Raw genomic sequence first — 230,686 nt, 5'->3', positions numbered from 1 at the left:
GTCGATGGTACTGGAAGCGCGCAATCGCGGGCACAAGGCCGTCGTGCTTCCTCTCGCCAATGCGCGCGAAGCGGCCATGGTCGAGGGCATCGAGGTTTATGGCGTGACTAACCTCCGCGAGACCTACGAGTTTCTCACCCGCAAGGCCGAACTGTCGCCCGTGACCGAGAATGTCGAGGCGCTGTTTGAGTCCATGGCTCGCGACGAAGTCGATTTCTCCGAGGTCAAGGGGCAGCATCATGTCAAACGCGCCATCGAGGTGGCTGTGAGCGGCAACCACGCTTTGCTGCTGATCGGACCTCCGGGCAGCGGGAAGTCGATGCTCTCGAAGCGCATCGCCACCATCATGCCGCCGCTCACGCTGGAGGAGGCCATCGAAACCACAAAGATTCACAGCGTGGCCGGGATGCTCAAAAACGACGCACCCTTCGTCGGCCGCAGGCCGTTCCGTTCCCCCCACTCCACCATTTCCGATGTCGGCCTCGTCGGCGGATCAGCCAATCCCTCGCCCGGCGAAGTGAGCGTAGCGCATCACGGCGTGCTCTTTCTCGATGAACTGCCGGAGTTCAAGCGCACCACGCTGGAAACCCTGCGGCAGATCCTGGAAGATCGCCAGGTGACCGTGAGCCGCGCAGCGGGCAGCGTGACCTTCCCGGCGAACTTCATGCTCATCGCAGCGATGAACCCCTGCAAATGTGGTTATTATGGAGACCCGAAACGCGAGTGCCGGTGCTCGCCGCGCGAGATCGAGAACTACCGCAACCGCATCTCCGGCCCGTTGCTCGACCGCATCGACCTCCATGTCGAAGCCCCTGCCGTGGAGTACAAGGATCTCAGCAGCACCGAAAGCGCCGAGCCGTCCGCAGCGATTCGATCCCGCGTCATCGAGGCCCGCCGCATCCAGCGCGAGCGTTTTGCCTCATCCCGCAAAACGCGCACGAACGCCGAGATGTCGCACGGCCAGATCAAGGAGCATTGCAAACTCGACAGCGCCGGGCAGGAGCTCCTGCGCCACGCCATGACCAATCTCCAGCTCAGCGCCCGCGCCTACGACCGCATATTAAAAGTCTCGCGTACCATCGCAGACCTCGCCGGAAGCCCCACCATCCAGCCGCCCCATGTCATGGAGGCCATCCAATACCGCACCCTGGATCGCAACCTATGGCACTAAAGAACTAATCATCATCCATGCCGTACCAATTTCACTTTCCGTTGATGATTTTGGTTGCCGCAGCATTGATTGCGACTTTCGTGCTTCGGAAGCGTGCGTGGGCCGCGTCCATCTGGACTCCCACGATGGCTTTCACTCTCCTGATGAGCTATCGGGTTGGTGCTGTTATCGCGGCAAACAACGGCCCGGATATGGCTGCGTTGGGGGCGTTATTTGCCTTGATGATTGGCTGGCCATGGTTCGCCTTGCTTTTGGCAGGACTCTTTGCACTTCCCAGGCACCCTCGACCGGCCGCAATTCTGACAGGCGTTGTCCTTGCGACGGCAGCAATTACGGTTGAACACTATTCCTGCACCGTCGAGCGTACAGTTCAGGTCTTGGCAGCCGACGGTTCCCCGGCCAGGGGCATCGGCCTGTTCGCGACGGCCGAACATGATCGTGTGAAGAAAGGCAGAAAGTTTCTCCTCACAGATTCCAATGGCTGTATCAGGTTCCGCTACGATCCGCTTGGGTCTATCAGGTTTGAAGAAAGTGATTCCAACGGACTGTGTTTCAGCATCTCAAAAGCCCCGAAGGCAAGCAGCTTCCATGATGCCGCACAAACTGTGCAGGTCACCTCTTGGTGGAAGGGAATCCTATCCGAAAACGCATCATATTCTCTCGATGGTAAGAAACCTATCGTTGTCTTTCTTAAGCAGCCGGACGAACTCATTTCACCCTCGCTCCAACACTTTATTCGCGATCAACTCCGTCAAACCCGTGTAACCGGAGCCGCTGATTTCGAGACCCTGGGCTCCCTCTGCTCGAACGCGGAGAGTTTTGATCTGATATCTGAGATAGCCGCAATCATTCCTGCCCAGGAGAAGCTGCGTTCTGCAGCGATATACGCGTTGGAGAACGTCGCAAGTAATTTGAATGAACTCCACAGCCATACCACCGGCAAGACGCCGCCTCCTGAAGCTATCCGCCATTGGGCCGGGGTGCCTCCGGATGATTCAAACTCTGTCGCCTCGTTAAAGATCTCTGAGAAGATCAACGGATACGCCGCACAGCTCATCACCGCTTCCCAACCGTACTGGGGAGACGAGAATAGCTCCGCAAATGTGGTCAGTAACCTCAGAAACCTGGGCACCCCCGCCTTCTCGCTTTTTCCCAAGGCGTTGGAGAACGCTCATCCCCGAGGCCGTAAGATGATGCTCTTTGCCATGGAGCGATCCAATGCCACGGCCCCAGAAATGGAGTGGGCTTTGTCCAGCAATGATCCCGATGTTGTTGCTGCCGCTTATGAGGGTGTCCGCAAACACCTGACGCCCTCCGAGAAGGAAACCGCCATCGCTCGCCTTAGACTACTCAATCTATCGCAAGCCAGCCCGCGCACACAGATGCTGATTTCCAATCTCCTCGCGAATCTGACCGACGTAAGGTAAAAGCCAGCAGCACGGAAAGCGCCGACACTTCCTCCGGCATCCGCTCCCGTGCGAGCGTTTTGCCTCATCCCGCAAGACGCGCACGAACGCCGAGATGTCGCACGGCCAGCTCCAGGAGCATTGCCGGCTCGACAGCGCCGGTCAGGAGCTCCTCCGCCACGCCAGCACCAACCTCCAGTTCAGCGCCCGCGCCTACAACCGCATTCAGAAGGTCTCCCGCACCTTCGCCGACCTCGCCGGAAGCGCCACCATCCAACCTCCACATGTGATGGAAGCCATCCAATACCGCACGCTGGATCGAAATCTGAGGCACTAGCTTCTTTTGGCAAAGTACTAGATTTCACTCACACCACCGTTCCATTTCACGTCTCCATAGAGACTTTCACGGAACTGTGATTTCACGGCAAGACCTTGTTCTCTGGCCTAAACAGAAACCCAGGGTTCACTGACTATGTTCATTCCACGAATAGGAGAAAACCTTCTGTTATCCCTTCCCAACGGAATCACACCTGGTCCGGAATGGCATGGAGCGATCGCGACCGTCCAGTAAGTTTCAATTTCGATAAACCACGCTTTTCCCCGTAAGGCCAAAAATCCGGATAACCGCTTGATTAGGATCCGTAAGCGCTGCCTGATGCGGTAAAAGCGCCATATCGATGTATCGATCAACCACTCCGGACGTTACCCGTGCCTCGCCTGTGGGGGTAAACTGAACCGCTCTATTGAAATTCTGCGATCCGCTCCCGCTGCCGACCTGGAAGTCGACTTCCGCCATCTTAACGGCGCCCGAAACGGCTGGCATACTCGGAATCGATGCCGTGGCTGCGTCTACTACCCGCACTCTGGGAAGAGTGCGGACCGGTCCGACCAATTCGAGATCTGTGGATGAAGCAACATCTGTGGAAGCCGAAGACCACGACAAGAGATCCGTCCCATCTTTTGAGGCAATCACCGCGATTCTTCCATCCTCTCCGGACGTCGATGAGCGCACGGCCACCCAAACATACGTGTTTTGACTTATGGCGTACTGCCTCGCAAACTCCATCACCCCACCGGCCACGTGCAGCCCCGCGTTCATATCATTGGCTCGGCCCCTGAGTGCAGGAATCGAAACGGTGGTCAAAATCGCAATGACAGCAATGACACAGAGGAGTTCAACGAGCGAAAAGGCCTTGCTGGCGATTGTGGGACAAGACATCAGAAGGGGAGTTGCGACAACAATGTTTCAAAAGGAAACTGTTTGCAACCGAAGAAATGAACAAAATCCGATGTTTCTGGGATTTCTGACCTCCTCGCTAAAATATCCAAACCCAATCCCAGAGCAAATCTACCTAAAAAAAACATTGATGTAGGTACTATGTAATCTTTATCGTTTCACTTTGTAACACTCCCCCAGAAAATGCATACTCCTCGGAAGGTCCCTGGATTCAGCTTGACCGAAGTTGTTTTGGCTTTGGGAATCACTTCATTTTGTTTGGTCGCCCTGATGGGGCTGTTCGCTGTGGGAATCCGAACCGAGAAGGAATCAGCCGATATTCTGCAGGTGAGTCATTTGAGCCAGAAACTTTTGGCGATGAGAAGGAACACACCAGATAGCAATTTGGGTGCAAAGTTTCCAATCCCCGCATTGCAGCCTGGCTCAAGCATAGCGAAAACAGTCGTCAATCTGGATCAGAACGGCTTGATCGCTCCCTCGGCGGCTGAAGCTCGATACGCCCTGACCTATCGCGTTGACGCCCCGGCCGTGGGGAGTCGGAAGAATTTCTCGGTATATCTTAATTTTCACTGGCCCGCCCAAGCGTCGCCGGCAAATGCGGCCGGACACTATGAAGTGCTCGCCAGCATTCCCCCTCGATAATCCTGATGTTTTCCCGAAAGCTGAGAAATTCCATCTTCACTCCACTTCCATCCCAAGATGTGGAGACGACTAGCTGGGATGCATCGCCCCGGCGCACCGTGGGCTTTACGTTGATCGAATTGCTGGTAGCGGTGGCCGTATTGTCGGTGATCTTGCTTTTGCTATCACAGATGGTCTCGCTGGCGTCCAAGACATGGAGCACCGGTAGGGCCAGGGTAGACAATTTCACCCAAGCTCGAACCGTGTTGGGGCTGATGGACCGGGACATCCAGTCCAGCGTGCTACGGCGGGATCTGGCTTCTTTTGTAGATACTGGAGGGAAGCCTGCGCTGGCTTTTCTCACACGGGTTTCCAGTCCGGGCCAGGAACGCAAGCTTGCCCTGGTGGCTTATCAAATGACCGGCTTGCCCACGGCACCGGAGTTGATCCGGTATGACTATGGGTATTCCTTCGATTCAACAAGTACGCCGCCTTACGGCACGCATGGCCTCATGCCGGATCTGGATAAGGCAACCTCCCAGGCCCTCACCGACGGGGTGCTCCGACTGGAGGTACAATTTGTTTTGGCAGATGGAACGTTGAGCAAGTTGTTTCAATACGACTATGACAATCCCTCCTCGACAACGAACGCCCGATCTCTGGTTTTGTCGTTGCTGGTGATTGACTCAACTGCGCTGAAGCTTGCCAAAGACACGGGCAGGATTTCGGAGCTGATGGATGCATTTTCCGGGACTCCCGACCCTAATGAAAGCTACGCAGCATACTGGAATGATCTGATTCGCTCCGGCTCCGGCATCGCCAGCCTCCCGGAACCCCTGAGGGTGGGACTCAAATCCTTCGAGCGCCAGGTAGCCCTCCCCATTGCCACCATCCGATGACTTCTTCCCGCCCTCCTCGCGCCAGAACTTACCGTGCTAGAAACAAAGGCGCGGCTTTGGTTACCACTCTGGCGATCATCACCATCCTGGCCGCCCTGCTTTTGTCATATCTCATCTCCGTGCAATTGGACAAACAGTCCATGAGCAACTATGGGCAAGCCATCAAAGCTGAAGAAGTCGCCCAAAGTGCAATGCAGCAGATTGTGTCGGGGCTGCTGCAAGAGATTGATGCAGGTTCGAGTGCAAACGCAAGCGACACCGTAAACGGCATCCGCATCTACCCAGCTCTGACAAATTCCACCTCTGTTCCTGCACGCCTCGGTTTTCCGGCAACAGACTTCTCCACGGATGTGGACAGCACGGGCGCCAAACTCCCCCCATCGCTTCTTCAAGTCAGCCGCTATAATGCAAACTATCCGGCCGGGTACGACACCGCCAAACTGCCCTCCCTGGTAGCGTCTGACGTTTCCACGACCAATGTCTCGGCCAATCGACGCAGGGTCACCCCGGCCCGTTGGAACAAACCACAACTCTTTGGCGCTCAACCAGCACAGCCGTTCTCGGCAAAACCTCCGGACTGGATCTATGTCACCCGGTCAGGAACGCGCGTTTGCAGCGATACCGAGGCTGCCTCTGGCAGCCTCTGGGCCGATCCAGGCGGCGCGAATGCCAATGCCGTTCTCGGCCGCTACGCCTATGTGATTTACGACCAGGGTTCACTCCTGGACATCAATGTGGCCGGCCTGCCTCAGGCGGCCGTAGCCGCCGAGCCCGGAGCGACTGCTGGCAAGTCTTACGTGTCTTATGCGGACTTGAGTGTCATTCCCGGGCTTTCACAATCTGTAATCGATCAATTTGTAAGTCGGCGTAATCAAGGCGGCAGCACACTTTTTTCCCCTTGGTCAAACCTGCTTACCCAATCCGCACGCAAAGGATTTCTCCAGCAATGGGCGGGTGACAACCCGCTATTGAGCCGCCAGGACATGTTGGATTTCCTGAGTAAAAAAGCCGCTTCTGAGGCCAGTCCGTATCTGAGCACATTTAGCAGATCAGCCAATGCACCATCGGCCAGGCCTACTACACCGGCGGGCAGCACAGTGAATTACGGAGCCGAGGCCGACATGGCAGGAAAAGCCAATCGTAATCTCGCCAATGTGAGGGCGCCATCGGACCTCGTGATCACCCATTACGACGATGCCGGCGGCAGTCTCACCTACCCCATCGCCAAAGGCAGCCCGCTGCTGCAACGCCGCTTTTCCCTGGCAAAACTTGCATGGATCACCAGAAATGGAAACGCCTCAGGCATCTCCGATGCCGCCATCCGCGCCAGCTTCGGCCTGAATTGGGATAATGCGAACAAGCGCTGGAACTACGTGGAACTCGCCAATCCCATGCCTTCGGATCACGCCATCAAGACATTGGATGTCGTCGCCGCAGAAGGGCGGGAACCCAACTTCTTTGAGCTTCTGAAAGCCGGCATCCTCAGCGGCTCGCTCGGGAGAGACCCGGGACCAAAAGACACTGCCAGTCCGGATCAAAGTCTCGCAAACAATGGAGTAATGGGATTTGGTTTTGAACAATCCAGCGCTGTCAAGGACGCTCAGATCTTTCGGATTGGGGCCAGCATCATCGATCAGGCCGATGCCGACAGCTACCCGACCATGATTTACTGCCGCATTTTTGATGGCCTCAACCCTGGCGAGGTTGTCAATACATTCGCCGGGATTGAGAATCTGCCGTACCTTCACCGCCTGCACCAGATCGTGATGGCCACCTCTCCCGGCAGCTACACCAACGGGATAAAAGGCAGACTCGGAGCCTGGCTCCAGCCGGAGCTTTGGAACCCCCATCAGTTACCCGCGACATCCTCAGGCGCCCGCCCCGCTCGTTTCCGGGTGCGGACGTATGGCCTGGCGATGACCACCTGGTTTCAATGGATCCATGTCGGCAGCGGATCGACCATGCAGGCGGCCTACAACACGGGCACCCCCTCGGATTTTGAAGGAACCGAGCAGTCAAAAGGCATCATCTATTTTGGAGATCCTGGAGGCAGCAGCTCTGCGTTTGTCAACAACCCGGTCACGCTTACCACCAGCATCGTTGATACTTCGGCAACCGACCCAGACTGTCTCTTCGATGTGCCGAGCGGAGAGTACCCGCATGTTACCGGCACCGGGCGCTCCAACCCATTTGCTGCGATTTATTCTGGCGAGAGTGCCGTTCCCTTCACTCCGAAATCCGAAACTGACAGCGATTTTCAAGTATTTGGCCGCACACGTCCGACCAATGAATTCAGCGTGGTGCTTGAGTTCCAGGACGAGGCCGGAATCTGGCACCCCTATAGTCAAATGCTCCGACTCCAGGGGATTTCCTCAGCCAGCGTCAGTTCCACCGCCACGGACGAAACCAAGATCGTCGGTTCCACTGCTGCCAGGCTGTTCTACAACCACGCTGATGCCCGGACCGACAGGTTCTCTCTCTCGGGAGACTGGCCGCAAAGCCAGGGCAGCCCGGCGACCACCTTCAGCACAAATCGGACCATCTGGCCGTCCTCTTCTGGAGCGCACAGCGTCAAGTGGTTCCTGCCCCGTATTGCAGGCTTCACCTATGGAGCCGGCAGTCCATATTATCTAGGCGACTGGCAGATCAACACCTCCACCTCCCGGGCGCGATATAGCAGCCCGGATGGCATCATCCGCCCGGCCGATGGATTTCGCGGCACGGACAGCACGGGAGATGGACGGCAGACATTTTCCGGAGGGGTATCATCCCCGCGGCGTCCGGTGATCCTTGACCGCCCGTTCCGCTCCGTTGGGGAGTTGGGTTATGTATTCCGGGATGAACCCTTCAAGACTCTCGATTTTTGGTCCGAACAAAGCGGAGATTCCATGCTGCTGGATGTGTTCAGCCTGACCGATGAACCCTCAATTGTTACAGGCAGACTGCAACTGAACAACTCCCCCCAAACGGTAATCCAGGCGGTACTGCGAGGGGCGGGAAAAAATGCAGCCAATCCCGGAACCGCCTACAATATTCCGGACTCTCTCGCTAAAAACCTTGCCTCGGCGATAGCCCTCAAACTCCGGTCGGACCCTCTGCTTAATAACGGGGACATCGCGACGAAACTCAGCGCCTCGATCCAGACAGCTATGTCGAGCACGGAAGACCGGGGCAACAAAACGTACGCCGAAACCCCCATGCGCGCGCTCGCAGCAGTCACCGACACCCGAACCTGGAACCTTCTCATTGACGTAATCGCCCAATCCGGACGGATGGGGCCAAAAGCGACCAACCTCTCCCAGTTTCTCGTGGAAGGTGAAAAGCGCTACTGGCTCCATGTAGCCATTGACCGTGTTACCGGAGAAATCATCGGGCAACAGTTGGAACCCGTTTATGAATAAACCAGCCGCTGCACTCATCTTTCTGTGGCTCGTCGTCGGAGCAGCCCAAGCTGACGACCGTATCGTCTTCCCTGAGGGCAACAAGGCATGGACTGTCAATATCACCTACCGGGAGAACTCTCAGACAAATGAGACACCCGCCGCCCAACGCCCCCAGGCCACTCGCGTGGACTGCGCGTCGTTTGATGGGACCGAGTGCTATAAAATAAGCTGGAGCAACGGGCAGATATCCGAAGTGTGGAGCCGTGATAAAATCACCATGGTCAGGGATTCTGTCACCGGACGTATCGCCCTTTCTCCGAATACACTGATACCCGGTTTGGTAGGGCTTCTCAACGCCTCACTGTTTTCATGGGTTACAGAGGCCAATCCCGCGAAGGAAACTGTCTTTGAAAAACGGAAGGCGCTGCTGTACGAAAAACCTGCACGCACAGGGACACCAGATCTTTATTCAAACTCTGAGGACTGGAACCTGCGACAGGCGTGGGTCGACACGGAAAGTCGGTTGCCGGTTGCATACAACAACGGCTTGGCCACGTTTTACTTTAGCTTTCAGAACACGCCACCTGCCGCCCTGCAGATGCCGGAAGACTTTGCCAAGCTGCACGCCCGCATCCAGGGTTCGACCAGCCGCTCGCCTTCCTGGACGCAGAAGCCCTGAGAACCGCAGGCATCTCGTTTGCTTGCAGTCAGTCCTCCTCCGCCCTTACCCCAATTCAGCCCAAGAAAAGCGCAGGGGATCTGCCATGCAGATGGTGACCCCACATCAGCCGCTCCCGGTCGCCAGTTGATGCATCCCATTTTAGAAAAGGGAAAATCCCGGGAAATAGCAGCTCTCACCAAGCCCCTTGTACCAAGTGAAGGAGCCTTCTCCGACGGGTTCGTTTTGTTCGCAGCCTTTCGTAAGATTGCGAATATTTCCTCACTCAGCAAGACGACTCCAGGCCAATGAGAAGCCGAATCCCGAACTACCTGAGCCGAGCTTTAGCAAGATGTCATTGGTCCCGGCACGCAATGTGGCAGGAATCAGGATCACGTCTCCATGAGGCCCGGCGATCGTCTCAGCCAAACGCCCGTTGACCCACACTTTGGCAAAATAATCCACGGAGAGGCTCAGCAGGACTTTGCCTTCCTTCGCGACCTCGAGCTGGGTTTTTGCAAAAACCGTAGCAGGGGGTTCTGTGCCAAGCAGTTTTCCCAGATCGACCCAGAGATCGTCCTGAGACGGAATCTCCCGCCACTCGATCTCGCCAGGTTCAGCGGATTCCGGCGGGAAAGAAGCCGAGATCATCGAACGCGCATCAAATGCGCCCGTCTCAGCCCGGAATGGGCCGGTCCAGCCCCAGTCACTGGCAGGAACCGGAATGAACTTCAACGAGGCAAGGATCTCTGGATGAAAAGGCCCATCGTCTGGCTTTGTTGTCTCAGCCTGCGGGGCGGTACCTGCCAACAGCAAATATCCTAGCCGCACCGGCCCATTATACCGCATCCGAGGCTCGCTTGCGACAGGAAGCACCACATCAAGCCGGTGTTCACCGGGAGAGAGGTCGCTGCTGAGGATGGTACTGGCGTAGCCATCCCGGGAGTTGGTTTTGATTACCTTTGGCAACCCTCCATTGAGACTGGCAAAAAACACGCCCTGATCCTTGTTCATTGCGTACAGGAGCCCGACACAGGTCCCACGAAACGATACAGGCAGATGCACGCCCGGCAGCTCGCTCGTGAGGACCCCACGGAAAAACCGGGCCGCCTGAGGGGGAGAGGGTTCATAGTGCCAGCCTTCATCATCAACTCGAAAAGCCAGGGCCGACATCGTTCCATCAAGCAGTAGCGGCTTGGAACTGATTGGCTGCGGCAGCGGCGGAACGGCGCCGGGCGACGCCGCGAGCAAAGGCTCAAGAGCTTGCTCGATAACCCGGGCGTAAAAGGCGTGCCCCGTTGCATTAGGATGCACGGCATCGGAAAAGAAATCGTCCCAGCCGCGCCCCTTGGCAGCCAACGCCTCATTCACAGACTTTTGAAGATCCACCTCCAACAGGCCATAGTGTTGCGCAACCTTTCGGTGTCTTTGAAGGTTGACCGTATTTTTGTCTGCAGCCTCGATGATCAGGATTGCCGGAGGCTTGGGCAATTGTTTGAGCCGTACGATCAGGCTTTCCATATACCGGATCGCATCCTCGTCATTCAGATATCCATCATTAACGCAGTACTCAATGGCAACCAGGTCCGGCTGATGGGAAATCACATCCCGCTCCACCCGAAAGATCCCTAGAGCACTTCCTGTCCCGGCCATGCCAGAGTTGATGGAGGTAATGTCGCTTTGAGGAAACTGCTGCCTGAGCCACGGACCGATCCACCCCGCACCCGCCTGGGTGATGGAGCCACCCAATGCAACGTACCGGAGAGGCTCGCCTCGCTTGGCGCGAGCAAAAACACTGGAAATATCAGCACCGATTCCCGGAGGATTCGCGTCTGCCATGGCGATCGATAGCGCGAGAGGCAGCAATCCCATGAGCAACCAATGTTTGAGTCTCATTGGGCCGCGGTCAGCTTTGCTGTATCGATCCCCGCAAGGAGTTTTGGGCTGCGCCAGCCCGAAGGAAAAGAAGCCCATAGGGAATATCTCCATCTTGCCGCCCGAAAATACACAGGATCATTCGTCTGGTAGCAAGGAACCTGGACGCCGACCCGCAAGAGATGTCTGCTTAGCGACGACCAAGGAGTTTTCCCGCACGCTAATCGGAAATTCTCGTCACGGAGATTTCGTCAAAAAGCAATGTTCCCCCTTCGGTTTTTCGATTCTTCAGTCCCATGGCAAAACCGTAAAACTTGACCGGAAAATCCATCACCCCGTCGACCCGATCACCCCAGGATTTGCTGGCACCGGGCAAGGGATCGTTGGTGTTGATCGTCCATTTCATCTCGGTCCATCCGGGCTCGCCAGCCTTTTCGATGGGAACGGAGTACTGAAAGGCTTCATTTCTGGCATCCACCACACGCAAAGCCATTTTTCTGGACTCCGGTGGACATTGCTCCAGGTTCACCTTGACCGTGACCTCATAAATACCGGGTTCCCGAAAAACCACTGCACCAGGGGTCGACAAGCTTCCTGCAACATGCGTTCCGGAGTGAGCGGCCCACGATAGCTTCATCACGTGATTGCCCGTTTTCCCTGGATCTTCGACCACGAGACACTGGGTGTCGGGATGGGAATTGTTCTCCACCTTGACCTGTGGCCCCGACTCAAAGTCCTCCAAAACCTCACTGGCCGCCCATGCGACGCCGGTATATAGCACCATGGATAAAGCTGCTGCGGACAAGACACTACGGGCAGGGAAAAATCTGCCCCGGATGTTATGTGATGGGGTGTTCACGGGATACTGGATTTTGAAAAAGCGGGGCATGATTCTCGATCAGTTTGGGAGCGATTGTCGAGCGGGCTCGGCAAGGGTCGTCATTTCAAAAGCGATGCGATTAAGTTCGCGGGCCATCGAGACATCGAGTCCGAGTCCCTGCGCCGCGCTACCCTCGCCCACATCCAGAGACCGTGGGTCAACTCCCGTGATCTTTGCGAAGATCACCACAGCCGAAAGATAGCTCCCATACGCACCCGCATGTCGGGCATCCTCACCCCAGAAATTAATCTTCCCCGGCTCCACTCCATTGGAAGGATCTGGATCCGCCAGCCCTTGGTCTACCGCCTTCAGGAATGCATCCCCGACCCGAGCCACCCCCGTCACACCAAGATCGTGATATACATCATAGGTGGCCGCCTGGAGGTCATTCTGCATCGCCTGCAGCCCTCCGGAGTTTGTATATCCCTGCTTGATCACCGAGGCAGGCGATGCCCAGGTCTCGTACAGGTAAATCGACGCCGCGGGATTATTTGCCCGGATCAAACTCTGGAGCTTCGCCACGCTCTGCGCATATTGGGAAGGATTACCGCCACGGTTTGCCGGAAGAGGGGTGGTGCTTAGTTCCTGAAGGACCACAACATCCCAGACCGGCCGACCGATGATCGCCGCTTTGTTTTCGCAGTGCCACCGAAGAGTCCGCCCGCCCTCGACCTCCAGGGTCACATTATAGTTCAACCCCGCCTGCAACGTTAGCTGCTTGAACAAGCCGGCCACGCCCCCAAATCCGGTGCCATTTGCATCCGTAACCTTGTCTCTATTGTAATATTGGGCCGGTGCGGAATGGCCATGGGTGAAACTGTTTCCAACAAACAGTATCTCGATGGGATCACTCGCCTGAACACTTCCGGTGATTGCCAATACGGTGGCGAAAAGTCCGATCGCGAGGAGGGAGTTTGCAGCTGCTTTTTTCATGACTGGAGGTACATCCGGCAGAGCACGGCTCACTTTTCAAAAAATGGAGACGACCCCACTCGGTCGAGAGCCGTAAAATCCGCCGACCAAATCTCGATCCGGCTATCGCAGCACGGAGGCGGCATCAACTCCGGAGCGCTTTCTCAGCCTGACCCAGAGAAGCAGACCTCCGCCGATGATGACCAAAGCCACGGATGCCGGCTCAGGAACAGCAGTGACTTTCATCGCGTTCAAATACGCAAACCCGCTGTCATTCCCGGTTCCCAGCGCCATGGTGATCGTGGCATTTCCGGTGACATCCGCTGTAATATTGAAATTCACCGTCGTGTTTGTGTTGTTGGAGGTGTTCAGATTTGCACTCCCCGAGGAAGAGCCTGAAGTTACGGTGTAGAGCGCCGTGCGATTATTATTCACGGGGTTAGCGGCGTTGCCTCGGGCACCGAAAAATTCAAAATTATAAACCTGACCAGCCGAAAGCCCGCCCAGCGTCAAAGTGACGGTAGTGGTCGTAAAAAGACTATCCTGGGAAATCCAATTACTGCCAATCCAGGCAGGACCGGGACTTGAATTTGCACCCGTCACCAGCGCTCCGACCGCATTGTAGTTGTCAGGAGTGGAACTGGACAGACTCAGACTCGTGGACGTCCCACCGGAGTCGACCAGATTCGAAAACGAGAAATTTGCTCCTGCAACGCTATTCCAAATATATCCCGTGCCGGTATCCGTCTTGTTCAATGGTCCGGAAACTAAGGTACTGAAATCGACAAGCACCATGGCTCCATGACCGTTTAGGACGACGGAAGCCGCAAATATGACTAGGAAGAGACGGAGGGATTTCATGGGAGATTTATAGTCATGCCACCAACCGACCGGTCAAACATATTGGCTCTTTATAGATACAAAGCGTATCCATACGGTTGACTCGACAGGCGGGTCCGTCTGCAAATAGACATGCTCTATGAGCACCAATCCCCTCCAGCATCAGACCAAGTACGAGCACTTGGCTGACATCCTGAAGGAAAGGCTTCGTTCCCTCCCGAACGGCAATCGACTCCCCTCCGTGCGTTCGCTCATGAAACGGTTCCAAATCAGTCAGCACACCGTGATGTCGGCGCTGCGGATTCTGGAGGACGAGCACCTCATTTCCCGGCGCAACGGCAGCGGCGTTTTTGCCAGCCCAGAGTCACGCGCAGCAACCATCTGCTTCTGTCGCCCTCATGACATCAATCCTCTGCTCGACAGAAATGAACAGTCCTTGCGAACGCTTTGCCTTGAGCGAGGATGGAAACTGATTGTTGCCCGTTTCGACGCGAAACAGGTTCACTTTCTAGACGAAGAGATCAGCGCGGATGCCTTCATTCTCCCGCCGGAGCTGGTTACCTTCCGATCCCCACTGCTTGGGCGCCTGAGCAACAACAGGACCCCGGTAGTGATTCTCGGACGAGATACGGGGGAGCTGGGCCTTGATTTTGTCACTGGAGACGAATTCCCCGTGATCCGCGAGTTTGTCACCGTCCTCGCCAGGCACGGCCATCGACACATTGCCTACTTGAATTGTGAACCGCCTTTCCATGAGGTAAAACGACGGGTCGATCGCTTTCTGGAGACCTGCCAGTGGCTGGGCCTGAAAAGCTTTCCCATCCTGGAAGTTCACGCGCAATACGGGACAGACAGCATCCAGAGATCAGAGGAGTTTCTTACCAACTACCTCGAAAGCCTGAGCCCCCATAGACTTCCGTTCACTGCTCTCGTGACAGGAAGTGCAGCGGGTTCCATCCCTGCATTCCGGGCTTTCTATGATGCAGGGGTCCGTATTCCTCGCGATCTCAGTCTTTGTTGTCTTGGCAGCGACCCCCGGGCCAAATACACCACCCCCGGGCTCTGCAATACGGCAACCAACAATCTGGAACTGGCTGCGGCGGCCATACGCATCGTGGAAACACGCCTGGCTGGAAGCGACGCTCCCTTGCTTAGTGAAACAATCCCTTACCGGATCGTCTGGCGAGAAAGCGTGGGGACAGCCCCCAAATCCGGAAGGACGATCCGGAAAAAATCTTCACATCCCCGGCTCGCGGGAAGAAAAGCGGCAGATTAGGCAAAGAGCGTATCCAAACGACTCTCCTGCAGAGTTGTGCGGCCAAAACCATCTACCTGTCGCCTGGTTTCACCCCGCCGTTCAGAGAAGCGCATCGCGTGCGGCGAAATCACCCCCCCGATCCGCCGGTCGACTCTCCAAAAAACAAGGGGATTTCCGACGGAGCCATGATCAAGGGACCGTCCCAAGGTTCATCCCCAGCGAGCATCCAATCCAGACAGCATTTCAGATAGGGACCAATATCCGGGGACTTCAGACTGGTCAGGGTCGGGTTCAAAAGCTCTGCGATTCCTTCCCCGGAAAAAGCCGCCACCGGAAACTCGGCCCCGACCTTGCGACGCGAATCGGCAAGAGCCCGTAGGACGCCCACCGCCGCAGCGGCGGTGATACAAAAAATGGCGTCGGCATCCATGCCGGTTTCGAGGATTTCTTTCATGTAGCGTAATGCTGCCGTCGAAGTAACCTCGCCGGACTTTACCGGTCGGTTGTAGAGTTTGCCCCGGAAGCCATGGGCCGCCATCCAGTAGCGCCAAAGGTCAATCCGCTCCAGGACCGGAGTATGTTCCGGTTGAGTGTTCAAGCAGGCGATGCGGGATCGCCCCAGCGAGGCCAGATGATCAAGCACGACCTGTCCGCAATTGGTCGGAAATTGAAGAATAGAAGGCAGCCCAAATCCGCTCAGGTTTTGATCAAGCACGACCACCCGTAAGGAGGCGTTTCGGACAACCTTCAGGACCTCCGGTGAAACAGGTTCCTCCGGAGGAACGATAAAAGCACCATCAAATCCCTGAACCGCATCCAGCAAGACCGGGTCGTCCCAGTGAACATAGATTACGGTCCGGACGGATATACCGCGACTCTCGGCGGCAATCTCGGTGGCTACGCGCAATTCGTCGACCCGAGAGGAAGCGAGGATCGGGACCAACAACGCAACCCTTACAATCCGCCGGCTTCCCTTTCCGTCATCCCTGACCCTCATCCTTCCCCGGCGTCGTTCAATCAAACCGTCGTCCACCAACAATTGAAGACCCCGGCGAACCGTCATGAAATTGACATTCAGCTCTCTTGCGATTTGACGCTCCGAGGGGATGGATTTGATGGAGTAGTCTCCGTGAAGAATCCGCTTTTTTATCAATTTGGCGACTCGTTTATACTGGGGACCCGTCTCCAACATGCTCCACATCTAGGTTTTGAGAAAACCTGATGCAATAAACAACTCCCCTGCCCGCAGGTGCCTGCACTCCTGACTTTTCCCAATTCCTTGATATGCCGACGAAAGAACCGAAAAGGGGAGTTTGTTGCTGCCGATCTCGCTTCTGGGGGCTTTTCGGCGGCCCACGAGACAAAGACCGGGAAAGTCGACAATTACGAGACTGGCAGGATTTGGCAGGCGAGATATTGACTGCGGCTTGCGAGTCCCAGCAAATTCCCCAAAGATGCCGGGATGCAACGCCCGGCTGGCATCCTGGTATCTGACTTTGACGGCACGATCTCCCGGAAGGATTTTTTTGATCTTGTGCGCGCCCGCTGGCCGATTCCCAAGGATGAAGACCCCTGGGAGCGTTATGTCTCCGGAGAAATCACCCATTTTCAAGCACTTGCGCTGATTTTCTCTCGCATCCGATGCAGCGAAGCCGAGCTTCTGAGTTTGGTCGATCAGATGGAGGTCGATCCCAACTTTGCGGCTACGATACGTGAACTCCAGGGCCAGGGATGGGAGGTGCTCGTCGCCTCGGCAGGATGTGCGTGGTACATCGAGCGACTTCTTGCCCAAGCAGGTATTTCGATCCAGGTATACAGCAATCCCGGTGTATTTGATCCCGCCCGGGGGCTGATCATGAGCCTGCCTCCAGCATCGCCATTCCTCGATCCGGGCACAGGTGTCAACAAGCTCGAGATCACCCGCGATGCACTGCGGAGGTGCGACTGCGTAGCATTTGCCGGGGATGGAAGACCCGATATCAATCCCTCGCTGCTGGTGCCGGAGGAGCGTCGCTTCGCTCGCGGCTGGCTGGCCGACGAACTGACTGCCCGTAAGGAAGGATTTGTCCGATTTGACTCCTGGACTACCATCCGCGACACGCTCCTATGCTAAACCAGCGACAGACCGCCATCCCCACCCTCGTCCGGGTCAAGCCTGGCGCCCTCGAGCGCGTCGGCATTTATGCCACCCGGCACGCCTTTCGCCGCGTGGCCTTGTTTTACAGCAAAGACATAGTCGAGGCGTTGCACGACGTCCTCACCACGTCTCTGGTCGCCGATCGTATCGCCATCGTCAGTCAGATCCCGGTGGAGTCGGCCAGTTTTGAGGATGCTGCGGAGTTTGCCGTCACCTTGCCATCGCGTGTGGATGCCATCATCGGATTCGGAGGAGGCAAGGCGCTCGACGTCGCGAAATACGTCGCGTTTCTCTCCCGCCTGCCCTACATCGCCGTACCGACATCCCTCTCCAACGACGGCATCTGCAGCCCGCAGTCCAGTCTCACAGTGGAGGGCAAGCGCCGTTCCTTCCCCTCCAGCATGCCGATGGGTGTCGTCCTGGACACCGAGGTATGTCTCGGCGCCCCTGCGATCCTGTGGCACTCCGGCGTCGGCGACCTCGTCGCAAAGTTCACCGCTGTAGCGGACTGGAAACTCGCCTTTCATGCCAAGGGCGAGCCAGTCGACGATTTTGCCGCTCTGCTCTCCGACGCCAGCGTTTATCAATTCATCGGCCGGCCAAAGCACGATCTCGAGGGCATGCGCCTCCTGGGTTCCGCCCTGTTGCTGAATGGCATCTCGATGGCCATCTGCGGATCTTCCCGCCCAGCCAGCGGCAGTGAGCACCTCATTTCCCATGCCCTCGATGGACTCAGCCAGCGTCCGCGCCTCCATGGTTTGCAGGTCGGCGTGGCCTCCTACCTGATGAGCATCATCCAGGGGCAGGGAGCCACGGAAACAATCGCCGGGCTTTTTGATGCCACAGGATTCTGGCAGGCCATCGAGTCAGATCGTTTTGACCGCTCCGAGTGGCTGGAGGCCGCCCGCATCGCCCCCACGATCAAGGCCGACTTTTACACCATCCTCTCATCACGCAACTGCATGCCCGCCATCGAGCACGCCCTTGCCACCGATCCGTGGCTGCATCGCTGCTTCCACAGCTAGATTACTCCGGGATCTTGTCGAGGCCGCCGCGGCGCATGAGGCTGCGATAGACAAAACCCGCCGCCACCAGGGCAAAGGTCGCCAGACCGGCTCCGATGGCAAAGGTGTATCGGTAGGTATTATGCGTCTGGTCGATGAGGACTCCCATAGCGGGCGATAACGTCATGGTAGCCAGCGACATCACGATGCCCGAGGCAGAGGCAAACTGGGCAAATTTGATGCGCGGAAACAACCGCTGGCCGAGCGATGCCGCACAGGTAAAATAGCAGCCCGAGAGCACTCCGTGCAGCACCCAGCCCACGAGAAAGGTATCCGCCGTGCGGGCAAAGACAGCTCCCCAGATCGCCACCGCCGCATAGCCGATCAGGCAGAACATCACCATCCGCAGCGGATGAAAGAGATCGACCAGCCAGCCGAGAAAATAGGCCAGGCAAAGCGAAATCGCAAAGGTAAGCGCAAGCGATTTGCCAAACATATCCATGTCAACACCCAGGCTCTTGGCGTAGGGAATACTAAAGGTGTTCACCGGCGAAAAGGTCAACCCTGCCGCCATCAGCATGACAAAGACCGCCAGAAAATACGGCTGGCTGAAGCACTCGCGAAAATAGGTCTTCATCTCGCCGACCGCCCCGCGCCTGCCGGGTTCCATCGGCGGCGCCGGAGGGTACTCACCCTCCTTGACCCGCAGGCAAACCCAGAAGAAGGCCACTCCGTAAAAGATGCCCACCGTCACGAGAATGAGGGTGAAATGATGGGGCACCAACCCGAATATCCAGTAGTTGAAGATCATTCCGTCGATGAGGCTCACCGCCCGGAACAACCCATAAAATCGCCCCAGCAGCGGCGTCGGCACCACATCGTTGACCAATCCTCCAAAAACCGCCTGCCCGGCGATGGTGGCCACCTCAAAGGCTGCCCAGAAGACGCCGAAGCAGATGAGTGAGACAAGCATCTCGCTCTCGTTCGGGAAATGGGCGTGAACCCAGCGCGCGAGGATCGGCGTGAATCCCAGGCCGATCATTCCCGCCGCCGCCAAGGGCGTGGTGATAAGCAGAAACGGAATGCGCCGTCCAAACCTTCCGCGATGACGATCTGACTTCACGCTGATCACCGGACCGAGAATCAACCCGATCAGCGCGGGAAAGGAACTGATGAGCAGCCCGAACAGAATGTTGGGGACATTCAACTGACTCAGATACCACTGGGCCATCGGACCCACGGAACGGTCGCGCATCGACCAGGCGAAATCACCAAGAAGCAGCCAGGCAAAGAGAATGACGATGCCCGTCGAGGTATAAACCAGCGTACCCGCCTGCCAGACACGCTGGTGGGCCGGCGCGGAATGCTCGGGTGTTGGGGGAGAGACCGTGACGTTCAAGATTGTTTTTCCTTTTCCCTCGGGTCACCTGCGATGAAACCTGCCTGGGGACAAAACAGCGCAGCGAAAGCACCGCTTTGACTTGAGAACATTAGGAATGGTTTCCGCCCGGCGAAAGCGGTATTTGGTTGCGCTATTCTTCTACCTGTAGAACCTTCCTCGTATGTCGACCAGCCCCCGCGTTACGATCCGCGACATTGCCCGCAAGGCTCACATGCATTTCACAACGGTCAGCCTGGCGCTGCGCAACAGTCCCAAGCTGAAGATCGAGACCCGGGAGAAAATCCAGAAGCTGGCGGAGTCGATGGGATATCGCCCCGATCCGATGCTGGCGGCATTGAATGCCTACCGGCAGGCGAATCGGCCGGTGCATTATCAAGCCTCGCTCGCCTGGGTGCACAACTGGGCCAATCCCGAGAATCTTTACGGCTGCGAGGAGTTCAACCAATATTATATGGGTGCGTGCGACCGCGCAGCCGAGCGCGGGTACAATATCGAGGAGTTTGCACTGGCCAAGGACGGCATCACAATCGAGCGTCTGCACCGCATCCTGCGCGCCCGCAACATCCAGGGCACGCTGCTTGCCCCGCAGCCCTCAGCGAAGAGCTTTCTCGACCTTCGTTATGACGAGCTTTCGGCCGTGGCCTTCGGCTTCAGTATGCGCCCTGCCGTGTTACATCTGGTGACCAACCACCACTATCACACGATGATGATGCTGATGGAAAAGGTGCTGGAGTTTGGCTATCGCAGGCCGGGGCTGTGCATCCCTCGTGATTGGAACTACAAAGTCGACTGCGCCTGGCAGAGTGTCTTCCTGCTTTTCCTGGATGAGCACCCTGAGCTCGCCCGTATCCCGATCTACTGGGCGACATGGGACGCCACCCAGGATGCCGGCCTGGCTGCATGGATCGGCGAAAATCGACCTGACGTGATCCTCGCCTTCAACGAAGCCAAGAAAGCGGTCGAAAACGTCGGCTACCGAATTCCTGAAGACGTCGCCTTTGCCAGCGCTTTTCTAAACAAGGATGAAAGCATAATGAGCGGCGTGCACCAGAGCGACTACCTTATCGGCCAGAAGGCTGTCGACATGGTAATCGACATGCTGCATCGCGGTGAAACCGGCATACCGGGCACTCCAGTGCGCATGTTGGTCGAGGGAGAGTTCTATCTGGGAACGACCATGCCCGACTTGAGAAAAGTCGACAAATCCGCCGACCAGGCAGGCAAAAAGAACGCCGCTAAGTCGCGCGGTCGTAAACCTCCAGCGTCACGCGGTTCTCGACCTTCTCGCCGCGCAGGTAGCGCTGCAGGTTCCTCATAGCCTCCTGGCCGCAGTGGGGATAGGTTTCCCAGGTCGGCCCGGCAACATGAGGCGAAAGCAGGATACCCGGTTGCCCGCGCAACGGGGAGCCTGCCGGTAGAGGTTCGTGCCGAAACACATCCAGCCCGATCCGGAGGCGACCCTCGGCAGCGAGTTTGATCAGCGCGCTCTCATCGACGACAGCCCCGCGACCGACATTAACAAAAACCCCGTCCTGCGGCAGCAGGCGCAGCAATTCCTCCGTGACCGAGTTGAGGCTTCGTTCGTTGAGTCCTTCGCACTCGATAAGGATCTCGCTCCGGGCAAAAAGCGAGCGAAGGTCCAGGCATGGCGTGACGCCAAACTCCTCCATCATCGCATGCGGCACGCCGTGGGAATATGCTGCAACATCGGCATGAAAAGGCCTAAGTATGGCCGCGAGTTCGCGCGCCACCGCGCCAAAGCCATGGAGACCGACCCGTTTCCCGCGCAGCACTCGCGTGCGCAGGCGCGGCATCATCTCAAACATCGAGGTTTCATCTGCCATGCAGTCCTCCCAGAGCGGGAGCGAGCGCAGCAGCGCGAGCACCATGAGAAAAGCATGCTCCGCCACGGCCGTGCTGGCCATGGCTCCCCAATTGGTCACGATCACGCCGTCCTCAATCCAGGAGCGAGGCACCCGTGGCTTCACCGACCCGGTGACGCTGCAAACGTAGCGGATGGGAAAGTCCGGCTCCTGCCCCCATGCCTCCGGCAGCCGGGGACAACTCCATGCCGTGACGAGGATCGTCGGCTTCATCGTCTTCAGCGCATCCTCGATCGTCTCCGCGTCGACGAGCGACGTATCCAGCCAGCTCTCGCGTACGGCGGAATGCTTCAGGCCAAAGGGGCTATTTCGAAAGAACAACCCTTTTTCATCCTCCGTCATCGCGAGCACGACATGCTGCGCTACGGGTGACACGCCGTTCCGGTGCGTCTTGATGGTTGCATCGCTCACTTCCATGAATCTGCCGCTAGGATACGACCATCCCGACCTTCGGCAAAGAAGCCGATCCAGCTATTCCATTCATCCTGTAGAAAGCAGCCGAGGCCCGCTGGATCTTATTTCGCCGCCTTCAGGCGACGCTGTAGCTGATCCTGATAGAGCGACGCCGGGATGAGGGAATCGCCTTTGCCTACACCCTCGACATAATCATCGGAGTCCACCTTGTCGCAGGGACCGCTGGTTCCGATGACATAGCCGTTTCCGACCTGCTGGGACCATACGAGCGCCTGGCGTTCCCTGGAGTATTTCAATCCCTTGGAATTCCAGAAGACCGACTGCGTGGTCGTCACGCCATGCACGGGATTTCCACCCCAGGGCCGAAAGTATCGCGCCTCAAGGAAGTCTCCATCGCAGGTCATCCGGTCGAGGAGATTCGACATGGAAAGGAACATGTGAAAGTCCGATGCATGAGAGCCGTCCTTGGAATAGCAGCCAGAAATGACGTTGCCGCTGCAAGCCATGGTACCAAAGTCGTAGTTATGCCGCCCGGCCTCGGCGCGGCAGTTGATGATCAGGTTTTCCTGACCATTGTGCGTGTACAGGTAGCCATTGCCACCGCCGCCTTTGTATTGGGAAAAGCCCAACGAACAATCCTCCACGGTGACAAACCGCGAACGACGTAGCGCGATCCCACTCGATAGCAGATGAATATTCGGATCGTTGCCAGAGGGAGCATAGGATTTTACGCCCTTGATCCAGCAGTTCTCGGCATTGCGAAGGCTGATCGCGCAAGCACCATGAACGTCATATCCCACGGTGCCGGGCTTGTTGAAATCCTCTTCCTCCGTTCCCACACCGGAATGCTGTTTCATGCCGATCGAGAAATCCTCCAATCCACATTCTGAAATGAGTTCGCCAGGGATCTTCACCAAACGGCCTAGATCCGCAACGCGCACCGGATAACGGACCGGGACATCGAGCGTCACGGCCGATTTGGCGGGATCGATTCCCACGACACGACGACAGAACATCAGCGTGCGGTTTGGGGAAGCTGCGCCAGCCGGCTGCCACTTGCCCGTCATCTCAATCTCATCAATGAAGCGCTGGGTAAGGTCGCTCCGCAGAACCACAAGATCACCTACTGAAAACCCCTCCACGCTTTTCAAAACGATCTCCGCAGCCTGATTCGGGACATCCTGGGCGAGCGGACTGGCGAGGATGCCATTACCCTCGTCCCTCCAATCCATGGCTTTCTCCGGCTCCACCGCGATCACCACCTTGCCGCGCATCATCGGCGTATCGTTGAAGAGGAAAGTCTTGTCCGCGCCTGCTCCGCGCAGGACTGTCTTGTTGCCGCGAAGCCGCAACACAAAGTTGGCTGCTCCCTGCGGCTGGATACGATAGGTACCCGCAGGCAGAAACACCACCCCTCCACCGGAATCCCCCGCCGCGTCAAGCGCCGCCTGGATTTCGCTTGTCGAATCCTTCACCCCGGTCGGGTCCGCCTGATAGGGAGGCTTCGTCACGTCGAGGACATCCCCCTCGATCCGGGGCACGGGCTTCTCACCGCGATGGTATCCCGCGTAGGAGAAATCATGCAAAAAATGGCCTGAACCATCACTAAAGCCGGGGGTCCAATCCGTCGGGTACAAAGCCGAGCGCCAGGAGGTTTCCTGAGCCAGGAGGACAGAGGCCGAACCGGCCACGGCGAGAGCGCACAGAAAGGGGAACTTCATAGCTCCGCTCAACCTAAAGCGAATCCCGCACGGAGCAATCATGTGCTCTTGAGTTTCCTTTCAACGTGTAGACAACCCGTGTCTACAGTTTGAAAACATCGACAGTCGCAGACCCAGGCTACCGTGTTAGGTTGGCTCCAGGCAGTTTGTCCCATGAAATTCCTCCTCCCCGCATTTCTCGCGCTCGCCGCGTTCACCACTGGCTTCGGCCAGGCTCCCGTCAACCCCGGCTTTGAAGACGGCGCGACCGGCTGGTCGCTCGACCCCATGTCGACCGTCGTCCCAGAAGCAGCCAATACAGGAAAGATCGGACTCCGCATCACCGACAACAGTCCCGACGCAGGCTCCTCCGCCACGAGCGGCAGGATCCCGGTGACGCCCGGAGCGATGGTGGAACTTCGTTTCCAAGCGCGCACTGAGACTGCGGGGTTCATCGGCGTGTACCTCTTTTTCTACGATCAGGCGGGCAAGCTGATCAAGGAGGAGTCGCAGCGCGCGGGTGCCGGCCATCCCGTGGTCGGCGTCAGTAAAGCCGACGGCCAGTGGAGCCCGTATGGGCTGAAAGCCACCGTTCCGCCCGAGGCCGCGAGTGTCGCGATCTGGGTTCACTCGTTCGGCAAGGCAGTTGGTTCCGCGGACTTTGATGATTTCGTTTTTGAAGGAGCCAGTGGGGCGGCATCTGCCGCAGTCCAGACTCCTCCTCCGCAGCCCCGAGCTCCTGTCGTCATTCCTTCGCGTGCCAAGCCTCCGCTCATCGTGATCAAAGTCGACGATTTCCGCCCGATCAACGGTGGCAACCTCCACGGCATCTGGATCAAGGTCGTGGACTATCTTGCCTCCAAAAACGCCAAGGTCAGCATCGGCGTGAATCCCGAGAAACTCAACGAGGCTTCTCCCGCTCTGATCGAGTGGGTGAAAAAGCAGCATGCCTCCGGCGAGGTGGAGTTCTGGTTCCATGGCTGGGATCACGCCATGCATGAGGTCGACGGCGTGAAGTACAACGAGTTCAACAAACGCCCCTACGAGGAACAAAAGAAGCGATTCGACGACGGGCAAGCGATTACGAAGGAGAAGTTCGGTTTCGCCTACAACACCTTTGGCCCTCCCGGAGGTGCCAGCAACGGCTTTGGCGATGCCAATACATACCAGGTCATGGCGGACGAACCCGACATGAAGGTCTGGCTCTACCCCCAGCCGATGGACAAAGCCGCACTCGACCTCCAGGCTGGAGGCAAGGTCACCGTGCTGGATCGCGTCTGGGCCGTGAATCTGGAGTCCAAGGTCGGCCAGCCGGATTTCCAGCGCTTCCTCGAAGGTTATGCCAAGAATCCGGACCGCGAATACTTCGTCCTTCAGGGCCATCCCATGTCCTGGGGTACGCCGGAAAAATGGGCGGAGTTCACCAAGATCATCGATTTCCTCGTCGAGCAGAAAGCCGAGTTTCTAACTCCCTCCGAACTCGCCGCACGAGTAAAGTCGGCCAACTAACACATCCTCCCATGAAACCCCTCATCATCGGTATTTTCCTCGCCTCAGCGTCCTTTCTCCCCGCTCAGATCCTGCCCAATCCTGGCTTCGAGTCGGGCTTGGAGGGGTGGAAGACAACGGAGAAAACACCCATCACAAGCATCTCCACTGCGGCAGCCCGCACCGGTGAACACGGCCTGCGTGTGGAGGATCAATCGGAGACGGATGGCGCGCGATTCTTTTCCGACGCCTTCACGGTGAGTCCGGGCCAGAAGGTAACGATCAGCTTCTGGGCGCGCTCCCCCCATGGCGATGTAGTCGGAGTGTCGCTGCAACCTCTGGGCGCCCGCAGCCGTCCGCTCATGGACGAAAAAGGCCAGCCCCCGCTGGTGATCGGCATCAAAATGTCGGCCGACTGGAAGCAATACAATGCGTCATACACCGTGCCTGACGAGGCCGAGTCCATGGTTATCAACATCCGCTCCTGGAGCCGGTCCAAAGGTATCGTCGATCTCGACGATTTCGATGTCACGATCGAATAGCCCCCCATTTCCCCTCCAATCCCCTTGTGAAACTCCTGCCCCTGCTCATGCTCGTTGGCGGCTCGCTTGCCGCTGGAGAAATCCCACTCCCGCTGCCCAATGGCGGCTTCGAAAATGGTCTCGACTCCTGGAAACTGGAGGGTTCTGCCACGGCAGCCACCGTCGCGCCCGATGCAGCCATGCTCGGAAAGAACGGATTGCGCATGCAAAGCGAACCGGCTCGGTTTTCACTGACCTCCGCCGCCGTACCAGTCACTCCCGGCAAGACCTACAAGCTCAACTTCTGGGCGGGCAGCCCCAAGGCACTGGAGCAACCCCAGAGTAACCTCGACGCCAAGCTCGTCTTTCGCAGCGCCGACGGCAAGGAAATCGCCGCCGCCCCTGCGAAGATCCGCAAGTGGCCGGTCGCGATGATCGCCAACAACTTCTTCAACGAGGAATACACCATGGCTGGGGCGGCTCCCGAAGGCGCAGCCACCCTGGAGGTGAGGCTCTCATCCTCAGGCAAGGGGCCGGTGGGACCAGTCAATCTGGACGACTTTTCCCTCGCCGAGCTGGACGATATCCCGGATCCGCAAATCGCCGAGGGAGGCGGACATCCCGTTCCGTCTTTCGATCCGCAACTCCTCAAGAACCTAGAGGATGAGATCAAGGCCGACCCCTATCGCGGAAAACAGCCGCCCAGGATCGTGATCAAGCTCGACGACTTCGGCGCGGCAGGCAGCGGGGTTCATGCCCGGTGGAAAAAGGTGGCGGATTATGCTGCATCAAAAGGTATCAAGGTAACGTTTGGCATCATTGCCACGCGCATCCAAAACGAGAATATCGCGGACTTCGTCGCCTGGACAAAACAGCAGCATGACAGCGGCCGCATCGAGTTCTGGAATCATGGCTACGACCACGCCGAGCGCATGGACGGAAAAAAGCGCATCATGGAGTTTGGCGGTGAACCTTACGAGCATCAAAAGCAGCACATGACCGATGCCAACAAGCTCGCCCGCGAAAAGCTCGGCTTCCCCTACGTTTCCTTCGGAGCACCTTTCAACGCCACGGATGAGAATACCGCCAAGGTGCTCGCAGAGGACCAGGACATTAAGGTCTGGATGTACGGCGATCCCCGCAACCCGGCTGGCAAAAAGGTCCTCATCCGCTGCGGCGCAGTCACCCTGGAAACTCCGACGCTCATTCCCAACTACGCCGCATTTGTCGAAGGCTATGCCCACAATCGCGGCGCGGAGTACTTTGTCCTGCAAGGACATCCCGCCGGATGGGGAGACGACCGCTGGGAGCAGTTCACCAAGATCGTCGAGTTCCTCATCTCTCAAAAGGCGGAGTTTGTCTTTGCCTCGGACTTCGCTGGGAGCCCTGATCGGTCAGCGTCGCACCCGCGCAGCCGCCTCGGATGGCGGGATACCCATGACCCGGCGAAACGCCGTGGAAAAGGCAAAGCCATTCTCATAGCCGACAGCATGCGCGGCAGCCTCGACCGTAAAGCCGGAGCCGAGGAGTGATACCGCCTCCTGCATCCGTAGCATCGTCACCTGCCGCATGGGGCTGCGCCCCGTCTCGCGATGGCAGATACGCCGCAACTGCTCCGGCTCCAGTCCAGCGCGACGGGCCAGCATGGTCAGCGTCCAAGGTTCCCCCACTCTACTCCGCACCTCCTCCCAGAGCGGCCAGAGCAGCGAAGGCGAACCATGTCGTCCCACTCGCAGCGTGTAGCCCTGAAGAAGCTCCACCCAATGCCGCAGCGCCTCGGGTTCCCGCCTCGAGGACATCTCCAGCTTCAAGCCCTCAAGCACCGCCACCAGCGGACGCGGATCCACATCGAGCAACAGCGGATTGTGACGGTCAGAGGTTCCTGCTCCAGGCTGGATCACCCAGCACACCTTCCAACGACCCTCGGACCGGTACGCATGCGGCCTCCCGGCCGAGGTGATGTAGGCTTTTCCCGGCAGGCATTCTTTCCAGCCATCGGCAGTCCACACACGCCCGGCACCCTCCAGGCTGACGAGCACCTGCCTCATCTCCGGACAATGGCGCACGAAGCAAAAATCCTTCGCGGCCTCCGAGATGCCTGCTAACGCGATGTCGTGTCTTTCCAGAGCCCGGCACTGCATCGGGCCGACGATCCACTCTCGCGTTCGCTTTCCGATCGAGTGGATTTCACGAAGGTCCAGGTGGATTCGACCCATGGAAACAGAGAAGCACTTATGGAAGGAATATGGAAACGCCAAATATCATGCACCTCCCTCCCTATCATCAATCCGTCGCCGATAAACGCTGGTCCGCCGAGCAGTCCTGGGAATGGCACAACGCCCGCCCATGGCTCGTGGGATGCAATTTCCAGCCGAGCAACGCCGTGAACCAACTGGAGATGTGGCAGCCGGAGACCTTTGACGAGGCCGCCATCGACCGGGAGCTCGGCTGGCTCGCCGGGCTGGGCATGAATACAATGCGCGTCTTCCTCCACGACCTCCTGTGGACGCAGGATGCGCAGGGGTTTCTCTCCCGTATTGACCGATTCCTCGAGATTTCGGCCAGACACGGCATCTCCCCCCTGCTCGTTCTTTTCGATAGCTGCTGGCATCCCTTTCCCCGCCTCGGCAAACAACGGGAGCCGGAGCCCGGGGTGCACAACAGCTTCTGGGTGCAGTCTCCGGGTCGGGAGATTCTGGCCAGGCCCGGCGCATTTGAGACCCTTGAGGGATACGTCACCGGCGTGGTCGGCCATTTTCAGGACGACCAGCGCATCATCGGATGGGATGTCTGGAACGAACCCGACAACGAAAGCCCGTGGTACATCCCTCGCGAGCTGGGCGATGCCAAACCTGAGATCGTCTTTCCGCTGATCGCCCGAGCCTTTGACTGGGTGCGCTCCGTCCACCCCATCCAACCTCTCACCTCGGGTGTGTGGAGGTTCGACGCGGGAGGAGCCTGCCGCGAGCACCCTATCGCGCGCTTCATGCTGGAGGCTTCCGACATTCTTTCCTTCCACATCTACCTGCCTCCCGGGCAGACCGTGGATGTGGTCGGGTATCTCCGGAGCTACGACCGCCCGCTCTGGTGCACCGAGTACCTCGCCCGCACCATCGGCAACACACTTGAGGATACCCTGCCCCTGTTCCATCGCCACAAGATCGGCGCGTTCAACTGGGGTGGTGTGACCGGCAGGACGCAGACGCTCTTTCCCTGGGAGTCCTGGAGAGAGCCGATCCTCTCCGATCCCGATCTCTGGTTTCACGATCTGCTCCGTCCCGACGGCACGCCCTTTCGCGAAAGCGAAGCTGTCCTGTTTCGCACGCTCACTGGCAGGAGTTAGCAATCATCGCCAGCGGCGGAAGATCCCCCCTCTTTCTACAGAGAGAAATTTGAGCCGCTGGCGCTTGGTTCGCGTCACAGGCAGAATGAAGAAGTGCCGTGATCCCACGGCAGCCCAGCCGATCCCCTTTCCGCCATGATGCTATTCAATATCTTTCACCGCCCGGGTCCGGGCGCCCACTACGATATCTATCGTCAACAGCAGGAGCTCGCTCATCAGCTCGGCTTGAAGACCACCATCTTCCTGTACTACAGCGATCTCTTCGATCCACGCGCCATCGCCGACGCCATCCGCGATCGCGACACGCATGGCGACGAAATCTCCCTCGCCCTGCACAATCTCACCGGACCGGGGATCTCTGAAATCTCCAACGGCCAGATCGCCCTGTGGCTGCTCGATCGAGAGAGCAAAGAGCAGATCCTCGCCAGGATGATCGGCAAGTTCGCCGAGGTCTTCGGAGCCAACCCCACCTCCATCGGGTCCTATCATCTCGACTCCTCCTGCCTGGAGATCCTGCGCCGTCTCGCGCCCGAGGCGCGCACGGTAATCGGCGGGTGTTTCGAGGAAGGCGTGCGCGTGTTCCATGGCTGCAACCACTCGTGGTACCTTTTCAATGAAGGCATGCCGTGGAACCCATGGTACCCGAGCAAAACCCATGGTCTGCGCCCCGCACGGGCTGAAGAAGACGCCGCCGGCGTCGTCGCCGTCCCTCACCTGGTGCGCGATATGTCGCTCGCCTTTGAGGGCCGCAATGATTTCTGGGCCAGCCATCCGCCGAATGTCATTCGTGGCATGGGCAATGACGCAAGCTTTTGCCCGTACGACCTTAACCTCATCGACCAATACCGCATGCAGGCGGAATGGAATGGCGGCTATTCGTACTACAATACGTTCGTCAGTCCGTCCTGGCTGGATTGGAATCACAACAGCGAGTATCCGCCAGAGGTGGCATGGGAGTTGTACCGCAAGTTTCTCACCTATATGGCCGATCTCAAAAAGAAAGGTCAGCTTGAGGATCTCACGCTTTCCTCCTATGGCGAACGTCACCGCCAGATCCGCCCCGTCGGCCATGACGAGGTCTATCTCGCAAAGGAGCTCCTCTATGGGAGCGGGAAGCATTACTTCTGGTTCATCGATCCCGCCTACCGCGTGACCATCGACGCCACGCAGGGCGGCTCCATCGGCGATCTCCGGCCCTATGCGGGAGAGGCTCCCGTGGCGACCGGCCCCGACACGCCACATCGCGACATCGGCAGCTATCCATATCTCATTCAGTCCCAGCATCGGTCTGGCAACGCTCATCACTGCTACGATGGCGCACGCACCACGCTGCTCCTCAAGCACGGAGAACAAACCCTCGACCTTTGCAATTTCCGCACGAAAGCGGCATCGGTAGAGCGCGCCGATGGAAAGGTGAAGCTCACCCTGTCTCCGGTGCGTTTCACCTTCTCCGACGGATTGACCGGCGAACTGACAACGAGGTACGAATTTGGAAAAGGTGTCATCACCATTTCGCGCCGGGTCACAGACCTCTCCGCGCAAGTGGACCTGGACCTCGTCGAGTACTTCAAGGGAGCCCCCGGTCGCACCGAGTACCCAGAGGATTTGCATGGCATTGTCCTCGAGGCCAATGGCGCATCACCCCTGCGTCGTGAGTTTGACTACTCCGGCAAATGGAGCGACGCACCCGGCGCCACCGAGGTCGCTGCTATCATCCCTCATGTCCGTAGCCGACTCTCCCTGACGAGCGAATCCGCCGTTTCCGGCAGTGTTCACGCCGGACATCTCTTCAGCCCCTACTTCACCCTCCAACTCACCCACCGCCTTACCGGCAATGGCACCACTAGCTCATGTCTGAATCTAACCCCTATCGCAGCCTAATGCGGTGCCCCGTGTGTTTCTCACGGGATACCGACGTTCTCATGATCAACGCTGGCAACGATTTCCACTACTGCCCAAAGTGTAGCTTTCAGGGCCTGGAGTCGGAGATCCGCGGTATGTACCGCGACATCCAGAAGAAATTTCACAACATGGGTAAACGCATCACTCTGGAAGAGCAGCGCTCGCTATAGCCAGTCACTATTTTCGACAAATAGGACAAGGGCCGGAAGACCATGGGGACTTCCGGCCCTATCTTTTAGGCTGATAAGTCACCGATGATTTGCGAGCGCCTAATGGCATTCGCGCGGTGACAACTGCAGCACCCTTCCTCGCTGTCTGCCTGGGCAGACGAGAGGTCACGGATTAGGAGGAATGTGCTCTAGGGAGCAAAGGTGCGATGCGAGCGCATCCGCCAGCGATAAAAGCTGTCCAGCGTAGGCGTCGCGACGGGATTTGCTGCAAAATCCGGGATAGTGGTATTGTTCGGATCAACGAATCGCTCCAGCGTCGTCGACCCCCGGTAGTCACCGGTGATCATGTCCTTGCTCTCGTCCCAGACACTGGCAGACGAACCCGAGCGCTTGCGTAGCGACTGGGCGCGGAAGTGGACAGTATACGTATTCGATTTTGTCGTGAGGCGTTGATAGACCGTCGTGTAGACACGCTCCCGGGAGTTGTCCCCGGTCAACGTTCTGGCCGCCCAGTAAGTCGCCATGGAATTATCTATGGAGGATCGGGACGATGTATCCACGGAAGCATCGTCGGGAAGGATATGCAGATCGCAAATCTCCGCAGCCGACCGAAAGGCAAACAGCCCCGTGCCATCCGAGTTGTTGAATCGTTGCTCAAACTGCTTGAGCGTGCCAGCAATGTTCACCGGATGCCGGTAGTTATTTGTGCTAAAGACGTTGTTGGTTCCGGTCTTGTACACCCCGTTGTAATCCGTTGCCGGGACCGAGATCACCCGCTCATTCTCCAGCACTGCATAGATGCCCGTATCACGCTGGATGTAGGTGAACGGAATGATCTGGGTGTTCATATTGACTTTTCCAGCCGTGGACAGCGGCTCGCTGATAGCATATGGCTCCACCACCGGCATCCAGAAAAGATCCATCCAGAGAAAGTCGGGATTGTCGATGAAGCCGCCGCTGGCCGCTCCGTAACCGGGATGCGATGGCTGACGGCGGAAGAGCAGCGTCTGCCAGCCCAACCCGCGCTTGAATCCCGAAGGGAGAGAACCAAACATTCCAGGCGAGGGCATCATACGACTGGGCGAAGTAAAGGTCGTGCTCACCCCGCTGATCTTGTTATGTACGCTGAAATACGGCGTCGTGTAGCCAAAGTTGGCATCCGTGTCGGTACGCGCCGCCAGGTTGCCCTGGTCCGGCTGGTTAAGAAAGCCTCCGTCCGGCAAAGGCCCGATCCCATTGTCCCAGTCTCCGTTGGCCACCGCTGCCAATGCCGGCAGAGGCACCTTCGGACAGGGTTGATAGGAAAATGGGTAGAACTTTCCCGCCCCGAGGTTCGCCAGGGTCCCGGTGTTCCCATTCCCGGCCCCTGGAGTATAGCCGCCGAAGCCTGAAATCGGATTGGATATGATCGAGTGGGCAAATGCATTTGTCCCGTCCGCCTTCGGGTGAAGGATGAATGTGTTCTCCACATTCTCCGTCATCGCGAGGAAGCGGGGATCGAGCGTTTGCGCAGGGGTTCCCTGGGCTGCCACCAGTGAGTAGATCACATCATTGTTGCGATCGACGGACGGGACCGACGAGGTAAACCGGCCTCCGGTCACAGTGGTCTCCGGCGCGACACCGGCTCCGGTTTGCTGGAATGTCCATGGCAGCGTCGTCGAGAGCTTCGGCACGGGCATAGTCGTTTCCGGAAACTCCATCTTGAGCGTCTGGATCACCTCACCGGTGGTTCGCTGCTTGATGGTGACGGTGATGGGAGATCCTTTCACGGTCATCTTCGGATTCGAGTTGGTCACCGAGATCGTGACCGGCAGGCTGACAAACGGATTCTGTTTATTCTTAACGCCGCTGGAGTCGACTGATCCGTCAAATCCCCCATCCTTGGCGAGTCGGCCGCGCGCCCGCATCTGACGCTGATACATGGCCCAGTTGGTCCCCATGTAGCCACCCGTATTCGGCAGGGACGAGACCCAGCCCGAATTGGTTCCAAAGCGAAAGACGCCGGCATCGGAGTCGGTCTGCCTGGCGAGAGTGGGAAAACCAAGGTTGGCTACTGCCGGGTCGGCATTTCCCTTCACCGTCCAACCGTCCAGCCCGTCGATCAGGATCTCGATATCGGGATGCATCGCGACTGAACCGTGCATGGGCGTAAAGGGATCGAGAAGCAGGGCCGCCTCGATCCGCACCTGCCGCGTGCCTGCCGCGTCATTTTTCTGAAGGGGTGTCAATTCTGCCAGCGTGAGATTGGTCGTAGCATTGTTGGACGACGGCGTGTTCGGATCTGCGGTGCAGATGAACCATAGACCCAGCTCGCTAATCGTCACATATCTCCCAAATCCCCGCGTGTTCCCGATCTTGATCGGCACCACTTCGCCCTGCCCCACCGCACGGTTTCCTGTCCCGGGAGCAAATTGCTTGGTGGTGTCGGTGAAGTTCAGGTCATTGAGGTTCGAACTGCGAATGTAGTCAAACACCTCGGTGAGCACCTGGTCGCGGTCGGCCCCCAGCTTGCCTGCGATCGATCCACCAAACCCGGGGGTCTTTCGAGATGTGAGATCCTGCAGATAGGAATAAAGGACGCGATTCCGCGATATGCTCACGAAATCCTCGGTCATGCTGTCTTTGTTTTGCCTTTGGAAATAATAGGGAAGCCCGTTGAGGGTACCGCAAAAAGCGATGAGCTTGTCAAAGGGCGTACGCCGGGAGGAATCCGTGTGAATCGGCCAGCACACGACCCTCGGGAGATTGAACAGATTCACCTCCGGCGCGCGGCTGATCGTCGTGAGGAAAAACTTCGCCCGCTCGATATCCGCCTTTCCCAAGGCTCCATCGGGGTTACGGGAATTATCGAAAATCAGCTCATCGATATCGGCATATAGACGATCCTGATCGAGGGTGACAGGGTTCAGCGAATCTGTCGCCGGCTTGGTAAGGTTGGCCGAACCGCCCGCTGCTATGCGCGGGGCTATCTTGTAAAATCTGTCATACTCTGTCGCGGTCGACCCGGAAACGAGTCCGGGAAAAACGGTGGAGATGTTCACCCCCGCAGGATGACCCGGATATCCCTGGAACTCGTTTTTCACAGGCTGGTAGATGCCGAGATTCTGATCCGTGACCGTGGTAAACTTCGGCACATCCCAATATGCGCCTTCCGACGCGGTGTTGACGTTGAGTTTACAGGTTTCGTCATCCGTCCAGAAAGCAATACGCCCAACGATCGGGTTGTCCTTGGAGGCTCCGGGAACGTTGGCTTCATTGCCAGTTGACGAGGAGTCCGGCGCTACAACCTGCCCATCCTCGAGGACATAGAGCCAGCGCACCGGCATCGGCGCGCTATTATTTACACCGAGATAGCTTCCGATCGGAGCGGAGTTAATCGCAAAACCTTCGACCTTTCCTGCGGCCGATGGGTCAAGGATGGGCCACATATCCGGGGTGCCATCGAAGTTTGCATCCACTGGTGAGTTGATATCGGTAAAGACTCCGGGACTCTTGTACCAGTCCTTCAATGCATTGGCTTCTGTGACGGGATTGAGCGCTCCATTCACCTGCATCGTGCCGTCGCTATAGAGTTTGAATGACTTCGCCGGACGACCGGATGCGTCAAACGTACGGATCAATCCTGGCTGGGACGCCCAGGCCACCGAGATGCCGCCCGAGGTCGACGAGTCGATCTGTGCCTGCACGAGCTGCACCGCGGTCTCGGCAAGCAGCTTTGCTCCGACGGAGGAGGCATATCCCCCTGCGGCGGATCTCTCGGTGGTCACCCGGGAAAGGATTCCCATGACCAGAGCCAGCACGAGAATCATGATGGCCAAGGCAATGATAAGCGCAGCACCCCGGTGATTGCCGAGGCGCGATGGAGTCAGGTTTCTCACGGTCTGTAGGTACGGATGCGACCATTCACCTGGTCGACCTGGATCACGGCGTAGTTATCCGGCACATCGGTTTTCGCCGCATCACGGTCGCGCACGACGGTCACAAAATTCGACGTGGTATCAAAGCCCAGGTCGGTGCCACCACCCGGGCGAAAACGAAAGCCGCAATACTTCGTATTTCCTCTCCCCGGAAACACGCCATTGGTCTCGCGGATCGAGGCCCCCGCGATCAGCGGTGACATCTTGGAGTTCGAGGCCATCACAGTGCCATCCGGCAGCCATGAGATGCGGGAGATCGGTCGATAACTCGTAACATCATTCGGCGCCGGAGCCCACAACTGCACCCCGGCATACCCGGGCTGACTGCCATCCCGCCACACAAAGCGCACCTGCACCTCACGATTCTTACCCACAGCCTCCTGTCGGGCATAAGCAAACTGGTCTGCCACGATCTGCCCCGCGCGTGTCATCGACGTACCTCCCGTGATGCTCGACATTGCCGGGACAGCCAATACCGCAAGGAGGCCAATGATCGCAACGACCACAAGGAGCTCAACCAGGCTGAAGGCGCGCATCTTCATGGCGACCATTTCGACTCCCGCAGCGATACCGTCGTCGAAAAGACGCGATATCCGATATTGCTCGCCGCCAGCCGGTCCTGCAGCTTCTTTAGGTCGTCGGCATATTGGGTGACGTTATTCGTAAACAATCCACTGAGGGCTGTGGTGATTTCCGTCGGAGGAGCCGACCCTTTCTCGATGCGGCGGGCCGAAATCTCATCGATGACGACCAGCGTAAGTTGCAGGTTGGGTGGAAGCTGATGCGCCTGTGCAGGCTGCCGGGGTGGAGTGCCGCTCCACGAGCCGCTGGTACGGGAGTCATAGGCATAGTCACTGGAGATCTGCGTGCCCGTCGGATCATCCTGTGCCGAGAGCTTGGGCCACACCACCAGCGCGATCACATTCTCCGCCACTGCACGGACCTGCCCCTGGGACAGCGGGGTAGTTGCCCAGGAATCCCCCGACGAAGTCGTAAAGACCGACAGTTTTTCCGCCGGGGCGCTCAGCTCCATCAATCTCCAGCGGTACCGCGAAGGGGTGGAAAGAAACCCCGGTTTCGACGCATCGTCATGACCGAAACCGACGAAGTACCCGCACGCGCTCAGCAGACCCGGCAGCGCGCTGTAATCAGCGTTGGACGACAGGCCTGTGGGCGCAATGAAAAAGACCGCCTGCGTCGCCACGGCCGAGATGCCGGGGGGCATGCCCGTGATCAATGACGAGGCCGGACCGCAAAGAAAATGCAGATCGGAATAGCGGCCGTACTGGTCGGGTACAAACGTTGCGGGCGAGGACGACAGCCGGAAGGGTTTCCGCGCGCTATCATAGTAGTCCCAATAGGTATTCAACGTCGCCCGGCTAAGCCTGCCTGTCATCACGTCAAATGCTGCGCGCGCATCCTGAAAGGTCTCGATCTTGGCGTTGGCTTGCCGCCACGCTCGCGAACTACTGCTGATGATCGATCCTGTCATCACCAGGATCATCGCCAGCAGGGTCACCGCCGCCAGGATCTCGAGCAACGTGAACCCGGCGGGATGAAGCGTCTTTCCCTCAGCGGGCTGCCACTTGAATCGCATACCAGACAATCTGGGCATTTGGCACATTGCTCCGAGTGATGCCGATCCGGATGCGCTTGAGATGATCCTGCATCTGCGCAATATCGGCATCCGCGCTCAATCCTGGCAGCGAGGGCTTGGACTCCTCGATCTTTGCCGTGTAGCGGGCGCTGGCATCCGTCGTGCCTGCCAGCAGCTGGCCCTCCTGATCAAACGTCAGGGTCTGACCAGTGAGAGAGGCAAACTCCGAAGTGGAGACTCCCGCCGCGATACGCTGCACGATTTGCGCATGGACCGTCTGGTCCATTGACTCCCGCAATGCTCCCAGTCCGGCAGGTAGCAGACCAATCAAGGAAAGCAGACTCACCGAGATGATTCCCAGCGCCAGCGTCACCTCGACGAGAGAGAAGGCTGCAAAAGACTTTTTCATATGCCTTGGGGGAGTGAGCACGAAACAACCATACTACCCGTGTTTATTGATTACCAACTCGTTTAGGATTCAACCTGTAGAAACCCCCTGATGATTCACCGGATCGGGTTTCCTCTCCCGGAACCGTCTGGCTGTCCTGCCGCGGAAACTCGTCGAAGCGGTATCTCGGCTGCCATCCCAGGCGCTCCATGGTGTAGGCAATATCGGCATGCGCCTCGGCCTCTGGCCCCGCCACGAGGTAAAATGGCTCGCATCCCAGCCCATCCAGCAGAAGCGCCGCGCTGGCAGCCTCCGCAATATCGCGGGGGTCGATCGCCTGCCAATCCGCTCCAGGTTTCCGGTTCCCGTATTTGTCCACAAGATCCTCGCCGCTCACGACATAAGCCGGCCGCAACATGGCGACCTCCATGCCATGCTCCTCATGGTAATATCGCGCGATGACCTCCTGCAGAGTCTTGGTCAAGGCGTATAGTCCATGAGGTGACGGAGGCAGGTCCCGCGAAAGAAACCGACGGGCAGCAAGGTCCCGACCGACAACGGTCGTGCTCGAAATCAGAACCACACGCTTCACACCCAGCTCGGCGGCGACCTGCAGGCACAGGGCGGCACCCTTGACGTTGATGTCAAATGGCACCGCCGGGTCATCGTATATACCATCCCGATTTGGCGCCATGTGGCCGATAACCAATCCCGTCACACCCTCCATGGCGGACTCAAGCGCGGCTCGATCTGTCACCGAACCCTTGATCACAGACTCTCCCTGCACATCGAAGGCGCGGGCAGAGAAATCCCGCCCGAGCACGTCGACCAGGTGACGGCCCAGGAACCCGCCAGCTCCAGTGACAAGCACCGATGCACCTAATGAAACAACAGCCATGACGGATCAGTTCTGAGTGGTGGAGGGTGTTAGGTCGGCCTTGAGGGCGATCTTTTGCTGGGGCTTCGGCGGAGAATATTGGTGTGTCATCCCCTGCACCAGATCCAGTTGCTTTGCGCTCTTGAGATTATTGTACAGCACCGCCACTCCCGAGGGCGGGCACACATAGTCCCCGAGGCCAGCCGTGATGGTGACGGGACATGCAATATGTCTGGCCATGTTTACGGAATCATAATACCCCAGCCCCTCGGCGTAATCCGGCCGCCATCCCCGGAGCCGTCCCACATTCACCCCGGCGAGGTCGCACATCCACGGCACATTGACCATGCACTTGGTCACATCCTTGTCCAGGGCGGCGCCGGACAAGGCTTGGAATCCTCCCTGGCTGCCGCCGCTGACGATGAGATCCCTGCCGTTCCACTCGGGCTGGGCCTTGAGAAATTCGAGCGAACGCAGGACACGCAGGATCATGCCATTGAAGTACGCTGTCTCCGGTCTGGCATTTTCCTCATTCTTGAAACCGTATTTTTCCAAACCCAGTCCCTTGTAGTACTCCGCCTCCTTCCCGTTCTCGATGCCATGGGCGTTGATACACAACATCATGGTTCCCGGCGCTGTATAGGGCTTTGCCGATGAGACGCCGTACCCCATGTAGACTCCATTGGCGCGGAGGGATTTGGGCGCCGCATCTCTGGGCTTCGTCAGATATCCGGAGACAGGCTTGCCCCCGGCGCAGTCGATCTTGACGTCGTATGTCACATACGCCGGATCGGCTGACGAGACCTCGGTCATGGTGAACTTCATTGGCACCTCTTTCAGGCGCTCGACCTGCGTCTTCCAAAATGTGTCGAAGTCCGCGGGCTCCGGTGCGCCCTGTACCAGCTTCTCCGGTTGAACCCCGGCTCCTCCATCGAAGCGGATCGGAATCTGCTTGCTCCCTAGAAGCGGCTTCCCCGCATCATCCACCGCCTCGACCTGAATGCGGACAAATCCCGGCTGGTCCGTCGATGTCGTGATGACCAGGGGTCCGGTGGCAGACGCCACCGTCTCACCCTTCTCGGTCTTCCCATCGTCGCCTGTCCGGGTCCAGCGCAGCCTACGGTCTCCGACCGGTTTTCCATCTTCCAGCAACTGGACCTGAAACACCATTGGCTCGCCTGGTTGGTAAAGCGCAACCTCCTTGTCGGTCTTGCCGGAAAGAGTCAATTCAACCGCCCAACCCGCCGTCGCGGCAATGGAAAGGGCAAGGACTCCGAGGAGGATTTGATTCGCGGATGCGATGTTCATTCTTATAAACGGGGGAGAGGTTTGTTTTCATCCTATGTTAGCGAAGCAATCCGGGATTTAAATTGCTTTGCGAAGATAAGTCATTCACACTGGAGAATTCCTTATCCTCCCTGATGACAAAACGCGTTTCGGTCCGCGATATTGCCCGCGAATTGGGCCTGCACTACACGACAGTCGGACTCGCCCTGCGAGGGTCTCCGCGATTGAAAAAGGAGACCCGCGAAAAGGTCCGCGCCGTGGCGGAAAGGATGGGCTATCGCCCCGATCCTATCCTCTCCGCACTCATCTCCTACCGGAACGCAAAGCGCCCGGCGACGTTTCATGCCGTGCTGGCCTGGGTCAACAACTGGCCCGATCGGGAGGCGCTGCTGGAGAATCCTATTTATCGCAGCTATTTTGAGGGCGCATCGACCCGTGCCAGCGAGTTGGGCTACAAGCTGGAAGAGTTCTGGCTGCATGCAAAGGATATGACGCCCGAACGCCTCCAGCGTATTTTCCAGGCGAGGAATATCAATGGTCTGCTTATCGCCCCCCAGCCCCGGTCCAAGGTGCCGGTGGAGCTGAATTTTCATGACTTCTCCGCCGTGGCCTTTGGGTATTCGATGCACCCGCACATGCTGCACCTTGTGACGAATCATCACACCCAAACCATGGACCTGGTGATGGACAAGGTGATGGAACTCGGGTACCGCCGGCCCGGCTACTGCATCCTGCCTTCGACCGATGTCGGGGGGAACTACATCTGGATCTCGCGCCTGCTGTATCTTTTTACGATGCACCCCGACCTCACTCCCGTGCCGCGACTGCAATCGCTTGATCCGGATTTCTTCAAAAAGTGGATTAATAAGTACAAGCCGGACGTGCTGATCGGCTACAACTCCGTCCTCCCGGTGATCGAGAAACTCGGCTACCGCGTACCCAGGGACATCGGCTTTGTATCGATGGCGATCGACACCACCGATCAACGCATCTCGGGAGCAAACCAGAATGATTTCCTCATAGGAAAAATCGCCACCGACGTGCTGATCGGAATGATCCACCGTGGCGAGCGCGGACTCCCCGAGGTCCCGGTCCGGACGCTGGTCGACAGCACATGGTTTGAAGGGGAGACTCTGCCTCTGCGCAAATCCCCGACCAAAGCAAAACATTAGGATTCCGATGACCCGGGTCGCTGCGGGCGAAGCCGATGGACAGCCGCTCCCGGCGAAGATTCATGCTTGTGGCAGCACAACCGTAAGGGTCGATCCAGCCATTGCGCCCGCAGGCAGCATGAGCTTCGTCTCCTTGCCATCCAACGTGACCGTGATCTCCTTGAGTAGTTGCGTGGGGTCCGCAATTGTCAACCGCCCACTCAGCTCCTCAAGCATGAGCACACAGGGCCGATCTACAGCGATCGAGCGACCTTCTCCAAAGCTCAATGCTCCCGGTTGGTGAAAGACCGCCTCCACCCTCTTTAATCCAGCATGGCGCACCGCCTGGAGCTCGCGGGTGTTTTGCAGGATCTGAACCTTCGGAGAAGCAGCTGCGGCGGCAGTCTGCTCACGAGACGCTCCGGGCAGGAGCACATATTCGTAAGTTGCGTTTCGCGGCTTGTCCCCGTGGTTGATCCACGCCGAGAATACCGGCGCCTTGACCGGATCTGGCTTTGCCCGGCCATTGACGAGGTTCCATGCCCCGGTCTGCTCCTGAACTCCGAGACTCAGACGCTGTGGAGACGGAAAAACATAGCCCACTCCGTCATGCCACGCCCATTTGAGATCTGTGTATTCCCGCACTCCCCCATCGGCATTCCCGGGATTCGCATCACCAGCCGCCACCATCACCTCGCCGGTTGCGAGACACTGGTTCACACTGGAGACTACGGGTTCCCGGTCACTGGAGATTCCCGCGCCAAGGTTTACAATCTCGTCGTCAAAATAAAACCAGCTCTTTTTCGCCGCCAAACCGTCCCGATTGAGGGTCAACACCGCAGCGCCATATCCACCATCCGACACACCACCGACAAAATCACAGTCGTTCGTAACCTTCCAGTTCCTGGGCTTGAGACGCGCCTTGTCGGTGGTCACCGGAGCAGTGACGCCCGGCAGCCGCGCCCAGTCCCATACCGGGAAGATGTCTTCATATTCCCGTCCCGTCAGGTACAGGAATGTCGCGCCATCCCCGAGATAGCCTCCAGAGAGGTTCTCCGTATTGACAACCTCCGTGGCAAGAACCCTTGCGGAGTTCATCCTCGTGGAGGTGTAATACTCTGGTCGCCGATGCACCATGTAGTCCGATCGCCAGAAATACTTATTCTGCGCCGGAATGGCCGTAGCGTCCGGGCGGTCGCGCTCGATGGCGGCCTGGTATTGGGAGGCATGCTCAGGGTCCATCGTTTTCGCCGTATCCAAAAGCAGCAACACCTCCCCCCCTTTGCCTGCTGGAGATTGAGGCCCGATCTGGCGTCCGCACGAGCTGATGTCGACACGGCCCTTCCATACGACCGTGGCGAGACCATCGAGCAGATACCCGCTCACGACCGCCATCTTTTCGGGACTTGCCGCGAGACTCGTTCCGCGCAGCACCGTGATCCATTGCACAGTATCCTGCGCGAAGCCCATTCCGTAGTTTCCGAGCTGGAGCAAAGGCCCATGTTGATAAAAGGAAAAGTCTGGCTGCACGCCCTCCTGAGTCGATACGTCGATATCGCCGGGCCTCCCTGATGTTTTGAAGACGGGCTTGGTTCCGCCCGGCTGACTGGCGATCACGACCTCTTCAAACACAACATCCCGGGCTCGCCGGACGAGCGCCAGGTCGGAAGCGAGCAACCCCTTGGCCAGAGCATTAGCCGCAACCCACACCCGGTTCTGCCCAGTCAATACTCCACGTCCCCAGTGCGGCGGACTATCCATCACCGCACGCCCCACGATGCGGATGCCGGCAGATCGCTCTTCCCGCGTGAGGTCGGCATCGATGAGCAGCATGATCTTCGACAGATCGGCTGGCACCCCGATCTCACGATACCACCACGCACTCGACCAATAGTCATTCCTCAGCCAGTTCCCCAGCGCCTTGTGAACCGCCGCTGCCAGAGCGGCGTCGCCCTTCAGCGAGCTTCCCGGCGTCGTGTAGGCGAGGGCCATCGCCTTGAGACGGGCCAGATGCGTCAGCGGTTGCCAGAAGCCGCCAGTCTTGCCGGAATAGTCGATATCCGGCCAGGCGCCCTCAGCGTTCAGCGTGGCCATCCATCCCGGCACACGCTCTCGCTGGCGTTCCATTTCGCCGCCACCCATCCACTGCGCCTGTTGATATTCGGCAAAATGCCGTTTGATCTGGTCGAGCTCCTTTTGTTCCGACTCCGACAAGGTCTTCGAGACGGCCTTATGCAGCACTAGTCCGTCCAGATACAAGACAGCATCTGGACTGGGCTTCATCCCCCACCCATCCGCGGCAAACATCACGGAATCGATCTTCGGCCATCCAGCGGGATTTCCGCTCGGTTGGAAATAGGAGAGCGGAACCCGCACCTCATTCCACCCCCGCCGCTCCACCGTCATGCGATATCCGAAGTATGAGAAGCCTTGCGGGGCCGTACGGGAAACGAGCACGATCATGAGCGGGACAGGCTTCTGTCCTGCATTGTAGATCCAAAGTGACAGTTCTTCCGCATCCGACCAATCATGTGGAATATCTCCGCTGCCCACGGATTTGTTCACCAAGTGATCCTTCCAAAGCCCGGACTTCCCTCCTGTTTTTACCTGCTCACTGGAGAGTTCGATACCCTTCCAGTCACCCTGGTCAAAACCTAGCACCTGTGCGGAGGAATCTCCCGCACGGGTGGAGGACAAGCTTGAAAGGCTCAGCGTCAGGCCGATCAGCACAATGATTCGAAGGGGGAATCGATACATGATAAATGGAGAACCGGCAGGCGGTCGTGTTTTTAGGCCGCCTCTATGGCAATACCCTCAAAGCGATGCCGGGGGATCCAGCCGAGGCGTACCTTGTTGGGTTCCAGATCCACATGCTCTTCGGCACCCGGGCCTGCCGCAAGATAGAACACCTCGTAGGAAAGATCAGGCAGTTGCAACCCGCATCGCACCGCATGCCCGATATCCCGCGGATCGATACAATGCCATGTGATCGAGTCGCGCTTTTTACCGTATTTGTTCACGAGTGAATCCTCGCGTAGGATATAGGCGGGTCTGAGCACGACTATTTCGAGTCCCCGCAGGCGATGGTAATACTCCGCCACCTCCTCCTGCAGCACCTTGGTCATGGAGTAGAGGTTCACCGGAGCAAACGGCATCTCCGCTGTCGTGAACCCCGGCGAACAATGTCCGCCGACGACCGAGATGCTCGAGATCAGGATCACGCGCCGGATGCCGTTCCGCACCGCAGCCTCAAATGCCAGAGCCGCCCCGCGCACATTGATGTCGAGACACTCATCGGGCCAGTCGTACACATCGGGACGGTTCGGCGCCATGTGTGCGATCACCAGCGCGTCCGCGCGAGCGCATGCGGAATCAAGCACCTCGCGATCTGTCACCGAAGCCGCCAGAAACTCCCCGGGCCCCGGCGTCTCGACCACGTCCATGCGGATCAGGTCATAATCCTCCGACAACACCTCGCAAAGCGACTGCCCGAGGTATCCGGACGCGCCCGTGATGAGGACTTTGTGAATGGCGGAGGTCAGGCGCGTGTCGGTATTCATAGATTTCCCGTAAAAGGGGACATTTCTGGCTTTAATGGGAAAATAGCGGGGCTTCGGAGATGAACAAGATGTGCAAAATTCTTCCTGTAGAATTTCTAGTTCGCTTCGCCGATCTCCTCGAGGACAACCTCATCCACATCGATGGGCGTCGCGCTCGTCTTTCCCGGCGGCAACCAGGTTGAGAATCCCACCTGCAAGGAGGCCGCGCCGTCCGGCGGGACAAACTCCCGTGTAAAATGCTGCCACTCGGAACCCACAGGCAGGGCGAGTTTGAAATCATTGGGATTCTGCACCTCCATGTATTTGCCCGAGTCGTTACGCCACCCGAGATTGAGAGACATCGGGATCGAGCCGATACCGCGCACCCAAAGCGAAATACGGTATCTCTTTCCACAGTCAACCGGGACCGATGCGGCCTGGATGCTCATCTTGACCGTCGTCGGAATACGCAGACCAGCCTGCCCGCCGTGGGCGGCTTCCGGCGCTGCCACGGCACCTTCCCCGACCCGCAGGGTCCATCCGTCGAGACCGCTCTCAAATCCCCCGTTGTCGATGAGCATCTCAACCGGATCAGCCGCATGGCAACAGCAGCCGATCGCCAGTGCCGCGAGAAACGCTGCGTTCAGCTTCACGAAACTTTCCCCCTTTGGCGCAACACCACGAGCACCGTCATTCCTGCCGCGAGGAGTCCCCATGTGGAAGGTTCCGGCACAGTCGCCACCGTCAGCACGAGGTCGTTACCATACACCCCGCCGCTGCCGCTGACGCTGAAGGTCAATCCGCCACCCGCATTGTATGTGCCTCCAGCAACGAGATTACTGAATTGCCCTGCGATATTACCCGCCCCCGTGTTGTCGATAATCTTGAACTCGTCGTTCACCTGCAGTCCGCTCAACCCACCTAGCAGCGTAAATGAAAAGGTCGCGCCGGAGTCGATGGCTACGCCATTGGCGACGATCTTGTCAGCAGCGACCGAGCCGCTTGCTCCATTGAGTTCAAAGGCAAAAACCGCATCGGACAACAGTGAAATCGACCCCGAGGTGGTAAAGGTACCCGTCCCTCCCCCCCCGGGGGTGATCGTCGCATCCTGGATGCCGCTGCCATTTCCGACCGTGATATTCGCCGCAGTGAATCCGCTGCCGCCCAAAGCGCCGGCATTGACAATCACCGCACCGGTGCCGAGCGCGTTTCCGCTCGCATTGTTGATAAGCAACGTCCCACCCGACACCGTCGTACCACCAGAGTAAGTGTTGGCGGATCCAGTTAGGATCAGCGTATCCGACGTGGTCTTGGACAGCGCTAAAATCTTGGTCCCTGCACTCTGGTCCTTCAGTACACCGCTGAACGAGCCCGATTGAACGGTCAGGGCCGTCGTTCCGGCAATGTTCATTGCGAGCGTGCCGCCGCCGCCGCTACCATCCTGAAGGTTGGCAATGGTCTGTGTCCCGGCGTCGAACCTGAGCGTGGCGCCCGTGTTGACCCTCACTGTGCTATTCACCGAGATTGCGTTCGTAGCTCCTGCGGAAAGCGTCCCTGCGTTCACAATCGTTTCCCCGCTGTACGTGTTTCCAGTGCTTGTCAGGGTCCAGATCCCAGACCCATTTTTCGTAACGGAAGTCATACCTCCCGCGCCATCGGTGATCGCACCTCCTAACGTGGAGATAGACGAGCTCGTCGTCGATAAAACCAGAGTGCGTGGCCCCGACCCTGTGAAGGAAATCGTGCCATTACTGAGCAAAGCCGATGTTCCTGCGACCTGAATCGTAGTGGTCCCAGCACCAAGAATCCAATTGCGATTAAATCCGGACGACGTTCCGGTCCACTGAAATGCTGCTCCGTTCAGCATCGTCAGATTCCGGTTTGCTCCCGAACTGCTATCACCCAGATTGGCGTTGATGTTCGCAACCAACAGCCCCCCGCTGATCACGGTGCCCCCGGTGTAGGTATTTGTTCCGCTGAGTGTCAGCGTCCCAGCGCCGGCCTTGGTCAACCCCGCGCTTCCCGCGATGACCGAATTGATCGCTGCGCTTGCGTTCGTTGTAACCGTGGCTGTACTGCCCAGAGTCAAAGTACTCCCCGATATTGTATAAGCTCCTGACCCGGGTGTGTTGAAAGTAATTCCGCCGGCAGTAATAGCCTCCCCAAGAGTCACAGTTCCGGCTGCACCATTATTGTTTCCAAAGACCGCTATGTTGCTCGTCGTATTGACCCAGGCGGCGTCGGAGAGGCCATTGCTCCACAGCAGACTCGAGGTGTTCCATGTTCCCGAGCCATCGAGCGGATTCCCCGGACTCGCTCCACCGCTATCCCAGGTGAGTGTATCTGCGTGAAGCGCAGGGGCGAGAGCGACCGCGGCAAGGGCAGCAAGACGCAAAATCCCGCAGAGATGACGCCGGGATGCGACCGGATTCCCAGCGGAAAGCGGATGAGACATGAGAGATGTTTTCATGGATGATTACTAGGGGGTAAATCTTGGATCAGATCGTTGTCAGGAAGGAGGTGGCGGACAAGGCAGCGAAAATCCTCATTGGAGAACTAAACTGAATCGCGGCCTCATTTTGCATGCAGATCGCGATGCGTGAGGGTCTGCCAGCTATTAAGCCAGCCATCCTCCTCGCTAATAACGGTAGCGAACAGGGATGGGAAAGGTTCCGGGAATTTCCACAGCCGCGGATTCTGAGGATCACGGCCCTCCTCGCCGCGGACAAGCGGATATACCCGCGAACCCTTGGCCGGTCGGATCACGACGTCCAGAAACTTCAACGACTGCGGCAGGTCGATGCCCATGACATTGTGAAATCGATCGTAGGCCATCTCATAAGCTCCCGGACCCGTTCCCAGAGCAAGGAGCGGTTCTGTCACGGAACCCGGAGGCGGTTCACCAAACCGCAGCTTTGCCTGCGCTTCCATGAATGTCGTCAATCGCCTGGCCGCCGGGGTATAAAGATCGATGCCCTGATGCCATGCGATCTCTGCGGTGTTCATCGCTGAAACAAAGGACACATCGACATGAGCCAGATCGCGGGCTGTTTCCGCTGTATAGCCATCGAGGTAGGTGCCGGGCGCTCCACGCCACGCGGGCGCGGGATCGCGCTCTTCCTTCGCCGCCTTGCGCATGATGGTGATGTCATCGCCAAATTTCCCCCGACGCTTGTCCATGTTCCAGTTCTCCTCGGCGAGTTGAGTCCAGGGCGTCCAGTCTTTCGGAAAGGTAGGAGCGTTGAGGGCATTGAGAAAGGCGTTACTCGGCGTGATCTCGGGCAGCCAGTAGTCAGGCATCCTCGGCTTGGGACCGTCTGACTGGAGATAGAAATAAGCGGGCACATAGCTCAACCAGTGGTTCATCGCCTCATAAAACGCCCCCACGTCTTCATTGAAGACACCTATCGCAGCCATCGCGTTGATCACGGCCAGGGCGCGATTGCCATGGGAGACGCGGTTGTGGAGTACAGGTAAAAAGACATCGTTGAACCATTTCTGCACCTCAGGCGCATTCTTCCACTCGGGGTCGGTGGCCTTGAGTAAATCCGCGGCGACGGGAAAGACCGATCCAGACCACGCAACGAGCAGGTACCAGTTTGCACCTTCGTGGGACTTCACTGTCCTCGCATAGGTCTCGAGAATGGCCGCCGCGTTTTCTGCGTATTTCCTTTCCCCCGTGAAGTACCACAGGAGAGCCTGGGCATAGGCCGCTGTGGCGTCATTCATCTCCTCAAAGGCGCCGACAGCCTGGGATCCACTGAATCCAGACGAAATAATCTCCGGTGGCTGCTTCATCTTTGCCAGATAGTCGATCCTGCCATGACGCGATTTCTTCATTCGCTCAAAGGCGCTCGCCCAGGGTTCCCTGCCCTCGGCGATCTTCTGTTTGATGAAATTCAACTGATCCAGATCGTTCAGCGTGCCGGGATGCTTGAAGAGAAACGGCTTCACCGTTTCGATCTGTGCCCCGTCCGTGTCAGCAGGCCTGAGCTTGAGCAGTTCGGCAAAGTTATGCTCCTTGCCATTGACCTTCACCCTATAGGGCTGGAGATCCTGGCCCAAGGAATCGGTCCGCATCAGGATATCTTGCGCATGACAGATGCCGCCAAACGTTCCGGTCGTCACGATCAAGAGGCCTCCGAGCCAGCGAACGATAGGGCGCGAAAAGGGAGGGAATGCAATCACGTGCGCACTCTATGAGCGCATGTCTTTTGCCTCAACCTGAGGGGAATTCTTATTGGAGAATACCCCCATAGCCGGACGATCCTCCTATTCGCTCAAGACTCCGGAGGCACGTAGGCCTTGGGACCTCCCAACTGCACAAAGCGGGCATGCACATACCAGCCGACCCCTAGAGCGACGGCTGCCGTGAAGGCGCCGAGCACATACGTGAGACGATAAAGGTTTCCGGTCTGGTCGATGATCGCCCCCATGAGGGGTGTAAGCGTCATGGTAGCGAGAGAGGTCACAGCGAGGGCAGCCGAGGCAAACTGTGCGAATTTCACCCGGGGAAACAGGCGAGCTCCCAGCGAGGCCGCCGAAGTGAAGTACGACCCCGAGAGTACCCCATGCATGACAAAGACCACCAGAAATGCCTGGGGAGTCGTCGCAAAGATCGCCCCGCAAATGGCTACGATAAAATACCCCGCCAGTGATACCAGAGCGACCCGCAGCGGATGAAAGATGTCCGCCAGCCAGCCGAGCGGATAGGCCAGCAAGAGCGAGATGAAAAAGGTAAGCGCGAGTGCCTTTCCGTAACTATCCATGTTGACGCCGAGACTATTAGCGTAAGGAATCGAAAACGTATTGACCGGCATGAACGCCTGTCCCGCCCCCATCAGGAAGAGAAATACTGCAAGATAATAGGGATTGGAAAAGCACTCACGGCAATAAGTACGGACCTCCGACCACATCCCCGAGGGCCATCTCCGCCCGGGTTCCGGCGACGGGGGCGGAGGATACTCGCCCTCTCGCACACGGAGGCAGACCAAGAAGAAGGAAACTCCGTAAAACACTCCAACAGAAAGCAGGATAAGAGTGAAGTGGTTGGGGACGTGGCCCATTATCCAGTAATTGAAGACCACACCGTCGATCAGGCTGACCGCACGAAAGAGTCCATAGAACCTGCCAAGCAGGGGCTGCGGCACCACATCATTTACGAGTCCCCCGAAAACCGAGTAGCTCGCCACAGTTGCAATCTCGAAGGTCGCCCAGAATACCGCGAAGCATGCCACAGACACGACCATCTCACTCTGCCCTGGGAAATGCCCGTGCATCCACCGTGCGAGCAAGGGAGTCACGGCTATACCGATCATGCCAGCCGCCGCCATGGGCGTCGTCACGAGTAGAAACGGGATACGGCGCCCCCATCGCCCACGGTGCCGGTCAGATTTGACACTGATGACGGGCCCGAGAACGAGTCCGATAAATGCTGGGAAGGAACTGATGAGCAGCCCGAAAAGGAGGTTGGGCACTCCCAGGTGATTGAGATACCACATCGCCATGGGTCCCACGGAGCGGTCGCGCATCGACCAGGAGAAGTCTCCGAGCAGCAGCCAGGCAAACAGGGCCACCAGCCCGCCAGTGGTATAAGTGATCGTCCCCGCTTTCCAGAGAGGGCGATTCGTTCTGGGTGACGTCTCCGAACGGCACGGGATTACGGGATGCATAGCGGGGAGAGGGACCTCATGCTGCCACCACTACCACGCCCCGCTCGGCCACCCCCGAGAAAGATCAGGCTCACTGGAGAATTCCCGGTCAACCAGTCCAAGACCGTATAGGAAGAAAGTGCTATTCCCGGATTCTGCCATCCGGTGCACCATGCGAACATGATTTCTCGGAGGGAGACAAACGGGATGACGAGAGAAACCCAGGGAAGCGCCGGTTCGCGACCCGCCAGCTGTCGGAGCAACTAATGGCTGCGAACTCTCAAACAAGCAAACGCGTCGGCTGGTTTGAGTTTCAAGCCACCCTTCCGCGCTGGGCCAGGGTGACACTCGCCGCCTCCGCCTGGGCGATCTTTCTTGGCGTCTGGCAGTTTGCTCCGCGCTCGCCGGAGCTCGAGGCGCTCCTGCCCACTCCCGTCACCGTCCTGGAGACGCTCTACAATCTTTTCGCCGAAAAGGGCTTCGCCACCGATGTCTGGCAGAGCCTCCAGCGCACAATGCTCAGCTTTGCCCTGGCCATCGCCGTGGCGATGCCCATCGGCGTGCTCATGGGCTCCTTCCCGGCGGTCGAGGCTTTTCTGAATCCCATCGTCTCGCCTTTCCGTTATCTGCCCGCGCCATCCTTCATTCCGCTGCTCCTTGCATGGTTCGGCACGGGGAATGAGCAAAAAATCGCCCTCCTTTTCATCGGCGTCGTCTGGTTCCTCATCAGCCTCCTGATGGATGACACGAAGCGCGTACCGATTGATTTCATCGACACCTCGCGCACGTTGGGAGCGAAGCACTGGCAGGTCGTCCTGCGTGTGATCCTGCCCTGCGCGCTGCCATTCTTCATCGACACAATGCGACAAATGCTGGCGGTGAGTTGGACGTACCTCGTCATCGCCGAAATCGTCGCTGCCACCGATGGCATCGGCGCGGTGATGATGCGAGCGCGGCGTCTCGTGCGCATGGACATCATCATGGCGGGCATCCTCACGATCGGCATGCTCGGATTCCTATCCGATGCGGCGATTCGCGGCCTGCGCTGGTGGGCGTTTCCCTACCTGCGTAGCCGCAAGTAACGAATCAACTAAACAAAAAAACACGAAACTATGAAAACCAAGGGGAAGGCAATACTGACGGCCCTGGCCGTCATGGGCATGGCGGTACAGGGAGGCGTGGCGGCTGACAAGGAGACAGTAAAAGTGTCTCTCTTCTCGTGGCCGGGATATGGATTCTGGTTCATCGCCAAGGAGAAGAACCTCGCACCGGACATCAACCTCGACGTGCAGATCATCGAGGACCCGTACGAGAGCTTTGGCCAGATGGCGGCGGGCAAGCTGGACGTCACCTCCAGCACGGTCGAGTACGGCCCGATCGCGGCCGACAGCGGCGTGCCGGTGAAATTCGTCACCTACACCAATCCATCGACGGGCACGGACAAGATCATCATGTCGCCGAAGATCGCCGACCCGAAGGAGCTCAAGGGCAAGTCTGTCGCGGTGCTGGAAGGCGGCCTCACCCAGATCTTCATGGGCATCTGGCTGGAGAATAACGGCGTGAAGTTTGACGAGGTACAATACGTCAACGTCGTGATGGACGATGCCGTGGCGGCCATGGTCAGCGGCAAGGTGGCGGCGGGCGAATTCTGGGAACCCTTCGGCGGCCAGGTGCTGGAGAGCCTGAAGGGGTCCAAGGTCATGGCGAGTTCGCTGGAGCCGTACTTCATGAAGACCGCGCTGCTCGGAGACGGCATGTACATGTCCGACAGTTTTCTCAAGGAAAAGCCGGAAGCCGCCAAGAAAGCCATGAAGGCCTACTGGGATGCCGTGGCTTGGTGGAAGGCTCACCCCGAGGAAGGCAACAAGATCATCGCCGAGGGCCTGAAATTTGACGTGAAAGATGTCGAGAACGTCATCGGCAAGGACGGCAAATGGCTCAAGGGCGGCATCTATGTCTTCGACCTGCCTGAGGCGGCGAAATTCATGGGCGTGATGGCCGGAGACCCGCCGCTCGGCTGGAAGAACGGCGAGATCAACGACCACTGGAAGCTCACCGAGACCTGGTGGCTGAAGTTTGGCCTGATCAAGAAGGAGCACCCGATCGACGCTGGCGTGAGCTTTGAGCCGATCAAGTCCCTCGCGGCCGAGCTGAAATAATCGCACACCTCACGATGAGCGCTGTCGCCGAATCGAATGTTGTTGGCAACTCGGGCTGTGGCTTTGCGGAGTACCCAATCTTCCGCAAAGCCCGGCCCGACCGCACCGTGGAGGACATCCTGGCCGATATCCAGCATGCCGCCGACCTGCCGCTGGCGCAGGGCATCCCCCTGCCGGCGGAGGCTTACACCACGGAGGCCTTCTACAACTGGGAGGTGGAAAATGTCCTGCGGGCGGAGTGGCTGTGCCTCGCCCACCGTTCGCAGATTCCCAACCCCGGCGATTTCCTCAACATCGACATCCTCGGCGAACCGCTCATCGTCGTCCACGGCAAGGACGGGCAAATCCGGGTGCTCTCCCGGGTCTGCCCGCACCGCGCGATGGATATCATGCCGCCGGGATTTGGCTACGACGGCCATGGCCCCGCCGATGCCCGTGAGGGCGGCGCGGGCTGCGGCCACACGCGGCTGTTTCTCTGTCCTTATCACCATTGGAGCTTCGAGCTCGATGGCTCGCTCAAGGCCTGCCCCGAAATGCAGAATGCGGAGGGCTTCCGCCGCGACGACTACGCGCTGACCACCTTCCGCAGCGAGCTTTGGAATGGTTTCATCTTCGTGAATCTCGACGGTAAAGCCGGATCGCTGGAGGCCAACATGACCGATCTCACCTCCGATCTCGCGGGTTGGGACATGAGCAAAATGAAGGTCGTGATCGAGCGCGAGTGGGATTGCCCGTTCAACTGGAAGGTGCTCATCGAGAATTTCATGGAGCCCTACCATCACCTCGGCGCCCACTGCCGCACGCTCCAGCCGCTCATGCCGGCCAAGGACACATGGACCTCGGGCGAGAGGGCGCATTCCATCCGGGTCAATACCCCGCTCAAGGAAGCCGCCCTGTCCGAGATGCGGCAGCAATACGCCGACGGCACGACGGAAGGCTTTCCGCTCATCCCCACCCTGCCGCCGGAGCATCAGGTACAATGGAGCGCGTATCTTTCCTATCCCACCTTTCTGCTCTTTGGCGGGCCCGATCGCATGATCTGGTATCGACTCGATCCGATCACCACGGACCGCAGCAGGCTCATCACCACGACGCTCGTGAACGAAGAAGCGCTCGCCGCGCCGGACTTTGAAAAGCGAAAGGCGGCGGCGGAAAAAATGATGATCGATTTTCACCTCGAGGACATGGAGGTCTGTACCGCCGTGCAGCGGGGCTTTTACTCCACCGGATACCGTCGCGGTCGTCTGAGCCACCTTGAGATGCCCATCTGGCTGATCGAGCGCTACCTCGCCGCGCGTTCCCGCAACACCTGGCCGACCTATGACCGTCCTGCCGCCCCTTCCCAGCGCTGACCGGGCCATCCTTCCCGATCTCGCCATTGTTCCCGCCGGGATCTTTGCGATGGGCGAGAACGATGAGGACAAGTTTGCAAACGACACGGAGCGCCCGCGCCACGAGGTCGCGATTCCACGCGATTTCGGCCTGGGCGTATTTCCTGTCACCGTGGGGGAATTCCGCGCCTTCCGCCCTGGCCACGCGCCCCGCGAATCCGTCGGCCTGCCCGCCGTGGGCATCAGCTGGCTCGACGCCACGGCATATTGCGAATGGCTCAGCGAAAACACCGGACGCGCCTTTCGCCTGCCCACGGAAGCGGAGTGGGAGTATGCCTGCCGGGCCGGAAGCCGCGACATCTTCACCCACGGCAGCACGCTCGATACGGATCAGGCAAATTACCTCTACTCCGAGCACGGCATGAAAGTCGGTCGCGGGCATCGCACGCCCTGCGGAGGTTTCCCGCCCAATGCCTTCGGCCTCTTTGACATGCACGGGAACGTCTGCGAATGGGCGCAGGACACCTGGCACCCCGACTACCTCGGCGCACCGAATGACGGCTCGGCCTGGATCGAAGGGGGGCGGCGCGGGTGGCGGGTGATTCGCGGCGGGGCCTGGGACTATCTGCCGCGCCTGCTCCGCACCTCCTGGCGCGACGCCCTGCCGGAGGCGATCCGGCGCGACAATGTGGGATTCCGCATCGCCTGTGATTTATGAAACTGCTCTTATTCAAACAACGCTGGGGACACGAGGGAACGTTCGCCGATGCGGCGAAACAGGTTCTCGATGCAGGCTTTCACGGCATTGAGGGGCCGCTGCCCACCGATCCGACCGAGCGCGCAGAATTCATCAGCGTCCTGCGGGATAATGACCTCAGGTACATCGCGGAAATCTCTACCACCGGCTACGCCACGCCCGATCCCGGCAGCACGGTCGACGATCACCTGGAGGCCTTCAAGCGCATCCTTGATTCCAGCCTTGAGGCGGAGCCGCTCTTCTTTAGCAGCATGGCGGGCAACGATCTGTGGGTCTTCCGCGACAGCGTGCGCTTTCTCACCGAGGCTTATGAGATCGTCCAGGATCGCGGCGTGCGCCTCGGTTTTGAAACCCACCGCAGCCGCACGCTGTTTCATCCCGTCATCACGCGGGAACTCCTCAAGGAAGCACCACCCATCGAAATGACGCTGGATTTCAGCCATTGGTGCGTGGTCACCGAGCGCCTCGTGCTTGATCAGCTTCCCGATGTGCTCGACCTCTGCGCCGAGCGCGCCCTGCACATCCAGCCCCGCATCGGTTACGACCAGGGGCCGCAGGTTCCCGATCCGCGTGCGCCGGAGTATTCCGAAGCCGTGGAGGCGCACCTGCGCTGGTGGAAGCACGTCTGGGCAGGGCAGCGCGCCCGTGGCTTTGACACCATCACGATGACGCCGGAATTCGGTCCCGACGGCTATCTCCACCTCGAACCCTATACGCAAAAACCCGTCGCCAACCTCTGGGAACTGAACTCCTGGACCGGGCACCTCCTGCAAAAGGAATTTCAACAATGGGCGCAACAGCCGTCCGCCTGACACCTGAACAGCCATGATCGCTCTAGCCGAAGACACCGAAGCCAAAGTATCCGCCTGTGAAAATGCAGTCGGCCAATCCCTGACCTCGCAGCAAAGCCGCCCCATCCGCCCCCTGCCGGAGGTGATGGCCGCCATCGAAAGCTGCGCCTCGCTCCCGCTGGAGGACGCGGTAACGACTCCTCCCGAGGCCTACACCAGCGAGGAATATTATCAGTGGGAGGTCACCAATATCTTTCACCGCGAGTGGCAATGCGTGGCCCACGTCTCGCAGATTCCCAAGCCGGGCGACTTCCTGAATCTCGACCTGCTGGGCGAGCCGCTCATCGTCGTGCGCGGCAAGGACGAATCCGTGCGCGTGCTCTCGCGTGTCTGTCCGCATCGGGGCATGGATATCATGCCGCCGGGATTCGGCCACGAGGGCCATGGCGTCGCCGAGTCACGCGGCAGCGAACCCAACTGCGGCCACACGCGCCTGTTTCTCTGTCCCTATCACGCGTGGACCTTCGAACTCGACGGAAAGCTGAAAGCCTGCCCGGAGATGCAGCAGGCGCGCGGGTTCAAGCGCGACGACCACGGCCTCATGCCCTTCCGCACCGAGATCTGGCGCGGGTTCATCTTCGTGAACTTCGACGGGCAGGCCGCGCCTCTGGCCGAGCGCCTCTCAGAAATGAACGTCGATTTCGGCGACTGGCACTCCGAGGACATGCAGGTCATCATCGAGCGGGAATGGGACTGCCCGTTCAACTGGAAGGTGCTAGTCGAGAATTTCATGGAGAGCTACCACCACCTCGGCGCGCACGCCAAGACCCTCCAGCCCATGATGCCCGCGCGTGATACGTGGAATGAACAGGAGCGCGACAGCTACGTGCGCTGCCATCTTCCGTTCAAGGAAGCCCTCGTTGCCGAGTGGGAGGCCATGGAAAAGGCGGGCGGCAATCCCTTCGGCTTCCCCACCATCCAATCCCTCGCCGACTGGAAAAAGAAGGAGTCTGGACTCTTTCTCATCTACCCGAATTTCCTCACCTTCGTCCTGCCCGACCGGGTGGTGTGGTATCGCGTCCAGCCAATGGGGCCGCACCGGATGAAGCTCCTCACAACGATGCTCGTTCCGAAGTCGACCACCGAGCATCCGGAGTTTCCCGAGATGCTCACCCGCGAGACCAAGATGCTCATCGACTTTCACCTCGAGGATATGGAGATGTGCACCGCCATCCAGCGCGGCATGCGTTCGCTTGGCGCGCAGCAGGGACGTCTCAGCCACCTGGAAATGTCGGTGTGGCTCATGCAGCGCTACCTCGCCGCGCGAGGCCGTGGTTCCTGGCCCGCTCAAGATCGCCCAGCCGCTCCAGCCCAGAGGTGACGCATGTTCAGTCTCGCCGGTAAAGTCGCCGCGGTCACTGGAGCCAGCTCCGGCATCGGCCTCGCCATCGCCCAGCGGTTCCAGGAAGCCGGAGCCATCGTGCATGGACTCGACCTGTCGCCTCGGGAAGAGCTGCCCTTCCCGTGCGCGGCGGTCGATGTCTCGCGGGAAGACGAGGTCGCCAGCGCAATGGAGAGCATCGCCGCGCTCCATGGTCGACTCAACATCGTCGTCAACAACGCAGGTATCCAGCCACTCGGCGTTTCCTTTTCCGAAATCACCGGGCAGCTCCTGCAAAGAACCTTTGCCGTGAATGTGAACGGCGTGGTTTTCGGAACGAAGCACGCCGCGCGCCTTATGAGCACCGGAGGCCGCATCATCAATACCGGATCCTTCGTCGGCCTGCTGGGAGTTCCCTGCGGCACGGCCTATGCCGCGTCCAAGGCCACCGTCATTCACCTCACCCGGCTGGCCGCAGTGGAGCTTGCCCCCCGGGGCATCACCGTGAATTGCGTATGCCCCGGCACCATCCGCACCCCGGCAGTAACGGAGATTCCCGACAATCCCGAGATCGCCTTCGTGGAAAAGCGCACGCCGCTGGGCCGCCTCGGAGAACCCGCAGAGGTTGCCGCCGCGTTTCATTTCCTCGCTTCCGACGAGGCCTCCTACATCACCGGAGCAGTCCTTCCGGTCGACGGCGGCATCGCTGCCGGCTGGGAGCAGTATGACCTCACCCTCCCCGCCAATGTCCAAAACGGCGAGTGGCGCGAAACACCCGCCTGAAACCGCCGCGCCTTATCGCGCCGGGGTCCCTACCGCCGAAGCTGCGGTGAGGCTTTGCACCGCCGCCCGCACCCAGTCATTCTCGGGCGCGGCATAGGGTCGGAACGTTTCCAGCGAGCCGTTGTGCTCGTTGTAAAGAATGGCTCGATGCAAGCCGAGGGCGCTGGCCTGCGGCGAATCAATCAGGCTCGCCGAGTCATTCGCGCTCATCTGGAAGACGACGCGCATCTCAAATTCGCCCAGCGCCTTCCGGCTCAGGAAGCGCCCGACATTATTGAAGGTATCGATCGAGGCCAGCACATGAATTCCGACGCTGCTCCCCTCGGAAAGCAGAGCCTTAAGCTGCTCCGCCGGAGACTGCGTGGCATCCATGCTGGAGGAGAAGCTAAAGTCGTCTTCATTCCGGAGCTTCTTGAAACGCTCAAGGTGATGGATGAAGACATACACCGGCTCAGCATGAGCTCCGCCCTCCCCCGCTGACCGCGCGGCAAGTTCCTCGGACAAAGCCAGCATCGCGTCTTTCACGCCATCATTCTGCACGACGGTCAGGCGGCTCCCGAGTGCGGCAGCGAGCGAATCCAGGATCGGCAGCGAACCGCGACCGTCCGGCGTCAAAAACACGTATCTGGCCTCTGATCCCGCGTGCTGGGCAGCGAGCGCCAGGAGCGAAACACTCATCATCGTTGAGATGGCCTCGTCATTCTGCCCCACGATCAGTAAATGGCTGCCGCTCTGGTTCTGAAATCCGACCTCGGTCGGTCCCTTGATGGAATTGGGCGCTCCCAGCCAAACACGCGCTATGGGCGAAGCGGAAACCGGCGGGTGCGCGATGACATTCTTCAGCAGAACATTTTCTTCCAGATCGGCGGGAGCATTTCCCTCAAAGACAATCGGTGCGGCGACTTCCTTGCGCTCTTCGGCGAGGGTGCGAATTTCCTCCAGCCGCGTATCGCGCTCGGAGTCGGACAGCCATACCACCTGAAAGGGGCTGTTTCCCTCAATCGCTCCGGCGGCGTCGTTGTAGATGCCCTCACCCGGCCGCGAGAGCAAACGAGGCGCCGGATTGTTATCGTCCATGATGAGATAGGCATCGGCCTCACTGCATTGCAGAGCTACACGAATCACCATCTGCCCAAGGGTCGCCCGGGCGAGCGTATATGCTCCTCCCAGCGTCTGCGAACCGAGCAGTACATGAATGCCGAAGGCGCGTCCCTGTCGGACGATGCGGTCGAACAGAAGCGAGGCCGTCTGCGCGATCTCGTCGTCCTCGACGAAGAACTCCTGAAACTCATCGATGATCAGCAGCGTGCGCGGCACCGGCTCCGTGCCGCCTGCGCGCTTGTAGCCCGCGATGTCCTGCACGCCGAGCTTGCGAAACATGTCGCCACGTCGCTTCAGCTCCAGATCGACCCGCTGCAGAACGCTCAGCCCAAACTCTCGATCGCTCTCGATGGCGACGACCTTTGCATGCGGCAGGCGATGCTCGGCGTAGCACTTGAACTCAACGCCTTTCTTGAAGTCGATCAGGTAAAACTCCACCTGCTCCGGGCTGCACCAGAGCGAGAGATTCGTGATGATGACGTGAAACAGTGTCGATTTGCCCGATCCGGTCTTTCCGGCAAAGAGCGCATGCTGGCGTGTCCCCTTGCCGATCGCGAGATACTGGAGCTTCGTGGCTCCCGTGCGCCCGATGGCGACCTTGAGCTCGCTCGTGGTATCGCCGGTCCAGAGTTCCGCCTCGCCCGGCGCGATCTGCGAAAAGGGCACCTCGACGCGATTGGAGTCAATACTGCTCTGGCCAATCTTGTGCACCAGATCCACCGCCAGTTCGTTCCTCGGCGGCGGGTCGAGTGCGACCACGGCGTCGGGCTGAGTTTTCTCCGCCGGGAAAATCCACCGGTTATGATCCCGGCGGAGGCAGATGGCGTTCTTGCGCAGTTCCTCGGGCACGAACCCATCCGGCACTGGCTGGCGGCGATCCCAGTGGAGGAAGGTGAAGACGCCGCAGCGCGGTCCGGAGGTCACGATGCTCTGGAGGCGCTTGGCGGCAGTTTCGCTGAAGTTCGCCGGGAAATCCGACACCACGAGGAAGTGATATTTCTCCGCCACGCTGCCCGCCTGGGCGTTGTACTCGGTGATCGTCTCGTACTCGTTGCGGAGATACATCTGGATCACCTTTTCAATATGCTCGTTGAGCTCCGCGAGGCGTTCCTCGATCTGCTCGCGCTGGGTCCAGATGCGGCGGTTGATGAGCGACTCCTCAAAATCGGTCAGGTGCATGAGCCCGGCGAAATTCTGCCCCAGCCCGACGGGATCCAGGATGGTGAAATTCAGCTTTCCCGGAGGAGCGTGGGTGAGCAGGCGTAAAATGGCGTTATTGAAAACTGCAGCCACTTCCGCCGCGCCCGATTCGGACGTTTCAAAGAGCAATGACCCCTGCGAGGGAAACGATAGCGCGAGCGGGATGTTGAGTATCGCCGGTTCCGGCATGCGGAGCCTGGAATCACGCGGATGCGGCGTCGTGGCGAGATCCACGACCAATCCCCCCAGCTGAATGGCCGGGCTGAAGATGGCGGGCGGGGTCCAGTGTTCCACCAGATCGGCATCCCAGGGGGCGCCTGTATCGGCCACCGTGGACTGCATCGCGGCAACATCGGCGAGCAGTGGATTCATCGCCTCTTCCCATGCGAATTTCAGTTCTGTCCAACGCGCCTCCTCCTCGACCTGCGAGGCCGAGCTTTCCGCAGCATACGCTGTGGAGGTCTGAGCGCGCCACGGTTCGACCCTGGCCGCGATTTCTCGCTGACGCTCCTCATAGGTCTCCTGGTTTCGCTCCAGCCGAGCCGTCCGCCATTCCTGATTCCGCAGCAAGAGCCGGGGAGCCTGCGCCTCGATCTTGTCCCGAATCTCCACGGCAAACCGGCTTTCGATCGCATCGCCCTGCTCCCACTTCTCCGCAAGCTCCGCGCAAAGCTGGTCGTACTCACGCTGGAGTCTCTCACGCTTTTCCTGGTACTGGCTGTTGGCAACAACGTGGCAAAGCCGAGCCAGCCCACACGCATGGGCCACTGCTGCGGATAGCGCCTCGGCGGACGTCTGGGACTGCCTCCGTCCCTTTTGATGCAAAATGAAGATCGCCCCGAGCAAGACAGTATCGGCCGCCGCAGAGCCAATGGTCAAAAGCGGCAGAGAACCAATGAAATAAGAAACGAGCGGGATCGCCACCAGCAATGGGATAAGGAGTTGGGGAGGTAAAAAACTGAAATACCTCGGAATCTCGATTTTTTGAAATTCCGCCAGTCGCTCCTCGGCATCTCGATAAGCCTGCTGGAGTTTCGCAAAGAGCACGAACCTGTCCTGAGGCTCCGATGCCAGATCGGGGGACGATGTTTTTATCAGTTTGCCAAAGGTCCAATAGCCGCGAAAAGCTCCCCGCACCTTTCGTTCCAGCGCTGCCACCGCCACCTGCCAGCCGCCCAACTTGGAAGAATAATCCGCATACGCCTCGTCCGCAGCCCTGAGATCGAGGGGCAACGTCCTTGTAGCCCGGAAATGCCGCATCTGCAGGTTTCCCAGCCAGCGTTCCTTGGCCAGTCTGGCCTGCTCCTGGAGATTCTCCAGACCGGTACGATGTGCCTTCCGAATCCGCGCCTCCCGCAGCGCTGCCCGATGTTCGACCTCCCCTTTTCGCTCCTGAAATCGCGTATCCGCAAGAGCGGTCTCGGCAGCCAGCCAGTTTTCCAATCGGGCCTGTTCCTCCCGGAACTTTCGTGTCTCCGCCACACGCCGCGCGCTGATTTCCCTCAAGAGCGCGCTTTCCTTTTGCGCGAACTCCTCAGTCACCGCCTTCAGGTATTTTACCAGCGCCAGACTGCGCTGCACTCGGAGGTCTGCTGAGCTATTCACAATCGGCTTTCACCTTTCTTAGCAAAGTGTGGATTTCCTCGATCGCCTCGGTCGCCCGGATGACGTGCTGCGGTAACTCCTCCAGATATGCCTCATGAAACTCCCGGCTCTTCGCATCCTGCCATCTCTCCGCCGTGCGTTCCCACTCCAGCATGAGATCCTTTGTGGATTGAATGAGACGGGCTGAGGCGGAAACAACACTCATGATTCTGGAGAAGGATGGGGAGAGACCGGCGCCTCATGGACGGCGGCAGCCACCGGACCAGACTCGGCGTAAGCCTCCAGGGCATTTTCAATCTGGAGCAGGTAAGCCAGGGCTTTTGGCATTTCGCGGTCGAGGACACTGCGCAGAGATTCCAGCTTCTTTAGCAGGGGAGAAACCTGTGACTCGTACACACGGAACCAGCGCTTAACGTTCAGCAGCTTTCCCTCCGCCTCTTGGAGAGAGAGCCTGGCGCGGGTGACTGCAAGCATCTGCAGGGTATTCGAGTCTTTCATCGACGAAAGCCGGGAATTCATCAATTCCGCCTCGGCCTGATCGAGAACACGCTTCCGGCGTCGGATCTCACCCTCCCAGTGCATCCTCTGCTCTGTCTGCAACCAACTCCGAGTCCTTCTCACCTCATCGCCAACCTCGTCGAGACGGGAATGAGCCTGATTCACATAGACGATCACGCGGGAGCGAAACTCCTCTATCGCCTCGATGGAACTGACTTTGGCCTGATCGGACATCGGCGCTAACGTTGATTCAGATACTCTTCGATGCGTTGAGCCTTGCGCAGGAGGTAGGGCGTATGATTTTCCGAGATCTCCACAAACTTCCTTAACGCCTTCATGGTAACGAGGAATTCCTCGGCAAATTTCTCGTGCTCCTGGTCCTGCCAGGAACTGCCCAGCGCCGCAAACTGGGCCTGGAGCGCCGAGGCCTTGGTCGTCACGTCATCATTGAAGCGTTTGAGTTCGCGAGCGAATCTCCGAACTTCCTCGGGGTCCATTATCGCTTGGGCCATAATCAGATCGTCTCCGGCGGGTGGATTTTCATGTCGGGCGAAAGTCGTTCATCCGCCCAACACCAGATAACCTTACCCAACTATCGTCTCCAGACAATGGAGATAAACCCCAAAGGGAACATGTCGTCGCAAGGTTTTTTGACCCGAGACGAGAAAAGGCGAAAACCAGCTTTCATCACCTGCCCGAAGTTCCCTCCAATCGCAGGGTTCCCATGACCGTAGGAGAAAGGTGCGGATGTCCGGATTTCACAGGGGCCCAGTAAAGAAAGTCGGCATCGGTGGCGTTCTTCCAATCGTGACGAACGAGGTTCAATCGGATCACACCGGCACTCAGAGGACACCCACCGCGGCGCTTGTTGACAAATCCCGCCGGCAGAAAAATCTCCGCGGTCCACCATCCGCTCATCGGGTCGTATCGACTCGATGCACGCACGTCGGCAGGCAGGATAATCGGCTGAGGCCACCACTCGCGGCACCAGAACTCTTTGCGCAGGACATGAGTCTCGTCCACCTCGGGCGGGGCAGTCAGCAAATGATTCTTGGCATAGGTTTCACCCGACAGGGCGATTTGCACCTCGTAGTACTGACGGGCATCTCCCAAGACATCGATGAAGATTTCCCAAACATCCTGCATATGAAGAGAGCCCTCCGCCTCAAGGCCGGGCTTGCGAATGAATGGCGTGGTGTCGAGGGCTTTCAGCGAAAAATAGAGCCCGGTTTCCGACCATTCCGCACGAACCACGGTGGGATTGCCGCCAGGCAGGATAATCTCCTCAGTGTTCTCCCATTCGCCAGCGGACAATACTCCGTCGATTTCCGGAGGGCTTGTCGTTACGTGCGCCGCAACAGCAATCGGGGGACCAGCTTGTCCCGATGCGGCAAACTCCAGAAGAATCTCCGCTACGAGGACGGCGAACAATATCTGGTAGTTGCGCATGGAGTCTCCTCAGGGCAGGGACGAGGCGGCGGGCGAAAACGATGTCGGAATTGCTCCATGGACCACCATCTCCGCCGGAGGTTCAGCTTCCGGGAAAGGCCTGGCGCGGTCGTTTCGTCCTTTGTCGCCAGAATGGACAAGGTGATTCCTGTGTCACGGGACTCATGATCTCGGCGAAGGCTCGACCAGATAGCTCTTCAGCACCATGGGTGGCAGTTCGAGATGGAGGCTCAGTTTGCCATCGCGCACCTCCGCTGGCACCCTCTCGCCGGAAACCTGATCAGTCACCGTAACGGACTCACCCCAAGGCCCGGGGAGTTCCATTGAGAAAACCTGAGGCGTGTAGCCTTTGTAGGCCACGGAGAGGTGCACTTGATTTTTCACGTCGTATCGGCGCACCCGCAGGTCATCCGCCTTTTCCACTCCGGGCGTGGCTACCACCTGCCCTGGCATGGCAGGCAAAGAGAGAAAAGCCTGCGCGAACTCCCGATGTTGCTCCATGTATCCGCCTCCATAGGTGTAGGCCGTCTCCGTGAAAATCCATGGATCACCATGGAAAACGGCGAGCACCTGTTCGGCCATAGCGAAAGCTGGCCCGCCGCTCATGAGCTCGCTCGTCTCGTAATTGTCTCCCTGAACATTCCAGCGACCGTGCTCCTCGTAATCAAATAACTTGGTCAAGGCGAGCTGGCGCCCGGTTCGGAAAAAATCCAGGTACTGTGGATTGTCCGCAAGATAGCGCCAATTCACCGGCCCGAGCAGAGCGAATCCATCGAGACTGGCGTAGAGTTCCGGCCGCACCTGGTGATGAGGCAACCCCTGGTCCCGGACCATTGCGACATATTCGCCGGGCGGCACGTCCTTCTGATACGCCGCACTGCGCCTGTAATAATCGATGCTCTTGTGGACGTTGTAGAAATCACGAAAATCTTCCGGCGACATCTCGTGCTCGCCCAGGTTCCAGCGATCGGGATCCCAGTTGTAGTAGAGCATCTGCAAGTCGGGACGGTAGCTCTTGAGCTGTTCGACGATTTTAGCATGAAAGTCACGGCGTTTGCCCTGCCACCATTCCCCATATTTCCCCTGCCGCTCAGGGTCGGAAGCCCATTTTGAGAGCGCTTCGCCTTCGAGGCCAGCCGGAGGATTGTCTCCGGTATCCCTGGCATATTGGGCCACGTCGGAGGGTCCGTAGCTGATGGGGAGACGATCGCTGCGAATGCGAAAAAGGATGCCGCCCAACTGGGGGTTGTTCTTGATGTTTTTGCCCACCACCTGGTTCAGAATATCGAAAAACTCCTCACCGACCCTCGGGTCCATGAGATTGGAACACCAGGTGTGAAAGCGATTGGGGCGAGCAGGCTTGCCATCTAGTCCGATGGCTCGAGCCTCCTTGGGCAGCGCATCCGTTCCGCCGTATTCCAGACGCGGAAAGATGGTGATGCCCGCCTCCCGGCTGGCTTTCAGGTAGCGGTCGAGCGCGCTGACCTCGTCGGGCGGCAGGTCGTCCCTTACGGGTCGCACAGGCCTGAGCTTCACCTTTTCCACATTGTCCACATGCCAGAAGGCGAGGCTACCCCACTTGAGGATGGAGGGTGCGATGGCATTGTACCCGGAGATGAGCGCGTGCTGCACCATGTCCCTGGCGACCCACTCGGGTTCACGTTCCCAATCCGCGACAAACAAACGGCGTGGCGCGTCTTTCGGATAACGAACCGCGGCATGAGCCGCCGCCCCCTCCGGCAACTCGTAAACGAGGATACGCGACACGGCAGGACCCGCCTGGTACTGCGGCACGTAGGCTCGGCCGGTATCGAGAAAGAAAATCCAGATCCCCTTGTCAGACGGCACCGTGCGGCTTCCTTTGCTCCCATAGGTAGTGTCATCGGGGATCACCACGGTGTCAAAGAACTCGTATTTCCCGGAGAGCGGATAGTCATCGAAGGGATCTCCCGGCCCAACTCCTGTCTTATAGCCCAGCCCCTGATAGTTACGACCTGCATCGATATTGATGGGAGCGTACCGGGTCTTGTCCTCCGGATACTCGATGCGAACCAGGTAGGCTTTGCCGGGAATCATCCGACCGCGTCCCACACGGTAACCGAACCACTCGTTATTGTTTGCCTCGCGGTATTTTCGGCCAAGGAACTCCTCCACTGTCACGCCTTGGACCTGCGTTGAGTAAGCACGCCGCCCGACCCAGCTCTCGCGGTGACCGCCTTGCTTGTACACATAGCCCTGGGCCGAGGGGTCTTTCCCGGCCTCGATCACGTCGATCAGCTTGAGCCGGCCATAGGGCGTCTCCTCCCACGATTCGGCCAGGGGCGCGCGTTCGTAAGCGTCGCGTTGGTCAAACCTCATTGCCGATTTCAACTGTGTGCCGGCAAAAATAGGGGCGCCATTCACGTTTGTGGCCAGGACGTGGACGTCAAAAAACTCGGAGAAGTAAAGTTGGCGCGACTGAGCTTCGCTCAGCTTTACCGCCAGTTCCTGGAAGTTTGTGTCCGGGACGGGCGTCGGAACGCCCTCCCCTTCCGCGACAACGCGGTGAAAGCAATCCTTGACGACATAGGTCACCCGCCCGCCCGTTATCGCATTCGCATTCAGCGGCAGACGCAGGAAGAGTTCGTATTTCCTACCTCCGACAACCGGACCAGGATCAAACTCGGTGGAAACAACTGGTTCTTCGCCAGAGCCAGCCTCGCGCATGGCAACCCACACCTGCTGTGGAAGGATCTCAAATGGTCCTGGGAAAAGCCCGGCATTCTGGGCGGCTTTGAACCGCAGCCGCACCGCCACGGTGTTCTTCCCTCCCGGATTCACCAGTCCGGCGGGTATATTCACGTCAAGTTGAGGATCGTGGTCCGTCGTCCCTCCGACCGGCCGACCGTTGAAAAACACCTCCGCATCGTCGTCCCTGCTTCGTATCTGGCCGAGACGCAGACGCAATTGCATGCCTTTCCAAGTCTCTGGAATCTCCACCTCCTGCTTGAGCCAAAATGTTCCCGCGCCATCCTTGATGCCCTGGGCGGTCCAGGAGAATCCCACGGCAATCACCGGCCACGTGTGGAAATCAGCGCCCGCTGCATCCTCCGTCTCGCCGCGCCCGAGGTGCCAAAAACCATCGAGGTGCACGGACTCCCTCTTCGCCGCGTTAAAACGTCCGACGCGGAAATTTGCAAACTTCACCTCGCCTGGAGACTGCATCTCGTTGTTGCGATACCCCAGCGAGAGGGTTTTGATCAGATTCTTTTGGGGAAGGAAAATCGTCATCCGCGGCTGAATGTCGCGAAACTCGGAGAAGGGCAGAATGACACGTGTCCACCCTCCTTTGCGTACGGGAAAGCTCGTTCCGTATCCCGGCCGCCCCTTCCCCCACCGCCAGCCTCCGGGGTTCAGATACAGGCGCATCTCTCCCTCGGTGTCGTCCGTCTGGTAATCAAATGCCAGATAATCGTAGTCGCGCAACTGCCAGATCGCACCGATTTCCTTCTCCTGCAGGGTGTAGTCGACGAACTCTCCGCTGGCGTTTGGCTCCGTGATCTCAAAGCCCAGCGCCTCGTCGCCGGGGCGAAACCCTTTTCTCGCATACAGTTTGGGTCGGGTATCCGCCGTACCTTCGTCACGCCAACCCAGACTCCAGGCCTTGCCGAGTTTTCCCGCCAGATCTCGTGTGGCATCGAGCTTCATCTCCTCCTCACCCAGCGGCGCCATACCATCCGGCGGAAACATGGCGAAGGGCCCTTGGGAAAGAAGGCGCGCCGGGCCATCCGAGGTAAATCCCCCTCTCATGTAGTTGTTTGTCACTTTCACCGCGATCACATTTCTTTCGCCCCAGCGGATCGCCTCGTCCGGCACGCGGTAAAGCCGGGGAGTCGTGAACTGCTTGCTCCCCATGGCCCCAATGCGCACGCCATTCCAGAATGTCTCGTCCCGGTCATCCACCGGGGGTAATTGCAGAAAGACGGGCTTCCCCTTCCAGGTGGACGGCACCATGACCTCGCGCCGATACCAAGCTACCCCCAGAAAGGCCGGCCCCTGGTGATCATAGGCGCCAGGAACGCGTATTTCCTCCCATCCGGAGTCGTCGAGATCTGGCGCAGCCATCGGCTCCGCCGCATTATTCCTCGAGGCTTTTTCGTCCTGCGGCTTCGTCTCCTTGTCGCGGAAAAATCGCCAGACTCCTTCAAGTGCAATGGCATGACATTGGGTTTCCAAGTCCTTGGCAGAAACGTCACGACAAATACTCAGGATCAAGACAAGGATGCACACGCCCGTGGTACGAGACACCGAATACAAGGCGCGAGATGTCATAGGGAAGCCGTGAGGGGAATACATGGACGAGATCCAGACGTTCCCGCATCGTCCTCCCGTCCTCAATGGCGACTCATGCCTACACGTAGGATTTTTCCGATTGAAAACTTGTGCCCCCTTGGGAAAAGGCACTAGGTCTTGAGTATGCATTCACCGGTGACCGTGCGAGATATCGCCCGCGCCTGCGGAATCCATTTTACCACGGTGGCCCTTGCGCTGCGGAACTCCCCGAGAGTTGCGGAAAAAACCCGAGACCGGGTCGTGAAGATCGCGAACCATATGGGGTATCGTCCGAATCCCCTGGTCGCCACATTAATGGCGCAAAAGCGCGCTCAACGCCAACCCAGCCATTCCTCCGTGCTGGCGTACATCTCGTATCCGTCCCTGGATGTTAAGGACCCGTCCATCTTCGAAAAGCAGTATCTGGAGGGAGCTCGGGAACGCTGTCTCGAAATGGGCTATCGGCTGGAGACCTTTCACCTCTATTCCGGGGATCTGAATGCCACCCGGCTCGCTCAGATCCTTCGGACCCGGGCCATTCCGGGGCTATTGCTGGGTCCATGGCGACGTGGCAAGGGGCATCTGCCCCGTCCTTTGCACGGTTTTGCTTCCGTGGCGCTTTGTAATTCGCTCGTACAGCCGGGACTTCATCGTGTGAGGCACAACCAATGTCGCGGCAGCCAGCTGGCCTGTCGCCAGCTACGGCGAAAAGGATACCGCAGGATCGGTCTGGTGCTGACCACCCATATGGACCGGCAACTCGATCGCTTTTGGACCGCCGGGTATCTCTCCTTTCACGAGAACCTGCCGGCTGTATCACGTCCCGCTCCACTCTATTTGCCGCAAAACTCCTTCCCTGCCAACATTCTGTCCGACTGGGTTCTCCGGGAGAAACCAGACGTGATCCTAACCATGCACCTACAGGTCAGGCAATGGCTCGAGCGCAACGCGGCGAGCCTGACACATAAGGTGGATATCGCGACGCTCGATCACAGCCCCGAATGGGGCGACTGCCCGGGCATCTTTCAGAATCCGTCAGCCCAGGGAAAAGAAGCTGTCTCCTTTCTCGTCGGCCAGATCCAGAACAACCAGCACGGCCTCCCCTCGCAGCCCCTCACTCTCATGCTGGATGGCGAATGGGTGGATCCTGGCTCACATGGTCCGGGCCGGTCGCCACTCCCATCCTCGTCTCGTCAGCAGCAATGAATCCCGGGTGCCGGGTGCGAAGACTACGTCGGCCTCCGAAGAATGAAACTGCGTTCGTAGGCTATTGACCACCCTGACAACTCCAATCCTACGTGTAGGTAAAATGCTCTCGAGATTTCCATTGAGCTTTGCCCCAGTCGCAGCACTGATGATTTTTCCATGACCAGAGTCATCTCCCCATATCGGAACAGCATTGGCGTCTGTACGCATTTCGAATCGCGCGAACTCGGTTGGAAAATCGAGAATCTGCTGCCCGTATTGCTGGAACTGGGCATCGGCCATGTGCGCCAGGAAATCAAATGGGAGTGGGTGGAAAAGGAGAAAGGCGTTTACGTGATTCCCGCCATTTCCCGCCAGTGGATGGACGCCGTGCGCGAGGCTGGTCTCGGCGTCATCCTCATCCTCGATTACGGAAATCCACTCTATGACCATCCACTGGACGCCGAGGGATTCGCGGCCTACGCGGGCTTCATGGCGAAGGAACTCCGAGATTATCCAACCGTCGCCTACGAGATTTGGAATGAACCGACGAACTTCTATTTTTTGAAGACTTACGGAGGGACCTGGAGCGGAAAGGGCGAATGTCCGTGGCTCGATCGTTTCGCAGAACTCATCGATGCGGCCTCAGCCGCGATCAAGGAAGCCGATCCCGCAGCCACAGTGATTGCAAATCCCGGCGAGCCGCAGTTCTTCCACATGGCAGAGAAGCACTCACAGCACCTCGCCCGCCTCGATGGCGTAAGCCACCATCCCTACAGCGTGCGCTTTCCTCCCGAGACGCTCCCCCTGGGCGGCGGCGACATCAGTGTAGAGGACGGCGCCGTCTGCGCCGATGATGATCACAGTTTTCTTTCCCTCTTCCGGCGCACAATCGAGCATGGCGAAAAACACCTGGGGCGGCGCATTCAGCTTTTCGCCACGGAGTTCGGATTTCCCAGTTACAACGCGCATCCCGCCCCCGGGTGGTTTTCCGGGTACACCGAAACCGCACAAGCCTGCTATCTGGCTCGCGCTGTCGTGCTATGTCTCGTCGCCGGGGTGCAAAGCCCATGCATTTACGACCTGATGAATGACGGCTGCATGGAACAGGATGCCGAGCACAACTTTGGCCTGATCCGCAATGAGGAACAGGGATACGAACGTAAACCAGCCTTTTTCGCGATTCAGCGTCTCATAGCGCATCTTGGTACGGCATGGGAGATGGTGAACGAACCCCCGGCCTGGATCGATGTCCCCTCGGAGGATTTTCAAAAAGGCCTCGGCTGGCAAAAAGTATTGCCAGATCCTTTTGTGAAGATTGACGGCCCCCTGCTTTACTGGTTTCAAACCCCGGATCGCTGTCTCGCCATTCTTTGGAATGCAGGGCGCATCAACGGCGAGGAAACCCCGCCTCGCGGACGCCTCATCTGGGAACATGCTCCAGCCGTGTCAGGCATATCGATCGAGGACGTCGTCACGGGCGAGCAATTAGCCGCCCGCCTGGAGCAACCGCCTTCCAGCGGACAGTACAGCCAAAGGATTATTCTCCGCGACCTACCGTTTCGCAGTTCGCCGCTGATAGTGACTTTTGAGATCGCCGGCTCGACTCTGAGCCAGGACTGATAATGACAAAGTGGTCGGCGCGGCGGGACTCGAACCCGCACGGAGTTTCCTCCAGCAGATTTTAAGTCTGCTGCGTCTGCCATTTCGCCACGCGCCGAGGAGGTGAGACCATTCCAGAAAACCCCTCGAAGCGCCAGCCCTGCATGAAGACAATTGCGAAACAGGGAAATGGACATATCCGCTTCAGTCCAACAACTGATTAACGCATAAAGAACAACGCATTTCCCTTAAAATGAACGGCATGCACGATATTTATATCCTTGAGGCAATTTCCAGCGCCTCGGCCGGTTCACTTTTCAGGCACGGCTGAGGAACATTTTCGGATCGAGCCATCCCGGCATCGGCTCGCCTCTCAGAAAATGCTCTGCGTCGCGGATCACATAGTCGGCCATTCTGCGCACCTCATCATTGGCACTCCCGGCGATATGACTGGTGATGAAGACATTGGGCAGCGTGTACAGGTCGCTGCCGGGCAGAGGTGGTTCGATGGCCTGGACGTCGAGAAGCGCTGTCAGGTCGGAGCGACGGCGGAGGACAGCCAGCATGCCAGGTTCGTCGACTTGAGCGCCACGTCCAGTGTTGATAAAGGTCGCGCCCTCCCGCATCGAGGCAAAGTGGGGTTCCTGCAGGACGCAGGCATTTGCCGGGGTATCCGCGAGTTGGTTGCTGATCACATAGGCTTCGCGAAATGCTGTTTCGATGTCCACCAGCGCGTCGATGCCGATCTCTCGGGCCTGCGCGGGCGTAAGGTACTCGCAAACAGCGATCACTCTGAGATCGAAATGCGCGAGTAGCCGAAGGAGGTGCCGGCTGATGGCCCCGATGCCGATAAGAGCCACAGTCTCCCCGTATGCGCCCCGGCCGATAGGCGGATTCTGCCCGGCCCAGGAGCCTTGCCGACAGTAGCTCGTGTTACGGTAAGCGCCTTTGCATGAGAGCAGGATCTGCCCGAGGCAAAACTCCGCCACCGGTACGGCGTTGGCTTCCACCGCCGTGCAAATCGTCACTCCACGCTTGAGGAAGGGTTCTGCGATCGCACGCAGCGATCCCCCGGCATGAAAAAGACTGCGCAGGCGGGGCATCTGCTGAAACTGCTCCGGAGTGGGCGCAAAGGCACCCCAGCAGGAGAAGATGGCCTCCACATCCCGCAGGTACTTTGCGTGAGCAGCAAAATTTTCCTCCGTAATGATGGTGGGATGGAGAGAAAACATCCCAGCGATCTTGCGCAATCGCTCCTCGCCGTACACGTACTGAACGATGTCGCCGGGATACCAGGGCACCCCGTTGGTAAAGACCGCTGCGTTCAACTTTCCTTCTCCAGAACTAGTTAGCCACTTCCTTTAGCTCGAAGTCGTCCAGATCGGCCACGACCGTTCCCGCATTGACCGAGTGAATCTGGATGAACATCCCGCTCGTTCCCTCCGGGGCGACAGCGACAACAGAAAAGCGCTTCCACTCCGGAGATTTGTCCGTCAGCACAGTCGGTGGCTTTTTCTGGAGGGGCTTTCCGTCCTGGTTGACAAAGAATAATGAGACCTGGACACTTCCCTCCCCCGACGTCGTGCGATACCAGAAGGAGAGTTCGTATTTTTTCCCGGCTTCCGCATCCGTGGTCAGGGAAAGTAGTCCGCTGCCTTGCTTTTCATCCTGATCCACGATGCGCAGGCCGAACGATCCGCTGTGCGCGGCCTCGGCTGATGCGGTGCTCATGTTACGATCCATCCGGGGAATCCAATCGCTCAGCCCTTCCTCGAATCCTGGATTCAGGATTGTCTGGGAGTAGGTCGATGAGGCGGCGAGCATCACCAGACCGCTCAAGGCCGCGGCTCGCAGGAAGCGGAGCGATGCAGTCATTTTCAGGGTTTTCATGGGAGTATCTGGGGAGTTGGGAGGTTACTTGCGTTCAACTAAAAGACTGATGATCTCGTAGGGACCGAAAGAAACGTGAGTGACCGGGACACCATCCGCCACGGCCTCGGTCAGGTCGGTGCGGACGGCCTGATAGCCCTCGGCCAAACGCACCTTGGCCCGCCCGCGTCGGCCCAGCGTTTCATGCAGGCGCAGGACCCATCCCGACGAGACGGACCTTGCCGGCTTTGCCCAGCAGGGAACCAGGCTTTCGCCTCCCTCAAGACCAAGGAACCCCGAGGTCACCGCGCCACCGCGATAGGGCACAACGTCGGTGTACAGTGTATCTGCGAGGACCGGCGCCAGGTCTTCCCGGGCCAGGTCGGGGGCTTGGAAACAGAGGGCCATCCGAATGACATGCCGCCCCTGGTCGGTGAATGCGGCCCTTGCTCCGCCATGGCGCAGCGAGGCGGGAAACATCTTTTGCTTTGGCTCGGGTTCCCCGCCCGTCACGCGCGGCGAGCGCACCAGGGAAACCCCCAGCGTGCCCGCACGGCAGGAAAAGCCGTACTTGGACTCCGTAACCAACCCGAGGCCCTCCGCCTCACCATCATCCGAGACAATCGCCCACCGGCTGGCCGGTGTTTCAAACATCGCCTCATCGCGAGACTCGCCCGGCTGCTGGCTGCGCAGGATGCTGCCAAACGGAGTGCCAAAGCGCGCCATGCGCCCGGCGTACTCTGTCGGGAAATTCACCCGCAAGAGTTTTTCCTCCTCCTGCCAGTCGATGTCGTACTCGATATGGAGCACCGGCTGAAAGGCATCGACCCGATAACGCACAACTCCCGTGCTGCGTTCGCCAAGTGCGAGGGTGAACTCGATTCCCGCCTCCAGTTCGGAGAGCGACACTCGCGGCTTCCCCGTCGCGGAAATCTCCGCGCCAAGATTGAGGGTCTGTCTATCAATATCCCAGGCGTCGAAATCCGATGGATGATCAGGGTAAATAACCAGGGCGCCGAGGGGAGAGGCAATAGCAACGTCCCGATCATTGAACGCCAGAGAAGTCACCCGCCCCCGACCATCGAAGCCAGCGGAGACGCGGCTGCTCTGCAGCGAGGTAGCGGTGACGGAGACAGCGTACTCGGAAACGAAAACCTCCGGCAGTGTCTGCAACGATGATCCCGAGAGAGGGGGGAGTCGATACGCCTTTTGCTCATCGCCCTGGTCATGTACGATGACCGTGCGACTGACTGGAAGCGGGTTGAAAAGCGCTGGTTCCGGCCCGGAGTGGAGTTCATCAGCCGCCGATGCAACGGCCCTTTCCGCGATGGCCGCTAGCTCGGGCAGTCCCTCCTCATACACCTCCCAGATCGAACTGCCCGGGATGTAGTCATGAAACTGGGCCATGACCATGCGGCGCCAGTAGTGAGCTTCAAGCTCCCCGCCTCCCATGGCCACGCGAGCAGCCTCCCAGATTTGCAGAGCGCGCTCGCACTGGCGGAAAACCGCCTTGAGATTGCCGTGCGTGGTAAACACACCGCGGTGATACTCGAGATAAAGCTCACCTTGATAAACGGGCAATCTCGGGCGCACCTCATCAAGACGCTCAAAGTAATCCTCAATACGGCCCCAGCCGACATGAGGAGTCCCGGCCAGCACTTGAAATCGACGCACCCTCTCGCACATTTCCTCGGTGACACCGCCTCCTCCGTCCCCATAGCCGGTAGGGGCGAGAAATTCGTCATGGACGTCGGACTGGCGATAGGCTCTCGCTCCCCGCCGCAGCTCCTCGGCAGACGCCACCTGGTTGTAGCCATTGTCCTGGGTGACGTGGACGAGAACTTCCGATCCATCGATGCCCTTCCACACAAAGCTGCTGTAGGGAAACAGGTTGATGTTTGACCAGGTAAGTTTGGTCGTGAAGAAATACGGCACGCCTGTCTGCCTCATGATCTGGGGCAGACATCCGCTATAGCCAAAGACATCTGGCAGCCACAGCACGGGGGACGGGCGGCCCTGCAGGCGACGAAATCCATCCTGGCCAAGAAGGAAACTGCGAGCCAGGGCCTCGCCGCAGGCCATCTGGGTATCGGACTCGACCTCGGTCGCCCCCACCGCCTCCCAGCGTCCCTCGCCCATGCGGTCGCGCACCCGCTCCATAAGGGCCGGGCTGAGCCGCTCCACCGCATCGTAGCTGGCGGGCTGTGAATACCCGAAGATAAACTCCGGATACATGTCCATGAGCCGCGTCATGGTCGAGAAGGTATGCACCGCCTTGTATTCACTGCCCCGCTCGGGCCAGAGCCAGACGAGATCGATATGAGCATGCCCGGTGAGCACGGCACGGATGGTTTCCTTCTGCCCCGAAAGCAGTTCATAGGCGGATTTCAACGCGTTCCTGGCCCCTGCCAACCCGCCGCGATCGAAGGCGTTGAACACATCATCCAGCGCTCGCAGCATCCGTCGATAGAGCACCGGGATGGAATTCAGCACCGGGCGATACCCAGCACCCACGAGCTTCGGAGCTTCAAAGGGATTGGCCGCCTTGGCTTCCTCAATGGCGAGATCCAGGAGCACGCGGGTATCATGATACACCTCCCAGGCCAGATCATCGCGATGGCATACCTCGGCCACGGTGAGCGCGCTCCCCCGGGCATCGAGGCCGGTCGCCTCCGGGTGCCAGATCGCGCTCTGGAGGCAAAGGCCCTCCACATGAAACTCCGTCACCCCCTCCGGCAGCCGGCAGCGACGATGAGCCACGTCAAACCCGTAGTAGGGCACGCCATCGATATATAAAGTTCCCTCGCCCTGATCCCTCCAGTGCAGGTAGAGCGGCCGCACGCAGCCTTCCGGCACCCGCACCCGGAACCACCCTCTGTCAAAAATCCCGCCCCAATAAAAGGGCAGGACTATTTTTTCATAAGGAAGGCCCGCGGCATGCTCGAAAGAAATCGCATCGCGAAAAGATCCTCCAAACTCGCACTCCACGTTAGCCGCACGAATCCAGATCAAGGACTGAATGCGGTCGAGCACAGAATGCGCCCGGGGGAGAACCAGCTGAAGGAAGGGATTATCAGGTAACACGGAAGTAATGGGTAGAAGCTGCGAAGACCGAGATCAGGGAGGAGAGAGTGGCTTGACGATTGCGTTGTAACGCTGCTGCACATCGGCAAGCGCAGCCTGAAACTCTGCCGGGATGGCGAGCTGCGTCGTCGGGGGCTCTCCGAAAGTATAGACCCGCACATCGTCGCCAACCATGAGCTTAACCGGCAATCGGGATGTCGGATCGATATACGCGGTCACCGGCACCTTGCTTCCCAGTTCGATTACGGAATTTTCATCAGCCGTGGCGGCAGCATAGAGCCCCGGATCGGCAAACTGGAGCGGGAAATACTCCCCCGAGAATACAAGGCACTCCTTTTGATCCACCGTCTGGCGTCCCTTGTACCGATCTGCGGCTATCCACCAGAACTCTGGGAAATCCCCTCCCCGCTGGGTGGAGCGGCGAACGATCTCGTGCTGGAAACCCGGATCGCGCAAAACTTGCAATGGCCCCTGCTCCCAAACCTCCTGCACCGCGCCACCGGCAAACGTACCGACGATGGAGCGGATCCGGCCTGTCTTGATCACCTCGACACGGGATAATCTCTGCCCCAGCACCATGGGAGCCGTCGGCCGTGAGCCCTCCTTGCCACCGTATTGAAAAGCCACTGTCCAGCGACTCATCTCCGGGGCATGCTCCTGCAGGAATGGCGGCTTCGGTATTTCCTGTCCATGGGAGGAGATGGCAACACTCATTCCCGCCACCAGCAGGGATGCGACTTTTTTCCAGATACTCATTCCGTCACGACCTCCAGTTGCTTGTCCAAAACCTTTCCGGTGAACCGATCGATGGCGATGTGCAGCCAGTAACGTTTCTCACCCTCGACGTAGAATCCGCTGAGGCTGGATTGCCCGGGCGCGAACCGACCGGCCTGGGCCACCACATCGATGAGCAGGTTCCATACCCGGGTGGTGCCAGAATCCGCCAGCGCCCGGACGGCGGCCTCGCGCTGCGCGGTGATGAAAGCGGCATCAGTGCCCTTCATCCCGCTCACGGTGCCTACATCAAGGGAGAATCCCGAGTAGAGAGCATCGGGGTCCTTGTTTGGAGAGGTCGCAGGGCTGGCTCCCGTGCCCTTCCAACGCCCGACGAGCTCCCCTCGGGCGGCGAGCGGTCCCTTGTCAGTATCCTTGGATGTGGTGCGCTCAATGAGCTTGCTGGCGATGGACTCCGCCACGGCTTCACCGAGAACCGTGGGAGTCGACGACAATTCATCCACGATCGATCCGGCCAGCAGCGCTTTCAGCACAGGCATCTGGCGGGTATTCAGGTTCACCTTTCCGGCGATCAGAGAGCTGTCGTTATTGACTTCATCCACGCAAAAGACGTCGAGCAGCGCTGCATCCCCGCTTTCCGGGAAGGAGAAATCCAGGTTCTTCCACGGCGTGTCGCGAAAGGTATAGCCGAGTTCCGCCACAGAGCGAAACGGGCGGTTAAGAATCACGGGACGGCTTGCCTTGTTGCCAGTGATCATAGGCAACCCCTGGGAGGTGCTCGTCGAACCGCCCGAGGCAGTATCGGAGCTATACCCGCCCATCGCCCTGCGCACGATGCCGTCCGGGTCTCGATTATAAAATGCCTGGTCGCTCACGCCGTAGAATCCCCTCTGGTCGCGCACCGTGTTCATCGTCCAGTACCCTTGCTTGAACCCACGGAAACTCGAATCATTATTGGGATAAAGGTCGTTGTTATTGTAGTTTGAAGGAGCCACTCCGGAGCCGAATACATTGACAAATCCCTTGTCCGATGGGACGCCCGTCTTCGGGCCGCGCGGTGGCTGGTCGAGGCCAGCCCAATTCGACGGGAAGATCATGTTGGTGGGGTCCGTAGGAGCCATGAGCCCGAGCAGGTCCCATGCGCTAACCCCCCAGCGCGAGGTACGGGGATCATTGCGCTCAAACTCAACCTTCACGAGCTTGGAGGGGTAGTTCACCCAGCTTTTCGGAGGATTCGGATACGTCGCGGTGCTTTCCTCCTTGGGCGAGAACGTGGCTCCGCTCCATTGAACGATCATCTGGTCGTATATGCGATAAGACGCCCCATCCTTGTATTCCAGGTAGATAATGACGGGGCCGGAGTCCGGCAGCCCGAGGAACCCCTTGTCGACATCGGAGGCTCCCTTCTTGCGCTGGAAATCAAAGGCCACCAGTCCCGTGAGGTTCAAGCCCGAGAGGGCATCCGCCCGGCTTGGTCCAGAGAGTCCGCTGCCGGAAGGAATGCCGGGCTTAACCAGCACGGTGGGTTCCCGGTAGAGACTGCCACCCGTGCGAAAGGTGAGATTGCCGGCAGAGTCCCAATCGATCGGGACGACCGTCGTCGTCCCATCCTTGTAGGCGAGCGTGGACGAGGTCGGTACTCCTGCCCCGAGGGCGCTGGTCGCATGGATGCGAAAATCTGTCGGGGCATCCGATGGGGCGTCGGTCGCGTGCGGGTTCCACACTTCCGGATTAACCAGCATGGAAGCCGGATACGAGGCCGGCGCTCCGCCAGCCGCAGGCATATCCGTCTGAGGCGCATAACGGACGCGCAACCGATATAGATAGGGCAACGACTCGACCCCGCGCACTTCCTTGGTCGAATCTCCGGCAAAGGCAATACGCGTCGGATAGCCGTCATTATCTGCCTGATCGATGATGTTGGCACCAATCTGAAGGATCTGAAGATTCGTATAAATATCGCGACCGGAGTGCTGCAACTCGCTGTAGGTGCCCGTCTGGTTCCAGCCGGGCTGAGCTGCGCTCTTGCCGAGGCTGCCGACATTGATGGCTGCCTTGAGCAACTCAAAGAAATCCGGTTCGCGCCCCTGGGCGGCCACCTTATCCAGCCGCAAGATCCCCGAGTCGTCGCCATGGCCGTATTGCCAGGGTTCGGTAGCCGCGCCGCGGTAGATGCCAAAGTCGCGATAGATCGAATCACTGTCACTTTTCGAGGCTGTGGCTGTTCGGAGAATCTCGCCGAGACGGCTCAGGGCGAACCGTTTTTTCACCAATGGCTCTCCGACCACCGCCATGGTGCCATCCCGTCGCGTGAACGACTTTGTGACCCTCACCTGGGGAAATGGAGGATTGATGTCCGACTCCGGAGTCGTGTCTCGATCCGCGCCAAAGGCGTCATTTCCGGTGCCGTAGGTGCTGTTGTTGTTCCAGTTCGCCTGAACCTTTGGGCGATTGGGATTGGGGATGAATGCAGGTTGCTCAAGGTCCCGGGAAAACGTGCCCAGATACTGCAGCGCATCCTGCGAGAATCCCACGAGCTTGCGAAACTCCAGCAGCGACTGTCGGCTGGTGAAAACCTGATCCGTAGACGATGCAGAGACCCGGGGAACTTTCAGGAACGCATAGGGATGGGCCTTCCAAAGGTCGTAGTACCGCTTCGCCGCGCCCTCGTCGAAGGTCAGTCCCGGCAACGCTCCAGAGGGACGACTGCTGGCAAAGGTCCGCCACCCGACGATCTGGTCGATCTCCTGTTGTTTCAGGCCCAGGACGGTGAGATCGGCGGCCGCGGAACCTCCCTTGTTTCCGGTACCCCATACTCCCGTAGCCGCCCCGCTGGCTGCGGTCTTTCGCACTTCAGAGGCCGATGGATAGCCTGCGACATTTGCATCCAGCAGACCGCCCTCATCATAGATGGCATAGGCGTAGCGCCCGATCACACTGGTATTGGGAGCGTTGAGCACGGCAGGACCGTTGGTCGTCACATAGACCCAGTCTGGAGCAGTGAAATTTGCCGACACATTGGGAGTGGTATCGACACTGTTTCCCTTGTCCGATCGCGGGATCAGGTAATGCTTGTTCCAGCGGGCCGGGCTGATAAAGCGCCCATTGCGAGAGGGGTCTGTGGCGGAGTTGACAGCCGATGCCCGGCTAGGCACCCCGGGAGAGGCAATGACATCGGAGCGCACGCTACGGCGAATGAGATTGGGGATGGGATCGTTGGTGCCGCTGACCGTCGGGTTGCCGCTTCGCATCGGCACGATGTAGGCGTTGGAAGAAGGCAGATAGACGATATTTGTACCGTAGGTGTTCGTCGTAGAGCCATTGGCAATCTCCTGCTTGAGATCCGAAACGATTACCTCCAGCGAACTTTCTGCAAGTTGGCGCGCACGCGTGTCGCCCAGGCTGCTGTCGGACATCTTCCGCGTCAGCATGGAGTGCGAAATGTACGCCAGCACGAGACCGGAAAGCAAAACGACAAAGGCCAGGACGATGACCAGAGCCATGCCTCCGCGCCGGGCGGCAAATCTGGAACGCGGGTAAGTCATAGAGCCAGCGGGTTGAGATAAAACGTCCGCCCGTACACCCTCACGGATGAGAGCGCCGCCTTGGGAAGATCGCTGGTGTCTATGGCGTCACGCCACTTTTTCTCCAGTTCGCCGGTCTTCATGCTGTTGTCAAAGTCGGCCATGCGCCCAGCCAGCGTCGCGAGTCGGTCATCGCTCACAATGGCACGCGATTTCGGATCGATCACCGCAACGACGACACAGATGCCGGCAACATCGTTGATCGACTTGGGAAAGTCCGTCGAAAGCGTGCCGTCTTGCAGAAGGTAAAAATACTCAAATCGAAAGATGTCCGTCCCGAGTTGCTCGTAGTCGTCATCGGCCGAGTTGTTGGCTGCCTGGGGCCAGAGTCCCTTGATGGTCAGGGGAAGAAACGCCATCTTGCCTCCGGAGCCGCTCGTTCCGCCCCACTCCAGCCCCTTGCCGAGACGCTCCACGCTATGAAGCCGACCGGAGGACGCCGAGTCATTCACGCGATAGGCCACCAGAGACATCGGACTCTGGCTGCTTGAAGAGCTGGAGAAATACCCGGGTACCTCGCTAAAGAAAGCCATCTGGTCATTGCCGCTCTGCGGAGACATCGAGGACTTCATGAAATAGTCGACATCGTCCCGCTTGAGCATCTGGGCAAGGTCCACTGCCAGCCGGTCAAGGAGCTGCCGGGCCTGCGTATCGGCATCGAGCCGCCGGCTGTTGGCCGTGACCAAGGCGCTCGCGTTCTTGAAAAGCATCGTTATGAGAACGAGCAGCATGGTAAAGACCGCCACCGCCACGAGCATCTCAATGATGGTAAATCCCGCCCGGGAGTGGCGTCGGATTTCCACGCCTCCCCGACATGCATGTCGGCCCACGCTCATCCTAGTTGCGGTCCATCGCGACAAAGGTCTCCACACCGCCTGAGGCTTTGTCGGTCGACGCGACCGAAGGCCAGGTGATCTTCACATTTGCAAGACTCGCCGATCGCTTGCCGGAATTGGGCAGAAAGGTCACGGTGAGGCGAAACATCGATTGCCCCTGGTCGGAAGTCAGGCGTCCATCCTCGGTGAAGTACAGCGGATTACTTGCTCCTGTGGAGTTCTGTGCAGGAAGCGGAATCTGAAAGCGCGGCGAACTCGTCGCCGACCCGCGGGGTTCGGTCACCGGCGTGGTTTTCAGATCCGAGACCACGCTGGTGAGAATGCCATTGGCCAGCATCTGCTGCACGGCCGCCTGATTGCTTTTCAATCCCACCGGCAACATGCCGAAGAGAGCGATGAGGCAAAACCCGGCAATACCGATAGCCAGGGTGACTTCGACAAGGGAGAAACCTTTGGGGGATAGGGAACGCACTTTCATGGCCGAAAAATCTGCAAGTTGCCGCCGACGCCCGTGAACTGGATGGCGGCGATGTTGGGAGAGGTCTGGTCCACGACATTTCCCCTGACCGGGCGCAACCCGATCTCCCCCACTCGCTTGAGCGCACTGTCATTGATGACCACCTCACCGCGCGGACTGAACCTGACTGTCTTGTAAAACTGATAACCCTGGATGCTGAATGGGAAGTTTGACCGACTGCCGCTATCACTACTGATGCGGCTGGAGGCATCCTGCGAAGGCGTGGCCGAGCGACCGCTGATCTTCCGCGAGTCGCCGCCCTCGGGGGCTGGAAGATCCGTGAGATGCACGCCGTCGATCTTCAAGATGCGATCGATCGGCACGACACGCGCCGCAGGCAGCATCGTCGGAGTGGCATTCTCATCAAAGATCCGCGTGCCATCGACGGAAGCCACCGCCGCCAGGAGGACCCGCCCCTTGCCCTGATAGGGTGGCGCGCTTGTAACGGGACCACTCGGCGCTACGCCGTCCTCCTCGCAAAAACCCACCCAGACATAGGTATTGTTGGCCATGGCATATGCGCGGGCCTGCTGGAGGAAATCCGACATCTGAGTGACCGCCTGAGTCACCGATCCATTACCTCGCGCACCCAAAGCGGGAATAACCAGCGCAACCAGAAGCCCAAGGATCGCAATAACCACCAGAAGCTCTATGAGACTGAACCCATTCCGGGGGCGGGAAAGCGAACTCGAGACCGAGCATCTCTGGGGGAGAAGGAACATAAGAGCTATATCCTCTTTATATGCTATATTATCACTATGCAACCGTTTTTTGGGATTTCTCCACCTGAAAGACCAAAGAAACCTCTCTTGCCAAGATTTAAGTAAAGCGATTATTATAGCGCTTTACCGGCAGGTCTGTCCTGTTCGGCCACCTCGCAACGTTCGCCTCGTGATTGTTACCTGCAAACAAGAAATTCCCAGGCGCTGGGTCATTTTCGCCATTCTCCCGTGGGCCTCGTTCACCTTCAACAGCGCAGTCGTGGGGACGGCCTTTCTCTTCTCGCTGAAGAAATTCATCGAGAACCCCGCAGGGCTGACCTTCATCATGAGCATCCCCGGCATCCTGGCGATGGCGGTGTCCCCGGTGGCGAGCTTCCTGTCCGATCGCATCTGGACACGATTCGGTCGGCGCAAGCCGTTCATCATCGTCTCCTGGACCGGCATGCTCACGGCGATGATCCTCATGCCGCTGATGCCCAATTTCTGGCTCCTGCTGGCGGCCTATATTCTTTACCACTTCTCCTCCGATCTGAACTCCCCCATGGAGCCGCTGAAGCAGGAGATCATCCCGCCAAAGGATCGCGTGTGGGCGACGGGTGCCATGGCCTGGTGCAGCAACCTGGCGACGATGACATTTTACTTCGTCATGCTGGGGAGATTCGACGATGTGAGCTATCTGGCGGGACTGAAGCTTGATGGCGAATGGGTGATCTACTGGTCGGCGGGTTTGCTGCTGGCCCTGCTGCTCCTGCTGATCATTCTCGGCATCAAGGAGACTGACCCCAAAAGCTCCCTCCGCGGTCAAAAACTTACGCTGCGTAACTTTGTCGGCGGCTTGCTCGATCGCGAACTCTGGCCGGTTTATCTCCTGGTGTTTGGCAACGCGTGCCTGAACTTCTACGCCGGTCTCGGAGCTCTCAGCAACCTGCTCTACACGGACCAGTGGGACTACACGAAGCAGGAGATGGGGGTGAACGTGGCCATCGGCGGCATCGCCAATCTCTTCATCATCGGCCTGCTCACCGCCTTCGCCAGCAAGCTCAACCGCATGAAGGCCTACCAGACGACACTCTGCCTGTCGCTCCTGGGCAACGTCCTTTACTACTGCTACGTCGAGTTTGTCCTGCCGGACAAGCGCCCGACCCTTTTTGAAATCATCGTCTTTGGCGAGACCCTGTCCGTCCTGGCGATCCTCACCGGTCTGCTCTACGTGCCGCTCGTCTATGATTATGTCCGGCGCAATCGCATGGGCACCTATGCTGCGGGAGCCTCCATCGTCGGGCTGGCGGCGAGGCTCATCACTTTGAACGGAGTGGGTCTCTTCGTGACCTTCTACGCCTCGGTCTTTCAACCTCCGGCGGGGGAGATGACCCGGGTGGTACTGCATAATCCAGCGACCAGGAGCGAGTTTGTCTCCTTCCTGCAACAGGCCAGCTGGCCAGCGGTCGACTCAGCCGATCCCATCACTGCCGACCATCTCGCTGCGGATGTCTGGCAGGCAAACGGGATGATCGCGCAGACCGGCCGCACGTGGGAGATCCGCCACGGCAACAAGGACAGCGAAACTCTCGAGAAAAGAAAAACCGACCTCGAAGCGGAAAAATCCGCGCTTTTATCCAGGGAGGCGATGGCCCGCGACATGGAGGCGGCGCGCCTTCGCAAGCTGGGCCAGGATCCGTCGACCGCCCACCCGGGGCATTCGCTCCAGCCCCGCATCGAGGAGCTTTCGCACGAAATCGAAAAGCTTGATGCGATCCTGAAAACGCGCGCGGCGGATTTCCGCAAGCAGGTCTCTACCGTGCTCGGCGGCAGGCTCATGGCGGATGGAGATCAACTGCTGGATGCGCGAATGGGGCAGGCGCTCGTGGTGGAATACGCCATAGCCGCTCGCCCCGCCTCGCGTGCCATTGAGCAGGAACTCGATGCCTTGCGCCGGCAAGATCCCGCCGTCATAGACATGCGCCCTGTCAAGATCGCCGATGGCTACGGGCTGGCCGTCAGCACACTCATGACAGGCGGCGAATCGAGCGCGGAGGCCCAGCATCGCCTCCAGGCCAGTTTGGATCACCTCGGAGTTTCGCGGCAGAAGTCGCTGGTCACAGCCGACAGCACCCCGGCATCCTCTCGGATCCAGCCCGCCGTGACGCTTGATCTCCAAGTGGTGGAGGAACCGCTGGATACCTACGTCTCTCCCGTAAGCCGCCTCCTCCACGCGATGCTTGCACCTTTTGGGCATGAACTCAATCCCGCCCGACGCTTGATGGCAACGGGCAGTAGCCTTCGCGACCCGGCACAGACCAACCATGTGCGGGCCATTCCCGGCCCGGTCGAGCGTTCAATCTCCGTCACTGCCGTGCTGGAACCGCAGGCTCCCGGGACTCCGCCGCGGGCAACTCCCGGAAACAAGCTGGAAGAGAAGCTTTCCCTCGTCGCTGGCGACAAGGCTCCCGAGATTCTGGCCTTTTACGACCGTCTGGAGAAAGCCGCTGCCGCGCAGCGTATCACCATCGCCCATCCCGTGCTCACCTCCGGTTATGTTCGGATGCGCTACGATTATATGAGCGGATATCTCTGGATGTTCTTCATGGGGACGATTGGCATCATCCTTACGCTTGTCTTCGGCAAGCTTGAAGCACGAGGCATCATCCGGAAACGAGGCGTGGAGGAGGCGCTGGCATCATGAGTTCCCCACACGCCATCGAGACCTACACGCCTGGCTGCGTGGCGCAGAAAATGACGCTATTAATCGTCAGCCTCCTCATTCTGGCCTTTGGCCTTTCCCAGCTCGGGGCTCCCCTCCGGCTTCTGCTTTTTGGTCACCGCAGTGAGGCGGAAGCCATTTCTGTGACGAGAACCAAAGTCGGGATGCCGGACCTCGTGATGCACAGCGACAATGAAATCGTCGCAAACCAGGCGCCGCACGATCGCAGCTACGTGTACTGGAATGACTTCGTCATTCACACCGAGGCCGGAGAACGGATTCCCGTACGGGCGAATGTCGGAAGCAGGATCTCCCCGCTTTTTCCGCTTCGGAATGCGGATGGATTGCCCACGACCGTTATCGTCTGCTATAACCCCGAGAACCCCCGGCGCATTATCTTTCCCACCCTCATCGGCACGTGGCTTGTCCCGAGCCTGCTCGCTCTCGGCGGGCTGGCGGGAGCCGTCGTCGCCTCCTTCCTTCTCTACTGGGCTCGCCGTCCCATAGAGCTCCCGCACATCTCCGCTCCATCGGAACCAACCGGGCAAAAATAACCTCCTCTCCAAACTCCCACCTCATACGTCCATGTCACCCATCACCCGTCACGCCAACAACCCGATCCTCTCCGCCAAAGACATCCCCTACCCGGCCTCGCTGATCTTCAATGCCGGAGTCGCTAAGTACGAAGGCCGCTATGTCATGATCTTCCGCAATGACTACGGCACCACCGAGGAGGACTGGAGGCCCTTCAAGGAGGGCAAGGTGAACAAGCCGCCGGGGCTGCAAACCTCACTCGGCCTCGCCTTCAGCGACGACGGAGTAAAGTGGAACGTCGAGCCAAAGCCTTGCTGGAAAGTCGCCTCGGACGAGGTGCTTCGCGTTTACGATCCGCGCATCACCATCATCGACGGCGTGGCGCATATTTGCTTCGCCATGGACACACGGCACGGCGTGCGCGGCGGCATCGCCCGCACGGAGGATTTCTCAAGGTTCGACATCCTCTCCCTCAGCGTGCCGGACAATCGCAACATGGTCCTGTTTCCCGAGAAAATCGGCGGTCGGTATTTCCGACTGGAGCGCCCCTTCCCGGTCTACAGCCGGGGCCGCGATCAATTCGACACCTGGTGCGGATGGTCGCCCGACCTGAAGCATTGGGGCGATCACGACCTGGTGCTCGGAGTCGAGCATGTCGCGTTTGCCAATGACAAGACCGGACCTGCCGCTCCGCCCATCAAAACCTCCAAAGGCTGGCTCACCACCTTTCACGCGGTCTGGCGGGACCAGTCGATCAATCTCGGCGGCTGGGAGCCCTCCTGGCACAAGACCTACTACGCAGGCCTCATGCTCCTCGATCTCGAGAACCCCTCGAAAATCATTGGCCTCTCCCCCGAGCCCCTCATCAAGCCGGAGGCTACTTACGAGCGCATCGGCTTCCGCAATGATGTCGTCTTCCCCGGCGGCATGATCCTTGAGGATTCCGGCGAGGTGAAGATCTACTACGGAGCAGCCGATACCGTGGAGGCGCTCGCCACCGCCCACGTCGACGATCTGCTCGCTCTCTGCCAGCCGGTCGGTCGTTGACCGTCTCGGAATCCGCTCCGCGCCAATGCGGGGCGGATTCGCCTCAACGGGGTTGCAGCACCACTCTCAATGATCCCCTGCTTTTCGCCAAATCGGACCCGAACCGTAACCGGTAGACGCGATCGTCCTTTCCTTCACGGTTCCGAAATTCGCATGTATCCACCGAGCGGAAAACCGTGTGCCGTTCCGGCGTGACCTGCACCTGCCGGTCGCCGCAGGGAATCAAGACGCCCTCCGCACCCGGCAGCACCGGTCTTGCGCAAATAATCATCGACTCGACCTCACCAATCCCGTCCAGTTCGTACTCATCCCTCACCTCCAGCCGTCCGGACTCCCGATCGAGGAAAAACGATCGAACGAGCTTCCGGCAGCCCGCGGCGGCAGGATAGCAAGAGGTCAGATCGACGACGAACTCCACTCGGGGTCCCTCCAGCTCGCACCGCAGCACACGAGCTGCAAACTCGGCGCCGGGGGCCTGCTCGCATCCCTTGATCAGCGGGACCGAGTGCCCGAGCGAACGTGCCGCAAGAAACGCGTAGCGCGTCTCATCGCTGCTGAAATAACTCCCCACGTACTCCGGCGCCCCGATTTCGACGACGACCGGCGTATGCTCCACGTGAAAGATAAAACTGCCGCAATCATTATGATTATGGTGCTCCGCATTGTGCCCGCCCTTGGCGGCAAACTCCCAGGCGTCATCGTCACCCCGGCAGACTACGGCTCCGTAATCTTCGAAAAATCGATCCGGGCGGTGGGGTTCCCGAGCGCCGACCACGTCCTCGGGGCAGCGGAGACACAGTCGGTCGAAGTAAAAGAAATCGCACCTCTGGGAATCCAGGTTGATCGCGGTCTCCACTTCATGCCGGAAACCCCAGGCGCTTTCCGCGGCCACCTCGGGCAGACTCAACCGGTCACCGAGATAGGCAAGCAGAGCCGGGCCGAGCCGGTCGCGCTGCATACCATCTGAGAAGTTCACCATGTAGCCGCTGGACAGCACCATCGCCGGGGCAAACTGCGCGATGCGCCTCACCTTTTCATTCCTGCCGAAAAATGACAGCCGTCCGCGCGTCGCCGCCTCCAACTGGCAGTTCAGCTCGGCAAACCGTCCAAAGCCATAGCTCCAGTATCCCGGCCCCTCGGAGGTCGATCCATCATCCCCGAATCCAGCCAGGAATTTTGGCAGGCATTCCGCGGCGGATTCCAGCATCTCGGCCACGAGATCAGAATCGTCCTCCAGGGCGAGCGCCGCGCCGAGCACGCCCTGATGGCAAACCGCATTCCAGTTCATCGGCAGGTGCTTCCAGGTGATCTCGGATCGCGGATGCAGGTAATTCACAAACATCTGCTCGCGCAGTCTTGCTCGTATTCTCTGCCGGAGCGAAAGCGGGAGCATCTCACCGAAGACACATACCAGTTCCCCAAGGACGTTTGCCGTCTCGGCGGCGAACAGGTCGATCTTGTACGGGTCTTTTCCCGTTGGCTCCGTCCAGGCATGAGCAGGGAAAGTCCACGATTCCTCAGCCATTGTCTCCTCGACGCGTTCGATGAGGATGGGCAGAAGGCTTTTCCTGCGTTCCCCATCGGCGAGTACCGCTGATGCGGCAATACGCCCCAGGCGCCGACGCCTCTCGAAATAAACACCCTCAAACGGCAGTCTCTCGCCCGTCTGATAGAAGAGGGCGTAAAGCTCGTCTGGCAACGGGGGCAGAGGCTCATGCCGCTCACGATCGACACGGGCGTCGATCGCAGCTTTCCATTTTCGCACGGCGGGATTTTGCCGTGCCTGCGTCCACTCCGGAGACTCGCAGGGAGGGATCAGCCTATACTCCCGATCCACCAGTATGGCTGTCAGTTCCGCGCGCGAGATCCGTTGCTCGAGCAGGTTGATCATGAGGTGGGAGCCGCGATACGCGCCTAGCGCATCTTTTTCATCTCAAATTTTTCGCCCTTCAATGCGCGCTTGGCGAATTCTCCCCAGAACGGCGTGGGCGTGTATTCCCAATCGGAGATCAATACGGGCGTGGCCTTGGGATGCAGGCACCAGGCGGTCCAGTGAAATCCGTTCTTCTGGAGGAACCCCAGCATGTCGGGCACCCAGGTATAGGGATCCTCCTGGATCTCAACCGGGAGGAAATTCACCTTCTTCTCATCCGCGCCGAATTCGCCGACGAGGATCGGGTATTTCTCGGCTGCCGCCATTACGCGTCCCTGCCAGTCCTTGTGCCAGTTGTAAATGTGCCAGCCGTAAATGATGCCGTTGCCGCCCTTGTCATCCAGCGTATATCCATTGGCGATCCCAGAGAGATCACCCGACCAGCCCAGGCCACCGACGATCACAATGTTTTTCGCTCCGGTCGAGCGTACCGCATCGAGCAGAGCCTGCATCCCGACGGATTGGAAACCGGAGTTCTTCGCCTTTTCCTCGTCGGAGAGGAAAGCCGACTCGTCCGCACCTTTCTTCTCCTCCACGAATCCGCCGTTCTTCCACACATCCCAGCTGATGTCGTGCGGCTCGTTGAAAAGATCGAAGAGCACGGCGGGGTGATTCTTGTAATGCTCTGCGGCGTCTTTCCAAAACTCCACATGCTCCGGCTTCGGCGCGCGGAAGCGGTGCAGGTCCAGGAGCACATACCCGCCGCGATTAGCGACGAGGTTCACGATGTTGTCGACCGTCTCGCGATAGGCTTTGCCGCCGTCCTTCTGGATGGGGTTGCGTCCGAACCAGAACTCCTCCTTCACTGGGAGCCGGATGATGTTCGACCCCCACTCCATGCCGACCAGCGCCGACCGCATGATGTGCTTCTCGGTAGCCAGTGTCTCCAGGCCTCCCGCATTAACGCCCTGCAAAAGCACTTCCTTCCCATCGGAATCGAGAACCTTCTTGCCGTCGACGTGCAGTTCCTTTGGCCACTTCGCCTTGTTCGGTTCCTCAGGTGCGACATAGAGCTTCTTGTCCGCTGCCTCCTGCGCTGCCTTGGCCGCAATGAGCGGCTCCGGGGCAGTCGGCTTGATCGAGAAATCGTCGATATCAAGCGTTCCTGCCTGAGCCTGAAACACCGCCGGCATCAGCACGAGCGAGACCGCATTCTCCGGCACGAGGAAGCTCGTCGTCTTTTCCACCCAGCCATCCGTATCCTTCTGTGAATAGACTGGTCCCGGCGGATTCGGGATATCCTTTCCTGCTGCGTCCTTGAGTTTGAAAAGGATTCGCGCGTCGTTCCACGGCACAGCGCCTTTCTTGAGCCCGGTGACACGCCAGCGCCACTTGAGTTCCAGCGCTTTCACTCCGGCCGGTAAATCCAGCTCGCGATACAGCATCACCATCTCACCGGGAGTCGAGGAGGAGAGTCTGAGGAAATGATTTCCGTCTTCACTCGGCCAGCTTCCTCCTGTCTTGGGATGCGGCCAGCCGTCGGGCCATTCATTGTTTTTGCTGGCCTCGAAATTTCCGTTGGCGATGAGGGATCCGTCCGCCTGCACATTAGCCGCGGCTTTCGCTCGCCTGGCATCTGCCTTCTGGGTCTGCTTGGCCTGCGCCTCTTCCTGTTTCGCGGCAGCCGCCGCCTTCACCTCGGTATCGTCGATCACCGTAAGCGAAAGATTGTCGATGTCGAAGGTCCCCGCCGTGACCTTGAAAAGGGTCGGCATGAACTTCAAAATTTTCGTGCCCTCCGGCACGAGGAACGTCACATCCTTATCCACCCAGCCCTCGGTATCCTTGCGGAAACTCGGCGCGGGCGGACCGGGCTTGACCACCTGGCGGTCGGCTCCGAGGAAATCCATCATGATGCGCGCGTCGAACCACGACGACGTGCCGATCTGGAGGCCCGACACCCGGGCGCGAAACTTGAGTTGCAGCGCCTTTGCTCCGGCCGGGATCGGGATTTCCCGGTATATCATGATCATCTGGTCCGGCTCGCTGGCCTTCAGGCGAATGAAGTGGTTCCCCTCCTCCGCCTCCCAACTTCCGCCGACTTTGGCTTTGCTCCAGTCATCCGGCCACTGGTCGGAGTTGGCATCCGTTTCGAGATCGCCATTCTTCAGCAAATCGATGCCGGTATCGGCGGCATGAGACAGTGACAGGCCAACGGTGAGCGCGAGCACCGCGCTGGGAATCAAGCGCCGCACCTGCGTGCAGCTACGGACGAACGAGCGAAGGGAACAAGTCATCATGGGAATGCAAAAAATCTAGTACTGGGGTGGACGCAGATGGTGAGCGCCGCGAAGCTCCCCCAAGCTCCGCGGCCACCAGAAAAGACAGACTGTCGTTCGCAAGGTTTCCCGGCGCTTTTCTCGCCGGTTGCCTTTAGCTTAGCACGACTTGCGAGCGCGGCGAAACACGATCACCGAGGCTAGGCTGGCGGTGAGCAACAGCCAGGTCGATGGCTCCGGAACCGCCTGCACCACGAGGTCATTGCCGCCGGTGAAACTGCTCGTCGTCACATCACCCGTATAGCTGATGCGGAACTGCTGACCGCTCACCGTAAAGAGGGCTCCCTGCGAGAGGTCCGTCGTCACGCCATTGAGCTGTTCAAAGACGCCCGCGATGGCGCTGCTGCCCTGGTTGTCGACCAAGAAGAACAGGGCGTTAACCGCCGGCGTATAGCTCAGGGTCAGCGCGAGGTTGTTCGTACCAGTGAGCGAGAATACTGACGAGGCGCCAGTCATTGTCACCCGATCGTATTGGGTGCCGACCGTCGCCCCAGCGATCTCCATGTTCACCGCACCGCCATCGAGGATGGTGACGTTGTTGTTCACCGTAAGATTGCCCGGAGAATTGCCCGGAGCGAGCGTACCGCTGACGTTGACCGCGCCATTGATCGTGCCGCTGCCACCGAGGATGGCTCCAGATGCCACTGAGACAGCAGAGGTCGCCGAGGTCGATCCGTTGATGATCAACGTACCTGCGCTAACTGTCGTTGCTCCCGTGTAGGAGCTGGCACCCGAGAGGATCCACTTGCCTGCGCCGGTCTTGGTCAAGGAAACCACCCCGCTCCCGTTGTTGCTCAACGCCGCAGCGAGTGTGTTGTTATCCGTATTGGCGCCAGTGAGCGTCAGCGTACGGCTTTGATTCGTCGTCCCATATGCAATCGAGCTCGTGTTTGTCAGGTTAAGAGCCCCAGTACCGGAAGCATCCAGCGTCGCGCCTTGGCTATTACCCGTGCCGGCAATTGTAAATGATCGGTTGGAGGTGCTGCCGCTGCCGGTATACTGGAGCGTCGTTCCATTCTTCAGCACCAGGTTACTGGCAGCATTCGAAGAATTTCCCACACTGCTTGCAGCGCCGCCATCGGCAAGATTGGACACGGCCAGAATGCCTCCGGACACTGTGGTGATTCCTCCATAGGAGTTAGCTCCGTTCAGAGTAAGCGTTCCCAGACCGGTCTTTTGCAGCGCCCCGCCACCCGAGATCGCGCTATTGACCACCATGTTCTGCTGCGTCGATCCCGGCTGGGTGTCGAACGTTGCCGTCACTCCATTCGCTATAGATATTGCCCGAGAAGCCCCCAGCGTGACCGTCCCGTTAGCCACCAGAGACAGATTGGTCCCGGAAAGTCCCGCCTGCAAAGTGGAGTCAGCCGTGAACGAGATCCCTGAAGACGCCGCGCCCAAAGACTCGTCGTAGGCCACGCGCAACACCCCGCCCGACAAGACAGTGCCCCCGCTGTACGTGCTGGTATTTCCTATAATCCACATATAACCGGCTCCCGCCTTCGTAAGGATCGCGCCGGAATTAGAGGCTCCATCATCCACCCTCGCCACCGCGAACGGCGTAGCGGAACTATTTCCGTTGGTTCCGTTAACGGTCAGCACCTTATTCGCATCCAAAGTCAAAGACTTGAACTCCTGCGCGTCATTGCCCATCGCAATCGTGAAGTCGCCTTGTAAAAACAATCCCGTGGACTTCATCCCTTTGACCTTTGTACTTTGGGAAGACCCAGCTCCGAGCAGAGTTCCATTGACCAGGTAGAGATCGTTGTTCAGACCGCCATTTGCGATCGACAGCGCCAGCTTTCCCGAGGTGCCAGATGTACCCACCACAAAGCTGCCTCCCGTGCCAGCGAAACTGTTATTCGTCCCGTCATTACCCAACTGAACAAGCCCGGGCCCGGCGATGGTCACCTGACCATTGATAGTTCCGCCTCCCACGAGCAGACGACTTGAACTGTTATTTGCCCACGTCTGATTTCCCGACACGGTCACCTTGGTATCACCACTCGCATTACCGATGAGCACCTCCCCGGATCCCGCAGCAAGCGTGATACCACCCAACCCGACGGTGATCGCTTGATTGGCCACAGAATTAGTAATCGTGGTTGCTCCGATACTAAACGTCAGACTGTTCGCGGAAACCGATCCTCCCAAGGAGACAGCACTGGCCACGGCGGTGCTGCCTGCCGAGAATACCGCATCGCTGCCCGCAATGTAAGCTCCCGGCGTTCCCGTGCCATCGGCCACCAGGTTCCAGAAATTGCTTGCCGATCCTCCACCCCAAGTTCCACTTCCTCCCAACCCCGGACTGGTTCCATTGGTATCCCAGTAAAGAGTATCTGCCGATGCCGCGCTCATCCCAAAAACGGAGAGAGCGCCAATGGCGATAGCCAAAGCACGCGCGGACAGTGGTTCGCCGAAGTGAATCGAACTCAAACAGGCGGTGATTTTCATAAAATTCTTGGAGGGGGAGTTGAAGCTACGAAACGGATAACTTTACGCAGATGTATAGCAAATGCATTGTGCTATGCAATTACATTTTTTATTTTTTGAAATGCTAGATCCAGCAGGATGTTCATCCCCATGGCAAATTGGCTCGATAGCAACCCACGCGCCCCGCCTCGTCCAAGGATACACTCCCTCTGCATCACGAAGTACTATGCGCCAGAATGCCGAGAAAAACGCAGCAACCCTTCCTTCACCCCCTCCTCCCTCAATGTTGCGTGAGGAAAAGATGTTGCAAACAAAGCAAAATGCTATATATATCGCGACAAGAGTTTGGCGCAACGCAACCCGCGCGCACATAACACCCGGCTCGATATCCCATTTTGAAAACACCCATTCCCAATCAACTGAAGTACAAGCGCGTGGAAGCCGAGTTGCGCCAGCTCGTGATGACGCTGCCTGTCGGGAGCAAACTCCCGGCGGAGCGGGATCTCGCGATCTCCTACGACTGCAACTTCCTCACCGTGCGCAAGTCGCTCAAGCAGTTGGTGGACGACGGCACTATCGTGCGCCGCATCGGCAGCGGAACGTTCGTGGCACGCAAAAGCAACGAACCCAATTCTCCGTCCGGTACGGACAAGCACATCGGTGTCCTCGTGGTGCAGGAGAGCAACGCCTACGCCAATCGCCTCATCCAGGCCATAGCCCATGCCGGCCTCGAGCAGCACGTCCATCTGCGCTCCAGCTGGATACGTGATTTCTCCGATCAGTCCCTGCGCGTGGTCGAGCAGCTCAAGTCCGACGGCTGCGTGGCGGTGACGCTCCCGTGGTTCCCTCATCAAAAGATCGACGAGGTGCGGAAGTTCGTCCTGCGCAGTCCGCTGCCCATCAGCCTGCCCATGCCGATTCCCGGCCTGGAAAAGAACAGCTTCGTGGAGTCCGGCGCGTTCGGCGGCAACTCCCCCATCGAGGACCTGTGTCAGTATTACCTCGGCCTCGGCCACAAGCGCCTCGCCTTCATCGGCCCGGATACGACGAATGATGTCTTCCTCCAGAAGGTGCTCACCTCCTTTGTCTGCTTCACGTCGCGCGAGAATCTGCCAAGTCCCTCCGGCCTGGTTTCCCCAGGCGCTCCGGCGATGGACAAGCTGGCCGAGCGCTGGAAGAGCTTCCGCGGCGACCTGGCGATCCTGAGCTACGACGACGAGCACGCCATCCGCTTCATGACCGCCATGCACAAGATCGGTCTCAACGCACCGGATGACTACGCCATCATCGGGTATAACGACACCGAGGCCAGCCGGTACAGCGACCCACCGCTCAGTTCGGTACGCCAAAACTTTGACTACATCGGCGAATGGCTCCTGAAAAGTGCGCTCGGCCTGAGCAAGAACCGCATCTGCCAGTCCTCGAAAGACCCGAAGCTTCAATTGCTCGTGCGCAACACCTGCGGTGGCATGGATCACCTCGATACGTTGAAAACCTTCCAGCTTCCCACGATCGACCTCATCCTCGACAGCAAGGGACTTCCGGAGCCAGTAATCTCCGAGGAGGACGAAGAAGAGCCAGCCCTTTCCTCGACGCCCTGAGCATTCTCGAGGCGTCACGCCGTTCCGGCTACTCTCCGCTTTGCGGGTCGGCTGCGTTGATGTTCGGATCCAACACCTGCCCGGCGTTCAGGAGTTCATCCCGCAGCTTTTCGTAGGGGACGTCCTGCACATCGACTCCTCCGCGGATGGCCAGCAGCGCCGCGTGGACACAGGACTCTGCAAGAAGCATGAAAACAGGCTCCATGCGGATCGAGCCAAATGCGATGTGCGACGCGGACAGCCCGAAAGGCACGAAAAGGTTGCCGCATTCGCCCCGGCGTGGAATCAGCGCCCGATAGGAGATCGGGTAAGGCGGCCCGGAGTGCACCTGCACGTCACCCTCATTGAGCACCTTGCCGTCGCGCACGAAGCGCCGGCAGTTGTGCGAATCCATCGTATAGGCAGCGAGGCCGACTGAATCCTCGATTCGCTCTGCGCCCGTGCAGTGATGTTCCGTCATTACGACGTCTCCCACCAACCGACGGCCTTCGCGCACATAGAGCGAATGGGGAAATCCCCCGCAATCGACAAACTCGTCCTTCGCCCAGCCCCAGTTTTGAAATGGCTCCTGAAACTCCCGCGGCACCTCCGGGTCCTGCTTCCAGAACCACAGGAGACCCTTCACGTGAGCGACATGGCGCTGAAAAATCTCCTCCCGCCCTGCGTAGCTCGCGGTGAGGAACGCGTGATTCCCTCCGATGAAATCCGTCGAGAAGGCCCCATGGTTGTTCATGTCCACCTTGTCATTCACCAGCGCGTCGAACTTGTTAAAGACCGGCACGTAACCCGCTCGCAGGTATCGGGCGAATAGCTCGTAGCGCCCACGGTCATAGCCCTCGGGTTTCTCAAAAGGCCGCTGATTTTCCGGATTCCTGCTCAGGCAAAGGCGGAAATTATAAGCCTGCACGCGACGATCACCCCGGCCGATCACCGGCTCGCCCGGCTCGATGCCGGGCAGCAATCCGCTGGCGGAGTCCCCCTCGACCACATACGGATCGACCGGCAGTTCGAACTGGTGCTTGTTCCGCACCTGGGCGCCGTTGAGCGTCTCACCGTAGGCGCTATTGGATTCCCGCCCAATTGTAAAAGACACACCCGCCGCCGCCATGAGATCGCCCTCGTAGGAGCAGTCGATAAAGCATCTCGCCTGCACCTCGACGCCGCTCTCCGTCCAAAGCCGGACGATGTCGCGATCCCTCACCTCCACGGCCGCAAGGAAGCTCCCGTAGTGAACCTCGATTCCCTCCTCCGCCACCCAGTCGAGATAAGTCTGCTCGGCTGCGTGGGGTTCAAATCGCCAGTGCTCCGGCACTCCATAGTGTCGCCCCACCCGTCGATAGAACTCCCGAGAGACTCCGCCGATCGCATGTTTGTTGCCGATATCGGTCAGGCTCAATCCACCTGCCGTCATTCCCCCCAGATGCCGCCCGGGCTCCAGGACGACGACGCTCAATCCCAGGCGCCTCGCCGCCACCGCCGCAGCAATGCCACCGGAGTTTCCTCCGTAGATACAAAGATCGCGCTTCAGGGTGAGGTTCAGAGTGTGTTCTGAGGGGAGATGATAGTGCAGTGCAGACATGGGAGAAGTTCCCTCATCTTTGGCTATATTATTGCTGTGTCAACCTTGGGTTGCGGAAAACAGCCGATAAACATTGGGTCGCATTCGGTGTTTGAAGTTGCAATCCAGCGAATAGCAATGCATTTATATAGCACTTCTCCTTTCATGTTTTTCCACCCTCTCCCCAGGCTTTACGCGCCCGTTCTCCGACGCCGGATGACACGCGCGGGTGTCGCAGGGCTCCTGCTTTCCGTCTTTCTGTCCCTTGATGCCGTCGCTGCCGATCATCCCTTGCGCGTCGTCGGCACCGGAGGACGCATTGGCGTCGGGGCTTACAAACAGGCGGGGCCGGTATCCGCCTACTGGCAGCGCACCCCGCACATGCTGGGCGGTCCGGTTTCAGAAATCACCATCGGCTTCATGAACTGGCTGCACACGACATCGATGGAGGCGCCGAACCCCAGCCCGGTGACGATTGAATACGCGTGGCTGGAGCGCGGCAGCACCGGCCAGATCGTTCCACTGACCTTTACCGGCGGGCGTCAGCTTGTCATGCCAGCCAACGACGTCGCCCCATATCATTTGTCAGATCCCGTGCCGTCCTCGGTCTGGCAGGGCACGCCACCCTCGCGAGATGAGATTTTCTGGGTCCATGCCAAGGGCAGCATTCCGTCCGGCGGCTCGCTGCCGGTTGGCACTCCGGCAAGCTACAGTGGGTCGCGATTCCTCGTTTACGACGGAACGAAAGAGCCAGGAGCCAAAGATGTCGCCGGTCCACTGCCCGCGATTCCCGGAGCCAACGCACGCCCCGCAGGTCTGCCTCTGCTTTTTCTCGGTCGCTATACGGAACCCGGCCACCTCTCGGTCATCGGCCTGGGCGACAGCATTCTTTTCGGCATGGGCGATTCCGAGAATCCCGTGTCGGTGATATCGGGCTTCGGATTCTTCAATCGCGCCGCCGTCGATGAAAAGGGAGCCAACGCCATCGCCATGCTCAACCTGACGCGCTCCGGCGAGACCGCCGCCACATGGGTCGCCAGGCACGATCGGCAGGCCCAACTACTGCCCTTCGCCAATGTGGTCGTGGAGGAATTCGGCACCAATGACATCGGCTCCAATGGAAGCAAGGCCAACCCCCAAGGCGTTTACGAGCGTCTCCAGAGCATTTGGAACACCGCCCGCGAGGCCGGAGTGCAAAAGATCGTCCGCACCCGCCTGATGCCTCGCACATCGTCGACGGATCGCCAATGGGCCAGCGCCGCGGATCAGACGCCCAACCCAGGCTGGGGACCTGGCGAAGCACGCGACCAGCTCAATGACCTCCTGTCCAAGGCTCTCGCCGAAGGAAAGATCGACACCCTGGTCGACACGCTCACACCCGTGGCTGATCCGGAGAATTCACATCTCTGGATCACGAATGGAACGAAGGCCTACGCAACGGGCGACGGCACTCATCCGCGCCCGGCGGGTTATGCCCTGCTCGCGCCGCCGCTGCGCGAGGCGCTGCTCAAGATCAAAGTCGACGATGCCAGCGCCGCTTCGCGCTAACCCTTTCACTCAACCATCCCATGCTCTATCCCCAAGAAAACGAAACCCGCGAAGTCAAAGACCTCTCGGGAGTCTGGAACTTCCGCGTCGATCGCCACTCGACGGGCCGCGACGAAGAGTGGTTCCGCCAGCCTCTCTCCGACACCATGCCGATGCCGGTGCCAGCGAGTTACAACGACCTCACCCAGGACATCACCATTCGCGATCACATCGGCGACGTCTGGTACGAACGCACCTTCTACGTCCCCTCCTCCTGGCGCGGCAAGCGGGTGAGCATTCGCTTTTCGAGCGCCGAGCATAACGCAGTGGCGTGGGTGAATGGACGCGAGGTCGTCGCGCACAAGGGCGGCCACCTGCCATTCGCCGCCGACATCTCCGACATCGTCACCTACGGAGCGGAAAACCGCGTTACCGTCGTGGTGAACAACATCCTCACCTGGGACACCCTGCCGCCGGGCTTCATCCGCACGTACGACGACATGAACCACCCTCCGGGATATCGCATCCAGGAGATCCAGTTCGACTTTTTCAACTACTCCGGCCTCAGCCGCCCGGTGGTATTGACCGCCACCTCGCCGACCCGCATTGAGGACATAGCCATTCGCGCGAACAGCGAGGGCTGCACTGGCATCGTCGATTACGCCGTGACCACCACGGGCGACTCCGCCCGGATTACCGTGCGCATTCTCGATGAACTGGGCCGCGAGGTCGCTGCCGCCGCCGAGGCGTCAGGCACCCTGAAGATCGAAAACGTCACGCTTTGGAAGCCCGGCCAGGCCTACCTTTACACGCTGGAGGCAAAAGCCACAGTCAGCACGGGCGCTGTCGTGGACATCTACCGCGAGACCTTCGGCGTTCGTACGGTGCGGGTGACCGACACGCAGTTCTTCATCAACGACGAGCCGTTTTATTTCCAGGGCTGCTGCAAGCACGAGGACATGGACCTGAAGGGCCGCGGCCTCGACCACGCGCTCAACATCAAGGACTTCAACCTCATGAACTGGATCGGGGCGAATTCCTTCCGCACCTCGCATTATCCCTACTCCGAGGAAATCCTCCAGCTTGCGGATCGCACCGGCATGGTGATCATCGACGAATCCCCCGCCGTGGGAATGCGGTCCGACAATCCCGCCGAGCCCACCTACAGCGAGGAGCGCATCTCGTCGCGCACCCTCGCCCACCACAAGCAGGTCATGCGCGAACTCATCACTCGCGACAAGAACCACCCCTGCGTCGTGATGTGGAGCGTGGGCAACGAACCCATCGTCAATGAGCCCAAGGCGGGCGACTACTGGGGCGAGGTCGTGGCGGAAACCCGCAGGCTCGATCCCACCCGGCCGGTCACGCTCGTCATCGGCGACGTGGTGAAGCCCGCCGAGTGCCATCCCTTTCAGCATGTCGACGTGATGTGCATCAATCGCTACCACAGTTGGTACTCAGACCCCGGCCACCTGGAGTTGATCGAGTTGCAAACCGTGGCGGAACTCACTCCGTGGCACGAGCATTTTCAAAAGCCGCTCATCATTAGTGAATATGGCGCCGACACCATCGCCGGCTTTCATGCCGATCCTCCGGTCATGTTCAGCGAGGAGTATCAAGTGGCCATGCTGGAGAACTTTCACAAGGGCTTTGACCGGCTCCATTTCGTTATCGGAGAGCATGTTTGGAATTTTGCGGACTTCGCGACCAAACAGGGCGTCAGCCGGGTCATCGGCAACAAAAAAGGCGTCTTCACCCGCCAGCGCCAGCCCAAGGCGGCGGCTCATGCTTTACGAAAGCGCTGGAGTGAACCTCGTAAAAAAATAAACTAATTCCCCTCCCCAACCCACCCTCCTCTGTGAATCCTTACGGTTACTTCGACGACGACAACCGGGAATACGTCATCACGCGCCCGGACACACCGCTCCCCTGGCTGAACTATCTCGGCCAGGACGACCTCTTCGGCCTCTGCACGAATACCGGCGGCGGCTATACCTTTTACCGCGACGCCAAGCTTCGCCGCCTCACCCGCTACCGCTACAACGAGATCCCGTACGACAATAACGGGCGATACCTCTACATCAAGGACGGCGACACGATCTGGAATCCGACATGGAAACCGACCCGTACGGCGCTGGATCGTTACGAGTGCCGCCATGGCCTCGGCTACAGCCGCATCACGGCAGAGAAGAACGGCATCGAGGTCGAGGTGCTCTTTTTCATTCCCAACAACGAGACGGTGGAACTGTGGAAGACCACCGTCCGCAACAAATCCGGCCAGGCCCGCGACATCCAGCTCTTCAGCTTCATTGAATTCTGTCTCTACGAGGCCCAGAACGACGCGACGAACTACCAGCGCACCTACTCGATCGGCGAGGTCGAGCAGGAGGACGGCGTGATCTATCACAAAACGGAATACCGCGAACGGCGCAGTCATTACACCATCTTTGGCTGCACGCATCCCGTGGCCGGCTTTGACACCTCGCGCGACGCCTTTGTCGGCGTTCACAACGGCCTGCACGATCCAAAGGTCGTCCTGGCCGGGAAATCCGCTAACTCCATCGCGCATGGCTGGAATCCCATCGGGTCCCACTCCCTCGATCTGCATCTCGCTGGCGGAGAGGAGAAGGTCTTCACCTTCGTCCTCGGTTACGTCGAGGTCGGCGACGCAGCGAAATTCGACGCTCCCTTCGTCATGAACAAGGCGGCTGGCCGGGCCATCATGGAGAAGTACAGCGACGTCAAAGACGTCGACCGCGCCTTCACCGATATGACGACCCGTTGGGATGAACGCCTCGGTGTCTTCCAGGTGCAAAGCCCCAGCCCGGAACTCAACCGCATGGGGAACATCTGGAACCAGGTGCAGTGCATGACCACCTTCAACCTCAGCCGCTCGGCCTCGCTGTTCGAGACCGGCATCGGGCGAGGTATGGGCTACCGTGACTCCAACCAGGACATCCTCGGCTTTGTCCACATGGTGCCGGAGAAGGCCCGCCAGCGCGTGCTCGACATCGCCGCCACGCAGATGTCCAGCGGACTGTGCTTTCACCAGTACCAACCGCTCACCAAGAAGGGCAACGCCGACATCGGCGGAGGGTTCATGGACGACCATCTCTGGCTTGTCCTCTCCACCTGCGCGTACATCAAGGAAACCGGGGATACGTCAATACTCAGCGAGGATATCGGCTATGCCGACCAGCCGGATGATGCCAAATCCGGCACGCTGCTCGACCATCTGGAACTCTCCATCCGCTACTGCCTGGAGAATGTCGGGCCGCACGGCCTCCCGCTCATCGGCCACGCCGACTGGAACGATTGCCTGAACCTCAACTGCTTCTCGACCGAGCCGAACGAATCCTTCCAGCTCGCAGGGCATGGAGCCGATGACAAGGTGGCGGAATCCGTAATGATCGCCGGACTGTTTCTCAACGCCTCCGATCTGCTGGCCGGTCTCTACGACCATCTCGGCCAAGCGGGGGATGCCGCGCGCATTCGGGCCGGATACGACACAATCCTCTCCGCCGTCGACCAGCACGGCTGGGATGGAAAGTGGTTCGTCCGCGCCTACGACGCCTACGGCAAGCCGGTCGGCTCCGCCGTCAACGAGGAAGGCCGCATTTACATCGAGAGCCAGGGATGGTGCATCCTTGGCGGAGTCGGCATCGAGGACGGACGCGCCCGCACTGCGCTCGACAGCGTGCACGAGCACCTTTTCTTCGAGCATGGCTGCGTGCTGCAACAGCCCGCGTACAGCGAGTATCACGTCGAGCTGGGCGAGGTCTCCAGCTATCCGCCGGGCTACAAAGAGAATGCCGGCGTATTCTGCCACAACAACCCGTGGATTCAGTTTGCCCTGATGAAGCTGGGCGACGGCGACCGCGCCTTCCTGTACTATCTCTCGATCTGCCCGGCCGCGAAGGAAGACATCATCGATACCTATCGCGCGGAACCCTACGTCTACAGCCAGATGATCGCGGGCAAGGACGCCGCCAACCCGGGCGAAGCCAAAAATGCATGGCTCACCGGCTGCGCGGCATGGACCTTCCTGACGGTCAGCCAGGGATTCTGCGGCATCCAGCCCGACTACACCGGGCTGCGCCTCGATCCGTGCATTCCGTCCCACTGGCCGGAGTTCAAGGTCACCCGCAAATTCCGCGGCGCGACTTATGACATCACGGTGAAAAATCCCTCCGGCAAATCGAAGGGCATTACTTCGCTCGTGGTCGATGGCCAGATGGTCCCTGGCAACATCATACCGACAGCCCCGGCCGGTCGGACTGTAACGGTCGAGGCCGTACTCGCCTAAGCTTAGTAGAAACTTACAGAACCGGTCGCGCCACCCGCTCAGGCGTGCGACCGGTTCCTTGTGTTTTCAATTCGGCACTTGCCTCCCTTGGGGCGTTTCCCGATAACGGGCAAAACACCCCGCCGTGACCAGCATCGAGATCTTCTTCGGGTTACTCTTCGGATTAACGGCTTATCTTATCTTCCGCTCGCTCGCCCTCGGTTTCTATACCGTCGCGCCCAACGAGCGTGCGGTCATCACCAGCTTTGGCCGGGCTCAACGGCTGAAGGGAAGCACACTCGACACTCCCCTCGCGGATGATCTCTCCGAGACGGACCGCGAGCGCTATATCTTTCCGCAAATCCAGGTGATCCCGCCCGGCGGCCCATATTTCCGCTGGCCCTGGCAAAAAGTGCACAAGGTCAACATCGCCATTGCGACCGCCAGCATCGCCTACGATCCCGAGACACCCGACGCCAACCAGGGTGGCATGGTCCTCGAGGCCGTGACGCAGGATCAACTCAATATCGGCGTCACCGGGCAGATCCGCTTCAGCATTTGCGAGGCGAATCTCTATGCCTTCCTCTTCGGCGTGAAGAACCCCATCGCCCACGTGATGGGATATTTCGTTTCCGTGCTGCGGGAACGCATCGCGACCTTCCGCGCGCCGGAGGATAACACCTCCGGCGAACAGCACCTCGAGGGCATCTCGATTAACGACCTGCGCAAGAACTTGAATCTCCTCAACGAGCAGATGGACCAGCACTGCCGCAGCTCCGCCGCACGCTATGGCATCGTCCTCGACGCCTCGCTCATCACCGGCATCGACCCGCCGCCGCAGATCGACGGCGCACTCGCCGCGATCAACACCGCGCACAACGAAGTTTCCTCCGAGATCAGCGTGGCCCAGGCCCTCGCCGACCAGCGTATCGAGGAAAGCCGCCGCGCCGTGGAAATCCAGACCATGAACGCGGAAGCCGAGGTCGAACCGCTCAACTGGCTGGCCGAGCAACTCCGCCAGCTCAAGCAAAGCGGCCCCGATGCCATTCCCGGCTATCTGAGAAACGTACGCCTCGATCTCTACAAGCGCGCCCGCCGCATCATCGTGGAGGCAAAGTCATGACCTTTCTCGCCGTCGCCTTTGTCACCTTTTTCTTTTGCCTCATTGCCGTTCCCGCGCTGATGGGGCTGGCAGAGTTTTTCTGCCTCTTCGCCGTCGTCCAGGAGCGCGAATCCCAGGTGTTTCTGCTTTTCGGGCGGGTCGTGGGAGTGCTCTCCGAGCCCGGCCTGCACTTCCTGCCACTCAAGATCGGACCGCAAAGCCTGCTCATCCGGTTCTTCGGCGGCGTGCGCAAGGTCGACATGCGCATCGATCAGGAGTACCTCCGCAGCCAGCCGGTCAACTCCGAGGAGGGAACGCCCATGGGCATCGGCGTCTGGTACGAGATGGCTGTGTCCGACCCGGTGGAGTACCTCTTTCGCAATACCGATCCGCGCGGTTCCCTGCGCGCCAACGTCCGCAATGCCGCCGTGCGCTGCCTGAGCAACATGCCGCTGCAGAGCCTGCTTGAGGACCGCCACTCGATGAGCCACCGCGTGCGCGATGAGGTCTCGCCCAAGTCCATCGCCTGGGGATACCAGCTCGGCTCGGTCTACATCCGCAAGGTCCACTTCCGCGATCAGCAGATGATCCAGCAGATCGAGCAAAAGGTGGTCAACCGCCTCAGGCAGGTCACCTCCGCCATCCGCCAGCAGGGTGCCAACCAGGTCGCCATCATTCGCAGTGGAGCGGAGCGCACGGCTGCAAAGGAATTTGCCCACGCCGCCGCCGTACGCCCGTACCTCGTCGGCAAGGCCATTCAGGAAATCGCCGCCGACCGGGAGATCCTGAATGCGGTTTTTGAAATCCTCGAAACGGAAAAGATGCTTCACGGCGATGTCGCTCTGACCGTGATCCCGCCCGATAAAGACGGCCTGCTCAAGCGCCTGCTCGCCGCAGAGGAACCCGCTCAGTCTCAAGTGCCTCCGCTGCCAGCAGCCTCGTAGTCGAAGAAGAAAATTTTGCCCGGCAAGGGCGGGGACCGAACGCCTGTTCCGGGCTTGTATTAGATTTACTAATTTACAGCAACAGCACAAGGGCATAAACTTACGTTTCATGTCCGCTGCTGCTTCGCTCTCTTCTCATGAGCCGCACCTTCCGCATGGTGTGGAGCTCCTTCGCCACCCCCTTTTGAACAAAGCCACCGCCTTCAGCGAGGAGGAGCGGGATCAGCTCGGCCTACGCGGGCTCCTGCCGCCCCGCGTGGTCAATCTGGAACTGCAGGTCGAGCGCGTGCTGGCCCAGCTCCGCTGCAAGTCGAACGACCTGGAGAAATACATCTTCCTCTCCGCGCTCCAGCAGCGGAACGAAACCCTCTTTTACAAGCTGCTGATCGACCACTTGGAGGAGACGATGCCGATCATCTACACCCCGACCGTCGGCCAGGCCTGCCTGGAATACGGCAGCATCCTGCGCCATCCGCGCGGCCTGTGGATCACCAGCAACGATCGCGGGCGCATCGCGTCCGTCCTGCGCAACTGGCCACAAACCAATGTCCGCGTCATCGTCGTCACCGACGGTGAGCGCATCCTCGGCCTCGGCGATCTTGGCGCCTACGGCATGGGCATCCCCGTCGGCAAGCTCGCTCTCTACTCCGCCTGCGCGGGAGTCCATCCCTCCGAGTGCCTGCCCATCACGATCGACGTCGGCACGGAGAATCCCCGCTTCCTAGATGACCCGTTTTACATCGGCCTACCGCAAAAGCGTGTACGCGGCGAAGCATACGAGGCGTTGATGGATGAATTCATCGCCGCGACGCAGGAGGTATTCCCCGGCTGTCTCGTTCAGTTCGAGGATTTTGCGAACCACAATGCCTTCACCCTGCTGGAAAAGTGGCGCGACCGCATCTGCTGCTTCAACGACGACATCCAGGGAACTGCCGCTGTCGCCGTGGCAGGTCTGATCGCCGCGAGCAAGGAAACCGGCAAGCCGCTGACGGACCAGACCGTCCTGTTCCTGGGCGCAGGCGAGGCGGGCACAGGCATCGCCGGATTGTTCGTCCGGGCCTTGGTTGAGGCGGGAATGTCCGAGGCCGAGGCGCGAAAACGCTGTTGGTTCGTCGACTCCAAGGGTCTCCTCGTGGCGGGACGCGATACCAAGCTTCCCTCTCATAAAGCGCCCTACGCCCACGAGGCTCCGCAGGCGGCCACCCTCGCCGAGGCTGTCGAGCGTATCCGCCCGACCGCGCTCATCGGTGTGGCCGGAATCGGGCCCGCCTTCACGCCCGAGATCCTGCAACGCATGGGCGAGTATAACCACCGTCCGATCATCTTTGCCCTCTCGAATCCCACCTCCAAGGCGGAATGCACTCCCGTGCAGGCCTACGAAGCCACCGGGGGACGCGCCATCTACGCGAGCGGCAGCCCGTTTGCCCAGGTGGAGATCGGCGGGCGAACCTTCCGACCAGGCCAGGGAAACAATGTCTATATCTTCCCGGGCGTCGGCCTGGGCGTCCTCGCCGCCAATACCCCGACCGTGACCGACACGATGTTCCTCGCCGCCGCACGAGCCCTCGCCGCGGAGACCACCCCCGAGGATCTCGCCCAGGGTTGCGTCTATCCGAAACTCACCCGCATTCGCGAAGTCTCGCTCAAGGTGGCTCAGGCTACCGTCGTGGAGGCCACCCGCCTCGGACTGGCCAGGAACGATCTCGGAGCGACTCCTGAGGACGCGATCTCCGCGCTGATGTTCCAGCCGTCCTATCCCACCCTCGTCACAGACTAGACGAATTTTATATTACATCCCGCCGGGAAACTTTGCGGCCCGCTGCGGGACACGCTATCGTGCCGGTTTCCATGGAAGCCGAAGCCACCGAGATCATCCGCATCCTGCGCGAAGCCGGGCATATTGCCTATTTCGCGGGCGGCTGCGTACGCGACCGGCTGCTCGGCAAGGCGCCGGTGGACTTTGACATCGCCACGGATGCGACGCCGGAACGCGTGCAGGAGATTTTTCCCCGCACCGTGCCAGTCGGGGCGCAGTTCGGCGTGGTCCTCGTGGTTTCCCGGGGTGAGGAATACCAGGTGGCGACGTTCCGGGCCGATGGCGCCTACATCGACGGACGTCATCCCGAGGGAGTCGTCTATACGACCGCCGAGGGCGACGCCTCGCGGCGCGATTTCACGATCAACGGCCTTTTTTACGATCCCATAGTCCAGCAGGTGCTGGATTACGTCGGCGGGGAGGCCGACCTCCAGCTCCGCCTCCTCCGCGCCATCGGGGAGCCGCGCAAGCGCTTCGAGGAGGATCGCCTGCGCATCCTGCGCGGAGTGCGGTTTGGCGCGACACTCGCTTTCGATATCGAGCCCGCCACCTGGGAGGCCATCCGCGAGTACGCGCCGCGCATCCATGATGTCAGCGCCGAACGCATCCGCGAGGAACTCGTGAAAATCTTCCTCTCCCCGCGCCGCGTTGCAGGCTTTGACCTGCTCGACGCCAGCGGCCTCCTGGACGAACTTCTACCCGAGATCACCGCGATGAAAGGCTGCGACCAGCCACCGGAGTTTCACCCGGAGGGTGACGTCTACGTCCACACCCGCATCATGCTGGACATGCTGCCGGAGGAGGTTTCGCTGCCTCTCGTCTTCGGTGTCCTCTTTCACGACATCGGCAAGGTGCCCACCCGGCAGGTCGATCCCACCGGACGCATCCGCTTCAATGGCCACGAGACGGTCAGCGCCCGCATGACGGATGCCATCATGCGTCGGCTGAAGTTTTCCAACGACGAGATCGAGGCAACGATCGAGATCGTCCAGCATCACATGACTTTCAAGGATGTGCAAAACATGCGGGTGGCACGCCTGAAGCGCTTCATGGCACGCCCGACCTTCATTGACGAACTCGAACTTCACCGCGTCGATTGCCAGAGCAGTCACGGCATGCTGGACAATTATCACTTCCTCCTCGCAAAAGAGCAGGAGTTTGCCAATGAACCGCTTATTCCGGAGCCGCTCATCAATGGTCGCGATTTGATCGCTCTAGGCTGGACACCGGGGCCGGTTTTCAAGCAAGTCCTAGAGGCGGTCGAAACCCTGCAACTCGAAGGTCAACTCACCTCGCGAGAGGAAGCCCTGGCATGGGTGCGCGACCATCAATCCAAAGACCTCCCCAAGTGAAGAAGACCCAGATCCATATCGCACGCAACGGTCAACTCCTCGGCGTGTACGATTCGGATAAAATCTCCGACTACGTCGAGATGGGCACCCTGAAGTCGACCGACCACTTCTTCGACGAGAAAAGCGGCGCTTGGAAAACCCTCGACCAGTGGCAAGATGCCCATCCTTCCGCGTCGGCCCGGCAGCCCGCCAGCACAGCCCCGCAGGATTCCGCCCCGAAAAGCTCTTCGTCGGAGGGACATTCCCGCCGCTCGTCTCGCTCTCATCGCAGCAAAAAGGGCAATGTCCTGCCCTGGCTCATCACCCTCGTCTTTCTTTGCATCGGTGCCGGCCTCGTCGCATGGGTCTTCACTCTCAGTGACGAGATCAATGTGCTGCGGGAAAAGAACCGTCAGGCAACAGAAACGCAGCGAACCCTCAAACTGGAGAATCAGGTCCTCAACGAGGTCACTCCGGCTGGCAAAATCCGCGGCATCATCACCTACTCTCCCACCGCCGGACAGGTCGCCGTCATGAGCGGCTCCACCGTGGGTCTTTATCCACGGGAGAGCGTGGAACAGGCAATTTCCACGGTGGCAGCGGATAAATCGCTCGGATTCTCCGATGCGTCAGAAAAGCTCAAGTCCATCCTCTCCTCGCCCATCTCGGTCACCATCACGGACTCCAATGGCCGGGTCGACATGGTCACCCCGGCTCCCGGTGATTATGTCCTCGTCGCCAGCGCCGCCAAGAAGACCGACACCGGCTACGACAAATATCTCTGGCTCATCGGCTTCACCGCCTCCGACAGACCCAGCCGCGTCGTTTTACTCAATGAGGACAACGCCATTTCAGAAGCCAAGCCGGAATTGACACTTACCGATTTCGTCGATTTCGCGACGAAATAAGGGGCCACGGAAAAATTTTTCCCTCGGCAGGATGGTTAGGCTCTTGCTTGTCCAAACGTATTAGAATATCTAATTCTGCCATGTCCGCTTCCTCTGCTACGTCTACGGCTGGCATCCCGATCCATGAGGCATTATGCCGATGGGTCTTTTCCTCTATTGGGAAAAAAACGATCGTCGCCGTAACCGGAATCCTTCTCGTCCTGTTCGTTACCGGGCACATGCTCGGCAACTTCACCATCTACTTTGGCCCGGATCTCATCAATGCCTACGCCAAGCACCTCCGCGACCTGGGGCCGTTCCTCTGGGTGATTCGCCTCGGGCTGCTGGCCACGGTCTTCCTGCACATCTTTTTCACGATGCTGCTGTGGAAGGAAAACGCCGTCGCCCGCCCGCAGAAGTATGCCGTGGGCGACCCGATCAAGACGACGGTCTTCGCCCGCACGATGCGCCTCACCGGCCTCATCGTCCTGGCCTTCGTGGTCTTCCATCTCGCGCACTTCACCCTGCTGATCTTCAATCCCAGCTGGGCGCACCTCGATACCGAGCTGCACGGTGAAACGGTGCACGACGTCTACCGCATGGTAGTCCTCGGGTTCAGCAACCCGGTCGTCAGTGCGTTCTACATCATCTCCCTGGGGCTCCTCGCCTTCCACCTCAGCCACGGCATCGGCAGCCTCTTCCAGACGCTCGGCGTGACCAGCCGCAAGATGCGTCCGGTTTATGAAGCAATCGCCCGCGTCTATGCGTGGGCGCTGTTCGTCGGTTACTCCTCCATCCCCATCTCCATCCTCATCTTTGGACTGGGCAAGAACACGATCAAATGAGCATTGACGCCAAGATTCCCGCCGGACCGCTCGACAAAAAGTGGTCCTCTTACAAGAACACCGCAAAGATCATCAGCCCGGCGAACAAGCGGAAGTTCAAGATCATCATCGTAGGCAGCGGACTGGCCGGAGCCTCCGCCGCCGCCACCCTCGGCGAGCAGGGCTTCAACGTTGAGTGCTTCTGCTACCAGGACAGCCCCCGTCGCGCTCACTCCATCGCAGCGCAAGGCGGCATCAATGCGGCCAAGAACTATCAGAACGACGGCGACAGCACGTTCCGTCTCTTCTACGACACGATCAAGGGCGGTGACTTCCGCGCTCGTGAGGCCAATGTCTACCGTCTCGCCGAGGTCAGCGCGAACATCATCGACCAGTGCGTCGCCCAGGGTGTTCCCTTTGCCCGCGAATACGGCGGCCTCCTCGCCAACCGCTCCTTCGGCGGTGCACAGGTCTCGCGTACCTTCTACGCTCGCGGCCAGACCGGCCAGCAGCTCCTGATCGGTGCCTACCAGGGCCTCGAGGCCCAGGTTGCCGCCGGTACGGTGAAGATGTACTCCCGCACCGAGATGCTCGATCTCGTGCTCGTCGACGGCCATGCCAAGGGCATCATCGTCCGCGATATGGTGACCGGAGAGATCCGCGCCCATGCCGCCGACACCGTGCTCCTCTGCACGGGCGGCTACGGCAACGTCTTCTATCTCTCGACCAACGCCAAGGGTTGTAACGTCACCGCAACCTACCGCGCCTACAAGAAGGGCGCGTACTTCGCAAACCCCTGCTACACGCAGATCCACCCGACCTGCATCCCGGTGAGCGGCGACTATCAGTCGAAGCTCACCCTCATGAGCGAATCGCTCCGCAACGACGGTCGTGTGTGGGTGCCCAAGCGCAAGGAAGACTGCGGCAAGGCTCCCTCCGAAATCCCGGAGGACGCCCGCGACTACTACCTCGAGCGCAAATATCCGAGCTACGGCAACCTCGCCCCGCGTGACATTTCCTCCCGCAGTGCGAAGGAAGTCTGCGACGAAGGCCGCGGTGTCGGCCCCGGCGGACTCGGCGTGTACCTCGACTTTGGCGACGCCATCAAGCGCCTCGGCCAGAAAGTCGTGGCGGAACGCTACGGCAACCTCTTCGAGATGTACGAAAACATCACCGGAGAGAGCGCCTACGAGCGCCCGATGCGTATCTTCCCCGCCGTGCACTACACGATGGGCGGCCTCTGGGTTGACTACAACCTGATGAGCAACATCCCGGGTCTGCACGTCCTCGGCGAAGCCAACTTCTCCGATCACGGCGCGAACCGCCTCGGCGCCTCCGCCCTCATGCAGGGCCTGGCCGACGGCTACTTCGTCATCCCGTACACCATCGGCGATTACCTGAACACGCAGTTCGGCAAGGCCAAGCCCGACGTCAACAGCGCCCCGTTCCAGGACGCCCTGGCAGCCGTCAAGGCCCGCACCGGCCAGCTCCTCAGCATCAAGGGCAGCCGCACGGTCGACAGCTTCCACCGCGAACTCGGCCACATCATGTGGGACAACTGCGGCATGGCTCGCACCAAGGAGAGCCTCACCGAGGCCCTCGACAAGATTCCCAAGCTCCGCGAGGAATTCTGGAAGAACGTCAACGTGCTCGGCAAGGGCGAGACCCTGAATCAGTCGCTCGAAAAGGCCGGCCGTGTGGCCGACTTCCTTGAGTTCGGCGAACTCCTCTGCCGCGACGCCCTCCAGCGCAATGAATCCTGCGGCGGTCACTTCCGCTCGGAGTACCAGACTCCGGACGGCGAAGCCCTGCGCGATGACGAGCACTACGCTCACGTCGCCTGCTGGAAATTCGAGGGCGAAAACGCCACCCCGACCCGCCTGGAAGAGCCGCTCTCCTACGAGACGGTGAAACTCGCCACCCGCAGCTACAAGTAATTCTGATTATCCCATGAACTTCACTCTACGCGTCTGGAGACAGGACGGCCCGACTACTTCCGGTCGTTTCGAAGAATACCCGGCGAAAAACATCCCTGACGAAGCCTCCTTCCTGGAGATGCTCGATATCGTCAACGAGGAGCTGGAGAAGGCAGGCAAGGAATCGGTCCAGTTTGACCACGACTGCCGCGAAGGCATCTGCGGCATGTGCAGCCTGACCATCAATGGCGTGCCCCACGGCCCCGGCCGCGGCACGACCTGCCAGCTTTACATGCGCAAGTTCCAGGACGGCGACGTCATCACGATCGAGCCGTTCCGGGTCGGGGCTTTCCCGATCCTCCGCGACCTCGCCGTGAACCGCACCGCTCTCGACAAGGTGATCCAGGCCGGCGGTTTCATCACCGCTCGCACCGGCTCCGCGCCGGATGCGAATTCCGTACCGATCCCCAAAGTCATCGCCGACGAGTCGATGGACGCCGCCGCCTGTATCGGCTGTGGCGCCTGTGCCGCCGCCTGTCCGAACAGCTCCGCCATGCTCTTCGTCAGCGCCAAGGCAGCCCACCTCGGCCTCCTGCCCCAGGGCAAGCCCGAGAGCGAGCGCCGCACGGTCCGCATGGTCCGCACCATGGACGATCTCGGCTTCGGCAACTGCTCCAACTACTATGCCTGCGAGGCCGTCTGCCCCGCTGGCATCTCGGCGTCGTTCATCGCCCGCCTGAACCGCCAGTACACCAGTGCTGCGGCTCGCGAAGCGGTCGGTGCGACCACCATCTGATCAAAAACTGCTGGGCGTCAAAGACGGCGGCGACTACAAAGTTCGCCGTCGATGACGCCAAAGCTTCCTCCAGGCAACGAGTCAGCCGCGCCTCGCATTGAGGCGCCATCGCTGTTGCATCATCTCATGACCGTCCTCCAGGTGGCGGTCACCCTCGGCCTCCTCTGGTGGCTCTTTCACGACGAGCAGCGTCGTATCACCATCTGGAAGGCCCTCACCACGGCCGACTGGAGGTGGATGATCCTCGCCGTCGCCGCCGCGGGTGTTTGCGAGTTCTTCGGCATCCTTCGCTGGCAGCTTTTCCTCCGCATGCTCCATATCGAGGTGCCCCTGAAGGAAATCACCCGCCTCTTCTTCATCGGCGCGTTTTTCAACCAGTTCCTCCCCGGCACCACCGGGGGCGATGTGGTGCGGGTGATATTTCTCATGCGTGACCACCCGGAACACAAAACCGAGGGTTTCCTCAGCGTGGCTGTCGACCGGGTACTGGCCATCTTCGTCCTTGTTATCATCGGCCTGATCTTTGCCTGGACGCGCTCCGCCTGGTTTGCCCAGAGCTTCGCTGTCGGCAACATGATGAAGATTTTCGCGATCACGCTTTTTGTCATGGCCACTGCGCTCATCGCCTCATTCATCCTGACCAAACGCAGCCTCGTCAGCCGCCTGCCCCGTCGCTTCCCCTTTCGATCCTACCTCATCAAGCTCTCAAAGATCTGGCAGCTCTGTATCGAAAATCGTCGCGAGGCCATTCTCGGCACGATCTATACGGTGCCAATGCTCTTCGCCTACTTTATGGCTTTCTGCTTCGCGGCCAAAGCCTTTACCAATCAGGTGAGTTTCTGGGACATGACCTCGATCATGCCGCTGGTGACCGCCATTTCCTCTCTCCCCATCAGCCTCAATGGCATCGGCCTGCGCGAGGCCTTCCTCGACAATCTCCTGCAGGAGCTCTGCCACACCCCCGCGGGCATCGGCACCACGATCTCCATCGCTGGCATGGCCGTGTACCTCCTCTGGGGCCTGCTCGGCGGCGTGTTTTACCTGGAGCGCATCAAGCGGCGCTACAATCCAGTCCCACCGACGGATTAAACTTGGGCGTTGATCCGAGCCGCCTGACCGACGAGTAATACCGCCGTGACTTTCCTAGACCGTTTAGAACGACGCTTCGGCTTCCTCGCCATTCCAGGCCTGATCCGTTACGTCATGATCCTGAATATCCTGGTGTATCTCCTCGCGATCGCGAACCCGGGCTTTCTCTCCCTCCTCGTTGCCGATCGCGATGCCATCTGGCGGGGTGAGATATGGCGTCTCGTCAGCTGGATTTTCATCCCGAGTGCTGGCTCCGGCTTGTTCGGCCCACTGTTCATGATTTTCTACGTCTACTTTACGTGGTGGATCGGTGACATGCTCGAGGCCAATTGGGGTTCCTTCCGCCTGACGCTATATTATCTGCTAGGCATGCTAGGGTATGTGGCTGTGGCCCTCGTTTTCGGCGGTTCCAGCGCTTCCATCTCCCTGAATTTCACTCTGTTCCTTGCCCTCGCCACCATCGCACCCAACCTGGAGATACTCCTGTTTTTCGTCTTTCCCGTGAAGATCAAGTGGCTTGCTATCTGGGGTCTACTCGGGCCCACCTACATGTTTTTTGTCGGACCTCCCAGCGTACAGGTCGCGACGACCTGGAGCCTCGCAAATTACCTGCTTTTCTTCGCCCCCGAAATTTTCCGACGTATGAAGTCCGACCGGGTCAACGCCCAGCGCCGGGCCAAATTTGACCAAGCCGTAAAGAGCGCTCCTGAGTACATGCATCATTGCGAGGTTTGCGGAGCCAACGAGGTCAGCAATCCCCACGAGGACTTCCGCGTCGCCGCGGATGGCCGGGAATACTGCTCCCGGCACCTGCCCAAATAGTCCGCCTCCTCAGTTGGTGGCGCGGCGCAGCTTGTTCAGCGACTCCAGAGCCCGCCCGGCGGATATCGACTCCTCCGCCCGGCGGAAGGCCTCGTCGAGTTGCACCTCGGCCCCCGTCACCAGCAGGGAACACGCAGCATTCAGGGCGATGATCTGACGGATCGCAACGGGACCGGAACCCTCCAGCACCTCGACCACCGTACGGGCATTTTCCTCCGCGCCTCCGCCCTTCAGGTCGGTCAATACTGCTGGGAAGATGGGTAGTTTTTCAGTATCGAGCTGATCCTGAAAAATCTCGCCATCCTCCACGCGGTGAACCGTCGTCGGTCCCAGAGTGGATACTTCGTCGAGGCCGCCCTCGGGTGATTCGCCATGCACCGCCCAGGCGCTGTGGCGACCGAGAAGCCGGAAGACCTCCGCGTAGAGCGGAAGCAGGCTGGGATTGAAAACCCCGGCGAGCTGAAACTCCGGCTTTGCGGGATTGAGAAGCGGCCCGAGCAGGTTGAAAATGGTGGGAGTGCCCTCCTCTGCCAGGAGTTTGCGCACGGGAGCGATAGCCTTGAAGGTGGGATGATACCGCGGCGCGAAAAGGAACACGCAACCAGCTCTCTCCAGGATCTCCGCAGCCTGCTCCGGAGCGGTATCGATGCGCACTCCGAGCGCCTCCAGCACATCTGCACCTCCACTTTTTGAGGTCACGCCACGATTGCCATGCTTCACGACCGGAATCCCGCAGCCCGCAGTGACGAACATCGAAGCCGTCGAAATATTGACCAAGCCATGGCGATCTCCACCCGTCCCGCAAACATCGATGATGCCCTCCGGAGTGATCGCAGGGGAGTTTGCCCGCAGAAGCAGCACCTCGACAAACGACGCGATTTCATCCGCTGTAGCCCCCTTGCCCTCCAAGGCGCGAAGAAAATCGGCTCGCATGGGAATGGACTGCCCCTCATCCAGGAGGAGCGAGCAGACTGTTTCGATATCGGGACGAGTCATCGCCGCGCCCGCGCGCAGTTGTTCGGTAAATTGGGCCAGCATGGCTAGAGGAGAATGAGAATGATGGCTCCAAAGAGCAAGAGCGCTCCTGCCAGACGGCTCAACATCACCGGCAACCCCGCCTCCACGTCCTTGAGCCCCAGAAGATGCCCTCCCGACCAGGCGATCACGACACTCCAGATGCTCCGGGAGCTGTAGAGGACATTCGCGCCCGTCGCGTCATGCGACCACGTCAGGGCCAGGAACATGAGCCCGGCCTGCAGCCCCAGTAAAGCGGCTCCCATCGTGAGGGATGGCATCACCGCACGGGGTGGCTTCAATGCCGATCGGTCCATGGCGAGGTAAAAGAATGAGGAAAGAATCGCGGTCCAGAGAAACATCGTCGGCAGAAACTCCAGCTCATCCGCTGCGGCTGCCCAGTGCTGCACCAGGACATCGGTGAGAGAAAAGAAAAACGCCGATACCAGCGCCAGCAACGCCGTGAGGAGCACATCATGGTGCTTTCCCTTGGGGGCAACTCCCGCGAGCAACCAGATCGATATCGACGCAATGGCTGCCGCCCACCACCAGCGCTGGCTGATTGCCTGGCCAAACACCAGTGCGTTCATGGCCGTAACCAGAATGATCTTGGTCCCCATCATCGGCGTCGCCACCGAAACATCGCCACGAGACAGCGCGGCAAAGGTGAAAATCTGTCCTAGGAAAAACGTGGTCGCGCACACCAGGGGCTGCCAGAGCGGCGGACCTGCCGCCGGTCCCTGAAAAAACCACAAGGGCTGAACCACCAGCCCCATTGCCAGATTGGCGGCAAAGTTCACCTGCGCGGCGTTGGCTCCCCGTTGCAACGAGGACTTCAGGAACAATGCGGCCAGCGTGTAGCCAAGCGCGGCGACCAGCGCGAGGCTGATGCTCGAGTGAATCATCAGGCCTGCCGTAACAAGGCGGCAAACTCCTCCGCCTGCCACTGGCCGGGAACCTGGGGTTTATCCAACCAGCCGTAGTTCAGAGCAGACCCGGCCTTGGCCAGGAGCAATCGGGACGCCCTGCCAAGCTCGCCCATCCCCATCGCGGAGGCAGCACCCTCCGCCCCATCGAGAAAATCCAGGAGGACTGCGACATCCCGGGGTCCCGTCGTCACAGCCGCCACCTTGACGATGTCGGCTCCGTCATCACGCGCCCCCTTTTCGATCCTTCGCAGCCGGCGGGAAGAGGGCATACCCTCAAAGTCATGGAAGGAAACCACGACCAGTTTGCCGGATATTTTCGCTGCAGCGACCACCCCCTCCAGCGCAGACAGTGACCTTGCCTCGATATCCACCGCATCCACCAGGGGAAGATACTCGTGATAGAGTTCCGCCCGCACCTCTTCGGCCAAGGCGAGACCGCCCCCCTCATCCCCGCGACGCACTGTTAGGATCAAAGGTTTCTTAACACCGTTCAGGAGTTCGGGTTCAGGAGGCCTCGGCAGGAGGTCGACCCGCACCTCGCACCAGTCGACATCAGCCTTCGGAGCCAGTTTGAATCCTCGGAGAGTGTGAATCGTTCCCACAACCGCTGATTGCGGAAGGCTCCTTTTCTTTCTTCGCATATTTAAAGGACATGATAGCGTTGATCCTCTCCCTTGGCGAGTAGCCATATGCTGGCACGAAAAACCGAAATAAACCTTCAACTCAACCAGTTGATCGATGCCTTCATACTAGGCGCGATGTTCTGGTTTGCGTACACGCTTCGCGCGACGAAGTTCATCGTCCTCGATCATGCCTACGACATCCCGGGGTTCGAGCGGTTTCTCTGGATGCTGGCGATCATCATGCCTTTCGGCCCGTTTCTCCTTGAGGTGCAGGGCTACTATAACTATCCGCTGGAAAAAACCATCGTTCGCTCTCTCCAGCAGATCGCCCGGGCGGGGGTCTTCCTCGGCCTCATGCTGGGTGCCGCGGTAATCTTCCTCCGTCAGGAGGTGCCGAGCCGCTCCGTCCTCATCCTGTTTTGCCTTCTCGCTCCCGCTGCGCTGATCATCAAGGAACGTCTGGCGGTCTGGCGACGGATTCATCAACTCTCCCTTGGCGGGGCTGGCGAACGAATCATCATCGCGGGGGAATTGGACAAAGCCCGCGAAATCGTCGCCGCTTTCAGCCCCTCCCAGCGGCTGGAGATCACCGTCGTGGAGCTGGTCGATTTGGAGAAGTCTCCGGTGGCAAATCTCGTCGATGCCATTCATCGCCAGAATGTCGGTCGTGTCATCCTCGCCTTCCGGCGCATCGAGCTGGAAACCGTGCAGAAAGCCATCGAAGCCTGCGAAGTCGAGGGAGTCGAAGCCTGGTTGAGCGCGGATTTTATTCGCACTTCGGTCGCCCGACCCACCTACGAGAGCCTGGGCCGGCGTCCCATGCTGGTCTTTCGCGCCACTCCCGACGTTTCATGGGCCTTGCTGGTGAAAGCGGCCTTTGATCGAGCCAGCTCTGCGCTCGGCTTGCTCGTCATCAGCCCAGCGCTCATCATCATCGCGCTGCTGGTGAAGTTCACGTCCCCAGGCCCGATCATCTTCCGGCAGCGCCGCGCTGGGATTCACGGTAAGCCGTTCACCATGTTCAAGTTCCGAACAATGTACTCGGATGCCGAAAAACGTCAGGCGGAGCTCCAGGCCCTGAATGAAATGAGCGGACCCGTCTTCAAAGTGCAAAACGATCCGCGCATCACGCCCATTGGCCGCTGGTTGCGCAAGACCAGCCTCGACGAACTACCCCAGCTCTTTAACGTGCTCCGAGGAGAGATGAGCCTCGTCGGCCCCCGCCCCCTGCCGCTTTACGAGGTTGAGCAATTCCAAAACGTCTCCCATCGGCGACGACTCAGCATGAAGCCCGGGCTCACCTGCATCTGGCAGGTGCGGGGACGCAACAACGTAACAAGCTTTGACGACTGGGTGCAGATGGACCTGGAGTATATCGATCACTGGTCGCTCTCACTTGATTTCGGCATCCTGATCCGAACCGTACCGGCGGTGCTCCTGGGATCTGGCGCAAAATAGCCCTTCCATACCTGCGGAGAAGCTGCATTCCCCCCTCCCGGTCGACCGGATATTTTCTCCGAATTTCCCAGAGAAAACCGGCTCACACAGGAATTCCCGACGCACGGTGACTGGGAATCGTGATTAAATTAGTTAATGTATTGAACTAATCGGCGAATTTGGGATATTTTTCTCCCCCTATGCCTCCCTGCAAACTGGTTCCCCTTGTAGTCGCAGCTGGTCTTCTCTCCATGGCATGCGCTTCCGCGCAGGTCGCGAACAGCGATTTCAAGATCGACAAGATCACTCCGGCATTTCAGCAGTCGCCCGAGGGAGCAGGCACCTACAACAAGCGGGTACGGCAGGCAAAGAACTGGCTGGAGATCGAGACCGCGTTTGACTGGACTCCCCGGACCAAGGACGTCAAGTACCTCGACGACCTCACCTTTACCTACTACATCCTCCTCAACAACCAGCAGGTCACAGAAGATCGGAAACCGACCATGCTGGTGGGCACCGTCACCCATACCACGGTCATGCCGGGCAAGGATCTCAAGTCCGTCGTGTATGTCGCCCCGCGCACCTTGGAACGCTTCTTCGATGGCGGCTCCCTGACCAATCCGGCCAGCACGGTCTTTGACGTGGGCGTGACCATCACCAGCCAGGGACAGGTCGTTGCCACCAACAGCCTCAAAGGACGCGGCGAATGGTGGACCCAATTCCAGCCTGTCCAGGGATTCGTTCTGAATAAAACGGAAACCCCCTTCTCCCATCTCGCATGGGATTATTTCGAGCCGGTCAAAGCCAAGACCTCCGGCAATTAAGCACCCCGCCTACACCAAAGAATCACCTCCAACAGCCTGATGGCCTCGCCTAACCGTATCTTCGCCCTCAATCTGGGCATGCAGACCGTCACTTTGGCGGAATTTCACACCAACCCGTCTGGCGGCGTCACCCTTCACGCCTGCCAGCAAGAGGAGCTGATCGTCGATCCGGCAGCGGATCTGACTCGTCCCGCGCAGATCGAGGCCGCAGTGGCCAACCTGCGCAAAGCTCTGGGAATTTCCGCCAAGGAAAAAATCCATTTTGCCCTCCCGTCGCAGGCGGTTTTCACTCGCTTCGTCAAACTGCCCGGCAGCAGCCCGAACGATGTGGAAAGCATCATCGGTTTTGAAGCCCAGCAGAACGTCCCCTTCCCCATTGATGAAGTGGTCTGGGACCATCAGATCATGGGCGAAGCCAAGGACAACAACTGGAACGTTGTCCTCGTCGCCATCAAGGCCGATCAACTGGGAGACATCAACTCGTCCATCAACAAGGGCGGTTTCCGCAGCGCGACGATCGACGTCGCCCCGATGGCTCTCTACAACGCTTTTCGCTACAACTATAGCGACCTGAGCGGCTGCTCGCTGCTGGTCGATATCGGCGCGCGGACCACGAACCTCATTTTCGTGGAAGGTGATCGCGTTTTCAGCCGCAGCATTCCGGTCGGAGGCAATACCATCAGTGCCGCCGTCGCCAAGGAGTTCAAGCAGGATGTTACTGTCGGCGAGAAGTTGAAGCTCGAAAAGGGATTTGTCGGTCTGGGCGGAGCCTACGCCGAGCCGGAGGACCCGACGGAAATGCGCATCTCGAAGATCGTGCGCAACACCATGACCCGCCTGCACGCAGATATCGCCCGCTCGATCAGCTTTTACCGCCAAAACCAGGGAGGCAGCGCCCCTGTCCGCACTTTCCTCTGCGGCGGTACCGTAGGCCTCCCCTACATGGTCGAGTTTTTCAGCGAGAAGCTGCAGACGCCGATTGAGTATTTCAATCCCCTTCGCAACGTCACGGTCAACAGTCAGGTCGTAGCGGATTTTGCCTCAACCCGGGCTCATGCCTTGGGCGAAGTCGTGGGATGCGCCCTGCGCGCCATCGGCAACTGCCCCGTGGAGATTAATCTCCGCCCACAGAGCGTCGTCCGCGAGCAGGACCTCGCCAAACGCAAGCCGTTCCTCGTTCTCGCCTCGCTCTGCATCATCGCCTCGCTCGGCGCATGGTGGTATTTCGTCAATCGCTCCGCCGACATCACCCAGGAGCAGCTTGATAGCGTGACCGCCGAGGCTTCCCGCCTCGAGCAGGTGGCAAATCAATTTGCCGGGGTGGACGCCGAGAACAAAGCCCTCCAGGAGACAGCCGCCCCGCTCATCCTCACCGTCGCGGAGCGCGCGATCTGGGCAAACGTCGTCGACGAACTCGCAACGCGACTCCCGGCTTATAATATCTGGGTCACCAACCTCCAGCCGCTGTCGCAAGGCAAACCCTACAGCTTTGGAGGAACGAAAACCGCCGCCGTCACCCCCGTCGCGACAACTCCGGCGCCTGGAGCAAAACCCGATGCCGGCCCGCCGAAAATCGATGCCCTTCAGATCAACGGCCTCTTTCTGGCCAATCCGCCCGATCGTCTGGATGCCCCAAAGGTCATCGACGAATTCGTAAAACAGCTCAAAGAATCGCCTGCCTTCAATCTGGAAGGAAAGAAAGACACCGACATCGTGCCACAGCGCACGACCCCCGATGGCAGAAGCTGGGCGTATCCCTACACAATCATCCTACCCCTCCGTAATCCCATCGCTCTGCCATGAAGTGGCTCCAGGAAAACCCCTTTTTAGCCGGAATCACCGCTTTCACGATCGTGGGAGCCGGTGCCTTTGCTTTCCTCCTTTCGCAAGCTCTCACGCGGTCTCAGGAAGCTACCGAAGCCTATAACCAGGCTATCACCAAACTTCACGGCCTCCAGGAACGCGTCCCGTTCCCGAGCGTTGAAAATCTGGAGAAAAGCAAAGCCCAGACCGAACAGTACAAGGAGCAGTTGCTCTCGCTGCGCAAGAAACTTGCCGCAATGGAGGCACCGCTCGACATGTCGGTCAATCCCCAGAGGTTTCAGGACGATCTTCGAGCCTCGGTGAATGAAGTCGCCGACAAAGCCAAGCAGGCGGGCGTCGGCCTTCCGACCGATTTCTACCTTGGCTTCAGCCAATACGCGAACTCCCTTCCTTCGGAACAGGCGGCTCCCTTCCTCGCCCGGCAATTGACTGTCATCAAGCAGCTCGTACTCCGACTCATTGATTTCCGCGTCCAGTCCATCGATGGATTGGTCCGCGCTCCACTCATCCAGGAGGGAAACAATGCCCCGAGCCAGCAAGCGGCTGCCGCCAACCAGAAAAAGGGCGGCAATAACGGTCCAGCCACCCCGGTGAAGGTTCTCGAGCGCTCGCCCTTCGATATCTCGTTCACTTCCGAGCAGAGCAAGTTCCGGGTCGCCTTCAACTCCCTCCTCAACGACAACCAGTTCCTCATCATCCGCAGCGTAAACGTGGAGAATACCAACCAGGCGGGTCCTCCGGTCGCCCAAGCTGAAGCCACCCCCAATACGGCCTACACTCCCACCACCACAGAGACGGCCAAAAAAGACCTCAACGTCGTCCTCGGGCGTGAACTCGTCCGGGTCTCCCTCCACCTGGAGATGATCGACTTTGCCGACCCGACCCCCGAGAAAGCTTCGAAATAACATGGACTGGTTGAAAAAGAACTACGAGCGCGCCATCCTGGCCGTCGCCATCCTCGCCCTGATCGGCTCCAGCGTATTTATCGTTCTGGGTTCGCAGGATTTCCCGGGCACCTTCTCAAGTCGAAACTCTTCGAAGCGCCCGGACAATACGATCAAGCCTCTCCCGATCGAAGCCCTGCAAACCGCGAGCCAGACAGTGGATAAGCCAAAGACGTGGACCTCTCACGATGGCTCACTCTTCATCTCACGTCCCTACGTGTTGTTGGACAACGAGCTGATCGACCCTCTCGCTGCTGGGAAAGACCTCCACGCTCCGATTACCAATGCCTGGCTGATCAAATATGATCTCCCCTATTGGGAAGGCGACATCAAGGACCAGGATCCGGATGGCGATCGCTTCTCCAATCTCGAGGAGTTTCTCAACAACACTGATCCTCTCGACGCAAAATCCGTCCCGCCGTACTGGACGAAGCTCCGCCTCGCAAAGTTCATCTCCAAGCCGTTCCGCCTGAAATTCACCGGCACGCCTGATGAAGGGCAGACCTTCACGATCAACGCCATCGACGGAAAGAGCCGCACCCAGTTCCTCCAGCTCGGACAAATGGTCGAGGGAACCCCGTACAAGCTGCTCTCGTACAAGCCCAGCAAGATGACCAAGGACGAAATGGAGGTCGATGTCTCTGAGCTCACCATCGAAAATACCGAAACCGGTCAGAAACTCGTCCTCGTGTTCCGCAAGGAAGCGAACGACCCGACGTCATTCGGCGAATTCTCATACCTCTATGATAATTCGCACTTTACGGTGAAAAAGGATGACGAGTTCACCCTCGCTCCGCAGAGCGACCGGAAGTATAAACTCATTGACATTTCCCAATCAGAAGCCCTAATAAAAGACCTCCAATCTGGTGAGGAACACAAAATCCTCCCAGCCCAATAAGTGCCGCCTGCCCTAGCCTAACCATGCGCGCCTTCGGAATATCACCGCAGCGCACCGAGACCTTGTGCCTCGGGCATATGGTTATTCAAAAGACATCCCCAAGAACAGTTTCCCGATGAAGTTGCAAATCCTAACCGCCGTCGCAGCCGCTTCGCTTGCTCTCAGTACCGCCACCTCGCTTGCTCAAACTGGCGTTCAGGGACTTGCGGAGCGCGAAATCCGGCGACAGGAACAGCTCAAGAACTACGCCGAAGACGCCATCGCCAAAGGACAGCAGGCGATGAAAAATCAGGACTACGAGACGGCGTTCGCCTTTTACAAGAGTGCAGTCGATGTCCTCCCCTCCGGCGGAGATGCCTCCAGCACCCTCCGCACCACGGCACTCACCGGTTTCAGTCAGGCTGCCGTGAAACTCGCCGAACAGCGCGTTTCTGAAGGTCGCTTCCAGGATGCCAGCAGCACAGTGGCTGTAGTGCTCGAGGATCGATACAACCCGACCTACGCCCCGGCCCTCGCTCTGCAGGCCAAGCTGAAGGACCCGAACACCTTTAACAAAACACTCACGCCCAACTTCATCGCGAACATCGAGGAAGTGAAGCAACTCCTCTCGGAGGCGCAAGGATTCTACGATTCCGGACGTTTCGATCTGGCCCAGAAGCGCTACGAGCAGGTGCTCAATATTGATCGCTACAACATCGCGGCCCGCCGAGGAATGGAACTGGTCAATAATGCCCGTACCAAATACTCCAATACCGCTTACGACGAAGCCCGCGGCGACATGCTGCGTGAGGTCGTCAAGGGCTGGGAGCTGCCTGTTCGCAAATTTGACGTCAAGGGGTCCAACATCATCGACCAGCCGCAGCTCGATACCCGCGGCACCTCGGCCATCAATCGCAAGCTCGACGATATCATCATTCCCCGCGTTGACTTCAACGACGCAACGATCCGCGAGGCTCTCGACTTCCTCAAGCAGCGCGCGGTCGCTCTCGACACCAGCGAACAGGATCCCTCCCGCCGCGGCGTGAATATCGTGCTCAAGCTCAGCCCCGATGCACCGGAGGCCCAGCAGCGCATTTCCCTTTCTCTGAATGACGTCCCGCTCCGCACGGCCATCGACTATGTCGCCAAGGCGGCAAACCTGAAGCTCAAGATCGAGCCTTACGCGGTCGTGGTTGTTCCCCAGTCGGAGCCGACCGATATCCTGATCACCAAGGAATACAAGGTCCCTCCGAGTTTCATCACGGCTCTCCCAGCCAGCTCCGACTCCTCAGCCTCTGCTGGCGGCGGTGGCATTCAAGTGGCTCCGGGTTCCATGTCTTCGGTCGCCGCTCGTTCGACGGCTCGCCAATTTCTCGAGGCCAATGGCGTCACTTTCCCGACCGGGGCAAGCGCCAACTTCCTCACAGCCTCGAGCAAGCTGATCGTCAAGAACACGCAGGCAAATCTCGATATCATCGATTCCCTCGTGGAGGTCCAACTCCAGACCCCGCCGAGCCAGGTCGAGATCGAGTCGAAATTCCTCGAGGTCACTCAAAACAACCTCAACGAGCTTGGCTTTGACTGGCTCCTCGGACAGTTCAAGCTCCCGTTTGGCACGGGTGTCTATGGTGGCGGCGGCACGCAAGGCTTCGGCCAGTCCATCAACAGCTCCCGCTATCCGTTCATCAACCAGGGAACGACGACACCGGTCGGCGCGAGCAACGCGACCTCCGGCCCGATCACATCGGGAAACCGCACTGGCAGTTCTGCAATCAGCGTGAACGCGGTGGATGCCCTGCTCTTCGGCAGCCCGCTCGGGCCAGCGGCTGGAGCATTCACCCTCGCAGGTGTCTTTACGAATCCTCAGTTTCAGGTGGTCATCCGCGCCCTCAGCCAGTCCAAGGGCGTGGATCTCGTCAGCTCTCCCAAGGTGACGACCAAGAGCGGCCAGCGCGCCACGATCCAGATCGTTCGCGAGTTCCGCTACCCAACCGAGTACGATCTGCCGCAGGTATCCGCTTCCACGGGAAGCACTTTCCAGCCCGTCATCCCGACGACACCCACGGCGTTTGACACCAAGCCCGTCGGTATCACGCTGGAAGTCGAACCCACGGTTGGACCCGACGGATTCACGATCGATCTTACACTTTCGCCGCGAGTCGTGGAGTTCGATGGCTTCATCAACTACGGCAGCCCGATCAGCGCTTCTGTTGCAGCGGTGCTGACAACGACTACCACGCCGATCGTCTCCTTCCTCTCACCGACCTACACCTTCGTCGCCACGGAGAACATCATCAACCAGCCGGTCTTCTCCACTCGTGAGGTGACGACTGACGTGACGGTCTATGACGGCCAGACGGTGGTGCTTGGCGGTCTCATCCGCGAGGACGTCCAGAAGGTCGAGGACAAAACTCCGATCCTCGGAGACATCCCGCTCGCAGGCCGCCTCTTCCGTACGACCGCAGATCAGCACATCAAGCGCAACCTGATCATGTTCGTCACAGCCAATCTTCTCGATCCCGCCGGTCAGCCTTTGATCAAGGTCGACGAGGAAGACGAGATTACCGCCCAGCCCAGCGCTCAGGCCATGAGCTCCGAGGCAGTGTCTGGCGATCCCACCACCATTCCAACCCCAGAGTAGTCCGGAACCCCAATGATTTTCCAACATTCGACAAGAATCGCTCGCAGTTCACTAGCCCTGTGGGTCGTCTTCACCTCGGCCTTCTTTCCGGTACTTAGCCGGGCTCAACAAGGGGCGGTGGCGGCCACTGCGGATCGGGAAATCGTTCGCCGCCAGGAGGGTTTGGTTGTTGCGGACAAGCTGATCGCCAAGGGTGACGCCGCGGTAGCCAGCAAGGATTTTGAAACGGCCTACCTGAGCTACATGGATGCTCTGGCGCTCGTCCCTCCGGGAGGCGCCACCGAAAGTGACCACGCGAAGATCCTGGCCAAATTCTCCAGCGCCGCGATCAGCTACGCCCAGTGGCTGGTGACACAAGGCCGCTACTCCGATGCCGAAAAGGTCGCCAAGACAGTCCTCCTTCCGGAGTACAATCCGACCTACAAGCCGGCAGCACAGTTCCTCGCCAATCTCGAGCAGCCCGACTACTATAACAAGACGATCACTCCCCAATCTGCGGAGGACGTCCAGAAGGTCACCCGATTGCTCAACGAAGCCGACGGATACTACCAGTCCGGACGTTACGATCTGGCTATTCGTCGCTACGAGCAGGTTCTCCTGATCGACCGATACAACATCGCCGCTCGCAAGGGCATGGAGGAAGTTAATCTCCAGCGCACCAAGTACCAGACGGCTGCTTACGATGAAACCCGTAGCCGCCTCCTCTGGTTGGTCGAGCGTTCCTGGGAGCGTCCGGTTCACGGCGTCAAGGATCGCACCACGGACAATGTCGCCCGGACCCGCGGCGACGTACGTGACACGGCTCAAATCACGGCCAAGCTCAATCGCATCATCATTCCCCGCCTCGATCTTCAGGATGAGACGGTGCAGGACGCAGTCGAACGCCTGAAACAGCTGAGCCGTCAGCAAGATACCTCGACGGATGATCCGAAGGCCAAGCGCGGCGTCAATATCGTCCTCAAGTTGAATCCTTCCTCTCCGGCTCCGGCCGCGGATGCCACCGCTGCTCCGGCAGAAGGTGCCGCTCCCACGCCTGCCCCGGTGACGGCTGATTCCAAAATCACGCTCTCGCTGTCCAACGTCCCGCTCATCGAAGCCCTGCGCTACCTCACGGAGCTGGCCGGCTTGAAGTTCAAGATCGAGCAGTACGCGGTCTCGATCGTGCCTCTTTCCGAGAACATCGACGATCTGGTCACCAAGGAATACCGAGTCCCGGCCGGGTTCATCCCCGCTTCCGCTGGCTCCAGTGACAGCACTCCGAGCGCAGGCCGGATCGCAGCCAATGTCAATGACTCCAAGCTTCCCGGTCGTCAAAATGCGATGGACTACCTTCAGAAGGAAGGTGTTCAGTTCCCGCCTGGAGCGTTTGCACAGTACACACCAGCAGGCAGCCGCCTGATCGTTCGCAACACACCGGATGCCATCGACTTCATCGATTCTCTGGTGGATGCGGCAGTCGGCGTCCAGCCCACTCAGGTCGAAATCGAGTCCAAATTCCTCGAGATTTCTCAGAATAACCTGAGCGAGCTTGGCTTTGACTGGCTCCTCGGTCCCTTTGCCATCGGCAGCAGCGGAGTCTACGGCGCTGGCGGCACCCGTGGTGGTAGCGGCACGCTCACCGATTCCTATTACTCCAACTTCCCGTTCGGCTCCACCGGCGTCAATCCGATCACCAGTGGAAACCGGAGCGGCGTGGGAACAAGCGTAAACTCCGCCGTCACGGCCAATAGCATCGACGCCCTCATTGCCGGCGTGCCGCAGGGCACGAACGTGATGTCGCCGGGTATCTTCGGTCTCGCGGGGATCTTTTCCAACCCGCAATTCCAGATGGTGATCCGGGCGCTCAACCAAAAGAAAGGCATCGACCTGATGTCCGCTCCGAAGGTTGTCGCCAAGAGCGGGCGCAAGGCTGTCGTGCGCGTCGCCCGTGAGTTCCCATATCCGACCGAGTTCAATCCGCCGGAAATCCCGCAGACGCAGAACAGCAGCAGCAGCACCTCGCTGACCAGCTCGACCGGCATCATCGCTACCTCCGGCGTGGTCACTCCGACCACCCCGACGGCCTTCGAAAAGCGCGATCTCGGTGTCACTCTGGAAGTCCTGCCTCAGATCGGTCCAGACGGCTATACGATCGACCTGGATCTGTCTCCTGAAGTCGTCGAGTTCGATGGCTTCATCAACTACGGCAGTCCGATCACCGGCCCGACCTACAACAGCCTCACGGCAACCTTCAGCACCTTTGAGGTCACCCCGAACGTCATCAACCAGCCCATCTTCTCGACACGCAAGGTCACGACCAGCGTGAGCATCTGGGACGGACAGACAGTTTCGCTCGGTGGACTCATCCGCGAGGATGTCCAGAAGGTGCAGGACAAGGTGCCGATCGTCGGTGATGTGCCGATCGTGGGACGCCTCTTCCGCAGCAATGTCGACCAGAAGATCAAGCGCAACCTGATCATCTTCGTCACGGCGCGTCTCCTCGACGCGGAAGGCAAGCCTCTCCGTCAGGACTTTGAGGAAGATGAAGTCGTCGAGCCTCTCGGCCTTCCTGAAGACCTTCCCGCTCCGAACATCGAGTTCGGCAAGAGCTTCGGCAAATAAGGAACGACGCCACCTCTGCGTGGCGTCAACTTTCCCGCCGGGCTTCGGAAGACAACGCACCAATGCCCATTCTCGGAATCACCGGCGGTATAGCCTCAGGCAAATCAGAGTTTCGCCGCCTCCTTCTGGAGCGCATTGATGCTGATTACTTCGATGCCGATGCGTGCGCTCGCGAGCTTCTTGACAAGGATCCGACCGTACGCCAGGAGGTCCTGGCCCGGGTCCATCCGCAAGCCTATGATGAGGAGGGAGCGCCCAACCGCCCTCTCCTCCGTCAGCTGATCTATCAAGACGCCGTCCGCAAAGCGACGCTGGAAGCCATTCTCCACCCGGTCATCCGGGATCGCTGGTCGGCCCAGGCTCAGGAGCCTGCGTATGGCAACCGCTTCTTTGTCGTCGACATTCCGCTGCTCTTCGAGACCAATGCGGAAAAGCTGTTCGACATCATCGTCACGGTCGCCTGTGCGAAGGAAACCCAACTCGAGCGCCTTGCGACTCGCCGCGGACTCGACCGGCAGATTTCCGAAAAAATCATTGCCTCCCAGATGCCCCTCAGCCTCAAGATAGAGAAGTCTCATCACGTCATCTGGAACGACGGCGCCCTCGAGGCGCTCATCACTCAAGCCGACCTTTTTTCCCGCTATTTGCATGCCCGCCACGGTTGAAGAATCCACGCCTCCCGCCGCGCAAGCCGTTATCAAGCTCAACGACCTGCAGGCGCTGTCGCACACACATCTGCTCGACCAGGCAGTCGCTCTCGGGCTGAAGCTCCGCCCCGAGTCCACCAAACGCCATCTGGTCCTCGACCACGCCAAGCACCACATCACGCAGGGTACGGCGGTCGAGGCCATCGGCCTCCTCGAGATCAATGGTGACCATGGCGTGCTTCGCTGGCCCGCCTTTGGACTCCGGCCAGGACCCGATGACGTATTTGTGCCGCAGCAGATGCTCCGCCAGTTCAAGCTGGAAGCGGGCCTGATGCTGCGCTGCACCCTTCGCCTGCCAAAAGAACGCGAGCGAGGGCTGGTCGTCGACACTCTGCTCTTCATCGAAGATATTCCGCTGGCCGAGTGGCAGCCGCCAACGCCTTTCGACAAGCTCACCCCGCTCTTCCCCAATCGCCGCGTCTTTCTCGAGAGCAATGCCCACCCCTCGATCAGCGCAAGGGCGGTCGACATCGTAGCCCCGCTAGGAATGGGCCAGCGCGGCCTCATCGTGGCGCCGCCCCGTGCTGGCAAGACGATGATGCTGAAAGACATCGCTCGAGCCATCCGCGACAACCATCCCAAGGCCGTCCTGATCCTGCTCCTCGTCGACGAACGTCCGGAGGAAGTCACCGACCTGCGACGCTCCCTCGATTGCGAGATCTACAGCTCGACCTTTGATGAACCCGTCACGCGCCACGTGCAGGTATGCGAGGCGGTGTCGGAACGCGCCAAGCGCATGGTGGAGCTTCGCAAAGATGTGATCGTCCTGGTGGATTCCCTCACCCGCATGGCCCGGGGATACAACAATCTTCAGCCCAACAAGGGGCGTACCATGAGTGGCGGCGTGGACACCAAGGCCCTGACGAAGCCCCGGAAATTCTTCGGTTCCGCTCGTAATACCGAGGAAGGCGGCAGCCTGACCATCCTGGCCACAGCGCTGGTGGAAACCAAGAGCCGCATGGATGATCTGATTTTTGAAGAATTCAAGGGGACGGGCAACATGGAGGTGCATCTCGATCGATCCATCGCGGAGCAGAGAATCTTCCCTGCGATCCATATCATCAAGTCCGGCACCCGCCGTGAGGAACTCCTCTACCATCCCGATGAATACGAGAAGGTGGTCGTGCTACGCCGTCAGCTTTCCGAGCTACCGGCGGCGGAAGCCATGGAGGTCCTGGCAGCCAACCTGAAGCACACCCGGTTCAACGCCGAACTGCTCCTGGGCGGCCTGAAAGGCGCGTGAGGGATTCCCAGTCAGCACAGGCTGGCTCGTCAGCCTCTTCAAGGTCGATTCTACCCGGGAATCCGAGCCAGTGATAACGTCCTTTTTCACCATTGACCAGCCTTCGCCGCGGGCGAGCCTATCCTGGCGGCATTGGGCCATCGCTGTGGCCTTTTTTGCGCTCGCGTTGGGGATTTTCACCCGACACGACCATTTCCCCTCCTTCTATCACCCCGACGAGCCCAGCAAGGCGCGCCAATTGATCCAGGGGGAGTTCAACTTCAACCATCCGCTGCTGCTCTTGCAGACGGCCAGGCTTGTGGCGTACTTCACGCAAGCAGGCGACTCGCAACAGGCGGTGACGGAAGCCGGACGATTTAGTTCGGCCCTCTTTTCCGCGGCAGCCATCGCATGCCTCGTACTCACTGCAGCTCACCTACGCGGAGCGTGGACCGCTGCTGCGGCCGGGCTGTTGGTGGTGACAAATTCGCAGCTCTACGAGCTTTCCCATTACATGAAGGAAGACCCCGCGCTGGTCTTTGGCATCGCGGCGTTTTTTCTGGCGCTTGTGCGTTGCTGGATCGCACCCTCGCCCGCGCGCTTCCTCCTGCTCGGCGGAGCAGCGGCCTTGGCCATCTCGGGCAAATATATCGGGGCCCTGGTGCTGCCGGTCGCGCTGATCCCCATATTCCTTCACCGTTCCCGCTGGATCAGCTGGCTGTGCTGCATGCTGACAGGCCTCGCACTGGTCCTGCTCGCGATCAACTACCCGATGATCAGCGAGTTCGTGAAGTTTACCAGCAATGTCGAAAGGGAGATGGACTATGCCGCCCACGGTCACAAAGGCCTGACCCGGTCCGTGCCTCACGGGGTGTACACCCGCGTCTTTGCCGATGCGACGAATCCATTCATCTGGGCGTTGCTGATCATTTACTACGCCGGAATGTTCGGTGTCGGGTATCGATGGCGGAATCTGCACGCCAGCGAGTGGGCTCTCGCGCTTTTCCCGGTGGCATACATGCTGATCCTTTCGTTTTCGCCCAAGACACATCACCGTTATTTCCTGCCGGACACGCTGCTCTTCTGCACGATTGCAGCACTCGCAGCATTTCACCCGGCGAGAGACAGGTTTTCCCGCGTTTCCCTCGTCGCCCGGCATGTCCTGCTGGGATGCGCGATTATCTGGTCCGGCACGATGCTGGCGAGGGTGGATGCCGCTTTTCAGAATGACTCTCGCCAGGCCTTGATCGAGTTCGTGAAAAAGAACGTCCCGCCCGACGCGATCATCGTGCAGGACAAGCGAGTCAACCTGCCCAGCCGCGACGAGAAGCGCCACGCAGACAGCCCGTACTTCGTCGACCAGAAAATCCTCGGCAAGCTCTTCGCCGCAGACGTCGGGACAATCGACGAACTCCGCGCCCAAGACATTCGTTATATCGCCGTCGCCAACGACGACTATAACCGCTTCTTCCTCAAAACGCACAAGCCGAAGGCGGAGGATCGTACCGAGTACGAGCGGAGAAAGGCTTTTTACCAGCAGCTCTTCGCAGAGGGGACTCTGCTCTGGCAGTGTCCCTCCGGACCGCAGCAATACCTCCAGCCCGCGATCAAGTTTTATTACCTGCCCCCGAAGCCGGAGGCTACTCCTCCATTGCCCCCGGGACCGTAAGCGAGCATCCGTTCTGCGCAGCCGACAGCCCGGCGAAAAATGGTCCGGCAGAGCGAATCCACTCCGAGGCACCGGGATAATGGGAAGCGCCCGCTCCGAAGCAGCTTTGCAGCATTTCGGTATCAATGATGCCCGGGTTCACCGCGATGGCTGCCATGCCCTCAGGCAACTCCTGGGCCAGGGATTGCGTAAGGCCCTCAATGGCCCATTTGCTGGCGCAGTAGGCGGCCACTTCCGGCGAGGTGGAGCGCCCCCAACCGGAGCTGAAGTTGACCACAACACCTTTCCTGCGTTCGATCATCGAGGGCAGGAAATACCGCAGCACATTGGCGACGCCCTTGATATTCACATCGATTACCTGGTCAAAGTCGGCACGGCTGACCTCCCAGAGCGGAGCGTTGGGAGCGATCACGGCAGCATTATTGATCAACAGGTCCGGCGGGCCGTATCGGTTCACGATGCGAGCCACCCACGGTCTCACCTCTTCATCATCGGAAACATCCACGGATGAGAAATCGTGGTCGCCGCCCAGTTCCGCACCGAGCGTTTCCATCCGATCAATCGACCGGCTGCACCCGATGACCCTCTCGCCGTTTGCTCCGAAAAAGCGAACCAGTGCCTCGCCCAACCCACGCGAACAACCGGTTACAACGATATTTCTCATAGGATGAAGGTAGCAAAAATCCGGACTTCTCAATAGATCGAACCCAGTCAAACTCCCGCCGTGGCCTCCAAGCAACCTAAACGCCGCCCATGGATCAAGATCCTCGCGATCATCATCCTGGTTGCAGCGGCGATCCCGCCCTTTCAGGTCGCACTCGCCAGATTCCTCAATCCACCGACGAGTCCAATGCAGTTCCAGCGACGCGTCGAGAGCTGGTTTTCCGCAAAGCCCGAGGTCCAGCACCCGATCATCTGGGTACCGCTGAAGGATACGCCTGTACAGTTGATCCATTTCATCTGGTCATCCGAGGATCAGGCGTTTTTCAAACATGGGGGCTTTGACTTTGCCGAACTGCGCAAGGCCATCGAGGCAGCGGAGGAAAAAGGCAAGAGCGTACGGGGAGCCTCCACCATCACCATGCAGTGCGCCCGCTCCGTCTTCCTCTGGCAGGGCCGCTCGTATGTACGCAAGGCGCTGGAGTTTTACTACACCTTCTGGATGGAGCTGTTCCTTAACAAGCGGCGCATCCTCGAGCTGTACCTGAACCATATCGAGCTCGGCCCGGGAATCTACGGGATCGGTGCCGCGGCACAGGAGCACTTTCATCGTCCGGTGCAGGCTCTCACCCGGTCGCAGATGATCGCTCTCGCGGCGATCCTGCCCAATCCCCGCAAGTGGTCACCGGTCATGCCCGACGCCACCGTGCAGCGAAAGATCCGCCGTATCGAGCGCCTGTCATCTCGCGCGCCGTTTCCCTCGCAGGAACTGCGCTAAACACGCTATGCGAGAAGCTATCCTGCCCGCTGGCGAAAAATCCAGTTCTCCACCGCGCTGAGCCGGGAAAATCCGCTAACCCTCGCAAAAAGAAAGCCCGCCAGCGCACCGCCCAGGTGAGCTGCATGCCCGATCGGCGTATACCGATCGAAGATCAGCAGGAGGAGACTGGAAACGACCAGCCCCCAACCCAGGTACTTTGCCCGGAGTTCCAGCGGCAGGACAAAGAAAAGCAGGAGAAGAACGTTGAGGCTCGGGAAGAAGGTGGAAAACGCCACGACGACCGCGCATACCGCACCGGAAGCACCCAGCAGGAGCTGCGGTCCCATGAGCATTTGGAGAAGGCCTCCACCCACCGCGCCAAAAATGTAAAGCAGCAGGGTGCGCCATGGACCAATGAATCGTTCAATAATCCTTCCGGGCGCCCAGAGAAGGAGCATGTTCACCCCGAGGTGAAACCAGTTGGCGTGGAGAAAGGCGTAGGTGATGTACTCCCACCAAAAACCAGCCTCCACCCCAGCGCGGCTCAGGCCAAACACGTGCTGAAATACGAGCAGCCCGCGCTCTGAGAGCAGCGACTGAAAGAGAAATACGGCTGTGTTGACTCCCACCAGCAGCGGGATCATCCAAAAGCGCGGTCCGACAAATCTTCGATTCAAGAACTCGCGACCTCCGGAGGTTCGGGGGCGAGAACACTCAATTTGCGGTTGGAAAATCCAAATTCGTACGGCAGATGCCCGCAAAGCTCTCCGTCCAGCTCGACAGGGACATACTCCTCGCAGGAGAGCCGTAATCCGCGGGTCTGGAAATACTGCACGTCGGGAAGCTCCGAGTGGTTGCCGAAAGCGATCGCTTGCACGTAGCGCATTATATCCCAATGACTCTGATTTTCAAAAACCAGAACGTCGAGCAGCCCATCATCGATACGGGCATCCTTGAAAAGGACGAACGGTCCGCCGTAGAGGCGACCATTGCCGACGAGGACAAAACTCCCCTTGCGGGCCGGACCATCGACCGGCTCGATAAGAAGCTCGGGTGGCTTGCGAGCGACAACCTGCGCCAGCGTGATGAGGTAGCTCAACGGACCAAGCGCTTTTTTGGAATCCGGGGTGGTCGATTGCACGACAGCGGCATCGAGACCAACCCCTCCAAGTTGCACGAAATATTCCTCGTTGGCCTTGGCCAGATCGATCAGGCGGCAATTTCCGGCTTCGATTACCTCCCAGGCCTTGGAAAGATTTTGAGAAATTCCGAGTTCCGTTGCGAAGACATTCATCGTGCCGACCGGCAGGATGCCGAAGGCTACGTCGGCGCCGGCGAGACCGTTTACGACCTCATTCACCGTGCCATCTCCACCCGCAGCAATAACGGATTCAAAGCCTTGCTGAACAGCACGTTGCGCAAGCATTCGCGCATCACCGGGGGACTCGGTCATCCACACTGTGACACGGGGTGACAAGGCGAGAATCCGCTCCCGCATGGCGCTCGCTTTTTCGCTGCGAGCGGCCGGGTTAAGGATGACGAGAATCTTGGAGCTCTTGTTCACGCTTCACATTCTGGCTGAGTTTCGTAGCTTCCCCGCGTGTCAAAATTTGCCAAGAGATTTTTGATAGCGCCTGCGGTATTGGTGGCGCTGGCGGGTCTCGCGCTTCTTTGTACGAATATTTACCTGCAATCGAGCACCGTACAGCAGAGAATCCGCGAGAGCGTTACGCGTCAGATCGGCACGGATGTCAAGATCCGGACCACCAGCTATACGCCGTGGAGCGGGCTGGTCCTCCGTGGCATCGAAGTACCCGATCCCACCGCCCCGAAGATGAACATCCTCGAGGCCAAGGCCCTGCGGATTCGCTTCTCCTTCCTTCCGCTCCTCAATAAACGCTTCGTCATCTACGACTGCTCGCTTTACGAGCCGATGCTCATCGTACGCCAACTCGCGAGCGGCGACTGGATGGCTCCTCTGCCTGGCAAGGTCAAGACGGTCCCGCCTGCGGAGCCGACACCCGGCAAGCCGGAAGCTCCACGCGTGGTCGGTGCAGCCTTCAAAGCCGAAGTGCAGCGCCTCCGCCTCGTCGGCGGCACGGTGGCTTTCCTGGATGCCAAGAACCGCACGGTGCTCATGCTCGAGAGCGTCGACATCGATGCCAATGTCAGCGACAACATCGCTGCGGCCGGTACGTTTGACGTCGGCACCACCGACATCTCGGGGTACCTGCATCCCCGCAAGGTCGGAGGGCCATTCACCTGGGACGGAGAAGTGCTCGACCTGCCTCAGATCCAGGGAACACTGGCCGGAGGAGAAATCGCCGGCAGCTACCACCTCGTGGCCCTGGGCGACCCGAGATTTGACCTCAATGTGTCGGTCAAGGATGCCCGTCTGAAGAAGCTCTTCGCCGAAGCCCATGCCGAGCCTGGAAAAACCGATGGCAATCTCATCGGCCAACTCCACCTTACCGGTGATCCGCGCAACAGTGCTCTGACGACAGGAACCGGCCACTTTGAGCTCGTTTCGGCCAAGCTCAAGCCGGTCGACTTCCTGATTAAACTCGGGGAACTGCTCCAGATCGAGGAGCTCCAGCTCCTTCAACTCAAGGACGCCAAGATGGATATCACTGTCCGTGAGGAAAAAATCTGGATCGATGACCTCTCGATGCAGTCTGAGAACCTGATATTGAAAGCCACCGGCCCGGTGCGCTTCAATGGAAAGATGGACCTCGACGCCAGCCTGCTCGTAAACCGCAAGCTGCAGCAGCAACTCCGCGGCGTGCTCGGGAAGAACTTCGTCAAGACGGACGATCCCGAGTACCAGCGCCTCGACTTTAACGTCACCGGACACATCGACAGCCCGAAGACCGACCTGCTCGATAAACTGATCGGCATCAACATCGGCCAGGACATCGGAGGAATGCTCAAGAGTCTCTTCCGCGGCCAGCCCCAGAAGAAAGACAAGGGAGACAAGTAGGCGATGCGAGTGATTGCCGGTTCGGCCCGGGGACTGCCTCTCATCCAGCCCCCGGAGGGCGTTCGTCCCACGATGGATCGAGTGAAGGGAGCAATCTTTTCCAGCCTCGGCGATGCTGTGCCGGGCGCACGCGTGCTGGATATATTCGCCGGGTCCGGCGCGATGGGCATCGAAGCCCTGAGCCGGGGAGCGGAATCAGCAGTCTTTGTTGACGTAAACCCCCGGAGTGTGAACTGCGTGCGCGACAACCTGCGCAAATCCAAGCTGACCGGTAGCGTACAGCAGATGGATGCCTTCAAGTTTCTCGAACTGTACGGCGACGGGTCATTTGATCTCATCTTTGCCGATCCGCCGTATGCCAAGCAGCCAACAGATCGCGACTTTGCCACCGAGCTCATCAAGCTCCCGGCGCTGGCCAGGGCGCTCCGCCCTGGCGGCACCGCCATTGTGGAGCGAGTAATCGGTCGCCCGGAGCCGGAAACCGTCGGTCTCGTCCTTCTCCGAGTTCGTCAATACGGAGAGAGCGAGGTGGCCTACTACGCCCACGCGGAATGAAGAAGGTCCGGCTCCTTTACAATCTGGCGTTCCCCTTTGTCCTGCTGGTGCTGCTGCCCAGCTTCCTCCTGCGCATGATCAGGCGGGGCAAATACCGCCACAAATTTGGGCAGCGCTTTGCCATCTATTCACCCCGTGTCCTGAACAAGCTCAAGCGCGACAACAACATCTGGGTGCATGCGGTAAGCGTGGGTGAGGTGCTGATCGCACTGAAACTCATCGGCGAGATGAAGAGGAGCGACCCGTCCCTGCGCGTCGTGCTCTCCACCACCACGTCCACAGGGTTTCGCCTGGCCAGCCGACGCCGTACGGAATGGCTGGAGCCGATTTACAACCCCATCGATTTCATCCTGGTCGCCAAGCGTGCCATGCGCATCGTGCGCCCGAAGATGATGATCCTGGTGGAGGCCGAGGTCTGGCCAAATCTCACCGCCGAAGCCAAAGCCCAGGGGGCCAAGCTTGCACTCGTAAACGCACGTCTCTCCCCGAGGTCGGAGTCTCGATACCGGAAGGTCAAGTTTCTCACCGCTCCGCTTTTCAACCAGCTCGATGTACTCTGCGTCCAGGAAGAGGCTGATGCCGAGCGATGGAAATCCCTCGGGGTAACAGAAAACCGCATCCGTCTCACGGGTAGCGTGAAATTCGACGATGCCGCGCAATCCCGTACCCCGGGGCGCGACTTTTCAGCCATCCTCAGCGAACTCGGCGTACCTGCCGGGGCACCGATCCTTCTCGCCGCCAGCACTCATGCCGGGGAGGAAGCGATACTGGGCGAGATTTACCTCCGCCTCCGCACGGAGTTTGCCTCACTTTTCTACGTATGCGTACCGCGCCATGCCGAGAGAGGCCGGCAGGTGAAGGAGGAATTGGAGAAAATCGGCCTGCGTGTGACTCTGCGCTCCGGCGAGACTCATGCCCCGTCCCGTCCGGAAGCCCTCATAATCAACACCACAGGAGAACTCCGCGACGTCTACCCGGTAGCCTCCGTGGTTTTCATCGGCAAAAGCCTCACCGCCAAAGGGGGACAGAATCCCGCGGAAGCCCTCGCAGCCGGAAAGCCTGTGATCTTTGGTAAGAACATGCAGAACTTTGCCACTCTCTGCGACCAGCTTGTGCGCTTCCGTGCTGCCATCCGCGTGGCGGATGAGAGCGAGTTGGAAGAGGCCATCAAGGACTGTCTGAAGGAGCCGGAAAAAGCCTCCACCATGGCTCAGCGCGGTGCGGAATGCCTCGCCCAGCATCGCGGGGCCACCCGGCGCACGGTGGAAATCCTCGAGGCGCTGCGCTCCTGATTCAGGAGGTCGCCGTCTCCGCGTGGAGGCGCGACTGAACGTAACCGAGAATCGCGACGTGAACTGCTATCGCCACCCCCAGGCTCACCGCTTGCATGAAAAACGTGGGTTCCAGCGCTCGCGACAGATAGACGATACCACCCCAACTCAACGGTACGAACCCGAAGACGGACGACCAGAGACCGGGGTTATACCGGCGGGTGGCCACGGCAGGAATGATATGCCCCACGGCATTCACCGCAGGCAGGTAAAGAGCGATGAGGCCCCAGCCCGCGTCGACGTAAACGGCCAGGTAGAAGGCTAGAAAGTCGCCCCCCCATACGCCCGCCGAGTTGATAATGAACGTTGCAGGTCGAGAGAGCACCTCGCGGCCCCTGCCGACGTGGGCATTCACCCAGAGTCGGAACCGGTCACCGCGATGCTCCTCCCACTGGTGAATCATATAGATGGGCAACTGGGCAAAAATGATGCTGACGATGATCGCCTCCGCAGGATCGATGGAAAACAGCAAAGGAATGAAGAGGAGCAAAATGATGCTGGCAAACGCCGTAGCGTAAGGCCAATGCCACTGGGTAACCATCCAGTCGTAGGCTCTCCGGATCACTCCCTACCCTCTATCCCGGTCCCGCCGCACCCGCAAGCGTCGTAAACAGGCATTTTTCCGGGTCGTTTTCACGAAAAGCCAGTTGACCCCTCCGGCTGCCGCCGATAACCTTCCCGACCCGCTTAAGACCGGCCCCGCTCGTCTGGGCGGCATACCTTTTCCATGGCCGACGAGCTTTCCTATGTACTGATCACGCCCTACTCGCTCCGGAAATCCCGGACGGGCGGCATTGTGGGCCGACTGCTTTCGCGGTCGGGCCTCGAGCTCGTTTCCGGTCGCCTTTTTGCTCCGAGCGAGGAGTTTATTCAGGACTTCGCCGAGGCCAGCGTCTCCGAAACGGACAATGCCCGTCACCGCCAGACGCAGGAGCTGATCCGCGACTACATCCTGAAAAATCTCGCCGCCGACCAGCATGGCGTACGCCAGCGCGCTCTCCTCCTCGTCCTGCGCGGAGAGGATGCCGTGATCAAGACCCGCTCGGTCGTGGGTCACATCATGCAGGAGCGCACCAGTGGCGAAACCATTCGCGATACCTATGGCGACTGCCTGGTCGAGGACGGCAAGGTTGTTTATTTCGAGCCGGGCGTGCTGGCCGCACCCGACGCAACCTCCGCCCGCAGGCACCTTGAGATTTTTGCGAAATACTCCGACACGGATGGCGGCATCCTGGTGGATTCCGTGCCCTTTCCGGCCGGCGAGAATGTCGAAACAACACTCGTCCTGATCAAACCGGACAATTTCCGCTTCCCCAACGCCCGTCCCGGTGGCGTGATCGATCTTTTCTCCCGCACCGGCCTCTACATCGTGGGCTTCAAGGTTCATTACATGAGCGTAGCCCAAGCCGAAAAATTCTACGGCCCCGTGCTCGACGTGCTACAGGATAAATTCCGCGAGCCCAGCGCGAAGCGCGCACGCCTCGCCATCGAGGAGGAGTTTGGCATTCCGATCGACGCCAAGACCGAGACCGAGCTCGGCGAACTCATTGGCCCCATCGCAGGGCGCTCCCACTGGGAATCCATCGTCCAGTTCATGGCAGGCTCCCGCCCGTCAAATTGTACGGAGGAGAAGCGCAACCAGCCGGGCAGCGAAAAGTGCGTGGCCCTGATCTACCAGGGGGTCGACGCTGTGCGGAAGATTCGCGAAGTCCTCGGACCGACCGACCCGTCGAAGGCCCCTTCGGGCACAATTCGCCGGGAATTTGGCCAAACTGTGATGATCAATGCGGCGCATGCATCGGATTCCGCCGAAAATGCGCGTCGCGAAATGGACATCATCCAGATAAACGAGAATACTCTGAAACCTCTGATCGATACGTACCTCTCCTAGACTACCTCTCAAAAACCATGGAACTCGCAACCCGCGTCAAAGAACTCACCCCATCTCTCACCCTCGCGATCGACAGCAAAGCCAAGGCCTTGAAAGCGGAAGGCGTTGACGTCTGCGGCTTCGGCGCCGGCGAGCCCGACATGGACACGCCCGAGCACATCAAGGCGGCCTGTATCGAGGCGATCCAGAGCGGTTTCACGAAATACACCCCGAGCTCCGGCACACCGGAACTCCGCCAGGCGATCTCCGAGAAGTTCCTCGCCGACAACGGCCTGGAGTATAAGCCCAGCCAGATCATCGTCAGCAACGGGGCGAAACAGTCCTGCTTCAACGCGATCGCGGCGGTTTGCAATCCGGGCGACGAGGTCATCATTCCGGCGCCCTTCTGGCTGAGCTATCCCGAGATGGTTCGCCTCGCAGGCGCTGAGCCGGTCATTGTACAGACGACCGAGGAAAACGCGTGGAAGATCACGGCCGAGCAGTTTGAAGAGGCCATGACCCCTCGCACCAAAATGATCATCATCAACTCGCCGGGCAATCCCACGGGTTCGATCTACAGCCGCGAGGAACTTCGTGCCATCTCCGAGGTAGCCGCCGAGGAAGACATCTACATCCTCTCCGACGAAATTTACGAGAAGCTCACCTATGACGGGGCCGAGCACGTCAGCATTGCTTCGCTCACGCCGGAAGCTTACGACCTCACCATCACGGTGAACGGCTTCAGCAAGGCCTATGCGATGACCGGATGGCGCCTTGGCTACCTCGGTGCTCCCGAGCCGATCGCCCGCGCCATCGACTCGATGCAAAGCCACAGCACATCGAACCCCTGCTCCTTTGCCCAGAAGGGCGCGCTTGCCGCGCTCAAGGGCGACCAGCAGTGCGTGGCCGATATGCGCGAAGAATTCGACATTCGCCGCCAGTACATGTTTGACCGTCTGTCCTCCATCCCGGGCGTGACCGCGGTGAAACCTCTCGGCGCATTCTACGTGCTCGCAAACATCAGCGGCCTCGGCCTCAAGTCGCAGAACTTTGCCGACCGTCTGCTCAGCAAGGCCAATGTGGCCGTGGTGCCCGGCATCGCCTTCGGCGACGACCGCACGGTCCGCCTGAGCTACGCGACGAGCCTCGACGTCATCAAGACCGGCCTCGACCGCATCGAGGAGTTCTGCAAGACGCTGTAACTCCCGCCTGAGTCCCTTCATGAGCGAAGCACCTGTGCCATCCACGGGTGCTTCGCTTTTTTCTTTGGTACCCGACGCAGAGGCTGCCGTGGCCACCGCCCGCGCCGTAGCCGACCGGTTGACCATTCCCATCACTCGCGGGCTTCGCCGCACCTCGGGGCCGGTTTCTGGATCAGCGGCTGGAAGCTCGATCGATTTTCAGGACCACCGTCCTTACATGCCGGGTGACGATCCACGCCATATCGACTGGCAGGCCTACGCGCGGAGCGGCCACTACACGATGAAGCTCTATCGCGAGGAGGTGCTGCCTCTTGTGGATTTGGTGATCGATTGCTCGCCCTCGATGGCACTCGACCCGGCGAAAACCCGCCGCAGCCTGGAGCTCGCAGCCTTTTGCCTGGAGACCGTTCAGCGGTCGGCAAGTTCGCTCCACGTCTTCGGCCTGGCTGGAGCTGCAGCGACCCCGCTGGAAAGTTCCCTCGCGCTCCACCAGATCGCCATTGCCGGAGAGACGGAGGGCGGCGTGCCTCGGCTTGAGCTGATTCCCTGGCGTGCGGCTTCGCTACGTATTGTGATCAGCGACCTGCTCTTTGCCGCGAATCCCGATGCGATCTGCCCTGGGTTGGCGGCTGGAAATGGGAGGAGCATCATCTTCGCCCCCTACTGCTCGGCGGAATCCGATCCGGACTGGCTTGGCAACACCGAGCTCGCCGATTGCGAATCGACCGCCCGGCAGGATTTCCAGTTTTCCTCGGAGGATATGCGCAGGTACCAGGCGACTTACGCGAACCATTTCGCGCTTTGGCAGGATGCCGCCCGGCGTTGCGGCATCACTCTTGCGCGAGTCTCCGCTGAAAGCGCTTTGATCGAGGCCTTGCAGGAAAGCGCCCTGGGCATCGGGGCGGTGGAGATCGCCTGACTCTCGCCCAAGGCACCTGGAATCTCTTACTCCGATTTTTCCGCCTCGGGTCCGCGACCCGGGAACCATTCCGTATGCTGGCAGCCGAGACGACCGAGGTACGTCACACAGCCTCCGGTCAGGAAGGCATAGTAGCCTATCACTCCGGCCCTCATTGCACGCTCGGTGAAAGGGCGATATTTCTGGCCATGGAGCTGGCTGTCCACGATCGCCGCCTTCACGGCAGGCTGGTTGAACTCTGCAGCGACAGGCGGCAGATTCTCAAAGGTGATCGGGGTTTCCACCACCTCGTCGCCAGCGCCGTAAAATCGCTTGCGACCGCCCACGTAGTCGATGTGATAATACTCCACGCCGGCAGCGAGAAGGAGTTGCACGAGTTCAGGAAACGCGATCTCTCCAGCCAGGGTGGCCTTCGAGACACGGGAAATGATTTCTGTGTTCATACAAAGCATTCAGACCGATTTCCCGGATGCCTGTGACAGAAGAACGAAAAAATCTTACGAAAAGTTCGATCGGGCGAGAATCTCGCGGAGGCGGGTTGCTCCCTCGCGAGGTGTACAAAATGGGGCATCGCGGAAGACCTCGGCATGGGCGCGGTCGATTTCGCAAAGCTCCGCCAGCCGATCTTGAGCGACCTCCCGGACGGCGGCCATGCGCATGTCAGTGAACTGCCGGTTGTCCGGGTCAAGCCAGCCTTGCTTCATGAAGGCCGCCGCCTTCTTCGTACACCGACAGGGGTTCGCTTCGTTCACAAGTCCGCACTTTTCGTTCATGAACTGATAAAGATCGTGCCGGGCGCGGGAGAGGAGCTGGCGGAAATTTTCCCGCGAGATCTCCATGACCTCGCCACCGAGTTCGCTGGAAACTCCGAAGATCTCGCCCAGGATGAAGGCCAGCCGTTGCGGGCGGTCGAGACACATGAGCATCGCGGTGATGCAGCCCAGTTTCGCTTCCTCGACGAGGAGCCCTGTTTCGATCGGGAGGCTTCGCGGATCGGGAAGCTCCATGTCGAGGCACTCATCGAGCGACTGACTCATGTCTCGAAAGGTCATCTTTCGTTCCTCCATCTCGGAACGGCGGACATTCATCAGATGATTGGCTGCGATGCGATAGAGCCAGGTGGAAAACCGGCTCCGCCCCTCGAAGGCGGCAAGATGGGTGGTCGCCTTGATCAGGATCTCCTGAGTCGCATCCTCGGCCAGATCGCGACGCCAGATCATTCGCAGCGCAAGGTTGAAAACCCATGCCTGATGGCGGCGTAGGAGCGCGTCCAGAGCAGACAGGTCGCCCTGCCGTGCCTGAGCGACCAAATCCTCGTCCGCAGGTGACAGTTCAGTGGTGTATTCTGAAGAAACGGGCGACATCGTTTTGCCCTTCGTTACCGGATTGTCACCTGCGGTGGCAACGAAAGGCGTTGACCGAGGGAGGAATTTTCTCAAGAAATCGGGCCTGGATGGCAGAAACACACGCCACGAGCGTCCAGGTCAAGGCCGGCGAGGTCATCGTCCAGCGACTTTTCCAGGTCAGTTTCTCCATTGATCTCGCGAAAGTGGAAGGCCTTTGGGCCGACCGTAGTGGGGAAAGGGCCAGCCGGACCAAGCTCGCCAACACGCCGGCCAAGGCGGTCGCCTTCGACGTACCGCCGGTGCTCCTCAGCCTCGGTCTCGTCGAGTTTCCCGTCGAGAGCGAAACAATCCGCGCCAGCGCAGTCGCGAGACTCTACGACTTTGGCGTCATAGCGATCTCACTGAGGGTTCCGGTGACAGACTCTCCGTGGGATGGCTACGTCTCCCTGATCAATGCGCTCGATCGCGAGATGGGATGCGGGGAACATGAGCTTTGGCGTTCGCTGCTGGACAAGGTGCGGGAGCCTCTCACGACGACCATCATCCGGCCCTTTGACTCGGATTTGCAGGAGGAGTACTTGCTCGCCATCGTGCAGGAGTGGGATAGCCCGGTCGATGTGTCCTCGCTTCCGGAGCGTCCCGAGCTGATTCCGCTCCTCTCCGGCGAAAGCCGCCCGCTCTCGGAGGGTGCAAAGAAAGACCTGCTGAGGTACAAAGGATCTTACTTTGAGGACGACCTGGTGGTCCTTACCTGGGACCGGGCGTTTGTCTGCGAACCGCGAGGGGATTCCGATGTGGTCGAGGTATTGGAGATGGCTAATGCGCAGTTACTGGAGTTTCGCTACTACGACGAGTTACTCGATGACGAGTTGCCCCGCATGTACGACCTCGTCGAGGAAACCCAGCGCGCAACAAGCATTCTTTCGGCGCGAAAATTTTCCCAACTCGCCCGCAAGCTCTACACCCTCGTGGCTGAGGTGACGGAACTCACCGAGCGCGTCGATAATGCGCTCCAGGTCACCGAGGACGTGTATCTCGCCCGAGTCTACACCATGGCCGTCGACTCCTTCCGCGTGAAGCCAGTAAGCGCAGCCGTGGACCGTAAACTCTCGATCATCAAGGACACATACACGGCGCTCTTTGACGAGGCCTCGGGCAAGAGGGCGGAATGGCTCGAGATTGCGATCGTGATCCTCATTATCTTCGAGGTCATTCTCGCCCTGCTCTGGCACATCTAGGTATTGCAGGCGGGGCGATCCTCCGACCGCCCGCAATGAGCGCACTTCCTCCGCCAGGCGAGGAATGCGGAAAATACCTCGACAAGGCCGCACGGAGTCAGGCTTCATCCTTGGGTAGAGCACGTTATGACTTCATCTGCCACTCCCCTGCCCGCTACCAGCGACTCGTTTGGGGATTTCGATCTTGTGATCGAGGCGGGGCACTCCGAGAAGCGGTACTGGCACGATCTCTGGAGGTACCGGGAGTTGCTCTTCATCCTGGCGTGGCGGGACGTCGCAGTACGCTACAAGCAGACGGTGGCCGGAGCCGCTTGGGCAATCCTCCAACCCCTGATCAACATGATCATCATGACGGTGATCTTTGGCAAAGTGGCCGGCCTCCCTTCGCTGGGCACCGCGCCCTACGCCATCATGGTCTTTGCGGCCATGCTGCCATGGCAGTTCTTCTCCAATGCGGTGTCCAATGCCGGACAGAGCGTGGTGAACAACGCCGGAATGATCTCCAAGGTCTACTTCCCGCGAGCCATCATCCCAACAAGCGCGGTGCTGGTATCGCTGGTCGATTTCGCCGTTTCCCTCGTCATCCTGGGCGGTTTGATGGCGTGGTATGATTTCCTGCCGACATGGCGGCTGCTCGCGTTGCCCCTTTTCACTCTCATGGCCATCCTCGCGGCTACGGGAGCAGGACTTTTTATCACGGCGTTGACCGTGCGGTATCGGGACTTTCGTTTCATCGTTCCCTTCGTCGTGCAGTTCGGCATGTACGTCAGCCCCGTGGCTTATAGCAGCGAGGTAATACGGGAAAAACTCCACGCCGGATGGTTCGCCTTGTATTGCCTGAATCCCCTGGTGGGCATCATTGACGGTTTTCGCTGGGCGATCCTGGGCGGCGATGCGGTGGGCTTTCATCTCGGAACATGGCTTTCGCTCGCTGTATCCATCGGGCTCTTTGTCGGCGGAGTGGCCTTTTTCAGGAAAACCGAACGAATGTTCGCCGACATCATCTGAGCATGAGCGACGACATCGTCATCAGAGTCGAGGGCCTGTCGAAGCTCTACATGCTGGGCCAGACGCTCCAGCCCTACGGTACGTTGCGCCACGCCATCCAGAATGTCGCGACGGCTCCGCTCCGCTGGATCAAGGCGGCGCGCAAGGTCCAGGCCGGACCGGATAGCGCGGAATTCTGGGCGCTCAAGGACGTATCCTTTACGGTCAATCGGGGCGATGTGGTCGGCATCCTCGGACGCAACGGCGCCGGGAAGAGCACGCTGCTCAAGATTCTCAGCCGCATCACGGAACCCACCACGGGACGCGTCGGAGTCAAAGGCCGGGTCGCAAGCCTGCTGGAAGTCGGGACGGGATTTCATCCTGAACTGACCGGGCGTGAAAACATCTATCTCAATGGAGCCATCCTCGGAATGACCCGGGCGGAGATCCGGCGAAAATTTGACGAAATCGTGGACTTTGCAGGGATCGAGAAGTTCCTCGATACGCCAGTGAAGCGGTATTCCAGCGGTATGTATGTGCGGCTGGCCTTTGCCGTGGCGGCACATCTGGAACCCGAGATCCTCATCGTCGACGAAGTGCTGGCCGTGGGAGACTCCGAGTTTCAGAAGAAGTGCATTGGCAAGATGAAGGAGGTGACCGCCAATGGTCGGACAGTCCTCTTCGTGAGCCACAATCTGCCAGCTGTCGCCGCGTTGTGCCGCAAGGGCATCCTGCTCAAGGAAGGCCGCCTGGTCCTGACCGATACGGCGGAAAACACGATCGCCCGGTACAAAAAGGAAGGCATGTCCGCCGAAGACACCGGGATCGCTGTGGCGATGAACGCCCGATCTGGCACCGGAACACATCGGCTGGAATACGTGACCCCAACGGCGGAAGAATTCGCGGCGCGAACTCCACTCGTCTTCCGGGCGGGGATCAGACAATTCCGCGACGATGCAAAATTTCATTATTCGCTGCATTTTCGCAACGAAGCCGATGACGAAATCTTCGCCATCAACAGCGAGTACCTCGACGGAGGTGGCATTGCTCCCGGAAACCGTGAGGTGGAGGTGGTGATCGACTCCCCGTGGCTGCCACCGGGAGACTACCGGGTGGAGGCCTTCCTCCACAGCGCCGGAATCATCGATCACTGGCCGGATGCATGCCGGTTTCATGTCGGCTCCGATGTAGCGACGCTGGGTTATTCCCTGGCAAGCGCCAAAAACGCGGGCAAAGTCCTCGCAAGTTTCCGGCTGACCTCGCAAGCCCGGGCCGAGACGTGAAGGTCGCGATCGTTCTGACCACACGCTGGTGGAGAGCCTCCATCGATCAGGACGGTTACTGCGCTGCGCTCGCCCGCCTGGGACATGAACCGTTTTTATATTGTCTCGGCAATGATGCGGGAGAAGCGGATTTTCCGGTCGTGGTAGCCTCCCCGGCAGAGATGTCGGATGTCGGCTACTGGCGGCGACAGGGACTCGATATTGCGATTGTTTTCAACTGGCTGAAAGGTTCGCTCCTCCTTAACGCGCTGCGACAGGCCGGGACGCGCACCGTCACTCGGGCCGATAGCGACGGACTGGCCAGCGTACGAGTGTTCCCCCGGGAGACACTTTCCCTATGCCTGTCCTCTGCGCAAACCGCCAGAGACCGATTCCGCGAAGGCGTCCACTGGGTGCGCCGCTACTTTCACTTGAGCAGGGAGGAAGACGCGGAAATCCTCGCGACAGCGGCAGCCTCGGATGCCATCGCGATCGAATCGCAGGAGGCCGCAGAAAACCTGAACGTGATCTTCACCCATTACGGCCGAGAGGAACTCGCCGAACGAATCGCAGTGGTCCCGCATAGTGTGAAAGACGAGTTTCTCACCGCGCCCATCGGAGGAGCAATACGCCCGCCTCTCATCTTTTGCGGAGGCAGGTGGGACGACGTGCAAAAGGATGCCCCCCTGCTGCGGAGAACGATCCGACGTGTACTGGCAGAGCGCGAAGATGTGAGATTTGTCGTCGCCGGGGCGGGAATGGAGAATTTTTCCACGCTGACGAGAGAGTCCCGAGTGCGTCTCGCCGGGCGCATCCCCCGTGGGGAATTGCGGAATATCCTCGCGGAGGCGCGTTTTCTGCTCGCTTCCTCCCGTTGGGAGACGCAGCCAATTGGGTCGCTGGAGGCTCTTTGTCTCGGAGCGACCGTCGTAGCCCCTCTTCTGCCGGGCTTTATCGCCCTGGTCGACCAAGGGGCATCGGGTACTCTTGCCACACATCGGGATGACGCCAGCCTCGCAAGAGCCACACTGGCCGAGTTACAGCGCTGGGATCACCATCAGCGCGATCCCGAACGCATCTCCCGCAAATGGCGCGACCGGGTCAGCAATGAAGCCGTGGTTGCGGGCTTGCTCAAATCCGTCGCATGAAACCACGCATTGCCTACGACGTATCATTTTGCGCGGACCTGCATTCCGATCAGAAACACGTCACCGGAATCGGGCGCGTCGTCGAAAATATCGCCGATATCCTAAAGTATTCGGACGACTTTGAACTCTGCATGATCGGGTGCCATGGCGGTGATGAACGTCCTGCGCTAACCGACGCGCGCACATATGCCTACTGGAAAGATCGCTGGGCGCCGCGCCCGCCCGTGATGGCAGGCACCGTCTCGCGATTCGGCCTTCGCAGTCTCTATGCCCAGTCTCTCGCCGGAGTGAACCGGCCCGATGCACCAAGGAGTTTCACCAGCAAACTTTTCAACACGCTCTCCCGGCTCGATGCCGCCCCCCGGCCGCTCGACGGAAAGATCGCCCTGTTCCACTCCCCCTTTCGTCCGCTGCCGGAGCATGGTCAGTTTCGCGGCCCCATGGTGCTGACCGTGCATGACCTTTTCCCCCTGGAGGAACCTGCCGGATCATACAACCGCCGAATGCTGGAACAAACCCTGGCTCTGGCAGATCCCGCTCGCACCTGGGTGCTCAGTGTCTCTGAGTACACGCGCCGGGAACTCATCAAGGTATCTGCCATCCCGGCGGAGCGAGTCATCGTGATGCCGCTGGCGGCGGAATCACTTTTCCGGCCCACCGGAGACGGAGATGCACGCAAGGCATTCCTGCGTCGGCATGGGATACCGGACGCGCCCTACTTTCTCTCCGTGGCCAATCCTCAGCCGAGAAAAAACATTCCGCATCTGATCCGATGCTTTCAGGAATTTGCCAAGACAGAGAAAGAGCATCAACTGGTGTTGGTTGGTTCCCGCAAGCTCGGCTGGAACCACTCCGAGATCGACCGGGAAATCGAAAAAGCGCCCGAACTGCGCCAGCGCATTCATTTCACGGGAGCCGCGAGCGACGAGGAACTGGCCGTGGCGTACAGTAATTGCACGGCATTTCTCTTTCCCTCGCAGGAGGAGGGTTTCGGCCTGCCGCCACTGGAAGCCATGCAGTGCGGCGCGCCGGTGGTGAGCTCCAATACGACCTCGCTGCCGGAGGTCACGGGCAACGCAGCCATCCTCGTGCCGCCTGATGATGAATGTGGCCTCGTTCAAGCCATGCAGTCACTCGTATCCCGCCGCGAGTTGCGGGAGGATCTTCGGGAAAAGAGTCTCGCGAGAGCACGCGGATTCTCCTGGGAAAAGACGGCGCAGATCGTGACTGACACCTATCGGCAGGCACTCGCATCAAAGAGATCGTGAACCAAACCGCCACCATAGCGCTCGCCAGCCAGATTGCCCCGACCTACATCGGCGGGCTGGCGGAATATCAGCGTCATCTGGCGGTCGGACTACGGGATCATGGGCAGTCGGTTCATTCCCTGTGCGAATACAATAGGCATCCTGATCAGAGTCTCGGCTATGAAGAGCTACCATGGCCGCTGTACGTGCTGGAAAAAACCTCTCTGGGGCGAATGACGCAGGCCCTGCTACCCCGGCTCTCAACGAGAGCACCTCGCTGGGCGGCGCGGATCGCCACATGTCGCCTCGGCATGCCGGATAACCTATCTCCCTCCGCCATCCACATCACGGGCACGGGATGGGACCACACAGGATTTGCCCTGGCGAGGTGGGCGCGTCAGCTCGCCGTCCCCTTCTCGATATGGCCGGCAGTGCATCCCGGCCAATGGGGGGATGCACCGATCGATCTCGAGCTTTACTGTCGAGCCGATACGATCTTTTGCCAGAGTGGAAATGAGCGAGATCATCTGGCTCGGCTGGGATTGCCGGCGGAAAAGATGCGGCTCTGCGGGCTGCCCCCCTTTTGCCTGCCAGATGGAGACGGTACACGGCTGCGGCAAGGACTCGGCATCGATCAGCGGCCAGCTGTTCTGTTTCTCGGGAGGCGGGATGAAGGCAAGGGCTATTCCGCCCTCATCGCGGCATGGAGGCTCGTCCTGCAACGGCATCCCCACGCAGTGCTATTGCTGGCCGGACCAGGTGCGCCTCTGAAAGGAGGCACACTGCCTGCCGAAAGCTACCGCGATCTCGGCATGGTCGACAACCGTACGAAATCCGATGCCTACGCAGCATGCGACGTCTTTTGCCTGCCCTCGGCCCACGAATCCTTCGGCATCGTCTATGTCGAAGCCTGGTCGTATGGAAAGCCCGTTATCTGCGGAACGGCCGCAGCCAGTCGGGAACTTGTGACGGATGAAGCCAACGGACTCTGGGCAACTCAGGACCCAGTGGAACTGAGCGAGAAAATCGGATTTCTGCTGGACCAGCCCAAGCTGCGTGCGCAACTCGGAGCCACCGGCCAGCAACTCCAGCGCGAGCGCTACACGGAGGCGACGCTCCTTGCCGCGCATTTGCAGGCTTGGCAACAGGTGGCGGCGGCAGGATAAACTGCTCTCAAACAACGGACCGCTTGATCAATCTCTCCCTGAAAGCCCTGAGGAACAACATCTGGTTTGCGGCGTATACGCTCCTCGCCAAGCCTCTGCCGTGTTCCTACAGCCGCTGGGGAGGCTCGTTCTTCAAGGCATGCCGTCGATTCACCGCCGGGAAACTGCTGGCGCATTGCGGCCAGAGGGTGAACATCGAGCATGGGGCGACCTTTGGACGAGGAAATACCATCTGGCTGGGTGACGACTCCGATCTCGGCATCGACTGCGACCTGCGCGGCGAGGTCCATATTGGGAACTGCACGATCATGGGTCCCGAGGTCGTCATATGGACCGTCAACCATCGCTTTGACCGGATCGACATTCCGGTGATGCAGCAGGGCAATATGCCCATGGAACCAGTATGGATCGGCGATGACGTCTGGATCGGGACGCGGGCGATCATTCTACCCGGAGTAAGGATCGGCAATCACGCCATCATCGGAGCGGGAGCCGTGGTCGCCAAAGACATACCCGACTGGGCCATCGTTGCGGGGAATCCCGCCCGCGTCATTCGCTTTCGGAACGAGACGGAGGCCGATCTGGAATGAACGCGAAAGCGACACTCCTTATTCCCACGTATCAGCGACCTCGCGAACTCGCCGAGTGCCTCACCCGGGTAATGCCACAAGCCTCCGCCGCAGGAGTGGAAACCATCATCTGTGATGATAGCCGCGACGACGAGACCAGAAAGATGCTTTCGGAGCGGTTTCCCCTGGTACGCCACATCGTCGGTCCGCGGCGCGGGCCAGCAGCCAATCGCAATGCAGGCGCGAGGGCGGCTTCAGGCGAATGGCTCATCTTCCTCGATGACGATTGCGAGCCGGGAGTGGATTTTCTCCGCGCCTACCTCGAGGAGTTTGGCCATCACAGTGCCGAGGAGGACATCGCTTTCGAGGGGGCTACGATTCGCCAGGGATCAGCAGATTCCCTGCTGACCGAGGCGCCGCACAATCCCGGCGGCGGAGCGCTGATCTCGTGCAACTTTGCCATTTCCCGCAGGGCTTTTCTGGAGGCAGGAGCTTTCGACGAGCGCTTCCCGATGGCTGCTTTTGAAGATACGGAGTTTGCCGCGCGATGGAATCTCAAGGGCGGAAAGGTCGTCTTCCTGCCCAAGGCAGTCGTCGGGCATCCTCTGCGGAGTGCTCCGCCCGCAGGCAGGCTGGCCCGCCGCTGGGAGTCGAGAGTGATCAGCACCTATGACTTCGGCGGCACGACGGCACAGGTGGCCTGGAGGCTGCCCCGCCACGTGCTGTTGGTGATCCTGAGCCGGTTCCGGGGCCGGAAATGGTCGGGAGACAACATCAGGGCGGCAGGGAGATTCGCTGCGGAGTATTTGTTTTTTTTAGGCCTTCTGCCCGGTTGGCTGATGAAATACCACGCCCAACCGCGCAGTCCCTTCTGGCTGGAACAGCAAAAGCTGGGGCGTGCTCCCCGCAAACTCGGGCTGTAGCGTATACGGACGATGCGGATCGCGGCCACGGGATATGTCTCAGAGGAAGCCGGGAGCGTGGCGAGCGCCAACGCCCTGCTGCTGCGCGGCCTGCTGGAGCGAGGGATCGAGATCACATTTTTCTCCAAGGCATCCTTCGTCGATCCCCGGCCAGCTGTTGGAGACCACGCCGGTTTTGCATTTGTCGACGTGGACAACAGAATCGCCGATCGCGTACGAGCGAGATTGTCACGTATCCCGGTGGCTCGCGGGGTCAGCGGCGCGGTGGACACACATACCTATCACCGACTGCTGGTCAGACAAATCTCCGAGTACCATGCCCGAGGGCCATTTGCCCTCGTACTCTGGCTTGGCGAGTATGCGCGAGGGCGGGTGGAGGGAATACCATCAGTCAGCTTTGCCCAGGGACCGCCGGGAACGGATGCGCGGTCCGTGCTCAATCATTATGACGAGATCCGCCGACTGACTGGCCCTCTCACCGCGCTGCGATGGCGGGGACTGGCACAATTACGCCTGAGTCCGGCAGGTCTCCCGCCACTACGATTTTCGGATCAGATTCTCGTCGGAAGCGAGCAATCACGGCAGACGCTGATCACCGTGTATGGCAGGGAGCGGGACAAAATCCATGCGCTCCCCTATCCGATCGACCTGGAAACATTTCGCGTGGCGGAGACCATACCTGCCAGGGAGGGAATGCTGCGGTGCCTTTGGCTGGGACGGATCATTCCGCGCAAGAGACTGGATCTTTTTCTCGATGGAGCGGCCGGGGCCATCCGTGATGGTGTGAATCTGCGGCTCACGATCGCGGGAGGAGTGGGATTCATCCCGGGTTATGAGAAATTGATCCGCGACTTTCCCTACCCGTCGCAACTCGACTGGAGGCATTTCGTCCCGCGCGCGGAGGTGCCAGCGCTCCTGCACGATCACGATGTGCTGGTCCAACCAAGCGAGGAGGAAAACTTTGGCTCATCCGTGGCCGAGGCGCAGGCTTGCGGCCTGCCCGTGATTGTAGGACGCACCAATGGCAATGCTGATTACCTGGCGGATGGTGATATCCGGCTGGCGGATGACGATCCCCGCACACTGACTGAGGCGATCAAGATCGTCGCTGGTCGTAAGGCCTCACGGACGACAATCGACGAAGCGCGATCGCGGGCGTGCGCGGAGAAGCACTTTGCGCCAGCGAAAATTGCCGATCGGCTCGCGGACCTGCTAAAATCCTTCGCACGATCATGACGAGGCCCACCCTGGTCAGCGCAGCCTACCCCCCGGATCTCGATGGAATTGGAGACTATACCTGGTGGCTGGGCGGCGCATTATCTCGGGCAATAGGTGACGGAATCCCGGTGATCACCCGTACGGGCGATCATCTCGCCCAAGAAGGGGTGAAAGTGCATGGCGTTTTCGACCCGCACGATCTCTCGTCGGTCAGGAAACTCCCATTCTGCGTAAATGGCGGCTGGCTGGTGTTTCAGTACAACCCCTTCTCCTGGGGACGACGAGGATGGTGCCCGGCAGTACCTGAGGCTCTGAATAGCGTCAAGGCGGTGCATCCACACCTCAAGCTGGCGGTGATGTTTCACGAGACCACGGTGCCGAGATGGCCGTGGAAGTTTGCATTGATGCGGCGGTGGCAAAGGCCGGTTTTCCGCAAAATATGCAAACTGGCCGACGTAGCCTTCGCCTCCAGTGAGCGGTATGTGAGGCAGATCGAAAAGGTCGGACATCCCATGTCCGTAGTCCACCTGCCGGTAGGTTCCAATGTGGCCCGATCTTCGCTCGACCGGGAGGAGGCGTGCAGGGCGATGCGCTTGCCAGATGACGCAATACTGGTGGGAGTTTTCGGTTCGGCGCACGAAAGCCGGCTACTCGACTGGATCGGGGCTGCATTTGCCGGAGTGAAAGAAAACCAGCCTCATGCCAAGGTGCTCTACGTAGGTCCGCATGGCGACGCCATCGCCCGCGCGGTGGGAGATTCGTCCCTGGTGATCGACATGGGGATTCAACCGTCCGACCGGGCCGGGGTGTGCCTTTCGGCGATGGATCTGCTCCTTGCGCCGTTCAATGACGGGATATCCACGCGGCGCGGATCGGTGATCGCAGCATTTCAGAATGGCGTTCCCGTCGCGACGACACTCTCCAAGTGGACGGATTCCGTCTTTCGCAGCCAGGCTCCCGCTGCGCTGTTGCTTTCGCAGGCCACGACTGCCATCGACTTTGCCCGGGATACGGCGGAGTGGGCGACTTTCCTAAACAACCACAGTCAGAAAGCCCGGTATCGTGAGGATATACAGGCATTTCACGACGCGGTTTTTTCCTGGGACCTGATCGCAAAGCAGCTGATGGAGGCGCTTCAGTAAATGGACTGGCTGGTCTCCATCGCGATCGTGCTACCGGCCGGGTATCTCTACATGATCCGGTCCACGTGGCTGATCGACTATCTCGTCTGGATCACAGTGTTGAATCGCGGCATCCGGCGCTATGTGGATTGGATGGCCGGGAGCTTCAATCCGCTGTCCCCGGTAAGCCTGACGCCACTGGTGATCTCGGGATTGATCTTTTTGATGGTCTTTCAGAATTACAACCGACTACCCGGATACTTTCGCAAGATCATTATCTCCTTCGCCATCGCACTGAGCGTGGCATTCGCGGTCGGACTGATCCGCAACAAGCTGGCTGCAGTTTACTCCCTGGCGGAATATGTAACGCCGCTCTCAATCATGGCATGTGCGGTGCTGGCTTGGGGAAAAAACGACATCCTCGACCGCTGGATCAAGACGGTTGGCTGGGCGGCGGTCTTTGCGAGCGCCTACGGATGGTACCAGTATTTCACCATTCCGGCCTGGGACGCCTTCTGGGTGCGGGCAGTGGGATTCGAGGGGTATCTGGGCAAGCTGAAGCCGACAGAGATGACGGTATTTTCCACGATGAGCGAGCGTGGTCCACTGGCGAGCTTCCTGGGCTTTGCCGTGATCCCGATGATCTGCGCGAAGCGGTGGCGCAATATCGGGGGATGGCTCTCGGTGCTTCTCATCCTGTCAGTAATCCTCCTCACCTTTGTGCGCAGCACCATCATCACCATCGGCCTGGCAGCCGTGCTTTATCCGCTGCTGAACCGCGGAAAGAACACATTCCGCATCGTGATCCTGCTCTGCGTCATCGCTCTGGCGGCAAATGTGGGCCTGAGCCTCATTCCCACCTCCGGCAAGATCAGCGAGCGCGTCAGCTCGATTGCGACGATCACCAAGGACGGGTCATTCCAAGGGCGAATGGAAATCGCCCAGTACGGATTTTCCTCCGTCATCCGCAATCCCATTGGTACCGGGCTGGGATCGACCGGACTGGCCGGACGAGTAAATACCGGTGAGATCGAGGCTGGGGCGGCCATCGGAGACAACGGGTACTTTGCCATCCTGTTCACCTTTGGCTGGATCGGGTCGTTTTTCTTCTTCCGGGCTTTCTATCTGATCTGGAGGCAGATCCGAATCTTTGAGCGCCTGGGTATCCGGACGGATGCAGTGATGCTGTTCAAGGCGTTTTTCGTGACCGGCAGCATCGCGCTCATCGCCGGGGACTGGATCGCCGGTGCGGGATCGATCGTCTTCTTCATCCTGGCTGGTTTCGCCCTGCATCCCCGCCCGCAAATGGACGACTACGCACGGAGGCACTCCGCACACCGAGGCCAGAAGACCTTCAAGCCCGCAACCTGATATGCGTATTGCCTTTGCCATGATCAACTGCAACCGCCGTGACGGCAGTGCGCGAGCGGTGAACGAAGTCGCCGAGCGACTGGCCCGGCGGGGGCACGACGTGCACCTGTTTGCCCGCAAGGCGGAGGACATCGACCTCGGGCTGATCACATGGCATCCCGTGCCCGGCGTGCAATGGCCGGAAGTCGCGGATTTCTGGACCTACCACACCCGGGCGAACCGGATGCTGAGCCGCCACGACTTTGACATCGTGCACTCCATCGGCCCCAATACGAGCCGCGCCAATGTCGTCACGATCCAGAACATCCAGCCGGCGAAGAAGATCATCCTCGATCGCTTTGCGAAAACCGAGCAGGTCTCGCCGGCCCGTCGGCTGACCCGGTGGCTGTACCTGCGCGTCACCTCGGCCGCCGAGCACGCCCTGTACACCCGGAAGCCGGAACCGCTTTTCCTCCCGGTGTCGCACGGGGTGGAAAAGGAATTGCGGGCGCATTACGACATTGGCAGCGCGATGGTGCGCATCGTTCCCAATGCGGCGGACACGGCGATTTTTCGCCCCCTCGCAGAGGAAGAGAGACTGGCCTGGAAAGCAGCCAATGGATTGGCGGCGGACGACGTGGTCGCGCTTTTCTCCGGAGGCGAATGGGCGCGCAAGGGGCTGGATTTTGCGATCGAGGGTGTGGCCCGCTGCACGGTTCCCAAGGTCAAACTCTTCGTCGCCGGAGACGATGCGGATCGGGAACGATTCCTCGGGCTGGCGAGGTCGCTCGGGGTCGGAGACCGGGTCGTCTTTGGAGGGTTCCGCCGCGACATGGCGGAGGCTATGGGGGCGGCGGATGTGTTTCTCTTCCCCAGCCACTACGAGGCCTTCAGCCTGGCGACGATCGAGGCGGCGGCCTGCGGGCTGCCCGTCCTGGCGACACGGATCAACGGAACGGAGGATTTCATCCAGCCGGGGGAAACCGGCGAGTTCCTCGAGCATGATGGCGCACAGATCGGGCGGGTGCTGGACCGGCTGGCCGGGGATGCGAGCCTGCGGCGCGCCTACGGGGCAGCGGGCCGGAAGCTGGTGGAGGAGAAGTACACCTGGGATCGCGTTGCAGAGATGACGGAAAATGCTTACGCTGATTTCCTTAACGCTCGAAAAACCGCCCGCTCATGAAACTGCTCATCACCCCGCTGCGGGCCATCTTCCGGGTCCTTTTTTGGGTCACGCCGCAACGAATGCACATTCCGCTGCGGTATCGGCTGACGGAGCTGGAGGGCGGATTGGAACCGGAGCTGCGGTATCTCGATCGCATGGTGCGAAAAGGCGGCACGGTGCTGGATATCGGGGCAAACATCGGGATCTTTTCCTATCGCCTGGCGGGGCTGGCGAAGCGGGTCGTATCGTTTGAGATCAATGACGACCTGCTGGCCGAGCTGAAAGCCTGGAATCCCGGCAACATCGAGGTGGTGCCGAAGGGCCTCTCCTCCGAGGCCCACGAGGCCACGCTTTATATCCCCGTCCTGAACGGCAAGAAGCTGGTCGGCTGGGCCAGTCTCGCTCCGGGCAACTGCCCCGACACGAACGAGCATGTCACGAAGCGCGTGGAGACGGTGACGCTGGATTCGCTCGCGCTCCGGGGCGTCACCTTCATCAAGATGGACGTCGAGGGGCATGAACTCGAGGTCCTGCGCGGCGCGGCGAAAACCCTGAAAGCGAACCAGCCGGTGATGATGGTGGAGATTCGCGAGCGCAATCTCGCGCCAGTGCGGGAACTGTTGGGCGGGCTGGGCTATGCGGAGACGACGATGAAGGCGCTGACCGGACAGGAGGGTTCGGAGGGAAACTATTTCTTCATTCCCCGGGAGAAGGCATGAAGCTGCTGGTCGTCAGTCACTCCTGCGCCACCGCCACCAACCAGCAGCTGTATGCGGAGCTGGAGGAACTGACGGGCTGGGACCTTACGCTGGTCATCCCGGCAGACTGGCGGGATGAGTTTGGCAACAACCTCGACCAGGCAGCCTACCCGGGATTGAAGGGACGGGTGATCAAGGTCCCGGTTCTGGCCAATGGCAACATCATCCTGCATGCCTACCGAAAACGCTGGAGAGCCTTTCTCCGCGAAGAAAATCCCGACGCAATTTACGTCAACCACGAGCCGTACGCAGTGGCAACGGCCCAGGTGTGCCTCGCGGCGGGCAGGAAATCGACCTTCGGCTTTTATTCCTGCCAGAACATCCTGAAAACCTATCCGCCGCCGTTTTCCCAGATGGAGAAGATGGTCTATCGCCGAAGCCGTTTCGCCTTTCCCATCACCGATGCGGTGGCCGAGGTTCTGCGCGAAAAGGGATTTCAGGGAGAAACCTGCGTGTGCGCCCTGCCGCTTGATCCCGAGCTTTACCGACCACGGGGAGCGGAAGCGGATTTCAAACTGCTGCCACGACAGCCGGGCGAGACCGTAATCGGCTTCGTGGGGAGGCTGGTGGAATCCAAGGGGCTGCGCACGCTGGCGCAGGCGCTTGCGATGGTTGGCGACCTGCCCTGGAAGCTGGTCCTGATCGGAAAGGGCGAGTTCGAAGGGGAGTTTCGAGCTCTCCTGGAAAAGAATGGGCTGTCCGGCCGCGCAGAGTTCCTCGGCTATGTCCCGCATGAGGAGACACCAGCTTATCTCAGCGCGTTTGACCTGCTCGTGCTCCCATCGGAAACCCAGCCCAACTGGAAGGAGCAATTTGGCCGGGTCATTACAGAGGCCATGGCCAGTGAAACCGCCGTCATCGGTTCCGACTCCGGGGAAATCCCCCACCTGATCAATGCCGCCGGCGGGGGAATGATCTTCCCGGAGCGCGACGCCTCCGCCCTCGCCGGAGCACTGCGCAAGATGATGCTGCATCCGGAAGCACGCGAGACGCTCGCCGCCTCTGGAAGGAACTGGGTCAAGGAGCATGTCTCTCTCCGGGCCATCGCCGGAAAAATGGCGGCAACCATCGAACGCGCACACGCCCGCTGACGACATGAACACCATCCTGCTGACACTCTACCAAGGCGACTACCATCTCGGCGCAGCAGCAATGATCAACTCCGCGGTGCGGCAGGGATTCTGCGGCCGGATCGTACTGGGACACGATGCCTCGAAACTCCCGGCATGGACAGCACAGCTCGAGCCAGTCAGACCGGGCGTTTTCCATCTCGAAGGAGCCGAGATCCTTTTTCGATCGATCCCATCTCCCCGACACTTTGGGTTTCAAAAGCCTTTTGTGATGCGGCAGATGCTGGAGGAGTTTCCCGACTGTGAGCAGATCTTTTATGTCGATCCCGACATACTTTTCCTGAGTCCGTGGAAGTTTTTCACCGAGTGGGCAGGTCTCGGAGTGGCTTATTGTCTCGACTGCCACTTCCCCTATCTTTCGGAGACGCATCCCTGGCGTATGGCATGGGGCCGCCTCATTACCTCGGCAGGACATGCGGTGGAACGCATGCCAGGTCATTATCCCAACAGCGGTTTCGTGGCACTGCCTCGGGAGCAGGCGAGCTTCCTGAAAGTGTGGGAAGACCTGACCCTGGCCTACGAGGCAGAGGGAGGCAATACCCGGAGCTTCCAGCTAGAGGAACGCCATCAACCCATCGTGGGAGATCAGGACCTCATGGCAGCCTCGCTGATGGCGTGGACAGGAAGGGAATCCGTCATCGGCCCGGAGGGGATGGGATTTACGGATTATTTCTACCTGCTCGCGCATGATATCGCCCGGCCCAAGGCCTGGAGGCGCAATTTCATCCGACAAGCGCTAACGGGAGTGAAACCGAGCGCGGCCTCCGCGTTTTTCCTGGAGGCCAGCGAAGGTCCGATCCGCGCGCTCCCCGACCTGGAGACGAGACGCTTTTCCTTCAAGGTTGCCCAGGTGATTTCCCGTGTGTGGAAGAGATGATGATCTGCGAGCATCCGGTAATTGAAGTGGGAATGCACTTCGACGCCGCGCAGGGCGGGGTTGACCGGTATTTCCAACGACTGACCGAGGGATTGCGAACGAATGGACAGCCCTGCACCGCTTTTGCCTTTGGCTCTGCCCCGGGCACCATCCCTCTGGAAAAGTGGGACGGGAGCACCCCAGCCTCCGTGTGTCTTGGCGCAATGAGCGATCCACTCATCCATCGGCTGAAAGCCATTCGCACGGCCGGACAAAAGGTCCGCCCGAATGGACTCGTTGCATCGCATTTCTCTCTCTACGCGGCAGCCATACCGCACCTGCAACAGAGGAGGCATGTTGTCCATTTCCATGGCCCCTGGGCGGACGAGTCGGCCAGAGAGGGTCAGTCCCGCGTGGCCGTGATGGCGAAACGATGGATTGAAAACCGGGTCTATCGCTCCGCCGATCGCTTCATCGTGCTGTCCAGTGCATTCCGCAATGTGCTGAGCAAGGACTACCGGATTCCTGCGGAAAAAATCCGCATCGTACCCGGAGGCGTGGAGACGGAGCGCTTCATTCCTCGCGACAAGAGGGAAGCCAGAAGGAGGCTGGGCTGGCCCGAGAAGGCACCCATCGTATTATGCGTCCGCAGGCTGACTAATCGCATGGGTCTCGCATCGCTCATCGAGGCTTTTGCCATGTTGCGCCCGGACCATCCCGAAGCCCGCCTGTTCATTATCGGGAAGGGTCGGCTTGAAGCTGAGTTGCGCCAGACAGCGAGCAGGACGGGTTGCTCGGAGTCCGTGATGTTCACGGGCTTCCTGCCGGACGACGAGTTACCCTTTGCGTACGCGGCGGCGGATTTCTCGATCGTGCCATCGGAGTCTCTAGAAGGCTTTGGCCTGACAACACTGGAGTCCCTCGGATGCGGAACGCCCGTGCTGGTGACTCCCGTGGGCGGGTTGCCGGAGACCGTCCGCGAACTTGATTCCTCACTGGTCCTCGAGGGAAAAGACGTCGCGGCCCTGGCGCAGGGAATACGTCGCGGTCTGGCCGGAGAACTCCCTTCGCGCGCTGCCTGCCGGGATTATGTGGAGTGCCGTTTCGACTGGAGAACCATCGCCAGACGCGTGGCGGATGTCTACGAGGAGGTGCTGTCGTGACGCTGTTCGTCGATCAAACCGGACAGCTCGGAGGAGCGGAGCTTTGTCTTGCCGATCTAGCCAGCGGTCGACCCGGGTCCCGCGTCCTAATTTTCTCCGATGGCCCCTTTGCCACGCTCCTGCGAGAGCGCTCTGTGCCGGTCGAGCTCCTACCCATCAAAGGATCGGCCGCGCGAGTCACGAAGGAATCCGGCCCTGCCGCCCTGCTCGCATCGGTTCCCGGGCAGCTGGCTCATCTGGCGGCGCTTTCGCGACGAATGAAAGAAGCCGACGTGGTTTACCTGAACACTGCCAAGGCTCTCGTTCACGGCGTAGCCGCCAATCTCATCGCCCGGCGGCCTCTTGTCTTTCATCTGCACGACCTGCCAAACCGGGAGCACTTCAGCCAGGCAAACCTCGCCATCCTGATGGCTGCGGCCAGCCAGGTCGATCTCGTCATTGCCAACTCGCGAGCCGTGGCCGACCAGTACAGCAAAGCCGGAGGCCGAACCAGCGTCGCTGTCGTTCCCAATGGATTCGACCCGGCCATCTACGCCAACATCCCGGCAGAAGCCATCGCGAGAGTGTCTTCGGAGTGGAATCCCGACGGGCGGCCGGTCGTATCCATCTTCGGGCGCATCGCCCGGTGGAAAGGCCAGCATGTCCTGCTTGAAGCCGCGAAGCAGATCCCCGAGGCGACATTCCAGATCATCGGAGAGCCGCTTTTTACCGACGACGACCGAGCCTACGCCAAGGAACTCCAAACTCTCGCGCAGTCCATGGGAGACCGCGTGAAGTTCCTCGGCTTCCGCACCGACATCCCCGTCCTCATGGCGGCCTCCGACATTGTGGTCCACTGTTCAACCGCGCCGGAGCCGTTCGGACGGGTCCTGGTCGAGGCCATGCTCTCGGGGAAGCCGGTCATCGCCGCCGACGCAGGCGGCCCTCGCGAGATCGTCGAGGCGGGAGTCACCGGGGTGCTCACGCCGCCGGGAGATGCCAATACCCTGGCGCATGCCCTGAAAAGCCTCCTCGCCGACGCAGCCCTGCGGGAGCAAATGGGACAAGCCGGGCGCGAGCGCGCGAAGCGGCGCTTTTCGCTCTCCGTCATCCGGCAAAAGACCAATACTCTACTCGACCGGCTTTCCCGAAACGCATGAACCTCGTCCTCGCTCACGACTACCTGATCCAGATGGGAGGAGCCGAGCGCGTGGTGGCCACCATGCACCGTCGCTTTCCCAGCGCCCCCATCTACACCAGCGCCGTTTCGCGAAAAACATTGTGGGCGGACTTTGCCGATGCCGACATCCGGACAACATGGCTGCAAGGCATGCCCGGCATCGAGCATCACACGCACTTCAAGAAATACCTGCCACTCTATCCCCTCGCCTTCCGCTCGATCACCCCACCCGACGCGACACATGCCTGGATCAGCTCGAGCACCTTCGCCAAGTACATGCGGTTCTCTCCCGGGACACGAACTGTCTGCTACATTCACAACCCGACCCGGTTCCTGTGGCAGACAGATGAATACCTCGATCATGAGGTGCGACATTCGCTGCTCAACCGACTGGTTCGTGCCTTCCTCCCGCCTTTGCGCAGACTCGACCAGACCGCAGCGCGACGCATGGATGTCCTCGTCGCGAATTCGCGCAATGTGCAGGAGCGCATCCGCCAGTTCTACGGCAGAGAATCCGAGGTAATTCCTCCTCCCGTCCAAACGGACCGTTTTTCCGTGTGTCCCGAGAATGACGATTCCTATCTGATCGTGTCTCGTCTGCTGGGATACAAGAATATCGACATCGCGGTGCGTGCCTTTACCCAAAGCGGCAGGCGGCTCATTATCCTCGGCGAGGGCCCGTACCGAGCCGATCTCGAGAAGATGGCTGGTCCGTCCATTGAGTTCCTTGGCCGCCGCTCGGATGACGAAGTGCGCGACCATTTCCAGCGTTGCCGAGCCTTTCTCTTTCCCGGGCACGAAGACTTTGGCATTACGCCCGTGGAAGCGATGGCCTGCGGCAAGCCTGTCATCGCCCTTAAGAAGGGCGGTGCCCTGGAGACCGTGGTCGAGGGGTTGAGCGGTGTCTTCTTTGATGAAGCGAAGCCCGAGTCGCTGGCCAGGGCGGTCGAGCGCCTCGAGAGCACGTCCTGGAATGCGGAGGCCATCCGCGCCCACGCCGAACAGTTTTCAGAAGCTGCTTTCCTCCGCCGGATGGAGCGAGTCCTGTTTCCGTAAACGCTAGTAGGCGCTCTTGGGCGGAAACAAGACCTGAAGGGCAGTCCGCCAGACGACGCGGATATCGAGGAAAAACGACCAGGTCTCGACGTACTCGATGTCGCACTCCACCCGATGAATGATGTCGTCGCGGGTGGCGGTCTCACCGCGAAATCCCCGGATCTGGGCGAGCCCGGTGATGCCCGGTTTCACAAACCCCCGCAGCGGATAGGTGGACATGACCTCGGCCAGCACCTTGTCGTGCTGGGTCATATGCGGTCGCGGTCCCACCAGACTCATCTGCCCGGTAAGCACATTGAAGAACTGCGGAAACTCATCCAGGCTGTATTGACGCAGAAAACGGCCAAACGGATACACCCGCGCATCCCCCATGGTCGCCTGCGCAGCGGAGTCGCACTGATCCGCGTACATGGTACGGAACTTAAGGATGGTGAATGGCTGGTTGTCGAGGCCCGAGCGGATCTGCCGGAAAAACAGGGGACCGGGAGACTGAAACCTCTGCACGATCCAGATCACAAACATCAACGGCGGCAGGATGAAACAGACGACCGGAAGACTGACGACGATATCGAAGATGCGCTTGTAGGCGCGATTCACGAGATTTTGCAGAGGTTCCTCGCGCAGTTCAATGAGATCCACATCGTCGCAGCGAAAATAGGAAAGACGCCTCTGGAGGAAACGATCGAGGTCATTGACGAGGGAGACGCGGCATCCGTGAGCCTCGGCGAGCCGCATCCAGCCGCCCAGCATACGGCGATCGCGGGGACTGCCCAGAATGAAGATGTTTCCCACCTTTTGCTCATCGAGAATGGCCTCCATATCATCGGGAGCGCCGAGCTTGCGAATCGAGGGCGGCAGTTCCTCCGGCGGAGCATCGGTAACGATGCCCACGATCTCGAAACCAAAGAGCTTCGACTTTTCTAGGAGTGAGCGGACATTTTCCAGCTCGGAGGGCTCCCCGACCAAGAGGAGCTTATGATGCTGGTGGTGCAGCATGAAGCGGAGAATGTCCAGGGCAAAGAAGCGGGTGTAAACAAGCAGGACGACGTAGAGCAGCGGGACGATGGTAAAGAGAAAGAGCCGGGAGATGGCTGCATCCTTCGTCAGAATGAGAAAGATGCACGTGATAGCCAGCGTAGGCGGGATGTGCGACCAGACGAGGCGATGGCTCTCCACCATACCCGACGAGACCGACAGGATGTCGTTGTGCTTGGTGATCAGAAACGAAATCTGAAAGGCCAGCGTGATGGCGAGATAGAACTCGAAGTAATTCGTCGCTGCCGTGAGGGCCACACCAGGGATAAAATACTCCATGATGAAGTAATAGGCCCAAAAGACGATCGTCAGAATGATCGTCGTACCTAGTTGATAGCCTTGGATGAGTCCTAATTCACGATGCTGAAACATACGAAAAATCCCGACACCTATGCGCCAGGTTGCATAACCTTATCCACGGGGCCTCCCTCCCGTAAATAAAACTTGCCCAGAGATTTTCATCAGAACTTGAGATTGAGTCCGAGGCCCAGAGTACCGCTGAGGTAGTTGAGTCCCTGGTCATCCTGGAAGCGCTGCTGAACATTGCCAAACAGTACCACATCGGCCCATTTCATAACAGTGTAGGAAACGGACACACCACCCTGGACGAATGCATAATTCTGCTCGCCGCTTTCCTCCTCGGCAAACATCTCGGTATACCCGACGGTCATCAGGAATTTCACATCCGTCTTGCGATAGGCTCGGAGGAGAAAGCCCAACTCCGCTCCCGTCTGAATGTCCATGCTCACGGAGGTGAAGGTATCCGTACCCACAAAGCGGTAAAACCGGAGCAGAGCAGTAGCATTTGCCGTCCAGTGGTAGCTGGCATTCAAGTCAAAGACCGGTGTGAGCATGGGGCTGGACTGGCCATAGGGCGGAGGGTCGAGAAAGCGACAATCCACCCCGGCTCGCGCGGAAAAGCGCCAGTGAAAATCCCACCGATAAGCCGCTTCGCCCTGGAGACCGAAGAAATTTTGATCTCCGGCGGGCGCCTGGATGCTGCCCAGACGCACCAGTCCGCCAAAGACCGCCTTGGCTCCCGGGGTGTATGACATTCCCAGGGTGGCGGTATTCTCCGTCTTTCGGCCGCCAGGGTCGTTTTGCTGAAGTACCCCCATCCAGCCGAGAGCGATATTGGCTTTGGTCGTCAGCGGATAGGATGCGCTGAGGGAGGCCAGCGCCGTATCCTGCTGGCCCTGGCCTGAGGGGTTGTTGAGAAAGAGTCCGCTCTGGGTGAGATAAGAAAAGGAGGCTCCGGTGCGCAGTTTGCTGAAGGGATAGGTCACCGAAACGGAGAGATTCTGGTTGTCGCTATCGAGATCCTTGAATTTCGAATACCGCAAAAAGCTCGGTGCATAGGACAGCCTGAAGAATCCTTTGGTTCCCGCCTCAAGGTAGAAGCGCGGGTTGAGGGCATAAACCATGTCGCTTTGGGGATTCTTCGTGCTGCCAAAAACATTGTAGAACACGGAGGAACTGCCCATTACGTCGAGGGCCATCCTCCAAGGCCCCCATTTCGCGCGCGGGGCGATCGGCTTGTCCAGAGTGGTGCCCGGCTCCGGGATCAGAGGCATCTCGGTGACGAGTGGAGTCTCATTCAAGCCGAATGAGCCGACGGTACGGCTGAGATCGTAAAAAATGGGATGCCCTGCGTTGCTCAGGACGACCTCGGAGTTGGAGGCGTAGTCATTACCGAAAAGCGCCATCGACTGGGGCGTATTCTGAAAGTCCGCGATGCGGTTGCCCTCCTCGGAATCGTATTCGGCGGGCGTCCGGGAAGGCATGTCGGACTTCAACGCGGCCTGATAGTCGAGGATCTCCGGGTTGGTGAGGACGTCGATGCCGGGCGGCAGTTCCACCTGAACGTCATTCATCGGATCGGACTCCGGGAGATTCGGAAAATCCAGCGCGTAATTCGCCGGATAAACGGTGTCGAAAGTTTCGGGCTGGTTGGATGAACGGGAAAGAAAAGGTGCCTGTGCTCTACCTGAGACGAGCCCCAGGAGAGAAGACACCGCGAAGAGCAGAAAGAAGACGCCGGGAGACGACCTCCAACGCGGGCGCGTCTTCATGGGGCATTTTGCCAGATCCTGATCGCATGGAGAAGCTTGGTCTCCGCGACGGCACGAGACATGCGCCCTGCCACCAGGCGCTCCAGCACTTCGTCGTAAAGCTTGCGGCGCTGCTGGCTGGCCTCTGAGTTCTCACGGTGGGCCTCTCCATTCATCTCGCTGCGCCCCATCTTCAGAGTGAGCAGGAGACTGGTGCGGGCAGCGTCGCGGGAAAGGCCGGATTTCTCCAACGTAGACATCAACTCAGCGAAAGCTTCGCGACGCTTGGCTCCCGCTGAGGAATTGTCCCGTCGCATGACAGGAGGAAGGACGATGAGAGTATTGCAATTGCAGCGGCGAACGATGCGCTCACTCTGCTCGCTCCAGCCAGAGACATTGGAGCTCCATTCCGGCCCGGGAGGACCGGTCTGGTGGATAAAATCATCAGGCGAGTCGTAGGTACGGTTGCAGGAGGGGCAGTGTACCGGGAATTCAAACTTGCCCTGGTTGGAAAACACCTCCTCCGGGAGATCCTGATGCCCGAGCTTGATAGGAAAGGCGGGAGAGACATTGTTCAGGACGGTGCCGGTGACCTTTACCCCACCCCGGGCGAGAAGCTCGAAGGCGCGCTTCGCCTCTGCGGGAGTTGTCTTTCCAAATCGCAGCACGAAGCAGATCGTCTGGCAGAGGTGGGCAAATCGCAGGGTGTCGCTCACGACTGTCACAGGCGCAGAGTCAAAAACCACGCGATCGTAAAGGAGCCGGGCCTCCTCCAGGAAGGTGGCAAAAGCTTCTTTGGAAAGCAGCTCGGCAGGATGGGCATGGGGCGTGCCGGCGGTGACGACGTCGACATTCTCTCCCGGGGTGGAACGAATGATATTGGGAAAGGACACCCGACCCGTAAGGTAATCGCTGAGGCCGTACTGCCCGACGGAATCGAAGATGCGTTCCTCGAGGGAACTGCGTCGCAGGTCGGCATCGACCAGGAGAGTGCGCTGACCGCTCTGCCCCAAAGCGACGGCAAGATTTGCCGCACAGAAAGAGGTGCCTTCATTGCCTGCGGCTCCGACAAGAAGGATGACAGCATTTTCCTCGATGCCCACCGGTGGCTCGGCGGCAACCCGCAGGGTACGAAAAGCCTCTGCGGCGGCGCAGCAGCGATCCATCATCACCGGGTAATCGCGGAAAGGCAGCCCAGGATTGTCGCTGGCCGGACCGTAGCGCGGCACGGCGCTGAGCACGGAAACCCCAAGAGCCGACTCCGCCGACTCCACTGTCTTGATCGTCTTATCAAGCTGGGCGACGAGAGCAATCAATCCCAGCCCCAGGAACAGCCCGCCGAGGCCCGCCACTCCCACCGTCTTGCTGGTGCTCATGGAGACCATGTATCCAGGACCGGCCGGGCCCGACATTTGCATCATGACGAGCTGGCTGCGGGTCTGGGACAGCTCTTCGTTGAGTCGCTTCAGGGCTGCCTCGTAGGCGAGCCGATCCGCGTCGATCTGGCGGCGGAGGACGTTGGACTGAATGGACTCCTCCTTGACCTTGATGACCTTTCCCTCCTGCTCCGCCTTTTCGGCAGCGATACCCTCTTCGTTTCTCCGGGCGGCAGCGAGATCGGCCTCGATTCCCTTGGCTACATCAAGAGCCTGTTGACGAAGAGTCTTTTCGACCTCGGCGAGCTCAGTCCGGGCCTGAATAACAAAGGGATTTGCCTCGCGGTAACGCTTCAGGAGCTTGGCCAGGTTGCCCTTGAGATCGTTGATCTTGGAGATCAGCGAGGCGACGCCGGGAGCGGAACGGATGCTCTCGATGCCGAGCAGGGCATCGGAGTTCTCGCGATAGGCCTGGATTTCCCGATAGGAGCTCTCAAGTTGAAGACGCTTCGCCCTCGCCTCGGTCGAGCGCATATTGAGATCCTTGAGTTTGTCGGCGGCAATATTGACGTCCTGGTCGATGGAGATGCTGCCAAGCGTGCGGGTGTAGTCGTTGAGGCGAGTCTCGGAACCGACGAGGTTGGCCTCAAGTTTTTTGACCTCGTCCTCAAGGTACTGGACGTTCTCGCGCAGGGCGAGCGACCGCTGGTCGCGGTCGTACTTCATTCCCGCCTCGGCCATGGCATTTGCCAGCTCCATGGCCACGTACGGGTCGGGATAATCCACCGCAACCTGCAGGAGGCGGGTACCCACGACGATGTTGGCCTTGGTGTTGGCCATGATGAAGGCAACGAGATCGTCCTCGGAGGGATGCGCCTTTCCGTTGAAATAGGGGCGCTCGCCGAGTTTCAGCTTTTTCACCACCTCGCGAGCCATGATGGGGTTCACGAAAGTGCGGATGATCGTATTTTGATCCTCGGGACTCATCGCGCCATCGGCGGTGGGACCGGACAGCGAAGCCGCTGGAGTCATCGAGCGGCTTTCCAAGCGGATCTCGGCGAGGGCGCGATACTCTGGCGTGGAGGTCTTGGCAAAGACGAATCCGCCAATGGCAGCCAGCGGAGCGAGGACCAGGGGCAACCAAAACAGGCGACGAGCCGTGAAGAGCAGCGTCGCCACGTCAAAGGGCGAGCCTCCGCCGGAGCCGGAAAACAGGTCAGTGGAATCTGATGGGCTGTTCGACATCTAGAAAACCGTCTCGCTGATGAAAATCACGTCACCTTCCTGGATGAGAAAAAACTGAGCGCTAGGGGCCAGGGCATTCATCCGCATGCGGGTGACTTCGTTGCCGTGTTTGCGGCTGATGAAGACCTTTTTCAAGTTGCCGATGATCGTCGGTCCGCCGGCCATGGCGATGGCCTCGGGGAGGGAGATGTTTTCCTCTGGCGGGATGACGTACATGCCAGCGGTCTTGATCTGACCCATAACGGTGAATCGTTGAGGTGCGTAAGCCAGTACGGTGACATTGACCTGCGGCTTGACGATCTGCTTGGCATCAAGGAGGGCGGCTATTTTCTCCGAGGCACCCGCTGTGGTCAGCCCCACCACGTCCACCCGCCCCAGGAGCGCTACCGCTACCGTCCCATCCCCCTGCACGCGCTGGCGAGTTGTCATGGCTGGTTCCTGAAATACGTCCACCTGAACAACATCGCCGATGCGAATGCGATAGACCTCCTCTTTTTTATGAGGCACGTAGTTCGCCGGAGCCTCCGTTGTACCCAAGGACATGGGACCGCCGCAGCCTGAGAAGGTAACGAGGCAAGCCAGAGCCAGCGCAAAAAGGATGCAACCGGAACTACGAGGAAACCATTGGCAGAGTGGGAGTGATTTCATTAGAAAATGAAGAGCCTACCTGCGAAGTCGAATTCTCTTCTGATGACGGTAAATAGCCTCATGGCCAAAGCCTTAAAAGCCTTTTCTCCGACTGTCGAGCGCTGGTGGCCTGCCCTGCTCTGGATGGTGCTGATCCTGATCGCATCGCTGGATTGGGCGTCGGGGGGGACGACTTTCAAGATCATCCAGCCCATCCTGCGTTGGTTTGATCCTGGCATCCCGATGCATCAGCTCTACGAGGCCAACCTCATCTTTCGGAAAACCTGCCACTTTTTGCAGTTTTTGATCCTGGCAATCCTTATCTGGAGGACCCGGGGATCGTGGAGATTCATTTCGCCCAAGGCAGATGCCCGGTTTGCGGGATTTGTCTTCCTGATCTCGATCCTGTTTGCTGTCGGCAGCGAGTATATTCAGTCCTTTTTCCGAAGCAGGACGGCAAATGTGACGGATGTCTTCATCAACCTGTCAGGAGCAGTGGCGGGAATCCTTCTGGCCGTGACGATCGAAATCATTAACTCGCGGAGACAGAGGGAAAAAAGTTCAGAAAAGCCACGCATCCTATTTACTGCCAATTTGTTGCTCCACGACAAAAAGCGTCGGCCAGTGGTACTCTCCCAGCTGCGCAAGATTCTGGACGAAACCCGGGCCGATGCCTTGGTAGTGGCAGGTAATATCGCTCACCCGACGCAATGCCGGGAGAGTCTGGAAGCTCTGAAAACCGCTGTAGGCGACATCCCTGTGGCCATTTGCCTCGGGCCTCAGGATCACTGGCTGCCCAGGGAACTGTGGGAACAATCGCCTTCCCCGGAGGCGGTGAGACTGCATTACTGGCATCCCGCGCTGACACAAACGGGCGTCCACGGGCTGGATTTTCAAAGCTTCGCACTGGGAGATCTGGAAATCGTGGGCGCGTATGGACACTTTGACCTTGGGTTTCGAGACGAAACCCTCGTCATCGATGGGGCGGAGGTGAGCCGGGAGGCGTATCTCTCAGGGGCGGTCGGCGGATTTGAGGCAAATGATTTCCGACAAATCCCTGCCGCCGGCGGGACACTAAAGGAAGAGGCAAGACGGCAGGCAGAAGGACTTGGAAAACGCCTGTCGGAGGTTCGCCAGAACAACGAGATCATCCTGGTCACGGGAACAATACCATTTGAAGAATGGCTGGAAAAGCCGACCGATAACACCATCGAGGCATTCTTCCGAGCCTTCGCGGGAAACTCACAAATGGCCGCCGCCATTCTCCCCCATGCAACGAAAATCCGAGTTGCGGTTTTCGGGAGCGGAAAGAGCGAATCCCATCTCCCTGAAGTGCGCGGAATCAAGGGTCTCTGCCTCCAGGACGCAAATGGAAGAGCCGTTTACTCACTCTACGATGCCGAGACCGGCGAAATGGTCAGGCTCTAGAAATCGATACAGCAAGGCCCATTTTTCCCTCCGTAGACTTTCCAGAACGGTAAAACTGGCAACGAACGCCTCCAGCCGGGTAAATACCCGCCATGCCTCACGATATTTCCCTGATCTCCACAATCTCGGTGGGCTTTGCGCTGGCGTTTGTCCTTGGGTTCATTGCGAACCGGATCAACCTGCCGCCGCTGGTCGGGTATCTCGTGGCGGGGGTCTTAATCGGCCCGAACACTCCGGGGTTTGTGGCGGATTCCGTGCTTTCCAGCCAGCTGGCGGAGATCGGGGTGATGCTGCTGATGTTTGGCGTAGGACTGCACTTTTCCCTGGCGGACCTGATGGCGGTACGGCGGATCGCGTTGCCGGGAGCGATCGGGCAGATCGTATTGGCTACTGCCGCCACGGCGGGCGTATTTCACCTGCTTGGCTGGGCGATGGGGCCGAGCATCATCATGGGGCTGTGTCTTTCCGTGGCGAGCACGGTCGTGCTGCTGAAGGCGCTGGAGGAGCGCAACGGCGTGGCGACGCCCAATGGCCGCATCGCGGTGGGCTGGCTGATCGTGGAGGATCTCGCGATGGTGCTGGCGCTCGTGCTAGTGCCAGCCTTTGCCGGAGTACTCGGAGGGCATGTCGCCGAGGACGGCGGGCACGGAACTGCGGCGGATGGGAATATTTTCGTCACCTTGGGACTCACCCTGGCCAAGGTGGCGGCATTTGTGGTGATCGCACTGTTGATCGGGCCTCGCGTGATGCCGTGGGTACTACGGCAGGTGGCGCGAACCGGGTCGCGGGAACTTTTCACCCTGGCTGTGCTGGCCATCGCCCTCGGGCTGGCATTCGGATCAGCCAAGCTTTTCGGCGTTTCCTATGCGCTGGGCGCGTTTTTTGCGGGCATGGTGCTGAATGAATCCGATCTGAGCCACAAGGCGGCGACGAATTCCCTGCCACTGCAGGATGCCTTTGCGGTGCTGTTCTTTGTGTCGGTCGGCATGTTGTTCGATCCGGCGATCCTGTGGCAAAAGCCGATGCTCGTGCTCGCGGTAGTGGCGCTGATCCTGGTGGGCAAGTCCCTCGCCGCACTCGGCATCGTGATGGTGCTCGGGTATCCGCTCAGCACGGCGCTGATGGTGTCGGCGTCGCTGGCGCAGATCGGCGAGTTTTCCTTCATCCTGGCCAGTCTGGGCATCGCGCACGGGATTTTCACCCAGGAGGGAATGAACCTGGTGCTGGCCGGAGCGCTGGTCTCGATCACGGTCAATCCCGTGGTGTTTTCCGTGACCGAGCGGGCGTGCCACTGGGTGAATGCAAATCCCCGGCGGAAGGCCCGCTTCGAGGACAGCCGCCAGACCCGCTTCCTCGCCCTGCAAAAGGAACTCGAGGACGCCCGGGTGCGCGCGGCGGAGAAAGCAGCCGCCCACAAGACCTTCACGCCGGAGGAACTGGCCGAGCGGTTCCCGCTTTTCAGCAATCTCACGCCGGAGCAGCGGGAGGTGCTGCTGCTGCATTTTGAAACCCGGACGGCCCAGCCCGGCGACCGCATCATCCGCGCGGGTGACGCGCCGGACAATGTGTATTTCATCTCTTCGGGCGAGGTGGAGGTGCGGGTGGCGGATCGCAAGATTCCGCTCACGGCGGGAGATTACTTCGGCGAGATGGCGCTACTCTCCGGCAAGCCCCGCTCCGCCGACGTGATCGCGCTGGATTACAGCAAGTTTGTCACCCTGAACCAGAACGACTTCCGCCAGTTCCTGCGGCGCTTCCCGGAGATCCGCCAGCAGGTGGCGGCCCTCGCGGCGGAACGCGGTGAGATGAACGAAGGGTTCTTCGCCGAGGGCGAGGAGACGAAGTAAGGCCGGACTCCCAAAATTCCCCTTCCCGTGTGATATTTTTCAAATAACTACTTGATCAGTCGTTATTCAGCTGTTTATCTCTGCCCACCACCACGGCAGACATGCTGACCACCGACAAAATCCACAATCGGGAGGAGCACTAAATGAGTGTGACCACCCCGTCCCTGAAAGAATCCGGCTCCGCGAATGAAGCGGAGCGAAACCCCATCGAAGAGCAAATCCTGGCCGCAGTGCGGGATCTGACCTTTGGAGTCGTCGAGATCGTCGTGCACGACCGGCGAGTGACTGAAATCCGGCAGACGCGACGCACGCGGCTGACTGACTAGAATCTTCCCTTTTTTCGCCGACCAGGTCTCTGGAGGCTGCCTAAAACCACTGATTTCCAACGACCAGACCACTGGAGTGTGGAGATGCCCAAAAACAATGAAACGTAAGAAAACACTCTTTGCGGCCATCGCGGTCGCGACAGCAGCGGTGGGGCTCTCCTCAAGTGCAGCCCTGGCGCAGTCCGGCGAAAACAAATCGGTCATCTCGACCTCGAGCAACTCGATCAGCGATAGCAAGTCGTTGCTGGCCGAGTGGTGGAACGGGAAATACGCAACAGGCAACTGGTTCGGCGTGCGGGACACGCTCGAGGAGCATGGCTTGAAACTCGGCGTCGAGTGGAAGGCCAACTTCCTGTGGAACGTCGACGGCGGCCTGGAGCAGCGCTTCGGTTACGACGACGAGTGGAAATTCAAAGGCACGCTTGACGTGGCCAAGCTGACCGGATGGGAAGCTCTCGAAGGCCTCTCGCTTTACTCGGATATCCGGTATCGCGGCGGCGCGGGCGTAAACAAGTGGGTCGGCGCGAGCAGCAACTTCGCCCCGAGCACCTTTCAGGGCGGTAGACTCTGGCGTTTCCAGAATGCGTATGCGACCTACACCACGCCGGAACTCTTTGGCATCAAGAAGTTCCTCACTCTCTCGGGCGGCTGGCAGAACCCGACGGATATCTTCATCAACCAGCCGCTGAGCAAGTTCTTCCTGAACAACACCTACACGTCCGGCAAGGGCATCAGCGCGAACGGCATCCCGTGGGGTGGCAGCTATGGCGCCTGGGGCGGCTACGGCAAGATCAGCCCGGCGGATTGGTTCTATGCGCAGTCGGGTCTCTACCTCGCCATTCCCAACGCGACGAACACGAGCAACCACGGCCTGAACTTCGCCGGTTACCAGATCGATCCCGAGCTGAACGGCCTCTACTGGCTGACGGAGGCGGGCTTCACTCCGAAGATCGGCTCGTCCAAGCTGCCGGGCAAATACGCGGCGGGCTTCATCTACTGGGGAGTAGAGAATACCGGGTTCCGCGGTACTCCGTATGACCAGCGCACGCTGGTGTACTTCCAAGTCGACCAGCAACTCTTCCGCGAGCCTTCGCCGGAAGCTCCCGCGCCGGTGCTCGGCAAGGGACCATCTGACGGCAAGAGCGTGGCGGATGGCAAGGACTTCAAGGCGCCGATCAAGGCGGAGAAGCCGAAGCTGAGCGACCAGGGATTGTACTTCTTCAGCTTGTTCAATGTCGCCCCGGCGTTTCAGGCCAACGTGCCCTTCTATTTCCAAACGGGACTCGCCTACAAGGGCCTCATCCCGACGCGTGACAACGACCAGCTCGGCGTGGCCTTTGCCTATGGCGACTACAGCGATGTCAAAGCCGACGTCGACGAGAGCCGCGGACGCGCGATCCAGAGCTACGAGGGCGTGCTCGAGTTCTCCTACCGCATCCAGGTCAACCAATGGGCCTATGTCCAGCCTGACCTCCAGTACATCATTCGCCCCGGAGCCACCGGCAACATCGCCAATGCCACCGTGCTGGGCTTCCAGCTGGGCGTGACCTTCTAAGTATTACCTAAACCAAACACATCGCCTTCATAACACCATGAAGATTCGTCTCACCTCTCCGGCCAAGGCCCTGCGCATCGCGGTTCCGATCCTCGCCCTCGCGGCGGGGCTCTCCGCGGGCATCGCCAAGGACATCACCCTGCTCAACGTCTCGTATGACCCAACCCGTGAGCTTTACGACCAATACAATGCCGCCTTTGCCAAATACTGGCAGGGCAAGACCGGCGACACGGTCAAGGTCGACCAGTCCCACGGCGGCTCGGGCAAGCAGGCCCGCGCCATCATCGACGGACTCGACGCCGACGTCGCCACGCTCGCGCTAGCAGCCGACATCGATGCCCTGCACGACAAGGGCGACCTGATCCCTGCGGACTGGCAGAAGCGGCTGCCCAACAACAGCTCGCCGTATACCTCGACCATTGTCTTCCTCGTCCGCAAGGGAAACCCCAAGGGCATCAAGGACTGGAGCGACCTGGTGAAGCCCGGCATCGAAGTCATCACGCCGAACCCGAAGACCTCGGGCGGGGCGCGCTGGAACTACCTCGCAGCCTGGGCGGATGCGCTGAAGAAGAATGGCGGCGACCAAGAAAAGGCCAAGGCGTTCGTTGCCGAACTCTTCAAGCACGTGCCGGTGCTCGACTCCGGTGCACGCGGCGCGACGATCACCTTCACCGAACGTGGTCTCGGCGACGTACTGCTCGCCTGGGAAAACGAGGCCTATCTTTCGCTGAAGGAAAAGCCCGACCAGTTTGAGATCGTGACGCCCTCGCTCAGCATCCTGGCCGAGCCGCCGGTGACGGTGGTCGACAAGGTGGTGGACAAGAAGGGCACGCGCGAAGTCGCCACGGAATACCTGAAGTATCTCTACAGCGACGAGGGACAGGAGATCGCGGCCAAGAACTTTTACCGCCCGTCGAATCCCGAGACCCTGAAGAAGTACGCCGACAAGTTCGCCAAGGTGGAGCTCGTCACGATCGACGATACCTTCGGCGGCTGGAAGAAGGCCCAGAAGGAGCACTTCGCCGATGGCGGCGTGTTTGATCAGATTTACCAGCCTGCCGGCAAGTAGACTGGCATTTCATAGCCTCGCTGAGCCGCGGACTTTTTTCTCCTTAGTCCGCGGCGCAGCGAAACCCGCAATGGCTCGTCGCAGAGTCCGGACTGATGTGAGTGCGGGCTGCGACACGGTAGCGGTTGCAGTACGAAGCATGACAAAGAAAGGAGCCTCCGCGAATCACGCGGTCCTCGCCGAACGAGGCGCCCCGGGGATTGCGCAGACGGCCCTCCGGCCAGCGCGTGCCCCAGAAATCTGAGCACCATTCCCAGACGTTGCCGGACGTCTGGTAGAGCCCGAAGCCATTGGGCTCGTAGCTCCGGACGGGAGCAGTCCATAAATATCCATCCTCCGGGCGATTCTCGTCCGGGAATTTTCCCTGCCAGATGTTGCAGCGGTGTTTGCCGCCGGGCGTCAGTTCGTCGCCCCAGGGATAAAGCTTTTGGTCCAGCCCGCCGCGCGCGGCGTATTCCCACTCCGCCTCGGTCGGAAGGCGTTTTCCCGCCCATCGAGCGAAGGCAGTGGCATCGTTCCAGGAGACGTGGACGACGGGGTGATCGCCCTTTCCGCCCAGGTCCGAGCCGGGGCCCTCGGGGTGTTTCCAGGACGCGCCTTTCACGAGAATCCACCAATCCGCACCGGGCATGCTGCGTCCCGGCTGGCCGCGCCGCTGCCAGGCTTTGGGGAGCTGCTTCCAAAAGACGAAGGAGGAGCCGATACACTCGGCCTCCGTAACGTAGCCGGTATCCTGCACGAAGACGGAAAACTCGTCATTCGACACAGCGGTCGCGTCGATGGAAAAGGGAGAAAGCTCCACCTCGCGCACCGGCCCCTCGCCATCTGCATCCCAGCGCTCCTGGGAATCCGTACCCATGAGAAATCTGCCGCCCGGAAGGGAGATCAGATTCGCGGCAAAGTGCGAGACTTTGCAGCCGCAGGAAATGATCTCGGCGGAGGATAGCGGCATGCCCTGGCGCTCTTGGCGGGGCGCACAACAGGGAGAGCGACCTTCCGGTTTCATGGCGCAACCTTCCGGTTTTCTGCGGGCGTGTCCAGTGCTCGATGCATGGCGTTACGCCTCGGAGGTTTTCTTCAAGGCAGCAAGAAAGTCATCCATTGCCGGGGATAACCGGGCCGACGAAACGGCAAAGACGTGCTCGATGTCGACCGGCTTTTTCACGGGAATCGCCACCGCCGAGCCGCCGGTAAAGTCTGCCAGCGACTCGGGCAGCAAGGCGACGCCGGAACCCGCCGCCACCATGACAGCGACAGCCTGGGCGCGCGCAGACTCCAGGACGACGCGGGGACGGAAGCCCGCCTTACGGCAGATGTCCTGGATGAACACGGCGAAAGCCGGGGCGGCTTCACTGGAGACAGCGACGAACCGTTCGCCCATCAACTCGGCAAGGTCGATTTTCGGCTGCCGGGCGAGGCGATGACCCGAAGGCACGTAGGCGAGAACGCGTTCCCTGCGCCAGCGAATGAAGCGGATACCTGCCGGACGCTCGACTGGAGTCAACCCAACGAAACCCGCATCCAAACGCCCCTCCGCGATAAGGCGCATTTGCTCGGCGGGAGGAAGGTCATGCAGCATGAGTTGCACCGTGGGATGCGTCTCGCGGAATACGCGGAGCACCCGGGCGATCTCCGGTCCGAGCACGGCGCTGACGAAGCCAATGCGTAGACGTTCGCTCTCGCCCATGGCGGAACGCCGGGCGAGTTCCCCTGCCCGTACGAGCTGAGCCAGGATGCCGCGGCTTTCCTCGTAAAACAGCCGCCCGGCGGGAGTCATGGCCACGGTGCGCCCCTGCCGGTCAAAGAGTTGCGCGCCGAGCCGCTCCTCCAGAGTGCGGATGTGCCGGGAGAGCGGCGGTTGCGCCAAATGGAGACGCCGTGCGGCGCGGGTGAAGGAAAGCTCCTCGGCCACAGCGGTAAAGCACTCGAGTTCGCGCAGGGTGTAATCCATACCGATTTGATATCATATCCGTTCAAAACAAGTCATTCCATCATATACCGCAAATCTCCAATACTCTGCCGCAAGCAACCGCAAACATGGCCATCAGCGACACCATCAAAAAAGGCGCCAACCGCGCCCCCCACCGCAGTCTTTTACGCGCCACCGGCGTCCTTCAATCCGAGGAGGACTGGGACAAGCCGTTCATCGCGATTGCGAATTCCTTCGTGCAGATCATTCCCGGCCACGCGCATCTCGATGTGGTGGGGCAGAAAGTCCGCGAGGCTGTGCGTGCGGCAGGCGGTGTACCGTTTGAGTTCAACACGATCGGCGTGGACGACGGCATCGCCATGGGCCATGCGGGGATGAAATACTCGCTCGCCTCGCGTGAGCTGATCGCCGACTCGGTGGAGACGATGCTGCGCGCCCATTGCTTCGACGGGATGGTGTGCATCCCGAACTGCGACAAGATCGTGCCCGGCATGATGATGGCGGCGGCGCGGGTGAACATCCCGACCGTATTTGTTTCCGGCGGCCCCATGGCGGCAGGGCGCGATCCCGAGACCGGCAAGGCGCTCAACCTCGCCTCGGTCTTTGAAGCCGTCGGCCAGCTTTCCGCCAACAAGATCACCGAGAGCCAGCTCGACTCGATGGAGCGGCTGGCCTGCCCGACCTGCGGGTCGTGCTCGGGGATGTTTACGGCGAATTCCATGAACTGCCTTTGCGAGGCGCTGGGTCTGGCTCTGCCGGGCAATGGTTCCATCCTGGCAACCGACCCAGCGCGTGATGCGCTCTTTGCCGAGGCGGGACGGGCGATCATCCGCCTCGTGCGCGACAACATCCGCCCGTCGGACATCCTTACGCGGCAGGCTTTTGAAAACGCGCTGGCCCTCGACATGGCAATGGGCGGTTCGTCGAATACGATCCTGCACACGCTCGCCATCGCCCGCGAGGCCGGGGTGCCGCTGAGCATGGAGGACTTTAACACCATAGCGGCGCGAACCCCGCAGATCTGCAAGGTCGCGCCGTCGGGCATTCATCACATGGAGGATATCGACCGCGCCGGCGGCATCGGGGCGATCCTCAAAACGCTGGATGAGCGCGAGGGGCAGTTGCATCGCGAAACGATCACGGTCACGGGGCGCACGCTTGGGGAGGTGATCTCGGAGGCGGAGGTGAAGGACCCCGAGGTGATCCGCCCGTGGGATCGCGCCTACTCGGAGCGCGGCGGGCTCGCCATTCTCTTCGGCAATCTCGCGCCGGACGGCTGCGTGGTGAAGGCGGCGGGCGTGGCTCCGTCGATGATGCAATTCACCGGCTCGGCGGTGATCTTTAATTCGCAGGACGACGCGAATGTCGGCATCCTCACCGGCCAGGTAAAGGCGGGCGACGTGGTGGTGATCCGCTACGAAGGGCCGCGCGGCGGTCCGGGCATGCAGGAAATGCTGGCGCCAACGGCCTCCATCGCGGGGCGCGGGCTCGGCGAAAGCGTGGCTCTCATCACGGATGGGCGGTTCTCCGGCGCGACGCGCGGCGGAGCGATCGGGCATATCTCGCCGGAGGCAGCCGCGGGAGGTCCGCTGGCTTTTGTGGAAGCTGGCGACAAGATCGAGATCGACATCCCCAACCGGAAAATTTCGCTGCTGGTGAGCCAGGAAGAACTCGCGAAGCGCAAGGCGGCATGGAAGCGCCCGGAGCCGAAGGTGAAACACGGCTATCTCGCGCGCTATGCGTCGATGGTGACGAGTGCCGACACCGGCGCGGTGCTCCGGACTCCGGAGCTCTAGGAAAATTTGCCGTCTGCGTGCCCTCTTCGGAGGGCACGCGGGCGGCTCAGGTCGTTACTTGGCGGGGACGTATTTGTCGATGATCGGCTGGATCGCGTCGGCCCAGATCTTGTAACCGTCAGGTCCGGGGTGCAATCCGTCGGCCATGATCTTCGGGCTGATCGAGCCATCGGGCTCGAGGAATTTGTCGCCGAAGTCGATGTAGACCACCTTGTCGCCATCCGCGAGCTTGGCGATCTCCGCGTTCACCGCCTTGATTTTGTCGCGGAAAGGATCTTCGGGTTTGGCTCCGCGCGGGAAGATGGCCTGGAGCAGGATCACAGAGTCCGGCAGGCGCTTGCGGTACTCGGCCACGACCGCTTTTACGCCCGCAATGGTATCCTCCACCGACTGGCGGGCGCCGAGGTTGTTCGTCCCGATCATGATGGCGACGAGCTTGGGCTTGAACCCGTCCACCTGACCGGAGGAAAGCCTCCAGAGGAGATGCTCGGTGCGGTCTCCGCTGATGCCAAAATCAAAAGCGCCAAGCTTCCCATAACGCTCCGCCCAAACCTGCTGGCCGCCCGTCTGCCAGCCATCGGTGATGGAATCTCCGTCAAAGATCAAATTGACCGAATCCTTAACCTTCTCGGCTTTGGCATTTGTGGCTGCGACCCGAGTTACCCACTCTACGCGAGGAAGAGGAAAAGTGGACTGAGCTACGCCTGGAGGAACAGTCGGCAGAACTTTTGGCATCGGCCAAACCTCCTGCGCTGAAACAAGAGAGGCACTGGCGAGGACGGAGGCCGCGAGAACAACCGGCAGAGGGAAACGTGATAATCTAAGGTTCATGGGAACCTGTCCTATAGGCCAAAACTCCATGGCTGACCAACTCGTTCGCCCATTTCTTCCTGTGCCCTAGGAAGCCACGGTCTTCTGCCAGACATTTAGCTGCCTTTTATTTAATCCCATTAACAAATAACCTTGTGAACATTTTGGTGACGAGTTACGTTTTCCGTCACTCAATGAGTTTAGTTCGCTCCAGCAAGGAAGAAACACGCCTTCGAATTATGACCAAGGCGGATCAACTGTTTCGCCAGTATGGCTTTATGAAGACAACGGTCGCAGACATTGCTGACGAGCTGCAGATGTCTACGGCCAACATCTACAAGTTTTTTCCCTCCCGAAATGCCATTCTCGAGTCCTGCGCGGAGAGGAATATTGCCACCCTCAAGGCCAAACTGGCTGGGATCGTCGCGATCGGCGGGGGTTCCATGGATCGCCTTTCGCAGTGCGTTCTGAGCATTTTTGATTTTCACAAGGAACTGCTCCAGAACGAGCGGCAGATCTTTAAACTGGTCGTCACGGCCGTCGAAGAGGGCTGGCCCTGCATCCGCGACTACGACACTTTTTTACAGGAAACCTTCCGGCAACTCATTGTCCAGGGGGTCGAGACGGGGGAGTTTCGCCAGACGGACGCAGCCGAAACAGCCCAGGCGGTGCTCGACTGCCTGAGCATCGCCTTGCATCCCCACATCCGTTACGGGCACGTCCACGATAGCAATGAAGAGAGCGTGCGCGCTCAACTCCGTTTCGTGGCCAAGGCCCTCCGACGCTCTGAAGAAACGACCGCCCAATCGCTCTCCGAACCCCTTATTTCCCACTGACTCCTATGTTGAACAGCAAAACCTTCCTCTACGCCGCCACCGCACTCGGGGTGGGATTTGGCCTCACAGCCTGCGGCAAACACAATCCCGGCAGCAAGGGTATGCCCCAGATGCCGCCACAGGATGTCGGAGTGGTAACGATCAATCCGCAGCCGGTGGAGATCGTCACCGAGCTGCCTGGCCGCACATCGGCCTACCGGGTCGCTGAGGTTCGCCCGCAGGTTGGCGGCATCATCCTGAAGCGCCTTTATGAGGAAGGCAGCGATGTGAAGGAAGGCGACCAGCTTTACCAGATCGACCCGGCCAGGTACCAGGCCGCCTACGACAGCGCCGAGGCCGCCGTGGCCCGCGCCGAGGCGGCCGCCGACGTGGCTCGGCTAATCATGCAACGCCGGGCGAAACTCGTCACCTCCAGCGTGATCAGCAAGCAGGACTACGACGACGCCTCCGCCGCGCTGAAGCAGGCCGATGCGAATGTCGCAGCCGCCAAGGCCGATGCGGAGACCGCACGGATCAACCTGGAATATACCAAGGTCATGTCCCCAATTTCCGGGCGTATTGGCCGCTCGTCAGTGACGGAGGGCGCGCTCGTCACCACAGGGCAGACCATTCCTCTCGCCACTGTGTATCAGCTGGAGCCGATCTACGTGGACGTCACGCAATCCAGCGCGCAAATCCTGCGGCTGCGCAAGCAGTTCCAGCAGGGCGAACTCAAGGGCGTGGATGGCAAGGAGGCACAGGCAAAGCTGATCCTGGAAGATGGCACGACCTACGAACACCCCGGCAAGCTGCAATTCTCCGAGGTCGCCGTGGACCAGGGCACGGGATCGGTGACACTGCGCGCGGTATTTCCCAATCCGGAGCAGGCGCTGCTGCCGGGAATGTTTGTCCGAGCGCTCATCACCGAGGGCGTCAATGAACAAGGTCTGCTCGTCCCGCAGCGCGGCGTAACCCGCAATGTGAAGGGTCAGCCGATAGCGCTCGTGGTCAAGGCGGACAACACGGTGGAGGCGCGCGTGCTCGAGACCGACCGCATCGTGGGTGACAAGTGGCTCGTGACCAAGGGCATCGAACCGGGCGACCGTGTGATCGTCGAGGGTCTGCAAAAGACCGCTCCCGGCGCAAAGGTCGTTCCCTCGGAAATCACCAAGGACGGCAAGGAGGGCGCATGAATCTGGCCCGCTATTTCATCGATCGCCCGGTTTTCGCATGGGTGATCGCGCTGGTCATCATGCTGACAGGTGGCCTCGCGCTGACGAAACTACCAATCGCTCAGTACCCGAACATCGCGCCGCCCGCGATCGCCATTTCCGTAAACTACCCCGGCGCGTCGGCCGCGACGGTGCAGAGCTCCGTCGTGCAGGTGATCGAGCAGCAGATGAACGGCATCGACAACCTGATCTACTTCAGCTCGGAGAGCACGAAGGACGGGCAGATGACGATCACCCTCACCTTCCGCCAGGGGACGAATCCCGACGTGGCGCAGGTGCAGGTGCAGAACAAGCTCGCGCTCGCCACGCCGCTCCTCCCGCAGGAGGTGCAGCAGCAGGGCATCCGCGTGGCCAAGTCGACCCGCAACTTTCTGCTCGTCGTCGGCTTCGTCTCGGAAGACGGCAAGATGACCGACAAGGACGTCGCGGATTTCATCGTCTCGACGGTGCAGGACCCGGTGAGCCGCACGGAGGGCGTCGGCGACTTTCAGGTATTCGGCTCGCAGTACGCGATGCGCATCTGGCTCGATCCCGCAAAACTGAACAATTACCAGCTCACGCCCGGCGACGTGCGCGCAGCCATCGCGGCGCAGAACGTGCAGGTGGCAGCGGGCGAACTCGGCGGGCTGCCCTCGGTAAAAGGTCAGCAGCTGAATGCGACGGTCGTGGGCCCCACGCGCATGACCACGCCGGAGGAGTTTGGAAATATCCTGCTCAAAGTAAACCCAGACGGCGGACAGGTGCGCCTGCGCGATGTGGCAGAGGTCACGCTGGGCGCGGAAAACTACTCCATCACCGCCAAGTACAATGGGAAGCCGGCCTCGGGCCTGGCGATCCGCCTCGCCACGGGGGCCAACGCCCTCACCACGGTGGAGAACGTCAAGCACACGATCGAGAAGCTGCGGCCCAACTTCCCGGAGGGCCTCGAGGTCATCTATCCGCTGGATACCGCGCCCTTCATCGAACTGTCGATCGAGGAGGTGGTGAAGACGCTCTTCGAGGCGATCTTCCTCGTGTTCTGCGTGATGTACCTGTTCCTGCAGAATTTCCGCGCGACGCTCATTCCGACCATCGCCGTGCCTGTGGTGCTGCTCGGCACCTTTGGCATGCTGGCGGCGTTTGGATTTTCCATCAATACGCTCACGATGTTTGGAATGGTGCTGGCCATCGGTCTGCTGGTCGACGACGCCATCGTCGTGGTGGAGAACGTCGAGCGCGTGATGTCGGAGGAGGGAATTTCTCCGCTGGAGGCGACACGAAAATCGATGGATCAGATCACTGGCGCACTGATCGCCATCGGTCTCGTCCTCTCAGCGGTGTTTATCCCGATGGCATTCTTTGGCGGATCGACTGGCGTGATCTACCGCCAGTTTTCCATCACGATCGTCTCAGCGATGATGCTGTCGGTGCTCGTCGCCATCGTATTGACACCCTCACTTTGTGCCACGCTGCTCAAGCCGGTGCAAAAAGGACACTCCCTGCATCGCAAGGGATTCTTCGGATGGTTCAACCGCACTTTTGATCGCGGCACCCATCGCTATGGAGCGACGGTGCAGCACATCCTGAAGCGGTCGGGGCGTTATCTTGTCATCTATGCCGCTGTGGTTGGCGCGATGGTCATCATCATGCAGAGCCTGCCGAAGTCCTTCCTGCCCGATGAGGACCAGGGCCGCATGTTTGCCCTCGTAACCCTGCCCCCCGGCAGCACCATCGAGAATACCGAAAGCGTGCTGGCCAAGGTGCGCAACTATCTCCTCAACGAGGAGGGCAAAAACGTGGAAGGCGTATTTACGGTGGCGGGATTCAGCTTTGCCGGACGCGGGCAGAACTCCGGCCTCGCCTTCATCCGCATGAAGGACTGGGCCGTGCGGCCTGGCAAGGAAAACAAGGTGCAGGCCATCGCGCAGCGGGCCATGGGGCGCTTCATGGCGATCCGCGAGGCTATGGTATTCCCTATCGCCCCGCCCGCCGTGATGGAGCTCGGCAATGCGAGCGGCTTTGACTTTCAGCTGATGGACGTCGGCAATGTCGGTCATGAAACGCTGATGAACGCCCGCAATCAGCTCCTCGGCATGGCCGCGAAGGACCCGAGCCTCGCGGGCGTGCGCCCTAACGGTTTGAATGACGAGCCACAGTTTGAAGTCGAGATCGATCGCGAGAAGGCCAGCGCCCTGGGGCTGACCATCGCGGACATCAACTCGACCCTCTCGGCGGCCTGGGGTTCCTCCTACGTGAATGACTTCGTCGATCGCGGTCGCGTCAAGCGTGTATTCATCCAGGGCAAGCCCGAGTCGCGCATGAAACCGGATGATCTTGGCACCTGGTACGTGCGCAATGCCTCCGGACAAATGGTGCCCTTCTCGGCCTTTGCCACAGGACACTGGACCTACGGGTCACCGCGGCTGGAGCGCTATAACGGCCGGCCCTCGATGCAAATCCAAGGCAATGCCTCGCCCGGCCTGAGCACGGGCGATGCGATGACTGCCATGGAAAATATCGCCGCCAAGATGCCTCCGGGCGTGGGATTCGAATGGACGGGATTGTCCTACGAAGAACGCGCCGCCGGGGCGCAGGCGGGATCGCTTTACATCATCTCGCTCGTTGTCGTCTTTCTCTGCCTTGCCGCGCTCTATGAAAACTGGGCCATTCCGATCGCCGTGCTGCTCGCTGTGCCGCTGGGAGTCTTTGGAGCTGTGCTCGCGACCTGGGGGCGAGGCTTGTCGAATGACGTGTTCTTGCAGGTCGGCATCCTGACCATCGTGGGTCTGTCGGCAAAGAACGCCATTCTGATCGTGGAGTTTGCCAAGGCCAACTTCGAGGAAGGGATGGATCTCGTCACGGCCGCACTGGAGGCAGCCCGGCAGCGGCTGCGACCAATCCTGATGACATCGCTCGCATTTGGCCTCGGCGTCGTGCCTCTGGCCATCTCGACGGGTGCTGGATCAGGCGGCCAGAACGCCATCGGCACCGGCGTGATCGGCGGCACGCTCGCATCGACCTTCCTCGGCATCCTGCTGGTGCCGCTGTTCTTCGTCGTGATTCAGCGTCTCTTCCGCGCAAAGCCGAAGAATGTGTCCTTGACCACCAAACCCACGGAACCCCACACCGCCTAAAGAATGCGCGCGCGGCCCAATCGATACAGCAGCCTCCGGGAGGCGATCACCGCGCGGATGTCGGATGAAAATCTCGGCGCTTTCGAGGTCTTCATCGATCTCCTGGAGGTCGGCGATCTCGCAAACCGATGCGGGGGGACCTTTCTGGAGCAATATGGCCTTAATGAAACCCGCTATGTCATATTGACGCTGCTGGACAATTCGCCAACGGGCAGCCTGCGCTCCACCGATCTCTCTCAGGCCGCAGGCGTTCGTCCGGCAACCATGACTGGATTGCTCGACACCCTGGAGCACTCCGGCCTGCTCGCCCGCGTGGATAACCCCCACGACCGCCGGGCCTGCTGCGTGAAGATCTCAGAGAAAGGGCAGGCCCTGCTCAAAGAGATGGAGCTGGAGAAATTTGCCTGGATCGACGAATTGCGAGGGACATTCTCCGCCACGGAGCAGCGTTGGCTGCGCGAGCTGCTGTCCCGGGCCCGGGAGCTTCTCGACCGTACCCTCACCCCGCCCGATCCCGACAAGCCCGTGAAAAGCGTACCCCCGGAATTCGAGGCATAATGACGCGTCGGAGCTAAGCTCCCGCGATCTCTCCCTCGCGACGCCGAAGCGTTTTCCGCACTTTCATGGCCAGGACCGCGCCGGCGAGACCCAGCAACGCCATTGTGCCAGGCTCCGGCACCACGCTCACAGTGAGTTGTCCCGTGGCCTGATCAAAAGCGTAATCCTGCCCGTTCACCTGCCCGAGCCAGACGCTGGAAAATCCCCCGGAGCCGAGAGCCAGGCTACCCCAGGAGGTCGCGCCCGAGTAGACGGTGACGCTGGAAAAGTCCGCCGCGACGAGCGAGGCGAAGTTGAAGAGGTCGTAACTACCTCCCGCCGTGAAACCCGAAGCCAGAGTGATGCGGAGTTCACCGGCATAAGCCAGAGCTCCCGTCGTATCGACTGCGCCATAGTATGAACTGCCAATATCGGCGATCGTCAGCGGCCCTAGTGAGAGGTCGCTGGTAAAAGTAAGCGCAGCTCGATAGGAGCCGGAATCCGTTCCTCCCGCACGCAGAACCGACTGGGACCCGAGCAGTATGGTACCGACCACCTGGCCTGTGCCGCTCAAGGTTTGCGTCTGTGGACCGCTCAGGTACGAACTACTTCCGATCGTGTAGGAGCCGCTGGTAGTCCCCGAGACATCCAGCACACCGTTTTTGTCGACCTGAATAACCGAGGTTTTCTGGAAACCTCCATCACCTTGAAACTGCAACGTTCCCTGGTGCACTGTAGTCTTGCCCGTGAAGCTGTTGCGCACACCATTTTCCGGGACTACGAGGCCAGCCTTGGTGTAGAAAGTACCGCCTCCTGTCAGGTACAGGTTGCCCGTGCCCCTTAGGCCGGTGAGAAGATCGTTCTGGGTGCTGACTCCGCCGCCCGAATTCGTTGCGCTGATTTCAAAGACAGCTCCACTGATATTGGAATTGTCCAGAGTCAGCGTCGAAGAGCCATTGACGGTTATTGTGGTATACAGCTCCTTCTTTTGATCATTTCCATTTCGGATGGTGCGAGCACCAGTACCGTCCGAAACGGAAATCATATTTCCCGATGTCGCCGACAGTCGATTGGTATTACTCCCGGGACGAGTCAATTGTGTAAACACAAAGGTCGCATCCTTGTCCGATCCGCTCAATCCCAGCGTGATGAGACCTTTGCCCAGAGGACTGTACGAATTGTCACTGTTCACGCCAGTCCCGACATTGAGATCCAGTGACGCATTCTCAATGGTAAGGCCTCCCGTGAAAGAACTCGATGTTGCGTTCGCAGTCGAGTTGTAGTTGATCACCCACGACCCGTTTTGCAAAACCAGCCCGCCTGTTCCCGTTATCCGGGAATTCAGATAAAATGGATTGGCCGAGTCATTGACGAAGGTGACGCTCGGGGAGGTCAGGTTGATCGCCACACCGGACCGCGATGAGGACGGGGTGCCGCTGTTGCTGTAATAGAATCCATTCGCCCCAGCTCCCGACTGAAGCCAGAGGCCCACATTGGTCGACGCCAGGCTGCCGGAAAGACCAAGAGATGAGCCGGAAGCACCTGCCACCGTGATGGCGAAGGTATTGGAACCGATCACCGAGGTGGCATTGCCAGTGAGGCCTGTTTCCGAACCAAAGACCAATGCTCCAATCGAAAAGGCATCGGAAATCTCCACCACCCGGCTGGCGGATTCGCCGGCATACTGCGAGAAATATATGGTGTCACTCGCAGTGAATGTCGGAGTGGAACTCCAGTTTCCCGAGTTCACCGAATAGCGATTCTGCGCTCCGGTCCATGTGTACTGTGTTGCCTGCGCGTCGAATATTGCAAGCGTTCCCACCAATGTCCCCAGCAAAGCTGATTTCACCCTGTTCATGTCAATTTTCCCTTCGATTTAAATACGATCAATTTAGTCGTATATAATCGCTAGAGACTTTTCAGACATCAGGGAGGCTCCCTGATTTTTTAGGGGTTGGGAGAACTATCGCGCCCTGAGGACCAAGTGACGGCAGCCTGGAGAATGCGCTCAAGTCCGGCCGTTCGCTCCGGGTGGGGGCTGCTCAGGAAGACACGCCCCTTACCAAATGATGAACTGACCATGGCCGAGGTGCCTTTCATCACGCCTTGGGGAGCACCTTTCTTAGCGATCTCAGTTTCAAACACGGCCAACTCGGTATAGGTGGGCAGATCGGTTTGCGCATCACGAGCAAGAAGAGGACCTTGATTGTACCGTATCTGCACGACCGGGGATTTCTGCTGCAACTCGCGCCGTCCTTCCTCGGTAAAACGAATCTGAACATCTCCGCCGCCCCGAGCCCAATGCTCACGATCGACCACACGCGCATTGACGAGTCGGAGGTAGTACGGGCGGTCGGAGGCTGCGAGATAAGCCCCGGCGCAGATGCCAACGTAGCCACCGCCGTTGCGGACGAACTCCCGGATGCGCTCTTTTCCCGTTTCTCCCAGGGCGTCCGACTGGACGGAGGCCCGGCCCCCGCCCTGAGCCAGCACGTCAAAACTCGACAAGGCGCCCTGTCGGATTTCCTCAGCCGTTACGCGCCGGATTTGGAATTTTGCGGATAAATCCGTGAGGCAGCCCTCGATAAGGTCGGGAGCCTTTGGGCTGCCCTCGTCGGCATAGATCGCCACCCGGATCGCGCCCTTATCATCGACCGTATGATCGCCCGCGCCGCCAGTGCTTTCGGAGATCGCATCGACCGGCCGACGTGCCGCAAAATCGTATGATGCCCCGGAAGCGACCTCGAATATTTTCTCAGCGCCAGCCTCTCTGCTGGAAAAGTGCGCAAATCCCGCACCGACCACGCTGGCGGTGTCCCCTTTCACCACGATTGCCGTGGATTCATCAAGTCCGATACCGAGCAGTTCAGGATGAGCCTGGAGAACCTCTCCCAGGTCCTCCACACGACTGCGGGTGTTGACGTGCTGATCGATGGCGGTGTTTTTCAGGAGGCCAAAACCTCTTTCATATCCCGGCGCCATCACGATCTTGTTGCCCGATTTGGCTCCGCGCACGAGATAGGATGCCTGGATCGAGGCCCCGGCCGAGCTGCCGGCCACGATACCACCCCGGTCGAGGAGCGCCTGAATTTCACGCTCCGTCTTGGTATCGAGATAGGAATCCACCAACCGCCACTGGCGCCCGCCCGCGATCCAAACCGCCCGAGCATTTCGGAGCGGAGCAATAAAGGAATCGGAGTTTGCAGTCTCCCGGCTGTCGGTGTGCAGCAGAGTCAGCCTGGTGGCGCCGAACGCCTTTAGCTCCTGAAAGTCCTTGTTGGTTTCGTCGTTCGTGGCGTTCGCAGTCGTGATCACGACAATTGGTGCATTCTTGTCCCCGACCAGATCGAAGAACATAGGCCAGATGCTGGTTTTGTCGCCGCCTCCGACGAGGAGCACCGCTCCCTCGCGTGGACCGACTGTCGGAACGTTGGCCGACGCGTTGGGCGCCACCGCAAGCGCGAGGCTGACCAAGAGCAAACTGACGATGACCTTTCTCATGATTGCCGGATGCCCGAGAGGCCTGACGTGAGCGAGCGGTCTTTCACGATCCACTCCCATGCATGGCCAAACCGTTAGCGGGAAGATTCACCGGAGACCGCCTGCTGTCCAGCACCGATGCCTGAATGGACCTCGACTTTCTCCCGACTCCCGATTGATGAGAAATCCGGCAAGCCAATCCTCCAAACACCATTTTCTGATACCTCCTCACGTCTTGATATACGATAAATATGATCGTATATAAGTCGAGTTTTCATTTTCCCGCCAAATGTCGTATTTCGTCACTCCAGTGCCGTTCGCCCGCCGCAAAGGGCGGAAAACGGATCAGTGCATACACTACCAATACACCGCGAGGATCATCGCCCGCGTGATGAGCGCCAAGATTCATCCGGTAACCAAGACATTTCCTCTGGGGGAGAGCCAACTATCCCTTGAATCCCCCCCATGCAATGTTAGTCGTTGATGCCAGCATTTGCGAAGAGAGCCAGAGTGCCAATCGCCTACCCATGAAGACCATCCGAGTAGCCATTGCAGACGACCATCCCGTGGCGTTGTCCGGGCTGGAGCTCTTCATTCGCTCGGAAGTGGATTTTGAGGTCTGCGGAACGGCGCGAGATATCACCTCGATCGACGAGGTGCTGGCAGCAACAAAACCCGATGTCTTTGTGAGCGACCTGATCCTGGGACGGCATGAAGCGGGTGAAAACCTCTCCCGCTGGCGTCGGGAGTTTCCCGGCACGCGATTCATCATACTCAGCATGATCGCCGACCCTGGAGTAGCCAAGGGACTCTTCGAAAAAGGTGCCTCGGGTTATGTTTGCAAGAGTGATGATCCCTCGGAGATTCTCGATGCCATCCGCGCTGCGGCAAGAGGAGAAACGCATCTGGGCAAGACGATCCGCGACCTTTTCGAATCTGACAAGCCGACCATCGACATCTCTCCATTGAGCGAACGGGAAAGGCAGATCTTCCGACTCGTCGGCGAGGGGCTCTCCAACAAGGAAATGAGCCAGCGGCTTTTCCTCAGCATCAAGACCATCGAGACGCACAAGGAGCATATCAAAAACAAGCTCTCGCTCCAGCAGATGCCCCAGCTTCAAGCCGAAGCGAGGCGGTGGTGCCTGCAAAATGGATTGAGAACTTCCTGACGAAAAAACGGCATTCAAGGGATTCGATCAATGATGAGGGATTTTTTGATCATCGCCCGGTGGGGAGCTCTACTGGACTGGATACTCTTTGCGGGTGCGGTGGCGTTTACGCTGGCGGCCCTGATTGCCTTCCGGCTGGGAAGTCCACGGCTGGAGCAGACTCGCAACGTCAACTGGCTGCTGCTCGCTGCGTCATCCGCACTCTCTGCCATCGGCATGGTCCTTCCGCTCGTCGGGCACCTGGACATGCGAGCCTCGGGAGTGCTCTTTGCCACTACGATCGTGCTCGGTATAACGAGCACGACGCTCGTGATCCTGATGGCTCGCCGGCTGGACTTCCCATCGTTCGCAGTTGTCGGAACGAGCGCGCTGTCATTCGGCGTCTGGGGAGCGATCTCGCTGTGCGTCGTCTACGGTCCCCAGTTTCCGCTGGGAGGAAGTGCCATCCGACCAGGCCATCCGCTGGAGCCAGAGTGGACATCGCTAGCCGCCGCCATCGCGAGCATGATCGGAATCGGACTTTGCTGCTGGATCAATCTCCGGCATCTGGAATCTCTCCCCGGCTATCGGGAAAACCGCCCCGCATTTCTCAAGGGACTTTTCATCTACGGCGCAGCCATCGTGCTCGTACTCGTCGCCGGGCTGCTGGCCAGCCTCCTGAGGGAACGTCAATACATCGCCGCGCAGGCCGACCGGCTGGGCTGGCGGGTAAACACCGCAGCGCTGGGTCTCAACCTCGATGCGCTGCTGCGGCTATCCGGAAAACCCTCAGACCAGAAGATGCCCGCCTACTCGGCAGTGACCAAGCAGCTGAAAAAGATCCTCCAGGCCAACGCCGACGCGCAGAACGCCTACATCTGGACCTTTCAGGAATCGTCCCCAATTCTGCTGGCTCATGAGGGAATAAAAAATCCCGAGAGCCTGCTGCTCGACAGCTACACCCGCTCGGATACGGGACCCTATGTCACATGGTCACCGGATCAACCTTTCGCCACGGCGCACCAGCATATCGTCAACCCGACGGACAAGCAGCCCTATGCGTGGCTGGCAATGGACTTTGACCTTTCGTCCTGGCTGGACGCGATCGCCGAAGCACGTCTGCAGATCATCGGCGCAAGCTTCCTGGCCGTACTGGTGGTCACCGCCTGCTATGGTTGGGTGCTGGGAATCGAGATTGAGCGGGCCTCGGAACGGGAAAAGCTGGCACTCGTGGTCTCCGAGCGCGAACGCTTTGCCCGCGACCTGCATGACGGCCTGGGACAGACGCTAACCGGGCTCGCCTATCGTGCACGAGCGCTTGCCCGCGGGATGCAGGGGCGAGCCGCGGAGGATGCCGGAGAGTTCGCCCGCATGCTCACAGATGCTGTCGCCGAGGCCCGAGCCATCGCCTTTGCCCAGATCCCTCCTGCATTGAAAAACGGTGGACTGCGCGGAGGGTTGCAATGGCTGGCAGCGAACACCCATCGACTTTTCGAGATCCAGTGTACGCTCGACCTCCCGACGGATATGCCTGCATTCCCCGAGCAGACGGATCACGCCCTGCTCCAGATTGCCCGGGAGTCGGTGCACAATGCCATCCGACATGGCAATGCCTCGGTGGTAAGCCTCGCCCTGCATCGCAACGGCAAGGCGTGGCTTTTTGAAGTCCGCGATAATGGGAATGGCGAACTGCCAAAGAGCGCAATCGCCGGAGGTCTCGGTCTCCGGATGATCACCACGCGAGTGAGAGAACTCCACGGAACGGCTGAGTTTCTCCCGAACTCCCCAAGTGGAGTGATCGTACGCTGTCGCTTTCCGGGCTAGCTCGTGCCCGCCTCCTAATCGGAGGAATGCATACGCGGGAACTTCCGTGCGATTTTTTCCCGGATGGTCTTTTGCTTCTGGCTGAACTTATCTGGAGGAACCAGCGCCTCAACGGGGGGAGCCAGACGAGTGAAGCGTCCGATCACATTGCCATCGCGCACCGAAACCAGCCGGCCATCCTCGAGGGAAAACAACGCTTCCAAATGCAATCTCCCCACGCCCTCGGAGTCGACCTTGTAATACCCGGGCCAGTAAAGCGTCCATGCCAGATCGGCGGAAAATACGCCAAAGGAACCGTCATCGCGTTTTTCGATGCCCCGGAAATTTTTCTCATCGATCCAGGAAATCCAGCCCAGCACGGACAATGGCTTTTTCTCGGGCGAGTAGAGCATCGTCTCGCGCCGGGGGTCATTGGCAAGATAATCCCCCCCCATCCACCATGCCTCCGAGGTCCGACCGTCATTCCAGGTGAGGACATCCCTCTGAAGGTCGCCGACGCGGGTCGAGGTAATACTCTTCACGCCCCACCCCGGTTCGTCCGATCCCTTCACGACTTCAAAATCCATGCGCCAGGCGGCAGACTCCGGAAGCGCTTTGGCCTTGATCGCAGCGGCGACCAGTTCTTGCGGCGTCAAGGGTTCGGCGCCGTGGACAGAAAGGCCCATTAGCAGGAGAAGGACGAGATGAACGGATTTACTCATGGACGGATTCAACGTTCAGGTTGAGGATTTTTCCAGTGACGCGGTCGATGGAGAGGTGCACCCAGACGTGGCGTTCCGACTCCACACGAAAATCCGTAAAAGCGGTTTTTCCATTGGGCACACGCCCGGTCTGAGCGATCAGGTCGATCAGCAGGTTCCAGGTTCTCGTTTCGAGAGAATCTGCCAGGGCGCGGACAAAGACTTCGCGCTGTCGCTTGATACGCTCCGTTTTATCCGAACTGGAAACCGGGAGTGCAGCGAGGAGCTGGGTGGCGAGCTCCGAGCGATTCAGCAACGGCCCCTTGGCGGCGTCGGTCGTGAGGCCGACCAGAGCCTGTGCCGCCTCGGAAGCGCGAGTGCCAGACAACGTGGTTTTGCTAACGGGGTCGCGCAGCGCCCCCTTCAACAAACTCACGAGCACCTTGACGTTGCGGGTATTGGCCGACACCCGTGCCGAGGTTATGGCGTCATTCGGCGTCTCGCCGATGCAGAAGAAGTCGAGCAGGGTGGCATCTCCGCTTTTGTCGGTGAAGAAATCGAGACTTCTTCCCGGCGTGTCGCGGAAGACATACCCCAACTCGGCAACAGAGCGAAATGGCCGGTTCAGGATGATCGGCCTGCTCGGCCCGTTATTGGGCCAATACATCTGTCCCTCGACATCTGTTCCGCTCGCGAGAATGCCATCGCCAGAGCGCTGGATGCCGTCGGGGTCCGTGTAGCGTGTACCCGTCGTGGAATTCTGAAGTATGGTTCCCATCGCATATCCCAGCGTGCCGCTGCCGCTGGTGGACTTTGACGTGATGCTCGCAGTTCCCATGGTCCATCCGTAGTTGGCATCCCGGGCGGGAGACTGGCGATTGTCTGCCGTCTGATTGTAGCTCATACCATAGCCCGCTTTCTGATCCGGTCGCAGAGACACACTGTCGACATAGGCGCCGGAGTCGGAATCACGTTCCTGGATGCGGTAGGTGGAAAAGCGGTCGGAGCGCGGATCAAAAGCGACGATACGGGTGTTGTTCTGCAATTCGTAATCGCTTTGATTCTTGGATTTTCCGCGCGGGCTATCGGTGCCGCCATCGGCTCCTGCGCGCAGGAGAGTACGGTCCAGATAACGATGCCATGTGCCTGTCTTGGCATCCTGATATTCCATCCCAAAGGTGATGCCAGGTTTCTGGTCATTCGTGTAGTAGCGGAGGCCGATTTTGGCGACATTCAGGTCCACAAAGATGGCCGGGCTGGCAATACCGGCGAGATCACTATCGACCGGGGCCTGAAGGCTCCAGTCGATGTACGGATCGGTTGGCTTCGTGGGTGGCGGCGGCTTGCGATCGATACTTGTCAGCGGCACCGACGGCGTACCCAGGGAAAGCCGGTTGATCATGGTCGGCTCGTAGGACTTGCTCAATGCGAGCGGCGTCAGTTCGATGTTGTTCTTGTCGGGATCGAAATCCGCCATCCCATCATTGTAATAGGTATCGGTGTTATTGGCGGAATCCCGATATTGCATGGGGAAAGCCACACCAAGGGTGTCGGCCACCACGCGGAACTTTGTCGGGCGATCGGCGGGCAGGGCTTGATTGGGATCGTGGGGGTTCCAGACCTCCGGCAGCCACACCATGGAGTACGGCTGATTCTTCAGCGGCTTCCCGCTCGAGTCGAGAGCAGGGTCCGAATCGACCAACAGCCGGGCCATGAAGATCTTGATACGCTGCAGGTACGGGAGATTCTCCACTCCATAGAAGTCCATCCCATCAAACTGGATATGGGTCGGGTAGCCATCCTCATCATACTGATCGATGATATTCGCAAATATCTGCATCAGCTGATAATTTAGACGCTGATCACGGGCGTTGGCCCAGTCGCTGCCACCATTATAAATGCCTGCGCTCTTGCCCAGCGAACCGGCTGAGATGGCCGCCTTGAGCGTTTCGACAAAATCGGGTTCCCGCGCATTACCGTCATTCGTAAAGGCACCCGTCCTCGGCTCATCCAGATAGAGAATGCGCTCGGAGTTTCCGGCTGTCTCGGAGGTACCGTGATCATACACCCATGGGTCATCCGGGGAGGACCTCGTAAGGCCGAAATATCGATAGATCAGGCTATTCTGGTCCGCCGTGGCATCGCGGGTAATGAGACGCAGCCTGTCGAGGGGGAAGCGATTGAGGACAAAAGGATCACCGGGTTTGGCGCTCACCTCCTTGAGGCCGGACATCGTGCGGGGATCGGTGAAGCGCGGTCGGGTGAATGGCTTGGAGGACGTCACGGTATTGGTCACGATCACCGGGTTGAATAAATCGTCCTTTCCGTACGAGTTGTTGCCGCCCTTGGTCTCCTGCTTGATGGCAGGGCGCTCGGCCGTGCCAAGGGTGGGAGGATTCCAGGAGGGCGAGGCGAGGAACCGCGAATCCTGGGTCAGCGAGGCAAGGATCTCTCGCTCCGCAGTCGTGCAGTCCTTGAGCCTGGTTTTTCCGAACAGCCGCAGGAAGAAGCGCAGCAGATCCTGCCGGGAATAAAAGAAGCCGTCCGAGTCACTGCCAGCGGAAAGCGGAGTGAGGAATCCTGAGCGTTCGGCTCCGTAACGCACCATTTCCGGGAGGTCGGAATATGACTTCGTGGCCGAAAAGCGAAAATCCATAAGGCTCGCCACCTGGTCGCTGGTGAGTCCGAGAGCGGTAAGGTCCGCCCATTGCACGCCTCCGCGGGCTGCGGCATTGGTGGCGAAAGTCGCCGGCAGCCCAGCAGTATTGATGTCGAGCAGCCCGCCCACATCGTAAATCTGGTAGGCATACCGCCCGACCACATAGTTCGTGTTAGCCATGTCGGGCTTGGAGGCCCCAGCCTCGGCGAGCGTCGTGCCATCGGAGGGTACCCCGCTGCGGGTCACATAAATCCAGTCGGGCAAGGCGTTGTCTGGAAAGGATTGGGCGGCGAGAGCGACTTGATCCCAACGTGCGGCGGAAAGCAGCCGACCGTCCGCAGAGGGCGTCCCCGTATTGACTGCACTCGCGCGCCGCGACCCGACGGAGGAGGCGGGACCGTAGGTAATGAAATTGGTGGTCGCGGTCGCGCCGGGATAGAAGTTTTTGCGATAGAGGCTTTGCTTGACCAGATTTTCAAACCCGGTGGCCGGAATATTGGGGGAGACCAACCGGGAGGGAACCATGGCCCATCGGCGGCGCACCACGAGCGGATCGAGGGAGTCGAAGCTGGGTCGGGCAGCATCCTTCAGAGACCCGGCGAGCATTTCCTGTCGTAGATCACTGATGGTGGCCTCGACCGCACTCGTCACCAGATTTTCGCTCTCCATGCGGGACACGGTGGTGCGGGCGGTGAGAAGGGCGCTTTGCGTGTGCGCGACGAAGGCAAGGATCGCCACCGTAACCAGCACGACAAAGGCCAGCGTCACCAGGAGAGCACCGCCTCCCTGGGATCGCTGGAGAGTACGCCCCTTCATCCTAGTGAACGACGACAACCTGCCCGGACGGACCAGACACCAGCACGGATTTGAGATCGGAGCTGTTGTTATGTGCGACAAAGGGAACCTTGATCCAGGCCGGAGACACATCGCCGCCCAGCAGCGCCTCACCCTTGGGCGAGAAGCCAATCACGTATTTCGCAAAATCCACACTCCGCCGCCCGCTGGTCGTGACTACAGGCCAGTCAAGGGTCGAGGCCGGAGTGGAGTCGCCTATGACGGTGGCATTCGGGTCTGGCTCGGAGGAGAACCGAACCCCCTGAACGTTCAGATTGCGGCGGAGCGGCATGAGATTGTCCGCCGAGAGGTCTGAGGACCCATCTTTACTGGCCAACTCGACCACGCAAATCTGAGGCGATCCGTTATTGAATGCGGTGACGTCGGCCACGCCGACCCACACCCACGTGCTGAGCTTCATGGCCGACTGGCGGGCGTGCTCCATCACGGTGGATACATCGTTCACAGCACGCGTGGTACCTGTCGCCCCCATGATCGAGGACACCGCAGGGGTCACCATGACGGTGAGCACTGAGATGAGCGAAACCACCGTGAGCAACTCCACCACGGAAAAGGCGGAACGTTTAGATAGATATGGTTTGTTCATAGATGCGGATTCCTTCCCGAACGCTCTGGGGGAGGTTCGCTATGACACCGTTCCACTTTGCCGAAGGGCGATCATTGGCGCCTGGCTTCGCAAACTGCGATGCCAGGGAATCCCTCTCTCCCTGCGTCAACCGTGACGCTGCCTTTCTGTCGATCGCCACCACGCCGATGATCAGGGCGCGAACGCTGGCCCAATCTGACGGCGGCTGGCTTGAGATCGTGCCGTTCCATTGCTGGAAGCAAATCTCATACCTGATAATACTGGGGGAAATCTGCTGCGTGTCGCCCGCTGCGATGGCGGTCGAGGCGGCGGTATCCGACAAGGGCAAGAGCTTGCCGACATCATCCCCCCATCCAAATGGGCGCACCGTACGCGATAGGGAAGGCATCTCCGGCCACTGGCCAAAGGAAGGCTGGTCGGTCGCGGGCGACGAAACACCATACTTCACGAGCGAGAGCTTACGGGGAGCGGCCGGACTCGTGCTCCCGGAAACAGGAGCAAAGAAATACAACTCATCGTTGATATTTCCTGATCCTCCCTTGTTGACGAAAATCCCGGAGCCTCCGGTATGAATGGTCTCGCGAAGATCAAACTCTACCCGCTGCAATGCCGTGATCGCCTGCCGAAGAACCTCCAGTCGCCGCTGGGAAAGGTCGCTGGTGCTGCTCACCGACCCGAGCACCTGCATGAGCAAGCCCATGAGGAGGATAAATACAGCAGTGGCCGCGAGAAGCTCGACAAGCGTGAAGGCTCCGTTGGAACGGGGTTTATCCACGATTGAACTCCAGGGTTGTCTCCACGAAACCTCGGGCGTTTTTGAGGACCGGCGAGTCCGCGCTTCCAGTGATGCTCGCACTCCCCGGCCAGGCGACGAGGGCCTTGAGACGATACGGGGCGTAGATGCCCTGGGCGGATGTCGGGGGCGTGATCCAGTAATGCACGACATACGTCTGCCCGGATGTCGCTACTTCACCCTGTTCGTCGACCCGGATCGAGCTGGACGGCTGAGAGACGCCCGCCCCAGACGCTGGAAGCTGCAACCCGAACCGCGCGCCCCTAGTCAGCGTACTGGTGGAGCCGTCGGGAAGCCGACCCAGACCGCGAAATTCATCGGATACCGCCGCGAGAATATGCGCCGCCTGCACTTGATCGACGGCCTGACGCTCCTGGGTGAGGCCGATCTGAAACAAGCCCAGCAGCGCCACGAGGCAAAACGCCACGAGACCGATCGCGATGCATGCCTCCACGAGAGAAAAACCAGCCTCACGCCCGCCCATGAGCGGGCGGACGTGTGACGTGTTTCGGTTTGGATCAGGCAGCAGCATCCTAACGATTCTTAAAGCCGGAGGAACCGGCGCTTGTTAGCAATAAGCAGGAATGCGGCCAACCCAAGCAGCACCATCGTATGCGGCTCGGGAATCGCACTCACGGCAAGATCGCCACTCAGTTGGTCAAACGAATAGTCCTGCCCGGCAATGGATCCGGTCCACAGCGTGGCAAACTCGCCAACGCCCTGCGAGAGGCTTCCCAGCAGCGTAGCGCCAGAATACACCGTGATTGCCGTAAAGTCTCCAGCCTCCGTGCCAAATCCGAATAGATCGTAAATACCGTCTGCATAAAATCCCTGCGCCAGGGTCACCCGCAGTTCGCCAGCATAGGAAAGGACAGCAGCCGTATCTACTGCTCCATAATAGACACCTGACAAATCTGCGACAGTTAATGGCCCCAGCGACAGATCACTATCAAATGAGAGTGCCGCCCGGTAACTGCCGGCATCCGTGCCGCCTGCGCGCAGGACGGACTGGGTTCCGAGCAGCAACGTCCCTACGACGTGGCCGGTGCCGGACAAGGTCTGCGTCTCCGATCCACTCAGGTAGGTGCCATCCCCCACGGTGTACGCTCCCCCCGCCGCCTGGCTGACATCCAGGATGCCCTGCTTGTCGACCTGAATGACGGAGGATTTTTGAAATCCGCCGCTCTCGATAAATTGCAGCGTTCCCTGATGCACTGTTGTTTGGCCGGTGAAGCTGTTGCGGACACCGTTTCCAGCAATCACCACCCCGGCCTTGGTGTAGAAGGTTCCACCACCCGTGAGGTAAAGATTCCCGGTCCCGCGGACTCCAGTCTTGGTGTCGAGGTCAGGGTTGCCAACTCCTGAGCCATCGGCACTAATTTCAATAACTGCTCCATCGATGTTGTTATTGTCCAAAGTCAATGTAGCGGACCCCTCAATGGTGAGGGCCGAATACAATTCCTTCTTCACGGCGCTGCCGTTTTGAATCACGCGCTTGCCGGTTCCATCGGCAACATTGACCAGATTTTTAGAGGAAGGAGTGAGGCGATTGCTGTCTGAGCCGGATGCTCGCTCCAGAGAGGTAAATATAAAGACAGCATCTTTACTTGAGCCTGCGAGTCCAAGATTCAACGCTCCTTCGCCCAGTGGGCTGGTGGAATTCGTTCCATGCGTTCCCCCAGCAACGTTCAGCGTCAGTTTGGCATCTTCAATAGTTAGACCTCCATTCATCTGACTGGTGCCGTTTCCCGAATTGAAATCGGAATAGTCGATAACCCACGAACCCTTATTCAGAATCAATGAACCACCAGTGGTTCCACGAAGTCGCGCGTCGAGACAAAAATCGCTGCCTGATTCATTGACGAACGTGGTATTCGCCGTCGCGATCATGACGGGTACACCCACCTGATTTTTTGAAGCCGTGTTGGAGGAAGTATTGTTGGCGTACAAACCATTGACTCCAGCTCCCGACTGCACCCATAAGCCAATATTGGCGGAAGCCAGATCGCCGGTCAGACCAAGACTGGAACCGAGCACGGTAGAGATGGTTATAGCGTTGTTGTTTCCGATTATGGAAACACCTCCACTGCCACTCGTTTCGGTTCCGAAAACCAGAGCGCCTACGGTCTTGAGCTTGTCGATCTGCACAGTGTTGTAGATTGTTCCTGGCGCAGAAAAATAGATTATCGAATTCGCGTCGAAGGTGATGCTGTTGTTGACCCAGTTGTCCGTACTGCTCCATGCAATATTCCCTGTACCGCCATCCCAGGTGTAGTTGGCGGCTTTGAGTGATCCGGTTGATCCTCCGGCTATGGCGGCAATGGCCAGGAGCCGGGTGAGATATCCTCCCTTTTTCCCTCGGGAGGCGTTTGGCAGCGTGTGTGTCATTTTGGTCTTTTTTCCCTCATTGTTAATCACGATCAATTAGATCGTTATTAAATTCCAGTCCTTTTTTTGTCATCAGGAAGGCTCCCTGATATTTCTACGGATTAGCTGGCGTGTCCCTTTTTGCGACCCAGAGCACAGCCGACTGCAAAATGCTTTCCAGACCCGGTGTCCGCTCCGGGTGAGGGCTGCTCAGAAACACCCTTCCGTTCCCGAATGGCGCGCTGATCATCGCTGACGTCCCTTTCATAACCCCTTCAGGCGCACCTTTTTTTGCAATTTCCGTCTCGTAAACGGCCAGTTCCGTATAGGATGGCAGATCGGCTTGAGAATCCCTGGCCAGCAAGGGACCCTGGTTGTAGCGGATCTGCACGACGGGTGTTTCCTGACGCAGTTCGGTTTTGCCCTCGTCAGTAAAGCGGATCTGCACGTCACCTCCTCCACGCGCCCAGTGCTCCCGGTCCACCACGCGGGCATTTACAATACGGAGATAATACGGACGGTCCGACGCGGCGAGATAGGCGCCGGCACAAATACCGACATAACCCCCGCCCTTGCGAAGAAACTCGCGGATCTTCTCCTTGCCATCATCGCCTAGAGCCTCCGCCTGGAGCGACGCCCGGCCTCCGCCTTGGGCGATCACATCAAAATTGGACAACACTCCCTGACGGATTTGGTCGGCAGTCACGCGCTCGAGGTGAAACTTTTCCGGCAACGTCCCGAGGCACCCCTCGATCAAATCCGGGGCTTTCGGGCTGCCCTCATCGGCATAGATCGCCACCCTCACGGTGCCGGGATCTTTCGCCGTGGTCCCCTGGTCGCCCGCCTGCTCCGAGACGAGATCAATGGGATGGCGGCTGCCGAGATCGAACGCACCGCCGGATTGCAACTCGAAGGACCGGTCCTTGCCCACCTCCCGGGCGGTAAAATGAGCGTATCCTGCGCCGATCACATCGGCGCGATCCTTGCGCACAATGATGCCGGTTGATTCATCGAGGCCGATGCCCAGGAGATTGGGATGAGCCTCGAGGACCTGCAGCATGTCCTCAGCCCGGCCACGAGTGTTCACGTGCTGGTCGACTGCGGTGTTCTTGAGAAACCCGAAACCCTCCTCGTACCCCGCAGCCATGAGAACGCTGTTACCGGAGCGGGCTCCGCGCAAAAGGTACGACGCCTGAATGGATGCGCCCGCAGAGCTGCCTCCCACGACGCCACCGCGATCAAGGAGGTTGAAGATTTCCTTCTCCGTTTTTGTATTCAGATAGGAATCCACCAGCCTCCACTGGCGACCGCCGGTAATCCAGACTGCCTTTGCCTCACGGAGGGGCGCGGTAAACTCGTTGGAATTTGCCTTTGTGCGATCGTCGGTGTGCAAAAGTGTGAGATGAGTGGCTCCGAGTGCCTGAAGTTCCTGGAAGTCTTTGTTATCCGCGCCATTCTTCGGGCTGGCCGTGGTGATGACGACGATAGGCGCGTCCTTGCCCCCCGCGAGGTCGAGAAAGGTGGGCCAGATGCTGGTTTTATCCCCTCCTCCGACGACGAGGAGCGTTCCGGCGGTGGGGCCGGTCACAGGAGTTGCCGTGTCTGTGGCGGCAGCGAATACACTGGCGGAGGAGATGAACAGAATACTGGCGATGAGGTTTCTCATGTGGACTTGAATAAAGGTTGCGGACCGTAGGCTGAGAGGGCCTGGTCCTGATCAAACTCGCCCTCCCATTTGGCGACCACGACACTGGCGAGGCAGTTGCCGAAGACATTCACGGCGGAGCGCCCCATGTCGAGGATGGCATCGATACCGATGAGAAGCGCCGCGCCCTCCAGAGGAAGGCCAAAGGTGTGCAGGGCTGCGACAAGGACGACGATGGCGGCGCGAGGCACGGCGGCGACGCCCTTGGAGGTGACCATGAGCGTAAGCACCATGAGAATCTGCTGCCACCATGTCAGCGTGACGCCAGTGACATTCGCCGCGGCCTGCGAGATGAAGAGGATGGCGACCGTGAGATACACCGCCGCGCCATCAAGGTTGAAGGTGTATCCCGTAGGGAGGACAAAACCTACGATGCCCTTGGGCACGCCAAACCGCTCCATGGCCTGAAACGCCTTGGGCAGTGCGGATTCGCTATTCGTCGTACCAAAGGCGACGAGGCACGGCTCCTTTACCGCACGGAGAAAAGGCATCACCGGGATGCGAAAGATCAGCATGACCGAACCCAGCACCAGCGCGAGGAATGCGATAAATGCAAGATAGACCGTCCCGACCAGCGCGCCGAGACTGAGGAGGATGCCGGTGCCATTTTTCGCTATGGTGAAAGCCATGGCTCCCGCCACGCCAAGAGGGGCGAAGAGCATCACCAGCCCGGCGAATTTAAACATCACCTGCGTGAGGCCCTCGGTAAATTTCAGGATCGGCTCGCCTGCCTTGCCCGCGAGGGACAGCGCGATGGCGAAAATCACTGAAAACGTCACGATCTGCAGCACGTCACCGCGAGCCAGCGCATCAAAAACGCTCGTGGGAACAGCATGCAGGACCATCTCGGCGACAGTCTGGGGCTTGCCCGCCGGCACACCGGAAACGGCGGCCGTGGCGTGAAGAGCGACGTGCTGGCCGGGGCGAATGACATTGGCGAAGACCAATCCGACCAGAAGCGCGATGGTCGTGATGACCTCGAAATAAATAATGGACTTGAGTCCGATGCGGCCGACGCGCTTGAGATCGCCGCCGCCGGCGATACCCTGGACGATGCTGGCAAAGACCAGAGGCCCCACCATCATCTTGATCAGGTTGAGAAAGATGTCCTTGAGCAATTCCCCGTGGAGGGCGATGGCGGGGAAAGCCCAGCCGAAGACTCCGCCCAGGATCAGACCAATGAAGATCTGCACGCTCAGTGAAGGCATACGCCAGCTGCGCGCGGAGGGAATTGTCAATTCCGCATCAGTCATGGAAGCACTCGAGGTATTTCACCCCGGCTCCGGTATTGAAGATCACGGCCTGTTCGTCAGCCCGGATCACATTTTGAGCGCGCAGATGCTTGAGCGCCGCATAGCAGGCGGCTCCCTCCGGGGCGGCGAAGATGCCCTCGGCCGAGCCGAGTTCGCGCACGGCCTGAATCATTTCTTCATCGGGTACGGCAACCACTCCGCCACCCGATGCCCTCAGAGCGTCGAGCATGAGGAAATCTCCGATGGCCTTCGGGACGCGCAGTCCAGAGGCCTTTGTCGCCGCGTTGGGGAATTCGTCTGCGAAACGCTTGCCCTCCTCAAAGGCCCGCACGATCGGCGCGCAGCCGGAGGCCTGGATGGTATAAAGGCGCGGACGCTCGGAGCCGATCCATCCCATCTGCTGCATTTCGTCAAAAGCCTTCCACATGCCGATGAGACCGGTGCCCCCGCCCGTGGGATAGAGCACGGCGTCGGGCAGCTTCCAGTCTAGCTGTTCGGCGAGTTCATACCCGAGTGTCTTTTTGCCCTCGACGCGAAAAGGTTCCTTGAGCGTGGACACATCGAACCACCCTTCGGCGGCCTTGCGCTTGGCGACCTCCATACCGCAATCGGTGATGAGGCCGTTGATGAGCGTGACATGCGCGCCGGTCTCGCGGCACTCGATGATGTTTGCCTGCGGCGTGTCCGCCGGCATGAAGATGTGGGCCTCGATCCCGGCTCGCGCGGCATAGGCGGCCAGTGCACCAGCGGCATTGCCGGCGGAGGGAACGGCGAGTTTCTTGAGGCCATACTGCTTGGCCATCGAGACCGCGCCGGTCATGCCACGAGCCTTGAAACTCTGCGTGGGATTCTGTGATTCGTCCTTGATGTAAAGGCGCTCCATCCCGAGCTTCGCGCCGAGGCGCGGCACGTGAAGCATGGGAGTCCAGCCTTCGCCAAGCGTGACGATATCCTCATCCTTGCGCACGGGCAGCACCTCGCGGTACCGCCAGAGGGACTTGCCACGCGTGGTGAGCGACTGCGGAGTGAGCGTACGGGCCGCTTCCTTCAAATCATAACGAGCAAACAACGGCTTGCCGCAGGAGGTGCAGAGATTCTGCGGCACCCCCATGTCGTGATCCAATCCGCAAGCCGAGCAATACAAACCAGTCATACTCATAAATCTAGTCCCCCAGGCGCGAAGCAGACTCCCTCGGGAGCAACTCCATGAGAGCCACCGCGTCGGCCTCCCCGGCCTTGCGGATGACCTCGCGGTCCGTGTCGTGGGCAAATTCATGAGTGACGCTGGCGGCACCGAGGTCGCGCATCCAGGTCGTGGCATTTAGCTTTTTGTCGCGCGTGGCGGGACTCACCTCGATGGGAACCGTCCTGCCAGGCGTAAGCGTTTTCACGCGGGCAAGCCACTTGCGCATGAACCGGTCGGGTTCCTCGAGCTCCGAGTCGGGCTTTTTGCTTTTTACATCCGGGCGCGGATAAAAGACATCCTTACGCGTCGAGTGATAGTCGATGAAGAAAGGCATTTGCTCCTTGGCCACGGAACGGGCGCGCAGGATTTCATCGCGCAAAACGACATCCTCCTTCTGCTCAAAGCTGCCCCAGTCTCGATTGATGTCGACGCCGTTGACATTGAAGCGCCAGTGACCGGCGTTCACGCCGTCGGGATTGGCCAGCGGCATGACGAGCACGCGGTACTGCTTGCGGAAGGACTGGGCGAGAGCCGAGTCACCAGCGATGGTTTCGACGAAGGCCTGGAGTCCCAGGGTGCCAGTAACCTCCGGCGGATGCTGGCGACCGAGGACGACAACCAGCGGAGCATCGGGAGGCGCCTCGGTGATTTCCATCTTGCGGATGGGTCGACCCTGGGTGGATTCACCGATTTGCGCCGTAGCGATGAAGGGCTTTTTCGCAAGTCCGTCGATCCACTCGTTGAAATCGGATTCCGTGAAAAGCTCCTGCGCCGAGACCCACAATGGTTCAGGCCCGACATCGAGACGCAACACCACGCCCCGGCCGTCGGAGGCCTTGCTTATCGAGGTCTCGGGCAGTAGTTCCCAGGTCCGCCGGTCATGGCTGATCCTGGGAGCAAAGAGATGGCTCTTGCCATCCGTATAGGTGAGGGCGACGGAGACGCGCCTCTTGCTCTGGGAGGAAATCTTGAAGGCATACCATGACTGGTCGTTGCTCATGGGGCGGACCTCCGGGGCAATGGTGGCGGTGAAGACTCCCTCCCCGCCCGAGGTCACCGCGTTAAGCCGACCACCTTCGAAATTGCTCGTGATGGTGACACCATCTTCATCGAAATCGACGATCCGGTTGATTTTTTCCGATGGACTCCCTGCGCGCCCGTCAGCAATCAGGACGCCTGCAACAACCCAGATTCCAAGATACCTTGATACCCTCATCGGAAGTAAACCCTGACGCACCATCCCGCATCCAGGGATTTTCCACATCGGGGAGCGACCCTGATTTCGCGGAACGCATTTTTCGCGAGTCCCGGATGCCCGTGATACGGCATGCCGGAGAGCGAACCGCCGGGAGACAGAGGCTACTCGCTGACGTCGTGCAGAAGGATACGACGGATCTCGCGAGTCGTCTCGGGATTCTGCGGAGCGCTGTGATCCGTAGGAACGATCTTTTCGGAGATGGCGTTGGGCAGATGTGCAGACCAGTAGGGTACAATACCATCCGTACTGTCGGGAGAGTCGCCCTTGCCCCGGTCCCCGATGATGGAGTGCTGAGGAATGTCCTGAGCAAAGGGCAGAGTCTCCACTGCCTCGAGGACTGGTGAGCCAGACTTGAGGAAACGAATGCTATTTGCCGGGAGAGTGAAGAGACCAGCCAGGTCCTCATTCATTGCGTCGACGAGCACCTCGCGATCCCGACGGCTAAAGGTTCGCGGCAGCTGAATGAAGCGGATGGCCTGAAGGATAACGGGGTTGTGGGGGATGGGGCTGCCGCGATGTGGGGTCGTCACGTAAACCACGCGACCGATGTCCTTGCGCGGCTGGAATTTTACCATATCCTTCACAAGGCTGCGCGCCTCGGGACTGATATCCAGATCCTCCAGTGACTTATCGGAGAGAGAGGCCCAAAAGCTCCTGCCCGGCTCGCGGACCGTGAGACTGGAAATGAGTCCGCCCATGCTATGGCCGACGAGAATGATGCGGTGGAGATTGGGCTGGCGTCCGTTTTTCTCCAACTCCGAGTGGAATCTGTCGAGGTCGCGCCGAAGAAGCATCGAGGACTGCCAGATCGGGAGGCCGGAGGGATAGAAGAAGAACCAAAACTGATAGCGCTTGCGAATCTTGGGATCGGCCATGAGCCCATTCAGCACCTGAGTCCAGGCCTCGGGCCGGGAAAAGAGGCCATGGACGAGGATGACCGGAATGCGATTGGGATCGTAGAGCTGAAACTGGAAGAGCCCGGCATTGGGCAGAAAGTGGCGGGTGAAAAGAAGGCCGGGGATGTCGAAGGGTCGATTCGGCGTGCGGGAGAGGGTCTGGGCGATAGCGGCGGAAAAATCTGCAGCGAGCGGCCATTTTTTCCCCTCAACTTCGGCGCTATTTTCGTTCAGGCGGTTGATAAAGCAGAGACGGGCTTCGCCCTTCTCAAAGGCAAGGAGGGCGGTGACCGGTACAGAAATCCCTGCGCGAGAGACACCCGGCTGATTCTTGAGAAAGGCCGAGTCCTGAAAATAGCAGAAAACATAGGGCACCCCCACCCCCGCCTCGGTAGTGCGGGCGCGCAACCCTCTCAGGCGCACAGAGCTTGCGAGCAGGATGGAACTGGCATCGGCCGGATCGAGGAGATTTTTGCCCTTGCGATCAACCAAAAGGCGAAACTTTCCGCCCGCACCAGACACCTCGCGCCCAGCAAATCCTCCGTCCTGTATGGTCGCCACGACCTGACTGACCGCAGCGGAGTAAAGCTCGATGTCACGACGATTGCCCGCGGCCATTCCCGGAAATGCGGCCTGCGCAGCGCCAAGAGCGAGGGAGAGCCGCTCAGCAGGACGCACATTGCGAGGCTGACTGCGCAGGAGAAGTTCCTGGGCACGCAAAGTCGGAATTTCCGACATATTACCGACTCCCGCAGCCCGTCCGACTTGGGTGAAAATCGCCAGGGCCAGAGCGCAAACGACCATCGTGCCAGGCGCCCAGCAAAGTACGGGTCGAGATGTCATACCATCCATTGCCGTCTAGAATCCCACCCGACCCTTGCGGATATCCTGCGAAAAGCTGGGAGAGTCATTGGCCTCCTGGGCGGCCTTGTTGATCAGGGCCTGCGCCCGGAGTTCCTCGAAGGTGAGTCCGTCAGATACCAAAGCACCCCGCTCAAAAAGCATCTGGTCGCCTTTGCCGTTGATCAGCATGCGCCAGTCCCACACGGACCGCAGGGCGCGCTCGCGCTGGGAACGGATGGCCGTGGTGCAATTGGCAAAAACGGCATTGTACCAGCGAGGGCGCTGGTGGAGAGAATTCAATACGGTGATGTACTCCAGGAAGCGCTCGCGGGCTTCATCCGGCGTAAGCGTGGTGCGGTAGAGGTAGACATCCTCACCTGGTCGGAAGTTCGTTCGCACGCGCACGAGGTCCTTTTCATCGCCGACGACATAAACAAGCTCAAACTGCCGGTACAAGCCGCCAAGGGCAGAAAACCCCTCGCCCACCTCGCGGCGGATTTCGATGGAAATGGCGATCGGCGGGCCATCGGCAAATTGGAAGCTGGCGATAGGATGCGCCATCAACTCGGAGCCCCAGAAGTTGATATACAGATCTCCCTCGGTAAGCTGGGAGAGCCGCACGGTGCGCGTCTCCCAACGCGGGGTGAAATCCGTGGCGGTACGGTAATCGAAATTACGCACGTTGTGAATCGTGACCACGTCGCCATCGATCTCCGCCCAGGCGGTGCGGTCCACCTCGGGCTGCCAGTCGCGGTCGTTGCTTGGCTGAAGCGTAAGCCACCAGGCGGTGACGATGGCGAAGGCGGCGAAGATCACGCCGACCTTCCTCCACGCTCCTCGAGTGCGCCAGGCGATGACGATGGCCGCGAGGGGATAAAGGATCGCGGCAGGCGTCCTCAAAGTGGCCCAGGGCAGGTCAAAGTACAGCGCGCCGATCGCCCAGAGCAGGCAGAGCAGCACGACCGGCCACGCCAGGATCAGCAGCAGAACGTTGAGGACTTTTTTCATCTTCCGAAACAAGGCGAAGGGATCAGTCCAGTCACGTTGTCGGGCGGAAACGGAAGAAGATCACGTACAGGGTCGGCACTACGAGGAGCGTCAACACCGAGGCAAAAAGAAGCCCGACGATGATCGTGACGGCCATGGCGCCGAAGAACACATCCACGGTCAGCGGGATAAGTCCGAATACAGTGGTGAGCACCGCCATGAGCACGGGGCGCACGCGGCTGACCGAGGCGTCGATGACGCTGTCCCACTGGTCCTTGCCGGATTTCAGCTGGGTGTTGATCTCGTCGATGAGGACGATCGCGTTCTTGATGAGCATGCCGGAGAGGCTGAGCGCGCCGAGCAAGGCCATGAAGCCAAAGGGTTGCTGGAAAGTGAGCAATCCCACGACGATGCCGATGAGGGATAGCGGCACGGTGAGCCAGATGATCGCGGTGATGCGCAGCGAGTTAAAGAGACAGACCACGATGAGCACCATGAGCAGGACAAAGATCGGCAAGGTGCCGGCCAGCGCCGCCTGGGCGTTGGAGGAGTCCTCGTGCTCGCCGCCCCACTCCATCTTGTAGCCGGGAGGCAGCTTGATCGCCTCGATCTGCGGACGGATGCGGTCAAACAACGTGCTGGCCAGTCCACTGCTCTGGTCAGCATGGACAGTTATGGTCGGCATGCGGTTGCGGCGCATGATAAGCGGGTCCTCCAGCTCGGTCTTGAACTCCGAGACGATCTGGCGAATCGGAATACCCCGGCCCACGGTGGGGCTGAATATCTGAATATCACGAATCGCATCCGGATTGCTGCGCTCGCTCTCGGGAGCGCGTGCGACAATGGGAATCAGGTCATCACCCTCGCGGTAGACGCCGATGCGTCGGCCGCTCGTGGCGGAGGCCAGAGCCGCGCCGAGATCGGAACGGGTGAGGCCGACGAGTCGAGCCTGGGCCTCGGAGAATTCCGGGCGAATGACAGGCACCTCCTCGCGGGCGTCGATGCGCACGCCCATCGCGCCGCCATCGGCGCGCAGGATGGTCATGGCCTGGTCGGAGAGTTTGCGAAGTTCTGCGTAATCCGGACCGGAGAAGCGGATCTGGATGCGTCCACCCTCGCCGGGGCCGAGCAGGAAGCGCTTGGTGATAATGAGCGAGTCGGGAAATTTCGCGCTGAGCGCCTTTTGCACCTCGGGCTGTACGCGGTCGATGGTCGAGTGCTGGTCGACATCGACAATGAACTGCGCGTAGGCGGAGTCAAAACGCTCCGGCGCGTAGGTGAGGAGGAAGCGGAGCGCGCCCTGCCCGACGCAGGTGGTCACATGCGTGATGCCGGGAACCGTCTTGAGATACTCCTCCATCTCGGCGGCGGTCTTTTCCGTCGCGTCGAGGCGCGTGCCCACGGGCGACCACGCGTCGATCATGAACTGCGTGCGGGTCGAGTTGGGGAAGAAGCTGTTCTCGACGAAACCAAAACCCCAGACAGAGAGCCCGAGCAGCGCGACCATGACGAGGACGGTCACCCACTTGAAGCGCATGCAAAGGACGAGGATCTTCTTGTATCCCTGGTAAATCGCACCGGCGTAGGGGTCCTTTTGCTGAGCGCCGTCGGATTTCTTGCCCGCCTTGAGAAAGAGGAAGCAGAAGAGCGGGGTGATGGTGATGGCGGTGATCCAGCTCAGGAGCAGCGAGATCAGGAGCACGTCAAAGAGGGAGCGGCAATACTCGCCGGTCTTGTCGTCGGAGAGGCCGATCGCGCCAAAGGCGAGCACCGCGATGGCAGTGGAGCCGAGCAGCGGCACGGCGGTCTGGCTCACGATGTCCTTCGCGGCCTTCATGCGATCGACGCCCTTCTGGATGGCGATGAGCATGCCCTCGGTGATGACGATGGCGTTGTCCACCAGCATCACGAGCGCGATGATAAGCGCCCCGAGCGAAATACGCTCCAGGATGAGACCCTGCGACTTCATCACAATGAAGGTGCCGCAGATGGTGATGAGGAGGATGGAGCCAATGATGAGGCCGCTGCGCAGCCCCATGGCGAGGAGCAGTACGACGATGACGATGACCACCGACTGGCCGAGATTTGCCACGAAGGCATTGATCGACTCGGTGACGGTATCAGCCTGGAACGAGACCTTGTGCAGTTGGACGCCGAGCGGAATCTGCGAGCCGAGCTGGCTGATTCGCGCCTGGACGGCTGCGCCCATGGTCACGACATTGCCACCGCTGACGGTCGAGATGCCGAGGCCGATGGCGGGCTTGCCATCGTAGCGCAGGATCGTATCCGGCGGCTCGCTGTAGCCGCGGCGCACGGTGGCGATATCGCGCAAATGAACGAGGGCGTTCTCCTCCGTGCCGTGGCGAATGATGAGGTTCTCAAAATCCTCCACGCTTTGAAATTCGCCGGTCGGACTCAGAGCCACGCGGAATGAGCCAACATCGGCCTGGCCGCTGGGAACGACGAGGTTCTGCTCCCGGAGGGCGGCGTGTATCTGCTCCGGACTGATGCCGAGCTGGGCGCTGCGGTCGCGGGAAATCTCGACGTAGATCGTCTCCTGCTGGACGCCGAAGAGCTCGACCTTTTGCACGTCCTTGGCGAGAAGGAGTTCGCGCCGGAGGAGCTTCGCCACCTCGTAAAGCTGGGCGTAGGAATAATCGTCCCCGGTGATCGCGTAGAAGACACCGAAGACATCGCCAAAGTCATCGAGAACCAGCGACGGCCCAGCTCCGGGCGGCAACTGGCGCTGCACGTCATTGACGCGGCGACGGAGTTCGTCCCACACCTGAGGGAGCTCCTTCGCGCCGTACTGGTCCTTGATGGTGACCGTCACCGTGCTGCGGCCGCGCTCGGAGCGCGAAACGACGCGATCGACCTGGCCGAGCTGCTGGGCGGCGCGCTCGATGAGGTCGGTGACTTCGTCGGACACTTCCTGCGCCGTCGCGCCAGGATACGGCGTGATGATGAGGGCGTCCTTGATGGTGAACTCGGGGTCTTCGAGCCGGGAGAGATTGAGATACGCTCCCACGCCCAGCACCACCATGAGGATGGTGAAGACCCAGGTGATGGTGCGATTGCGAATGGATGCCTCGGCGAGATTCATGCGAGTGCTTTCCGGCGTTAAGGCTTGTGAGTCTCGAAGCGCTGCACGGTCATGCCCTCATCGAGAAAACGAACGCCGGAGGCGACCAGATCGTCGCCCGCCCTGAGATCCGTCGAGCGCACCTGCACGGAGTCGCCCGTGAGGGCTACCATCTCGACGGGAATGCGGGAGACCTTGCCCGTTTGTTCATCCCAGCGCCAGACCCAGGTCGTGCCCTCCGAGGTCAGCAGGGCGCGGAGGGGAATTTGAAAGAGGCCGGGTTGCGCGATGGGAGTGCCATCGGGATTGCGGAAACGGAGTGAGACCGTGCAGGTCATGCCGGGGAGGATGTTGCGGTCCTCCGGCGGGTTCAGGTTGAAGGAAACGAGGAAGGTGCGGGAGGCGGGATTTGCCTGGGTGGCGAAGGAGCGCAGGGTCAGCGGAAAGCGCTCGCCGGGCACGGCGGCAAACTCGACATAGGCCTCGATGAGGCGATTTGCTTCCTCGGCAGTGGCGTTGCGATTCACGATGGCCATGAGGGCCTCGGGAACCTGCACATCGATGTCGAGGGTCGAGATATTCTGAAGCAGCACGACGGGTTCGCGGGCCTGGACGTTCTGGTGATTGCGGACGAAGCGTCGGGAGATGCGGCCCTTGATCGGAGCCACGAGCCTGGTGTCGTCAAAGGCGCGCTGGGCGGTGCGGAGACTGGCCTCGGCGCGTTCAAACGCCTCGCGCTGGCGGTCGAGCTCGCTCTGGGCGATGACATTGCGCTGGCGCAGCGTACGCTGGCGATCAAACTCCTGCTGCGCCGTCCGGAAGGTCGTCTGGGCGGCATCGAGGGCGGCGCGGAAGTCGGCGGGATCAAGTTGCCCGACCAGATCGCCCTGGCGGACGACCTGTCCGTCAAAGACCGGAAAATCGATCAATCGGCCCGAGACATCGAAGGAAAGGCGGACATTATCCTGCGGAGTCACCTCGCCCGGGAAGCTGCGGAACGGCGTTTCGTCAGCTTCCGGCAGCGAGAAGATCTTAACCGGAGGTGTCGCGCTGACCGGAGTTTCGGCCCGTTTCTGGCATGCGCTCACCGACACTAGCAATGCGGCGAGCAAAGACCCTGTTTTTAGGAGATTGGCAGTGAACGACGGAAGCATGGCAGGAAAATTCCGCGCCACTCTTGCGGAATAGCCATGGGTGCGCCAGCTAAATTACCCTAAGGATTCCGCCGGACCAAGCAGGCTCGGAAGGCCTGAAATCGCTACCTGCCGAATTAGGCTGCAGCCGACTTGGGGGCGGCGAATCCCATGGAAAGCAGTGAGATGCCCCAGAAGAGCGAGTTGATTCCATAGAACAAGCCGATCACCCAGGCCGAGTCATTGGGCCAGCGGGAGTAAACCATCACGCCGAGGACCAAGGCGGCAATGCCGCTGATCAACGTCCAGACCCAGCCGGCATGCTCCCGCATCTTGAACGCACCGATGATGACCGAGACGCCCTCAATGATGAGGAAAATCGCGAGGATCAGCGTGATCACGGCCACGCTGGAGGCGACACAGGCGAGCAGCACGATACCGGCCACGATGCGGAACAGGGCGAGAACGCCGTCAAGGACACGGTGCGCGACGTGTTTGCCAAAGATCGCGAGCGCCAGGGAGATGCAGCCGCTGATCAGGATGAAGGCGGCGAGAAACTGCGCGAGCACGATGGAGAACAGGAAAGGAGACCCCATGGCAAAGAAGCCGACGAAGACGGAAAGGAAACCGGCAAAGATCAGCCACCCCCGGCTTTTTGAAAGTGCCTGCACGGGAGAGGAGATGGAGGAGTCGGACATGGGCGGGATGCTGGCCATGAGGGCGCGGAAATGCAAGCGGCTTGTTTTCTGTCGAGACAGCCCGGCGAGAACCCCTTAAGCTGCGCGCCGCATGAAACCCGAATCCCGGCGGTCCCGGATCACAGCAACCCCGTCTTTCCAGCCATGAGCGAAGCCCCGGCCACCTTGAGCGTCGAGGTGCGATCCCTCGACGAGATGCTGGATGCCGACGGTTCGCCGCTGCTGGAGCTGCGCATCCACCCGGATGTCGCACGGTCCCTGCGCACCCATGCCGAGCGACTCCACGCCAAGACCCCTGTCGAGATCGAGGTCATCGTCCCCGGAGAAGACCTGTCGCGCCGCACCGAGGCCGAGACAGCGATTCACTGGCACTTTCACGAGGAGGAGATCGACGCGGGAGAGGAGTTGAGGGAACTCGGGCGCAAGGGATTCTGGAATGTCCTGATCGCCATGGTGGTGGTCGCGATCTTTGTCTGCCTGAGTGAGGCTGTGCTGCGACTCGGCGAAGGACGCATCGTCTCCGTCTTGAGCGAAAGCCTGATCATTGTCGCCTGGGTGACGCTCTGGGGACCGGCGGAGACGCTGCTCTTTGCCCGCTTCCCCGTTCATCGCAGGCGGGCGATCGCCCGGGCATTGTCCCAGGCCCCGGTCAAGCTCCGGGCGCGATGAGGAAGGTCGCGGCCGTTTTGCTGGCGACGGCCCTTTGCGTCTCGTTGGCACGGGCGCAGAGTTTCCTCTTTGACGACACGGAGCCCCCGGAGGAGGTCAGCGACCTGCCGACGCCCTTCTCGCCCATCAGCGAGGTGGAGCCCGGCACGGCGCTGAAAGGGCTCTCCGAGGACTCCTTTATCCGCGATACCGCGCTAAGTCTCCGCCCGAGGTTCTATTACCGCTCGGTACGTAACAGCCTCGGCGTGCAGGATACTTTTGCAGGCGGCGGCGCGGTGGACCTGACGACGGGATGGTGGAAGGGATTTCTGCGCATCGGGGTGACCGGCTATACGACCCAGCCGTTGGTCGCGGTGAAGAACAACAACCGCTCCGGGCTGGTGGAGTCCGATGGCGACGGCTTTTTCACCCTCGGGCAAGCCTGGGTGAAACTCCGCACGGGACCAGCCACGGCCACACTCTACCGCCAGACGCTGAACTTGCCATTTATCAACATGAACGACGCCCGGATGATCCCGAACACCTTCGAGGCCTACCAGGTCAGAGCCGAGGTCTGGCGGGATGTGCAGGTCAATGCCGGGTACATCACGCAGATGAAAGGCCGCGACACGCCGGATTTCGTTCCCATGTCGGAGGTCGCCGGAGCGCCGCAGGTGGATCGCGGGACGGCCTTCGCCGGGTTCGTCGCCGGAAAGGAAACCGATGCCTATCTCGGCGCGATGAGCCAGCTCACACCGGACCTCTTCTGCACCAGCTATGTGCAGACAGGATACACATGGAATGTCACTGACCTGTTTGAGCTTCGGGGCGACCTGCAATTTGCCGACCAGCGGAGCGTCGGAGCGGAGTATGTCGGGAGCTTTGCCACCCAACTCTACGGCGGACGGCTCAGCGCGAGCTATGGCGGGGCGCTCTTCTCCTTTGCCTATACGAATACGGCGAGAGATTCCAACCTGCGCAACCCCTTCGGCGCAGACCCGGCTTTCAACATGCTCATGATTTCGGACTTTGCCCAGGCGGGCGAGCAGTCCTATGGCTTCGGGATCAGCTACAACTTTGCCAAGATCGGCCTCTCCGGGCTGACGGCTTTTTCCAACTATGTCTACGGAGCTCTGCCGCAGGGAGACTGGGAGCAGGAGATCAATGCCACGGTGGACTATCGCATCCTCAAGGGCCCGCTGAACAACCTGTGGCTGCGCCTGCGCTATGCCTTCAATGAGCCGGGAACCGGAGTGCCCGTGGAGGACTTCCGGGTGATCCTTAACTACACCTTTACCTTCTAGGAGCCTGCCCGAAACCGGCGAAATAGTCTGAGAAATTCGTAACTATCAGCTTGAGCATGGCATCGAATCCGGCAGCATCACGCCATGCGATCCCTCCTTTTCTCCCTGGCCGCCCTGGCGGTCAGCCTCACGTTTTCCGGTTGCCTCACCACCACAGTCGCGGACTCCGGCGGTCCGGGTTCGGTGACTGTCCCGAATAGCAACTGGGTCTCCATCTCGGCCGCTGCGAATGCGGCCTTTGCCCAGCACGGATACACGCCGACTCCAAGCAGTTCCATGGATACGCTGGCTTACGACAAGCCCGCGGGGGCTTTTGGGCAACTGATGTATGGCAGCTATGGGCAAAGCACCACGTATCGTGTGCATGTGCAGATCGTCCAGATCCCGGGAACGAACGACTACCGCCTGATCCCGCGTGTTTCGCGCGTTAACAATGCCGGAAGCGCTGGGTTCGAGAGCAAGACGCGTATGATGGGCTTCTGGGCCGGACAGTTTGGCCCGATCCTGAAGCAGGTGGCCGAGCAAGCGGGTAATGCCAACGGCTAGATTGCAGTTGCCCGAGGCAAAGCCTTTCCAGTATCCCGAGTCCATGGCGACCCCATCTCCCGTGCGCACCGCATTTCTCGCAGGCTCCGTGGCTTTCGCGGCAGCTCTTCTTTCCAGCTGCCAGACTGAGCCAAAGAACCCGGCCGACTGGCAGGTGCCATTGACGCTCCAGACCTTTCCCCCCGCCTACGCGGACAAGGTGCTGGAGGTTGCCGACAAGAACCATGACGGCGAGGTGACAATGGTCGAGTGGACCAATGCCGGCGGCGACCAGCGGACCTTCCTGATTGCGGACCAGAACCGTGACGGGAAACTCGAGCGCACGGAACTCATCCGCCTCGGGTCCAACGTCCAGGTCTTCGACTTCGTCCGCCGCTACTCGGATGCCAACAAGGACGCCCAGCTCACGCCTCGGGAATTCCGCAACTCGAGCGGCGTGACCGTACTGCGCATCCCAACCCGCTAAACCGGCCATGACACGTTCGCTCCTCCTCTCTGTCGCCGCCCTGTTTCTGACCGCAATCGGCACCCGCGCAGCGGAGCCGGGTTCCGCGCGGCAAGCGCTCGATGCGCTGCCCGCAGCCTACCGCAACGGTGTGGTCTGGGTTTCTGCCGACAACGCCAACCCGAACCCGGCGCAGTGGTACATCACCGCGCGCAATACGGGCAGGGGCGGCGGGCATGTGAACATCATCGTCGCCCGGGGGCGCATCATCTCGGAGCGGCCGACGCTGAGTCCGCGCGCCATTACGCGCCAGCTTTCGCCGATCAACCTCCGAAACGTGCGGTTCAACTCCACCGATCTCTGGAAAGAGGCAGGCCGGTTTGCCGGGAAGCGCGGGCAAAGCCTCGGCTCGCTCAGCCTTCAGCTCCAGCAGCGCGGGGCCAATGCCACGCCGATCTGGTCGGTCTGGTGCTACAACCAGCGTGGGAGCTACATCGGGTTCTTCTCCGCACTCGCCACCACGGGCGAGATCATCGAGCGCCGGTAAGGCCTCTGTACAATCTGAAGCTTTCCGAAAAGCCGGGCCGCACGCGAGCCCGGCTTTTTTCATGCCTTGGCGGGAGCCACCCGGGCGAAAACCTGACGCACGAGCAGCTTTTCCAACTCCACCAGGACGAAAAACGCCACTCCGCCAAGGAGCAGCCATTTCCAGAGCGAGACGGGAAGCGGCACGCTGCCGAAGATCGTGTTCATGAACGGTACGTAGGTGAAGAGCATCTGAAGGACGGCGACTCCGGCGATGGACGCCGGGATCAGCCAATTCCCGGTCAACGCCTTCCACGAGAAGCAGGACTCATAGAGAAAGCGGCTGTTGATCAGGTAAAACACCTGGCCGATGATCATGGCATTCACCGCCGCCGTGCGGGCCAGCTCGATCGTCGCGCCATGATGGGTCAGCCAGTAAAAGGTGCCGAAGGTGAAGACGAGCAGGAGCACGGAGATGAAGATGAGCCGCCACAACCCAAACCGGCTGACCAGGGGCTGGCTGATCGGTCGCGGAGGACGCAGCATCACGTCGTGCTCGTGGGGTTCGAAGGAAATCGCCAGGGCCAGGGTGACGGAGGTCACCATGTTGATCCAGAGGATCTGCGGAGGCGTCACCGGGAGCATGAGCCCGAGGAAGATGGCGGCGAGAATGGTGAGGGCCTGGCCGCCATTGGTCGGGAGCATGAAGAGGATGGCCTTCTCGATGTTGTTGTAAACCGTGCGCCCCTCGCGGACGGCGGCGCTGATCGAGGCGAAATTGTCGTCGGCCAGTACCATGTCGGCGGCCTCCTTGGAAACCTCCGTGCCCTTGATGCCCATGGCTACGCCGATGTCGGCCTGCTTGAGCGCGGGAGCGTCATTCACACCGTCGCCGGTCATGGAGACAATTTGCCCGCTGGCCTGCATGGCGCGGACGAGGCGGAGCTTGTGCTCGGGGCTGGTGCGGGCAAAGACATCGATGCGGCGGCACTTGGCCTCCAGCGCATCGTCGTCCATTTCCTCGATCTGGGTGCCGGTGACGTAGGACTTGCCATCGCCGATGCCGAGCATACGGGCGATGCTCGCCGCCGTGATGGCGTGGTCGCCGGTGATCATGGTCACGCGGATGCCGCCCTCGTGGCATAACCGTACAGCCTCGACGGCCTCCTCGCGCGGAGGGTCGATGATGCCGGTGAGGCCGAGCAGGACGAGCTCGCGGCTCAGCCCGGCGGGGGTAAAGCTCGCCTCGTCGACCGTGGTCTCCGGCAGCCAGGCGAGGGCGAGCACACGCTGGCCCTTGCTCGCGATCTCCTCGTTCTTCTTCTCCCAGTAGGCGCGGTCAAACGGAGCGGTCTGCCCGGAGTCGAGCTGTTGGAGCGCGCAGAAATTCATCACGACATCCGGAGCGCCCTTCACGAACACCACCGAGCCATGCGCGGTAGCCATGAATTTATGCTCCGATTCGAAAGGGATCATGTTCGTGCGCGGGGAGGCCGCGGTTTCCTCCGCTGCGTCGAGACCGGCCTTGGCGGCGAAGGGGAGCAGCGCGCCCTCGGTGGGGTCGCCCGTGAGCTTCCAGACCCCGCCCTCCTCGTGAATGGAGGATTCGTTACACAGAACGGAAGCCCTCGCCATAGTCTTCACCACGGGACTGGTCGCCGGAGCGCCGTCCCGCAGGATTTCGCCCTTTGGGGAATATCCGTCCCCGGTGACATCGTAGACCGCCTCCGCGGTGGCGGCCGTGCAGACCACCATTTCGTTGCGAGTAAGAGTTCCGGTTTTATCCGAGCAGATGCGGGAGACCGAGCCTAGCGTCTCCACCGCAGGCAGGCGGCGAATGATGGCGTGGCGGGAAGCCATACGCTGTACACCGATGGCGAGCGTTATGGTGACAATGGCAGGCAAGCCCTCGGGAATCGCCGATACCGCGATGCCGACCACGGCCTTGAACATGTCGACGAATGGTTCGTCGAGGAAAAGACGCCCGTAAGCAAAAGTCAGCGCGCAGACAATGAGAATGATGACGGTGAGGATCTTGCCAAATTTCTCAATCTGCCGCAGCAGCGGGGTCTCCATCGTCTCGACGTTGGAGAGCATGGAATTGATATGCCCCAGCGCGGTATCGGCCCCCGTCGCGACCACGATGCCGCGGGCTCGCCCTGAGACGACCAGTGTGCCGGAATAGGCCATGCTTTTGCGGTCGCCGATTTGCGCTTTGGCGTCCATCGGCTCGTCGGTTTTTTCGCTCGGTACGGATTCCCCCGTAAGCGCAGCCTCCTCGACGCGGAGGTTTTTCACCTCACAAAGACGGATATCGGCGGGAACCTTGTCGCCAGACTGCAGCAGCACGACATCGCCGGGAACTAGCTCCTCGGCCGGCACCATGCGCTGATTGCCGTCGCGGATGGTCATCGCCTCCGCGGAGAGCATGTTGCGGATGGAATCGAGCGCCTTCTCGGCCTTGCCCTCCTGAATGAAACCCAGCAGGCCATTGATAAAGACGACGCCAAAGATCACTGAGGCATCCAGCCACTCCCCAAGCAGGAGCTTGCCGAGTCCCGCCGCGATAAGGACATAGATCAGGACATTGTGAAACTGGAGGAGGAATCGCATGAACGGCCCCTTTTTGCCCGCCGCCGGGAGGCGGTTCTCACCGTATTCCTGAAGACGCTGGGGGATTTCCGTACCGACGAGACCGGAATCAAGGTTGGTGCCCAGTTTATCAACGACTTCCTCACGAGAAATCGCGAACCACGAAACGTCGCCGTTTACGGTTTTCACTAGGTTTCACTAAATGCCCGAAATACCCCCCGGCTGGCAAGCCGTCGATTTCATCGACATCGCCCCGGCCACCGGAACAGAAAATCCGTCACAACAATGAGCTTGTCGCTCAGGTCTCTTCAACGACACTTGGCCGCACCTCATAGCCGCCATGCCTCTGCCCAAGCACAAAACCAAGATCGTCGCGACGATCGGTCCGGCCTCGCGATCCCCGGAAATGTTGTCCCAACTGATCCAGGCGGGGATGAATGTCGCCCGGCTCAACTTTTCCCACAGCGGATTCGAGGAACATGCCGAGGTCATCGAGCGCATTCGCGCGGTGTCCCGGGAACTCGGCAAGCGGGTCGCCATCATGGCCGATCTGCCAGGGCCGAAAATGCGCCTCGGCCAGATCGACCCGGAGCCGATCGAACTCGTACCCGGCGCGCCCTTCATTCTGACGACCGAGGACGTCGTCGGAGACAGCCGCCGGGTGTCGATGACCTTTGAACAACTGCCGCACGTGGTGAAGGCGGGCGACCGGCTCTTTCTCAATGACGGCCTCTCCCAGCTCATCGTCGATCATGTCGAAGGCAATGACGTCCATTGCGTCGTCGCGGTGGGCGGTGAATTGCGCTCACGCAAGGGGCTGAACCTTCCCCGCATCAATCTCGGGATCAGTGCATTCACGGAGCACGACCGCGCCTGCCTGAAGTTTGCCCTGGAGCACGGTGTGGACGCAGTGAGCCAGTCCTTCGTCGAAAGCGCAAAGGATATCGAGGCCGTACGCGCCGCCGCCCGCGAGATGGGATATGATCCTTTTGTCATCGCCAAGATCGAGCGGACCGAGGCCGTGGAGCGATTTGATGAGATCATCGAGGCCGCCGACGGCATCATGGTGGCGCGCGGCGATCTCGGGGTGGAGATCCCCATCGAGGAGATCGCCATCGTGCAAAAACAACTCATTGCCCGGGCCAATCTGGCGGGCAAGCCCGTCATCACCGCCACGCAGATGCTGGAGTCGATGACGACCACGCGCCTGCCCTCGCGCGCCGAGACGACCGATGTGGCCAATGCGATCCTGGACGGAACGGATTGCGTCATGCTCTCGGGCGAGTCGGCGGTCGGCAAGTTCCCGGAGGAATCCGTCGCCATGCTGGGACGCATCGCGGCCTTTACCGAGGCCAATCGCCCGGGCGACTTTCTCGATCTCCAGCGCGCGAAACTCCGCCGCTCGGGTTCCGCGCTCGATGTCATGGCGCGGCTGGTGGATGCAGCCTTCGAGGCGGCGACCTGCGATGCCGTCATCGCCCCCACCCTTTCCGGAGCCACGGCCCGCGCGGTCGCTCGGTTTCGCATGCCCTTCTGGATCGTCGCCCCGAGCGAAAATCCCGCCACCTGTCAGACGCTGGCTTTTTCCTACGGCGTGCATCCGGTCAATGTCGTGGAATACCCGCCGGACTGGCGTCCCTTTGCCGAGCAGACCTTGACCGGCCTCGATCTCCCGCACCACCGTATCCTGATCATCACGGGACCGTCGAAAGTCCACCCGGACATCAATCGCCGCCTGGAGCTTCTCGTTTGCGGCGACCAGGACACAACCAATTAACGACTCCATGCAAATCGACAGCTTCACCACGTTCAACCTCGCCATCATCGTCCTGGCATTGGGCAAATGGCTGACGCGGAAGTTCTCCATCCTGCGGGAGTTCAACATCCCCGAGCCGGTCACGAGCGGCCTGCTGGTCTGTCTCATCACGGCGGTGCTGCACGTGGTAGCGGGGGTCCAGATCGGATTCAACCTCGCGACGCGCGATTTCCTCCTGCTCTATTTCTTTGCCAGCATCGGGTTGAACTCGGATTTCAAGACCCTGCTCTCCGGCGGCAAGCCGCTCATCATTCTCGTCGTCGTGACGCTGATCTTCATGTTCCTGCAAAACTTCGTCGGCGTGGGCGTCGCCTCGCTGATGGGGCAGAATCCGCTCGTCGGCATCGTGGGCGGGTCTGTCTCGCTGCTCGGCGGCCACGGCACCACCATCGCGTGGGCCCCGACCTTTGTGAGCGAGCACGGCATCGCCAATGCCACCGAGATCGGTATTGCCTGCGCCACAGTCGGCCTCGTGCTTTCCTCGCTGATGGGCGGCCCGATCGCCCGCATGCTCATCACGAAGAACAAGCTGCAACCGGCGAAGATCACGCAACCCGACATCGGCGTGACCCATGACAAGAAGACGGACGAGATTGATTACTTCGGGTTTCTTCGCACGCTCTTCTGGCTCAACATCAGTCTGGCCCTGGGAAAGCTGATCCAGGACGGCCTCGGTTATCTCGACATCAGCCTGCCGCTTTTCGTCTGCTCCCTCTTCGGCGCGATCATCCTGACCAACACCGTGCCGCGTATCTTCAAGGGCTCGCCCTGGCCCGCGGGGTCGCGTTCGCTCGCCTTGATCTCGGATGTTTCGCTCGGCGTATTTCTCGCCATGTCGCTGATGAGCCTGCAGCTCTGGACCATCGCAAGCCTCGCCGGACCGCTGCTCGCCATGCTGGCGGCGCAGTTCATCCTCGCCTTCCTCTTTGCGATCTTCGTCATCTTCCGGGTGATGGGGAAGGACTACGAAGCGGCGGTGATCAGCGCGGGCTTTGGCGGCATCTCGCTCGGAGCCACGCCGACCGCCATGGCCAACATGACCGCCGTGGCGCAAAAGTACGGCCAGGCGCACAAGGCCTTTGTCATCGTGCCGCTGGTCTCCGGGTTCTTCGTCGATATCAGCAATGCCGTCGTCATCAACCAGTTCATCTCCTGGTTCCGCTAAACCTCCCATGGCCTGCAACGTCTCCAACGGCCGCCTCCCTTCGCCGGAGTGCGTGCAGACTCTCATCGAGGAAACCCACGAGAAATTCCGCACAGTCAACGAAGGCGCCAATGCCGACTACATCCCCGCGCTGGCCGGAGCGCCGACGGAGCTTTTCGGCATCTGCCTGACCGAGACCTCCGGCGTGGTGCATGAGGTCGGGGATACCAACACGCCGTTCTCCATCCAGAGCGTGTCGAAGCCCTTTGTCTTCGCGCTCATCTGCCAGGCCATCGGCGAAGATGCCGCGCGGGAGAAACTCGGAGCGAACAGCACCGGGCTACCGTTCAATTCCGTCCTCGCCATCGAGCGATCGAAGGACGGCACGACCAACCCGATGGTCAATGCCGGAGCCATCGCCGCAGCCAGTCTCGCCCCGGGTGGGAGCGCGGAGGAAAAATGGGCCTTTCTTCGCGACGGGCTGTCGCGTTTCGCCGGACGCACGCTTGAACTGGACCTCACAGTCTACGAGTCCGAAATGGCGACCAACCAGCGCAACCAGGGAATCGCCAGCCTGCTCGGGAGTTACCAGAAGATGTACTGGGACCCGGCGGAGGCCACGGACATTTATACCCGGCAGTGCTCGCTCAATGTCACCGCCCGCGATCTTTCCATCATGGCCGCCACGCTGGCCAATGGAGGAGTCAATCCCGTCACCGGCGAAAGCGTGGTCGATGCGATTCACTGCCAGCACGTCCTCGCCGTGATGGTGACGGCGGGCTTGTACGAAAACTCCGGCGACTGGCTGTACGCGACCGGCTTGCCGGGCAAGAGCGGCGTGAGCGGCGGCATGATCACCGTCGCGCCGGGCAAGGGCGGCCTCGCCACCTTCTCCTCCCCGCTCGACGAGGCAGGCAACAGCGTGCGCGGCCAGCTCACAGCGCGTCATCTCTCCGAGCGCCTCGGGTTGAACCTCTTTGCCTCCGAGCCATTCCGCGCCTAGCACCTTCTTTTCTCCCGCCATGCACAGCCTGCGCATCATTCACGAGACGACCTATCATTATAAAACTCCCGTAACCTTCGGAGAGCACACGGCGATGTTGCGCCCACGCGAGGGCCACGACCTGCATATCGACGATGCTCGCCTTGAGATCGAGCCGAAGGCGTCGACGCGCTGGCTGCGCGACATTCATGGGAATTGCATCTCGGTGATCGAATTTCAGGAGCCTTCGCAAAAGCTGCGCGTCTTTAGCGAGTGTCTCGTCACGATTTACGACGACGAGGCGAGGGAGGGCATCATCACGCCGTATGCGCGGTCGTATCCCTTTCAATACTCCGCCAATGAGCAGATCGAAACGCTGCTCTACCGAGTGCCGAGTTATCCGCATGACAGCCAGGCCGTGCAAGCGTGGCTCGCGCCGATTTACAAACCCGGCGACCTCGTGCCGACGCTCGACCTGCTGAAGCAGATCAACACGCGCATCTTTGAGACCTTCCAGTATTCCCGCCGCGAGGAGGCGGGGGTGCAGCTTCCCTGCAAGACGCTCGCGCTCGGCTCGGGTTCCTGCCGCGACTTTGCCGTGTTCATGATGGAGGCTGCGAGGAATCTCGGCCTCGCCGCGCGTTTCGTCACCGGCTACATCCTCATGGGCGAGGGCCAGCACGGCGCGACGCATGCCTGGACGGAGATCTACATCCCCGGCGCAGGCTGGCGCGGATTTGATCCGACGAACGACAAGCTCTGCGGCTTTGAGCATGTCTCGGTGGCCGTCGGGCGCGACCACGAGCGAGCGAACCCTCTCGCGGGCTCGTGGTCCGGACCGTCGGATGCCTTTGACCGCATGGAGGTCTCGGTGCAGGTCTTTCCCGCCTAGGCCGTCTCCAGCCTTGAGCGATAGGCTCCGGGGGTCAGCCCGGTACTCTGCCGGAAGCGTTTGCAGAAATAGCCGGTATCGGAAAAACCGCTTTCGTACCCGACCTCGGCCACCGAAAGCCGGGAACTCCCGAGCAGGCTCTTGGCGCGCTCCAGCCGCTGCGCAGTGATGTAGGCCACCGGAGTAAGGCCAAAGCTCTTGTGAAACACCCGGCAGGCGTGGGCATAGCTGCACCCCAGCCCCGCCAGCAAGGCCTGCACGCCGCCGCCTTTCACCGCATTGGTATCCAGAGCCTCCTTCACCGCATAGGCGAGCTGGGAGGAGGACGCGGCAGGACGTTTGACGCGATCCGACGGCCAGAGAAGGCGGACCAGAATCTCCTGCAACCCGCCCCGGCAAAGCAACCGGTTCAAGGCGTCGCCCGTCTGCCAGCGGAAGAATAGCGTGTCGAGCAGCGCGGCAATCGTTCCATCATCGCGGAAGGAGCCGACCATGCATCCCTGCGGGACAAATCCGGGTGGCGCGACCACTTTTTTTGCAACCGGACGACGGGGATGATAACTGCATATCGGCCTCGCCGGAGCAGGCTCCGCCAGCCAGTCAAAGTGAACGCAGGCGCGGTAAACCGGCCCCTTGCGCACGATGCTGAGGTGATTGGTGGCCGGCGGAATGATGGCAAACATCCCGGCTTTCATGTCCCACTCCCGATCTCCCACGCGCAGGAGATATTCGCCGCGGGAGACCAGCACGAGTTCGTGATCGTAGAGATACCGCTCAGGCTCAATGAAGCGCGATGGCCAGGGGCCGCGCCAAAGAATGTTGGGACGGGGAGAGATGCGATCCAGCCAGTTCATGGGTTGATTTTTTCCGAGGAGCTCGCGACCGGCGTGCCCGGTCACTTTCCTCATATAGATATCATTTTTGTCCTATTGAAGACGTTTTTTCCCATCGACACGATGAGGGAATGAAGCCCCGCCGCCGGTCAGGTTTATCTGACGCGAAGAAAACCGCCAAGCCCCCCGTCCCTCCGCTCAACGACTGGTATCAGCGGAGCTTCCGGCGATTTCTCGTCGACATCCATATCCCCGACTGGGACGCGCGATTTCTCTCGAAGCTCGATGCGCGCAAGTTCGTCGACACGCTGGCAAAGGGCGGCAGCAGCTCGATCATGGTCTATTGCAACTCGCACGTGGGCCCGACGCTCTATCCCTCGCAACTCGGCCCCGTCCACAAGGCGCTCGGGAAAAAAGACTTTGTCGGCGAGGTGCTCAAGCACGCCCGCGCCCGGGATCTCTCCGTCGTCGCCTATTACAGCGCGGTCTATAACAACGCGACGTTCCTCGAGCATCCCGACTGGCGCATCCTCCCGCACAATGGCGTGGCAGCCTATGAAAACAATCGCTACGGCACCTGCTGCCCAAACTCGCCCTACCGCGACTTTGCCGTGGCGCAGACCGAGGAACTCTGCTCGTGCTACGAGTTTGACGGCATTTTCTTCGACATGCTGTTCTGGCCCTTCGTCTGCTATTGCCCGCATTGCGAACGCCGGTTTCAGGAAGAAGAGGGCGCGAAATTACCGCGGGTCATCGACTGGCACAATCCGACCTGGATGGCCTTTCAGCGCGGCCGCGAGCGGTGGATGAAAGAGTTCGCCGGGATGCTTACCGACGCCGTGCGCCGCACGCGTCCCACCACGACATCAACGCACCAGCTCAGCCCGGTGCTGCATGACTGGCGCATGGCCATGCCCTACGACCTGACGGATGTTTGCGATTACGCGAGCGGCGATTTCTATGGGCCGCCCGCGCAGCAGAGCCTCGTCTGCAAGATCTTTGAGGACCTAAGCGTACGGAAGCCATTTGAGTTCATGACCTCGCGGTGCATCGATCTGTGGGACCACGTGACGATGAAGCCGGCCTCCAAGATGGAGATGCAGGCTTTCCTCGCTCCGGCCTTCTCGGCGGGATTTATGTTCATCGACGCCATCGATCCGGTCGGAACAGTCAATCCGAGAGTCTATGAGCGCATCGGAAAGATTTTCCCGAAGCTCACTCCCTACGAGAAATATCTCGGCGGCGATCTCCGGGCCGATGTCGCCATCTACATCAGCTCCGAATCGCGATTCAACTTTCAGGCCAATGGCACGCCCATCAACAAGCTCGACTCGCGCTCGGACAACATGGCGACAAGCTCCGGCATGCCCCACCTGGAAGCCGCCATGCGCGCCGGTCGCAGTCTGCAGGAGGCGCACATCCCTTATGCGGTGGTAACGAAACGCCACCTCGCGAAGCTGAACGATTACCGCGTGGTGATCCTGCCCAACGTCCTCGTCATGTCCGACGAGGAGGTGAGCGCTTTCCGGGACTTTGTCGCGGCAGGAGGCAGTCTATACGCCAGCGGCTACTCTTCGCTCGTGGCCGAGAATGGAGTGCAACGGGAGGATTTCGGGCTCGCCGATGTCTTTGGCGCGTCCGCGATCGGTCTGATGGAGCACTCCCTGGCATTCTTCACCCCGCGGGCCCGGACCTTCCGGGCCATGACCGCGCCGCAGGACCATCTCATCCATCGCAGCGGATGGATCACGGTACAGAACCGAAGCGCCAAGGTGCTCGCCCACCTCACGAAGCCGTGGTGTCCCGAGAAGGACGGCTCGGCCCTGCGCCCGTCATTCGCCAGCATCCACAGCACGCCGCCCGGCCCGGAGCCGTTTGCGCCGGGCATCACGCTGCATCGTTTTCAACACGGCCGGGCCTGCTACTCCGCCGGACCCATCGAGCAGGAGGACCAGGAGGTGAACCGGAGGGTCTTTGCCAGCCTGATCCGGGAGCTGCATGGAGGGACGATCCCTGTCGAGGCCGACGCGCCGGCTTATGTCGAACTGACGGTCTTCGACAAACCCTCCGAGCAGAGGATGAACCTCAGCCTTGTCTCGCTGAGACAGGACGAGGAACCCCTTCCGTGCCAGGGCAAGGTTCGCGTCCGCCTCGGAGACAAGCTCCAGCCCACAGGACTACGCTCCCTCCCGGGGCGTAGGAAATACCCCTTCCGCAAGATTCCGGGCGGCATCGAGTTCGCCTTCGAGGACTTCGAGGTCTTCGCGATGTTCGAGCTTGAGTACCGCACCTTGTAACTCCCGATCCATCCCTTATGAATACACGCTCCCTCACATCCCTGGCCCTCGAACATGGAGGCGGCATCCTGCGCCTCGCCCCGACCTGGGTTCCTCGCTTCTATTGCGTGCCTGGTCGACGCATCAAGCTCCACCCCGACGACTACTACGCCCTCGGGAGCGCGCGCGGCGGCTTTGACGAACGCTGGCTTTCCTCCACCACGCCCGCAAACAATGGCCCGCTCACCGCGCCCCACGAAGGGCTGAGCTTCGTGGTCCTGGAAGACGGGGGCCGAACCGAGAAAATCCTCTTCCGCGATGCGATCGAGGAGCTCCACGGCGGCATCATCGGCGAACGCATCTGGCAGGAGCATGGCTGCTGGCCGATGTACTCGAAGTTCTTCGACAACATGGGCGCCCTGCCCCATCACGTGCATCACCGCGACGAGCACGCGGCATTGGTCGGGCAGAACGGAAAGCCGGAGTCGTATTACTTCCCGCCCCAGATGAACAACCACGGCGGGGATTTTCCCTACACGTTCTTCGGGATCGAGCCCGGCACCACGCGGGACCAGATCCGCGAGTGCCTGGTGAATTTCACGAAGGGCGACAACAAGATCACCAACCTCTCCCGCGCGTATCGACTGGAACCCGGCACGGGCTGGGACGTGCCACCGGGCATCCTGCACGCGCCGGGCAGCCTCTGCACCTACGAGCCGCAACGCAACTCCGATGTCTACGCAATGTACCAGTCCCTCACCGGCGACCAGCTCGTGCAGGAGGAACTGCTTTGGAAAGACTGCCCCGAGAATCGCATGGGCGATTTTGACTACCTCGTCGAGGTGCTCGACTGGGAGGCGAATGTCGATCCGGAATTCGTCGCGAATCACTTCATGCGCCCCAGGCTGGCCCGTCCCACGGAGGAAACGCCCGGGTACGTAGAGAAGTGGATCAGCTACCGGTCCCCGGCCTATAGCGCAAAGGAACTCACCGTGCTGCCCGGCCAGACCGTGACCATCACCGACGCTGCGGCTTACGGTGTCATTCTGGTGCAAGGCCATGGCACCCTCGGCGGCTGGCAGGCCGACACGCCGACGCTCATTCGTTACGGGCAGCTCACCTCGGATGAGTTCTTCGTCACCGAGGAAGCGGCGCGCAACGGTGTGGTGATTTCCAACCCCTCGGCGACCGACCCGCTCGTCATGCTGAAGCACTTCGGCCCGGGCAATCCGGATCTCGTCATCCCGTAGACGCCGCAGCAAGCGAGCGCAGCAGCACCGCAAAGGCTCGCCGCATCGAGTCGAAAGCCAGTTCGTCGGGGTCGATTTCCCTTGGGTTGATCCATCGGAAATCGACCACCTCGCCATGCTGCATCGTGACGTCGGCAACCTTCACCTCCGCCGTGAAAAACACGTCACAAACGGGACGCGCCAGGCCTTGATAAACATAGGCATTGGGGAATGAGGCGAGATAGCGAATGTTGCCAGGAACCAGCCCGGTCTCCTCTCCAGTCTCACGCATGACGGCCTCCTCCAGATACTCGCCCGCGTCGAGGAAACCACCAGGCGGAGCCCATTTGCCCAAGGCGGGCTCCCGGCCCCGCCGAATGAGCAGCACCCTGCCCTCCGCGTCAAAGAGGAAAATGGCGACCGAGGTGACGGGGTTCCCGAATTCCCGGTGGCCGCAGTCCTCGCACCTCAGGCAGCCGCCGCCTCGCGACAGCTGCTTTGAGCCGCAGAGCGGACAATGGGCATACGCATCGACCATCGAGATGGCCGGGCGGGCGGAACGATCCTCGGGAGAGATATCCGGCATGGCGTCTGGGTGTCAGTATCCGCCCGGCGCGCTTGCCCCGGCCTCGTCGAGATGAGGTAGCGGCACGGAGCCGGGGAATCCCCGGCGCAGGGCGTCATTGAGGATGCTCTTTGTGGCGGTCGCGCCGATGCGCGTGACACCGATCTCGCGCACGGCCAGCAGATCGTCGAGGGTTCGCACCCCGCCCGCAGCCTTGATCTGGATGTGTGGTGCCGTGTGCCTGCGCATCAGCCTGAGATGCTCAAACGTCGCACCCTTGTAATTATACTGACCATCCGGCTGCTTCACGAAGCCGTAGCCGGTGGAGGTTTTGACAAAGGCCACGTTAACCTCGGAACAAATCTCGCAGAGGCGAATGATTTCCTCCTCGGTCAGGAAATCATTTTCAAAGATCACCTTGAGAATCGCTCCCACCGCGAGGGTCGCTTCGTTGATGAGGGAGATTTCCCGCTTCACGTACTCCCACTCGCCGCTTTTCACCTTGCCGGTGTTGACCACCATGTCGATCTCCCGGGCTCCGGCCAGCGCGGCGGACTCGGCCTCGATGACCTTGATGCCGGTGGTGCTGTTGCCGTGCGGAAATCCGATCACGGCACACGCCAGGACGTCCGTACCGGCAAAGATCTCCACGGCTTGAGGGATGCCGTATGGTTTCACGCAGGCGCTGGCTACCGCGTAGTCACGAGAAAGCTCGCACCCCGCCCGTACCTCGGCATCCGACATCGCGGGATGCAGCAGGGAGTGGTCGATCATCTTCGCCAGTTCGTTGACTGTCGGTTGTTTCATAGAGAGAAGCGCTGTCTTAGCAGTTTGAGTTCAGGTTCAGCGCCAGACGTGGGACCGCTGCGGCGCTTTCCACGACATTGCTCAAGGTGAACCGGTCGCCGCGATAGTGGAGCACCTGATACCAGAGCGGCTGCCCCTTGCTGTCGAAACCCACGCCTTCCAGCCGCAAGGCAGGAGCAGTCCATGCCACGCCCGGCCACGCGGGAGCGATGGCGGCGCGCACCTCGGCCTCCTCGCGCTGCACGATGAGACCATACCGTTCGCGGCAGAGCTGGTAAAATGATCCCTCCAGTTCCCGCCTGCCCAGCCTGGGATAAAGCGCTGCCGGGAGCCATCGCTCCTCGAGGATGACGGGGTCGTTGTCGATCAGGCGCAGGCGTTTCATGGAGATCACCCGCCCGCCCGCAGGCAGGCCCAGAGCCGCAGAGACATGGTCGGAGGCGGTCTGACGGGCCTCCAGCTCCACCAGCCGGGTGGACGGTCGATACCCCTGCTCGGAGGCAAACACCGTGAAACTCTCAATCCGGCGCAGGGACGTGAAAAGCGTCGGCCTCTCGGCCACGAAGCACCCGATCCCCTTGCGCATCTCCAGCCAGCCCTCGCTCGCCAGCTTGGACAGCACCTTGTTGGCCGTGGCCCGGCTGACCCCGTGGCGTGCGGCCAGATCACGCTCCGAGGGAAACTGCTGCCCGGGCTGCCAGCGCCCCGCCTCCAGCTCCTCCTGGCACAACCGGATCAACTGCTCGTGAATGGGGCGCGTCTCGCTTGCCATACCTCCCGAACTAACAGGTGGCCTAGCCACCTAGCAAGCGACTTTTTTTGGAATTCAGGGAAGGTAACTCGCCGCGAAGCGCATCGGGTCAGTCAATATCTCCGCCCTTCACATAGCATGCCACCGGCGCATTTGTCGTGGAGGGCGTTTTTATTCGAACAATTGAGCACGCACCCCAAAGCCGGACCAAATCCCGCAAAAACACAGCATCCGGAAATCCCCTCCCCGAAGATTCCATACCTTGGGCCGGACTTCCGGGCCGCAAAATCCGCTCGCGGGAACTCCTGTCGGAACGCTTAGCTTCTGAAACAGGAGTCCGGCGAAATGCTTACAAACTACTTCCCTACCGGATACTTAAGGATCTCCGCGACCAGTTCATCACGCCACGCGAAAGCGAGGGCGACATGCGTATCCGCCGCGCCATAGTAGATGGCGATGCGACCATCCTTCTCATCATGCAACGTGGCGCAGGGAAACACGACATTGGGCACCGATCCCGTCGTTTCATAATCGAGCTCCGGCATGAGAATGGGTCCAGTAATACGTCCGCGAACGATCCAGGGCTTCTCGAGATCGAGCAAAGCCGCGCCCATGCTGTAGACGAAGCCATTGCAGGAACTTCTCACGCCGTGGTAGAGCAGCAGCCAGCCTTTATCCGTCTCGATCGGCACCGCGCCGGAGCCGATCTTCACGCCCTCCCACCAGAGCGAACCGGAGGACATGACATGGCGATGGACGCCCCAGTGGCATAAATCGGGGCTCTCCGAGTAGAAGATATCGCCAAAGGGGGTGTGCCCACCATCACTGGGACGGCTGAGCATGGCGTACTTGCCGCCGATGCGACGGGGGAAGAGGACGCCGTTGCGGTTGTTGGGCAGGAAGGCATTTTCGAGCCGCTCAAACTTCCGGAAGTCGCGCGTCTTTGCGACGCCAATGGTCGGGCCGTGATAGTCGGCGCACCAGGTGATGAAGTAATCCGCACCGATGCGACAGACCCGCGGATCGTAGCCGTATCCCGAGCGATAGGCCGCGTCGCCACCGGTGAATTTGATCGGATCGTTCGAGATTTTCCAGCTGAGCGCATCCTCGCTCCATCCGAGATGCAAGTTGGGCATTCCATTCAGATGATCGGCGCGGAAGACCCCAACGTATCTGCCTTCGAAGGGAATGACGGCGCTATTATAAATCGCCTGCGCGCAGGGAATGGCGCGGCGACCGAGGATCGGATTATTAGGATACCTCCAGACGAGATCCTTGCTACCCTCGGGACGGGGGCTCCACGGGATCTCGGGCTGGGTGCGTTTTTTACGGGGCGATGACTTGGCCATGCCGCCATGATGCAAGGCGGCCCCGGTCGGCCAAGCAGACTATTTTTTCACCAGCCCTCCTGAAAGGGCTCGAACGCGGGAATTACTTCCAGTCCTTCAGCGGCTGCAGCGCAGGCGGCTCCACCGTTCCACTCGACCCGGGGACGGCGAGAACCCTCAACCTTCCCGCCGCATCGGACGCAGTCTTCAGGTGGATGTTCACGCGTTTGACGTCCGGATTGGGCGCATCAAAGGGCTGCATCAACTCCTCCGCCTTCTCAACCTTGATCGTGACCGGGCTTTCATCGAGGACGAGGAGATCGAGCGATTTCCCGTCCTTCCGGAGATGCACCTTGCGACCATCGACCTGCACATCAGCCCGCGTCATGAACTGCCAGCTGTAGTCAGTCTCCTGGCCGCGCCCCTTCCACTCATCCTGGATCAGCACCACCTTGTCATTCAGCACCATGACGCCGCGCTCTGCTTGAGCGACCTGATCCTGGTAAAGCGGGGTCAGGTCGAGCAGGGCGAAAGGCCTTTTCCCCTCGAGCTGCACCTTTTGGAAAATCGCATCGCCATCGACCAGCGGACGGGCGCCGTTGAAGCGAGGAATACTGTGCGACTCGGGACCGAGACGAAAGACGCCCCAGCGACCGCCTTTCCTATCCCAGAGAGGAATCTGGAGCTTCTCCAGGCTCTCGTACTCCTGCATACCGAGATCAGTAGCCCACTCCACACCGTCGGCAGTGAGATTGAATGACCCCGCATCCATATGAGCATGGCTGAGCGAGGGACTTCCGCCCTTGATCGCAAAGTAAAAGGCATTTGGATCGCCAAAGGCTGAGCGAAAGACCACGAGAGGGCCCCGGCCTCGGGCGTACCAGCGCAAGG

180 protein-coding genes, 1 tRNA gene and 2 pseudogenes (2 of these 183 only partly in view) are annotated in these 230,686 nt (G+C 59.8%); 102 read left to right on the top strand and 81 right to left on the bottom strand.

All coding sequences use genetic code 11. The features are described 5' to 3' along the window. The 3 genes and pseudogenes from TSACC_RS20385 to TSACC_RS20375 all read left to right on the top strand — a co-directional run. Positions 1–1,171, top strand: the 3' portion of a protein-coding gene (locus TSACC_RS20385) for a YifB family Mg chelatase-like AAA ATPase (RefSeq protein ID WP_075081288.1). Its footprint begins 365 nt before the window's first position; 1,171 of the gene's 1,536 nt are visible here — the last part of the coding sequence; the start codon falls outside the window, past its left edge; the stop codon is at positions 1,169–1,171. Between the two features lie 17 nt (positions 1,172–1,188). Further along, positions 1,189–2,598 carry a hypothetical protein gene (locus tag TSACC_RS20380; protein ID WP_075081287.1) on the top strand — a complete coding sequence of 470 codons (1,410 nt, stop codon included), beginning with the start codon at positions 1,189–1,191 and terminating at the stop codon, positions 2,596–2,598. 70 nt (positions 2,599–2,668) lie between these two features. After that, a pseudogene (locus TSACC_RS20375) lies at positions 2,669–2,914 on the top strand (magnesium chelatase subunit ChlI family protein); the annotation flags it as partial. Positions 2,915–3,151: 237 nt separating this feature from the next. Here the strand turns inward: TSACC_RS20375 and TSACC_RS22830 are convergent. Continuing rightward, positions 3,152–3,796: a pilus assembly FimT family protein gene (locus TSACC_RS22830; protein WP_075081285.1), complete on the bottom strand. Its 645-nt coding sequence runs from the start codon at positions 3,794–3,796 to the stop codon at positions 3,152–3,154. Between the two features lie 234 nt (positions 3,797–4,030). Between TSACC_RS22830 and TSACC_RS20365 the strand changes: the two genes are divergently transcribed. From TSACC_RS20365 to TSACC_RS20350, 4 genes are read left to right on the top strand one after another with little or no spacing between them, the layout of a single operon-like run. Further along, positions 4,031–4,456, top strand: a complete 426-nt coding sequence (locus TSACC_RS20365; RefSeq protein WP_075081284.1) for a hypothetical protein — start codon at positions 4,031–4,033, stop codon at positions 4,454–4,456. A gap of 5 nt (positions 4,457–4,461) precedes the next feature. Next, positions 4,462–5,334, top strand: coding sequence for a PulJ/GspJ family protein (locus tag TSACC_RS20360; protein WP_084400718.1), 873 nt, complete (start codon positions 4,462–4,464; stop codon positions 5,332–5,334). A gap of 56 nt (positions 5,335–5,390) precedes the next feature. Further along, positions 5,391–8,735 (top strand): hypothetical protein, encoded by a 3,345-nt coding sequence (locus TSACC_RS20355; RefSeq protein ID WP_075081282.1) that lies wholly within the window; start codon positions 5,391–5,393, stop codon positions 8,733–8,735. After that, on the top strand, positions 8,728–9,396 hold the full coding sequence (locus TSACC_RS20350; protein ID WP_075081281.1) for a hypothetical protein: 669 nt from the start codon (positions 8,728–8,730) through the stop codon (positions 9,394–9,396). Before TSACC_RS20355 ends, TSACC_RS20350 begins: the two co-directional genes overlap by 8 nt. 261 nt (positions 9,397–9,657) lie before the next feature. Here TSACC_RS20350 and TSACC_RS20345 read toward each other — a convergent pair whose 3' ends face one another. The 4 genes from TSACC_RS20345 to TSACC_RS20330 form a co-directional block, all read right to left on the bottom strand. After that, positions 9,658–11,349 carry an SGNH/GDSL hydrolase family protein gene (locus TSACC_RS20345; RefSeq protein WP_075081280.1) on the bottom strand — a complete coding sequence of 564 codons (1,692 nt, stop codon included), beginning with the start codon at positions 11,347–11,349 and terminating at the stop codon, positions 9,658–9,660. A 121-nt stretch (positions 11,350–11,470) separates the two neighbouring features. Next, positions 11,471–12,034: a hypothetical protein gene (locus TSACC_RS20340; RefSeq protein WP_075081279.1), complete on the bottom strand. Its 564-nt coding sequence runs from the start codon at positions 12,032–12,034 to the stop codon at positions 11,471–11,473. Between the two features lie 114 nt (positions 12,035–12,148). Beyond that, positions 12,149–13,063, bottom strand: a complete 915-nt coding sequence (locus TSACC_RS20335) for a DUF4886 domain-containing protein (RefSeq protein WP_075081278.1) — start codon at positions 13,061–13,063, stop codon at positions 12,149–12,151. Between the two features lie 102 nt (positions 13,064–13,165). Next, entirely contained in the window at positions 13,166–13,903 is a 738-nt protein-coding gene (locus TSACC_RS20330; RefSeq protein ID WP_075081277.1) for a PEP-CTERM sorting domain-containing protein, read from the bottom strand. Between the two features lie 118 nt (positions 13,904–14,021). Between TSACC_RS20330 and TSACC_RS20325 the strand changes: the two genes are divergently transcribed. Next, positions 14,022–15,158 carry a GntR family transcriptional regulator gene (locus tag TSACC_RS20325; protein WP_075081276.1) on the top strand — a complete coding sequence of 379 codons (1,137 nt, stop codon included), beginning with the start codon at positions 14,022–14,024 and terminating at the stop codon, positions 15,156–15,158. 109 nt (positions 15,159–15,267) lie between these two features. Here TSACC_RS20325 and TSACC_RS20320 read toward each other — a convergent pair whose 3' ends face one another. Then, positions 15,268–16,332, bottom strand: coding sequence for a substrate-binding domain-containing protein (locus TSACC_RS20320; protein WP_169809727.1), 1,065 nt, complete (start codon positions 16,330–16,332; stop codon positions 15,268–15,270). A gap of 270 nt (positions 16,333–16,602) precedes the next feature. Between TSACC_RS20320 and TSACC_RS20315 the strand changes: the two genes are divergently transcribed. Then, positions 16,603–17,253 (top strand): HAD-IB family phosphatase, encoded by a 651-nt coding sequence (locus tag TSACC_RS20315; protein ID WP_075081274.1) that lies wholly within the window; start codon positions 16,603–16,605, stop codon positions 17,251–17,253. Continuing rightward, the gene (locus tag TSACC_RS20310) at positions 17,247–18,302 is read left to right on the top strand and encodes an iron-containing alcohol dehydrogenase family protein (RefSeq protein ID WP_075081273.1); all 1,056 of its coding nucleotides are present in this window, start codon (positions 17,247–17,249) and stop codon (positions 18,300–18,302) included. The genes TSACC_RS20315 and TSACC_RS20310 overlap by 7 nt, the downstream gene beginning before the upstream one ends. A gap of 1 nt (position 18,303) precedes the next feature. Here TSACC_RS20310 and TSACC_RS20305 read toward each other — a convergent pair whose 3' ends face one another. Continuing rightward, positions 18,304–19,680: an MFS transporter gene (locus tag TSACC_RS20305; RefSeq protein ID WP_075081272.1), complete on the bottom strand. Its 1,377-nt coding sequence runs from the start codon at positions 19,678–19,680 to the stop codon at positions 18,304–18,306. Positions 19,681–19,843: 163 nt separating this feature from the next. On the opposite strand from TSACC_RS20305, the gene TSACC_RS20300 reads away from it, so the two are divergent. After that, positions 19,844–21,001 (top strand): LacI family DNA-binding transcriptional regulator, encoded by a 1,158-nt coding sequence (locus tag TSACC_RS20300; RefSeq protein ID WP_075081271.1) that lies wholly within the window; start codon positions 19,844–19,846, stop codon positions 20,999–21,001. On the opposite strand, the gene TSACC_RS20295 is transcribed toward TSACC_RS20300, so the two are convergent. Continuing rightward, on the bottom strand, positions 20,919–21,983 hold the full coding sequence (locus tag TSACC_RS20295; RefSeq protein WP_075081270.1) for an NAD(P)-dependent oxidoreductase: 1,065 nt from the start codon (positions 21,981–21,983) through the stop codon (positions 20,919–20,921). The genes TSACC_RS20300 and TSACC_RS20295 overlap by 83 nt on opposite strands. A 98-nt stretch (positions 21,984–22,081) precedes the next feature. Next, complete coding sequence (locus TSACC_RS20290) at positions 22,082–23,701, bottom strand: glycosyl hydrolase family 28-related protein (RefSeq protein ID WP_084400716.1); 1,620 nt, start codon at positions 23,699–23,701, stop codon at positions 22,082–22,084. A gap of 153 nt (positions 23,702–23,854) precedes the next feature. Between TSACC_RS20290 and TSACC_RS20285 the strand changes: the two genes are divergently transcribed. From TSACC_RS20285 to TSACC_RS22825, 3 genes and pseudogenes are all read left to right on the top strand, one after another. Beyond that, positions 23,855–25,189 (top strand): DUF2334 domain-containing protein, encoded by a 1,335-nt coding sequence (locus tag TSACC_RS20285; RefSeq protein WP_075081269.1) that lies wholly within the window; start codon positions 23,855–23,857, stop codon positions 25,187–25,189. 11 nt (positions 25,190–25,200) lie between these two features. Beyond that, positions 25,201–25,710: a carbohydrate binding domain-containing protein gene (locus TSACC_RS20280; protein WP_075081268.1), complete on the top strand. Its 510-nt coding sequence runs from the start codon at positions 25,201–25,203 to the stop codon at positions 25,708–25,710. A gap of 47 nt (positions 25,711–25,757) precedes the next feature. Beyond that, positions 25,758–26,816: pseudogene (locus TSACC_RS22825) on the top strand (DUF2334 domain-containing protein); the annotation flags it as partial. Positions 26,817–27,083: 267 nt separating this feature from the next. On the opposite strand, the gene TSACC_RS20270 reads toward TSACC_RS22825, so the two are convergent. Further along, positions 27,084–27,905: an AraC family transcriptional regulator gene (locus TSACC_RS20270; protein ID WP_075081266.1), complete on the bottom strand. Its 822-nt coding sequence runs from the start codon at positions 27,903–27,905 to the stop codon at positions 27,084–27,086. Between the two features lie 47 nt (positions 27,906–27,952). Here TSACC_RS20270 and TSACC_RS20265 point away from each other — a divergent pair, with 47 nt between their 5' ends. From TSACC_RS20265 to TSACC_RS22005, 3 genes are all read left to right on the top strand, one after another. Continuing rightward, positions 27,953–29,032, top strand: coding sequence for a glycoside hydrolase 5 family protein (locus TSACC_RS20265; protein ID WP_202816017.1), 1,080 nt, complete (start codon positions 27,953–27,955; stop codon positions 29,030–29,032). Between the two features lie 135 nt (positions 29,033–29,167). Then, positions 29,168–30,913, top strand: coding sequence for a hypothetical protein (locus TSACC_RS20260; protein ID WP_075081264.1), 1,746 nt, complete (start codon positions 29,168–29,170; stop codon positions 30,911–30,913). 41 nt (positions 30,914–30,954) lie between these two features. Continuing rightward, a complete protein-coding gene (locus TSACC_RS22005) occupies positions 30,955–31,104 on the top strand; it encodes a hypothetical protein (protein ID WP_237764041.1) in 150 nt (49 codons plus the stop codon). Positions 31,105–31,292: 188 nt separating this feature from the next. On the opposite strand, the gene vccA is transcribed toward TSACC_RS22005, so the two are convergent. From vccA to TSACC_RS20230, 6 genes are read right to left on the bottom strand one after another with little or no spacing between them, the layout of a single operon-like run. Beyond that, positions 31,293–34,982 (bottom strand): Verru_Chthon cassette protein A, encoded by a 3,690-nt coding sequence (vccA, locus tag TSACC_RS20255; RefSeq protein ID WP_153811554.1) that lies wholly within the window; start codon positions 34,980–34,982, stop codon positions 31,293–31,295. Then, complete coding sequence (gene vccD / locus TSACC_RS20250) at positions 34,979–35,563, bottom strand: Verru_Chthon cassette protein D (protein WP_075081262.1); 585 nt, start codon at positions 35,561–35,563, stop codon at positions 34,979–34,981. Before vccD ends, vccA begins: the two co-directional genes overlap by 4 nt. Beyond that, positions 35,560–36,618: a Verru_Chthon cassette protein C gene (gene vccC, locus TSACC_RS20245; protein WP_075081261.1), complete on the bottom strand. Its 1,059-nt coding sequence runs from the start codon at positions 36,616–36,618 to the stop codon at positions 35,560–35,562. Before vccC ends, vccD begins: the two co-directional genes overlap by 4 nt. Further along, positions 36,593–37,027, bottom strand: coding sequence for a Verru_Chthon cassette protein B (gene vccB / locus TSACC_RS20240; RefSeq protein ID WP_075081260.1), 435 nt, complete (start codon positions 37,025–37,027; stop codon positions 36,593–36,595). Before vccB ends, vccC begins: the two co-directional genes overlap by 26 nt. Before the next feature lie 43 nt (positions 37,028–37,070). After that, a complete protein-coding gene (locus tag TSACC_RS20235) occupies positions 37,071–37,904 on the bottom strand; it encodes an NAD-dependent epimerase/dehydratase family protein (protein WP_084400712.1) in 834 nt (277 codons plus the stop codon). A 6-nt stretch (positions 37,905–37,910) separates the two neighbouring features. Then, the gene (locus TSACC_RS20230; protein WP_075081258.1) at positions 37,911–39,191 is read right to left on the bottom strand and encodes an acetylxylan esterase; all 1,281 of its coding nucleotides are present in this window, start codon (positions 39,189–39,191) and stop codon (positions 37,911–37,913) included. A gap of 113 nt (positions 39,192–39,304) precedes the next feature. Here TSACC_RS20230 and TSACC_RS20225 point away from each other — a divergent pair, with 113 nt between their 5' ends. Continuing rightward, entirely contained in the window at positions 39,305–40,342 is a 1,038-nt protein-coding gene (locus TSACC_RS20225) for a LacI family DNA-binding transcriptional regulator (protein WP_075081257.1), read from the top strand. A gap of 60 nt (positions 40,343–40,402) precedes the next feature. Here the strand turns inward: TSACC_RS20225 and TSACC_RS20220 are convergent, their stop codons facing one another. The 6 genes from TSACC_RS20220 to TSACC_RS20195 form a co-directional block, all read right to left on the bottom strand. After that, the gene (locus tag TSACC_RS20220; RefSeq protein WP_075081256.1) at positions 40,403–43,078 is read right to left on the bottom strand and encodes a polysaccharide lyase family 8 super-sandwich domain-containing protein; all 2,676 of its coding nucleotides are present in this window, start codon (positions 43,076–43,078) and stop codon (positions 40,403–40,405) included. A gap of 32 nt (positions 43,079–43,110) precedes the next feature. After that, on the bottom strand, positions 43,111–43,881 hold the full coding sequence (locus tag TSACC_RS20215; protein ID WP_075081255.1) for an NAD-dependent epimerase/dehydratase family protein: 771 nt from the start codon (positions 43,879–43,881) through the stop codon (positions 43,111–43,113). A 95-nt stretch (positions 43,882–43,976) separates the two neighbouring features. Then, a complete protein-coding gene (locus TSACC_RS20210; protein ID WP_075081254.1) occupies positions 43,977–44,513 on the bottom strand; it encodes a carbohydrate binding domain-containing protein in 537 nt (178 codons plus the stop codon). Continuing rightward, positions 44,510–46,330, bottom strand: a complete 1,821-nt coding sequence (locus tag TSACC_RS20205) for a beta strand repeat-containing protein (protein ID WP_084400710.1) — start codon at positions 46,328–46,330, stop codon at positions 44,510–44,512. The genes TSACC_RS20210 and TSACC_RS20205 overlap by 4 nt, the downstream gene beginning before the upstream one ends. 104 nt (positions 46,331–46,434) lie before the next feature. Further along, positions 46,435–47,940 (bottom strand): alginate lyase family protein, encoded by a 1,506-nt coding sequence (locus tag TSACC_RS20200; protein WP_153811553.1) that lies wholly within the window; start codon positions 47,938–47,940, stop codon positions 46,435–46,437. A 200-nt stretch (positions 47,941–48,140) separates the two neighbouring features. Then, positions 48,141–49,532: an MFS transporter gene (locus TSACC_RS20195; protein ID WP_075081251.1), complete on the bottom strand. Its 1,392-nt coding sequence runs from the start codon at positions 49,530–49,532 to the stop codon at positions 48,141–48,143. Between the two features lie 245 nt (positions 49,533–49,777). Between TSACC_RS20195 and TSACC_RS20190 the strand changes: the two genes are divergently transcribed. Genes TSACC_RS20190 through TSACC_RS20160 form a run of 7 tightly spaced genes read left to right on the top strand, consistent with a single transcriptional unit; the run spans position 49,778 to position 56,713 of the window. Then, the gene (locus tag TSACC_RS20190) at positions 49,778–50,593 is read left to right on the top strand and encodes an ABC transporter permease (protein WP_084400709.1); all 816 of its coding nucleotides are present in this window, start codon (positions 49,778–49,780) and stop codon (positions 50,591–50,593) included. Between the two features lie 30 nt (positions 50,594–50,623). Further along, positions 50,624–51,670 (top strand): ABC transporter substrate-binding protein, encoded by a 1,047-nt coding sequence (locus TSACC_RS20185; protein ID WP_084400708.1) that lies wholly within the window; start codon positions 50,624–50,626, stop codon positions 51,668–51,670. Between the two features lie 14 nt (positions 51,671–51,684). Then, on the top strand, positions 51,685–53,022 hold the full coding sequence (locus tag TSACC_RS20180) for an aromatic ring-hydroxylating oxygenase subunit alpha (RefSeq protein WP_084400707.1): 1,338 nt from the start codon (positions 51,685–51,687) through the stop codon (positions 53,020–53,022). Then, the gene (locus tag TSACC_RS20175; RefSeq protein WP_075081250.1) at positions 52,991–53,719 is read left to right on the top strand and encodes a formylglycine-generating enzyme family protein; all 729 of its coding nucleotides are present in this window, start codon (positions 52,991–52,993) and stop codon (positions 53,717–53,719) included. The genes TSACC_RS20180 and TSACC_RS20175 overlap by 32 nt, the downstream gene beginning before the upstream one ends. Continuing rightward, positions 53,716–54,570 carry a sugar phosphate isomerase/epimerase family protein gene (locus tag TSACC_RS20170; RefSeq protein ID WP_075081249.1) on the top strand — a complete coding sequence of 285 codons (855 nt, stop codon included), beginning with the start codon at positions 53,716–53,718 and terminating at the stop codon, positions 54,568–54,570. The genes TSACC_RS20175 and TSACC_RS20170 overlap by 4 nt, the downstream gene beginning before the upstream one ends. A gap of 13 nt (positions 54,571–54,583) precedes the next feature. After that, positions 54,584–55,930: an aromatic ring-hydroxylating oxygenase subunit alpha gene (locus tag TSACC_RS20165; protein ID WP_084400706.1), complete on the top strand. Its 1,347-nt coding sequence runs from the start codon at positions 54,584–54,586 to the stop codon at positions 55,928–55,930. 3 nt (positions 55,931–55,933) lie between these two features. After that, on the top strand, positions 55,934–56,713 hold the full coding sequence (locus TSACC_RS20160; protein WP_075081248.1) for an SDR family NAD(P)-dependent oxidoreductase: 780 nt from the start codon (positions 55,934–55,936) through the stop codon (positions 56,711–56,713). 12 nt (positions 56,714–56,725) lie between these two features. Here the strand turns inward: TSACC_RS20160 and TSACC_RS20155 are convergent, their stop codons facing one another. From TSACC_RS20155 to TSACC_RS20130, 6 genes are all read right to left on the bottom strand, one after another. Continuing rightward, complete coding sequence (locus TSACC_RS20155) at positions 56,726–60,619, bottom strand: FtsK/SpoIIIE domain-containing protein (protein ID WP_075081247.1); 3,894 nt, start codon at positions 60,617–60,619, stop codon at positions 56,726–56,728. Beyond that, positions 60,612–60,824 carry a hypothetical protein gene (locus TSACC_RS20150; protein ID WP_075081246.1) on the bottom strand — a complete coding sequence of 71 codons (213 nt, stop codon included), beginning with the start codon at positions 60,822–60,824 and terminating at the stop codon, positions 60,612–60,614. Before TSACC_RS20150 ends, TSACC_RS20155 begins: the two co-directional genes overlap by 8 nt. Continuing rightward, on the bottom strand, positions 60,821–61,351 hold the full coding sequence (locus TSACC_RS20145; protein WP_075081245.1) for a hypothetical protein: 531 nt from the start codon (positions 61,349–61,351) through the stop codon (positions 60,821–60,823). Before TSACC_RS20145 ends, TSACC_RS20150 begins: the two co-directional genes overlap by 4 nt. A 5-nt stretch (positions 61,352–61,356) precedes the next feature. Then, positions 61,357–61,629, bottom strand: a complete 273-nt coding sequence (locus TSACC_RS20140) for a WXG100 family type VII secretion target (protein ID WP_075081244.1) — start codon at positions 61,627–61,629, stop codon at positions 61,357–61,359. A 175-nt stretch (positions 61,630–61,804) separates the two neighbouring features. Beyond that, positions 61,805–62,566, bottom strand: coding sequence for a DOMON domain-containing protein (locus TSACC_RS20135; protein WP_075081243.1), 762 nt, complete (start codon positions 62,564–62,566; stop codon positions 61,805–61,807). A 162-nt stretch (positions 62,567–62,728) separates the two neighbouring features. Continuing rightward, on the bottom strand, positions 62,729–66,877 hold the full coding sequence (locus tag TSACC_RS20130; protein ID WP_153811552.1) for a hypothetical protein: 4,149 nt from the start codon (positions 66,875–66,877) through the stop codon (positions 62,729–62,731). Between the two features lie 144 nt (positions 66,878–67,021). Between TSACC_RS20130 and TSACC_RS20125 the strand changes: the two genes are divergently transcribed. Both TSACC_RS20125 and TSACC_RS20120 read left to right on the top strand, forming a co-directional pair. After that, entirely contained in the window at positions 67,022–68,083 is a 1,062-nt protein-coding gene (locus TSACC_RS20125; protein WP_075081241.1) for a LacI family DNA-binding transcriptional regulator, read from the top strand. A gap of 159 nt (positions 68,084–68,242) precedes the next feature. Continuing rightward, on the top strand, positions 68,243–69,685 hold the full coding sequence (locus TSACC_RS20120) for a glycoside hydrolase family protein (RefSeq protein WP_075081240.1): 1,443 nt from the start codon (positions 68,243–68,245) through the stop codon (positions 69,683–69,685). Between the two features lie 11 nt (positions 69,686–69,696). Here the strand turns inward: TSACC_RS20120 and TSACC_RS20115 are convergent. From TSACC_RS20115 to TSACC_RS21390, 9 genes are all read right to left on the bottom strand, one after another. After that, positions 69,697–69,782 (bottom strand) — tRNA-Leu (locus tag TSACC_RS20115). Between the two features lie 199 nt (positions 69,783–69,981). Further along, complete coding sequence (locus TSACC_RS20110) at positions 69,982–70,992, bottom strand: hydroxyacid dehydrogenase (protein WP_084400705.1); 1,011 nt, start codon at positions 70,990–70,992, stop codon at positions 69,982–69,984. A gap of 16 nt (positions 70,993–71,008) precedes the next feature. Beyond that, entirely contained in the window at positions 71,009–71,554 is a 546-nt protein-coding gene (locus TSACC_RS20105) for a carbohydrate binding domain-containing protein (RefSeq protein ID WP_075081239.1), read from the bottom strand. Positions 71,555–71,578: 24 nt separating this feature from the next. Next, positions 71,579–74,617, bottom strand: a complete 3,039-nt coding sequence (locus TSACC_RS20100; protein ID WP_153811551.1) for an alpha-mannosidase — start codon at positions 74,615–74,617, stop codon at positions 71,579–71,581. A gap of 33 nt (positions 74,618–74,650) precedes the next feature. Continuing rightward, positions 74,651–75,373, bottom strand: coding sequence for a hypothetical protein (locus TSACC_RS20095; RefSeq protein WP_075081237.1), 723 nt, complete (start codon positions 75,371–75,373; stop codon positions 74,651–74,653). Further along, positions 75,370–78,897 (bottom strand): pilus assembly PilX family protein, encoded by a 3,528-nt coding sequence (locus TSACC_RS20090; RefSeq protein WP_075081236.1) that lies wholly within the window; start codon positions 78,895–78,897, stop codon positions 75,370–75,372. The genes TSACC_RS20095 and TSACC_RS20090 overlap by 4 nt, the downstream gene beginning before the upstream one ends. Continuing rightward, complete coding sequence (locus TSACC_RS20085; protein WP_169809723.1) at positions 78,894–79,739, bottom strand: PulJ/GspJ family protein; 846 nt, start codon at positions 79,737–79,739, stop codon at positions 78,894–78,896. The genes TSACC_RS20090 and TSACC_RS20085 overlap by 4 nt, the downstream gene beginning before the upstream one ends. Before the next feature lie 34 nt (positions 79,740–79,773). Beyond that, positions 79,774–80,250 carry a hypothetical protein gene (locus tag TSACC_RS20080; protein WP_075081234.1) on the bottom strand — a complete coding sequence of 159 codons (477 nt, stop codon included), beginning with the start codon at positions 80,248–80,250 and terminating at the stop codon, positions 79,774–79,776. Continuing rightward, positions 80,247–81,011, bottom strand: coding sequence for a prepilin-type N-terminal cleavage/methylation domain-containing protein (locus TSACC_RS21390; protein ID WP_084400704.1), 765 nt, complete (start codon positions 81,009–81,011; stop codon positions 80,247–80,249). The genes TSACC_RS20080 and TSACC_RS21390 overlap by 4 nt, the downstream gene beginning before the upstream one ends. Positions 81,012–81,180: 169 nt before the next feature. Here TSACC_RS21390 and TSACC_RS20070 point away from each other — a divergent pair, with 169 nt between their 5' ends. From TSACC_RS20070 to TSACC_RS20060, 3 genes are read left to right on the top strand one after another with little or no spacing between them, the layout of a single operon-like run. Beyond that, the gene (locus TSACC_RS20070; protein ID WP_075081233.1) at positions 81,181–83,694 is read left to right on the top strand and encodes an MFS transporter; all 2,514 of its coding nucleotides are present in this window, start codon (positions 81,181–81,183) and stop codon (positions 83,692–83,694) included. Beyond that, positions 83,691–84,266, top strand: coding sequence for a hypothetical protein (locus TSACC_RS20065; protein ID WP_075081232.1), 576 nt, complete (start codon positions 83,691–83,693; stop codon positions 84,264–84,266). Before TSACC_RS20070 ends, TSACC_RS20065 begins: the two co-directional genes overlap by 4 nt. Positions 84,267–84,297: 31 nt before the next feature. Then, positions 84,298–85,293 (top strand): glycoside hydrolase family 130 protein, encoded by a 996-nt coding sequence (locus TSACC_RS20060; RefSeq protein ID WP_075081231.1) that lies wholly within the window; start codon positions 84,298–84,300, stop codon positions 85,291–85,293. Positions 85,294–85,336: 43 nt separating this feature from the next. On the opposite strand, the gene TSACC_RS20055 is transcribed toward TSACC_RS20060, so the two are convergent. From TSACC_RS20055 to TSACC_RS22630, 3 genes are all read right to left on the bottom strand, one after another. Next, on the bottom strand, positions 85,337–87,184 hold the full coding sequence (locus TSACC_RS20055) for a heparinase II/III domain-containing protein (RefSeq protein WP_075081230.1): 1,848 nt from the start codon (positions 87,182–87,184) through the stop codon (positions 85,337–85,339). 23 nt (positions 87,185–87,207) lie between these two features. Then, positions 87,208–89,466 carry a glycoside hydrolase family 5 protein gene (locus TSACC_RS20050; RefSeq protein ID WP_075081229.1) on the bottom strand — a complete coding sequence of 753 codons (2,259 nt, stop codon included), beginning with the start codon at positions 89,464–89,466 and terminating at the stop codon, positions 87,208–87,210. A 138-nt stretch (positions 89,467–89,604) separates the two neighbouring features. After that, complete coding sequence (locus TSACC_RS22630) at positions 89,605–91,959, bottom strand: beta strand repeat-containing protein (protein ID WP_075081228.1); 2,355 nt, start codon at positions 91,957–91,959, stop codon at positions 89,605–89,607. A gap of 374 nt (positions 91,960–92,333) precedes the next feature. Here TSACC_RS22630 and TSACC_RS20040 point away from each other — a divergent pair, with 374 nt between their 5' ends. Further along, the gene (locus TSACC_RS20040; RefSeq protein ID WP_153811550.1) at positions 92,334–93,539 is read left to right on the top strand and encodes a GntR family transcriptional regulator; all 1,206 of its coding nucleotides are present in this window, start codon (positions 92,334–92,336) and stop codon (positions 93,537–93,539) included. Positions 93,540–93,567: 28 nt separating this feature from the next. Here TSACC_RS20040 and TSACC_RS20035 read toward each other — a convergent pair whose 3' ends face one another. After that, positions 93,568–95,118 carry an FAD-dependent oxidoreductase gene (locus TSACC_RS20035; protein ID WP_075081226.1) on the bottom strand — a complete coding sequence of 517 codons (1,551 nt, stop codon included), beginning with the start codon at positions 95,116–95,118 and terminating at the stop codon, positions 93,568–93,570. A gap of 195 nt (positions 95,119–95,313) precedes the next feature. Between TSACC_RS20035 and TSACC_RS20030 the strand changes: the two genes are divergently transcribed. The 13 genes from TSACC_RS20030 to TSACC_RS19970 all read left to right on the top strand — a co-directional run bounded on the left by TSACC_RS20030 (position 95,314) and on the right by TSACC_RS19970 (position 112,436). After that, positions 95,314–96,645 carry an SGNH/GDSL hydrolase family protein gene (locus TSACC_RS20030; protein ID WP_169809722.1) on the top strand — a complete coding sequence of 444 codons (1,332 nt, stop codon included), beginning with the start codon at positions 95,314–95,316 and terminating at the stop codon, positions 96,643–96,645. A gap of 20 nt (positions 96,646–96,665) precedes the next feature. Beyond that, positions 96,666–98,456 carry a beta-glucuronidase gene (gene uidA / locus TSACC_RS20025; RefSeq protein WP_075081224.1) on the top strand — a complete coding sequence of 597 codons (1,791 nt, stop codon included), beginning with the start codon at positions 96,666–96,668 and terminating at the stop codon, positions 98,454–98,456. Between the two features lie 26 nt (positions 98,457–98,482). After that, a complete protein-coding gene (locus tag TSACC_RS20020) occupies positions 98,483–100,930 on the top strand; it encodes a glycoside hydrolase family 94 protein (protein WP_075081223.1) in 2,448 nt (815 codons plus the stop codon). Between the two features lie 133 nt (positions 100,931–101,063). Then, positions 101,064–102,032, top strand: a complete 969-nt coding sequence (locus TSACC_RS20015; protein WP_075081466.1) for an SPFH domain-containing protein — start codon at positions 101,064–101,066, stop codon at positions 102,030–102,032. Further along, positions 102,029–102,955, top strand: a complete 927-nt coding sequence (locus tag TSACC_RS20010; RefSeq protein ID WP_075081222.1) for an SPFH domain-containing protein — start codon at positions 102,029–102,031, stop codon at positions 102,953–102,955. Before TSACC_RS20015 ends, TSACC_RS20010 begins: the two co-directional genes overlap by 4 nt. 109 nt (positions 102,956–103,064) lie before the next feature. Continuing rightward, positions 103,065–104,732: an NAD-dependent malic enzyme gene (locus TSACC_RS20005; protein WP_075081221.1), complete on the top strand. Its 1,668-nt coding sequence runs from the start codon at positions 103,065–103,067 to the stop codon at positions 104,730–104,732. 71 nt (positions 104,733–104,803) lie between these two features. Continuing rightward, complete coding sequence (locus tag TSACC_RS20000) at positions 104,804–106,123, top strand: CCA tRNA nucleotidyltransferase (RefSeq protein WP_075081465.1); 1,320 nt, start codon at positions 104,804–104,806, stop codon at positions 106,121–106,123. Continuing rightward, the gene (locus TSACC_RS19995) at positions 106,120–107,010 is read left to right on the top strand and encodes a hypothetical protein (RefSeq protein WP_075081220.1); all 891 of its coding nucleotides are present in this window, start codon (positions 106,120–106,122) and stop codon (positions 107,008–107,010) included. The genes TSACC_RS20000 and TSACC_RS19995 overlap by 4 nt, the downstream gene beginning before the upstream one ends. Before the next feature lie 80 nt (positions 107,011–107,090). After that, entirely contained in the window at positions 107,091–107,834 is a 744-nt protein-coding gene (locus TSACC_RS19990; RefSeq protein WP_075081219.1) for a succinate dehydrogenase cytochrome b subunit, read from the top strand. Beyond that, on the top strand, positions 107,831–109,750 hold the full coding sequence (locus TSACC_RS19985) for a fumarate reductase/succinate dehydrogenase flavoprotein subunit (protein ID WP_075081218.1): 1,920 nt from the start codon (positions 107,831–107,833) through the stop codon (positions 109,748–109,750). Before TSACC_RS19990 ends, TSACC_RS19985 begins: the two co-directional genes overlap by 4 nt. Before the next feature lie 13 nt (positions 109,751–109,763). Beyond that, entirely contained in the window at positions 109,764–110,525 is a 762-nt protein-coding gene (locus TSACC_RS19980; protein ID WP_075081217.1) for a succinate dehydrogenase/fumarate reductase iron-sulfur subunit, read from the top strand. A gap of 51 nt (positions 110,526–110,576) precedes the next feature. After that, a complete protein-coding gene (locus TSACC_RS19975; protein ID WP_075081216.1) occupies positions 110,577–111,614 on the top strand; it encodes a lysylphosphatidylglycerol synthase transmembrane domain-containing protein in 1,038 nt (345 codons plus the stop codon). A 45-nt stretch (positions 111,615–111,659) separates the two neighbouring features. After that, on the top strand, positions 111,660–112,436 hold the full coding sequence (locus TSACC_RS19970) for a rhomboid family protein (RefSeq protein WP_153811549.1): 777 nt from the start codon (positions 111,660–111,662) through the stop codon (positions 112,434–112,436). A gap of 9 nt (positions 112,437–112,445) precedes the next feature. Here TSACC_RS19970 and trpD read toward each other — a convergent pair whose 3' ends face one another. Genes trpD through TSACC_RS19955 form a run of 3 tightly spaced genes read right to left on the bottom strand, consistent with a single transcriptional unit; the run spans position 112,446 to position 114,981 of the window. Then, on the bottom strand, positions 112,446–113,474 hold the full coding sequence (trpD, locus tag TSACC_RS19965; RefSeq protein WP_075081214.1) for an anthranilate phosphoribosyltransferase: 1,029 nt from the start codon (positions 113,472–113,474) through the stop codon (positions 112,446–112,448). A gap of 2 nt (positions 113,475–113,476) precedes the next feature. Next, positions 113,477–114,355 carry an EamA family transporter gene (locus tag TSACC_RS19960; RefSeq protein WP_075081213.1) on the bottom strand — a complete coding sequence of 293 codons (879 nt, stop codon included), beginning with the start codon at positions 114,353–114,355 and terminating at the stop codon, positions 113,477–113,479. Next, complete coding sequence (locus TSACC_RS19955; RefSeq protein WP_075081212.1) at positions 114,355–114,981, bottom strand: type I 3-dehydroquinate dehydratase; 627 nt, start codon at positions 114,979–114,981, stop codon at positions 114,355–114,357. Before TSACC_RS19955 ends, TSACC_RS19960 begins: the two co-directional genes overlap by 1 nt. Before the next feature lie 87 nt (positions 114,982–115,068). Here TSACC_RS19955 and TSACC_RS19950 point away from each other — a divergent pair, with 87 nt between their 5' ends. The 10 genes from TSACC_RS19950 (at position 115,069) to TSACC_RS19905 (ending at position 129,748) form a co-directional block, all read left to right on the top strand. Next, the gene (locus tag TSACC_RS19950; protein WP_075081211.1) at positions 115,069–116,460 is read left to right on the top strand and encodes a sugar transferase; all 1,392 of its coding nucleotides are present in this window, start codon (positions 115,069–115,071) and stop codon (positions 116,458–116,460) included. Between the two features lie 230 nt (positions 116,461–116,690). After that, entirely contained in the window at positions 116,691–117,263 is a 573-nt protein-coding gene (locus tag TSACC_RS19945) for an Amuc_1102 family pilus-like protein (RefSeq protein ID WP_237764039.1), read from the top strand. 39 nt (positions 117,264–117,302) lie between these two features. After that, entirely contained in the window at positions 117,303–119,066 is a 1,764-nt protein-coding gene (mul2B, locus tag TSACC_RS19940) for an Amuc_1101 family PilM-like pilus complex protein (RefSeq protein WP_075081209.1), read from the top strand. Further along, positions 119,063–119,992, top strand: a complete 930-nt coding sequence (locus TSACC_RS19935) for an Amuc_1100 family pilus-like protein (protein WP_075081208.1) — start codon at positions 119,063–119,065, stop codon at positions 119,990–119,992. The genes mul2B and TSACC_RS19935 overlap by 4 nt, the downstream gene beginning before the upstream one ends. Position 119,993: 1 nt before the next feature. Next, the gene (locus TSACC_RS19930; protein WP_075081207.1) at positions 119,994–120,929 is read left to right on the top strand and encodes an Amuc_1099 family pilus-like system protein; all 936 of its coding nucleotides are present in this window, start codon (positions 119,994–119,996) and stop codon (positions 120,927–120,929) included. Positions 120,930–121,044: 115 nt separating this feature from the next. Then, positions 121,045–123,549, top strand: coding sequence for an Amuc_1098 family type IV pilus outer membrane protein (locus TSACC_RS19925; protein WP_084400701.1), 2,505 nt, complete (start codon positions 121,045–121,047; stop codon positions 123,547–123,549). 12 nt (positions 123,550–123,561) lie between these two features. Beyond that, positions 123,562–126,150 carry an Amuc_1098 family type IV pilus outer membrane protein gene (locus TSACC_RS19920; RefSeq protein ID WP_075081206.1) on the top strand — a complete coding sequence of 863 codons (2,589 nt, stop codon included), beginning with the start codon at positions 123,562–123,564 and terminating at the stop codon, positions 126,148–126,150. A 62-nt stretch (positions 126,151–126,212) separates the two neighbouring features. Further along, positions 126,213–126,815, top strand: a complete 603-nt coding sequence (coaE, locus tag TSACC_RS19915) for a dephospho-CoA kinase (protein ID WP_075081205.1) — start codon at positions 126,213–126,215, stop codon at positions 126,813–126,815. Further along, positions 126,799–128,100 carry a transcription termination factor Rho gene (gene rho / locus TSACC_RS19910; RefSeq protein ID WP_075081204.1) on the top strand — a complete coding sequence of 434 codons (1,302 nt, stop codon included), beginning with the start codon at positions 126,799–126,801 and terminating at the stop codon, positions 128,098–128,100. The genes coaE and rho overlap by 17 nt, the downstream gene beginning before the upstream one ends. A 70-nt stretch (positions 128,101–128,170) precedes the next feature. Then, positions 128,171–129,748 (top strand): ArnT family glycosyltransferase, encoded by a 1,578-nt coding sequence (locus TSACC_RS19905; protein WP_075081203.1) that lies wholly within the window; start codon positions 128,171–128,173, stop codon positions 129,746–129,748. On the opposite strand, the gene TSACC_RS19900 is transcribed toward TSACC_RS19905, so the two are convergent. Then, complete coding sequence (locus tag TSACC_RS19900; protein WP_075081202.1) at positions 129,720–130,412, bottom strand: SDR family oxidoreductase; 693 nt, start codon at positions 130,410–130,412, stop codon at positions 129,720–129,722. The two genes, TSACC_RS19905 and TSACC_RS19900, sit on opposite strands and share 29 nt — an antisense overlap. A gap of 60 nt (positions 130,413–130,472) precedes the next feature. Between TSACC_RS19900 and mtgA the strand changes: the two genes are divergently transcribed. Beyond that, positions 130,473–131,186 carry a monofunctional biosynthetic peptidoglycan transglycosylase gene (gene mtgA, locus TSACC_RS19895; protein ID WP_169809721.1) on the top strand — a complete coding sequence of 238 codons (714 nt, stop codon included), beginning with the start codon at positions 130,473–130,475 and terminating at the stop codon, positions 131,184–131,186. 17 nt (positions 131,187–131,203) lie between these two features. On the opposite strand, the gene TSACC_RS19890 is transcribed toward mtgA, so the two are convergent. Both TSACC_RS19890 and TSACC_RS19885 read right to left on the bottom strand, forming a co-directional pair. Further along, a complete protein-coding gene (locus TSACC_RS19890) occupies positions 131,204–131,812 on the bottom strand; it encodes a rhomboid family intramembrane serine protease (protein WP_075081201.1) in 609 nt (202 codons plus the stop codon). Positions 131,813–131,841: 29 nt separating this feature from the next. Further along, positions 131,842–132,732: a diacylglycerol/lipid kinase family protein gene (locus TSACC_RS19885; RefSeq protein WP_075081200.1), complete on the bottom strand. Its 891-nt coding sequence runs from the start codon at positions 132,730–132,732 to the stop codon at positions 131,842–131,844. A gap of 36 nt (positions 132,733–132,768) precedes the next feature. Between TSACC_RS19885 and TSACC_RS19880 the strand changes: the two genes are divergently transcribed. The 3 genes from TSACC_RS19880 to TSACC_RS19870 are packed head-to-tail and all read left to right on the top strand — an operon-like array spanning position 132,769 to position 135,995. Continuing rightward, positions 132,769–134,148, top strand: coding sequence for an AsmA family protein (locus tag TSACC_RS19880; protein WP_153811548.1), 1,380 nt, complete (start codon positions 132,769–132,771; stop codon positions 134,146–134,148). 3 nt (positions 134,149–134,151) lie between these two features. Continuing rightward, positions 134,152–134,703 (top strand): 16S rRNA (guanine(966)-N(2))-methyltransferase RsmD, encoded by a 552-nt coding sequence (gene rsmD / locus TSACC_RS19875; protein WP_075081198.1) that lies wholly within the window; start codon positions 134,152–134,154, stop codon positions 134,701–134,703. Beyond that, entirely contained in the window at positions 134,700–135,995 is a 1,296-nt protein-coding gene (locus TSACC_RS19870) for a 3-deoxy-D-manno-octulosonic acid transferase (protein WP_075081197.1), read from the top strand. The genes rsmD and TSACC_RS19870 overlap by 4 nt, the downstream gene beginning before the upstream one ends. 1 nt (position 135,996) lies before the next feature. Here the strand turns inward: TSACC_RS19870 and TSACC_RS19865 are convergent, their stop codons facing one another. Beyond that, a complete protein-coding gene (locus tag TSACC_RS19865; protein ID WP_153811547.1) occupies positions 135,997–136,599 on the bottom strand; it encodes an HXXEE domain-containing protein in 603 nt (200 codons plus the stop codon). Between the two features lie 162 nt (positions 136,600–136,761). Between TSACC_RS19865 and TSACC_RS19860 the strand changes: the two genes are divergently transcribed. Genes TSACC_RS19860 through TSACC_RS19850 form a run of 3 tightly spaced genes read left to right on the top strand, consistent with a single transcriptional unit; the run spans position 136,762 to position 140,025 of the window. Next, complete coding sequence (locus TSACC_RS19860; RefSeq protein WP_075081195.1) at positions 136,762–137,925, top strand: nucleoside-diphosphate kinase; 1,164 nt, start codon at positions 136,762–136,764, stop codon at positions 137,923–137,925. A 17-nt stretch (positions 137,926–137,942) separates the two neighbouring features. Further along, positions 137,943–139,106 (top strand): pyridoxal phosphate-dependent aminotransferase, encoded by a 1,164-nt coding sequence (locus tag TSACC_RS19855; RefSeq protein ID WP_075081194.1) that lies wholly within the window; start codon positions 137,943–137,945, stop codon positions 139,104–139,106. A gap of 19 nt (positions 139,107–139,125) precedes the next feature. Beyond that, a complete protein-coding gene (locus tag TSACC_RS19850; protein WP_075081193.1) occupies positions 139,126–140,025 on the top strand; it encodes a DUF58 domain-containing protein in 900 nt (299 codons plus the stop codon). Positions 140,026–140,051: 26 nt separating this feature from the next. Here TSACC_RS19850 and TSACC_RS19845 read toward each other — a convergent pair whose 3' ends face one another. Together TSACC_RS19845 and TSACC_RS19840 are read right to left on the bottom strand one after the other, a co-directional pair. Beyond that, entirely contained in the window at positions 140,052–140,468 is a 417-nt protein-coding gene (locus tag TSACC_RS19845) for a DUF1398 family protein (protein WP_075081192.1), read from the bottom strand. 54 nt (positions 140,469–140,522) lie between these two features. After that, positions 140,523–141,389: an RNA polymerase sigma factor gene (locus TSACC_RS19840; RefSeq protein ID WP_075081191.1), complete on the bottom strand. Its 867-nt coding sequence runs from the start codon at positions 141,387–141,389 to the stop codon at positions 140,523–140,525. 89 nt (positions 141,390–141,478) lie between these two features. Between TSACC_RS19840 and TSACC_RS19835 the strand changes: the two genes are divergently transcribed. The 18 genes from TSACC_RS19835 (at position 141,479) to TSACC_RS19750 (ending at position 160,887) form a co-directional block, all read left to right on the top strand. After that, a complete protein-coding gene (locus TSACC_RS19835; RefSeq protein ID WP_075081190.1) occupies positions 141,479–142,609 on the top strand; it encodes an RMD1 family protein in 1,131 nt (376 codons plus the stop codon). A 126-nt stretch (positions 142,610–142,735) separates the two neighbouring features. Next, entirely contained in the window at positions 142,736–143,617 is an 882-nt protein-coding gene (locus TSACC_RS19830; protein WP_075081189.1) for an ABC transporter permease, read from the top strand. A gap of 2 nt (positions 143,618–143,619) precedes the next feature. Further along, positions 143,620–144,879, top strand: a complete 1,260-nt coding sequence (locus tag TSACC_RS19825; protein WP_075081188.1) for an ABC transporter ATP-binding protein — start codon at positions 143,620–143,622, stop codon at positions 144,877–144,879. Continuing rightward, positions 144,876–146,006 (top strand): glycosyltransferase, encoded by a 1,131-nt coding sequence (locus TSACC_RS19820; protein ID WP_075081187.1) that lies wholly within the window; start codon positions 144,876–144,878, stop codon positions 146,004–146,006. The genes TSACC_RS19825 and TSACC_RS19820 overlap by 4 nt, the downstream gene beginning before the upstream one ends. Next, a complete protein-coding gene (locus TSACC_RS19815) occupies positions 146,003–147,274 on the top strand; it encodes a glycosyltransferase family 4 protein (protein ID WP_075081186.1) in 1,272 nt (423 codons plus the stop codon). The genes TSACC_RS19820 and TSACC_RS19815 overlap by 4 nt, the downstream gene beginning before the upstream one ends. After that, positions 147,271–148,419 carry a glycosyltransferase family 4 protein gene (locus TSACC_RS19810; RefSeq protein WP_075081185.1) on the top strand — a complete coding sequence of 383 codons (1,149 nt, stop codon included), beginning with the start codon at positions 147,271–147,273 and terminating at the stop codon, positions 148,417–148,419. The genes TSACC_RS19815 and TSACC_RS19810 overlap by 4 nt, the downstream gene beginning before the upstream one ends. A 23-nt stretch (positions 148,420–148,442) precedes the next feature. Next, entirely contained in the window at positions 148,443–149,009 is a 567-nt protein-coding gene (locus TSACC_RS19805; protein ID WP_202816014.1) for an acyltransferase, read from the top strand. After that, the gene (locus tag TSACC_RS19800) at positions 149,006–149,911 is read left to right on the top strand and encodes a glycosyltransferase family 2 protein (RefSeq protein ID WP_075081184.1); all 906 of its coding nucleotides are present in this window, start codon (positions 149,006–149,008) and stop codon (positions 149,909–149,911) included. The genes TSACC_RS19805 and TSACC_RS19800 overlap by 4 nt, the downstream gene beginning before the upstream one ends. Before the next feature lie 12 nt (positions 149,912–149,923). Further along, positions 149,924–151,147, top strand: coding sequence for a glycosyltransferase family 4 protein (locus tag TSACC_RS19795; protein WP_075081183.1), 1,224 nt, complete (start codon positions 149,924–149,926; stop codon positions 151,145–151,147). Beyond that, positions 151,144–152,271 carry a glycosyltransferase family protein gene (locus TSACC_RS19790; protein WP_075081182.1) on the top strand — a complete coding sequence of 376 codons (1,128 nt, stop codon included), beginning with the start codon at positions 151,144–151,146 and terminating at the stop codon, positions 152,269–152,271. The genes TSACC_RS19795 and TSACC_RS19790 overlap by 4 nt, the downstream gene beginning before the upstream one ends. Then, entirely contained in the window at positions 152,272–153,621 is a 1,350-nt protein-coding gene (locus TSACC_RS19785) for an O-antigen ligase family protein (protein WP_075081181.1), read from the top strand. It abuts the gene before it with no gap. A 19-nt stretch (positions 153,622–153,640) separates the two neighbouring features. Continuing rightward, a complete protein-coding gene (locus TSACC_RS19780; protein ID WP_237764038.1) occupies positions 153,641–154,783 on the top strand; it encodes a glycosyltransferase family 4 protein in 1,143 nt (380 codons plus the stop codon). Continuing rightward, on the top strand, positions 154,780–155,484 hold the full coding sequence (locus TSACC_RS19775) for an FkbM family methyltransferase (RefSeq protein WP_075081179.1): 705 nt from the start codon (positions 154,780–154,782) through the stop codon (positions 155,482–155,484). Before TSACC_RS19780 ends, TSACC_RS19775 begins: the two co-directional genes overlap by 4 nt. Beyond that, positions 155,481–156,614: a glycosyltransferase family 4 protein gene (locus tag TSACC_RS19770; RefSeq protein WP_084400698.1), complete on the top strand. Its 1,134-nt coding sequence runs from the start codon at positions 155,481–155,483 to the stop codon at positions 156,612–156,614. The genes TSACC_RS19775 and TSACC_RS19770 overlap by 4 nt, the downstream gene beginning before the upstream one ends. A gap of 4 nt (positions 156,615–156,618) precedes the next feature. Further along, on the top strand, positions 156,619–157,530 hold the full coding sequence (locus TSACC_RS19765) for a hypothetical protein (protein WP_075081178.1): 912 nt from the start codon (positions 156,619–156,621) through the stop codon (positions 157,528–157,530). A 32-nt stretch (positions 157,531–157,562) separates the two neighbouring features. Next, positions 157,563–158,672, top strand: coding sequence for a glycosyltransferase family 4 protein (locus TSACC_RS19760; protein ID WP_169809720.1), 1,110 nt, complete (start codon positions 157,563–157,565; stop codon positions 158,670–158,672). Further along, the gene (locus tag TSACC_RS19755; RefSeq protein WP_084400697.1) at positions 158,606–159,811 is read left to right on the top strand and encodes a glycosyltransferase family 4 protein; all 1,206 of its coding nucleotides are present in this window, start codon (positions 158,606–158,608) and stop codon (positions 159,809–159,811) included. The genes TSACC_RS19760 and TSACC_RS19755 overlap by 67 nt, the downstream gene beginning before the upstream one ends. Next, a complete protein-coding gene (locus tag TSACC_RS19750; protein WP_075081175.1) occupies positions 159,808–160,887 on the top strand; it encodes a glycosyltransferase in 1,080 nt (359 codons plus the stop codon). Before TSACC_RS19755 ends, TSACC_RS19750 begins: the two co-directional genes overlap by 4 nt. 3 nt (positions 160,888–160,890) lie before the next feature. On the opposite strand, the gene TSACC_RS19745 is transcribed toward TSACC_RS19750, so the two are convergent. The 4 genes from TSACC_RS19745 to TSACC_RS19730 form a co-directional block, all read right to left on the bottom strand. Continuing rightward, positions 160,891–162,294 carry an exopolysaccharide biosynthesis polyprenyl glycosylphosphotransferase gene (locus tag TSACC_RS19745; protein ID WP_075081174.1) on the bottom strand — a complete coding sequence of 468 codons (1,404 nt, stop codon included), beginning with the start codon at positions 162,292–162,294 and terminating at the stop codon, positions 160,891–160,893. A gap of 89 nt (positions 162,295–162,383) precedes the next feature. Continuing rightward, entirely contained in the window at positions 162,384–163,994 is a 1,611-nt protein-coding gene (locus TSACC_RS19740) for a hypothetical protein (protein WP_075081173.1), read from the bottom strand. Next, positions 163,991–166,594 (bottom strand): GumC family protein, encoded by a 2,604-nt coding sequence (locus TSACC_RS19735; RefSeq protein WP_075081172.1) that lies wholly within the window; start codon positions 166,592–166,594, stop codon positions 163,991–163,993. The genes TSACC_RS19740 and TSACC_RS19735 overlap by 4 nt, the downstream gene beginning before the upstream one ends. Then, positions 166,595–167,242, bottom strand: coding sequence for a polysaccharide biosynthesis/export family protein (locus TSACC_RS19730; protein WP_075081171.1), 648 nt, complete (start codon positions 167,240–167,242; stop codon positions 166,595–166,597). 6 nt (positions 167,243–167,248) lie between these two features. Between TSACC_RS19730 and TSACC_RS19725 the strand changes: the two genes are divergently transcribed. The 5 genes from TSACC_RS19725 (at position 167,249) to TSACC_RS19705 (ending at position 173,446) form a co-directional block, all read left to right on the top strand. Next, positions 167,249–168,649: a VanZ family protein gene (locus TSACC_RS19725; RefSeq protein ID WP_084400696.1), complete on the top strand. Its 1,401-nt coding sequence runs from the start codon at positions 167,249–167,251 to the stop codon at positions 168,647–168,649. A 92-nt stretch (positions 168,650–168,741) separates the two neighbouring features. Next, a complete protein-coding gene (locus TSACC_RS19720; RefSeq protein ID WP_075081169.1) occupies positions 168,742–170,496 on the top strand; it encodes a cation:proton antiporter domain-containing protein in 1,755 nt (584 codons plus the stop codon). 143 nt (positions 170,497–170,639) lie between these two features. After that, positions 170,640–170,822, top strand: a complete 183-nt coding sequence (locus TSACC_RS19715) for a DUF2292 domain-containing protein (protein ID WP_075081168.1) — start codon at positions 170,640–170,642, stop codon at positions 170,820–170,822. A 97-nt stretch (positions 170,823–170,919) separates the two neighbouring features. Next, positions 170,920–172,377, top strand: coding sequence for a carbohydrate porin (locus TSACC_RS19710; protein ID WP_075081167.1), 1,458 nt, complete (start codon positions 170,920–170,922; stop codon positions 172,375–172,377). Positions 172,378–172,414: 37 nt separating this feature from the next. Then, positions 172,415–173,446, top strand: coding sequence for a sulfate ABC transporter substrate-binding protein (locus TSACC_RS19705; RefSeq protein WP_084400695.1), 1,032 nt, complete (start codon positions 172,415–172,417; stop codon positions 173,444–173,446). A gap of 43 nt (positions 173,447–173,489) precedes the next feature. Here the strand turns inward: TSACC_RS19705 and TSACC_RS19700 are convergent, their stop codons facing one another. Then, positions 173,490–174,452 (bottom strand): formylglycine-generating enzyme family protein, encoded by a 963-nt coding sequence (locus tag TSACC_RS19700; RefSeq protein WP_075081166.1) that lies wholly within the window; start codon positions 174,450–174,452, stop codon positions 173,490–173,492. 51 nt (positions 174,453–174,503) lie between these two features. Beyond that, positions 174,504–175,397, bottom strand: a complete 894-nt coding sequence (locus TSACC_RS19695; RefSeq protein ID WP_075081165.1) for a LysR substrate-binding domain-containing protein — start codon at positions 175,395–175,397, stop codon at positions 174,504–174,506. An 86-nt stretch (positions 175,398–175,483) separates the two neighbouring features. On the opposite strand from TSACC_RS19695, the gene ilvD reads away from it, so the two are divergent. Beyond that, positions 175,484–177,172, top strand: a complete 1,689-nt coding sequence (gene ilvD, locus TSACC_RS19690) for a dihydroxy-acid dehydratase (protein WP_075081164.1) — start codon at positions 175,484–175,486, stop codon at positions 177,170–177,172. A gap of 54 nt (positions 177,173–177,226) precedes the next feature. Here ilvD and TSACC_RS19685 read toward each other — a convergent pair whose 3' ends face one another. Beyond that, positions 177,227–177,778, bottom strand: a complete 552-nt coding sequence (locus tag TSACC_RS19685; RefSeq protein WP_075081163.1) for a GDSL-type esterase/lipase family protein — start codon at positions 177,776–177,778, stop codon at positions 177,227–177,229. 398 nt (positions 177,779–178,176) lie between these two features. Here TSACC_RS19685 and TSACC_RS19680 point away from each other — a divergent pair, with 398 nt between their 5' ends. From TSACC_RS19680 to TSACC_RS19665, 4 genes are read left to right on the top strand one after another with little or no spacing between them, the layout of a single operon-like run. Beyond that, on the top strand, positions 178,177–178,818 hold the full coding sequence (locus TSACC_RS19680; RefSeq protein WP_084400694.1) for a TetR/AcrR family transcriptional regulator: 642 nt from the start codon (positions 178,177–178,179) through the stop codon (positions 178,816–178,818). A gap of 5 nt (positions 178,819–178,823) precedes the next feature. Beyond that, positions 178,824–179,990, top strand: a complete 1,167-nt coding sequence (locus TSACC_RS19675; RefSeq protein WP_075081161.1) for an efflux RND transporter periplasmic adaptor subunit — start codon at positions 178,824–178,826, stop codon at positions 179,988–179,990. Between the two features lie 2 nt (positions 179,991–179,992). Continuing rightward, positions 179,993–183,142, top strand: a complete 3,150-nt coding sequence (locus TSACC_RS19670) for an efflux RND transporter permease subunit (protein WP_075081459.1) — start codon at positions 179,993–179,995, stop codon at positions 183,140–183,142. A gap of 3 nt (positions 183,143–183,145) precedes the next feature. Next, positions 183,146–183,700: a MarR family winged helix-turn-helix transcriptional regulator gene (locus TSACC_RS19665; RefSeq protein WP_075081160.1), complete on the top strand. Its 555-nt coding sequence runs from the start codon at positions 183,146–183,148 to the stop codon at positions 183,698–183,700. A gap of 13 nt (positions 183,701–183,713) precedes the next feature. On the opposite strand, the gene TSACC_RS19660 is transcribed toward TSACC_RS19665, so the two are convergent. Together TSACC_RS19660 and TSACC_RS19655 are read right to left on the bottom strand one after the other, a co-directional pair. Next, positions 183,714–185,537, bottom strand: a complete 1,824-nt coding sequence (locus tag TSACC_RS19660; RefSeq protein WP_075081159.1) for a PEP-CTERM sorting domain-containing protein — start codon at positions 185,535–185,537, stop codon at positions 183,714–183,716. A gap of 89 nt (positions 185,538–185,626) precedes the next feature. Then, positions 185,627–187,180: a Type 1 glutamine amidotransferase-like domain-containing protein gene (locus tag TSACC_RS19655; protein ID WP_075081158.1), complete on the bottom strand. Its 1,554-nt coding sequence runs from the start codon at positions 187,178–187,180 to the stop codon at positions 185,627–185,629. A 506-nt stretch (positions 187,181–187,686) separates the two neighbouring features. Here TSACC_RS19655 and TSACC_RS19650 point away from each other — a divergent pair. Both TSACC_RS19650 and TSACC_RS19645 read left to right on the top strand, forming a co-directional pair. Beyond that, positions 187,687–188,328, top strand: a complete 642-nt coding sequence (locus tag TSACC_RS19650) for a response regulator transcription factor (protein ID WP_075081157.1) — start codon at positions 187,687–187,689, stop codon at positions 188,326–188,328. A gap of 30 nt (positions 188,329–188,358) precedes the next feature. Next, positions 188,359–190,131: a sensor histidine kinase gene (locus TSACC_RS19645; protein ID WP_075081156.1), complete on the top strand. Its 1,773-nt coding sequence runs from the start codon at positions 188,359–188,361 to the stop codon at positions 190,129–190,131. A gap of 14 nt (positions 190,132–190,145) precedes the next feature. Here the strand turns inward: TSACC_RS19645 and TSACC_RS19640 are convergent, their stop codons facing one another. From TSACC_RS19640 to TSACC_RS19570, 15 genes are all read right to left on the bottom strand, one after another. Beyond that, positions 190,146–190,832 carry a hypothetical protein gene (locus TSACC_RS19640; RefSeq protein WP_075081155.1) on the bottom strand — a complete coding sequence of 229 codons (687 nt, stop codon included), beginning with the start codon at positions 190,830–190,832 and terminating at the stop codon, positions 190,146–190,148. Next, positions 190,825–194,286, bottom strand: coding sequence for a hypothetical protein (locus tag TSACC_RS22480; protein ID WP_075081154.1), 3,462 nt, complete (start codon positions 194,284–194,286; stop codon positions 190,825–190,827). The genes TSACC_RS19640 and TSACC_RS22480 overlap by 8 nt, the downstream gene beginning before the upstream one ends. Before the next feature lies 1 nt (position 194,287). Further along, positions 194,288–194,911, bottom strand: coding sequence for a pilus assembly FimT family protein (locus tag TSACC_RS19630; protein WP_153811546.1), 624 nt, complete (start codon positions 194,909–194,911; stop codon positions 194,288–194,290). Continuing rightward, positions 194,889–195,686 carry a PulJ/GspJ family protein gene (locus tag TSACC_RS19625; protein ID WP_075081152.1) on the bottom strand — a complete coding sequence of 266 codons (798 nt, stop codon included), beginning with the start codon at positions 195,684–195,686 and terminating at the stop codon, positions 194,889–194,891. Before TSACC_RS19625 ends, TSACC_RS19630 begins: the two co-directional genes overlap by 23 nt. Beyond that, positions 195,679–196,236 carry a hypothetical protein gene (locus tag TSACC_RS19620; RefSeq protein WP_153811545.1) on the bottom strand — a complete coding sequence of 186 codons (558 nt, stop codon included), beginning with the start codon at positions 196,234–196,236 and terminating at the stop codon, positions 195,679–195,681. Before TSACC_RS19620 ends, TSACC_RS19625 begins: the two co-directional genes overlap by 8 nt. Before the next feature lie 11 nt (positions 196,237–196,247). Further along, positions 196,248–198,122: a PEP-CTERM sorting domain-containing protein gene (locus TSACC_RS19615; RefSeq protein WP_501211791.1), complete on the bottom strand. Its 1,875-nt coding sequence runs from the start codon at positions 198,120–198,122 to the stop codon at positions 196,248–196,250. 64 nt (positions 198,123–198,186) lie between these two features. After that, complete coding sequence (locus tag TSACC_RS19610; RefSeq protein ID WP_075081149.1) at positions 198,187–199,737, bottom strand: Type 1 glutamine amidotransferase-like domain-containing protein; 1,551 nt, start codon at positions 199,735–199,737, stop codon at positions 198,187–198,189. Beyond that, positions 199,734–200,984 carry a dicarboxylate/amino acid:cation symporter gene (locus TSACC_RS19605; RefSeq protein WP_084400749.1) on the bottom strand — a complete coding sequence of 417 codons (1,251 nt, stop codon included), beginning with the start codon at positions 200,982–200,984 and terminating at the stop codon, positions 199,734–199,736. Before TSACC_RS19605 ends, TSACC_RS19610 begins: the two co-directional genes overlap by 4 nt. 37 nt (positions 200,985–201,021) lie before the next feature. Further along, positions 201,022–202,182, bottom strand: a complete 1,161-nt coding sequence (locus TSACC_RS19600; protein ID WP_237764036.1) for a threonine synthase — start codon at positions 202,180–202,182, stop codon at positions 201,022–201,024. A gap of 10 nt (positions 202,183–202,192) precedes the next feature. Beyond that, positions 202,193–203,431 (bottom strand): M14 family metallopeptidase, encoded by a 1,239-nt coding sequence (locus tag TSACC_RS19595; RefSeq protein WP_169809719.1) that lies wholly within the window; start codon positions 203,429–203,431, stop codon positions 202,193–202,195. Positions 203,432–203,574: 143 nt separating this feature from the next. Beyond that, positions 203,575–205,212 (bottom strand): esterase/lipase family protein, encoded by a 1,638-nt coding sequence (locus tag TSACC_RS19590; protein WP_153811544.1) that lies wholly within the window; start codon positions 205,210–205,212, stop codon positions 203,575–203,577. Between the two features lie 15 nt (positions 205,213–205,227). Further along, positions 205,228–206,220 (bottom strand): Lnb N-terminal periplasmic domain-containing protein, encoded by a 993-nt coding sequence (locus TSACC_RS19585; RefSeq protein WP_075081458.1) that lies wholly within the window; start codon positions 206,218–206,220, stop codon positions 205,228–205,230. Between the two features lie 31 nt (positions 206,221–206,251). Then, positions 206,252–209,302 carry an efflux RND transporter permease subunit gene (locus tag TSACC_RS19580; RefSeq protein WP_075081144.1) on the bottom strand — a complete coding sequence of 1,017 codons (3,051 nt, stop codon included), beginning with the start codon at positions 209,300–209,302 and terminating at the stop codon, positions 206,252–206,254. A 17-nt stretch (positions 209,303–209,319) separates the two neighbouring features. Next, positions 209,320–210,435 (bottom strand): efflux RND transporter periplasmic adaptor subunit, encoded by a 1,116-nt coding sequence (locus tag TSACC_RS19575; protein ID WP_084400690.1) that lies wholly within the window; start codon positions 210,433–210,435, stop codon positions 209,320–209,322. Positions 210,436–210,551: 116 nt separating this feature from the next. Then, positions 210,552–211,112 carry an HdeD family acid-resistance protein gene (locus TSACC_RS19570; RefSeq protein ID WP_169809718.1) on the bottom strand — a complete coding sequence of 187 codons (561 nt, stop codon included), beginning with the start codon at positions 211,110–211,112 and terminating at the stop codon, positions 210,552–210,554. 144 nt (positions 211,113–211,256) lie between these two features. On the opposite strand from TSACC_RS19570, the gene TSACC_RS19565 reads away from it, so the two are divergent. The 5 genes from TSACC_RS19565 (at position 211,257) to TSACC_RS19545 (ending at position 214,602) form a co-directional block, all read left to right on the top strand. Continuing rightward, positions 211,257–211,781 carry a hypothetical protein gene (locus TSACC_RS19565; protein ID WP_075081141.1) on the top strand — a complete coding sequence of 175 codons (525 nt, stop codon included), beginning with the start codon at positions 211,257–211,259 and terminating at the stop codon, positions 211,779–211,781. Next, complete coding sequence (locus TSACC_RS19560) at positions 211,778–213,064, top strand: OprD family outer membrane porin (RefSeq protein WP_075081140.1); 1,287 nt, start codon at positions 211,778–211,780, stop codon at positions 213,062–213,064. Before TSACC_RS19565 ends, TSACC_RS19560 begins: the two co-directional genes overlap by 4 nt. Before the next feature lie 84 nt (positions 213,065–213,148). Further along, entirely contained in the window at positions 213,149–213,610 is a 462-nt protein-coding gene (locus tag TSACC_RS19555; RefSeq protein ID WP_075081139.1) for a hypothetical protein, read from the top strand. A 43-nt stretch (positions 213,611–213,653) separates the two neighbouring features. Next, the gene (locus TSACC_RS19550) at positions 213,654–214,076 is read left to right on the top strand and encodes an EF-hand domain-containing protein (protein ID WP_169809717.1); all 423 of its coding nucleotides are present in this window, start codon (positions 213,654–213,656) and stop codon (positions 214,074–214,076) included. A gap of 7 nt (positions 214,077–214,083) precedes the next feature. Then, positions 214,084–214,602 (top strand): hypothetical protein, encoded by a 519-nt coding sequence (locus TSACC_RS19545; RefSeq protein ID WP_075081137.1) that lies wholly within the window; start codon positions 214,084–214,086, stop codon positions 214,600–214,602. 59 nt (positions 214,603–214,661) lie between these two features. On the opposite strand, the gene TSACC_RS19540 is transcribed toward TSACC_RS19545, so the two are convergent. Next, positions 214,662–217,361 carry a cation-transporting P-type ATPase gene (locus tag TSACC_RS19540; protein ID WP_075081136.1) on the bottom strand — a complete coding sequence of 900 codons (2,700 nt, stop codon included), beginning with the start codon at positions 217,359–217,361 and terminating at the stop codon, positions 214,662–214,664. Between the two features lie 151 nt (positions 217,362–217,512). On the opposite strand from TSACC_RS19540, the gene pyk reads away from it, so the two are divergent. From pyk to TSACC_RS19520, 4 genes are read left to right on the top strand one after another with little or no spacing between them, the layout of a single operon-like run. After that, complete coding sequence (gene pyk / locus TSACC_RS19535) at positions 217,513–218,949, top strand: pyruvate kinase (RefSeq protein WP_075081135.1); 1,437 nt, start codon at positions 217,513–217,515, stop codon at positions 218,947–218,949. 7 nt (positions 218,950–218,956) lie between these two features. Further along, entirely contained in the window at positions 218,957–220,153 is a 1,197-nt protein-coding gene (gene gltS / locus TSACC_RS19530; protein ID WP_075081134.1) for a sodium/glutamate symporter, read from the top strand. A gap of 7 nt (positions 220,154–220,160) precedes the next feature. Further along, positions 220,161–221,135 (top strand): glutaminase A, encoded by a 975-nt coding sequence (glsA, locus tag TSACC_RS19525; protein ID WP_075081133.1) that lies wholly within the window; start codon positions 220,161–220,163, stop codon positions 221,133–221,135. Positions 221,136–221,154: 19 nt separating this feature from the next. Further along, on the top strand, positions 221,155–222,006 hold the full coding sequence (locus TSACC_RS19520; RefSeq protein WP_075081132.1) for a transglutaminase family protein: 852 nt from the start codon (positions 221,155–221,157) through the stop codon (positions 222,004–222,006). Here the strand turns inward: TSACC_RS19520 and TSACC_RS19515 are convergent. Continuing rightward, the gene (locus tag TSACC_RS19515; RefSeq protein WP_084400748.1) at positions 222,003–222,914 is read right to left on the bottom strand and encodes a helix-turn-helix domain-containing protein; all 912 of its coding nucleotides are present in this window, start codon (positions 222,912–222,914) and stop codon (positions 222,003–222,005) included. The genes TSACC_RS19520 and TSACC_RS19515 overlap by 4 nt on opposite strands. A 56-nt stretch (positions 222,915–222,970) precedes the next feature. Here TSACC_RS19515 and TSACC_RS19510 point away from each other — a divergent pair, with 56 nt between their 5' ends. Further along, the gene (locus TSACC_RS19510) at positions 222,971–225,136 is read left to right on the top strand and encodes an alpha-amylase family protein (RefSeq protein ID WP_075081131.1); all 2,166 of its coding nucleotides are present in this window, start codon (positions 222,971–222,973) and stop codon (positions 225,134–225,136) included. 17 nt (positions 225,137–225,153) lie between these two features. Next, positions 225,154–226,365, top strand: a complete 1,212-nt coding sequence (locus TSACC_RS19505) for a hypothetical protein (RefSeq protein WP_075081130.1) — start codon at positions 225,154–225,156, stop codon at positions 226,363–226,365. On the opposite strand, the gene TSACC_RS19500 is transcribed toward TSACC_RS19505, so the two are convergent. From TSACC_RS19500 to TSACC_RS19480, 5 genes are all read right to left on the bottom strand, one after another. Then, positions 226,355–226,930: an NUDIX domain-containing protein gene (locus tag TSACC_RS19500; RefSeq protein ID WP_084400687.1), complete on the bottom strand. Its 576-nt coding sequence runs from the start codon at positions 226,928–226,930 to the stop codon at positions 226,355–226,357. The genes TSACC_RS19505 and TSACC_RS19500 overlap by 11 nt on opposite strands. A gap of 12 nt (positions 226,931–226,942) precedes the next feature. Further along, complete coding sequence (gene deoC, locus TSACC_RS19495; RefSeq protein WP_075081129.1) at positions 226,943–227,716, bottom strand: deoxyribose-phosphate aldolase; 774 nt, start codon at positions 227,714–227,716, stop codon at positions 226,943–226,945. Positions 227,717–227,732: 16 nt separating this feature from the next. Next, positions 227,733–228,488, bottom strand: a complete 756-nt coding sequence (locus tag TSACC_RS19490) for a GntR family transcriptional regulator (RefSeq protein WP_075081128.1) — start codon at positions 228,486–228,488, stop codon at positions 227,733–227,735. A gap of 335 nt (positions 228,489–228,823) precedes the next feature. Continuing rightward, the gene (locus tag TSACC_RS19485; protein ID WP_075081455.1) at positions 228,824–229,816 is read right to left on the bottom strand and encodes a glycoside hydrolase family 130 protein; all 993 of its coding nucleotides are present in this window, start codon (positions 229,814–229,816) and stop codon (positions 228,824–228,826) included. An 82-nt stretch (positions 229,817–229,898) separates the two neighbouring features. Beyond that, positions 229,899–230,686, bottom strand: the final stretch of a protein-coding gene (locus TSACC_RS19480; protein WP_169809716.1) for a heparinase II/III domain-containing protein. The gene runs 1,066 nt beyond the window's last position; the window shows 788 of its 1,854 coding nt (coding positions 1,067–1,854); the start codon falls outside the window, past its right edge; its stop codon occupies positions 229,899–229,901.

It is taken from the genome of Terrimicrobium sacchariphilum, assembly GCF_001613545.1.
In the GTDB taxonomy this organism is placed as follows: Bacteria; Verrucomicrobiota; Verrucomicrobiia; order Chthoniobacterales; family Terrimicrobiaceae; genus Terrimicrobium; species Terrimicrobium sacchariphilum.
This window is presented reverse-complemented; position numbering and strand designations above follow the sequence as displayed.

Coding starts and splice junctions, on each gene's coding strand:
- TSACC_RS20380 (WP_075081287.1), top strand. CDS start 1,189: ATGCCGTACCAATTTCACTTTCCGTTGATGATTTTGGTTGCCGCAGCA.
- TSACC_RS22830 (WP_075081285.1), bottom strand. CDS start 3,796: ATGTCTTGTCCCACAATCGCCAGCAAGGCCTTTTCGCTCGTTGAACTC.
- TSACC_RS20360 (WP_084400718.1), top strand. CDS start 4,462: ATGTTTTCCCGAAAGCTGAGAAATTCCATCTTCACTCCACTTCCATCC.
- TSACC_RS20350 (WP_075081281.1), top strand. CDS start 8,728: ATGAATAAACCAGCCGCTGCACTCATCTTTCTGTGGCTCGTCGTCGGA.
- TSACC_RS20345 (WP_075081280.1), bottom strand. CDS start 11,349: ATGGGCTTCTTTTCCTTCGGGCTGGCGCAGCCCAAAACTCCTTGCGGG.
- TSACC_RS20340 (WP_075081279.1), bottom strand. CDS start 12,034: ATGGTGCTATATACCGGCGTCGCATGGGCGGCCAGTGAGGTTTTGGAG.
- TSACC_RS20335 (WP_075081278.1), bottom strand. CDS start 13,063: ATGAAAAAAGCAGCTGCAAACTCCCTCCTCGCGATCGGACTTTTCGCC.
- TSACC_RS20330 (WP_075081277.1), bottom strand. CDS start 13,903: ATGAAATCCCTCCGTCTCTTCCTAGTCATATTTGCGGCTTCCGTCGTC.
- TSACC_RS20325 (WP_075081276.1), top strand. CDS start 14,022: ATGAGCACCAATCCCCTCCAGCATCAGACCAAGTACGAGCACTTGGCT.
- TSACC_RS20320 (WP_169809727.1), bottom strand. CDS start 16,332: ATGTTGGAGACGGGTCCCCAGTATAAACGAGTCGCCAAATTGATAAAA.
- TSACC_RS20315 (WP_075081274.1), top strand. CDS start 16,603: ATGCAACGCCCGGCTGGCATCCTGGTATCTGACTTTGACGGCACGATC.
- TSACC_RS20310 (WP_075081273.1), top strand. CDS start 17,247: ATGCTAAACCAGCGACAGACCGCCATCCCCACCCTCGTCCGGGTCAAG.
- TSACC_RS20300 (WP_075081271.1), top strand. CDS start 19,844: ATGTCGACCAGCCCCCGCGTTACGATCCGCGACATTGCCCGCAAGGCT.
- TSACC_RS20295 (WP_075081270.1), bottom strand. CDS start 21,983: ATGGAAGTGAGCGATGCAACCATCAAGACGCACCGGAACGGCGTGTCA.
- TSACC_RS20290 (WP_084400716.1), bottom strand. CDS start 23,701: ATGAAGTTCCCCTTTCTGTGCGCTCTCGCCGTGGCCGGTTCGGCCTCT.
- TSACC_RS20285 (WP_075081269.1), top strand. CDS start 23,855: ATGAAATTCCTCCTCCCCGCATTTCTCGCGCTCGCCGCGTTCACCACT.
- TSACC_RS20280 (WP_075081268.1), top strand. CDS start 25,201: ATGAAACCCCTCATCATCGGTATTTTCCTCGCCTCAGCGTCCTTTCTC.
- TSACC_RS20270 (WP_075081266.1), bottom strand. CDS start 27,905: ATGGGTCGAATCCACCTGGACCTTCGTGAAATCCACTCGATCGGAAAG.
- TSACC_RS20265 (WP_202816017.1), top strand. CDS start 27,953: ATGCACCTCCCTCCCTATCATCAATCCGTCGCCGATAAACGCTGGTCC.
- TSACC_RS20260 (WP_075081264.1), top strand. CDS start 29,168: ATGATGCTATTCAATATCTTTCACCGCCCGGGTCCGGGCGCCCACTAC.
- TSACC_RS22005 (WP_237764041.1), top strand. CDS start 30,955: ATGATCAACGCTGGCAACGATTTCCACTACTGCCCAAAGTGTAGCTTT.
- vccD (WP_075081262.1), bottom strand. CDS start 35,563: ATGAAGATGCGCGCCTTCAGCCTGGTTGAGCTCCTTGTGGTCGTTGCG.
- vccC (WP_075081261.1), bottom strand. CDS start 36,618: ATGCGATTCAAGTGGCAGCCCGCTGAGGGAAAGACGCTTCATCCCGCC.
- vccB (WP_075081260.1), bottom strand. CDS start 37,027: ATGAAAAAGTCTTTTGCAGCCTTCTCTCTCGTCGAGGTGACGCTGGCG.
- TSACC_RS20235 (WP_084400712.1), bottom strand. CDS start 37,904: ATGGCTGTTGTTTCATTAGGTGCATCGGTGCTTGTCACTGGAGCTGGC.
- TSACC_RS20230 (WP_075081258.1), bottom strand. CDS start 39,191: ATGAACATCGCATCCGCGAATCAAATCCTCCTCGGAGTCCTTGCCCTT.
- TSACC_RS20225 (WP_075081257.1), top strand. CDS start 39,305: ATGACAAAACGCGTTTCGGTCCGCGATATTGCCCGCGAATTGGGCCTG.
- TSACC_RS20220 (WP_075081256.1), bottom strand. CDS start 43,078: ATGTATCGATTCCCCCTTCGAATCATTGTGCTGATCGGCCTGACGCTG.
- TSACC_RS20215 (WP_075081255.1), bottom strand. CDS start 43,881: ATGAATACCGACACGCGCCTGACCTCCGCCATTCACAAAGTCCTCATC.
- TSACC_RS20205 (WP_084400710.1), bottom strand. CDS start 46,330: ATGAAAACATCTCTCATGTCTCATCCGCTTTCCGCTGGGAATCCGGTC.
- TSACC_RS20200 (WP_153811553.1), bottom strand. CDS start 47,940: ATGCGGACCGATTCCTTGGGCCAGGATCTCCAGCCCTATAGGGTGAAG.
- TSACC_RS20195 (WP_075081251.1), bottom strand. CDS start 49,532: ATGCATCCCGTAATCCCGTGCCGTTCGGAGACGTCACCCAGAACGAAT.
- TSACC_RS20190 (WP_084400709.1), top strand. CDS start 49,778: ATGGCTGCGAACTCTCAAACAAGCAAACGCGTCGGCTGGTTTGAGTTT.
- TSACC_RS20185 (WP_084400708.1), top strand. CDS start 50,624: ATGAAAACCAAGGGGAAGGCAATACTGACGGCCCTGGCCGTCATGGGC.
- TSACC_RS20180 (WP_084400707.1), top strand. CDS start 51,685: ATGAGCGCTGTCGCCGAATCGAATGTTGTTGGCAACTCGGGCTGTGGC.
- TSACC_RS20175 (WP_075081250.1), top strand. CDS start 52,991: ATGACCGTCCTGCCGCCCCTTCCCAGCGCTGACCGGGCCATCCTTCCC.
- TSACC_RS20170 (WP_075081249.1), top strand. CDS start 53,716: ATGAAACTGCTCTTATTCAAACAACGCTGGGGACACGAGGGAACGTTC.
- TSACC_RS20165 (WP_084400706.1), top strand. CDS start 54,584: ATGATCGCTCTAGCCGAAGACACCGAAGCCAAAGTATCCGCCTGTGAA.
- TSACC_RS20160 (WP_075081248.1), top strand. CDS start 55,934: ATGTTCAGTCTCGCCGGTAAAGTCGCCGCGGTCACTGGAGCCAGCTCC.
- TSACC_RS20150 (WP_075081246.1), bottom strand. CDS start 60,824: ATGAGTGTTGTTTCCGCCTCAGCCCGTCTCATTCAATCCACAAAGGAT.
- TSACC_RS20145 (WP_075081245.1), bottom strand. CDS start 61,351: ATGTCCGATCAGGCCAAAGTCAGTTCCATCGAGGCGATAGAGGAGTTT.
- TSACC_RS20140 (WP_075081244.1), bottom strand. CDS start 61,629: ATGGCCCAAGCGATAATGGACCCCGAGGAAGTTCGGAGATTCGCTCGC.
- TSACC_RS20135 (WP_075081243.1), bottom strand. CDS start 62,566: ATGCGCAACTACCAGATATTGTTCGCCGTCCTCGTAGCGGAGATTCTT.
- TSACC_RS20130 (WP_153811552.1), bottom strand. CDS start 66,877: ATGACATCTCGCGCCTTGTATTCGGTGTCTCGTACCACGGGCGTGTGC.
- TSACC_RS20125 (WP_075081241.1), top strand. CDS start 67,022: ATGCATTCACCGGTGACCGTGCGAGATATCGCCCGCGCCTGCGGAATC.
- TSACC_RS20120 (WP_075081240.1), top strand. CDS start 68,243: ATGACCAGAGTCATCTCCCCATATCGGAACAGCATTGGCGTCTGTACG.
- TSACC_RS20105 (WP_075081239.1), bottom strand. CDS start 71,554: ATGAAAACCCTGAAAATGACTGCATCGCTCCGCTTCCTGCGAGCCGCG.
- TSACC_RS20095 (WP_075081237.1), bottom strand. CDS start 75,373: ATGAGTATCTGGAAAAAAGTCGCATCCCTGCTGGTGGCGGGAATGAGT.
- TSACC_RS20090 (WP_075081236.1), bottom strand. CDS start 78,897: ATGACTTACCCGCGTTCCAGATTTGCCGCCCGGCGCGGAGGCATGGCT.
- TSACC_RS20080 (WP_075081234.1), bottom strand. CDS start 80,250: ATGAAAGTGCGTTCCCTATCCCCCAAAGGTTTCTCCCTTGTCGAAGTC.
- TSACC_RS21390 (WP_084400704.1), bottom strand. CDS start 81,011: ATGTTCCTTCTCCCCCAGAGATGCTCGGTCTCGAGTTCGCTTTCCCGC.
- TSACC_RS20065 (WP_075081232.1), top strand. CDS start 83,691: ATGAGTTCCCCACACGCCATCGAGACCTACACGCCTGGCTGCGTGGCG.
- TSACC_RS20060 (WP_075081231.1), top strand. CDS start 84,298: ATGTCACCCATCACCCGTCACGCCAACAACCCGATCCTCTCCGCCAAA.
- TSACC_RS20055 (WP_075081230.1), bottom strand. CDS start 87,184: ATGATCAACCTGCTCGAGCAACGGATCTCGCGCGCGGAACTGACAGCC.
- TSACC_RS20050 (WP_075081229.1), bottom strand. CDS start 89,466: ATGATGACTTGTTCCCTTCGCTCGTTCGTCCGTAGCTGCACGCAGGTG.
- TSACC_RS22630 (WP_075081228.1), bottom strand. CDS start 91,959: ATGAAAATCACCGCCTGTTTGAGTTCGATTCACTTCGGCGAACCACTG.
- TSACC_RS20035 (WP_075081226.1), bottom strand. CDS start 95,118: ATGTCTGCACTGCACTATCATCTCCCCTCAGAACACACTCTGAACCTC.
- TSACC_RS20030 (WP_169809722.1), top strand. CDS start 95,314: ATGACACGCGCGGGTGTCGCAGGGCTCCTGCTTTCCGTCTTTCTGTCC.
- uidA (WP_075081224.1), top strand. CDS start 96,666: ATGCTCTATCCCCAAGAAAACGAAACCCGCGAAGTCAAAGACCTCTCG.
- TSACC_RS20010 (WP_075081222.1), top strand. CDS start 102,029: ATGACCTTTCTCGCCGTCGCCTTTGTCACCTTTTTCTTTTGCCTCATT.
- TSACC_RS20005 (WP_075081221.1), top strand. CDS start 103,065: ATGTCCGCTGCTGCTTCGCTCTCTTCTCATGAGCCGCACCTTCCGCAT.
- TSACC_RS20000 (WP_075081465.1), top strand. CDS start 104,804: ATGGAAGCCGAAGCCACCGAGATCATCCGCATCCTGCGCGAAGCCGGG.
- TSACC_RS19990 (WP_075081219.1), top strand. CDS start 107,091: ATGTCCGCTTCCTCTGCTACGTCTACGGCTGGCATCCCGATCCATGAG.
- TSACC_RS19985 (WP_075081218.1), top strand. CDS start 107,831: ATGAGCATTGACGCCAAGATTCCCGCCGGACCGCTCGACAAAAAGTGG.
- TSACC_RS19980 (WP_075081217.1), top strand. CDS start 109,764: ATGAACTTCACTCTACGCGTCTGGAGACAGGACGGCCCGACTACTTCC.
- TSACC_RS19975 (WP_075081216.1), top strand. CDS start 110,577: ATGACGCCAAAGCTTCCTCCAGGCAACGAGTCAGCCGCGCCTCGCATT.
- trpD (WP_075081214.1), bottom strand. CDS start 113,474: ATGCTGGCCCAATTTACCGAACAACTGCGCGCGGGCGCGGCGATGACT.
- TSACC_RS19960 (WP_075081213.1), bottom strand. CDS start 114,355: ATGATTCACTCGAGCATCAGCCTCGCGCTGGTCGCCGCGCTTGGCTAC.
- TSACC_RS19950 (WP_075081211.1), top strand. CDS start 115,069: ATGCTGGCACGAAAAACCGAAATAAACCTTCAACTCAACCAGTTGATC.
- TSACC_RS19945 (WP_237764039.1), top strand. CDS start 116,691: ATGGCATGCGCTTCCGCGCAGGTCGCGAACAGCGATTTCAAGATCGAC.
- mul2B (WP_075081209.1), top strand. CDS start 117,303: ATGGCCTCGCCTAACCGTATCTTCGCCCTCAATCTGGGCATGCAGACC.
- TSACC_RS19935 (WP_075081208.1), top strand. CDS start 119,063: ATGAAGTGGCTCCAGGAAAACCCCTTTTTAGCCGGAATCACCGCTTTC.
- TSACC_RS19930 (WP_075081207.1), top strand. CDS start 119,994: ATGGACTGGTTGAAAAAGAACTACGAGCGCGCCATCCTGGCCGTCGCC.
- TSACC_RS19925 (WP_084400701.1), top strand. CDS start 121,045: ATGAAGTTGCAAATCCTAACCGCCGTCGCAGCCGCTTCGCTTGCTCTC.
- TSACC_RS19920 (WP_075081206.1), top strand. CDS start 123,562: ATGATTTTCCAACATTCGACAAGAATCGCTCGCAGTTCACTAGCCCTG.
- coaE (WP_075081205.1), top strand. CDS start 126,213: ATGCCCATTCTCGGAATCACCGGCGGTATAGCCTCAGGCAAATCAGAG.
- rho (WP_075081204.1), top strand. CDS start 126,799: ATGCCCGCCACGGTTGAAGAATCCACGCCTCCCGCCGCGCAAGCCGTT.
- TSACC_RS19900 (WP_075081202.1), bottom strand. CDS start 130,412: ATGAGAAATATCGTTGTAACCGGTTGTTCGCGTGGGTTGGGCGAGGCA.
- TSACC_RS19890 (WP_075081201.1), bottom strand. CDS start 131,812: ATGATCCCGCTGCTGGTGGGAGTCAACACAGCCGTATTTCTCTTTCAG.
- rsmD (WP_075081198.1), top strand. CDS start 134,152: ATGCGAGTGATTGCCGGTTCGGCCCGGGGACTGCCTCTCATCCAGCCC.
- TSACC_RS19870 (WP_075081197.1), top strand. CDS start 134,700: ATGAAGAAGGTCCGGCTCCTTTACAATCTGGCGTTCCCCTTTGTCCTG.
- TSACC_RS19860 (WP_075081195.1), top strand. CDS start 136,762: ATGGCCGACGAGCTTTCCTATGTACTGATCACGCCCTACTCGCTCCGG.
- TSACC_RS19855 (WP_075081194.1), top strand. CDS start 137,943: ATGGAACTCGCAACCCGCGTCAAAGAACTCACCCCATCTCTCACCCTC.
- TSACC_RS19850 (WP_075081193.1), top strand. CDS start 139,126: ATGAGCGAAGCACCTGTGCCATCCACGGGTGCTTCGCTTTTTTCTTTG.
- TSACC_RS19845 (WP_075081192.1), bottom strand. CDS start 140,468: ATGAACACAGAAATCATTTCCCGTGTCTCGAAGGCCACCCTGGCTGGA.
- TSACC_RS19840 (WP_075081191.1), bottom strand. CDS start 141,389: ATGTCGCCCGTTTCTTCAGAATACACCACTGAACTGTCACCTGCGGAC.
- TSACC_RS19835 (WP_075081190.1), top strand. CDS start 141,479: ATGGCAGAAACACACGCCACGAGCGTCCAGGTCAAGGCCGGCGAGGTC.
- TSACC_RS19830 (WP_075081189.1), top strand. CDS start 142,736: ATGACTTCATCTGCCACTCCCCTGCCCGCTACCAGCGACTCGTTTGGG.
- TSACC_RS19825 (WP_075081188.1), top strand. CDS start 143,620: ATGAGCGACGACATCGTCATCAGAGTCGAGGGCCTGTCGAAGCTCTAC.
- TSACC_RS19815 (WP_075081186.1), top strand. CDS start 146,003: ATGAAACCACGCATTGCCTACGACGTATCATTTTGCGCGGACCTGCAT.
- TSACC_RS19800 (WP_075081184.1), top strand. CDS start 149,006: ATGAACGCGAAAGCGACACTCCTTATTCCCACGTATCAGCGACCTCGC.
- TSACC_RS19795 (WP_075081183.1), top strand. CDS start 149,924: ATGCGGATCGCGGCCACGGGATATGTCTCAGAGGAAGCCGGGAGCGTG.
- TSACC_RS19790 (WP_075081182.1), top strand. CDS start 151,144: ATGACGAGGCCCACCCTGGTCAGCGCAGCCTACCCCCCGGATCTCGAT.
- TSACC_RS19785 (WP_075081181.1), top strand. CDS start 152,272: ATGGACTGGCTGGTCTCCATCGCGATCGTGCTACCGGCCGGGTATCTC.
- TSACC_RS19780 (WP_237764038.1), top strand. CDS start 153,641: ATGATCAACTGCAACCGCCGTGACGGCAGTGCGCGAGCGGTGAACGAA.
- TSACC_RS19775 (WP_075081179.1), top strand. CDS start 154,780: ATGAAACTGCTCATCACCCCGCTGCGGGCCATCTTCCGGGTCCTTTTT.
- TSACC_RS19770 (WP_084400698.1), top strand. CDS start 155,481: ATGAAGCTGCTGGTCGTCAGTCACTCCTGCGCCACCGCCACCAACCAG.
- TSACC_RS19765 (WP_075081178.1), top strand. CDS start 156,619: ATGAACACCATCCTGCTGACACTCTACCAAGGCGACTACCATCTCGGC.
- TSACC_RS19760 (WP_169809720.1), top strand. CDS start 157,563: ATGCACTTCGACGCCGCGCAGGGCGGGGTTGACCGGTATTTCCAACGA.
- TSACC_RS19750 (WP_075081175.1), top strand. CDS start 159,808: ATGAACCTCGTCCTCGCTCACGACTACCTGATCCAGATGGGAGGAGCC.
- TSACC_RS19745 (WP_075081174.1), bottom strand. CDS start 162,294: ATGTTTCAGCATCGTGAATTAGGACTCATCCAAGGCTATCAACTAGGT.
- TSACC_RS19740 (WP_075081173.1), bottom strand. CDS start 163,994: ATGAAGACGCGCCCGCGTTGGAGGTCGTCTCCCGGCGTCTTCTTTCTG.
- TSACC_RS19735 (WP_075081172.1), bottom strand. CDS start 166,594: ATGTCGAACAGCCCATCAGATTCCACTGACCTGTTTTCCGGCTCCGGC.
- TSACC_RS19730 (WP_075081171.1), bottom strand. CDS start 167,242: ATGAAATCACTCCCACTCTGCCAATGGTTTCCTCGTAGTTCCGGTTGC.
- TSACC_RS19725 (WP_084400696.1), top strand. CDS start 167,249: ATGAAGAGCCTACCTGCGAAGTCGAATTCTCTTCTGATGACGGTAAAT.
- TSACC_RS19720 (WP_075081169.1), top strand. CDS start 168,742: ATGCCTCACGATATTTCCCTGATCTCCACAATCTCGGTGGGCTTTGCG.
- TSACC_RS19715 (WP_075081168.1), top strand. CDS start 170,640: ATGAGTGTGACCACCCCGTCCCTGAAAGAATCCGGCTCCGCGAATGAA.
- TSACC_RS19710 (WP_075081167.1), top strand. CDS start 170,920: ATGAAACGTAAGAAAACACTCTTTGCGGCCATCGCGGTCGCGACAGCA.
- TSACC_RS19705 (WP_084400695.1), top strand. CDS start 172,415: ATGAAGATTCGTCTCACCTCTCCGGCCAAGGCCCTGCGCATCGCGGTT.
- TSACC_RS19700 (WP_075081166.1), bottom strand. CDS start 174,452: ATGAAACCGGAAGGTCGCTCTCCCTGTTGTGCGCCCCGCCAAGAGCGC.
- TSACC_RS19695 (WP_075081165.1), bottom strand. CDS start 175,397: ATGGATTACACCCTGCGCGAACTCGAGTGCTTTACCGCTGTGGCCGAG.
- ilvD (WP_075081164.1), top strand. CDS start 175,484: ATGGCCATCAGCGACACCATCAAAAAAGGCGCCAACCGCGCCCCCCAC.
- TSACC_RS19680 (WP_084400694.1), top strand. CDS start 178,177: ATGAGTTTAGTTCGCTCCAGCAAGGAAGAAACACGCCTTCGAATTATG.
- TSACC_RS19675 (WP_075081161.1), top strand. CDS start 178,824: ATGTTGAACAGCAAAACCTTCCTCTACGCCGCCACCGCACTCGGGGTG.
- TSACC_RS19665 (WP_075081160.1), top strand. CDS start 183,146: ATGCGCGCGCGGCCCAATCGATACAGCAGCCTCCGGGAGGCGATCACC.
- TSACC_RS19660 (WP_075081159.1), bottom strand. CDS start 185,537: ATGAACAGGGTGAAATCAGCTTTGCTGGGGACATTGGTGGGAACGCTT.
- TSACC_RS19655 (WP_075081158.1), bottom strand. CDS start 187,180: ATGAGAAAGGTCATCGTCAGTTTGCTCTTGGTCAGCCTCGCGCTTGCG.
- TSACC_RS19650 (WP_075081157.1), top strand. CDS start 187,687: ATGAAGACCATCCGAGTAGCCATTGCAGACGACCATCCCGTGGCGTTG.
- TSACC_RS19645 (WP_075081156.1), top strand. CDS start 188,359: ATGATGAGGGATTTTTTGATCATCGCCCGGTGGGGAGCTCTACTGGAC.
- TSACC_RS19640 (WP_075081155.1), bottom strand. CDS start 190,832: ATGAGTAAATCCGTTCATCTCGTCCTTCTCCTGCTAATGGGCCTTTCT.
- TSACC_RS22480 (WP_075081154.1), bottom strand. CDS start 194,286: ATGAAGGGGCGTACTCTCCAGCGATCCCAGGGAGGCGGTGCTCTCCTG.
- TSACC_RS19630 (WP_153811546.1), bottom strand. CDS start 194,911: ATGAACAAACCATATCTATCTAAACGTTCCGCCTTTTCCGTGGTGGAG.
- TSACC_RS19620 (WP_153811545.1), bottom strand. CDS start 196,236: ATGCTGCTGCCTGATCCAAACCGAAACACGTCACACGTCCGCCCGCTC.
- TSACC_RS19610 (WP_075081149.1), bottom strand. CDS start 199,737: ATGAGAAACCTCATCGCCAGTATTCTGTTCATCTCCTCCGCCAGTGTA.
- TSACC_RS19605 (WP_084400749.1), bottom strand. CDS start 200,984: ATGCCTTCACTGAGCGTGCAGATCTTCATTGGTCTGATCCTGGGCGGA.
- TSACC_RS19600 (WP_237764036.1), bottom strand. CDS start 202,182: ATGACTGGTTTGTATTGCTCGGCTTGCGGATTGGATCACGACATGGGG.
- TSACC_RS19595 (WP_169809719.1), bottom strand. CDS start 203,431: ATGAGGGTATCAAGGTATCTTGGAATCTGGGTTGTTGCAGGCGTCCTG.
- TSACC_RS19590 (WP_153811544.1), bottom strand. CDS start 205,212: ATGACATCTCGACCCGTACTTTGCTGGGCGCCTGGCACGATGGTCGTT.
- TSACC_RS19585 (WP_075081458.1), bottom strand. CDS start 206,220: ATGAAAAAAGTCCTCAACGTTCTGCTGCTGATCCTGGCGTGGCCGGTC.
- TSACC_RS19580 (WP_075081144.1), bottom strand. CDS start 209,302: ATGAATCTCGCCGAGGCATCCATTCGCAATCGCACCATCACCTGGGTC.
- TSACC_RS19575 (WP_084400690.1), bottom strand. CDS start 210,435: ATGCTTCCGTCGTTCACTGCCAATCTCCTAAAAACAGGGTCTTTGCTC.
- TSACC_RS19570 (WP_169809718.1), bottom strand. CDS start 211,112: ATGTCCGACTCCTCCATCTCCTCTCCCGTGCAGGCACTTTCAAAAAGC.
- TSACC_RS19565 (WP_075081141.1), top strand. CDS start 211,257: ATGAGCGAAGCCCCGGCCACCTTGAGCGTCGAGGTGCGATCCCTCGAC.
- TSACC_RS19560 (WP_075081140.1), top strand. CDS start 211,778: ATGAGGAAGGTCGCGGCCGTTTTGCTGGCGACGGCCCTTTGCGTCTCG.
- TSACC_RS19555 (WP_075081139.1), top strand. CDS start 213,149: ATGCGATCCCTCCTTTTCTCCCTGGCCGCCCTGGCGGTCAGCCTCACG.
- TSACC_RS19550 (WP_169809717.1), top strand. CDS start 213,654: ATGGCGACCCCATCTCCCGTGCGCACCGCATTTCTCGCAGGCTCCGTG.
- TSACC_RS19545 (WP_075081137.1), top strand. CDS start 214,084: ATGACACGTTCGCTCCTCCTCTCTGTCGCCGCCCTGTTTCTGACCGCA.
- pyk (WP_075081135.1), top strand. CDS start 217,513: ATGCCTCTGCCCAAGCACAAAACCAAGATCGTCGCGACGATCGGTCCG.
- gltS (WP_075081134.1), top strand. CDS start 218,957: ATGCAAATCGACAGCTTCACCACGTTCAACCTCGCCATCATCGTCCTG.
- glsA (WP_075081133.1), top strand. CDS start 220,161: ATGGCCTGCAACGTCTCCAACGGCCGCCTCCCTTCGCCGGAGTGCGTG.
- TSACC_RS19520 (WP_075081132.1), top strand. CDS start 221,155: ATGCACAGCCTGCGCATCATTCACGAGACGACCTATCATTATAAAACT.
- TSACC_RS19515 (WP_084400748.1), bottom strand. CDS start 222,914: ATGAGGAAAGTGACCGGGCACGCCGGTCGCGAGCTCCTCGGAAAAAAT.
- TSACC_RS19510 (WP_075081131.1), top strand. CDS start 222,971: ATGAAGCCCCGCCGCCGGTCAGGTTTATCTGACGCGAAGAAAACCGCC.
- TSACC_RS19505 (WP_075081130.1), top strand. CDS start 225,154: ATGAATACACGCTCCCTCACATCCCTGGCCCTCGAACATGGAGGCGGC.
- TSACC_RS19500 (WP_084400687.1), bottom strand. CDS start 226,930: ATGCCGGATATCTCTCCCGAGGATCGTTCCGCCCGCCCGGCCATCTCG.
- deoC (WP_075081129.1), bottom strand. CDS start 227,716: ATGAAACAACCGACAGTCAACGAACTGGCGAAGATGATCGACCACTCC.
- TSACC_RS19490 (WP_075081128.1), bottom strand. CDS start 228,488: ATGGCAAGCGAGACGCGCCCCATTCACGAGCAGTTGATCCGGTTGTGC.
- TSACC_RS19485 (WP_075081455.1), bottom strand. CDS start 229,816: ATGGCCAAGTCATCGCCCCGTAAAAAACGCACCCAGCCCGAGATCCCG.